This is a genomic window from Desulfosporosinus youngiae DSM 17734 (genome assembly GCF_000244895.1).
Classification (GTDB): Bacteria; Bacillota; Desulfitobacteriia; order Desulfitobacteriales; family Desulfitobacteriaceae; genus Desulfosporosinus; species Desulfosporosinus youngiae.
In genome coordinates this window covers 1038088-1268773 of record NZ_CM001441.1, presented here as the reverse complement: position 1 = coordinate 1268773, position 230686 = coordinate 1038088, and the positions used below count along the sequence as shown (strand labels likewise).

General features: G+C 42.8%; 253 protein-coding genes, 1 tRNA gene, 2 pseudogenes, 1 riboswitch and 1 other annotated feature (2 of these 258 running past the window's edge). Of the genes and pseudogenes, 36 read left to right on the top strand and 220 right to left on the bottom strand.

Translation table 11 applies throughout. From position 1 onward, the window contains the following. The 6 genes and pseudogenes from DESYODRAFT_RS06235 to DESYODRAFT_RS27940 all read right to left on the bottom strand — a co-directional run. A protein-coding gene (locus DESYODRAFT_RS06235) for a hypothetical protein (protein WP_007780839.1) crosses the window boundary here: on the bottom strand, positions 1-390 show its beginning. 432 nt of this gene lie to the left of the window's left edge; 390 of the gene's 822 nt are visible here — the first part of the coding sequence; its start codon is at positions 388-390; the stop codon falls past the left edge of the window. Next, complete coding sequence (locus tag DESYODRAFT_RS06230) at positions 391-1419, bottom strand: hypothetical protein (protein ID WP_007780836.1); 1029 nt, start codon at positions 1417-1419, stop codon at positions 391-393. It lies immediately after the preceding gene. A 90-nt stretch (positions 1420-1509) separates the two neighbouring features. Then, on the bottom strand, positions 1510-1674 hold the full coding sequence (locus tag DESYODRAFT_RS27950; protein ID WP_007780834.1) for a hypothetical protein: 165 nt from the start codon (positions 1672-1674) through the stop codon (positions 1510-1512). 345 nt (positions 1675-2019) lie between these two features. Beyond that, a pseudogene (locus tag DESYODRAFT_RS29840) lies at positions 2020-2397 on the bottom strand (terminase large subunit domain-containing protein); the annotation flags it as partial. Between the two features lie 26 nt (positions 2398-2423). Continuing rightward, positions 2424-2888, bottom strand: a complete 465-nt coding sequence (locus tag DESYODRAFT_RS26515) for a hypothetical protein (RefSeq protein WP_157137116.1) — start codon at positions 2886-2888, stop codon at positions 2424-2426. 479 nt (positions 2889-3367) lie between these two features. Beyond that, the gene (locus DESYODRAFT_RS27940) at positions 3368-3505 is read right to left on the bottom strand and encodes a hypothetical protein (RefSeq protein ID WP_157137115.1); all 138 of its coding nucleotides are present in this window, start codon (positions 3503-3505) and stop codon (positions 3368-3370) included. 433 nt (positions 3506-3938) lie between these two features. Here DESYODRAFT_RS27940 and DESYODRAFT_RS06210 point away from each other — a divergent pair, with 433 nt between their 5' ends. Next, the gene (locus tag DESYODRAFT_RS06210; RefSeq protein ID WP_345788209.1) at positions 3939-4199 is read left to right on the top strand and encodes a type II toxin-antitoxin system HicA family toxin; all 261 of its coding nucleotides are present in this window, start codon (positions 3939-3941) and stop codon (positions 4197-4199) included. 54 nt (positions 4200-4253) lie between these two features. Continuing rightward, the gene (locus DESYODRAFT_RS06205; protein WP_007780824.1) at positions 4254-4652 is read left to right on the top strand and encodes a type II toxin-antitoxin system HicB family antitoxin; all 399 of its coding nucleotides are present in this window, start codon (positions 4254-4256) and stop codon (positions 4650-4652) included. 1323 nt (positions 4653-5975) lie between these two features. Here DESYODRAFT_RS06205 and DESYODRAFT_RS06200 read toward each other — a convergent pair. The 20 genes from DESYODRAFT_RS06200 to DESYODRAFT_RS06090 all read right to left on the bottom strand — a co-directional run bounded on the left by DESYODRAFT_RS06200 (position 5976) and on the right by DESYODRAFT_RS06090 (position 24018). Then, complete coding sequence (locus tag DESYODRAFT_RS06200) at positions 5976-6671, bottom strand: hypothetical protein (RefSeq protein ID WP_007780820.1); 696 nt, start codon at positions 6669-6671, stop codon at positions 5976-5978. 1152 nt (positions 6672-7823) lie between these two features. Continuing rightward, positions 7824-8318, bottom strand: coding sequence for an ArpU family phage packaging/lysis transcriptional regulator (locus DESYODRAFT_RS06185; RefSeq protein ID WP_007780817.1), 495 nt, complete (start codon positions 8316-8318; stop codon positions 7824-7826). A 149-nt stretch (positions 8319-8467) separates the two neighbouring features. Continuing rightward, entirely contained in the window at positions 8468-8914 is a 447-nt protein-coding gene (locus DESYODRAFT_RS06180) for an ASCH domain-containing protein (RefSeq protein WP_007780815.1), read from the bottom strand. Next, positions 8911-9258, bottom strand: a complete 348-nt coding sequence (locus tag DESYODRAFT_RS06175; RefSeq protein WP_007780814.1) for a hypothetical protein — start codon at positions 9256-9258, stop codon at positions 8911-8913. The genes DESYODRAFT_RS06180 and DESYODRAFT_RS06175 overlap by 4 nt, the downstream gene beginning before the upstream one ends. 27 nt (positions 9259-9285) lie before the next feature. Then, complete coding sequence (locus DESYODRAFT_RS26510; protein ID WP_007780812.1) at positions 9286-10119, bottom strand: ATP-binding protein; 834 nt, start codon at positions 10117-10119, stop codon at positions 9286-9288. A gap of 285 nt (positions 10120-10404) precedes the next feature. Beyond that, complete coding sequence (locus tag DESYODRAFT_RS06165) at positions 10405-10728, bottom strand: muconolactone Delta-isomerase (RefSeq protein ID WP_007780810.1); 324 nt, start codon at positions 10726-10728, stop codon at positions 10405-10407. A gap of 999 nt (positions 10729-11727) precedes the next feature. Beyond that, complete coding sequence (locus tag DESYODRAFT_RS06155) at positions 11728-12066, bottom strand: PIN domain-containing protein (protein WP_007780807.1); 339 nt, start codon at positions 12064-12066, stop codon at positions 11728-11730. Next, the gene (locus DESYODRAFT_RS06150) at positions 12063-12281 is read right to left on the bottom strand and encodes a UPF0175 family protein (RefSeq protein WP_242833545.1); all 219 of its coding nucleotides are present in this window, start codon (positions 12279-12281) and stop codon (positions 12063-12065) included. Before DESYODRAFT_RS06150 ends, DESYODRAFT_RS06155 begins: the two co-directional genes overlap by 4 nt. Before the next feature lie 69 nt (positions 12282-12350). Then, the gene (locus tag DESYODRAFT_RS06145; RefSeq protein ID WP_007780803.1) at positions 12351-12938 is read right to left on the bottom strand and encodes an RQC domain-containing protein; all 588 of its coding nucleotides are present in this window, start codon (positions 12936-12938) and stop codon (positions 12351-12353) included. Positions 12939-13201: 263 nt separating this feature from the next. Continuing rightward, on the bottom strand, positions 13202-13987 hold the full coding sequence (locus DESYODRAFT_RS06140; protein ID WP_007780800.1) for an ABC transporter ATP-binding protein: 786 nt from the start codon (positions 13985-13987) through the stop codon (positions 13202-13204). Then, positions 13984-15045, bottom strand: a complete 1062-nt coding sequence (locus DESYODRAFT_RS06135; RefSeq protein WP_007780795.1) for a FecCD family ABC transporter permease — start codon at positions 15043-15045, stop codon at positions 13984-13986. Before DESYODRAFT_RS06135 ends, DESYODRAFT_RS06140 begins: the two co-directional genes overlap by 4 nt. Before the next feature lie 99 nt (positions 15046-15144). Further along, positions 15145-16662, bottom strand: coding sequence for an ABC transporter substrate-binding protein (locus DESYODRAFT_RS06130; RefSeq protein WP_007780794.1), 1518 nt, complete (start codon positions 16660-16662; stop codon positions 15145-15147). A 361-nt stretch (positions 16663-17023) separates the two neighbouring features. Next, a riboswitch (cobalamin riboswitch) is annotated at positions 17024-17213 on the bottom strand. Between the two features lie 110 nt (positions 17214-17323). Further along, entirely contained in the window at positions 17324-17719 is a 396-nt protein-coding gene (gene tsaA, locus DESYODRAFT_RS06125) for a tRNA (N6-threonylcarbamoyladenosine(37)-N6)-methyltransferase TrmO (RefSeq protein ID WP_007780792.1), read from the bottom strand. Between the two features lie 54 nt (positions 17720-17773). After that, positions 17774-18232, bottom strand: a complete 459-nt coding sequence (locus DESYODRAFT_RS06120) for a MarR family winged helix-turn-helix transcriptional regulator (RefSeq protein WP_007780789.1) — start codon at positions 18230-18232, stop codon at positions 17774-17776. Between the two features lie 186 nt (positions 18233-18418). Beyond that, the gene (locus DESYODRAFT_RS06115; protein WP_007780787.1) at positions 18419-19108 is read right to left on the bottom strand and encodes an aspartate/glutamate racemase family protein; all 690 of its coding nucleotides are present in this window, start codon (positions 19106-19108) and stop codon (positions 18419-18421) included. A gap of 53 nt (positions 19109-19161) precedes the next feature. Then, positions 19162-19803, bottom strand: coding sequence for a DUF2238 domain-containing protein (locus DESYODRAFT_RS06110; protein ID WP_042338269.1), 642 nt, complete (start codon positions 19801-19803; stop codon positions 19162-19164). Positions 19804-19851: 48 nt separating this feature from the next. Further along, positions 19852-20478: a class I SAM-dependent methyltransferase gene (locus tag DESYODRAFT_RS06105; protein ID WP_007780783.1), complete on the bottom strand. Its 627-nt coding sequence runs from the start codon at positions 20476-20478 to the stop codon at positions 19852-19854. Between the two features lie 309 nt (positions 20479-20787). Beyond that, on the bottom strand, positions 20788-21522 hold the full coding sequence (locus tag DESYODRAFT_RS06100) for an SGNH/GDSL hydrolase family protein (protein WP_007780781.1): 735 nt from the start codon (positions 21520-21522) through the stop codon (positions 20788-20790). A 110-nt stretch (positions 21523-21632) separates the two neighbouring features. After that, positions 21633-23180 carry a tetratricopeptide repeat protein gene (locus DESYODRAFT_RS06095; protein WP_007780779.1) on the bottom strand — a complete coding sequence of 516 codons (1548 nt, stop codon included), beginning with the start codon at positions 23178-23180 and terminating at the stop codon, positions 21633-21635. Between the two features lie 307 nt (positions 23181-23487). Beyond that, positions 23488-24018: a hypothetical protein gene (locus DESYODRAFT_RS06090; protein WP_007780776.1), complete on the bottom strand. Its 531-nt coding sequence runs from the start codon at positions 24016-24018 to the stop codon at positions 23488-23490. Between the two features lie 363 nt (positions 24019-24381). Here DESYODRAFT_RS06090 and DESYODRAFT_RS06085 point away from each other — a divergent pair, with 363 nt between their 5' ends. After that, entirely contained in the window at positions 24382-24882 is a 501-nt protein-coding gene (locus DESYODRAFT_RS06085; RefSeq protein WP_007780774.1) for a type II toxin-antitoxin system HicB family antitoxin, read from the top strand. 737 nt (positions 24883-25619) lie between these two features. Here the strand turns inward: DESYODRAFT_RS06085 and pckA are convergent. Continuing rightward, positions 25620-27197 carry a phosphoenolpyruvate carboxykinase (ATP) gene (pckA, locus tag DESYODRAFT_RS06080; RefSeq protein WP_007780768.1) on the bottom strand — a complete coding sequence of 526 codons (1578 nt, stop codon included), beginning with the start codon at positions 27195-27197 and terminating at the stop codon, positions 25620-25622. 235 nt (positions 27198-27432) lie between these two features. On the opposite strand from pckA, the gene DESYODRAFT_RS06075 reads away from it, so the two are divergent. Continuing rightward, positions 27433-27642 (top strand): hypothetical protein, encoded by a 210-nt coding sequence (locus DESYODRAFT_RS06075; RefSeq protein ID WP_007780766.1) that lies wholly within the window; start codon positions 27433-27435, stop codon positions 27640-27642. A 95-nt stretch (positions 27643-27737) separates the two neighbouring features. Further along, the gene (locus tag DESYODRAFT_RS06070) at positions 27738-28061 is read left to right on the top strand and encodes a hypothetical protein (RefSeq protein WP_007780764.1); all 324 of its coding nucleotides are present in this window, start codon (positions 27738-27740) and stop codon (positions 28059-28061) included. Between the two features lie 116 nt (positions 28062-28177). Here the strand turns inward: DESYODRAFT_RS06070 and DESYODRAFT_RS06065 are convergent, their stop codons facing one another. After that, positions 28178-28750 carry a flavodoxin family protein gene (locus DESYODRAFT_RS06065; RefSeq protein WP_007780761.1) on the bottom strand — a complete coding sequence of 191 codons (573 nt, stop codon included), beginning with the start codon at positions 28748-28750 and terminating at the stop codon, positions 28178-28180. 187 nt (positions 28751-28937) lie between these two features. Here DESYODRAFT_RS06065 and DESYODRAFT_RS06060 point away from each other — a divergent pair, with 187 nt between their 5' ends. Further along, positions 28938-30254: an MFS transporter gene (locus tag DESYODRAFT_RS06060; protein WP_007780759.1), complete on the top strand. Its 1317-nt coding sequence runs from the start codon at positions 28938-28940 to the stop codon at positions 30252-30254. 191 nt (positions 30255-30445) lie between these two features. Here the strand turns inward: DESYODRAFT_RS06060 and DESYODRAFT_RS06055 are convergent, their stop codons facing one another. Continuing rightward, positions 30446-30664, bottom strand: coding sequence for a hypothetical protein (locus DESYODRAFT_RS06055; RefSeq protein ID WP_007780753.1), 219 nt, complete (start codon positions 30662-30664; stop codon positions 30446-30448). 217 nt (positions 30665-30881) lie between these two features. On the opposite strand from DESYODRAFT_RS06055, the gene DESYODRAFT_RS06050 reads away from it, so the two are divergent. Then, positions 30882-31874 (top strand): polyprenyl synthetase family protein, encoded by a 993-nt coding sequence (locus DESYODRAFT_RS06050; protein WP_007780751.1) that lies wholly within the window; start codon positions 30882-30884, stop codon positions 31872-31874. A gap of 71 nt (positions 31875-31945) precedes the next feature. On the opposite strand, the gene DESYODRAFT_RS06045 is transcribed toward DESYODRAFT_RS06050, so the two are convergent. The 5 genes from DESYODRAFT_RS06045 to DESYODRAFT_RS06025 form a co-directional block, all read right to left on the bottom strand. Then, complete coding sequence (locus DESYODRAFT_RS06045; protein WP_007780749.1) at positions 31946-33016, bottom strand: tetraprenyl-beta-curcumene synthase family protein; 1071 nt, start codon at positions 33014-33016, stop codon at positions 31946-31948. 177 nt (positions 33017-33193) lie between these two features. Next, positions 33194-33400, bottom strand: a complete 207-nt coding sequence (gene tatA / locus DESYODRAFT_RS06040; RefSeq protein ID WP_007780747.1) for a twin-arginine translocase TatA/TatE family subunit — start codon at positions 33398-33400, stop codon at positions 33194-33196. Positions 33401-33597: 197 nt separating this feature from the next. Continuing rightward, positions 33598-34365 carry an SDH family Clp fold serine proteinase gene (locus tag DESYODRAFT_RS06035; RefSeq protein ID WP_007780744.1) on the bottom strand — a complete coding sequence of 256 codons (768 nt, stop codon included), beginning with the start codon at positions 34363-34365 and terminating at the stop codon, positions 33598-33600. Positions 34366-34457: 92 nt separating this feature from the next. After that, positions 34458-34910, bottom strand: a complete 453-nt coding sequence (locus tag DESYODRAFT_RS06030; protein WP_007780742.1) for a hypothetical protein — start codon at positions 34908-34910, stop codon at positions 34458-34460. A gap of 86 nt (positions 34911-34996) precedes the next feature. After that, positions 34997-35356, bottom strand: a complete 360-nt coding sequence (locus DESYODRAFT_RS06025; RefSeq protein WP_042339397.1) for a NifB/NifX family molybdenum-iron cluster-binding protein — start codon at positions 35354-35356, stop codon at positions 34997-34999. A 274-nt stretch (positions 35357-35630) separates the two neighbouring features. Here DESYODRAFT_RS06025 and DESYODRAFT_RS06020 point away from each other — a divergent pair, with 274 nt between their 5' ends. Continuing rightward, a complete protein-coding gene (locus DESYODRAFT_RS06020) occupies positions 35631-36902 on the top strand; it encodes an IS110 family RNA-guided transposase (RefSeq protein WP_007780738.1) in 1272 nt (423 codons plus the stop codon). A gap of 95 nt (positions 36903-36997) precedes the next feature. Here DESYODRAFT_RS06020 and DESYODRAFT_RS06015 read toward each other — a convergent pair whose 3' ends face one another. The 7 genes from DESYODRAFT_RS06015 to DESYODRAFT_RS05985 form a co-directional block, all read right to left on the bottom strand. After that, complete coding sequence (locus tag DESYODRAFT_RS06015; protein ID WP_007780737.1) at positions 36998-37837, bottom strand: Mrp/NBP35 family ATP-binding protein; 840 nt, start codon at positions 37835-37837, stop codon at positions 36998-37000. 14 nt (positions 37838-37851) lie between these two features. After that, a complete protein-coding gene (locus DESYODRAFT_RS06010) occupies positions 37852-38727 on the bottom strand; it encodes an ATP-binding protein (protein ID WP_007780734.1) in 876 nt (291 codons plus the stop codon). Further along, entirely contained in the window at positions 38705-39562 is an 858-nt protein-coding gene (locus tag DESYODRAFT_RS06005) for a nucleotide-binding protein (RefSeq protein ID WP_007780732.1), read from the bottom strand. The genes DESYODRAFT_RS06010 and DESYODRAFT_RS06005 overlap by 23 nt, the downstream gene beginning before the upstream one ends. Before the next feature lies 1 nt (position 39563). Beyond that, a complete protein-coding gene (locus tag DESYODRAFT_RS06000) occupies positions 39564-39932 on the bottom strand; it encodes a NifB/NifX family molybdenum-iron cluster-binding protein (protein WP_007780730.1) in 369 nt (122 codons plus the stop codon). Continuing rightward, the gene (locus tag DESYODRAFT_RS05995) at positions 39932-40327 is read right to left on the bottom strand and encodes an iron-sulfur cluster scaffold-like protein (protein WP_007780727.1); all 396 of its coding nucleotides are present in this window, start codon (positions 40325-40327) and stop codon (positions 39932-39934) included. Before DESYODRAFT_RS05995 ends, DESYODRAFT_RS06000 begins: the two co-directional genes overlap by 1 nt. Further along, a complete protein-coding gene (locus tag DESYODRAFT_RS05990; RefSeq protein ID WP_042339390.1) occupies positions 40324-40704 on the bottom strand; it encodes a DUF134 domain-containing protein in 381 nt (126 codons plus the stop codon). The genes DESYODRAFT_RS05995 and DESYODRAFT_RS05990 overlap by 4 nt, the downstream gene beginning before the upstream one ends. A gap of 62 nt (positions 40705-40766) precedes the next feature. Then, positions 40767-40976, bottom strand: a complete 210-nt coding sequence (locus DESYODRAFT_RS05985; protein ID WP_007780723.1) for a DUF5320 domain-containing protein — start codon at positions 40974-40976, stop codon at positions 40767-40769. A 334-nt stretch (positions 40977-41310) separates the two neighbouring features. On the opposite strand from DESYODRAFT_RS05985, the gene DESYODRAFT_RS05980 reads away from it, so the two are divergent. Next, positions 41311-42924: a (Fe-S)-binding protein gene (locus tag DESYODRAFT_RS05980; protein ID WP_007780721.1), complete on the top strand. Its 1614-nt coding sequence runs from the start codon at positions 41311-41313 to the stop codon at positions 42922-42924. Between the two features lie 296 nt (positions 42925-43220). After that, complete coding sequence (locus tag DESYODRAFT_RS05975) at positions 43221-44396, top strand: TraB/GumN family protein (RefSeq protein WP_007780719.1); 1176 nt, start codon at positions 43221-43223, stop codon at positions 44394-44396. 6 nt (positions 44397-44402) lie between these two features. Here DESYODRAFT_RS05975 and acs read toward each other — a convergent pair whose 3' ends face one another. Both acs and DESYODRAFT_RS05965 read right to left on the bottom strand, forming a co-directional pair. Beyond that, complete coding sequence (acs, locus tag DESYODRAFT_RS05970; RefSeq protein ID WP_007780715.1) at positions 44403-46712, bottom strand: acetate--CoA ligase; 2310 nt, start codon at positions 46710-46712, stop codon at positions 44403-44405. A gap of 155 nt (positions 46713-46867) precedes the next feature. Next, entirely contained in the window at positions 46868-47056 is a 189-nt protein-coding gene (locus tag DESYODRAFT_RS05965) for a hypothetical protein (RefSeq protein WP_007780713.1), read from the bottom strand. 178 nt (positions 47057-47234) lie between these two features. On the opposite strand from DESYODRAFT_RS05965, the gene DESYODRAFT_RS28610 reads away from it, so the two are divergent. Further along, complete coding sequence (locus DESYODRAFT_RS28610) at positions 47235-47396, top strand: hypothetical protein (RefSeq protein ID WP_169315909.1); 162 nt, start codon at positions 47235-47237, stop codon at positions 47394-47396. A gap of 262 nt (positions 47397-47658) precedes the next feature. Here DESYODRAFT_RS28610 and DESYODRAFT_RS05960 read toward each other — a convergent pair whose 3' ends face one another. Beyond that, the gene (locus DESYODRAFT_RS05960) at positions 47659-48657 is read right to left on the bottom strand and encodes a DUF4434 domain-containing protein (protein WP_007780710.1); all 999 of its coding nucleotides are present in this window, start codon (positions 48655-48657) and stop codon (positions 47659-47661) included. 382 nt (positions 48658-49039) lie between these two features. After that, complete coding sequence (locus DESYODRAFT_RS28605; RefSeq protein WP_007780708.1) at positions 49040-49183, bottom strand: hypothetical protein; 144 nt, start codon at positions 49181-49183, stop codon at positions 49040-49042. 260 nt (positions 49184-49443) lie between these two features. Between DESYODRAFT_RS28605 and DESYODRAFT_RS05955 the strand changes: the two genes are divergently transcribed. Then, positions 49444-50439, top strand: coding sequence for an MBL fold metallo-hydrolase (locus DESYODRAFT_RS05955; RefSeq protein ID WP_007780705.1), 996 nt, complete (start codon positions 49444-49446; stop codon positions 50437-50439). A gap of 45 nt (positions 50440-50484) precedes the next feature. Here DESYODRAFT_RS05955 and DESYODRAFT_RS05950 read toward each other — a convergent pair whose 3' ends face one another. From DESYODRAFT_RS05950 to DESYODRAFT_RS05790, 33 genes are all read right to left on the bottom strand, one after another. Next, the gene (locus DESYODRAFT_RS05950; RefSeq protein ID WP_007780703.1) at positions 50485-51297 is read right to left on the bottom strand and encodes an ABC transporter substrate-binding protein; all 813 of its coding nucleotides are present in this window, start codon (positions 51295-51297) and stop codon (positions 50485-50487) included. A gap of 216 nt (positions 51298-51513) precedes the next feature. Next, entirely contained in the window at positions 51514-52623 is a 1110-nt protein-coding gene (locus DESYODRAFT_RS05945) for an ISAs1 family transposase (protein ID WP_242833542.1), read from the bottom strand. 144 nt (positions 52624-52767) lie between these two features. Further along, positions 52768-53064: a hypothetical protein gene (locus DESYODRAFT_RS05940; protein WP_007780698.1), complete on the bottom strand. Its 297-nt coding sequence runs from the start codon at positions 53062-53064 to the stop codon at positions 52768-52770. An 89-nt stretch (positions 53065-53153) separates the two neighbouring features. Next, the gene (gene hemL, locus DESYODRAFT_RS05935; protein WP_007780696.1) at positions 53154-54443 is read right to left on the bottom strand and encodes a glutamate-1-semialdehyde 2,1-aminomutase; all 1290 of its coding nucleotides are present in this window, start codon (positions 54441-54443) and stop codon (positions 53154-53156) included. Between the two features lie 16 nt (positions 54444-54459). Beyond that, positions 54460-55482, bottom strand: coding sequence for a siroheme decarboxylase subunit beta (gene ahbB, locus DESYODRAFT_RS05930; RefSeq protein ID WP_007780695.1), 1023 nt, complete (start codon positions 55480-55482; stop codon positions 54460-54462). After that, positions 55469-56479, bottom strand: coding sequence for a putative heme d1 biosynthesis radical SAM protein NirJ2 (gene nirJ2 / locus DESYODRAFT_RS05925; RefSeq protein WP_007780693.1), 1011 nt, complete (start codon positions 56477-56479; stop codon positions 55469-55471). Before nirJ2 ends, ahbB begins: the two co-directional genes overlap by 14 nt. Before the next feature lie 2 nt (positions 56480-56481). Further along, positions 56482-57459: a porphobilinogen synthase gene (hemB, locus tag DESYODRAFT_RS05920; RefSeq protein WP_007780689.1), complete on the bottom strand. Its 978-nt coding sequence runs from the start codon at positions 57457-57459 to the stop codon at positions 56482-56484. Positions 57460-57507: 48 nt separating this feature from the next. Then, positions 57508-58680: a putative heme d1 biosynthesis radical SAM protein NirJ1 gene (gene nirJ1, locus DESYODRAFT_RS05915; RefSeq protein ID WP_007780686.1), complete on the bottom strand. Its 1173-nt coding sequence runs from the start codon at positions 58678-58680 to the stop codon at positions 57508-57510. Positions 58681-58684: 4 nt separating this feature from the next. Continuing rightward, a complete protein-coding gene (gene cobA, locus DESYODRAFT_RS05910) occupies positions 58685-60190 on the bottom strand; it encodes a uroporphyrinogen-III C-methyltransferase (RefSeq protein WP_042338263.1) in 1506 nt (501 codons plus the stop codon). Positions 60191-60261: 71 nt separating this feature from the next. Further along, positions 60262-61173, bottom strand: a complete 912-nt coding sequence (gene hemC / locus DESYODRAFT_RS05905; protein WP_007780681.1) for a hydroxymethylbilane synthase — start codon at positions 61171-61173, stop codon at positions 60262-60264. Then, a complete protein-coding gene (gene hemA / locus DESYODRAFT_RS05900; RefSeq protein ID WP_007780679.1) occupies positions 61170-62507 on the bottom strand; it encodes a glutamyl-tRNA reductase in 1338 nt (445 codons plus the stop codon). The genes hemC and hemA overlap by 4 nt, the downstream gene beginning before the upstream one ends. Then, on the bottom strand, positions 62483-63121 hold the full coding sequence (locus DESYODRAFT_RS05895; RefSeq protein WP_007780675.1) for a precorrin-2 dehydrogenase/sirohydrochlorin ferrochelatase family protein: 639 nt from the start codon (positions 63119-63121) through the stop codon (positions 62483-62485). Before DESYODRAFT_RS05895 ends, hemA begins: the two co-directional genes overlap by 25 nt. A gap of 103 nt (positions 63122-63224) precedes the next feature. Further along, positions 63225-64100, bottom strand: a complete 876-nt coding sequence (ccsB, locus tag DESYODRAFT_RS05890) for a c-type cytochrome biogenesis protein CcsB (protein WP_007780673.1) — start codon at positions 64098-64100, stop codon at positions 63225-63227. 44 nt (positions 64101-64144) lie between these two features. Next, entirely contained in the window at positions 64145-65434 is a 1290-nt protein-coding gene (locus DESYODRAFT_RS05885; RefSeq protein WP_007780671.1) for a cytochrome c biogenesis ResB family protein, read from the bottom strand. Positions 65435-65532: 98 nt separating this feature from the next. Further along, on the bottom strand, positions 65533-66135 hold the full coding sequence (locus tag DESYODRAFT_RS05880; protein WP_007780669.1) for a TetR/AcrR family transcriptional regulator: 603 nt from the start codon (positions 66133-66135) through the stop codon (positions 65533-65535). Positions 66136-66355: 220 nt separating this feature from the next. Beyond that, positions 66356-67324, bottom strand: coding sequence for a polyprenyl synthetase family protein (locus tag DESYODRAFT_RS05875; protein WP_007780667.1), 969 nt, complete (start codon positions 67322-67324; stop codon positions 66356-66358). Between the two features lie 7 nt (positions 67325-67331). Beyond that, positions 67332-67694, bottom strand: a complete 363-nt coding sequence (locus DESYODRAFT_RS05870; protein WP_007780666.1) for a Sec-independent protein translocase subunit TatA/TatB — start codon at positions 67692-67694, stop codon at positions 67332-67334. Positions 67695-67712: 18 nt separating this feature from the next. Continuing rightward, a complete protein-coding gene (tatC, locus tag DESYODRAFT_RS05865) occupies positions 67713-68480 on the bottom strand; it encodes a twin-arginine translocase subunit TatC (RefSeq protein ID WP_007780664.1) in 768 nt (255 codons plus the stop codon). A 4-nt stretch (positions 68481-68484) separates the two neighbouring features. Beyond that, the gene (mqnC, locus tag DESYODRAFT_RS05860; RefSeq protein WP_007780661.1) at positions 68485-69567 is read right to left on the bottom strand and encodes a cyclic dehypoxanthinyl futalosine synthase; all 1083 of its coding nucleotides are present in this window, start codon (positions 69565-69567) and stop codon (positions 68485-68487) included. Between the two features lie 25 nt (positions 69568-69592). Then, complete coding sequence (locus DESYODRAFT_RS05855) at positions 69593-70291, bottom strand: hypothetical protein (RefSeq protein ID WP_007780659.1); 699 nt, start codon at positions 70289-70291, stop codon at positions 69593-69595. A gap of 19 nt (positions 70292-70310) precedes the next feature. Continuing rightward, a complete protein-coding gene (locus DESYODRAFT_RS05850; RefSeq protein ID WP_007780655.1) occupies positions 70311-71165 on the bottom strand; it encodes a UbiA-like polyprenyltransferase in 855 nt (284 codons plus the stop codon). 15 nt (positions 71166-71180) lie between these two features. Then, on the bottom strand, positions 71181-71948 hold the full coding sequence (locus DESYODRAFT_RS05845; protein ID WP_007780652.1) for a polyprenyl synthetase family protein: 768 nt from the start codon (positions 71946-71948) through the stop codon (positions 71181-71183). A 259-nt stretch (positions 71949-72207) separates the two neighbouring features. Next, positions 72208-72585, bottom strand: coding sequence for an adenosylmethionine decarboxylase (gene speD, locus DESYODRAFT_RS05840; protein ID WP_007780649.1), 378 nt, complete (start codon positions 72583-72585; stop codon positions 72208-72210). Positions 72586-72840: 255 nt separating this feature from the next. Next, on the bottom strand, positions 72841-73446 hold the full coding sequence (cobC, locus tag DESYODRAFT_RS05835) for an alpha-ribazole phosphatase (RefSeq protein ID WP_007780647.1): 606 nt from the start codon (positions 73444-73446) through the stop codon (positions 72841-72843). A 12-nt stretch (positions 73447-73458) separates the two neighbouring features. Then, entirely contained in the window at positions 73459-74571 is a 1113-nt protein-coding gene (locus DESYODRAFT_RS05830) for an XdhC family protein (RefSeq protein WP_007780644.1), read from the bottom strand. Beyond that, positions 74571-75725, bottom strand: a complete 1155-nt coding sequence (locus DESYODRAFT_RS05825) for a DVU_1551 family NTP transferase (protein ID WP_007780640.1) — start codon at positions 75723-75725, stop codon at positions 74571-74573. Before DESYODRAFT_RS05825 ends, DESYODRAFT_RS05830 begins: the two co-directional genes overlap by 1 nt. Further along, positions 75715-77070 carry a DVU_1553 family AMP-dependent CoA ligase gene (locus DESYODRAFT_RS05820; RefSeq protein WP_007780637.1) on the bottom strand — a complete coding sequence of 452 codons (1356 nt, stop codon included), beginning with the start codon at positions 77068-77070 and terminating at the stop codon, positions 75715-75717. Before DESYODRAFT_RS05820 ends, DESYODRAFT_RS05825 begins: the two co-directional genes overlap by 11 nt. A gap of 3 nt (positions 77071-77073) precedes the next feature. After that, complete coding sequence (trsS, locus tag DESYODRAFT_RS05815) at positions 77074-78408, bottom strand: radical SAM (seleno)protein TrsS (protein WP_042339382.1); 1335 nt, start codon at positions 78406-78408, stop codon at positions 77074-77076. Between the two features lie 12 nt (positions 78409-78420). Further along, on the bottom strand, positions 78421-79173 hold the full coding sequence (gene trsM, locus DESYODRAFT_RS05810; protein ID WP_007780634.1) for a DVU_1556 family methyltransferase: 753 nt from the start codon (positions 79171-79173) through the stop codon (positions 78421-78423). A gap of 5 nt (positions 79174-79178) precedes the next feature. Further along, complete coding sequence (locus DESYODRAFT_RS05805) at positions 79179-79625, bottom strand: DVU_1555 family C-GCAxxG-C-C protein (RefSeq protein WP_007780632.1); 447 nt, start codon at positions 79623-79625, stop codon at positions 79179-79181. Positions 79626-79638: 13 nt separating this feature from the next. Then, positions 79639-79851, bottom strand: coding sequence for a DVU_1557 family redox protein (locus DESYODRAFT_RS05800; RefSeq protein ID WP_007780630.1), 213 nt, complete (start codon positions 79849-79851; stop codon positions 79639-79641). Next, positions 79844-82147 carry a pyridine nucleotide-disulfide oxidoreductase/dicluster-binding protein gene (locus DESYODRAFT_RS05795; protein ID WP_042339380.1) on the bottom strand — a complete coding sequence of 768 codons (2304 nt, stop codon included), beginning with the start codon at positions 82145-82147 and terminating at the stop codon, positions 79844-79846. Before DESYODRAFT_RS05795 ends, DESYODRAFT_RS05800 begins: the two co-directional genes overlap by 8 nt. Before the next feature lie 105 nt (positions 82148-82252). After that, positions 82253-84976, bottom strand: a complete 2724-nt coding sequence (locus DESYODRAFT_RS05790) for a molybdopterin-dependent aldehyde oxidoreductase (RefSeq protein ID WP_007780624.1) — start codon at positions 84974-84976, stop codon at positions 82253-82255. Between the two features lie 486 nt (positions 84977-85462). On the opposite strand from DESYODRAFT_RS05790, the gene DESYODRAFT_RS05785 reads away from it, so the two are divergent. Then, positions 85463-86485, top strand: coding sequence for a molybdopterin-binding protein (locus tag DESYODRAFT_RS05785; RefSeq protein ID WP_007780621.1), 1023 nt, complete (start codon positions 85463-85465; stop codon positions 86483-86485). 116 nt (positions 86486-86601) lie between these two features. Here the strand turns inward: DESYODRAFT_RS05785 and DESYODRAFT_RS05780 are convergent, their stop codons facing one another. Then, the gene (locus DESYODRAFT_RS05780) at positions 86602-87765 is read right to left on the bottom strand and encodes an iron-containing alcohol dehydrogenase (RefSeq protein ID WP_007780620.1); all 1164 of its coding nucleotides are present in this window, start codon (positions 87763-87765) and stop codon (positions 86602-86604) included. A gap of 685 nt (positions 87766-88450) precedes the next feature. Here DESYODRAFT_RS05780 and DESYODRAFT_RS05775 point away from each other — a divergent pair. Next, entirely contained in the window at positions 88451-90322 is a 1872-nt protein-coding gene (locus DESYODRAFT_RS05775; RefSeq protein WP_007780617.1) for a sigma-54-dependent Fis family transcriptional regulator, read from the top strand. Positions 90323-90432: 110 nt separating this feature from the next. On the opposite strand, the gene DESYODRAFT_RS05770 is transcribed toward DESYODRAFT_RS05775, so the two are convergent. The 16 genes from DESYODRAFT_RS05770 to DESYODRAFT_RS05695 form a co-directional block, all read right to left on the bottom strand. Next, positions 90433-91146 (bottom strand): NADH-quinone oxidoreductase subunit B family protein, encoded by a 714-nt coding sequence (locus tag DESYODRAFT_RS05770; RefSeq protein ID WP_007780615.1) that lies wholly within the window; start codon positions 91144-91146, stop codon positions 90433-90435. A 75-nt stretch (positions 91147-91221) separates the two neighbouring features. Then, a complete protein-coding gene (locus DESYODRAFT_RS05765; protein WP_007780611.1) occupies positions 91222-92802 on the bottom strand; it encodes a hydrogenase large subunit in 1581 nt (526 codons plus the stop codon). Continuing rightward, positions 92802-94265 (bottom strand): hydrogenase 4 subunit F, encoded by a 1464-nt coding sequence (locus tag DESYODRAFT_RS05760; RefSeq protein ID WP_007780609.1) that lies wholly within the window; start codon positions 94263-94265, stop codon positions 92802-92804. Before DESYODRAFT_RS05760 ends, DESYODRAFT_RS05765 begins: the two co-directional genes overlap by 1 nt. Positions 94266-94269: 4 nt before the next feature. After that, a complete protein-coding gene (locus tag DESYODRAFT_RS05755) occupies positions 94270-94929 on the bottom strand; it encodes a hypothetical protein (RefSeq protein ID WP_007780606.1) in 660 nt (219 codons plus the stop codon). Positions 94930-94934: 5 nt separating this feature from the next. Further along, positions 94935-95885 carry a respiratory chain complex I subunit 1 family protein gene (locus DESYODRAFT_RS05750; RefSeq protein ID WP_007780603.1) on the bottom strand — a complete coding sequence of 317 codons (951 nt, stop codon included), beginning with the start codon at positions 95883-95885 and terminating at the stop codon, positions 94935-94937. 11 nt (positions 95886-95896) lie between these two features. Continuing rightward, entirely contained in the window at positions 95897-97945 is a 2049-nt protein-coding gene (gene hyfB / locus DESYODRAFT_RS05745) for a hydrogenase 4 subunit B (RefSeq protein WP_007780600.1), read from the bottom strand. Positions 97946-98227: 282 nt separating this feature from the next. Continuing rightward, positions 98228-98812 (bottom strand): TerD family protein, encoded by a 585-nt coding sequence (locus DESYODRAFT_RS05740; protein ID WP_007780599.1) that lies wholly within the window; start codon positions 98810-98812, stop codon positions 98228-98230. 43 nt (positions 98813-98855) lie between these two features. Continuing rightward, the gene (locus DESYODRAFT_RS05735) at positions 98856-99434 is read right to left on the bottom strand and encodes a TerD family protein (protein WP_007780598.1); all 579 of its coding nucleotides are present in this window, start codon (positions 99432-99434) and stop codon (positions 98856-98858) included. A 23-nt stretch (positions 99435-99457) separates the two neighbouring features. Continuing rightward, positions 99458-100069, bottom strand: a complete 612-nt coding sequence (locus DESYODRAFT_RS05730) for a TerD family protein (RefSeq protein ID WP_007780594.1) — start codon at positions 100067-100069, stop codon at positions 99458-99460. 290 nt (positions 100070-100359) lie between these two features. Continuing rightward, positions 100360-101199, bottom strand: coding sequence for an HAD family hydrolase (locus DESYODRAFT_RS05725; RefSeq protein ID WP_007780591.1), 840 nt, complete (start codon positions 101197-101199; stop codon positions 100360-100362). Further along, positions 101196-102317, bottom strand: a complete 1122-nt coding sequence (locus DESYODRAFT_RS05720) for a cysteine protease StiP family protein (RefSeq protein ID WP_007780589.1) — start codon at positions 102315-102317, stop codon at positions 101196-101198. Before DESYODRAFT_RS05720 ends, DESYODRAFT_RS05725 begins: the two co-directional genes overlap by 4 nt. Further along, positions 102314-103726, bottom strand: a complete 1413-nt coding sequence (locus DESYODRAFT_RS05715) for a phosphoribosyltransferase family protein (RefSeq protein ID WP_007780587.1) — start codon at positions 103724-103726, stop codon at positions 102314-102316. Before DESYODRAFT_RS05715 ends, DESYODRAFT_RS05720 begins: the two co-directional genes overlap by 4 nt. Next, positions 103677-104840, bottom strand: coding sequence for an HpcH/HpaI aldolase/citrate lyase family protein (locus DESYODRAFT_RS05710; RefSeq protein ID WP_007780584.1), 1164 nt, complete (start codon positions 104838-104840; stop codon positions 103677-103679). Before DESYODRAFT_RS05710 ends, DESYODRAFT_RS05715 begins: the two co-directional genes overlap by 50 nt. A gap of 458 nt (positions 104841-105298) precedes the next feature. Next, positions 105299-106675, bottom strand: coding sequence for a TrpB-like pyridoxal phosphate-dependent enzyme (locus DESYODRAFT_RS05705; RefSeq protein WP_007780582.1), 1377 nt, complete (start codon positions 106673-106675; stop codon positions 105299-105301). Between the two features lie 49 nt (positions 106676-106724). Continuing rightward, positions 106725-106971 (bottom strand) — a binding site (T-box leader). Positions 106972-107256: 285 nt separating this feature from the next. Beyond that, positions 107257-109188, bottom strand: a complete 1932-nt coding sequence (locus DESYODRAFT_RS05700; RefSeq protein WP_007780580.1) for a coiled-coil domain-containing protein — start codon at positions 109186-109188, stop codon at positions 107257-107259. Positions 109189-109356: 168 nt separating this feature from the next. After that, positions 109357-109857, bottom strand: a complete 501-nt coding sequence (locus tag DESYODRAFT_RS05695) for a CBS domain-containing protein (protein ID WP_007780578.1) — start codon at positions 109855-109857, stop codon at positions 109357-109359. 737 nt (positions 109858-110594) lie between these two features. Between DESYODRAFT_RS05695 and DESYODRAFT_RS05690 the strand changes: the two genes are divergently transcribed. After that, positions 110595-111059, top strand: coding sequence for a CBS domain-containing protein (locus tag DESYODRAFT_RS05690; protein ID WP_007780576.1), 465 nt, complete (start codon positions 110595-110597; stop codon positions 111057-111059). A 149-nt stretch (positions 111060-111208) separates the two neighbouring features. Here DESYODRAFT_RS05690 and DESYODRAFT_RS05685 read toward each other — a convergent pair whose 3' ends face one another. Both DESYODRAFT_RS05685 and DESYODRAFT_RS26505 read right to left on the bottom strand, forming a co-directional pair. Beyond that, positions 111209-111403, bottom strand: a complete 195-nt coding sequence (locus DESYODRAFT_RS05685; RefSeq protein ID WP_007780574.1) for a hypothetical protein — start codon at positions 111401-111403, stop codon at positions 111209-111211. 117 nt (positions 111404-111520) lie between these two features. Then, positions 111521-112528 carry a rhodanese-like domain-containing protein gene (locus DESYODRAFT_RS26505; protein WP_007780571.1) on the bottom strand — a complete coding sequence of 336 codons (1008 nt, stop codon included), beginning with the start codon at positions 112526-112528 and terminating at the stop codon, positions 111521-111523. A 285-nt stretch (positions 112529-112813) separates the two neighbouring features. On the opposite strand from DESYODRAFT_RS26505, the gene DESYODRAFT_RS05675 reads away from it, so the two are divergent. Continuing rightward, positions 112814-113593 carry an SDR family NAD(P)-dependent oxidoreductase gene (locus tag DESYODRAFT_RS05675; RefSeq protein WP_007780569.1) on the top strand — a complete coding sequence of 260 codons (780 nt, stop codon included), beginning with the start codon at positions 112814-112816 and terminating at the stop codon, positions 113591-113593. Between the two features lie 15 nt (positions 113594-113608). Here the strand turns inward: DESYODRAFT_RS05675 and DESYODRAFT_RS05670 are convergent, their stop codons facing one another. The 5 genes from DESYODRAFT_RS05670 to DESYODRAFT_RS05650 all read right to left on the bottom strand — a co-directional run bounded on the left by DESYODRAFT_RS05670 (position 113609) and on the right by DESYODRAFT_RS05650 (position 119110). Further along, a complete protein-coding gene (locus DESYODRAFT_RS05670) occupies positions 113609-114358 on the bottom strand; it encodes a phosphate ABC transporter ATP-binding protein (protein WP_007780567.1) in 750 nt (249 codons plus the stop codon). Continuing rightward, positions 114355-115188, bottom strand: a complete 834-nt coding sequence (locus tag DESYODRAFT_RS05665; protein ID WP_007780563.1) for a PstA family ABC transporter permease — start codon at positions 115186-115188, stop codon at positions 114355-114357. The genes DESYODRAFT_RS05670 and DESYODRAFT_RS05665 overlap by 4 nt, the downstream gene beginning before the upstream one ends. Before the next feature lie 139 nt (positions 115189-115327). Beyond that, positions 115328-116203 (bottom strand): phosphate ABC transporter permease subunit PstC, encoded by an 876-nt coding sequence (gene pstC / locus DESYODRAFT_RS05660; protein ID WP_007780561.1) that lies wholly within the window; start codon positions 116201-116203, stop codon positions 115328-115330. A 127-nt stretch (positions 116204-116330) separates the two neighbouring features. After that, positions 116331-117740 (bottom strand): group II intron reverse transcriptase/maturase, encoded by a 1410-nt coding sequence (ltrA, locus tag DESYODRAFT_RS05655; protein ID WP_007780559.1) that lies wholly within the window; start codon positions 117738-117740, stop codon positions 116331-116333. Positions 117741-118195: 455 nt separating this feature from the next. Further along, the gene (locus DESYODRAFT_RS05650; RefSeq protein WP_007780555.1) at positions 118196-119110 is read right to left on the bottom strand and encodes a phosphate ABC transporter substrate-binding protein; all 915 of its coding nucleotides are present in this window, start codon (positions 119108-119110) and stop codon (positions 118196-118198) included. Between the two features lie 292 nt (positions 119111-119402). On the opposite strand from DESYODRAFT_RS05650, the gene DESYODRAFT_RS05645 reads away from it, so the two are divergent. After that, a complete protein-coding gene (locus DESYODRAFT_RS05645; RefSeq protein WP_007780553.1) occupies positions 119403-119864 on the top strand; it encodes a hypothetical protein in 462 nt (153 codons plus the stop codon). A 348-nt stretch (positions 119865-120212) separates the two neighbouring features. After that, positions 120213-121022, top strand: coding sequence for a DUF3102 domain-containing protein (locus DESYODRAFT_RS05640; RefSeq protein WP_007780551.1), 810 nt, complete (start codon positions 120213-120215; stop codon positions 121020-121022). A gap of 169 nt (positions 121023-121191) precedes the next feature. Here the strand turns inward: DESYODRAFT_RS05640 and DESYODRAFT_RS05635 are convergent, their stop codons facing one another. From DESYODRAFT_RS05635 to DESYODRAFT_RS05620, 5 genes are all read right to left on the bottom strand, one after another. Continuing rightward, entirely contained in the window at positions 121192-122574 is a 1383-nt protein-coding gene (locus DESYODRAFT_RS05635) for an MFS transporter (protein ID WP_007780548.1), read from the bottom strand. 452 nt (positions 122575-123026) lie between these two features. Next, on the bottom strand, positions 123027-123248 hold the full coding sequence (locus tag DESYODRAFT_RS05630) for a hypothetical protein (RefSeq protein ID WP_007780545.1): 222 nt from the start codon (positions 123246-123248) through the stop codon (positions 123027-123029). A 138-nt stretch (positions 123249-123386) separates the two neighbouring features. Beyond that, positions 123387-123683, bottom strand: coding sequence for a hypothetical protein (locus DESYODRAFT_RS05625; RefSeq protein ID WP_007780543.1), 297 nt, complete (start codon positions 123681-123683; stop codon positions 123387-123389). A gap of 3 nt (positions 123684-123686) precedes the next feature. Next, on the bottom strand, positions 123687-123845 hold the full coding sequence (locus DESYODRAFT_RS26970) for an aspartyl-phosphate phosphatase Spo0E family protein (RefSeq protein WP_007780541.1): 159 nt from the start codon (positions 123843-123845) through the stop codon (positions 123687-123689). Between the two features lie 121 nt (positions 123846-123966). Further along, entirely contained in the window at positions 123967-124155 is a 189-nt protein-coding gene (locus DESYODRAFT_RS05620) for a helix-turn-helix domain-containing protein (protein ID WP_007780540.1), read from the bottom strand. A gap of 135 nt (positions 124156-124290) precedes the next feature. Between DESYODRAFT_RS05620 and DESYODRAFT_RS05615 the strand changes: the two genes are divergently transcribed. After that, positions 124291-124494, top strand: coding sequence for a helix-turn-helix transcriptional regulator (locus DESYODRAFT_RS05615; protein WP_007780538.1), 204 nt, complete (start codon positions 124291-124293; stop codon positions 124492-124494). Positions 124495-124651: 157 nt separating this feature from the next. Here DESYODRAFT_RS05615 and DESYODRAFT_RS05610 read toward each other — a convergent pair whose 3' ends face one another. Beyond that, positions 124652-124999, bottom strand: coding sequence for a hypothetical protein (locus DESYODRAFT_RS05610; RefSeq protein ID WP_007780536.1), 348 nt, complete (start codon positions 124997-124999; stop codon positions 124652-124654). A gap of 217 nt (positions 125000-125216) precedes the next feature. On the opposite strand from DESYODRAFT_RS05610, the gene DESYODRAFT_RS05605 reads away from it, so the two are divergent. Beyond that, positions 125217-126380 carry a ComEC/Rec2 family competence protein gene (locus tag DESYODRAFT_RS05605; RefSeq protein WP_007780534.1) on the top strand — a complete coding sequence of 388 codons (1164 nt, stop codon included), beginning with the start codon at positions 125217-125219 and terminating at the stop codon, positions 126378-126380. Positions 126381-126690: 310 nt separating this feature from the next. Here the strand turns inward: DESYODRAFT_RS05605 and DESYODRAFT_RS05600 are convergent, their stop codons facing one another. Then, a complete protein-coding gene (locus tag DESYODRAFT_RS05600) occupies positions 126691-126900 on the bottom strand; it encodes a helix-turn-helix domain-containing protein (protein ID WP_242833541.1) in 210 nt (69 codons plus the stop codon). Between the two features lie 158 nt (positions 126901-127058). Between DESYODRAFT_RS05600 and DESYODRAFT_RS05595 the strand changes: the two genes are divergently transcribed. The 5 genes from DESYODRAFT_RS05595 (at position 127059) to DESYODRAFT_RS05575 (ending at position 130417) form a co-directional block, all read left to right on the top strand. Next, positions 127059-127733: a DUF2786 domain-containing protein gene (locus DESYODRAFT_RS05595; RefSeq protein ID WP_007780530.1), complete on the top strand. Its 675-nt coding sequence runs from the start codon at positions 127059-127061 to the stop codon at positions 127731-127733. A gap of 51 nt (positions 127734-127784) precedes the next feature. After that, positions 127785-128015, top strand: coding sequence for a hypothetical protein (locus tag DESYODRAFT_RS05590; protein WP_157137112.1), 231 nt, complete (start codon positions 127785-127787; stop codon positions 128013-128015). Between the two features lie 241 nt (positions 128016-128256). After that, positions 128257-128706: a hypothetical protein gene (locus DESYODRAFT_RS05585; RefSeq protein WP_007780526.1), complete on the top strand. Its 450-nt coding sequence runs from the start codon at positions 128257-128259 to the stop codon at positions 128704-128706. Positions 128707-129044: 338 nt separating this feature from the next. After that, on the top strand, positions 129045-130226 hold the full coding sequence (locus DESYODRAFT_RS05580) for an SDH family Clp fold serine proteinase (RefSeq protein ID WP_007780523.1): 1182 nt from the start codon (positions 129045-129047) through the stop codon (positions 130224-130226). A gap of 14 nt (positions 130227-130240) precedes the next feature. Further along, on the top strand, positions 130241-130417 hold the full coding sequence (locus DESYODRAFT_RS05575) for a hypothetical protein (RefSeq protein WP_007780520.1): 177 nt from the start codon (positions 130241-130243) through the stop codon (positions 130415-130417). Between the two features lie 59 nt (positions 130418-130476). On the opposite strand, the gene DESYODRAFT_RS05570 is transcribed toward DESYODRAFT_RS05575, so the two are convergent. From DESYODRAFT_RS05570 to DESYODRAFT_RS05485, 18 genes are all read right to left on the bottom strand, one after another. After that, complete coding sequence (locus DESYODRAFT_RS05570; RefSeq protein WP_042338253.1) at positions 130477-130899, bottom strand: hypothetical protein; 423 nt, start codon at positions 130897-130899, stop codon at positions 130477-130479. Between the two features lie 295 nt (positions 130900-131194). Next, complete coding sequence (locus tag DESYODRAFT_RS26500; protein ID WP_007780512.1) at positions 131195-132757, bottom strand: N-acetylmuramoyl-L-alanine amidase; 1563 nt, start codon at positions 132755-132757, stop codon at positions 131195-131197. 14 nt (positions 132758-132771) lie between these two features. Beyond that, complete coding sequence (locus tag DESYODRAFT_RS05555) at positions 132772-133023, bottom strand: hemolysin XhlA family protein (RefSeq protein ID WP_007780510.1); 252 nt, start codon at positions 133021-133023, stop codon at positions 132772-132774. Positions 133024-133092: 69 nt separating this feature from the next. After that, complete coding sequence (locus DESYODRAFT_RS28600) at positions 133093-133269, bottom strand: hypothetical protein (RefSeq protein ID WP_169315897.1); 177 nt, start codon at positions 133267-133269, stop codon at positions 133093-133095. Between the two features lie 9 nt (positions 133270-133278). Beyond that, a complete protein-coding gene (locus tag DESYODRAFT_RS05550) occupies positions 133279-133569 on the bottom strand; it encodes a hypothetical protein (protein WP_007780505.1) in 291 nt (96 codons plus the stop codon). Continuing rightward, positions 133566-134924 (bottom strand): tail fiber protein, encoded by a 1359-nt coding sequence (locus DESYODRAFT_RS28895; protein WP_007780502.1) that lies wholly within the window; start codon positions 134922-134924, stop codon positions 133566-133568. Before DESYODRAFT_RS28895 ends, DESYODRAFT_RS05550 begins: the two co-directional genes overlap by 4 nt. Before the next feature lie 11 nt (positions 134925-134935). Next, entirely contained in the window at positions 134936-135547 is a 612-nt protein-coding gene (locus DESYODRAFT_RS05540; protein WP_007780501.1) for a YmfQ family protein, read from the bottom strand. A gap of 4 nt (positions 135548-135551) precedes the next feature. Then, on the bottom strand, positions 135552-136427 hold the full coding sequence (locus DESYODRAFT_RS29015) for a hyaluronate lyase N-terminal domain-containing protein (RefSeq protein WP_007780499.1): 876 nt from the start codon (positions 136425-136427) through the stop codon (positions 135552-135554). Positions 136428-136439: 12 nt separating this feature from the next. Then, positions 136440-137465: a DUF2793 domain-containing protein gene (locus DESYODRAFT_RS05530; RefSeq protein WP_007780497.1), complete on the bottom strand. Its 1026-nt coding sequence runs from the start codon at positions 137463-137465 to the stop codon at positions 136440-136442. Positions 137466-137468: 3 nt separating this feature from the next. Then, entirely contained in the window at positions 137469-137885 is a 417-nt protein-coding gene (locus DESYODRAFT_RS05525; protein WP_007780495.1) for a hypothetical protein, read from the bottom strand. A 4-nt stretch (positions 137886-137889) separates the two neighbouring features. Beyond that, positions 137890-138927 (bottom strand): baseplate J/gp47 family protein, encoded by a 1038-nt coding sequence (locus DESYODRAFT_RS05520; RefSeq protein WP_007780493.1) that lies wholly within the window; start codon positions 138925-138927, stop codon positions 137890-137892. Then, positions 138928-139329, bottom strand: a complete 402-nt coding sequence (locus DESYODRAFT_RS05515) for a DUF2634 domain-containing protein (RefSeq protein WP_007780491.1) — start codon at positions 139327-139329, stop codon at positions 138928-138930. It abuts the gene before it with no gap. After that, positions 139326-139682 carry a DUF2577 domain-containing protein gene (locus DESYODRAFT_RS05510; RefSeq protein WP_007780489.1) on the bottom strand — a complete coding sequence of 119 codons (357 nt, stop codon included), beginning with the start codon at positions 139680-139682 and terminating at the stop codon, positions 139326-139328. The genes DESYODRAFT_RS05515 and DESYODRAFT_RS05510 overlap by 4 nt, the downstream gene beginning before the upstream one ends. Continuing rightward, positions 139682-140668, bottom strand: coding sequence for an XkdQ/YqbQ family protein (locus DESYODRAFT_RS05505; RefSeq protein ID WP_007780487.1), 987 nt, complete (start codon positions 140666-140668; stop codon positions 139682-139684). Before DESYODRAFT_RS05505 ends, DESYODRAFT_RS05510 begins: the two co-directional genes overlap by 1 nt. Positions 140669-140678: 10 nt before the next feature. After that, positions 140679-141341: a LysM peptidoglycan-binding domain-containing protein gene (locus DESYODRAFT_RS05500; protein ID WP_007780484.1), complete on the bottom strand. Its 663-nt coding sequence runs from the start codon at positions 141339-141341 to the stop codon at positions 140679-140681. Positions 141342-141357: 16 nt separating this feature from the next. After that, positions 141358-143514 carry a tape measure protein gene (locus DESYODRAFT_RS05495; protein WP_007780483.1) on the bottom strand — a complete coding sequence of 719 codons (2157 nt, stop codon included), beginning with the start codon at positions 143512-143514 and terminating at the stop codon, positions 141358-141360. A 68-nt stretch (positions 143515-143582) separates the two neighbouring features. Further along, the gene (locus DESYODRAFT_RS05490) at positions 143583-144209 is read right to left on the bottom strand and encodes a hypothetical protein (protein WP_007780480.1); all 627 of its coding nucleotides are present in this window, start codon (positions 144207-144209) and stop codon (positions 143583-143585) included. Positions 144210-144477: 268 nt separating this feature from the next. Further along, a complete protein-coding gene (locus tag DESYODRAFT_RS05485; RefSeq protein WP_007780477.1) occupies positions 144478-144900 on the bottom strand; it encodes a phage tail assembly chaperone in 423 nt (140 codons plus the stop codon). A 94-nt stretch (positions 144901-144994) separates the two neighbouring features. Between DESYODRAFT_RS05485 and DESYODRAFT_RS05480 the strand changes: the two genes are divergently transcribed. Next, entirely contained in the window at positions 144995-145462 is a 468-nt protein-coding gene (locus DESYODRAFT_RS05480) for a hypothetical protein (RefSeq protein ID WP_007780475.1), read from the top strand. Here the strand turns inward: DESYODRAFT_RS05480 and DESYODRAFT_RS05475 are convergent. Genes DESYODRAFT_RS05475 through DESYODRAFT_RS05420 form a run of 13 tightly spaced genes read right to left on the bottom strand, consistent with a single transcriptional unit; the run spans position 145422 to position 152129 of the window. Further along, entirely contained in the window at positions 145422-145748 is a 327-nt protein-coding gene (locus DESYODRAFT_RS05475) for a hypothetical protein (protein ID WP_007780471.1), read from the bottom strand. The two genes, DESYODRAFT_RS05480 and DESYODRAFT_RS05475, sit on opposite strands and share 41 nt — an antisense overlap. A 27-nt stretch (positions 145749-145775) precedes the next feature. Beyond that, positions 145776-146228 (bottom strand): phage tail tube protein, encoded by a 453-nt coding sequence (locus DESYODRAFT_RS05470; protein ID WP_007780470.1) that lies wholly within the window; start codon positions 146226-146228, stop codon positions 145776-145778. Between the two features lies 1 nt (position 146229). After that, positions 146230-146913 (bottom strand): hypothetical protein, encoded by a 684-nt coding sequence (locus tag DESYODRAFT_RS05465; protein WP_007780465.1) that lies wholly within the window; start codon positions 146911-146913, stop codon positions 146230-146232. 6 nt (positions 146914-146919) lie between these two features. Then, positions 146920-148236 (bottom strand): phage tail sheath family protein, encoded by a 1317-nt coding sequence (locus DESYODRAFT_RS05460; RefSeq protein ID WP_007780463.1) that lies wholly within the window; start codon positions 148234-148236, stop codon positions 146920-146922. Position 148237: 1 nt separating this feature from the next. Continuing rightward, positions 148238-148420, bottom strand: a complete 183-nt coding sequence (locus DESYODRAFT_RS05455; protein ID WP_007780461.1) for a hypothetical protein — start codon at positions 148418-148420, stop codon at positions 148238-148240. Next, positions 148413-148859, bottom strand: a complete 447-nt coding sequence (locus DESYODRAFT_RS05450; RefSeq protein WP_007780459.1) for a phage tail terminator family protein — start codon at positions 148857-148859, stop codon at positions 148413-148415. Before DESYODRAFT_RS05450 ends, DESYODRAFT_RS05455 begins: the two co-directional genes overlap by 8 nt. Then, positions 148837-149385 (bottom strand): HK97 gp10 family phage protein, encoded by a 549-nt coding sequence (locus tag DESYODRAFT_RS05445; RefSeq protein ID WP_007780457.1) that lies wholly within the window; start codon positions 149383-149385, stop codon positions 148837-148839. Before DESYODRAFT_RS05445 ends, DESYODRAFT_RS05450 begins: the two co-directional genes overlap by 23 nt. Beyond that, positions 149385-149744, bottom strand: coding sequence for a hypothetical protein (locus DESYODRAFT_RS05440; protein WP_007780455.1), 360 nt, complete (start codon positions 149742-149744; stop codon positions 149385-149387). Before DESYODRAFT_RS05440 ends, DESYODRAFT_RS05445 begins: the two co-directional genes overlap by 1 nt. 2 nt (positions 149745-149746) lie before the next feature. Then, positions 149747-150058: a DNA-packaging protein gene (locus tag DESYODRAFT_RS05435; RefSeq protein WP_242833539.1), complete on the bottom strand. Its 312-nt coding sequence runs from the start codon at positions 150056-150058 to the stop codon at positions 149747-149749. 4 nt (positions 150059-150062) lie between these two features. Continuing rightward, on the bottom strand, positions 150063-150281 hold the full coding sequence (locus DESYODRAFT_RS27920) for a hypothetical protein (protein WP_157137111.1): 219 nt from the start codon (positions 150279-150281) through the stop codon (positions 150063-150065). A 1-nt stretch (position 150282) separates the two neighbouring features. Further along, positions 150283-150492 carry a hypothetical protein gene (locus tag DESYODRAFT_RS05430; protein WP_007780452.1) on the bottom strand — a complete coding sequence of 70 codons (210 nt, stop codon included), beginning with the start codon at positions 150490-150492 and terminating at the stop codon, positions 150283-150285. Between the two features lie 13 nt (positions 150493-150505). Continuing rightward, on the bottom strand, positions 150506-151462 hold the full coding sequence (locus DESYODRAFT_RS05425; protein ID WP_007780449.1) for a major capsid protein: 957 nt from the start codon (positions 151460-151462) through the stop codon (positions 150506-150508). A 25-nt stretch (positions 151463-151487) separates the two neighbouring features. Continuing rightward, positions 151488-152129 (bottom strand): phage scaffolding protein, encoded by a 642-nt coding sequence (locus DESYODRAFT_RS05420; protein WP_007780447.1) that lies wholly within the window; start codon positions 152127-152129, stop codon positions 151488-151490. 181 nt (positions 152130-152310) lie between these two features. On the opposite strand from DESYODRAFT_RS05420, the gene DESYODRAFT_RS05415 reads away from it, so the two are divergent. Beyond that, positions 152311-152544, top strand: a complete 234-nt coding sequence (locus DESYODRAFT_RS05415) for a DUF2188 domain-containing protein (protein ID WP_007780444.1) — start codon at positions 152311-152313, stop codon at positions 152542-152544. Here the strand turns inward: DESYODRAFT_RS05415 and DESYODRAFT_RS28590 are convergent. The 5 genes from DESYODRAFT_RS28590 to DESYODRAFT_RS05395 are packed head-to-tail and all read right to left on the bottom strand — an operon-like array spanning position 152541 to position 156435. Continuing rightward, complete coding sequence (locus tag DESYODRAFT_RS28590; RefSeq protein WP_007780443.1) at positions 152541-152690, bottom strand: hypothetical protein; 150 nt, start codon at positions 152688-152690, stop codon at positions 152541-152543. The genes DESYODRAFT_RS05415 and DESYODRAFT_RS28590 overlap by 4 nt on opposite strands. Before the next feature lie 57 nt (positions 152691-152747). Continuing rightward, a complete protein-coding gene (locus DESYODRAFT_RS05410; RefSeq protein ID WP_007780440.1) occupies positions 152748-152975 on the bottom strand; it encodes a hypothetical protein in 228 nt (75 codons plus the stop codon). Positions 152976-152979: 4 nt separating this feature from the next. Further along, positions 152980-154776, bottom strand: coding sequence for a minor capsid protein (locus tag DESYODRAFT_RS05405; protein WP_007780434.1), 1797 nt, complete (start codon positions 154774-154776; stop codon positions 152980-152982). Further along, positions 154773-154985, bottom strand: a complete 213-nt coding sequence (locus tag DESYODRAFT_RS05400; RefSeq protein WP_007780432.1) for a hypothetical protein — start codon at positions 154983-154985, stop codon at positions 154773-154775. Before DESYODRAFT_RS05400 ends, DESYODRAFT_RS05405 begins: the two co-directional genes overlap by 4 nt. Beyond that, positions 154954-156435, bottom strand: coding sequence for a phage portal protein (locus DESYODRAFT_RS05395; protein ID WP_007780430.1), 1482 nt, complete (start codon positions 156433-156435; stop codon positions 154954-154956). The genes DESYODRAFT_RS05400 and DESYODRAFT_RS05395 overlap by 32 nt, the downstream gene beginning before the upstream one ends. Positions 156436-156513: 78 nt before the next feature. Here DESYODRAFT_RS05395 and DESYODRAFT_RS05390 point away from each other — a divergent pair, with 78 nt between their 5' ends. Then, positions 156514-156963, top strand: a complete 450-nt coding sequence (locus tag DESYODRAFT_RS05390) for a hypothetical protein (RefSeq protein WP_007780428.1) — start codon at positions 156514-156516, stop codon at positions 156961-156963. A gap of 146 nt (positions 156964-157109) precedes the next feature. Here DESYODRAFT_RS05390 and DESYODRAFT_RS05385 read toward each other — a convergent pair whose 3' ends face one another. The 3 genes from DESYODRAFT_RS05385 to DESYODRAFT_RS05375 are packed head-to-tail and all read right to left on the bottom strand — an operon-like array spanning position 157110 to position 159339. After that, positions 157110-158402, bottom strand: a complete 1293-nt coding sequence (locus tag DESYODRAFT_RS05385; RefSeq protein ID WP_007780425.1) for a PBSX family phage terminase large subunit — start codon at positions 158400-158402, stop codon at positions 157110-157112. Beyond that, complete coding sequence (locus tag DESYODRAFT_RS05380) at positions 158368-158775, bottom strand: phBC6A51 family helix-turn-helix protein (RefSeq protein ID WP_007780423.1); 408 nt, start codon at positions 158773-158775, stop codon at positions 158368-158370. The genes DESYODRAFT_RS05385 and DESYODRAFT_RS05380 overlap by 35 nt, the downstream gene beginning before the upstream one ends. A gap of 3 nt (positions 158776-158778) precedes the next feature. Continuing rightward, positions 158779-159339, bottom strand: coding sequence for a putative metallopeptidase (locus DESYODRAFT_RS05375; RefSeq protein ID WP_007780420.1), 561 nt, complete (start codon positions 159337-159339; stop codon positions 158779-158781). 132 nt (positions 159340-159471) lie between these two features. Here DESYODRAFT_RS05375 and DESYODRAFT_RS05370 point away from each other — a divergent pair, with 132 nt between their 5' ends. Next, on the top strand, positions 159472-159666 hold the full coding sequence (locus tag DESYODRAFT_RS05370; protein WP_007780418.1) for a hypothetical protein: 195 nt from the start codon (positions 159472-159474) through the stop codon (positions 159664-159666). A gap of 1343 nt (positions 159667-161009) precedes the next feature. On the opposite strand, the gene DESYODRAFT_RS05355 is transcribed toward DESYODRAFT_RS05370, so the two are convergent. The 32 genes and pseudogenes from DESYODRAFT_RS05355 to DESYODRAFT_RS05195 form a co-directional block, all read right to left on the bottom strand. After that, positions 161010-161393, bottom strand: a complete 384-nt coding sequence (locus DESYODRAFT_RS05355) for a hypothetical protein (protein WP_007780409.1) — start codon at positions 161391-161393, stop codon at positions 161010-161012. After that, positions 161390-161665 carry a hypothetical protein gene (locus DESYODRAFT_RS05350; protein ID WP_007780406.1) on the bottom strand — a complete coding sequence of 92 codons (276 nt, stop codon included), beginning with the start codon at positions 161663-161665 and terminating at the stop codon, positions 161390-161392. The genes DESYODRAFT_RS05355 and DESYODRAFT_RS05350 overlap by 4 nt, the downstream gene beginning before the upstream one ends. A 627-nt stretch (positions 161666-162292) precedes the next feature. Continuing rightward, a complete protein-coding gene (locus DESYODRAFT_RS05340; protein WP_007780403.1) occupies positions 162293-162718 on the bottom strand; it encodes an ASCH domain-containing protein in 426 nt (141 codons plus the stop codon). After that, positions 162715-163083: a RusA family crossover junction endodeoxyribonuclease gene (locus tag DESYODRAFT_RS05335; protein WP_007780400.1), complete on the bottom strand. Its 369-nt coding sequence runs from the start codon at positions 163081-163083 to the stop codon at positions 162715-162717. The genes DESYODRAFT_RS05340 and DESYODRAFT_RS05335 overlap by 4 nt, the downstream gene beginning before the upstream one ends. Further along, positions 163074-163499: a YopX family protein gene (locus tag DESYODRAFT_RS26485; protein ID WP_007780398.1), complete on the bottom strand. Its 426-nt coding sequence runs from the start codon at positions 163497-163499 to the stop codon at positions 163074-163076. The genes DESYODRAFT_RS05335 and DESYODRAFT_RS26485 overlap by 10 nt, the downstream gene beginning before the upstream one ends. After that, entirely contained in the window at positions 163492-164001 is a 510-nt protein-coding gene (locus DESYODRAFT_RS05325) for a hypothetical protein (RefSeq protein ID WP_007780395.1), read from the bottom strand. Before DESYODRAFT_RS05325 ends, DESYODRAFT_RS26485 begins: the two co-directional genes overlap by 8 nt. 2 nt (positions 164002-164003) lie before the next feature. Continuing rightward, the gene (locus DESYODRAFT_RS05320) at positions 164004-164912 is read right to left on the bottom strand and encodes an ATP-binding protein (protein ID WP_007780392.1); all 909 of its coding nucleotides are present in this window, start codon (positions 164910-164912) and stop codon (positions 164004-164006) included. A 25-nt stretch (positions 164913-164937) separates the two neighbouring features. Beyond that, complete coding sequence (locus tag DESYODRAFT_RS29010; protein WP_007780390.1) at positions 164938-165372, bottom strand: hypothetical protein; 435 nt, start codon at positions 165370-165372, stop codon at positions 164938-164940. Between the two features lie 79 nt (positions 165373-165451). Further along, positions 165452-165691: pseudogene (locus DESYODRAFT_RS29835) on the bottom strand (3D domain-containing protein); the annotation flags it as partial. Positions 165692-165750: 59 nt separating this feature from the next. After that, entirely contained in the window at positions 165751-166101 is a 351-nt protein-coding gene (locus DESYODRAFT_RS05310; protein ID WP_007780388.1) for a helix-turn-helix domain-containing protein, read from the bottom strand. 13 nt (positions 166102-166114) lie between these two features. After that, positions 166115-168061, bottom strand: coding sequence for a DNA cytosine methyltransferase (locus DESYODRAFT_RS05305; protein WP_007780385.1), 1947 nt, complete (start codon positions 168059-168061; stop codon positions 166115-166117). Then, entirely contained in the window at positions 168006-168272 is a 267-nt protein-coding gene (locus DESYODRAFT_RS05300; protein WP_007780383.1) for a hypothetical protein, read from the bottom strand. The genes DESYODRAFT_RS05305 and DESYODRAFT_RS05300 overlap by 56 nt, the downstream gene beginning before the upstream one ends. Further along, positions 168229-169119, bottom strand: coding sequence for a hypothetical protein (locus tag DESYODRAFT_RS05295; RefSeq protein WP_007780381.1), 891 nt, complete (start codon positions 169117-169119; stop codon positions 168229-168231). The genes DESYODRAFT_RS05300 and DESYODRAFT_RS05295 overlap by 44 nt, the downstream gene beginning before the upstream one ends. A 12-nt stretch (positions 169120-169131) precedes the next feature. Beyond that, the gene (locus DESYODRAFT_RS26480; protein ID WP_007780378.1) at positions 169132-169878 is read right to left on the bottom strand and encodes a hypothetical protein; all 747 of its coding nucleotides are present in this window, start codon (positions 169876-169878) and stop codon (positions 169132-169134) included. Then, positions 169879-170280 (bottom strand): endonuclease domain-containing protein, encoded by a 402-nt coding sequence (locus DESYODRAFT_RS05285; RefSeq protein ID WP_042338241.1) that lies wholly within the window; start codon positions 170278-170280, stop codon positions 169879-169881. It lies immediately after the preceding gene. A gap of 34 nt (positions 170281-170314) precedes the next feature. After that, entirely contained in the window at positions 170315-171082 is a 768-nt protein-coding gene (locus DESYODRAFT_RS05280) for a hypothetical protein (RefSeq protein ID WP_007780374.1), read from the bottom strand. Positions 171083-171209: 127 nt separating this feature from the next. Beyond that, positions 171210-172457, bottom strand: a complete 1248-nt coding sequence (locus DESYODRAFT_RS05275) for a phosphoadenosine phosphosulfate reductase domain-containing protein (RefSeq protein WP_042338240.1) — start codon at positions 172455-172457, stop codon at positions 171210-171212. A gap of 2 nt (positions 172458-172459) precedes the next feature. Then, positions 172460-172666 (bottom strand): hypothetical protein, encoded by a 207-nt coding sequence (locus DESYODRAFT_RS05270; protein ID WP_007780371.1) that lies wholly within the window; start codon positions 172664-172666, stop codon positions 172460-172462. Between the two features lie 304 nt (positions 172667-172970). Beyond that, on the bottom strand, positions 172971-175277 hold the full coding sequence (locus DESYODRAFT_RS05260; RefSeq protein WP_007780368.1) for an AAA family ATPase: 2307 nt from the start codon (positions 175275-175277) through the stop codon (positions 172971-172973). Beyond that, entirely contained in the window at positions 175274-176428 is a 1155-nt protein-coding gene (locus DESYODRAFT_RS05255; protein WP_007780367.1) for a metallophosphoesterase family protein, read from the bottom strand. The genes DESYODRAFT_RS05260 and DESYODRAFT_RS05255 overlap by 4 nt, the downstream gene beginning before the upstream one ends. Further along, positions 176429-177475, bottom strand: coding sequence for a hypothetical protein (locus DESYODRAFT_RS05250; protein ID WP_007780365.1), 1047 nt, complete (start codon positions 177473-177475; stop codon positions 176429-176431). It abuts the gene before it with no gap. Then, a complete protein-coding gene (locus DESYODRAFT_RS05245) occupies positions 177475-177801 on the bottom strand; it encodes a hypothetical protein (RefSeq protein ID WP_007780364.1) in 327 nt (108 codons plus the stop codon). Before DESYODRAFT_RS05245 ends, DESYODRAFT_RS05250 begins: the two co-directional genes overlap by 1 nt. Further along, positions 177779-178198, bottom strand: a complete 420-nt coding sequence (locus DESYODRAFT_RS05240) for a hypothetical protein (RefSeq protein WP_007780362.1) — start codon at positions 178196-178198, stop codon at positions 177779-177781. The genes DESYODRAFT_RS05245 and DESYODRAFT_RS05240 overlap by 23 nt, the downstream gene beginning before the upstream one ends. 14 nt (positions 178199-178212) lie before the next feature. Continuing rightward, a complete protein-coding gene (locus tag DESYODRAFT_RS29005) occupies positions 178213-178581 on the bottom strand; it encodes a 3D domain-containing protein (RefSeq protein ID WP_242833537.1) in 369 nt (122 codons plus the stop codon). Further along, on the bottom strand, positions 178568-178801 hold the full coding sequence (locus tag DESYODRAFT_RS05230) for a hypothetical protein (RefSeq protein WP_042338239.1): 234 nt from the start codon (positions 178799-178801) through the stop codon (positions 178568-178570). Before DESYODRAFT_RS05230 ends, DESYODRAFT_RS29005 begins: the two co-directional genes overlap by 14 nt. Before the next feature lie 239 nt (positions 178802-179040). After that, a complete protein-coding gene (locus DESYODRAFT_RS05225) occupies positions 179041-179613 on the bottom strand; it encodes a hypothetical protein (RefSeq protein WP_007780355.1) in 573 nt (190 codons plus the stop codon). 20 nt (positions 179614-179633) lie between these two features. After that, entirely contained in the window at positions 179634-179843 is a 210-nt protein-coding gene (locus DESYODRAFT_RS05220; protein WP_007780354.1) for a hypothetical protein, read from the bottom strand. Next, positions 179844-180209 (bottom strand): YopX family protein, encoded by a 366-nt coding sequence (locus tag DESYODRAFT_RS05215; protein WP_007780351.1) that lies wholly within the window; start codon positions 180207-180209, stop codon positions 179844-179846. Positions 180210-180221: 12 nt separating this feature from the next. Further along, positions 180222-180482: a hypothetical protein gene (locus DESYODRAFT_RS05210; RefSeq protein WP_007780348.1), complete on the bottom strand. Its 261-nt coding sequence runs from the start codon at positions 180480-180482 to the stop codon at positions 180222-180224. Positions 180483-180670: 188 nt separating this feature from the next. Further along, positions 180671-180961 (bottom strand): hypothetical protein, encoded by a 291-nt coding sequence (locus tag DESYODRAFT_RS05205; protein WP_007780346.1) that lies wholly within the window; start codon positions 180959-180961, stop codon positions 180671-180673. Positions 180962-181129: 168 nt separating this feature from the next. Next, positions 181130-181534 carry a hypothetical protein gene (locus DESYODRAFT_RS05200; protein WP_007780344.1) on the bottom strand — a complete coding sequence of 135 codons (405 nt, stop codon included), beginning with the start codon at positions 181532-181534 and terminating at the stop codon, positions 181130-181132. Between the two features lie 74 nt (positions 181535-181608). Then, a complete protein-coding gene (locus tag DESYODRAFT_RS05195; protein WP_007780340.1) occupies positions 181609-181914 on the bottom strand; it encodes a hypothetical protein in 306 nt (101 codons plus the stop codon). Positions 181915-182009: 95 nt separating this feature from the next. On the opposite strand from DESYODRAFT_RS05195, the gene DESYODRAFT_RS05190 reads away from it, so the two are divergent. Beyond that, the gene (locus tag DESYODRAFT_RS05190) at positions 182010-182243 is read left to right on the top strand and encodes a hypothetical protein (RefSeq protein WP_007780337.1); all 234 of its coding nucleotides are present in this window, start codon (positions 182010-182012) and stop codon (positions 182241-182243) included. On the opposite strand, the gene DESYODRAFT_RS05185 is transcribed toward DESYODRAFT_RS05190, so the two are convergent. Genes DESYODRAFT_RS05185 through DESYODRAFT_RS05175 form a run of 3 tightly spaced genes read right to left on the bottom strand, consistent with a single transcriptional unit; the run spans position 182224 to position 183398 of the window. Continuing rightward, positions 182224-182427, bottom strand: coding sequence for a hypothetical protein (locus DESYODRAFT_RS05185; RefSeq protein WP_007780335.1), 204 nt, complete (start codon positions 182425-182427; stop codon positions 182224-182226). The two genes, DESYODRAFT_RS05190 and DESYODRAFT_RS05185, sit on opposite strands and share 20 nt — an antisense overlap. 42 nt (positions 182428-182469) lie before the next feature. Further along, positions 182470-183108: a Rha family transcriptional regulator gene (locus DESYODRAFT_RS05180; RefSeq protein WP_007780333.1), complete on the bottom strand. Its 639-nt coding sequence runs from the start codon at positions 183106-183108 to the stop codon at positions 182470-182472. Positions 183109-183146: 38 nt separating this feature from the next. Further along, a complete protein-coding gene (locus tag DESYODRAFT_RS05175) occupies positions 183147-183398 on the bottom strand; it encodes a helix-turn-helix domain-containing protein (protein ID WP_007780330.1) in 252 nt (83 codons plus the stop codon). A gap of 178 nt (positions 183399-183576) precedes the next feature. Here DESYODRAFT_RS05175 and DESYODRAFT_RS05170 point away from each other — a divergent pair, with 178 nt between their 5' ends. Both DESYODRAFT_RS05170 and DESYODRAFT_RS05165 read left to right on the top strand, forming a co-directional pair. Beyond that, complete coding sequence (locus DESYODRAFT_RS05170; protein ID WP_007780327.1) at positions 183577-184209, top strand: helix-turn-helix domain-containing protein; 633 nt, start codon at positions 183577-183579, stop codon at positions 184207-184209. Further along, positions 184210-185325 carry a site-specific integrase gene (locus tag DESYODRAFT_RS05165; RefSeq protein ID WP_007780325.1) on the top strand — a complete coding sequence of 372 codons (1116 nt, stop codon included), beginning with the start codon at positions 184210-184212 and terminating at the stop codon, positions 185323-185325. 115 nt (positions 185326-185440) lie between these two features. On the opposite strand, the gene DESYODRAFT_RS05160 is transcribed toward DESYODRAFT_RS05165, so the two are convergent. The 18 genes from DESYODRAFT_RS05160 to DESYODRAFT_RS05075 all read right to left on the bottom strand — a co-directional run bounded on the left by DESYODRAFT_RS05160 (position 185441) and on the right by DESYODRAFT_RS05075 (position 207590). Next, a tRNA-Pro gene (locus DESYODRAFT_RS05160) sits at positions 185441-185517 on the bottom strand. A 69-nt stretch (positions 185518-185586) separates the two neighbouring features. Further along, positions 185587-186033 carry an ACT domain-containing protein gene (locus DESYODRAFT_RS05155; protein ID WP_007780323.1) on the bottom strand — a complete coding sequence of 149 codons (447 nt, stop codon included), beginning with the start codon at positions 186031-186033 and terminating at the stop codon, positions 185587-185589. Between the two features lie 180 nt (positions 186034-186213). After that, positions 186214-186735 (bottom strand): carboxymuconolactone decarboxylase family protein, encoded by a 522-nt coding sequence (locus tag DESYODRAFT_RS05150; RefSeq protein WP_007780321.1) that lies wholly within the window; start codon positions 186733-186735, stop codon positions 186214-186216. A gap of 37 nt (positions 186736-186772) precedes the next feature. Continuing rightward, on the bottom strand, positions 186773-188890 hold the full coding sequence (locus DESYODRAFT_RS05145; protein WP_007780319.1) for an acetate--CoA ligase family protein: 2118 nt from the start codon (positions 188888-188890) through the stop codon (positions 186773-186775). Positions 188891-189019: 129 nt separating this feature from the next. Continuing rightward, positions 189020-191014 carry a TRAP transporter permease gene (locus DESYODRAFT_RS05140; protein WP_007780316.1) on the bottom strand — a complete coding sequence of 665 codons (1995 nt, stop codon included), beginning with the start codon at positions 191012-191014 and terminating at the stop codon, positions 189020-189022. Between the two features lie 16 nt (positions 191015-191030). After that, positions 191031-192032, bottom strand: a complete 1002-nt coding sequence (locus tag DESYODRAFT_RS05135) for a TAXI family TRAP transporter solute-binding subunit (protein ID WP_007780314.1) — start codon at positions 192030-192032, stop codon at positions 191031-191033. 268 nt (positions 192033-192300) lie between these two features. Continuing rightward, the gene (locus tag DESYODRAFT_RS05130) at positions 192301-194412 is read right to left on the bottom strand and encodes a sigma-54-dependent Fis family transcriptional regulator (protein ID WP_007780312.1); all 2112 of its coding nucleotides are present in this window, start codon (positions 194410-194412) and stop codon (positions 192301-192303) included. A 97-nt stretch (positions 194413-194509) separates the two neighbouring features. Further along, positions 194510-195667 carry an acyl-CoA dehydrogenase family protein gene (locus DESYODRAFT_RS05125; protein WP_007780310.1) on the bottom strand — a complete coding sequence of 386 codons (1158 nt, stop codon included), beginning with the start codon at positions 195665-195667 and terminating at the stop codon, positions 194510-194512. Positions 195668-196361: 694 nt separating this feature from the next. Beyond that, positions 196362-197204 carry an enoyl-CoA hydratase/isomerase family protein gene (locus DESYODRAFT_RS05120; RefSeq protein ID WP_007780308.1) on the bottom strand — a complete coding sequence of 281 codons (843 nt, stop codon included), beginning with the start codon at positions 197202-197204 and terminating at the stop codon, positions 196362-196364. A 121-nt stretch (positions 197205-197325) separates the two neighbouring features. Then, positions 197326-198600: an ArsB/NhaD family transporter gene (locus DESYODRAFT_RS05115; RefSeq protein ID WP_007780305.1), complete on the bottom strand. Its 1275-nt coding sequence runs from the start codon at positions 198598-198600 to the stop codon at positions 197326-197328. Between the two features lie 423 nt (positions 198601-199023). Next, the gene (locus DESYODRAFT_RS05110) at positions 199024-200814 is read right to left on the bottom strand and encodes an acyl-CoA carboxylase subunit beta (protein WP_007780303.1); all 1791 of its coding nucleotides are present in this window, start codon (positions 200812-200814) and stop codon (positions 199024-199026) included. 132 nt (positions 200815-200946) lie between these two features. Then, positions 200947-201159 (bottom strand): acyl-CoA carboxylase biotin carboxyl carrier protein subunit, encoded by a 213-nt coding sequence (locus DESYODRAFT_RS05105; RefSeq protein ID WP_007780301.1) that lies wholly within the window; start codon positions 201157-201159, stop codon positions 200947-200949. 174 nt (positions 201160-201333) lie between these two features. Continuing rightward, a complete protein-coding gene (locus DESYODRAFT_RS05100; RefSeq protein ID WP_007780299.1) occupies positions 201334-202446 on the bottom strand; it encodes a sodium ion-translocating decarboxylase subunit beta in 1113 nt (370 codons plus the stop codon). 20 nt (positions 202447-202466) lie between these two features. Next, on the bottom strand, positions 202467-202607 hold the full coding sequence (locus DESYODRAFT_RS05095; RefSeq protein WP_007780297.1) for a hypothetical protein: 141 nt from the start codon (positions 202605-202607) through the stop codon (positions 202467-202469). A gap of 548 nt (positions 202608-203155) precedes the next feature. Then, positions 203156-203545, bottom strand: a complete 390-nt coding sequence (locus tag DESYODRAFT_RS05090; protein WP_007780295.1) for a hypothetical protein — start codon at positions 203543-203545, stop codon at positions 203156-203158. Between the two features lie 627 nt (positions 203546-204172). Next, entirely contained in the window at positions 204173-205351 is a 1179-nt protein-coding gene (locus tag DESYODRAFT_RS05085; protein ID WP_007780293.1) for an acetyl-CoA C-acetyltransferase, read from the bottom strand. A 70-nt stretch (positions 205352-205421) separates the two neighbouring features. Beyond that, positions 205422-206267, bottom strand: coding sequence for a 3-hydroxybutyryl-CoA dehydrogenase (locus tag DESYODRAFT_RS05080; protein WP_007780291.1), 846 nt, complete (start codon positions 206265-206267; stop codon positions 205422-205424). 165 nt (positions 206268-206432) lie between these two features. Beyond that, positions 206433-207590, bottom strand: a complete 1158-nt coding sequence (locus DESYODRAFT_RS05075; RefSeq protein ID WP_007780289.1) for an acyl-CoA dehydrogenase family protein — start codon at positions 207588-207590, stop codon at positions 206433-206435. Between the two features lie 419 nt (positions 207591-208009). Between DESYODRAFT_RS05075 and DESYODRAFT_RS05070 the strand changes: the two genes are divergently transcribed. Together DESYODRAFT_RS05070 and DESYODRAFT_RS05065 are read left to right on the top strand one after the other, a co-directional pair. Further along, the gene (locus DESYODRAFT_RS05070; RefSeq protein WP_007780288.1) at positions 208010-208813 is read left to right on the top strand and encodes a biotin--[acetyl-CoA-carboxylase] ligase; all 804 of its coding nucleotides are present in this window, start codon (positions 208010-208012) and stop codon (positions 208811-208813) included. Positions 208814-208968: 155 nt separating this feature from the next. Then, a complete protein-coding gene (locus DESYODRAFT_RS05065; RefSeq protein ID WP_007780285.1) occupies positions 208969-211071 on the top strand; it encodes a sigma-54-dependent Fis family transcriptional regulator in 2103 nt (700 codons plus the stop codon). Positions 211072-211118: 47 nt separating this feature from the next. Here DESYODRAFT_RS05065 and DESYODRAFT_RS05060 read toward each other — a convergent pair whose 3' ends face one another. The 17 genes from DESYODRAFT_RS05060 to DESYODRAFT_RS04980 form a co-directional block, all read right to left on the bottom strand. Continuing rightward, a complete protein-coding gene (locus DESYODRAFT_RS05060) occupies positions 211119-211895 on the bottom strand; it encodes an energy-coupling factor transporter transmembrane component T family protein (RefSeq protein WP_007780282.1) in 777 nt (258 codons plus the stop codon). Continuing rightward, positions 211896-212774, bottom strand: a complete 879-nt coding sequence (locus DESYODRAFT_RS05055) for an energy-coupling factor transporter ATPase (protein ID WP_042339347.1) — start codon at positions 212772-212774, stop codon at positions 211896-211898. A 15-nt stretch (positions 212775-212789) separates the two neighbouring features. Next, positions 212790-213326: a biotin transporter BioY gene (locus DESYODRAFT_RS05050; protein WP_042338237.1), complete on the bottom strand. Its 537-nt coding sequence runs from the start codon at positions 213324-213326 to the stop codon at positions 212790-212792. A 205-nt stretch (positions 213327-213531) separates the two neighbouring features. After that, positions 213532-214512 (bottom strand): biotin--[acetyl-CoA-carboxylase] ligase, encoded by a 981-nt coding sequence (locus DESYODRAFT_RS05045; protein WP_007780272.1) that lies wholly within the window; start codon positions 214510-214512, stop codon positions 213532-213534. A gap of 84 nt (positions 214513-214596) precedes the next feature. Next, a complete protein-coding gene (locus DESYODRAFT_RS05040; RefSeq protein ID WP_007780269.1) occupies positions 214597-214995 on the bottom strand; it encodes a PaaI family thioesterase in 399 nt (132 codons plus the stop codon). A 108-nt stretch (positions 214996-215103) separates the two neighbouring features. Then, the gene (locus DESYODRAFT_RS05035) at positions 215104-215922 is read right to left on the bottom strand and encodes an EFR1 family ferrodoxin (protein ID WP_007780267.1); all 819 of its coding nucleotides are present in this window, start codon (positions 215920-215922) and stop codon (positions 215104-215106) included. Between the two features lie 286 nt (positions 215923-216208). Beyond that, complete coding sequence (spoIVA, locus tag DESYODRAFT_RS05030) at positions 216209-217693, bottom strand: stage IV sporulation protein A (RefSeq protein WP_007780264.1); 1485 nt, start codon at positions 217691-217693, stop codon at positions 216209-216211. A 234-nt stretch (positions 217694-217927) separates the two neighbouring features. Then, positions 217928-218941, bottom strand: a complete 1014-nt coding sequence (locus DESYODRAFT_RS05025; RefSeq protein WP_007780261.1) for an NAD(P)H-dependent glycerol-3-phosphate dehydrogenase — start codon at positions 218939-218941, stop codon at positions 217928-217930. A 109-nt stretch (positions 218942-219050) separates the two neighbouring features. Then, positions 219051-219638, bottom strand: a complete 588-nt coding sequence (plsY, locus tag DESYODRAFT_RS05020) for a glycerol-3-phosphate 1-O-acyltransferase PlsY (protein ID WP_007780258.1) — start codon at positions 219636-219638, stop codon at positions 219051-219053. Between the two features lie 3 nt (positions 219639-219641). Further along, positions 219642-220973, bottom strand: a complete 1332-nt coding sequence (gene der / locus DESYODRAFT_RS05015; protein WP_007780255.1) for a ribosome biogenesis GTPase Der — start codon at positions 220971-220973, stop codon at positions 219642-219644. Further along, positions 220966-222297 carry a DUF512 domain-containing protein gene (locus DESYODRAFT_RS05010; protein ID WP_007780254.1) on the bottom strand — a complete coding sequence of 444 codons (1332 nt, stop codon included), beginning with the start codon at positions 222295-222297 and terminating at the stop codon, positions 220966-220968. The genes der and DESYODRAFT_RS05010 overlap by 8 nt, the downstream gene beginning before the upstream one ends. Before the next feature lie 105 nt (positions 222298-222402). Then, the gene (locus tag DESYODRAFT_RS05005) at positions 222403-223032 is read right to left on the bottom strand and encodes a hypothetical protein (RefSeq protein WP_007780252.1); all 630 of its coding nucleotides are present in this window, start codon (positions 223030-223032) and stop codon (positions 222403-222405) included. A gap of 50 nt (positions 223033-223082) precedes the next feature. Further along, positions 223083-224237, bottom strand: coding sequence for a putative lipid II flippase FtsW (gene ftsW / locus DESYODRAFT_RS05000; protein ID WP_007780249.1), 1155 nt, complete (start codon positions 224235-224237; stop codon positions 223083-223085). Between the two features lie 187 nt (positions 224238-224424). Beyond that, a complete protein-coding gene (locus DESYODRAFT_RS04995) occupies positions 224425-226404 on the bottom strand; it encodes a bifunctional 4-hydroxy-3-methylbut-2-enyl diphosphate reductase/30S ribosomal protein S1 (RefSeq protein ID WP_007780246.1) in 1980 nt (659 codons plus the stop codon). 81 nt (positions 226405-226485) lie between these two features. Next, a complete protein-coding gene (locus tag DESYODRAFT_RS04990; protein WP_007780241.1) occupies positions 226486-227082 on the bottom strand; it encodes a lysophospholipid acyltransferase family protein in 597 nt (198 codons plus the stop codon). Next, positions 227079-227765: a (d)CMP kinase gene (cmk, locus tag DESYODRAFT_RS04985; RefSeq protein WP_007780239.1), complete on the bottom strand. Its 687-nt coding sequence runs from the start codon at positions 227763-227765 to the stop codon at positions 227079-227081. Before cmk ends, DESYODRAFT_RS04990 begins: the two co-directional genes overlap by 4 nt. A gap of 11 nt (positions 227766-227776) precedes the next feature. Further along, complete coding sequence (locus tag DESYODRAFT_RS04980; protein ID WP_007780237.1) at positions 227777-228502, bottom strand: CPBP family intramembrane glutamic endopeptidase; 726 nt, start codon at positions 228500-228502, stop codon at positions 227777-227779. A gap of 71 nt (positions 228503-228573) precedes the next feature. Here DESYODRAFT_RS04980 and DESYODRAFT_RS04975 point away from each other — a divergent pair, with 71 nt between their 5' ends. Beyond that, positions 228574-228843, top strand: coding sequence for a hypothetical protein (locus tag DESYODRAFT_RS04975; protein WP_007780235.1), 270 nt, complete (start codon positions 228574-228576; stop codon positions 228841-228843). 46 nt (positions 228844-228889) lie between these two features. Here the strand turns inward: DESYODRAFT_RS04975 and DESYODRAFT_RS04970 are convergent, their stop codons facing one another. Then, positions 228890-229555, bottom strand: coding sequence for an HAD hydrolase-like protein (locus DESYODRAFT_RS04970; protein ID WP_007780232.1), 666 nt, complete (start codon positions 229553-229555; stop codon positions 228890-228892). Positions 229556-229640: 85 nt separating this feature from the next. Between DESYODRAFT_RS04970 and DESYODRAFT_RS04965 the strand changes: the two genes are divergently transcribed. Beyond that, positions 229641-229832 carry a hypothetical protein gene (locus DESYODRAFT_RS04965; protein WP_007780230.1) on the top strand — a complete coding sequence of 64 codons (192 nt, stop codon included), beginning with the start codon at positions 229641-229643 and terminating at the stop codon, positions 229830-229832. Between the two features lie 307 nt (positions 229833-230139). Here the strand turns inward: DESYODRAFT_RS04965 and DESYODRAFT_RS04960 are convergent, their stop codons facing one another. Next, positions 230140-230686 carry the 3' portion of an amidohydrolase family protein gene (locus tag DESYODRAFT_RS04960; protein ID WP_007780229.1) on the bottom strand. Its footprint extends 293 nt past the window's final position, so only the last 547 of its 840 coding nucleotides appear in the window; its start codon lies off the right edge, out of view; it ends in the stop codon at positions 230140-230142.

Sequence of the window (230686 nt, the reverse complement as noted above, 5' to 3'; positions counted from 1 at the left end):
TGTGAAAAAACTTGCTAAAAATCCTAATATCTCTGTTGGCTCTTCTTCTGGTGGTGGTTCGGTCGTTTCAACAGGATTTGCTACGATATCATTTATTTGATTCCAATTTGTTGGCTCTCCCGTTATGACTGTTTCTGTAGCCGCTGGACCTATGATTAAATCCGTTTTGGGATATGATCCAAAATACTGCATTTGTGCTTGTATTGTACTCATGGGAGAAGCATCAATCGTTAGATTTATATTTGTTCCTGATGTCGCTTCAAAGGTAAAAGGCCAAAAATGGTCATATTCAGTCCAAATGCCTGCTAGATCATGAAAGCTTGGCCAAATAGTAAGATCTTTTTTTCCTGGTTCTACTATACTAGGGCTACTCTCTATATTCCATCTCATCTAATTATACAGACCTAAATAATCACTATAAGGATAAACCAAATTACTAGATCCACCAGGGTAACCCCATTGTGCAAAGGCTGAATACATAGATAAATTAAGATCATAATAATCTAATGTTTCACCATCACTTATCGTCATAACACAGTCATTTTCATGCCCCGGTTCGGAAGGAGGAGGAGTCGGTGCAATTAAAGTTGTTAAAGAAGTATCAGCATACACTGGTTCAGTTGATTCGTATATTACACCGTCAAAATTTTTTAAAGCATTACTTGTACTATTTGAATGATCCAAATATACCCAATTATTGTTTGCATCTAAATAATATCTATCATATGCTTCTGAAGAAATTCCAAATAAGGTACTTCCATTTTTATAATATTTATCCGCAGGTGTAACCATAGTTATCAATACTAAAGAATATGGATTTTGATATTGTGCAGGTACACTTGTACTGCCGGCAATAATATAATGGGTTAATCCATTAGGTATAGGAGGAAAATTATAACTGCCAGGTCCTCCCGATCCTGACTCATAATCCATCCATGTTGTAATAGCTCCAAAGTTTAATATGTTAATTTGATACAATCCATCAGCACTGAAATTTTGATCATGGAATAACGTTCTTGGCGAACTAATAGGTGTATATTCTTCAAACGCAGGTAATGTTTGTCCAATATAGGACAACCCCCCATCGACTTTAATCGTTGCAGGGAGTCCAGGATATGTTGCGTTTAGCCAATTTTGTGCATTATCTATGGCTTGTAGATCAATCGTCAAATTGCCCTCGGCATCCCAACTAGGAGCAGTGATACCTGATTCATAATATCTACCTGCTATATCCTCAGCACTGGTAATTGATGAAACATTTAACCCTGCAGCCACTAATGTAATTAATCTTGCCAAAAGTGGTTTCGCTAATTTAATAGCGGCATTAGGCAAAGACGCATCAGCCGTTTTTACTGGTCCAAAAACACTTGATACAAGAATCAAGGCAATTAAAAAACTAGATAATAGTTTTTTCTTCACATCCTTAAGCTCCTTTATACACAAAAGTGCATAAACGCTTGGGCAACGTCTACGCACTTTTATTAAATTTCCTGGGGTTGTGGGTTTGGCTTAGCCAAAGAGGAAGCTTTTGGCTTTGCGGAAGGCGAAGCCGACAAGGGCGATTCCACCGGCAGCACTAAGCAGGGTAGGCAGGTTTTCGGTTAACCAACTGGTAAACATATTAAGATAGGGTACAATATTAATGGCGGGAAGGGTTAAGGTTGTTGGCTCCAAAACTAGTTCCTCCTTTCTATGGTTTTAGTTGAAAGGCCCTCTTCGCGGCAAAACGATGTCAGCAAAGTTATAATGCAAGTTTTGCCAGATTATACTTAATTGCCTGGTCAGTGATCCAACTAGAAATTAAATCCGGACTAATTTCTGCATCATCAACGAATGTTAGCAAGCCCTGCTTTTCCCATTCCCTTAAAAGAGCCTTAATTCTTGGAAGATCTAAAGACTGTGTACATACCCAAGAATGGGTGATCCAGTATCTAATCTCTCCTACCCGAATGAGTATTCCGGCACTCGCAAAGTCTGTTATGCTGGCATAGTCAATCCCGACGACTCCTGTTCTCCCGGTTAGATCAGGAACCTCACCGCAAGATGCCTGATGTTATCCCATGAAGTCACCTGGATTTCCTTATTACCATCAGGAATATTCATGCGCTTCGTCATGAAAGCGCTGAATTGCGCAGGATTGAGTTTCCAGTCCTCATACTCACCCCTGTCGACGAGGTGATCTAATGGTCCACCTCTAACATCGCCATTTGTTGTGGCATAGGTTCTTCGAGGATGAGGCTTTTTCCCTAAGCCGGTTGTAAAGACATTGATGTTTGCATAATCTTCGTATTGGTGAATTTCATTAAAAACAACAACACCGGAACGTAATCCATCTTTTCCTTTTGGATTATTCGTCCGGTATTTTATCTTTGATTTTGTTTTGGTGTTAATGATTTCTTCTTTGTTCCAGTAAAAATGTCTTTTTAGCTTCTTAGTGTTTTCGGTTCTTCCAGCACTCCGTAGATATCATCAAAGGGAGCCTTAGCTTGAAGTTCACTATTGGCACAGATATCAACGTCATAATGTTTGATACCGTTATATTTAGATGATAAAGCAAAGCCTTCAAAGGCAATATATCCATCCTTGCCTGCTCCCCGACCAATAAGCAAAAATAAATCTGGCCAACGCGGCAGCCCATTGGCTTTATAAGTACAGCAGTGTAAAGCGAAAACGAATTCTTCCCAATCAAATAGTTGATCATAAGGAAAATACTTTATTAGGCCTAAATAGTTTTCCAGCTGTTCATCATCGACATATATGTCCTCGTTATGGAAACATGACCTTACGTGGGCAACTAATAAGTGTTGCTCTTCACAGGCTTCAATGGTTCCGCTTTCTACAGCTTCGATGTATTGGAGGGTATGCGGATTGATCTTAGAGGTCATCATCCTCACCGCCAGATTGCGCCGGCTTGATCCCTAACTCTGCTAAGAGTTTCAGCATTTGAGCATTGATTTTAATACGTTGTTCAATACTATCATTCTTCTTTATACCCTTCTGGCCCCCCACCGTTGTCGTATTTTATTGTTACGCCACGGCGCTGGATATCCTCAACTAGGAGGCATTTAGTAACCCACATATCCATGTAGTCACCAACGAGATCTGTTTAGTATTTGCCAAAAGTTCCATTTCGCTCAAGCTGGTTTAATAAATCATTTTTTACTTCAGCATACAACTCCGAGTTTAGGTATTTCTTAGTTTTTGCATTTGCGGCCAAATCACCCCCCCACCACCCCTCACGCGCGTAAGCCTAGGCAGACTGTCTATGACCCTACCGAGTCAACACCCCGAAAATTAATTTACAATTTTTTCAGACGGGGGGTACTCTACAATTTTCCTTGAAGCGCCTGCAGCTCTATCATCTTAATCATGAACCTGCCAAGTATGGATTCACATTCCTTTTCAATATTTTCCCTTCATCCTCTTTAGCTTTTAATTCAATAAGCTTATCAATGATGTCGGCTGCACCGCATAATGTATCTCTAAACTTTTCTAGATTCTTCATGTCGCCTACCATCTCTCCTCCGTCAAAGGTTTCTTCTTTTTCTTTTGCCGATACCCATGCACCTCTTCATGACAATTGTGGCAAAGAGGTATCAGATTCTTGTATTCTTTGCCCTCAAAAATGTAGACCTTGCTCAGAGCTAACCTTGGATACCGCCTAACGTACTGAACATGGTGAACCGTGTCAGCTCGCTTATAAAAACCTCGCGCTTTGCAATGCCGGCATTCATTCTTAAATTCAAGCAAAACTTCTGCCCTTAGTCGCAGCCAATAGCTAGAGACATAAAAAGCATGAATATTGTTACTGTCGATTAGGCTTTGTACCCACCTTCCAACTTCATCTTGGTTACAGGGATTCACTCTACCCTCACACCTTTATTTACATCCACTGACATAAACCAAAAATAAAAATAGTCTACTCTAGCCCTCAGAAAATGTTTAACGAAATTAGAAAACCCCTCTTTACACACGTGTTAATACGTGTTATAATGTACTTAGAAGGAGGGGATAACATGAAAACCGGCGAACTACTTAAACTACTAAGTCAAAACAAAATAACTCTCAAACGCCGGGGAAAGAGACACGATATATACTACAGTCCAATCACCGGAAAGTCCTTCCCAGTACCTAGACACAAGACAGAATTAGCGGACGGAACACTAGACAGTATACTCAAGGATGCGGGGTTGAAATAAACCCCACATCCCGATAAATAGATAGAATATAAAAATGAAAGGAGTAGAACCTCAATGACCAATTATTTATATCCAGCGATATTCACCTTAGAATCCAATGGATCTTATTTTGTGAAATTTCCGGACATCGAAGGTTGCTATACTCAAGGTGATAACTTGCATGATGCTTATGAAATGGCACAAGATGTATTATGCTTGCGTCTCTATGATCTAGAAGAGTCTAAAGAAATCATTCCATCACCTTCTTCACCTGATAGCATTAAGCCTGAACATGGTTCTTTTGTGACTTTGATTAGCGCTGATACCCTTGAATATCGAAAATTTAACGATAACAAGGCAATTAAGAAAACCCTTACAATTCCGCAATGGCTTAATATTATGGCAGAACGCGAGGGTATAAACTTCTCCCAAGTCCTACAAAGTGCTTTAAAAGATCAACTTGGTATTCAGTAACTAAACAAAAGGAATATAATAATTTCAGCAGCCTTAACCGGCTGCTTTTTTGTATCCGCATATCCATGTTGCTCCTTTGCCATATATTACAACTTCTGAAAATCAAATAATGTTAGTATAAATGGTTAAATGATCTTTCAAAACTGAATAAGGAGGTCGCAACGCTATGATTAGGAGAATTGTGTCCTTGATAGCTTGGTTACTATCCATGAAATTAAAGCTACGCATCACCATCATTGTCGTAGTTGTAATTATCAGGTAGCCAAGCCAGATGGCGGGGAAATGTGCCTAAATAGTACATTTTCTCAAAATCTGAAACAGGATACAATTATAAAATAAAAATAAATAACAGGGATCTATAAATTAAAGCAGTTTCGATTCAGTTCGAAGCTGCTTTGTCCTTTTACCAACAAAAAAGTTCTTTATCGGGTAAAAATTATCTCAGGACCAAATAATCAAGGTATTCTCCTGATAAAAAATGCATTCCTAGCCGAAAACACAAAAAATGTGAAGTAAATAGAAAATAATAATTAATAACGAAGGACTTAAATCACCTTATTACTCCCGCATTAGTCGAGTTATTGACTTCTCCACTTAAATGCCAAATAGATCTAAAATGAGATAATCAGACTGATAACGGCAATTATTAATCTTTTAATTGTGATTTATTGTTTATTTAAACCAAAAAAAATATAAAAAAGATTAATGAAAGGAATATAAAAATTTTAAGACAGAAGAAGCTGGTCTCTTTTTTAACGCCACAACTCAACCCTCACACCTTTGTTCTCTCGTATCATCCAATGAACACTTTATGGACATGCTGCATAGTATAAATCAAGAAACCTCTCAATCTTATGGGAATCTAAGATAAAGAGGTGAAGTATATGCTTTGTGTGGCATTGCCAATAATTATTATCTTACTGCTTATAATTATTGGAGGACTATTTTTATTTCTGAGACCAATCTTAACGCCACCGCCACAACCTTGCCGCAGCAGATTATTATTTTAACAAGTTTTAGCCTAGGTGTTATTGCCTGGGCTAGAACATTGTGCCCGATATGCCTTTATTCGTCCGCATCAGTCGGTCAATCGCTTTAAAGCTGGAACTCTCCTCATACAACTCATTGAGCTCATCCTTTACAAGACAAATTATCCCATCATAGTTGCCGCAGTTCCCGCAATTGGCTGCGATCCCTTTACCTATCTAAGTAAATCCGACACATATAAAAGCTGGCTTAGCTAATTGCATCACCGCCTTTGAGGAAATAGAAAAAGAGCCTGAAGGCTCTTTCGATTAAATAATATTTATATAACGACTAGAATTATTCATTTGCACTCGGCAAAGGGATAACGTTAACCTTTAAAATTTTCCATTTACTCGAATTGCTATTTTCATCCTTCGCATAATAAAGCAGTTTATGAGGTCCTATGAAGTTCGGAACTTGAACATGTGCAAGTTCACCATATATTGGTGTTGTTTCCTCTCTATCCCACGCATAGCCTATATGGTGAACTCCATCTTTATCTATAGCTTGTAAAGTAATAACCTCGAAAGGATAATATTGGTCTTTTACTTGAGAAAGTATTAGTCTCGGTGCATTCAAAACTTCATTAAATCTGTAATTCACCGAATTATAGCTTTTATGCTTTCCTTGTTTATCAACTAGATGAAAATTAAGGACATGTTCTCCTATCTCTTCAGGAAATTCCACTTCAACGACATGATTGTATTCCTTTATGGAAATATCTTGATCCCAATTATACTGAACATATTCTACATCATCTGGATGCTTTGCGTTTATTATTATCCTATCTCCCCAAGTTATTTCAGAACCTGATGGCATATTAACTTCAAATTGACTAACTGCAGCTTTAAGCCAATTAACAGGTTTCATAAATTGATCGTAGAACAACAGCGTACATATTGAGCTAAGAAAGAAGCCAACAATTACTTTTGTAGCTGATACAAATATTTTATTCCTAAATAGTTCCTTGATAGTATCAAATATCTTTCTCATCCTAACTTTTGTCCTCCCTCCTTTTTTATCTGAAAATTCATTCGACAAAAAGGAAATATATTCCTGCATAATTGTTAAGCCTTTGATATTAAATATTTCTCATATATAATACAAAAGCCGCCCCGTTCGGACGGCTCTCTTTCTACCATAGTACCACAGATTAAAGCTTAAACACTGACAGGTTTATGCCAAATTACTGCCAAAAAACACTTTAGAAAAACAATTTACTCTGATTTACTTTCAATCTTACTCTTCGCTTCTTTGATTAAGTCATGAACAGTTTTTCCAAGTCTATCGAATGTAATAAAAATTACTACTGAAATATCTAAAAACATGTTATTCATTCTTTGTTCTAATGACTGTTCTTGAATTTGAGAATATGGATCCTTTAAAATTAAATAAGCTAATGCAACTATTACATACATTATTAATCTTCGGATATTAATTTGAAAGGCATTATCCCACAGATATACCCAAAATGCTGCAAACAAAGGAAGGGTATAAAAACAATTCTTAGATTCATTGGCGAAGGTGAATCACCCGCAATTTGTATTACTATATACCAAACCACAATTATAAAGGCCACAGAATGACCTATGATAAAAAACTCATACACAAGACCTTTCAATATAACATAACCTATATTTTTACTTTTAGTTTTCGTCCAATAATATAATTTAATAATCCAAGTGTCTCCTGAAATACAGGCAGAAGTAAAAGTTGATAGCACACATAAGATTACTCCCACTCCAAACAAAAATCTTCCTGGTGAAATTATATAAAAGTCAATTACCATTAATGCAATCCCTAAAACAACGCCTAAAATAAATATTATATTTGATGCCCATATCCTATTTTAAAATATATTAGCTACTTTTTGAGTCACCGACAAAAACTTCTTATCAAACGTCCCAATATTTTCTCTACTTAATGAAGACTCGAAAAAATACCGCCATTTTCGTTCAAAAAATAGATACAAAATGAATATAATAATTAGAATTAAAAATTTTATCATTCTCCAACTCTCATTCTAAAAACTCAACTAAAATTTCATTTTAAAACAACTGTATATGCATTAATAAAATTACTATTTCTACAGAGTTTCAACAAGCAAATACATTTTCCTGTCTGATCAAATTAATTTCTTTAAAATCACCACCCCAACTCCTCAAAACTAATCTGCTCCCTCTTCACATACCCAAACATCTGCGCAGCCAAAATAATAAGCTCATCCTTCAGCCGATAATACGACCTCACGGCCATCCCAATTTCCCCGGCTATCCAGAAATCCTTATTGAACCGCTGCATATACTTAAGATCGATCAGCGCTCTCTCCGTTTTCCCCAGAGAGCCAAGAATCATATCAACCTCATGGATCTTATGCCTCAGCTCCCGAATCTCCGTTTCAAGCTCCACTCTCCTGTTGGCATAGCTACCTGTCTGATCCCCTGTCATTCCAATGGAGCGTCCGGGGCTTAGGCTAATCTGAGCCGTATTACTGGGAAATTCGTGCTCAAGCTGCTCTATAAGTATCTGCAGACGAAGTTTGTCCTGGGTGTATGTCGTAAACCGACGAATCGTTTGTCGGTACCACAATGGCTTTACACGCTTTTTCTTTTCCTCAGTTGCGGCTTCAGTTGTCTCCAAGCCTCTTACCTCCTTTATTCACATTTAACTAACAGGTTGTCCACAGCTTTATCCACACCGACTCCATCCACATGCCGGGTCTAGGCATTGGACACAGCCGCCAGTATGGATAACCGTTGACCCGCACTATGGGCAGGCGTTATCATCGGTCATAATAATTCACCGTCCCACTCCCAAATACTCAATTTGCCTTTAGCCGGTACCGGATTATCCAGGGCCTTGATATCCTCCAGTATCCAAGCATATCGCCCTACCGCATACTCCCCAAAATCATACTCATGGCCATTAGCTGACTTAACGAAATCAATAAACTCAGGAGTCATCTTGACACAATCGACCAGATTACAAGTTGCTATGATACTTCCGTGCGGGAATCGAATAGACACATCGCCATTCTCCTCAGTTACTCGTAGTGATTCTAAAGCCGCAAAGAAAGGTTCTTTCCATGCCATATCCAGATTCTTTGCCTTATAACCTTTGCTTGCATGAATCGCCAATGGCCCCCTGTATTTTGTTGCCCAGCTACGAGTCTCTATTTTCTTAGCACCGGTAGCTATCAACGATGCCCAGGGCTGTAGTAGTGATATTGCTTTCATGACTCAACCTCCTCCAGATCCCAGCAGCTCATCTCTTCTTCCATAGCAGTAATCAGACCTTCGACGGTATCAATCGGCTCCTCACAACAACCGGCAAATGCCTCAAATTCTTCTTTAAGCACTCCTGCGACATTGTATATCTCGATTAGCTCAAGGAGCCTTACCAACCGGCTATTGGTCTTCCTTATAACTTCCCGTTTCTCGTGCTCGATATTTATAAGGCACCGTTTGCAGTTTACTTGTTCGTCAGAAACACCGTGCTGACGCTGCCAATGTGGAGATTCTAACCCGCACCTGGTTTTCTCAACGTTTTTGGGGTTTATGGACTGAATTATTTTGCTCATTGTTTTATCTCCTTCCCTCTAATCCCCTTACCCCTCTATCCTGTGGTCAAAGTCCGTAGCACAAAGGAAATGCTCTCTCGTTAATCCAATTAACCTGGACATTGTTGCATCCCAGACCTCTCCAAGTCTCTGGGCTAATTCCTTTGGATAATAATTCGAGTTAAAACCAGTTAAGAGGTTGTTTCTGTATCTCAGGTCAATCAAGCGATAATACATATTCTGCACCCATTCCGTAGGCTTCTCTTTGCCGATATCGTCAAGGATAAGAGCCTGCACTTTACCTAAAGTTTCAATCTTTTCTTCCATGTTCTCTTTGTCTCTGGAGAGCTGCGCTTGCCTTAACTCCGCCAGAAGATCTGCCGACGATACAAAGACAACTTGCACGCTTTTAGACAACATATCACTCGCTATTATACAAGATAACATCGTTTTGCCAATCCCAGGGTTCCCGATCAGGCAGAATCCCTTTGATTCCGACTCGGAGTTGATCTTTTCGGGCCAGGCCTTGAGATATCGCTTGACTCCTTCGAGCATATCCTGGTTGTTGTCGTTGACTTGGTAATCTTCGAGGCGGTAGGCTAGCTGATTGCCTCTTAGCCCGGATGATTTAAGTTTTCGTGCCGCACTCTTTTTCGCCTTGCATGTACAGTCTGAGTAAATTGATAAACCTAGTGAATCAACTCCTATTTCAACGATCTCTCGGTCTTGGCACTTAGGGCAATCATACGTTTGCTCTTTTTGTGGCAATCGATAGTTTGCTCCGGTATGATAAAGGCCGTATTTATTTGCTTTGTCTTGCTCTGAGCTTTTGGAGGTAGGGATCGTTTTCCCATGGCTTAGAATCGTCTTTAATGATTCCATTTTTATTCATTCCTTTTGCAATGCTTTATCCATATTACGGCAAATTTGAAAGACTCATTTCTTTAGAAACATAAGAGAATCCTAGCATTTTTCTTTAGACTCCCAAATCCCTTCCTGCCAGTAAATATACGATAAATCTTAAATAGATAAATCAAAAAACCAAAGCATTGAAAAATGTCTTACATAGTTAAACTCAAATAGTGGAAGCCCTCATTTTACAGGGGCCTCCACTTTGTTTATATGTCCTCAACTAGATGAAGCTAGGGTGAAAGGCTTTGTCTTACACTACATGATTTTTTGTGTTATCTTTGCGTTCAAAACACGTTTAGTGTTCTCCATGCAATTTTCAATACTGATTAAGGGAATAATCTCCATATCAAGAAATGGAAATATAGGAGATTGTGATATTAATGAATGGAGTTCCTCAAAGGAATCAACATCCCAAATCACGCAACCACCTTTTCTTCCAGCAAATGCTCCTTGAGCTAGAATCTTCCCCTGTTTCTGGTAGTTTATGGCGTTTTCCCATCCTTGTACCATTATTTCCTTAGACTGTTCCGGTGTAAATGGAGGCACTTGATTTAATTCAGCTTTAGCAAGAAATAACATACTTAACCCTTCTTTCTCTTAACTTTTGGCTTTTCATTTTTAGACATGACCGCCTTCACCTGCCTCATCCTAGGCAGACAAACAATTCAGGTTGATGGACTGGAAATTTCCAGTATCAACCCGAAATAAACAAAAAGAGCAACCGACCCCGTATAAAAAGGTCCATTGCTCTTTTCCTCTATTTCGGATGGAATTCCACCCTAATTTTCTTTATAAGTCGTAATAATAAAAGAATCGGCAAAATACCGATTCTAATTATGCTATGATTCTTCTTGAATTTTCTTCCAGCCCCCTATTGAGTTGATAATATCAAGAAGTATAGATTTTGTCAATAGTATTGATAAAAATAATTCAAGAAAATATTCTTTTGATATTAAGGTCATTTTCCCCTAGGGTAGCCCCCCGTCAAGTTGAACCGGTGCTTTACAAAATTATTATTGATGTAAGAAAAGGATGCCGCCTCTTGCTAAGAAATACCCCACATGCCATTCTGCCTATGCCTAGTGCGGCAAAAATACGTTCACCAGTGTTTAGATACGACCTTTGCTGATCCATTCTCGATCTATACGAGGTATCTAAGTCAACACAGTAACATAACGTGTTTAGTGCCACCCCATTGACGAAATAGCTAAATGAAAAAAGTGAGTTTATGGACGAACTGCACGCAATTTGCTGTTAATTGAAGTTGCCTTATTCTTTCGAATCTCTTTCAAATGGCGAATCCACAGATTAAGGTGCTCTTTGTAAAAGTATTCTGGGGCATCGACTTTGATCTTGAGAGCGAATGCTTGGAGGTAACTCAAGTGCTTGTTCATAGTAGACCAGACTCTGCTCGGTAAGATTCTCTGCACGTTTTTCGTTGAGGAATGCTTCAACCGATAAACTCCAACTTAGACCGATTCGCTCTCTTCTATTAGTATGTTTTGCTGACTTTGGGCCTTCCATGATGACCGCTCCTTTGCGTTTTTATTTCGCAAAAGATTACGGCATTACCCTAGTTCAAATATAGCGTGGGGATAACCAATAACTGAATCTAGCGCCTTTTTTCGTTGGAAACAACTCTATTACCGCATGAACACTGGCTTTCCGCACTACTGTCCGAATATCAAATTGCTCTACCATTGACTGGTTTTCCACCCTAAAAACGAAGACTTTCTGTTCCAGAACTGCCTTCTCCAATTCAATCGCACTAGTATACCGAACCAAATTTCCGTAGACAATTTCTTCAAATACTGCTTCCGGAATCATAACATCATCAAATAGAGTCCATAATAAATCCAGCTTTCCGATCGTGGAAAGGCCTATGATCGGGCTGGAATTGCAAACAACCCTAATCATTTCACAGATTCCATTTCATCGAGCAACTTCCTAAGAGACTCATCATCCTGGCATTGTTGCTCTTCCGAATACTCACCCCAATGCAATCCTCGGCTTCTCAAAATCTCCATGAAACCCAACAATGACCGCCCTGAGAGCTGCGCTGCTTTGGCTAATGAGACGGCTTTACTTACAAAAAGCCCGATAGCAAGTGACAGCCTGATCCTGTCATCCAACGAAGTCCCAACCCCTAAGCTATTAACAATTGGCACAAAATCGTCTGGAATGTTCACCTGAACCTTTATTTAAAATATAGTTCCCTCTTTCACCAGATAATCAATAACCCTCTGAATTTCAGCCTTCATCTTTTTGTATTCAATTTCCTTCCAGACTTTCAGAATTGGTACATACCTGGCATTGCCGGTCTGTTTGATTTTCTCAAGAAACAGTATAATCATCCCTCTGTTCCTGTCCTTCAACTCTTGAACAAAGCTGTAGTCTTTACCTTCCAGAAGTCGTTCAAACGTTTGTAATAATTCCTCCGCATAGGTTTCTCTCTCAATTTCCCAGCCTATTTTTGAGAAAACAATCACTGGCAGCCTGCCCGTGTATTCAATTTCAAGGTAGCCTTTCATTATCATCCAATCGATCCGATGGGTTATATCCTGTAGGGTCAGTTCCCGATAGTATCCATACACCGGACATAGATCCAGTCCATGCTCCAGCACTTTCTTGTCTTTAGATCCCTTCAGAATCTTGGCCAGCATACTCCGGCCCCCAGTTGCTATAAGTTCATCAGCCGCACGAAGTATCACCTTTATTTCTTCAATTGTTAAGCTTCTTATATCCCCGCTGTCAAGATCATATCTTACCCTTTGTTTTTTTCTGCTCATAGCTAAACTCGCTCCACTATTCTATACTTTTTTATGTTCATAGATGTTAGAATCGTTGAAATCTCCTTTGTTCTTTCATCTATTTACTTTTATACCTTCCACGTTTCCCACCTATTTCCCTCTGAGATCGTGAAAACATTCTTGGATAAGTAAAAAGGCCAGACTGTTAACAATCGGGAAATATACTAAACCCATTGCTTATTTGCGCTACCCTATAATCAATTCCTTTGACTTTGAGGACACACCCGTACTATGGAAAACCCTCAGACTTTGCGTACTGAACATAGCGGCGAAACCATGGGGATGCCCTGTTCATCATAGGTTACATTGGCTATCACCCCATAAACTTCTTCCAGCATCTGGGGCTTAATGATATCACCTGGCTTACCCGTACTGTAAACTGAACCCTTTTCATCCATAACGACGATATGCTGGGCATACCTGGCTGCAAGGTTGATGTCATGCAAGACAACAATAATATCTACCTTCTGTTTATCTACGATTTTCTGGAGAAGCTGACACAATTCTACTTGTTTTTGCAAGTCGAGAGAATTTACAGGTTCGTCGAGCAGAATTAATTTCGGTTTTCTAACCAGGGTTTGGGCAATAAAGACAAGTTTTTTTTGCCCTCCGCTTAATTCACTGAAGTTACGGGTTGCCAGAGCTGTGATATTCAGAGATTCAAGGGTATCCATGACGATATTCAAATCTTCATCCGTTACTTTATAGCCAAGTTCAGGCAATCTCCCTAAAATAACCATTTCCAACACCGTGAGGGTGGATATCTCCACATCCATTTGAGGCAAATAAGACATAAGCTTTATTTTCTCTTCCGTATTCATGGCGGTTATGCTTTCAGTACCGTATAATATGTTTCCGTGATAATTCAGCAATCCGAAAATCGATTTAAGCAAGGTCGATTTTCCGGCGCCGTTAGGTCCGAGGATTACATTGAGACCTTTGGCAAAAGTAAGACTTAAGCCATCAAATATTTTATGGGACCGTTTGCTTTTTTGATAGGAAAAGCTCAGATTATTGACTCTTATCATTGCATACTCCTCATTTTACCAAATATTATGGAGACAAAAAACGGAATTCCAATGACAGCCGTTACCAATCCTATGGGCAGTATGACTCCTTTTATAATGACTTTGCTTATAACAAACGCAAAGGACATTATAAAAGCACCGGTTAATGCAGAAAGGGGCATAAAAAACCGTTGATCTTCACCCACAAGCTGCCGGGCAATATGAGGGGCGATAAGACCCACAAACCCTATGGTTCCCACAAAACAGACGGCTACGGCGGTAAGCAGGGAAGTTATAAAAATGACTCTTCTTCGTACTTTAGCAGTATCTACACCTAAACTCCTCGCCTTCGTATCATCAAGAGTCATGGCGGTCAGTTTCCAGGCATCTTTATACATAATAAAAAAACATACTGCAAGTACAACCAAGACAATAAAAAACTTATCCCAGGTAGTTTTCAGCAAGCTGCCAAAATTCCAGAAAATCAAACTTTGAAGTTCATCTTCATCGGCAACATACTGCAAAATCATGGTGAGAGCACTAAAAAGAAAATTCAAGGCTATACCAAATAAAATAATAGCAGTCTTGCCGATTGAACTCTGACGGGAGAATAAGTAGATCGCCACGGCCACAAGAAGCGAGAAGACGAAAGCATTCACCGTCACTACCAGGGTATCTGAAACATGAAACAGATTTGCATTCAATATCAGTCCCATGGCTGCCCCAAAGGAGGCTGCAGCAGATATTCCCAGGGTAAAGGGACTCGCTATAGGATTGCGCAGTATGGTTTGAATTTCACAGCCGCCAATAGCCAAGGACGCCCCGATAACAACGGCCATAAGAGCCATGGGCAAGCGTATCTGCCTGATGATCATTGGGTTATGACCGTCCCCTTCACCTGTAAACAACACTCTCAATATTTCCTGAATACTTATGGAGGATGAACCCATGGAAATATTCAGGATCAGTAAGAAAGCCAAGCCAATCAGCAGTACCATGATCAAGATAACCCTTTTCTTTATCAGGCTGTTATACAGCTTTCGGTTTACACTCTCTTCAGGCCTTATTTGATATTCCATTATTTATATTACCTCGCTATATGTTTTTTCAGTAAATAAACGATGGCCAAAGGGCTCTGGAATGCTTGCTGCTTTTCCCACAGCCCTTTGCTGTATTATTTACTTATCTGAAGTACAATCTTTAAGAGTCATAAACCAGGTGGTGATATCACTGTCCAGAACCATAAATCGGTCAAAGAACTCATCGAGAACCGCGTCCGGGTCAACCTCTTTAAATTCTTCCGGATAGAATAGCTTAGCCATTTTCAGGCAGGGATAGAAAGCGTAAATCGATCTGCTTGTTGCATGGGCAAATTCGTACAGATTACCATTTTTAATAGCCGTCAAATCACGCCAGCCAATTCTGTTGAGGATATCAAATTCACATTTTTTTGTTTCTTTAATAGAATCCAGCCATCCGTCATTGGTTCCACTAAGGATAATGTAATCCGGATCAGCCTTTAGAACATACTCAGGATCAAGATTACTGCCGCCCCCGCCTGAAGCTGCAGTATCCAAAAGAAGGGCGTCGGCAATGTTATCACCACCAGCAATCCTGATAGGTAAACCCCAACCCGCAGCACTGGTTGCGGTCGATCCATAAACTTCGGAATATCCCGACTTTTCATAGTAGACTGTGGGCTTGTCCTTACGTTGGGAAAGATTTTTGGAAGCGATCAATCCGTACTGCTTATCGAGGAAAGCCGACACTTCGGCAGCCTTCTTTTCCTCCTGGAATACCTGACCAAGCAGCTTCATGGTTTGCTGAACAGACTTATCCAGATTTTTGCCGGGGACATTGATAAGAACGATGGGGATTCCTGCCTTTGTCAGCTGTGCTTCTATTTCCAGGGCGTAATTATGAGCGGACATTGCAGAATTGACAATGAGCACATCGGGATCCATAGCCAGAATCATTTCCAGGTCAAAAGGAGCATTATGGTCGGATATCTGTCCCACGTGCTCCATGTAATTACCCACACTGGGCCTGTACAGTTTCTCATATTTTTGTATGCCATGGCCACCATCCTCTCCTGAAGCCACCAGCATTTTAAAGGCATCCTTACCTTTAAGGGGTATAATATAGTCCATGACATCCATCGTACTTATGGCATAGGACGAAATCGGCAGGCCAATGGTTACTTTGCGGCCTTTAGCATCTGTTATGGTTATAGAGTCTGTAATTTCCTGCTTTACAGGCATTGCCTCTTTGTTGATTGCAGCAGTTACCTTTTCCGTTTCTTCCTCAGGCACAAGATACCCGTATTTTGAAGGGTTCTTGCCGGCAGTCTCCAATGAATTGGCAACGGCATTGATGATTCCATTGCTTGTGAGTGTAGCACCGGAAACAACATCGACAGCCAAGGACTGTGCTTCAATAATGCGTTGGGGAATTTTCTCTATGGCAATGGTTCCGATATCTTTTGTTTCGCTATTCTCACCCACGGCAATATTGGCAATTTTTCCATCTTTATCGACTTCGGTTGTTACCGTAAGCTCTCCATGATAGCCTGCTGCCCTACCCGTAAAGCTTCCCTCTGCGCTTGATGGGCCACACCCGGCGAACGAAATGAGTAACGCCATCACAAGAAATAAGGCAAGGCTGGTTTTTACTATTTTTTTCATTATCTTTTCCATTATGTTCTCCTCTCTTTTTAACTTACTTCAAAATTCGTCAATAGTGTTTTTTCTTTGTTACATTTATACCCCTCCTTATCATTCAATCAAGTAGTCTTCCTTTTTTGTTCTCTGAAGAAAACTTCGCTGGCACCCACCACACGAAGACACTGTCGACCCACGAATTAGCCCTACTTGCAGACACTGTCTTCGCACAGATTAGCCTTTTAGTTATCCTCCGGTGAGACGAAAGCTTTAGTTAACCTGTGAAAACTTTCAAATAAAAAACTCTTAGCTTCTACAATCTTTTAGAAGCTAAGAGTTGTTCAACTACTCGAGTTGACTAATCCACCTATACCACCCCTATCGCTCGTAGAGTACCTTCGGTATGTGAAAATAGGCAGGTCTTCTGGCTCAAGTATCAACATTTTTACAGCCTTCCCAGTTGCCCAGTGGCATTTTGTAAAAACTCCTCTATATACAGCGGCGGGACCGCGTGGGATTTTCACCCACTTCCCTTTTTAATCGGAAGATAACAGATATCTGCCGAAACCTATTTTTACTATTAAATTTTTCACTAATCATGTTACAGCATAATGCCAGCATTCTTCTTCATATGATCAGATCCCCGTCCATTAGTCAAAGGCTTGAACCTGAAAAGACACGATCTGCCGGTTATTCCCTAATCCTTAGGATTCAGAGCCTGATCATAAGGTTTAATATCCAACACAGGGGTATTGTCCAGCATATCCACACCTTGAAATTCGAGGCTGCTACCTTCGATTTTGGTGAACTTAACAATGGACATACCAATTCCATTTGGCCTGTTAGGAGATCTTGTGGAAAAAACCCCTAAATATTCTTGGGTTTTTCGGGAAACCGTCTTTAAACTATAACCGTCTGATTGATGGAAATAGAATAGGATAATCCCGTAGGACCCTGCCTGAATATCTTCGATGCCTTCCTGATATTCATCCAATAGTTCTATCCTTGCCTTTTGACCTGCTGCTAAAATATTTTGTCTGGGAATCTCCTTTTTTTCCTTAAAAGGGGAGCGAATATACCCTATTGGCCGCATAATAATTTCCGTGGCAACACCACCAATTATCGTTTTTACCCCTCTGTTATCCCTTCATTTACCTTGACCGCTTCTGTATTCGATAATATTATCCAACATTCTAAATAGTAATTTCTTAGTAATCTCTTTTTCTTCTTCCGTAAAGCCTTGGGACAATAGTTTGTTCAGATTTTTAAAAACCTGATGAAATTCTTTTTCAAATCCCAAAGACTTATCTGTTACATAGATCCGTTTCTTTCTGGCGTCTTTAGGATCCTCTTCCCAATAAACATAGCCTTCATCTTCCAGTTTTTTTACGGCTCTGGCCGTATTAGCTTTGTCAATATGCAGCTTCTCGCTCAGCTCTTCCTGGGTCAAGCCGTCCTCATTAAAAAGCAGCTGGGTTAAAAAACTCCACTGTCCTTTCCCGATATTATATTTTTTGATATTCTCTCCAATATATGTTTGGCTGTATCTGTAAATAGCCGAAATCGCTTTTATATAGGATCGTTTATTTTCACGTTTATCTGACATATGTCGATTTCACCTTTTCCCGAATTGTATCACGATATAGTTGCGAAAGCAACTATATCCTCTAAAAATAACCTAGCGTTTCTCTTATTTATTTCCAAATCAATTCCTCCGCTTTGGTTAATTACATTCAAATATTTCAGATCCAATTAACGATGACTATGAATTATTTGATATGCCTTATGGAAATTATTCTAGCGCAAAGTTTACTGCGCCTACTGCATGAAGCAACGTCGTATCAAATAACGGTACTGCCGAATCCTCAGGTTTGACTAATAAACCAATTTCCGTACACCCTAGAATGATTCCCAGTGCACCCCGCCCAATCAAGTCTACAATAACTCTCTTATAGCTGTCTCTTGATTCTTCAATGATCTGTCCCAGACATAACTCATTATATATTATGGTATTTACCATTACTCTATCCGTTTCTTTTGGAATCAAAACGTTTATTCCCCTGGCCTCTAAACGCGCTTTATAAAAATCCTGTTCCATAGTATATCTTGTTCCCAATAAGCCTACAGTTTTAATTCCGTTAGCCAGAACATGCTGCGCTGTAATATCCGCAATGTGAAGTATTGGAATATTAATAGCCGCCTGAATCTCCTCAGCAACCTTGTGCATAGTATTGGTGCAAATGACGAGAAAATCGGACCCAGCCGACTCAAGGCTTTGAGCTGCATCTATCAGAATCAGTGCGGCCTTTTCCCATTCTCCATTTCTTTGACAGATCTCTATTTCCTCGAAGTCTATGCTGTATAGAAGGCATTTGGCCGAATGCAAACCTCCAAGCCTATGCTTAACTTCTTCATTAAGAATACGATAATATTCAGATGACGATTCCCAACTCATTCCTCCGATTAAACCAATCGTCTTCATCTATTTCCCCCCAAATCATTATTCCCTTAGGTCTGCTTAGCAGAAACCTCTTTTCAATGATCTATCAACTCTTTTAAGAACTTGTTATGAAGATTGCTCATTGATACTAATGATAGTATTGCTCCTAAAAGTGCCATAAACATATCCCATTGTGTATCCCAAACATCCCCTTGAGTACCTAAAAATGCGTCGGCCGCACTGCCAGTGGCCTCTGCCACTCCCCATTCTATTAATTCATAGGATGCACTAATGGCAAGACAAATGCTGATTATAACGAATGATAACAATTTCCCTCTTGTTAATCCTGATTTACGCAGCAATATTTCCCTGACAATAATAGCGGGTATAAAACCTTGAGCAAAATGCCCTAGCCTATCGTAATAGTTCCTGTCAAGATGAAATGTATCTCTTAACCAATTGAATAGCGGCATTTCAGCATACGTGTAGTGTCCACCTACTATTAGTATAATGGCGTGTATTAACACTAAAAAATAGATAAGATTTGTAAATCTGAATCTGTTATACGTAGCGGTTAGGACAATCAACCCAATGAGCGCAGGCAATACCTCTAAAAACCACGTAAACAAATCCTTTGGGTTTATAGCTGACCAAATCAAAACGCCGAAAAAGATTAATAATATGCCCACATGTAGCGGATCTAACCTATTGTTCACTCTAATCCTCCTATCATCCATCTCTACTATTGCTATTCGCTAAAGTTCCGAGGGATTGGAGCACGAAGTCTAATACTTTTCAGCAAAGATAAATACATCTGTCGTGACAGACCCATCGCTCTCCTGGTAAGCTTGTTTAGTTATCTCAATGATTGCTAGATGATTATCATTTAGTATTTTTTCGACCCTTTGTGCCGAGTGATAATAATAGTAAATTTCCTCTTCAGAAAAACTGGTTTTCTCGAAACCATCATTCTTTCCTTCCATAAAACTTAAATACAGTTTCCCTTTCTCTCTCAAATAGTTTGAAACCTTTTGCAAAAGGTCCAGCATTTCTGTTTCATTTAAATGAACTATGCAAAAGGACAAAAATATTACATCAAATGATTCGTCTCTATAACTGATTTCTCTGATATCTCTGCAACTAAAATCTCCCGCCGGAACATTTTTTCGAGCCAATTTGACCATTTCTTCAGAAAGATCAATTCCTTGAATAACGTATCTTTTGCCGGACAGCATTAATTGTCTGGATACATTTCCTGGTCCACAACCTAAGTCTAACACGTTCATTCCAGGCTCAAGCAAATTAATGAACTCTGTTATCTTTTGGATGTAAGGTGTAAACTCTGAAAACTTCTCATTAAATTCATTACAATTTTTGTCATATGCAGTTATAGTCTTACTAATTCTTCCCATTCTAAAACTACCTTTCTGCTATTATCCTGCTCACTTGTACTTAAATCAACTTCCTCATTAACCCTAACTTCTTCTATAGTTCATCTTGACATTTACATTATTCTGCGACTGTATCATTATCACCTTCAAAAACTGGTGAAAATGGGCAAAAGAGAAAACCATCTCTCGTAAAAAGGTTACAAAGAGATGGCTTCTTTATCTTCCTAGACGGGGCATGGGAGTGACGAGTTTAGCCGTCCTTCTCCCAATGCCATCCATGCACAGGCCAAATGCACATCGATGTGAAGAATCGCCTCATATCACGATGTTTCAATTGACTCTATTGATCACTTCAACTAATCCTGTATACATGTAGTTTGACATTATCTTATATCCCTTTTTATTGGGATGAAGTCCGTCCGCTAATAGCTCATCCAATGCATCTTGATTTTTAGGGAACGCGCTCCACACATCTAAGAGATTTACCCCTGACTTAACTGATACATTTTTAATTGCTTTTCTGATAGCCAAAAACTTAGATTCATCTTGAGAAACCATAGGAGGCTCAACAATGCAAAAGATATCCGCTTTAGGTGCCTTGCGCTTAATAACACGAATTAACTTTGTGTATTTTTTGCTGAACTCATCCGGGGTATAAACATTTCTATCATTTCTTCCAACGCAAATAAATACCACGTCTGTTTCACTTTCGATCTCGGTTGCTCTTTCCAGACAATAATCAACCAGCGTTCCTGATGCAGCTTTGTTGTCCCACTCTATCTTGTTTGAATACTTCTTAGCTAACGATTTATTGAGATAGGAATCCCATCCTGTTATATATGGTTCAAAGGCCCCTTGACTAACAGCAATAGAGTCCCCGAGTATCACAGCGTTGACTGTACCATTCTTTAGCTTTTTAATTCCTTTAAGGTTCACGGGATGAACTTTGACCACTGATTTAGTGATGACGGTTCCCTGTGCTGCCTCTACTGTTTCCGGAATACCAAAAGTGCCCATAGTGAACACCAGTGCTGCGAATAATAAATAAATGATTCTCTTCTTCATGCCCCTTACTCTCTTTCTAGCTATTGATGCGCCCCAATCATCTCATAACTTTCTTGCGAAGTAAGGGGAAATTTGTCGTAATTAATATAATGATCTACTCTATCCAATTTTTACTTTTTGGCAGATGAATACGCATTGCTTAAAACAAAGGCGGTCCCATTGTATTCGTACTCTTGGATAAATCGCGTTTTGGCGTTCGTCTGTGATTTTACGGCAAAATTGTCTTGACTCATAATAATTTTATTCTTAGAGATCTGCCAATCGCCATGATCACCTGCCGCAGCATCCCAAAGGATGTCATATCCATCTTTGCCATTCCAAGTAGCTAGCGTTAATTCAGGATAACTCCCAATTTCACCACTTGTAGTTATTAGCCCTAAAACCGGGAAGGGTATCCCTTCAAAATTATATAATTTAATGCTTATGGGATACATAGCAAAATCAAGCTTAGAATCACTTCCTCCAATCTGAACTATTGCTTGCTTCTCAAATGTTTTGCCGGTCCAACGTAAGACTGCGAGAGTTCGAGTTTTTTGATAATAAGATATTAGCTCATTTTGCGAGTCGTTATCTAAGTCGAAGAGATAATGATCATTTTCAGGAATGCTGTATCCCGGAGGCAATACCTCATCCGTGATCTCTGTCGGTACTGGAGAATCCGAAGATGTAGTGATTTGAGCTGCGGTGATGCTCTGCCTGTTAGTTTCCAGGGCCAAATATCTTCGATCAATATTATCAGAACTTGCGCCGGATTTGTCTTTTATAAACAAGTAAGTGGTGTCTTTATATTTCCGCCCTGGCAAGATGGTAAGTTCCTCTCCGCCCAGATACTCGCCATTGGTTCTTTTTAGGCTAACTTCTAATATATAATTATCCGGTACTAAATCATTCGAGCTAATAATTCCAGTCTTTTTGTCGTAGTGCACTCTAGCCGCTGTTCCCTCACTACTGGTTAGGGTAACCTTCGGTTCATCAGCTGGTGTTATCGATAAGATCCTGGCATAATCGCTTAAGGCAAGCTTGAACTCGATAGCCCCAAAGGAAGGATTCACAATTTCGTTTAGCTTGGCAATGAGATCTTTACCGCCCGTTGTTATAAAGGCACTTGACTCACTGAGAGCATTAAGCTCGTTAAGAAGGCTTTTAGCGTCAGTGTAATATTTATCTTTTCCAAACCCAGTATTAAAGTACTCTTGGTAAAGAGGTCCGAAAGTATCGATTTCTTGGGCAGCCAATTTAGCTAAGCTGTTGGCATATTCCTCTGAAAGAGGATATTCCTCTTTTAAAATCAGTAAAATCTCTTTGGCCTCATCCTTATCACTAAAATTAAGCTCAAATAGCTTTCCATAAACAAAAGGAACCTTCGCGTGCCGGGGGTAATCCGAGATGAAGGATTGCAGTATTTCCTCTGCTTCGGATTGTTGCCCATCATCAAGCAGCGCAGCAGCCATGGTTAATCTTTGATTAGGTTGATATACCGTCTTAAAATAGTAGCCGCATGCAGCTATACCCAAACAAACAGCTAGAATTGAGAGAATGAGTTTCTTCGTAATCCCTTTGTCTGGTGATGTAGCTAATACATTTTCAATTTGGATAGGTAACCCGCAGTTAGGGCATTTTTCGGAAGCTCCAGTTTCATGTCCACACGTACACTTCACGATTTCTCCTCCTTTGTTTCCTTCTGTTGCTTTTCGAATAATTGCAGTTTTTCATGCTTATTCACATTGTTCCAATTAAAACATTCTTTTTCCCTTTTAAGCGCAATGTTACATTTCTGATGTGAAGATTCTTATATTATTATATAATTCTCTGCTAATTGCTTAAATCCCTTTACAGAAATGAAAAAAGCGTGCTGCTGCACGCACCTACATCAGGCATTCAAGTCAAAATATACCTTTCCTGAACAATTAAGAAAAGAAAAGACGCCTTAGGCGTCAGATTGTATTTAAATTCGCTGCATTCTTCTTATCTTGCTGCGATTCCAGTAATCACCTTAGTTTCCGAAGAGCTTTGAAACCAATCATTTTGGTGTTCTACACCGAAAAGTGAATCATGACCTAATTTTGAGGCCGCTAAAGCCGCAGTAATACCGAACATGGCATTAGAAACTACATAGGCTAAGTTAGTTCCCGCATCTTTAGCCTTTATTTTTTTACTTGTAAGAACAGCAAGCATAGCATTGATAACAGCGCCAAATGAGACGCCGAAAAATAATCCTTTAAGTACTATGTTGTCCTTACCAAATTTAGTCAATATATTAACTAAAGTAAAAGCCCCACCCATACTTAAGGCTAAATTCATAATGGTTCCTAGTAATTGACCCTGCCAGGAACTTGCTTGTCTTCGAGATGAGACCCAAACTCCTGCAGCCAGGGTACGATATGACCGTTTGGATATTCCGATCAATGTAAAAATCAAATCAATTACCATCATCATCGTAGCACCAATTCCACCTGCCAGAACACTTAAAGTAATGCGGTCCTTTATCTTATTCATACCTAACGACTCCTTTCAGCTTTAAGTTTAGTTTGTCTCTAAACCAAATTAATATTTTGGAAAATTTTCGAAATGACGAATGGCATCTATCACAATACCAAGTTCGACATTTATTAATAATAGGTTGTAGTAGTAAGTCCGGGAAATTGAAAAAGTATAAATATACAATTACGAAATGTACAACTACACACTTATCCTCACGATTATCTTCTAATTCAAGCGAAAGAAGTCAGACAAGGATAAATCTACAAAAACCAACGTTCATTTAATCGAAGGATGACGAGATTAATTTTCAATATGGAAGGAATTAGCATTTTTGATCTTGAATTATTTATTTAAAATCTTTAAATGGAGGTTTAAGCAATGAAAAGTTGTACCTTAATTGCCAGCCCACTTAATGAAGAAGGACTCTGGTTTGCAGAAATACTTGAAGTAGAAGGGTGTAAAACTCAAGGAAATGACCTGCTCGAGGTAATTCAAAAAGCGAAAGAATTACGGGAAGCAATTGATACAATTAATGGACTTCAATTCGACGAAGAGGAATCACCAAGTGATGAAGAGGAAAACAATTGTGATGTTGTAGGCTATTTTGTGTCCCATAAAAATAAGGCCAATGGGTCTATTTGTTCGAATATCAGTGAAGTTATTGGAATGATTGAGGACTTCGATATTGTCACTGATAGAGGGAGTAAAGCTTTTAGAAGACACCTAAGGATTATTATGACTCATTTATCTTTGGAAATGCCTACCCTAAGCATTGGACCTTGGACCATACAGTGTAAATCCATGAAAAGACAATTAGCATCCGCTCCTAAATGGGAGGGATGGAAAGATAAATGGAACGCGAATGAGGAGTCGGCCTAAGATATCAGAAAAAATCCTTGACATTCACCCCTAAAAATACCCCTGAAAGCTAACGCTTTCAGGGGTATTTTGCTCGACTTAAATATTAAGCCAAGAATTATCAGAGTATTTTCCGATTCAAACACCGTTATGTTTCAGAAGAAAGACCTCTATATCATACCGTTAATCAACGGGAAATCATTCATGTAGTTTATCAAAACACTTATCATTCTTTAATTAGTCTGAATACTCATTAATGGGTAACGCTCTCAGCAAAGAGGGAATCATCATAACAATTACTAAGATAATAATTAATTTCATACTTAACATCTCCTTTCCTTATTTTTTAGAGATCTACATTATTTAATATAAACTAAAGATGTTTCATTTCGGTGACCTATTTGTGTATAATATGTGAAGCTTTATCATCGTTTTGGGCTTTAAGTCTGGCATTACTTGAAAGAGTAATATAGCATAACCCAAAGCCTAAAAAAGTGAAACAAATGGATGTCAGCAAAAAGTCTAGTCCGTTCATAATTAAACTCCCCCAATGATTTATCTATATATTAATACGTATTTAGAGCTTGTTTTCTGACGGTCATCGTCAATATTTTACCTTGTGCTCGGGCGTGAGAGGGGGACAGGGTTGTCGACACACTCCAAGAATGTGTCAACAACCCCGTCCCCCTCTCACGCTAAAAGGACAGCAAATGCTGTCCTTTTAGTCGTATTTTTAGTCCCGTAAAGTAGTTATCTAATTATGTAATACTAGGTCCGGCGGAACGAATATCCGCTGAAACATCAACAAACTTCTCAAAATTGTGACGAAAGCTCTCCGCCAGAGAGCGTGCAGTTTTGTCATAAGCCTCAGTGTCGTCCCAAGTATTACGCGGAGTTAGGATTTCAGCAGGTACTCCATTTACTTCTTCGGGAATCAAAATGCCAAAGACCGGGTCCGCGTGATAATGAACCTTCTCTAACTCTCCGTTCAAGGCTGCCGTTATCATAGCTCTGGTATACGTTAGATTCATGCGTTTCCCGACTCCATAGGGACCTCCAGACCAACCGGTATTGACTAAATAAACTCTAGCTTTATGCTCATCAATTCGTTTTCCTAACATATTCGCGTAAACCGCCGGACTCAATGGCAGAAACGGCTCCCCGAAACAAGTCGAAAATGTGACTTGCGGTTCCGTAACTCCCCGCTCTGTACCTGCAAGCTTTGACGTGTAGCCGGATAGGAAATGATACATGGCCTGCTCTTTAGTAAGTTTTGAGATCGGCGGCAGCACTCCGAATGCATCTGCCGTCAAAAACACAACTACACGCGGATGACCTGCCAGGCTAGGTATCAAGGCATTATCAATATAGTTTACAGGATAACCCGCACGTGTATTTTCGGTAAGAGAGTTGTCTGTGAAATCCGGCACCCTAGAATCCGAATTTAAAATAACATTCTCAATGACCGTTCCGAATCGGATGGCCTTCCAAATCTGGGGTTCCTTTTCTTGAGATAGATCAATGCACTTGGCATAGCAGCCCCCTTCAAAATTGAAAATGCCATTTCCGGACCAGCCATGCTCATCATCACCAATCAAACTTCTCTCCGGATCAGCTGACAGAGTTGTCTTGCCCGTACCTGAAAGACCAAAGAAGAGTGCAGCATCCCCATCTGCTCCAACATTTGCGGAACAATGCATAGGCAAAACTTCACGTAAAGGCATCAAATAATTTAAAACGCTAAAAATGGATTTTTTCATTTCTCCAGCGTACTCAGTACCACCTAAGATAATGATCTTTTTCTCAAGGGACAGAATAATATATGCTTCTGAGTTAGTACCATCAGACTCCGGATCTGCTTTTAGACCGGGAGTACAAATCATAGTGAATTCTGGTTGATGAACCTCCAATTGCTGAGATGTTGGTCTAATAAACAACTGTTGGACAAAAATGTTATGCCAAGCATACTCATTGATTACTCTAAGTGGCATACTGTATTTTTCATCAGCTCCAGCAAACCCGTCAAACACGAAATAGTCCTTAGTTTCCAAATACTCCAAAGCCCGTTGATAGAGTCTATCAAATATCTCAAGACTGATTGGTTTGTTAACGTTTCCCCAAGCGATTTGACTATGAACAGAAGCCTCATCAACGATATATCGATCATTGGGAGAGCGGCCAGTGTAATTGCCGGTCGTGCAACATAGTGCACCGGTATCAGTCAGCACACCTTCTTGTCGGGCTAATGCAATTTCCACAAGCTTGCTTACCGGCAGATTTCTGCCGGCAGGAGGCTTTATTGCAAACAGTCGATCTACGTGGGAACTGGTATCCATCTCTAAGTAACCCCCTAGATTCTAATTCATAATACCAACATAAATGGAATGACCCATAAAACTATTTTGATTATTGTATACATAAAACAGTTTGACCCTATACGTTATACTAACAGAAAGCGCTGATTTTTTCCAAGGTTTTTTTCCTATTAGATGGGCGGAGTTTTGATTTTTTGCATTTTCTTAGCAGGTTTTTTCATCTTTCCAGCGAATCACTTATATAGAGGTGATATATATGAAGACTCAATATCTTGTAATTCCAGTTTCCGATGAAGATCGTAAACGTCTAAATTATGTATGTACTAAACTTGGTATAACTATCGAGCAGTTCTTTAATACTGCGTTACGAGAAGGAGAATTGGAAATTCTGAGCACTGATGCCTTCAAGCAAGGCGGTGCTTTTTGGAACATCATGGAAAACCCACCTAAGAACGACTCCGAATAACCTAAAATTCACTTTTCCTACATCGTTTTTTATATTATAATGATCTTAGTTGTTCAAAAATGCACAAAATGAAGCTAAATGAGGGTGGTTAATGTATGGATGACAATAAACAGTCCGACCTTGATAATTTGGCAGAGAGCCTGGAGGAAAACTCCAAAAAATCCAAACAAGCACTCAGTATGGTAAGCTTTACTGATCTGTTTACTCCAGCTTTTATGAGTGCTTATACTCAATTTGCTAATTTTGGTGAACTACTAGTTGTCGGTAAATTTCAAGTAAATAGTTTTCAAGAATTTATGGCGCTCCTTGACAAAGATTTTGATAAATTTATTGCGAAAACAACTAAATTTAAAAGCTGGGAAGAAATGCAATCCACAGCCGTCGCCGACTATATTAAAAAGAAAGAAAGCGGCAACTAGTTCGTTTAGGCTTGCTTTGTTAATCTAAAAAGGGTATGCCTTGGAATTGCATAAAAGGTTGATTGATATCAATTATGAAGCCATCACCTGACAAAATTAGTGTGATGGCTTTTATTTCAGTCTACCTTACTTCCTTTACGGCTTAGAACAGATACCATTTCTTTAGCACCTTCGCGAATGGTGTTCAGTTTATAGTTTTTATTTTTCTGAGTGACTCCTATAAAGTCAAACTTATCGGCTCTTACGTGAGTGAAGAGTCTTTCCATTGAGGTAAGACATGAAATGATTCCGTTGCCGCTCCCACCTGCTGCGGCTACGGATATCACTTGTTTGGCTTCAATAAACGAATTTTGTTTTTTCAAGGCTTCGCAGCGTCTTAAGCGGTCGGTGAAAGCTTTCGCCGACTCACTCATATCCCCCCAATAAACTGGGGTTATAACAACAAAAGCATCAAACTTAGCCATAGATGCATGCAAGTTCTGAAAGTCATCCTTTATCTGACACTGGTGCTCGTTTCGGCATGATCCCCAACCATTGTCACAGGCTTGGCAGTTACCGATCCTTTGCTGATTTAGATTAACCATCACAACGTTTGCACCTGCCTCCTCTGCCCCAGTTTTAGCAGCGTTTCCACAGGCGGCTGTCAACCCATCAATATTAGGGCTGCTTGTTAAAATCATCACGTTCATATTTCTCATATCCTTACATTTAAATTAATTCCCCCCCCTATTGTATCAGGAAAAGCGATGTCCCTAAAAGGATTTTTATTAGTTCACTATGATATAATTATGATGTACCTCATCGCAGCCAAGTACATTAGCGCTGCTTGTAGAACCTGAAGCCGACGATGATGGATCATACAAAGGGGTCAACTATATGGATCGTTTCAACTATATAAAAAGCATGGTCAGCTGTAGCTTCCCCGCCCTAAAACACGATAATTTTCGAATTTATTGGCTTGGACAATGTGTTTCCTTGATTGGTACTTGGATGCAAAACATAGGACAAACCTGGCTCGTATACTCCATAACCGGATCTCCTCTGCTGGTAGGTCTATTAGGAGCGATGCAATTCTTACCGATAACCATCTTTTCATTGTTTGCTGGTGTTGTTATTGATCGATACCCGAAAAGAACCATAATTCTGATTACGCAGTTTACTTCAATGGTCCTTGCCCTTACATTATCAGTTCTTGTCTTTACTGAAACGGTAAGATATGAGTACATTCTTGTTTTAGCTTTTCTATTAGGACTTTCCAATACAATTGATATACCGACAAGACAATCATTTACGATTGAACTGGCAGGCAAAGATGATTTAATGAACGCAATTGCTTTAAATTCGGCAACCTTTAATCTGGCTCGAATTGTTGGTCCTGCAATAGGTGCTTTAATTCTGGCTTCTCTAGGAGCTGAATGGTGTTTTTTAATTAATGGCTTAAGCTATCTTGCCGTAATTCTTAGTCTGCTCAAAATCAAGGTTCAGCCATATGTCCGTAAAGAAGTCTCGAACAACCTGCTTCGGGAGATAAATGATGGACTAAAGTATATTAGTCGTGAGCCGGCTCTCTTAAAGACAATTTTGATGGTGCTAATCATTGGGATCTTTGTTTTTAACTTTAATGTCTTAATTCCGGTATTTACAAAAGGCGTGCTTCATCAAGAAGAATATGTCTATGGTTTTTTAATGTCGGCCTTAGGTATAGGCTCTTTCCTGGGGGCATTAATGGTATCTTTGAATAGTAAATCCGGACCTAACGCCAAGGTTTTAATGGGAAGCACTGTCGTGGTTTCCATACTTTTAGTGTTTATCAGCTTTTCAAGGACGTACTACTACACGGGGGTATTATTAGTAATTACAGGGATATTTAACATTTGGTTCAGTACGACTGCTAATTCTACTCTCCAAATCAATGCCAAAGATGAGTACAGGGGAAGGGTAATAAGCCTTTATTCCCTGGTCTTTGTTGGAGCAGCCCCTCTTGGAAATATGTTTGCCGGTTATGTCGCGGATAAATTAGGGGCGGATATAGCCTTTTTGTTGACCGGGCTGTTAACCTTAACCTGTATTACAGCGTTGATGCTGGCCTTCAAGATTACGCCCCGTCTCAGAGACTCCAGTGAATATAACCAAATTACCTTACAGACTAATTACACTATCTTCAAAAAAAACGATCATACAGATAATAAGTAACCGCGATACTAGCCGGAATCATACACGCTATAACATATGCCCAGATTGTTGGTTTGATTAGATCTTGCCATACCCTTGATTTAAACATAGTTTCACCTCAGACCATCGGAATAATTATTTATACTCCGGCTCATGTCCATAGGATCAAGACATGAGCCGGAGTTATTATCCATATTAATGGCGCTTGAACGTCACTGCTTGGACTTAGGAGTATTAAGGCTTTGCATGATACCCTTATTATGAAACACTTCTTTAACCTCTAAAGTAAGCCTGCCTCCCTTAGCATTTTTACCGCCGTCATCACCGTACTTGGGAGTTTGATCATCATTTGCCACACTTACAACTCCTGCCGGTTCCCAGGGCTGGCGATTCAATTGTGATGCGTGTTCTTTATTATTTTCATTAGTCATCGAATTTACCTCCTTAGTTGGTTAGCGTTTATTTTATATTTAGTTCAAACATTTTTAGATTCCCCCATAGAATTAATATTAGTCATGTTAAGGACTTATCATTAAGTCTATTAAGGAACAAGGTTGGAAGTATTTTGTAGATTCAGGTATCCTATCCTTCTCTTTCAGGCATAATATAAACACTTTTACTATTTTAAGAGAAACAGAGGCGGATGCAATGAGTATACAGGAACAATATATCACCAATGACACGTCTATTCCTAAACTTCCATTTACAGAATTGCTCTTTGTTGAAGATCAGTTGCAAACTGTACTCCAAAAGTCTGATGGCCTTATTCGGGAAACCTGCATCAGTTTGCTGGAATCCGGCGGTAAAAGGATTCGGCCGCTCCTCACCCTTTATAGCGGGATGTGCTTTGCCCCCTTAAACCCCTTGATGATTCAAGCCGCTGTAGCGTCAGAACTCATTCATATGGCCTCCCTGATTCATGATGATGTTATTGACGAGTCCGCAACCCGGCGCGGAAAACCAACCATAGTGTCCCAATATGGTAACCATGCAGCAATCCTAACTGGAGACTACCTATTCGCCGAAGCCTTTAATATCCTTTCTAAACAACAACTATTAGCCAGTATGACCTACCTGGTTGATGCAATCCAGGCTATGTGTCACGGGGAAGTACATCAATCGGATGATCAATTCTCTAATTCAGTTGATACGCACAGCTATTTTAGCAGGATTGCCAATAAAACAGGAATTCTGCTGGCGGCGTGCTGCCAATCCGGTGCCATCCTTGCCGGTGCAGCGCCGGAAGAATTAACCCTGATGCGGGAATACGGATTAAACCTTGGCTATGCCTATCAAATTACCGATGACATATTGGATATTAATGGGGATGAGGAATCACTTGGTAAACCGGTCGGCTCTGATCTTGCTAATGGAAATATAACACTCCCAATGCTTTATCTTTTGGACAAGCCAATTTATGGAGGCTGGTTTAGGGAAATTATGAGAACCCGTAATATTACTCATCAAGGCGCTCTTAGCATCAAAGCGGCTCTTATCAGTACCGGGTGCATTGAAGAAGCTTACCTGACTGCCACTCAATGTATCAATAATGCTAAAGCAAGCTTGGACAGAATTCCTTCCAGCCAATATAAAACCACTTTATTAAACATGGCTGATTCAATCCTGCACCGTAAAGCCTAAAGCACCCACAAAGGGATCAATTATGGTCTAAGCATCAGATAGGGCATAATTGATCCCTTTTGTTTACCTGGTCAAATAATGTTACCTTTGCGTAACTTGCGACATAGCCAATAGAGCAAATAAACCCCTAGACTGCTATTCTTTAAAAGCTTTTTGACTATTGCTTGAATATCCTCGTTCATACTCTTTTCATCGGACAAATACATGGCTAGAAGTCCTTTAACCACGACTTGATGAAACTTGGGATATTGTAACAGCTTTGCTTGATCTAGAGACTTTTGGACAAATAGGTTAAGTCGCTCATAGATCACCTTCGTATTGTCATAATAAGCCACGAAATTCAACTGATTCGTCTCATGATCTTCGCGTAGATCGATGAAATAATCCAACAAAATATGAAGACCACATATCCAAGGGAAATAGGTTTGCCCGATCTTTTTTGCTTGTTTTATCGTCAGTTCGGGATCGAAAGCTGCGCTATACAAACAAAAAATCCCCAGAGTCGATCCGGTTGCAGCTGAAAATTCCCAGGCTGTTATCTCAGAATCAACGGATATGTAGGGTTTAAGCCATTCCAACATTTTTGATTCACGTGTCCCGATTGCTAAATGTTTGTAAGTTTGTAAGTGAGAATAAAGTTCGGCAAACTTAACGGCTTCTTCTTGAACAATTGTGTATGAGGGTAGCTTACGAATACTCTCTTGGCAGGTTTTAACCAAGCTCTCGAGGTATCCGCCATCTTCCCGATAAGGATAGTATAGATAGTAATCTGAAGGATCTGCCTCAGGATTTAAGGCCTCTTGCATAGCTAAATGCAATTGCCGGAATGCTTTTTCATCCTCTACTTCAAGGCTATCTACTAAGTTATCAAGGTAGTCGCTCATAGTTTGATAAGCAACTATGAAGCGAATAGTTGATAACCTATTTATTCCTGGATAAAGCGCATAAATACTTCCCCCCTGGCAGTGAAATGCTTTCAGGCGAATACTGTCCAAGGCTTGCTGACTTAATCGTGCATCAGGTGCCTGCCTAGCCTTTTCTTTCCACCTCTCCAATTCTTGTTTTACAAGAGGAAAGACTTGCGTGATAAATTGATAGATCAACATCGCGCTATTTGACGACTTGACATCCGAAGTTTTCATAGGCTTACCTCTCCTTTAAACTGCATATCAGGAACCACTTCTATAAATAAGCATAGTTTCCATTAATAAGTATAGTTTCCATTTCCAAAATAATCCATTCAACTTAAATTAAAAATCATACCTGCTTACATGGTAAAAAGACGGAGCCTGACAAGCTCCGCCTTTTATCTGTCTCAATTATTCCTTTTCAATTTTTACAGTCTTTACTTCCTTGACTTCTTTTACTTCTTTTTCATCGCCGTCAGTGGCAGATTTAAATTCTTTGATCCCTTTTCCAAGCGCCTTTCCTAAATCAGGCAGTTTACCAGGACCAAAAATCACCAAAGCAATAACAAGAACAATCCCTGCAGTCATAGGAGTTATCATTCCAAACGTTGTAAGCATATTCGGCCACCTCCATTAATAAAAGTAGTATCTACTCATTGTCTGATATCAAATAGTAGAACAAACATTATGTTTATCCTACATTATTAATAGACAACGTGCAATATGTTATCAATGGAAACTGAAGAAAACTTAGCTGACATCCGCCGGCCATGGATTGCTGCCTATCTTAAGTAGCCATGGACGGCGAGTCTTTTTCATTCATTTTCCTTATCCTTAAAGAGCTTTTCATAGCCAAGATACAGATTCCAAATAATATCCCAGAGTTCTCCATGAGCTTCAGTTACCTTAATCCCTAGTTCTTTGGCTTCCCGCCTTCCAATAGGATATCCGTGGGAGTAATATCCCTCTGTTAAAGCATGGGTCACGATGGGAACCTTTTCCGGGGCATTTTTCAGCATATAGCGGGATAATAATGTTTCGGCATATTGCCGGGATGCTTTTATAGTTTTTTCGTAATCTCCGATAAGCCAAGGATCAAGCTTACCGATCATTGGAGCAGCAATAATGGTAGCGACTTCAGAATTCGAACTATTAACGATTAATTGTTGAAAAAAATCCAAACAGTGCCAAAAAGCTTGCACTGGTACTAAGACATCTTTATAGACAGGATGCTTGACCAAAGGATCAATCGGGCCAAGTTCAGAGATCGGTCCCATCACAACTTCATCTGCTCCCAGAACAAGCATTGAAGCTGCTGATTTGGCGACGAAAGGAACAATTACGGCGAATTCTTCACAAAATTCTCGGATTAGCATTACAACTTTATAAGGTGTATCAACTGCCCCCCCGTAACTGTGTAAAACTAAATCGATTTTTTTAGTATGCCCAATTTCTTTTAACTGTTCATACAAAGGGACTAAGATAGAGTCATCTAACGGTGTATAAGAAAAATAGACTAAGACTTTAGATTCCCTTAGTTCTTCTAAACGTTGGATAAAACAAACCCGTTCCTCTGCTTTCAAACCAGACCCCTCCCAGCCCTTTCCTCACAATCCATATTATTCCTACAATACTATTGTTGTGAATGCTGGGAGCACAGTTTTTTAGTTTACAGCTATTGTGAACGGGGTTCAGTACTCACTATCCTCTTCGCCGCTTCTGCGAGCGTTAAACCGAAAATGGTACTTGATATTAAATTTGAGGCTACAGTATAGGGCTGAATCATTTCCAACCCCGGAACTTGAAAAAACAATGTAGTAGCGTATAGTAAACTAAATACACTTAATGAAAATACCCACCCCTTGAAAAGGTAATGCCTGCTTCTAACTAACGGAACATAATATGCAAAGGCAATTCCTAAAAAACCCAGAAATCCAAAATGAACCACTTGGGCCAAGATAGAATCAAATGCATTCAAAGGTAATCGGCCATACAAGATGATTGACATCCAATCCAAAAGTCTCATTTGGGCAAAGTCCAAAACGTAGTAAGAGAAGAGGTTGAACAATACCATAGGAATACCCGCGATTAATCCTGCAAAAAAACCATAGTAGAATCGATCCCGCATTATAAAAAGCCTCCTTAATACAATAGTATTATCAAGGAGGCTTAGATTTACTCAACATCTTTTAGGTTTAAATCTCAACGTAAAAATCAATGTCCACCACATTCTCCCTGGTGCTGATGTTCTTGGCAAACAGAGCCCGTGGTTTTAAGTTTGCCCTGTGAATATAGTTCTGCGGCAACCTTCGAAAGTCCGTTTGCTCCTGTTATAACCTCTATTCCTTTTTCATTAAATATTTGGATAGCACCGCCACCCATACCGCCTGAAATAATAACTTTCACTCCTAAGTCGTTTAGGAAGTTAGGTAAAAAGCCGGGCTTATGTCCAGGGTTTGGGATAGTCTCACTCTCAACTATTTGATTGTTTTGAATTTCAAAGATACTAAAACCCTGACAATGTCCAAAATGTTCTGCTACCATTCCATTATCACTTGCTACCGCTATTTTCATTTTAAGTTCCATTCCTTTCGCTGTGCTCAAGGCACAAAAATTTATGAAAGTGTCTCCTAGTGGATATAATCCAATTGGATAAGCAGATACACTACAGAGCACGGGGAGGTGAGTGGTCCAGGGTTTAGCACCCTGCCCGCATTTTAAGATGTGCCGTTTGCTATTTTCAAGTACAAATAAGTGTGCCATAGAGCACGTAAACTAATCCTTGTATAAACAATTCCCGTTTATTATGTAGCAAACAGTCAATGTCTGCTTTATCCACTATAAACTTATGCGGGGATGTGTTTATGCTCAAAATTGTTTTCCTATTTGCTGTGGAATTGATGTCCACAAGAAGTTTGTTGTTGCAACGGTTGGTACTACTAACAAATCGGGGGTTACGGATTACCAAACGAGGCAATTTTCAACCTTTACCCAGAGTTTGCTTCAACTTTTGGATTGGTTGAAAGCTCACTCTTGCGTTCATGTCTGTATGGAGTCTACAGGCAAGTACTGGCACCCTGTTTTTAACATTTTGGAAGATTACTGTGATGTTGTCGTTGCTAATCCAAAGTATGTTAAAGGTATTCGAGGCAAGAAAACCGATAAGAAAGATTCTATTTGGCTTTGCGATTTACATAAGCACGGTTTAGTTCCCAGTAGCTTTATACCACCCTTACCAATTCGTCAAATTCGTGATTTAATGCGGTATCGGTTTAAGCTCATCAATGTTAAGTCAAGCGAGAAAAACCGCATCCAAAACTCTCTAACTGTTTCAAATATTATGATTTCTAGTGTTGTTTCTGATACTTTTGGCGTAAGCTCGATGAGAATCATTAATCACATACTTGATAATCCGGATGATATGGATTTCGAGGTTTCATCAATGTTACACGGAAGAATGCAAGATAAAGCAGAAACAATTACAAAATCAATCAATGGGAATTTAACTAAGCCTCAAGCAGATAAAATGCGTGTTTGTCTGCATCATCTTGAGAACATCGAGAAACATATAACTGATATCGAACGGGTTGTTTTAGGCTTAGCTCAGCCCTATTTGCCACAAATAGAGATAATTTTATCATTGCCAAGTATCAAGGATGTTTTTACTGCCATCGCTATAATCGGTGAGATCGGTAGCGATATGGCAGTTTTTAATTCCTCCAAGCATCTATGCTCATGGGCTGGAGTTACTCCTCAAAACAATGAAAGTGCTGGCAAGAAGAAATCTGTTCGTATTTCACGAGCTGGTGTATATATCAAGCCATTACTAGTTCAATGTGCAAATGCTGCAATTAAGAGTAAAAAGTGTCCGTATTTCAAAAACCGATATGACCAGATTAAGAAACGTCGAGGTCACAAAAAGGCCATTATTGCTATTGCACATACACTGCTAAAATGTATCTACCATATGCTAGATAAGGGTGAGACGTTTAATTTTGAACTATACAAAATCGACTCCAAACCAAAACAAACTTATGCATCGCAGATCACTGAGGAAATGGCTATTCGCTACCTGCAAACTTTAGGCTACCAAATACCCGATATGCCTAATACAACTTAAAACCTTACAAACAAATTTTTTGAAAGCCGCTATTTAGCAGGCTTATTTTGTTATGACCTTTTTTAAATGCGATCATATTTCCGGGTTCTTTCAAACTATTTCCCTCCATCTTTTTCGAGAATTCCTGCCAGATAGTTAAGCCAATCATTATTGAATGATTCAATCAAACCTTGATCGCATGCTGCAGCAATTTGAGGATCAATCGGCAGCTTAGCCAGAACCCCCAAATGGTGCTTCTTAGCTATTTCTTCAATATGGCTGTCACCAAAAATCTTATATTCCTTAGCACAGTCAGGGCACTTAAAAAACGCCATATTTTCAACTAATCCGATGATGGGTATGTTCATCTTTTTCGCCATATTTACTGCCTTAGATACGATCATTGAAACAAGCTCTTGCGGAGAAGTTACAATAATTATTCCATCTACAGCTATAGACTGAAAAACAGTAAGAGGTACGTCACCGGTGCCTGGCGGCATATCGATAAACATAAAGTCAATATCACGCCATATCACGTCTGTCCAAAACTGCTTGACTGTACCGGCAATAATCGGCCCCCTCCAGATTACAGGGTCTGTGTCATTTTCCAGAAGCAGGTTAATCGACATAATATCGATGTTTGTTCTGCTTTTAACGGGAAGCAGTCCTTGTTTACTCGCGGAGGCCTTTTGATTAATTCCGAAAGCTTTAGGAATAGACGGCCCGGTAACATCGGCATCCAAAATGGCTGTATGATGGCCTCTTCGATTCATTGTAACGGCAAGCAGTGAGGTTACCAACGATTTCCCCACACCGCCTTTTCCGCTGACAATACAAATCACCTTTTTAATGCTGCTCATTTCGTGCAGCTTTGCGGAAAAGTCAGTTTGCTTCTCTTTCCTTTCAGAGCAATTTTCACCGCAGCTGTTACAATTCTGATCACACTTGTCGCTCATCTTATTCATACTCCTTACAACGCTAAACTTTCATTAAATAATAGTTTAATCGTCTTATCGAAAACAATTTTGGCAGAACGCCCAGCCGCGCAATCTAGCTCGACGATGCTCTGTCCTTGATTGATTGCCTTAACAGCAGCTGGATCATAAGGTATTCTTCCTGTACATGGCAGATAAAGTTTCTGACAAAACGACTCTATCTTTCGTGTATTTTCGATATTGGTGTCGAATTTATTGATGCAAATGGCAATTCTTGTTTGAAATTTTTTCGCAGTTTTAATGATGCGTTCCATATCACTGATCCCTGAGATAGAAGGTTCTGCAACAATCAGAACCATATCAACCCCACTTAGGGATGCGATCACCGGACATCCTATACCCGGCGATCCATCAATGATTGCCAGTCCCGTATCTATCGGCACAGACTTCAACAGTTTTTTTACCTCGGTGACCAACTTCCCTGAGGTACCGCTCCCCATTTTAAGCTCCGCCGTTGAAAACAGCGAATCCTTCACATAGAGCATTAACTCTCCTGCTTTGGCAGGCTTTAATGATACAGCCCCTGCCGGACAAAGGGCTTCACACACTCCGCAACCCTCGCAGGCAAAGTGATCGACTTTATAACCGATATCCGCCTGAATGGCATCAAACCGGCAGTTTTGTCTGCACACGTCACAATGCACACATGAAGCCTGATCAATCTCTGCCTTGGGCATTCCATAATAATCTGATCGTCGGGCTTCCACTGCCTGGTTCATAATCAGATGCAAATTAGGTGCATCCACATCACAATCTGCATACATTTGAGCATTTGACAACTGAATAAAAGCGCTGGCAATGGTTGTTTTTCCTGTACCACCCTTGCCGCTAAGGATTAGTAACTGTTTCATACCCCACCTCCTTAGTCACAGTTTGAAGCAGAGAAAAAAATAGCTCCCGATACCTTTGGTTTTCGCGTGCTGCTATCAACGCATCGGAATTTAGTTTTCCAAGCTCCTTGTCAAAAGGAATCCTGGCCAATATTTGAATACCCTTTTCCATACAGAATTTTTCGGCAGGATTTTCTCCCTCCAGACACTTGTTAAGCACGACCCCATGTGGTTTGTCAAACAACCTTATCAGTTCATGGACCATATTAAGATTATGAACACCAAACAAGGTGGGTTCCGCTACTAAAATACAATAGTCGGCATCCTTGATGCTTTCTATTACAATACAGGCACTTCCAGGGGGGCAATCAATAAAGATCAAATCCGCCTCCGCCGGAACGTCATTCAAAAGTTTCTTTATAACAGGGATACCCGATGTTTCGCCCGTATTCAAGATCCCTGTGATCACTGCAACATTTTCAGAAACACCCCTTTGAACTTCTCCGATGATCTTTTCTCTCTCGGATAAGGCCTTCTGCGGACAGAGCAGCACACATCCGCCACAGGAATGGCAAACGTCGTCAAAGACAATCGGCTTGTTGATAATAAACGCCAGGGCATTAAATTTACAAAAATCCAGGCATTTGCGGCAGCCATTACAAAGCGTTTCATCGGCGTAAGGGATCCTTACCGACACTTTTTCTGTTTTAATATTCTTAGGCCGAAAAAAAAGATGCCCGTTTGGTTCCTCAACATCACAATCCATATAAATGGCCTCTCTGGCCACTGCTGCCAGATTTACAGATACAAGGGTTTTGCCTGTGCCGCCCTTCCCGCTTAGCACAGCTATCTTCATACTATTTTCCTCCATGACCATGAAATCCAGGATGAATATCTTGTAAAGGAGATAGTTTCCCTTCCTTTAAAGCATCAATATTATCTTGAATTGAGGCATTAAGCGTCTTATACAATTTAATATTGGCTGCTTTCAGAACGTCTGCAGCATTTTCCCCACATCGGGGCGTAAGAAGTGCACTAACCTTGTTATCCACAATTGTCTGAGCAGCCTTAATCCCTGCACCACCTTGACTGGCTATGGCGCTATTATCTAAAAAAACAGGCTCCTTTGATTCTGTATCATAAATTAGATAATAGGGTGTACGCCCAAAAGATTGGCACACAGTTGTTTCCATGGATTTGTCATCGACTGGGATCGCAATTTTCATCAGAATCCTTCCTTTACATAAGATTTTTGCTTTTCATAATAATTAGCAACAGCATTTCGCAAAGCACTGACTCCTAAGTTAGAGCAGTGTACTTTAGTATCGGGCAGGCCATCCAAGGCCTTGATGACATCCTCTTCGGTAATCTTCAGGGCATTGTCTAAGCTTTTGCCTTTAGCCAAGACAGATGTCATACTTGATGTGGCAATTGATGCACAACATCCAAACACCAGATAACTGATCTCCTTAATGAAATCATCCTGTACCTTAATGAAGATCGTGAGAGCATCTCCACATGAGGGATCTCCAAAACTTCCCTCAGCATCTGCATCCGGCATACTATAGGCATTTTGAGGACACATAAAGTGTTCAATTACTTTCTCAGAATAAATAATCAATCACCACCAGTCTTATCTTTCACAGGGTCTCCGCCAAATCTATGTTTGAGGCAGCCGCCACAACCACATGTTTTTTCAAGACCGTCACAAAGCTTGTAATCTCCGCCTTCTATTCTTAACACTTTTCCCTTCACCAAGGATTCTGCAAGTTTTTTTCGGGCATCATTATAGATACGCTGAACGGTCGTACGTGCAATATGCATTTGGTCGGCACACTCTTCTTGCGTAAACCCTTCGAGATCAATGAGTCGTATCGCTTCATACTCATCAACCGTCATAATTACGAAATGTGCCTGATTAAGCAAAGTGTTAAGCGGCCCGAATCGGTTGCTTGCCGGTAAACAACACACTTTTCTCCATTTTCGTGGTCTTGGCATAATATCGTTCACCTCAATTAATAACAAACGTGACAGAAGCAAACCCCTGCCACATTCAGCCCTCATAAATTCTCTAATTGCTTGTAAATTAGTTTAAGCTTGCTTTCCAGCAGCTCTTTTTGCTCTTGCAGCCGTTCTTTCTGGGTTTTGACTACGTTTGGATCTTTTATAAAGTTTTTTCCGGGACCTCTTCTATAACCAGTCCCTAGCCCTAAGCCGCCGCCATTCATTGATGAACGTCCTTCAGGACCCGTACCATCTCTGCGAGGCATAATAACCCCCCCTTTGTTATTGACATATGCCCTTTACGAGTCTAATTATACTCCTTTTTGAACATATGTCAATAATCCTCAGTTTTATTTTCTTCTTTAAAATCTTTTTGTTTGATTTCAGAAATTCAATCAGCCTTCAAGACCAGCTTTTATTTGACAAAGTAAGTTAAAGATAATAATTGACATATGTTTACTATGACCCTATAATAAACGTAAACGGGCATATGTCAATTATTATCCCTTTCATTTGTTTTCTTCATATAAACAAGCGATTCAACCTCAAAGACTAACTACATAATTTTGTAGTCAACTTTGTGGAAAGGGGAGACTGAGTATGATCAATCAAAGAGATTTACGCCCTAAAGATATGGGAGGATCGGACGAGCAACTAATCAAACTGGAATCTGAACAGTTGATGCCTTTATTTCCGCCCTATGATAAACCGGGAATGGAACCTCCCTTAACGGATCCTAAGCCTGCTTGGAAAGAAAAATTCTGTGCTTCATTAGATGGCTACGTTGGTATTGATACTTTAAATCGGCCAAAATCTAAAGAGGAAGAAGACGAATTTGTCCGCAAGTTCCTTAGCGGCTTAGAAAAAAGCTTTTCTGATGCCAACAACGGAATGCTTCAGCCATATTTATTATCGTTTGAATACTGCGCCAAATGTGATACTTGTTCAGCCGCCTGCCATATCTACGAGGCGTCCGGCAAAAATGAGCTGTACCGGCCCATTTTCCGTTCCGAAGTTCTTCGAAAAATTGTCAAGAAATACTTTACCAAAAGCGGAAAGCTCCTGGGCAGTTTTGTCGGAGCAGATATCGATGTGAACTGGGAAACAATAGCTCGGCTTGGAGAACTGGCTTATCGCTGTAATCTTTGCCGGCGTTGTGCTCAAACCTGCCCCCTGGGCTTAGATAACGCTATTTTTACGAAAGAGATCCGTAAGATTTTCAGCCAGGAATTAGGTATTGCTCCTCAACCTTTGCATAAAAAAGGTACAGTCCTCCAACTTAAGACCGGTTCGTCTACGGGAATTACCAAACCTGCGTTTTTAGATACGATAGAATTTTTAGAAGAGGATATCGAGGAAAAGTATGGGTTGAAAATTAAATTTCCAATGGACAAAAAAGGTGCCGATATCCTTTTATTGCATAATGCAGGAGAGTATATGGCCTGGCCGGAAAACCCGATCGCTTTTGCCATTCTCTTTGAAGAAGCCGGCCTCAGCTGGACCCTCAGTAGTGAAATAGCAGGATATGACAATGTAAACTACGGCATCTGGTATGATGATTTTCAGGCAAGAGCCTTAGCTACACTGCAGATGAAAGTCGCTAAAGAACTGGGGGTCAATAGAATCGTTATCGCTGAGTGTGGGCATGCCCATAAAGCTTCGGCCATCGTAGGGGATCGTATGATGTATGGTGATGCTAAAGTTCCTGTAGAAAGTTGTCTCCCTCTTCTTTGGGATATGGTCAAAAGAAGACGGTTAAGGTTAGATCCCAGCAGGAATAACTTTCCTGTGACACTTCATGACCCTTGTAACTATGTCCGGGGAATGGGAATCGTTGAGCCGCAGCGGAAAGTTATAAAAGCAATTTGCCCGCAGTTTAGGGAAATGACTCCCCATGGAGTCGACAATTACTGCTGTGGCGGCGGCGGCGGATTTGCTATTACGAATTCCATGAATTTTTCTGAGTGGAGAAATAAAGTTAGTTCTCGCATGAAGTTTAACCAAATCCTTGGAGCCTTTCAGGATAGTATGGAGAATGCTGACCTGCCTAAATATGTCTGTGCTCCTTGTTCTAACTGCAAGGGAGCAATTCGGGATATTCTAGAGTTCTACGAGGTGACAGAAAAGTTTAATGTACAATACGGTGGTTTAGTAGAACTTATGGTAAACGCCTTAGTTAGTATGAAAAAACCATTTTTAGAGTTCTTGGAATAATCTTTGTGCACTTCTTAATCAGGTTCCGAGAGTTCTCATAGCATACTTTACAGCCCTCTAGTCTTCTTCCCTTTTGCGGAAGGAATGTAGATAGTTAATGCAAGAAGCACGTTGGCCTGGACAACCAACGTGCTTCTTGCATTTCCTTTTCTGATTTTATTTAAAAACTAATTTGTCGGACAGAGATAAGTAGAGTACAATAAACCTTGTGGGAAATGAGTATATAAAACATGGAAATCGCTTACAAATAGGGTCTGCTACATGGATAAAGAAGAGCACGATAAAGGAAGGTCGTTATGTTTGAAGAGAACGAAAACATTACCCGCCTAAATTTAGATGGCAAAGAATTCATCCTTATTGGAACTGCACATGTGTCGAAGCAAAGCGCCGACCTAGTGAAAGAAGTTATTGAAGCCGAAAAACCTGACTCTGTTTGTATTGAATTAGATGAACCGCGCTATAAAACAATCATCGAAGGCAATAAGTGGAAAGAGACTGATATTTTTAAGATTATAAAAGAAAAAAAAGCTACCTTACTTTTAATAAATCTTGTCATATCTTCCTTTCAAAAACGGATTGCCAAACAATTCGGGATTAATGCCGGACAAGAAATGATTCAGGGGGCTGAATCGGCAAAAGAGATCGGTGCAAACCTCGTACTGGCTGATAGAAATATTCAAATAACCTTTGCTCGGATTTGGGAAGGTGTCGGGTTTTGGGGAAAAGTAAAGCTTCTAACCGGAATCTTCGTCAGTATTTTTGATGACGAAGATATTTCAGAAGAGGATTTAGAAAAAATGAAGTCCCAAGATATGCTTAATTCTATACTAAAAGAGTTCACTGTTAACTTTCCTAAATTAAAAGTACCGCTCATTGATGAGCGGGATCAATACTTATCCCAAAAAATTAAAGAGGCGCCAGGGACTAAAGTCGTTGCAGTCTTAGGTGCGGCTCACGTCCCCGGTATTAAAGAAGAACTAAAAAACGACCACGATTTAGCACGTTTATCCCAGGTACCCGCTAAATCCAAGGCTCTGAAAGTGATTGGCTGGACAATACCGCTCCTTATTATTGGGATTATTGCCTATACGTTTATTGCAAATCCTGCTGCAGGGGTTCAACAAACCTTAAGCTGGATACTATGGACCGGATCGTTTGCAGCGCTTGGCACTGCGCTTGCTTTTGGACATCCGCTCACCATTTTGACAGCCTTTGTTGTCGCTCCAATAACTACTTTACATCCTCTCATTGCAGCCGGATGGTTCGCTGGAATTGTACAAGCTTATCTTCGTCGCCCCAGTGTAAGAGACTTTGAAAATCTTTCTGAGGACGTGTTTAGCCTCAAAGGTTTTTGGAATAACAAGGTAACTCGGATTCTATTAATAGTTACTTTAGCAAACTTAGGCGGTTCAATAGGAACTATCATTGGCGGAGCCGATGTTGTTCGTTTGCTTATCGAAAATTGGAAATAACATCTCTTAGCCTTCGGAACCGCAAAAACAGATTTGTCCTTCCTCTCCCAAATCATCTGTAATTTTTCCTTCATTGATCACTGCATAGCTAAAATCCGGTGTTCCGTCAGCAAACATTGTTTCGAATGCATCCTTATTGTTTAACATGATATTGGTGATTGCCATAACAACTTCGGAAACTAAGTTTAGTCTTTCTATCCACTGGAAGCAATAAAAATGAGTCATTGGATGGCGTGAACCATCCTTAGGAGGGGTTGCAAACCAAACTGTATAACTGTATCCTTCATAAGATTCATCCTTACAATGATTAAACGTAGCCGTGTCAGGTATTGAAATCTTATTCCGACCCAATATTGCAGTCTTCGATACTGTTTGATCTTTCTGGTCTTTAAGATTCCTTTTCAGAAAATTAACAACCGCTGCATCCGCTAGTGTACTGGTATCCCCCAATGCCCGGCCCTCGGCAATATCTTTGAGGAGACGTCTCATTATCTTTCCGCTACGAGTCTTAGGCAGTTCATCCGTTAAAAAAATATCATCGGGTCGTGCCAGCGAACCGATTTTAAGGGCAACATGCGCCTTAAGGTCTGCAATAAGCTGGTCGTGAATGACAACTCCTTCTTTTAAGCTGACAAAAGCAAAGACTGCCTGACCCTTTATTTCGTGGACTCTGCCTACGCAGGCCGCTTCCGCAACTGCCGGATGATCTACTAAAGCGCCTTCCACTTCCGCTGTTCCAATCCGATGCCCCGAGACATTGATGACATCATCCACACGTCCGATTACCCAGAAATAACCATCATCATCCCATTTTGCTTCGTCCCCAGTAAAATATACACCCGGGAATTGCCCCCAATATGTGTCTTCGTAGCGTTTGTTATCACCATAGACTGTTTTGAACATCGCCGGCCAGGGCTCACGAACAACTAAATACCCGCCCTCTCCTTTCTGAACGGGTTCACCCCCGTGATTTACTACTTCCAGATGAACGCCGGGAAAAGGAGTTGTACACGATCCCGGCTTCATAGGAGTAATCCCTGGTACAGGAGTCATCATAATCATACCTGTTTCTGTTTGCCACCAGGTATCTACAATGGGACAGCGCTCTCCCCCAATATGTTTATAGTACCACATCCACGCTTCAGGATTAATCGGTTCGCCAACTGAACCCAAAAGCCGCAGACTGGAAAGATCCCTGCCTAAAGGATGGCTTTCCCCCCATTTCATAAACGAACGAATCGCCGTTGGAGCCGTATATAAAATACTTACTCCATACTTCTCGATGATCTCCCAATACCGATCCTTTTCCGGAAAATCTGGTGCTCCCTCGTACATTAATACCGTTGCCCCATTCGACAATGGCCCATACACCAAATAACTATGTCCTGTAATCCAGCCCACATCTGCGGTACACCAATAGACATCTTCTTCTTTAAGGTCAAATACCCACTCATGAGTTGTTGAAACCCCAACCATATAACCGCCGACCGTATGGACAATTCCTTTTGGTTTTCCGGTTGTTCCACTCGTATAAAGAATAAAAAGCATATCATCCGCATCCATAGGCTCAGCCGGGCAAACCATTGAGGCATTCTTAATAACCTCGTGATACCAAGCATCCCGGCCAACCTGCATTTCCACAGGCTGACCTGTGCGTTGCACAACAATCACCTTTTCAACCCAAGTAACAGAGCGGAGTGCTTGATCTACGTTTTCCTTTAAGGGAATAATATTCCCGCGACGATAACTCCCATCCGAGGTAACAACAACCTTCGCTTGAGAATCGAGGATTCTATCCCTCAGAGCTTCATAACTGAATCCACCAAATACTACATTGTGCGGAGCGCCTAATCTGGCACAAGCGAGCATCGCGATCACAGCCTCCGGAATCATAGGCATGTAAATTGCCACGCGATCTCCTTTTTCGACACCATAAGATTTAAGGACATTCGCAAACTGAGCTACCTCGCGGTAAAGATCCTGATAGGTTAATACTCTTCGCTCTCCCAGCTCTCCTTCAAAGATTAGCGCCGCTTTATTCCGACGCGCTCCTTTTAAATGCCTGTCTAAGCAATTATAGGCTGCATTTAATTTTCCGCCGGCATACCACTTGGCAAAGGGAGGGTTCCATTCCAGAACTGTATCCCATGGCTTAAACCAGTCTAACCGTTTTCCCTGTTCGCTCCAAAACATTTCCCGGTCCTGCCCTAGTTCATAAATTTCAGGGTTTTGAATTATAGCTTTTGAACTAAATTCATTAGGAGGGAAAAACAAGCGATTTTCCTCCATTAATCCTTCTCGTTGTTTCTCTTCCATAATACCATCCTCCAATGTGATAACTTTGCCTGCTTTGCACTGGATTGTAACTCTCTCCATCAAGACAAGCACCTTTTGACAGGCCGATCCTTGAAACCACTGCTTTTCCTAAAAAACGGAATTAGTTCGATAAAGTAATTAATAACTTGCATAAGTTATTGTTTCATATAATGAAATCCAGTTTCACAGTCATAGCATAAATTCTCTGCTTCAAGTGCCTTCTTAATCTTAATTCTCAGATCATCCGTGCAATCCGGTTTTAGGCCCTTGGCCTGCTCCTTTTTTAGCAAATCCTTTGAGTTAATCGCTTGTTCTTTTTGCTTTTCCAATCCAGAAACTGTCATTTTACTCCACACTCCTACTTAATAATATGATATTTAATTAAATTTACATTTTGCGATCTGCTTTGGCGAAAAGACAACCCTTTACAATAAAAGTATACCTTAGAAAAATACCTCAAATACTGGTAGAAGAATTCCTAGACCCGCAAGCAGGGCAGCTTCGTCCACAGAAGCGAACCCATTGCATGGAGAGGCGGTAAAAGCCCACAAGACGGTGTGGGGATACGGAGCCACGGGTTCACATCAGGTATTACCCGGAGGTTTGGCGGAGTCCCGCACCGGCGAGTGGGCCAGCCTCGGAATGCTGCGGTACGAAGACACTGTCTTCGCACGAATTAACTAATCTTGCACGGATGTGGCGAAGCTGCCCGACCCAGGAGCACTCTCATTTTCATCTTCTGCTGGTGCCACCTTAACGACATGGGTGGCTACTCCATGATTTTTTGTTTCATTATTCAAAACCACGTTTCACAACTATTTTTGGATTAGAGATATAATATCACATTCTAATTAATCCATCAACAAATTTATTATTTTCTGATAACGGCAAATAATAGCAAAATGACCCTTTAATACCTTAAGGGTTGAGCTCACAAGACATTTTCTTACGTTTGATGCTCTAAATAGTAGCGATAGTATTCCTCATAACCTGCAACTTGAGTTGATTCGTTGCCATTTTGATAGTGATCTATGCTAAAAGCTACGAATCCACTTACGTAAGCTGACTCTTTGGATAGTTGCGCACTAATCCGACTATGCTTTGCCGGCAGATAGTCTGTTCCATTCATTTCAAAGGTTTCAGTGACTGCATATAGGACCAGGCCGATTTCATCAGTAGCCTTCTTAGTGTAAGCATAAATCTCATCTAAATGCTCCAGCTCATTAAAACCTGCCCCGACACTATCTTGCAAAGCAAGAATGTCAATTCCTGTATCTTTAAGGATATGATGCACAAGATATGACCAAGTGGCCAAGGTTATATGAGATTTCAACTGTGCCTTATAAAATGGAGCAACCATAATTGTCTTCTTACTATTCAGCTTGATTGCACTTGATATTCTTTGAAAGAATCGGTTTATATCCGCTTGCTGGACGAGACCCAGCGCCGTCAGCGGGTGAAATTCATAGGGAATATACCAGCCGTTGAGTGATTTATGTTCACCATACATCGTGACAATTTCTTTGAGAATCGCTGTATTGACCTCAGCCTCTTCATCTAACCAGGTCTGATCATAAATATTTTGTGACCACCAGTCCTCGCTATATCCCAAGCCAATACGGACATTCATGCCAAGGGCATCGGCAGCACGCAAGGCTGTCTTAACCATATCAATACTGTTGCATGTATATCCATCCATTTTCGTCGGATACACAGCATAACGTGCTTTGGTATCAGCGATGTTTTGGAGGATTATTTCATTGATGCCTATCTTTTGTAACATTTGATACTCTTCAATCCAGCGATCATGGTCCCAGTTTTGACAATACCAATACTGAATAAATGAACTGCTGAAGGTCGGCCGAACCTGTGTTTTCTTAGGGAACCGTCGGAAGATGTAACAGATCCACTTCCACCAATTATGAAGAACCTGTCTCATTTTCATCTCTCTCGCTCCTTTTCCCCATTTCCTATTTTAATTCAGCTAAATTCAACTGTTTTCTTATAGATCAGCTTCCCATTTCTTCTCATATCCCATGAATAACTTAGACTATTCAATCTTAGCCTCCTTTGACACTCATTTCATAATTTATAACCAGACTTGTTTTATTCTTTTCCTTTATTTATTAGATGTAAACCTAAAGTCTTGGGCAGAAAACCCCAAAGAAAACCCCCTTATCTCTCACGAAAGACAAGGGGAAGTCTAAAGTCTGAATTAAGGTCATACCGAAATATTACCTCAACGTAGGGAAATGATAACCTTTTATCTAGCAATAGCGAATAAGATTAAACCGATAGCAAAAGCCAAGGAATTTGGAGGACCTTTTTTAGCTTTGTAATTTAGCAATTACAAAGACAATGGCAATAATTGCCGCACTGATCCCTCCCAGTTTGTTAAAAATTCGTTCTCTTTGTTCTCTCTCCTTCAATGCCATCAATTGCTCTTTACTGTATTCACTGCTTACCGACATTTCATCCCCTCCTTGTTAATCCAAACTGCTAATAATATCAGAATAATTTATATATTCTTTATAAATCAAAAAAATCCTTTGTATTAAATACCCAATGCATAATATTATGAAAATAAACCTTGTCCCACTCCTTTCCTATTAAAGAATTAAAGAAAGCAGCATAAAAAATACGTTTCATACTGCTTAGACAAACTCAACTTCTCTTGTTACAATTATAATGATTAAATTACAACTTCAGATCAGTACAGGAGTGAAACTCTTTGAAGAATCAGATCAATCTAATTAGTTCCGAGTCACTTAACCCGACCCCAAAACGATTATCCCGGCGTAAGTTTATTGGCTTGGGTCTGTTAGGTACTCTAGGCTTGACTGGAGGTTATAGTGTTATAGATAATGTCTTTGGTAAACAAAGTGAGAATAAGACTGGACAAAAATTAGTTAAACCTAACTTTATTCCTACTCCTAACAAATGGTCGAATGACGACGTAACGGTCTCCTGGCTTGGCCACGCCAGTTTTTTGATCAATTTCTTTGGTACACGAATTCTAATTGATCCCGCCCTAAACTCACATATTGGTATTACCCCTATAGGTAACCTGACAATAGGTCCCAGTCGTTATATAGCTTCCGCACTTAGCAGCGACGAAGTTGGTCCTATTGATTTAGTACTTGTATCGCATGCTCACACAGATCACTTTGATTATCCAACATTACGCAAGTTGCAATCACCCAATACTTCTGTCGTTACTGCGAAAAATACTCTTCCTTTGTGGGACGGTATGAAATTTAAATCCATCAATGAAATCCACTGGCAAGATAGTAAGTCTTTAGCCGGAGTTAATGTCACAGCCATCGAGGGACAGCATTGGGGAGCGCGGATTCCCTGGAAGAAAGGCATGGAAGCTAATAGTCTCCTTTTGTCCAAAAACGGTATTCATATATTTTTCGGAGCAGACACAGGTTACACTGAACTGATTAAGCAACAATTAAGCGGGATACCTATTGACTTAGCCATTATGGGGATCGGGGCCTATTCTCCAAAGTCCTTCGAAGCAAAACATGCTACTCCTGAACAGGCTTGGAAAATGGCAGAGGAGATCTCCGCCAAATGGGTCATTCCCATGCATTGGGGAGCGTTTAATCTATCCAGAGAACCTATGAAAGAGCCCATTATTCGTTTTCGTCAAGCAGCTTCAGGCCAAATGGAAAAGGTAGCAATCCAGGAAACCGGAGGTACTTGGATACTACCACGGTAAATAGACTTAGATGAGAAACTGTAAACGATATTATGGGGGCAGGTATTATTTTCGATAAAATAGATTATGCAGCTTCTCTACGCCATCAATTAACCTTGGTCCAGGTCTGCAGATTGTATCACAAGAAACAGGATAAATTCTGTTTTCTCGAAACGCCGTAATATGCTCCCATTCCAAATCTAAAATATCCTCTACAGTTCTATGGCATATGGGGTTCTTAGCAATACATCCTTTACATTTCAAAGGTAAGGACTGTCCTTGTTCTACGCCACAAAACAATATCACTTCCGGGTCAAATCTTCTGACTTGATCCCAGCTCACTTTGACGTAAGGGTCATTAGCCCGGAAATCCATCAACTGAGCTCCGGCTAGCAGCAGAGCATCATATTGGAAGGATTGGAGCCCAGGAGTAACCAAAGGATCTGTACTCATTAAACGAAAGACCCGTGGTCTTCTAACGACAGACTTCCGGATAAGTCTATCGACCCTCTCTCTTAATCTATTTATTAGCGGCTGCACTGTAAGTTCAGTGTGGCTTAAAGAACCTAATTTACTCATGAGAATGAAAATATCGTTCACATTTATAGGAGTAGCCTCAATAACTATAATTTTATTCCTCTGCAAATCTTCTATAAGTTTTTTGTGTAATGCCCCATCAGCTAAAACAATGTCCGGTTCCAGGCCGAGAATTGCCGATAGCCGCGGATGTCCAAATGTACCAACTTTGCACTTGAATTTAGTTTCTTCCGGATAATTGCAGTTTTCTGTTATCCCGACGACCTTTGCCTCCAGACCTAAGTAGTATAAGATTTCGGTAACTGAAGGAATCAGAGAGATTATTTTCTGAGTAAACTTCATGTATTCACCTCCCAATGGTCTAATTAATCTTCAGCAGTTTAATTAGACAAATTGCCAAGGTATTCCTGCTTATTAGTTAAGCTTTCAAACTTAAGCGCCAAATTAGCCGGGAACGAAAGAGTGAACTGCCCCCTGTCAAGTAGACAGGGGGCAGTTCACACGTCAAACGCATGAAAACACTTAATCTGATAAAGCTTGTAACGAGAATTTTAAAAACTACATTTGCATGAATTGTTCGATATATTTGACTGGATCAGAACAAAAAGCAAACCGTTTACCCTTTAACGAAGCTCTCATTCCTATGTCTAATCGTTTCAAAAGAGGCAGGCACATTTTGCGTAAGATGTTTAGGTTTAATGCCGCGTTTTTATCCAACGTCGTGTTACTGTCTTCTCGAAAGGTCACATCCAACTGCCAATGCATACTTTCAATCGCCCAATGTCCTCTCACGGCTTTCGCCATCGACTCCACATCCAGCGGCAAACTACTGATATAATATCTCTTCTCTTTCTTGATTTGACCTTTCTTTTCAATGGTTTTGACGACCATTCCTATACTTTTTAGACCTTTCCATTTCTGTCGATCCGGCAGCCACGATAGATCATCACTCTGATAATATTGGCGTTTCTCTAGTTGACTTCGTGCTTTTTCTATCGTTTGGGTATAGGCTGCTTTTGTTTGGAATTCTTCATCTTCAAAATACAAGACTACGTCTTTGTATAGATTCCCTTGATTCTCTTTGAGGGCTAACACATAATCTCCCTTTTGCTTAATGATTTGTTCGGCAATTTTAGTTTGTGTACCCATCGCGTCTAGAGTGATAATGGATCCCTTGATCGTTAAGGTCTTAAGGAGTTCTGGAATGGCTACGATTTCATTCTCTTTCTCATGGACGACGGTTTGACCAAAACAGACTCCATCTTCTTTGCACCAAGCTGAGACGACATGCAGAGGACGCTTTTCATTCACCGCACTGCCACGCATCGTTTTTCCGTCGATATTGATGAGCTTCTTAAGGGCTTCTCCTTCTTCTTGGCTTAGCATTTGGTTGAAAGCCGTTTGTATCTGCCTCATAACTTCCGGATGAATAAGCGCCATGACACGCTGGAGGGTATCATGCGAAGGAATACCATGGGGAAGGTCCAGATACTTCCTCAAAAGGGTCTGTCTAGAAACAGCAAAGATTTGGATTTCCTCCCAGGTATCCGCATTGGCTAACATTCCGATCAACACAATGACTACGATATCAATCAGTTTGTGCTTAGTTTTATAGGCTTGCCTTGGGTCATTGATTCGTTCGATTTCTGCAAAGAGCTCTTTCATCATAAACCCCCCTCTTCTCTTGGGGAAAGTTTACCATATCTTTCGCTCTTTTAGCTATTTCTCATGCGTTTGACGTGGGGCAGTTCACTCTTTCGTTCTCCGGCTTTTTTTAACTTAACTAGTCTGGCCTGATTATGATAACAGACGCTACTGTGAAGGCTTTTGGGGTATCGTCACCTCCGTACCCGATTGGTCATGACAACTCTGACAATATGCTTCGCCGCCCAAACCCTGCTTTTCATGACATTCATAACACTGTTTCCACGGTTGTTGATTATTCATGACGGCATATCCATGTCCCTTCGGGCCATGAATCCATGTTTCTCTGGGCACTGAGGAATGCGGGTTTGATGGATCGCTATTTTGAGAAAGATAGAGAACCGCAATCAAGGTAGCCGCTAGGCTGAACGAAATGAGGGTTCTTATAACGCGTTTACGTTCCATCCAGGAAAGCACCCCCGTATTTAAGGTTTCACATTATTAAGGCAACGCTAAGTATTTCATTGAACTATAAGTTGGGTTATAAGAAAAACTTACAGGGTTTTAAGAACGATTCGGGCTTGCTCCAAGGTATGGTCGATGTCAGCGTCTGTATGTGCCGTTGATAAAAAGACGGCTTCAAATTGACTGGGAGCTAAGTAAATACCACGTTCTAACATTCCACGGAAGAACTTAGCAAACTGTTCCACGTCGGATGTGCAGGCGCTGGCATAGTCTTTGACGGGAGTGTTTGTGAAAAAGGCGGAGAACATCGCTCCAACAGCATTCACCCAAATCGGAAGTCCCGCTTCTTGAGCGATCTGCTTTAACCCTTCCGCAAGTTTCGTCGTCCTGGCTTGCAACTCTTGATAGGTCCCCGGCCGTTGTAACAGTTTTAAGGTTGCTAACCCAGCATTCATCGCTAATGGATTCCCGGAAAGGGTACCCGCTTGATAAATCGGACCGCTCGGAGAAATCTGTTCCATGAATCGGCGTTTTCCGCCATAAGCGCCCACCGGCAGTCCCCCGCCGATCACTTTACCCAGGCAGGTCAAATCCGGATCGATTCCAAAATGGGCCTGTGCCCCTCCATAACTGACTCTAAATCCAGTCATTACTTCATCAAAGATCAGTAATGCTCCATACTGTTCTGTTAAACGACGAATTCCTTTTAAGAACTCTTCTTCCGGTAAAACCACACCCATGTTGCCGGCGACGGGCTCCAGAATTACACAGGCAATCTCTTCTCCTTCACGCTTAAAGATCTCTGCTAACCCTTCAAGATCATTAAATTGAGCCGAGATTGTTGTGGCTGCCGTTTGGGTTGGAACCCCCGGCGAAGTTGGAACCCCAAAGGTAAGAGCTCCGCTTCCGGCCTTAATGAGAAGTTGGTCAGCATGACCATGATAACAGCCCTCAAACTTTACGATCTTGGATCTGCCGGTGACCCCTCGTGCCAAACGCAAGGCACTCATGGTCGCTTCTGTCCCTGAATTAACCATACGAATCATTTCCATAGAAGGATAGGCTTTTAAGACTTCTTCAGCCAATACAGTTTCGACCTCAGTCGGCGCACCGTAGCTTGTTCCCCGCTCTGCTACTCGCTTGATTGCTTCGACCACATCAGGATGAGCATGTCCCACAATTAACGGACCCCAGGAACCCACATAGTCAAGGTATTGGTTGCCATCAATATCCCAGATATGTGCTCCTTGACCCCGGTCAATAAAGACCGGGTCCCGCCCTACAGATTTAAACGCTCTGACCGGCGAATTCACCCCTCCGGGGATTACCATTTGAGCTCTTACAAAAGCTTGCCGGCTTTTTTCATCTACAAAATTCAAACATTATGTCCCCTTTCTAGTTAACCTCATCTTCTAAGAAATATTGCATACTGCTCTTTTTTAATTCGGCAACACTAAAGAGCATGGAATAAGTCTTTACACCGGTTGCCAAAGAAATACTCTTCATGATATCTTCACAATCCTTTGCTGAGCGTCCATGAATCATCGTAAAGAGGTTATAAGGCCAATCAGGGAGAGTGGGGCGCTGGTAACAATGACTGACTTCTTTAAAGCGGGCCATAATTTGACCGACCTTATCCGTCACCTCCGGATCAACCTGCCAAACTCCCATGGCATTGGCCACGAAACCTGCTTTTTGATGCCGAAGAACCGCACCGAACCGTCGGATGATTTTCACTTCCAATAACCGATTGGCAACTGAGATTACTTTGTCAACAGGCCATTGGAGCGTTTCAGCCAGGACAGTAAATGGGGTTGCGGAATCCGGCAGATCGCCTTGAATAACTCGAATCAGAGTGATCTCATCATTGGTTAATTCATAAGGAGGTAGTTCTTCCTTATGAGCGCCGAGCAAAACATTGTCTCCGGAATCATTCTGACTTTCTTCTTGTTCTATATCCTCCAGCGTACTGTCGAAATCAAAATTAACATTAATCTTAAATACCCGAGAAGCCGGTAAAGTATAGATATCGGCCAATTTCGTTTCTTCTCGTATGTTCTGGAGGATGCGTTCAGCGACAGCATGAGAGCGGGCTATAAGTGTAAACCAGACATTATAGGCATGATCACGCAGGTAGTTGTGCGTTACTCCAGGAAGTCCTTCCAAACGTTTGGCTAAGACGGAGATTTTCTCTTCCGGAACCTTGCCGGCACACAAGGTACTGTAATACCCTAAACGACGGGAATCAAAGACCCCCCCTATACGACGAATAATCCCCGCCTGTCGTAGGTGCCGAATCCGCTCAAAGGCGTCTTCTTCCGTTGTTCCCACGGCTTCCCCTAAGCTCTGATAAGGATAAACTGCAATAGGAAATTTATTCTGAATGGCATTCAGTAAGGCGCGGTCAATTGCATCCATACTGAACCCCCTTCCTTCCGTGATATAAGCACCACGGCTCCTCTGCCATATAATCCCCGTCATTATAGTAAGCAGCACGTGCACGGCAGCCGCCGCAAGCACGCTTATACTGACATGATCCGCAGCCGCCTTTGTAATCCAGGGTCCGCAGGGTCTGCAGAACTTCATTATTACACCAGATTTCATCAAAGGGGGTCTCCCGAACATCCCCCAAGGAAATATTCAGGTAAGCACAAGGTTGGACCTGTCCTTTCGGTCCGATAATACAATAAGCGGTCCCTGCTAAGCAACCGCGGCTAAAGCGCATATCGATCCCCATTTGTTTCGCGATCCGCATAAACTGAGGAGCACAAGTCGGCTTTAACTCAATATTTACGGTTTGTTGTTTCTGCATAATCCGAGTCAGTATATCTTCATAGGCCTCAGCCCTTAGAGACTCTTCCTCGATGGACACTGCCCTTCCCGTTGGTACAAGAAAGAAGAAATGATGAGCAACGGCCCCAATCTCTACAGCAAAATCCGTGATGGCTTCCACTTCATGGGCATTCCAATCCATCACTGTCGTGTGAATTTGGAAGGGCAGCCCAACTTCCCGGCAATTTTCCATTCCTTGTACTGCTCCGTCCCAAGCGCCCGGAAATTTTCGGAATTCGTCATGTTTAGCCTTGTCGAGTGAGTCTAAGGATATTCCCATTCCCATCGCACCAGCCTCTTTAAGCTGCTTAGCCAACTCCGGAGTGATGAGGGTTCCGTTGGTTCCGAATACCGGACGCAACCCTAACGAGGTGGCATGGGCCACAAGTTCGACGATATCCGGTCTCAACAGAGGCTCTCCTCCGCTGAAAATCATAATCTTGAAGCCAGCTTTAGCAATTTGCTCCAACAAGGTCTTTGCCTGGGTTGTGCTGAGTTCATCTTCGGCTTTGCACCCAGCATCACGATAGCAATGATCACAAAACATATTGCAATCATTGGTCGTATTCCAAGAAACGATCATGTTTAACGCTCCTCTCTAAGCCAACGCGCCACATCCAAGGCGTGATACGTAATCAGCAAATCCGCTCCTGCCCGCTTCATACTCAATAGGGCCTCCATAACAATGCGTTTTTCATCAATCCAGCCGTTGGCGGCAGCGGCTTTGACCATGGCATATTCTCCGCTGACATTGTAAGCCGCTAATGGCACGCCATATTTCTGTTTAGTGCGATAAATGATATCTCCGTAGGACAAAGCGGGCTTTACAATAATCATGTCAGCCCCCTCTTCAATGTCTAAATCTGTCTCCAGCATAGCTTCGTTTCCATTGGCCGAATCCATTTGATAGGTTCTGCGATCTCCAAACTGCGGCGTGGACCCGGCTGCCTCCCGGAAAGGTCCATAAAAACCCGAGGCGAACTTGGCCGAATAAGCCATAATCGGAATCTGTGAAAATCCTTCTTTATCTAACATTTTTCTAATGGCGGCAACTCTGCCGTCCATCATGTCTGAAGGAGCCACCATATCGGCACCTGCTTGGGCCTGAGAAAGAGCCGTCTTGGCAAGCAAGTCAAGGGTTGGGTCGTTCATAACTTGTCCGTTTTCTATCAGTCCGCAATGTCCGTGATCCGTATATTCGCACAAACAAACATCCGTGATGACATATAGATCCGGGTAATGCTGTTTGGCTAAACGAACTGCCTGTTGTACGATCCCATGCTCATGGTAAGCCCCCGAACCTACACTATCCTTGCTCTCCGGGATCCCGAATAACAAGACCGCCGGAACTCCCAGTTCCACGACCTCCCCGAGCGCCAGGATAAATTCATCGAGTGAAAAATTATAGATTCCGGGCATAGAGGAAATCTCCACCTTTTTCTTCTCTCCCGGCATCACGAACATAGGATAAATCAAATTCTCAATTCTAATATGGTTTTCCCGAACCATACTACGAATAGTTTCATTAACTCTTAAACGGCGTGGGCGCCTTTTTATTTCCATCTCAGGGACCTCCTCTGATAATCATGCAGGTTTGCAGACAATTCTTTGCTATAGCCCGATCTCCTGATCTGTCAAATAACAAGCGGGATCAGACTCCCAATAATCTCCGGTCACAGCTTCCGCACGGGTCCGGAAATTACCGTTGCACATGCTTAGGTATTGACATGATGCACAACGTCCTTTAAGCAGACCTTTACGATCTTTCAGACCAGCCAAGGTAGGATGGGTCAGATCCTTCCAAATCTCTCCAAATTTTCTCTCCCGGACATTGCCAAAGGTGATGTGCTGGGTAAATTGGTCAGGGTGTACGTTCCCCAAGGGATCCACTTCGCCAAAGGCTATGCCGGAACGATTTCCGCCGTTTAGTCCAATCAGATTCTTAATCCGTTCGGCCCTTGCAGGATCTTCATTCAGAGCCAGCAGATACATGTAAACCCCATCACAATGATTATCCACCGTCAGGATTTCCTTCTTTAGTCCACGTTCTTCGAAATCCCGAGTCCGCCGGATGATGGTATCCATTGCCCGACGGGATTCTTCAGGGGTCACATCCTCCGCAATCATCTGGCTGCCTCGGCCGGAATAAACCAAATGGTAGAAACAAACCCGATCAATATTTTCTGCTTCGATAAAATCAAAAATGTTATCCAATTCTTGCAGATTATGATGATTAATGGTAAAGCGCAGCCCTACCCGTTGATTAACAGCAACACAATTTTGGATTCCTTCCATTGCTGCCTTAAAAGCGCCCTCTTTCCCCCGGAATTTGTCATTAACATCCTGGAGTCCGTCCAGTGAAATACCCACATAGCCGACTCCGATTTCTTTAATCCTCCTGGCCACATCAGGCGTAATCAACGTACCATTGGTCGAAAGGGTTGCTCGTAAACCTTTGGCTGTTGCATATTCAGCTAATTCAAAGAAGTCAGGACGAATCAAAGGTTCGCCGCCGGAGAAAAGAAGCACCGGAACTCGAAACTCAGCCAGATCATCAATAAAGCGCTTGGCTTCGACCGTTGTCAGTTCATCCTGATATTTTTGGGCATCCGATTCCATATAACAATGGGCACATTTTAAGTTGCAGGTACGAGTCGAATTCCATACAACCACCGGTCCGGAACCTACGGTTGTCCCATTCTGAGACCCCAGCGAATGTTTGCTGTAACGGAGAGAGTCTCCGAAGTATTCCGTATCAAATAAGAGCTTTGTGACACTTATCATACTCTCATCCCTCCAATAAGGCTTTGACTAATCCCTGGATCGTATATTCATTTGCCTCTTTATAGATCGTCAGACCCAGTTTTCGAGCAGTGGCACTGGTAATAGGCCCGATGGAATAGAGCGAAACACCTTCCAGTAAAGAGATTTCTCCATCTAATAGCTCTACAAAATTACGCACTGTCGAAGAACTTGTAAATGTGACCCTATGAATTTCCTTCTCACGAAGCATACGCTGCAATTCTCCACGATTGGCATCTCCCAGAACCGTCCTGTAAAACGGGACATCCCAAACATCAAGCCCCATGGCCTTGAGAGATTCGGGCAAAACATCTCTGGCTTCTTCTGCCCTGGCCAGTAATACCTTTTGACCGGAAGATACCCGGCCCGCAAGGCCTTCCACTATACTCTCTGCTTTATATTCATCCGGAACATAGGCAGCCCGAAGTCCTCTTTTCTCAATTGCGGCTTGAGTAGCCGGCCCGATGGCAACGATCTCCAGACCAACTAAAGAGCGAACATCCCGCTCTTGAATGCTAAGCTCTTCGAAAAACGCCTCAACCCCGTTAACACTGGTAAAAATCAGCCAATTAAAATATTGTAAATTATTCAAAGCTTTAAGCAAATAGGCATTATCCGAGGGCGGAGCAATTTCAATCGTCGGAAACTCCCATGCCTCTCCGCCCAAAGCTTCAATCTCCTGTGTCAGCACGCTCGCCTGGTGACGAGCACGAGTGACCACTATCCTTTGCCCGAATAAGGGCTTCTTTTCGAACCATTTAAGCTTTTCTCTCAGTGAGACAACCTCCCCGACGATAATAATCGAAGGGTTGGTGAATTTCTGTTTTTTGACCTCTTCAGCAATAGTGTCCAGTTGCCCAACCAGAGCTCGCTGTTCAGGTCTGGTGCCCCATTGAATGATACCCACTGGGGTGGTTGGCTTTTTCCCATTTTCCATCAGTTTTTGCGCAATCAGAGGGAGGTTTTCCATACCCATGAGGAAGACAAGGGTTCCATGAGACCCGGCAAGGTGGTCCCAATGTATGCTGGTTTCATTCTTAGTAGGGTCTTCGTGGCCTGTTATAACTGCGAACGAAGAGGTCAGATCCCGATGGGTTACGGGAATACCGGCATAGGCTGGAACAGCAATAGCCGAAGTAATACCTGGCACCACTTCAAACTGAATCCCAGCTTTAAGCAAAGCTTCCGCTTCCTCTCCCCCCCGGCCAAAAACAAAGGGATCCCCCCCCTTGAGACGGGTGACTATTTTTCCTTCAAGCCCCTTATCCACGAGGACTTGGTTAATTTCATCTTGTTTTAGGGTGTGGCGATCCGGAGATTTACCCACATAAATGAGTTCACAATCGGGCCGGGCTAAGGTCAGGAGACGCCGCGAAGCTAACCGATCATAGACTAAAACATCTGCTTTAGCAATACATTCCGACCCTTTAACCGTTATCAACTTAGGGTCTCCAGGACCAGCACCCACTAAATATACATATCCCTTACTCAACATGAACACTCCTATCATCTTACCATTCAAATCCCAGACTTCGCGTTTACAAACGTGAATTTCTAAATTTCTTATCGTATTTCCGCTAATATCGAGGCGGCACCCAGGTCAATCAGACGATCAGCAACCTCAATGCCCACTGTTTCGGGATCAGTCCCTTTAGCCTCAGCCTTAATAAGGCGAAGCCCATCCAAGCTCGCCACCATTCCCCGAAGAACGATCTGCCCGTCTGCCACTTGTCCTAAAGCACCAATGGGGACTTGGCAGCCTCCTTCAAGTTTGCGCATTAATGTACGCTCTGCATGCACCGCTTGTTCTGTCGGAGTATGGTTTAGACGAGACAACAACTCTGCAATATCTGAACGTTTCTCATCAATTTCCACCGCTATTGACCCTTGCCCGACCGCTGACAGCATGATATCTTCCGGCAGAATCTGAGTGATCCGTTCTTCCCACCCTAACCGTTTAACACCGGCGGCTGCAAGGACAATGCCGGCCATATCAGACTCTTGCAGCTTTCTCCAGCGGGTTTGAAGATTTCCCCTCAAATCCATAAAGCTGAGATCAGGACGATAATGTTTAAGTTGTGATTTCCTGCGCAAGCTGCTTGTGCCGATGATCGCTCCTGAAGGTAAATCCTCGATCCGGACCCCGTTTTTGCTGAGAAAAACGTCCCGGGGCTCCTCCCTCTCACAAAAAGCACTTATGATTAATCCGGGAGGCAATAATGTCGGCATGTCTTTAAGACTATGAACCGCCATATCAAGCTCATCATTCAGCAGACCCTGTTCCAGCTCCTTAGTAAACAATCCTTTATCTCCGATTTTAGATAAGGGAACATCGAGAATCTTATCGCCCTTGGTTTTCATTGAGACAAGCTCAAAGTTGAGATCGGGATAAAGCTTAGTTAGTTGACTTTGTACCCACTCGGCTTGCCACATTGCTAATTGGCTGTCCCGAGTTCCTATGCGGATGTTCTTCATTCAGCCCTCCTATGAAACCCTTGCTCCTGGGATTTTTTTACGATCAGACTCGGGCGTGTGCCCGCTTCATTCACATCTAAATCAAATAGATTTTGCAATATTTCTGTATAGAGATGCCCTTGGCTGGTATTGGCATACTCTTTAAGATTAACAATTGGCAAATGCAAGAGATGATTAACAATAGAATTGGCCATAGATCGTATTGCTTTTTCCTGCTTAGGTGTTAACCCTGATAAATGCTCCAGGGCACGCTTTACCTGGAGATCTCGAATTTGCTCTCCTTTTTCTTGTAAAGCTAAGATCGTTGGGATAACAAATAATGAATTATGCCATTTAAGAAATAAGTCCATTTCTTCATCGATAATTTTCTCGGCTTGGACGGCTGCCAGCTCACGTTCTTGATGATGGCGGTCGACAACACCTCGCAAATCATCAATGTCAAATAAGGTGATCTGTGGTATCCGCCCTACATCAGGATGAATATCCCGGGGTACAGCTATGTCAATCAAGAGCATCGGGCGATTCTTCCGCTTCTCCATAATTCTCTGCATGCGTTCCGGCATCAACACAAAACGTTTGGCGGCGGTTGCAGAAATGACAATATCCACTTCCTCTAAATATTGATCAACATCATCAAGCCGTACCGCGCGGCCACAACATTCCTGTGCTAATAGAACGGCTTTTTCATACGAACGATTGGATACCAAAACCGTAGTAGCCCCAGCCGAAACCAAGTATTTTGCTGTCAGAGTACTCATTTCCCCTGCGCCCATAATTAAAATTCCTTTACCTTGGAGTTCTCCGAATTGTTGTTTCGCAAGCTCTACGGCTGTATAACTGATGGAGACAGGATGCTGGTCGATCAAAGTCTGTGTTCGTACCCGTTTACCCACTGCTAAGGCATTTTGAAAAAGCACATTGATTACCTTGTTGGTAACCCCGGCATCGTTAGCTTGTTGATAAGCAGTGCTAACCTGGCCAAGGATTTGAGTTTCTCCCCGGACCATGGAATCCAGCCCGGATACTACACGGTATAAATGGCGGACGGCATCATATAAGGTATGTGCATATAAGTAGTTCTCAAGTATGGTTTCCTCCAGCCCGTGATGACTGGCAAAAAACCCTTTAATTGAGCGGATCCCTGTTTCTACATCCGTTGTGGCGGCATAGATCTCCGTACGATTACAGGTACTGAGAATCACAGCCCCCAGAATTCCAGGGCAATCTCTTAGTTCTTTAAGAGCCTTCTGCATTTGAGAAGGGTGAAAACTCATTTTTTCCCGTATTTCTACAGGTGCGCTCCGATGATTTAATCCAATAGCGACAGGAAACACGTTTCTACCACTCCTTTCGCTTCGGTTAAGCGCTGGGCTTTGATAAGTTCTCTGACTTCGCCATCTGTCGCCCGGTTCCAAAAGACACTGCGTTTTTCAGGCGGCAATTCGGATTTAGCTTTAGTTCTCCATTCTTTGAGTAAGGTTAGATAGTCGGCCATTTCAGAGCCGTATAAGTTTTCTAACTCCGCTCGCACTTGACGCGCTACAATGGGGCTGCTTCCTCCTGTCGAGACGGCGATTTTAAGATCTCCTTGTTCCATAATGGAGGGTACTATAAAACTACATTTTTCCGGATCATCAACGACATTCACCAATCGATAATGAGCTTTGGCATCCCGTGACACTTGGGCATTAACTGTCTCGATCTCTGTACATGAAAAGACCAGCATAGCATCCTGAATATCGTCTGAGGAATATTCTTTTTCGATCCAGAGACATGTTTTTCCATCAATCAGTGTCTGAAGTTCCGGATCGAGACGAGGGGAGACAATGCGCACCAGGGCTCCATGATCCAAGAGCGTCTGAACTTTGCGCAAAGCTACATTTCCTCCACCGACGACCAAAACCGGCAGAGTGTTCAAGCCTATAAATATCGGATAATACTGCGACATAAACTCTAGTCACCTTCTCTAGCTTTTCTCTAGCCTTAAATTCGGCTTATTTAGACATTTTACCTGCAAAATCTTCAATCTTTAATTATCTACGTGAGAATAGTTAGACGAACCTGATTAATTGACTGCTGGCATAAGAATGCAAGCCTGGTAAAAAGTAATTCACTCCAAAGAACGTGAACAAAACTGCTGCGAAACCAAAGACGGTCATCCACGCCGCCCTCTTCCCCTTCCATCCATACATTAACCTGGCATGTAAATAAGCCGCGTAAATAATCCAGGTAATCAGTGACCAGGTCTCTTTAGGGTCCCATGACCAATATGTACCCCATGCGTAATTTGCCCAAATTGCACCTGTAATGATGCAAAGGGTTAGGAGTGGAAAAGCGAAACCAATGACTTTATACGACAGCTCATCAATTATTTCTAAAGCAGGGAAACGAGAGATAATTCCTTGTGAATTGGATTTCTCGTTTCCTTTGCCCAATTTTAGCAGATACATAATTCCTAATCCGAAGGATATGGCAAAAGCTCCGTAGGCTAATGTCGCGGTCAAGACGTGAAAGGTCAGCCATTTACTTTTAAGTGCCGGCGGAATCGCTTGAGCAATTCGTTCCTCCGGACCCATGCTCATTATAATAAACATCAAAATCATAAAGGCAATAGGCATGACAAATCCGCCAAGAGATCTTAACTTATAGCGATACTCTATAAACAGATAAACTAAGGTAATCCCCCAGACAAACGTCAATAAAAACTCATAGGAATTGGAAAGCGGCGGACGCCCTGCTATAATCATCCGCAGGATGATGGCCGCAGTGTTGGCAATTAAGCCAACAATGACAAGATACGTAGCAAATTGACCTATTAGTTCTTTTTTGGTACCCATCCAAATCCAATAAAATATCATACACAAAGTGTAAGCCATTAACATGACATAGAATGATGAAGTTTCAAGATTTTGTAATCCTTGATCCAACGTACTGATCCTCCCTTATATTCTCATCAGGATTTAAGTCTGAGCTATTTAGCCTGAATATCCTGAATCAAATCATCAAACTCTTGCTTGGCTCCACCTGCTGTTTTTCCGGCCATAGCCCCCATTGTCAGCTGACCGGATTCGAAAACACCTGACACAACCATCGTACGCCAATAAAATGATAGGAGCAGTCCTAACAACAATAAAGCACACCCTGTCCAAACGACAATAACTCCCGGGTCTTGTTTGACTTGTAATCCGGTAAATCCGGCATTACCGTCCAGGGTTAACTTATACTCACCCTGAATGTCAATGGTTTCCCCAGCACTGATTTGCCCTGTTTGTACAGGTTGGACCCCTTTTCCTTTATAGACTCTATAAAGCATCATGGGCTTCTGCGGGTCGCTCCTAATTGCTTCGGCAATCAGATAGAGATCTGTACCTGGCGCTTGAAAGTAATTTCCGCCGTGATCTTGTAGAACCACAGGGATCTTTTGATCTTTGATGTCAACAGTTAGACGAGCACCATTGGCAAAACTTGACTGATAAAATGTCACGCCTTTGTATTTGAGGGGATGATTAACTGAGATTGTTTGACGGGTTATTTCCTGTCCATTTTCAATAATACTCATATCCGTATACCAATTGTCCCGTTCTCCATTGGCTAAAATCCGGTCCTCAGCAGAATAGATATGTACGCTGAAATCTTGTTTAACCGTTCCTTTTGATACATTGATCGAGCTTATAGGTATGGTTGTCCCAGCACCGACCATAAAGAAACCCTTAAAGCCCATAGTTGTTCCCATGATCGCTCCGATTACTAAAACAACAAACGAAATATGAGAAATAAGTGACCCCCAATTTCCCCACCGTCTTTTGATCGCTATGAAACTCCAGCCTTTGTCTCCGACTGTTGTTGTAACCTTGAATCCCTTTCTTTTCAGCACATTTTGCACAGACGTCTTTAGAGACTCACTCTCGCCAGGGATTGTTGTTCTAATTTTATTAGGCACTGATGAAACGGTCTCAGGAGATTTAAGAGCAAAGGTTCTATTGTAGATTCCCTGAAAACGCTGTAAACTGCAAACGATTAAATTAATGCAAAGCAGACCTAATAACAAGCGAAACCAGATTGTACTATAGACTTGGGTAAAGCCAAGCATTTGCCAGAACTGTCCTACAGCTTTGGCTTTCTCAGGTTCTATGTTCGCTTGAGGAAACACAGTTCCCAAACCTGAGGCAAGAGCTACTAGTCCCAATAACACAAGACCTAACTTCATTGAGCTGAAAACGCGCCATATATCTTCCACAATGCCCTCGCGCTGTTCCTCCACTAAATCCCCTCTTTTCTGACAATGTCCATGATTATTATGGAAAACCAAGCAAATGTTTCAATCGGTTTATTATACCCCAAAAAGAGTTGTATATGAAGTTAGGCGAGGGCAGAGGGGTTAGTAACACCTTCTATCAGCAAAGAATGTTTGAAATTGATATTGTCCATAAAGGAAATTTTCAGATCGCTGCTCATTGTGGACTTAAGAATAGCAGAAAACATCTCATTGATAATTTCAGGAGGAATATCTCGTCTGAACTCGTTTTTGTTTTGCCCTTCTACAATAATACTCGCTAAAATCTCCATAAATCGATCTCCATGGGGCGGTTCTTTATCCACTTTATCCGAATTATGGTAAAACTTCATATATAACCCTATCAGCTGCCGGTTCTCGCCATGGGTCTTGCCAATAACTTGCAGGATTTTGGATAGCTTTTGGGTTGAATTTAAGGTTGATGCCTGTATATCTTCACATGTTTGACTTGCCCTGTCTATTCTTTCAGCAAGGCAGTATTTTAAAATAGCTTCTTTGGAGTCGAAGTAATTATAAAAAGTACCTGTTCCAAGAGCCGCATTTTCCATTATTTCCGCAATAGTGGTTTCATTGAAACCTTTGCTGAAAAATAATTTGAGAGCTATTTCTGCTATCGTCTTTCTTGTCTGCAGTTTCTTTTTCTCGCGCCTGCTTATTTCCTGCGGCATAATGCCCCCCCTTCAGAGATTACAATGGTCAAACCAGCAAAAGTGAATCGCTTCACAATTATTATATTAACAGATACATAAGCTGTCAATAAAAAATGAATGCATTCATTTTTTATTCATAAGTTGTGCCGCAAAGCGGCATGTGGATCTGATAGTACCAAAAAGCCCTGCAGACGTGCCGCAGGGCCTAATTAATCCTTATGGACTTTCATGCTTTCTTCTAAAACTTGCGAGTCCGAATAAACTCAGCAAGTTCTTCCAAGGCTTTACGTGTCGGAATTCGGGGTAATTCTTGAAGATGTCTTTTAGCCTTGGCAATATATGAATCCACAAGCCGCATAGACTCATCAATCGCCCCGCTGGATTTTATTAATCCTATCGTCTCCCAGACTTCATCATCCGTTTTATCCATCTTCTTAAGCAACACCTTTAACCGAGAGGGCTCTGACGTTGATTTAAGCGCCAGGATCATAGGTAAAGTCATGATTCCCTGGTGCAAATCCCCTCCAATCGGCTTACCGAATTCGGAAGGCTTGGCTGTAATATCTAAAACATCATCGACAATTTGAAAGGCCATTCCCAATGAATGACCATACGCACCTAATGCCCAGACCTGACGCTTAGGAGCACCTGAAACCAATGCCCCTAATTTGCAGCAGGCAGAAATCAACAAGGCTGTTTTACGTTTGATTCGATAATAGTACTGTTTTAGTGTCTGCTCCACATCAAAGGAGCATTTTATTTGCTGAATCTCTCCTTGGCACATTTCAACACTGATCTCGGCTAAAATCCGTGCGACCTCCGGATGATCAATCTTAGAGATGAGAATCAGGGATTTAGCTAACAAATAATCCCCTGTTTCTACAGAAACGATATTACCCCATTTCGCTTTAACCGTGGCTCGTCCTCTTCTGGTCATCGAGGCATCCACCACATCATCATGAACTAGGGAAGACATATGAATAAGTTCTAAGGCCATCGCTACCGGCATTAAACGCTCTAAAGGATAGCCAAAAAATTTCCCGGCTAAAAGCGTAAAAGCCGGGCGCAATCGCTTACCACCTGCAGCCAATAAATGGACAGCAGAATCTTGGAGAATCGGATAGTCCGTCTCCACGAATTTAGTCAGTTCTTTTTCAACCCGTTGTAGATCTGAATTTATCTGATTAAAGAGCCAGAGTTGTTTCAAAACCGATTCACCTGCTCGCACCCTTTTCTTCATAAGATACCATATCTAATGGCAATTCCGCCAGTGGGTCTTTCGGAGCTTCATCTTCGTATGTCAGTAAATCCTCGTCCGATTTATGATCTTCCGCCTCATTTTCTGAGACATCTGTATCCTTCTCAGTACCACGTGACGAAGTAGTCTGTTCAAATGCTTTGTTCATAATATTAGTCGGAGCATCTATGGTACTTTTAAACTCTTTTGTCAGTTCGTTGGTCGCTTTGCGAATTTCAAAAACAAGTTTACCAATTGAACGAGCAATGACCGGCAAATCCTCTGGCCCAAACAAAATCAGTACAACAACCAGTATTAAGAGGATTTCACTCATACCCATGTTTTACTCCCCCTTTATTCACTTTAAAGCCAGCTCTTTTTCTCGACTGCGGGCGACAAGGTAGCCCAGCCAAATACTAATCTCATAGAGAAGATACATTGGCCCAGCCATGAGGAGCTGAGTCAGTAAATCCGGCGTTGGCGAAACTACGACCGCCAATATGACGATTGTAAGTATAGCCCAACGTCTCTTTGTAGCTAACGCCTGAGGGCTCAAAATGCCAATCCGAATTAAAACCAACAAAACAATGGGGAGTTGGAAGACCAAACCAAACGTCAGGAACATGGTCGCAAGAAAGCCAACGTAAGATGTTTTAGTCAATAATGGAGTATAGGAAGTTACAGCATCACCGCCAACAAAAAGCAAGAACTTAAGCCCAATCGGCAGTACAACGAAAAAACACAACCCGACTCCTGCCAGAAATAAAACGACTGAGCTGGGAAATATAAGATATAAGTATTTCCGTTCAGTTTGCTTTAAAGCGGGTAATACGAAACTCCAAATCTGCCAGACAACCACCGGAAGTGCCAGAACAATGCCAATAAGTAAAGAGACTTTAACCTTAACTAGCATCGGTTCCAAGGGGGTTGTCGTGATGAATCTGATTTCTTGTAGCTGGGTTACCGGAGCCGCGAGATAGGCAAAGACAAGATCACTAAAAAACCAACCGATAACGGTGCCTATTAATATTGCATAGGCCGATATAATCAGTACCTTACGTAAAGCTTTCAAGTGCTCCACTAAAGGTAAATTAGCTTCATCGAGCTGTCGCTTACGCCTGCGCATCCGCCTACACTTCCTTCCTGTACACCTTTAAATACTCGTAATGGGTATTGCGTTGCACAGCCTGGTAACCGGCATCCTCGATACAACGAATAATCTCCTGTAACGGGACACGAGTTTGAACACCGGCAGCTCGAACCACATTTTCTTCTAACATGGTACTCCCAAAATCATTTGCTCCAAAACTTAAGGCAACCTGAGCCATCTTGGCTCCTTGGGTGACCCATGATGCTTGGATATTGGACACATTGTCCAGCATCAAACGCGCAACGGCCAGTGTCCTCAGATACTCAACCCCTGTACTCCCTTCTCCGCCGAGCAATGTGTTCGTGGGAGCAAAGCTCCAGGGTATAAAGGCTGTAAACCCACCCGTCTGATCCTGAGCCTCCCGAACACGTACCATGTGTAAAATTCGTTCTTCAAAGGTTTCTACGTGCCCAAACATCATAGTGGCAGTCGTTTTCATCCCTTGCTTGTGTGCAGCTGTCATCACATCCATCCACTGCTGCCAACCAATTTTGTTCGGGCTGATCAGATGACGAACCCGATCATCTAAAATTTCTGCCCCTCCCCCTGGGATTGAATCTAAACCAGCGTTGCGAAGCCGAGTGATGACTTCTTCGATCGTTAATTCAGATTTGTTTGCCAGGTCCCAGATTTCAGGCGGACTGAAAGAGTGAATGTGAATTGGATAATGAGATTTAATCTCGCGCAGCAGGTTTTCAAAATACTCCAGATTCAAATCGGGATGCAGCCCTCCTTGGATCAAGAGTTGTGTTCCTCCGACCGCAATAGTTTCTTTAATTTTAGCATGTAATTCGTCCTGTGACAAAATATATCCTTCCGGATCATCCGGTTTACAGTAAAAAGCACAGAATTTACATTGACAGGAACAAACATTTGTGTAGTTAATATTTCGATCAATAACAAAGGTTACCACTTTTTCAGGATGCATCTGCCCTCTGACGAGATTTGCCCCTTGTCCTAAAGAAAGAAGATCAGCATTTTGCAGCAGTTTTATCCCATCAGAAACGGACAACCGCTCGCCTGCTAAACGTTTTTCAATGATCTTCAAAGTTTCCGTTTGCATGCACTTCTCCTCCTTCAAAATCTATTCACTGTTGCGGATACGATGGAGAATGGAGAATATCCCTCTCAACCGCATCTCGCCCTGCCTTTTGAATCAGGTGGATCAAGGCACGCTTACTCAACATTCGATTTGACTCAGTTCCCGGCATAGAACTGCTTGGTCCCTCCAAAACTGTGCCATCTAAGTCATCGACTCCAAAGGATAAGGAAACTTGAGCCAATTTAGGACCCAGCAGAAACCAAAATGCTTTAATATGGGCAAAATTATCAAGTAGAATTCGTGAAATTGCCAACATTTTCAGATCGTCATAACCCGTTGTATTTACAACCCCCATAGTTCCTTCCAATTTCTCATCCTTAGATAAAAAAGGAATTGGGCTGAAGGTAAGATATTCATTGTTCTGCTCTTGAGTCGTTCGTAATTCTACCAAACGGGTAATCCGTTCCTCTAAGGAGTCCTGATTCCCGTAGACTATGGTGGCCATAGAGTGCTTTTCAGTTTCTTCAAAGGAAGCACTAATATCCGCATAATTAATGGGCCGATTGACTATAAAATAAGTTTGATTGCCATTTTTACGTTCGCGTACGAGATTAGCCATATAGCCGAGTGTCAGAATCTCTTGACTCTTGATCAGGCGCAGACCTTCATCGACGTCTAATCGTTGGCCTTTTTCGACTTTGTCGATCAGATCCCATAGTTCGCTTTGCGCAAACAGTGAGGGCATATCTACCCCTCCTTTAATATCAGTTCAATAAAATCAAATCCAAAACCGAAAAGACAAAAAGCAAGATGCTTAAATAACCATTGAGGTCAAAGAAAGCAACTCCAAGCTTTGATAAGTCATTTGCTGAAACAAGGCGATGCTGGCGAAAAAGTAACACAATAGCTACCGCAACACCCACATAATAGAGCCAACTCATAGACATGACCACACCGACAGCAATAAAGAAAAGGGGAGCGATAATATGCAGAAACGCCGAAATCTCTAAGCCCCTTTGAACTCCAAAAACAGCCGGTATGGAGTGCAATCCTTCTTGACGGTCAAACTCTACATCTTGACAGGCATAAACAACATCAAAACCGGCAACCCAAGTCATGACCCCCAACCCTAAAAGAACAGGCGCTAAAGCCCAATGACCCGTTACCCCAATCCAGGCACCTGCCGGCGCCAAGCCCAATGAAATCCCTAACACTAAATGACAGGCCCACGTAAACCGTTTCGTATAAGAATATAAGACCAGGAAAAAAACCGCGATCGGCATCAGCCATAAAGCCAAGAGGTTAAGTTGATAAGCTGAGAAACCCAATAATAGAAAGGATAGTACAGTATATACGTATACTTCTTTTACTCTTAACTGGCCCGCCGGCAAAGCTCTCTGCGCCGTTCGGGGATTACGCGCATCAATATGCCGGTCAATCAGACGATTTAAAGACATTGCAGCCGTTCTGGCTCCTACCATAGCCAGAGTTATCCAAAGAAGTTTCATAGCAGGCGGAACACCGTTGGCAGCTAAGAAACCTCCTAAATAAGCAAAGGGCAAGGCGAAAATTGTATGTTCTAATTTAATCATTTCGAAGAACACTTTTAGTTTATACATAATCCACCCCGTTCATTACGATCCCATAGTTTGCAGATTGTAATCCGTACTCAGTTCCTTAGCCAGATATTGATAAACTTCACGGAGAGGATGTATTTCAATTTGTGATTCACCGGAAATATCATCTAAGATATCATCTGCCCGCTGAAGAATTGACGTCACAATGCTATTCTCCATACGTTCCTTCCAGGCACCCCAAGCTAATCCCATTTCCCAGCCAAAAGACTCCAGCTTCTTCTGCAAAGGAAGTGAGACACCTGCCAGTTCCGCACTAAGTCGAGCCGCTGCCCCAGTTAAAGATGCACTCTCAAGTTCAATAATTTGAAGCAATTGATCTCTGCTTAATTCCTTATCACGAGAAAGCCAACGCGAAATCCCCCCTTGACTCATCGTTCCCATAACTTGAGCCAGCGGGGCTAAAAAAAGCAGTAGTTTCTGACGACAAAGCTCCAGAAAAAACTTTCCATACAGTAAGTCTCCGACGAGCACTGGAAACTGTCTTAGTTCTTCAGCAAGATCAGCTTCATCTTTCATGAGCCGATGAACTTTATTAGCCATAAACATAAACTGAATAATGCCGGCCAAGGCTTCTGATTTGCAGTCATGATGCGAACATGACCCACTTACGGCTAAGACAATAGCTGGATTAAGGGTTTTATCAAGATCGTTCATCTCCAGACGGACTAATTCATCAAAACTAGCGGGCTTTAAGTTAATTTCTTCGCGCAAATGCGCCTGTACAGCATTCAGTTTCCCATGAAAGCTGAAATCTACCGGAACCATCTTATCGCTCCTTGCCTTCCATTCAGGACATTAACCTATTATGTATTCGATATATTTGTCCAAACTCCTTCCCTTTTTATGCAATATACTCTGATAATATGACATTATTATTCATAGAATATGTACATTACCCCGAAAAAATAAATAGACCCTGCAACTTAATTCAAAAGTTACAAGGTCTATTCATTACCCGTAATAAAGAATAACCTGTCTTCTTCATCCGTACTTGACTTAGTCCGGAGTAAAATAAATATCCCTCCTATAAATTTACCGCTTCCTTTGATTCGTCAACAATACCACGCTTCATTTCCGTCGCTGTCATATGCCCTGCTTCAAAATGGTCGGTTAAATAATTGCAGGCATCCCAGGGATTGACACTGTCCCCGCACGTGAAGACGTCTACTGCCGCGTATCCGAGTTCTGGCCACGTATGGATGGCTAGGTGTGATTCAGAAATCACTACAACCCCGCTCACCCCTTGAGGACTAAACTTATGGAATACTACCTCACGAACCTCGGCACCAGCTTCCAGAGCTGCGTTGACCATCAGTGCTTCGACCTTCTCACGATCATTTAAAATGTCGAAACTGCACCCATAGATTTCAGCCAACACATGACGTCCAAGAGAATTTGCCAATTGTGATCTTTGCCCCCTTTTCAACTAAAAAAACATATGGAATCTGGGCCGGATGATTATTTCCCCCGGTGACTCCCAAATTTCCATCACGTTAAATTTTAGCATAAAGTACCGTCTTGTCAATATGATTTTATCTTATATCGTATTATTCTACTCCGCGTTACTCCGAGATGTGTAGCCTTTTTTTTACGCTCCCAATAACAAGACATGAGAAGGCATGTTGACTTTAAAGATGAAAATTCCCTGGATCTAGCTTCACACGTTATAATTATAATTTAGATAGTTCACACGATACTCGGAACCTTTCAGACTGATTAGATTTACACAACCATAACTTTGTTCAATACGAAAGACGTACTCTAAAGGTATCCCCAGAACATGGCATAGAATAACTCTGTTTATGCCGGCATGTCCTATAATTAATAAGGTAGATTGACCAGATTGTATAAGACTATCAAAGAAAGGGATTACTCTTCGGGAACAGTCAGAAAAGCTTTCTCCCTGCGGAGAGTGAAACTTTGCAATAGTTCTGCCGCGTTCTTGGTATTGTTCAGGAAACTTAAGTTTAATTTCGGAAAACAATCTTCCCTCCCAATCACCCATATATAATTCTCGCAATTCCGCATGAACAGCAGGAATGATCTGATGATTCAACGCGATGATTTCAGCCGTTTGCTTAGCTCTCTCTAAATCACTGCAATAGATGTTGTCTAAGGGTACGCGGCCAAACATCTCCTTCAACAGGATAGCCTGTTTCTTCCCTAGGTCGCTTAAAGGCAGGTCCGATTGACCGATATAGCGTTTTTCTCTTCCTAAACCTATATCGCCGTGCCTAACTAAATAGATAAGTTTTTCATCCATTGTTCTGTGCACTCATCGTAATCTGCCACTTTGATCCAACTCCCTTTGCACGCTAATCAGTTCGCCGAGGATGCTCACGGCTAATTCTTCAGGAGTTTCCGCCCCAATTTTCAGGCCGATCGGAGAATGCAGATCTTGCAATAATTCGCTGGGTACTCCCTCTTCCACCAATTCGGCGATCAAGGCCTTAACCCGTTTGCGGCTGCCAATCATGCCAATATACGAGGCGGGTTGATTAATCACTTTACGCAGACATACTTTGTCATATCGATGCCCCCTGGTAATAATAACCACAAAGGTTTGGGAATTGATCTTGATCCCATCTATAGCCCGTTCAAAATCATCGCATATAACGGCATCAGCAGTGGGAAACCGGCTGGAATTGGCAAAGGATGGACGATCATCGACTACCGAGACCTCATACCCCACGATTTTGGCCATTGTCGCCAGGGGGAGAGCAATATGTCCCGCACCTAAAATAAGTAATTTTACAACAGTCGTTGGCGGCTCCACCAAAAAACGGAATGCCGGTTTGGTTTTTGCAGTATCACACGGTTCAAACCGGGAATCCAAACTGACTAATAAGGGCCGGTATCCTTTGCCTCCCACTTTAGCACTCTCCAAGGCAACTTTACTCAGCTCTTCAGCACCAAGATCTCCTACAACCTCTCCATTATTCTTAACGAACATTTTTTTACCTATTAGGCTTTCCTCAAAGGCTTCAATTACTGTTACCAGAACAGGGGCTGCGGTATCTTCCTGAGCGGACAGATAATCCTTGATGAGACAAGTCTCATTCTCAGGACTATGAGCATCCAAATAATCTATGAATAATTCCATAATCCCCCCGCAAACCATGCCCTCATCTTGGGCAATGTCTGCGGTCATATTCAAATGATGGATCTTAGAACTTCGAGATGCTAATACATTCAAGGCCTCTCGTCTAGCCTCAGCCTCACCACATCCGCCACCGATAGTGCCAACCGTCGTCCCATCCGGGAATACCAGCATTTTTGCTCCCGGCTTACGGGGAGTCGAGCCTCGTACACCGGTTATTGTAATCAGGGCCACAGCCTGTTTTAGGTCAAATGCCTTTATTAGTCCCAGGTATACTTCTTTTTCCATTAGATTTGTCCCCCTAGATCCGCCTTCCAAAGGTCGTGTAAAGGCATCTTTATTAATTGTTCTATTCTTGCCAGAACGCTCTCTGCATTACTCAACCGCTGTCTGATCCTCCTAAAGGCCTCCTGATCATGCTTATACTGTTCCAGAGGACCCATGAATCTATTCTGAAGCGAAATGATTTGGTCTTCTATAATAAGCTTATCTGCCAAATAGACAACTTCTTTTTCTGTGATAGATTGGTCAGAGTTCAAACGAATATCCATATGGTCAGCTACAATTTCTGCCACTTCAGGATAATTTGCGAGCATTCCGGCTCCAACTAACGCATGGTTGGATTTACCTTTGGCCAGGTCGTGTAACAGCGCGGCCGCCTTGATTAAGTCAATGTTCATTGGATAACCCGATCTGATAAGACAACGCCCTATGGCGCAGCTCAGTTGAGCAACCTGCTTGCTGTGATTTACCACCTTTACTGGAGTGTCCGCACGTTTGATTATAGCATAGCATTCTTCTTCCGAGGGCACCTGGGTATCTCCACAATAGTTTAACATCTTATGGTAGTCCCTCAGTGTATCCATGTCAAGCAAAATACCCGGGTCAAAAACTTCGACATCGAGTGCATCATGCTCATATTCCTCTAGAAATGCCCTCATTCCACCTGGTTTCTTCCAAACTAGGGCCTCTTCCACATAACGTCTGGAAATCAAGGGGGGGTGTCCTCTCTCTCCCTGGTGGGACGGATAGATTATACCAAATTTCGTTGAAAAGAAAGAGCTCTGAAGGGTTTCTATGGTTCGCTTGCTAACCAGCGGATTATCCACAGGTAAGAGAAAAAAGCCAGATACCTCGGGAGCTAAGCTTTTAGCCCCCGCGCAAACTGAGGAAAACATTCCATCGGGAAAATTAGCGTTATAAATGGCTTTAACTCCTAGTCTTTCCAGGACAGGATACAACTCATTTGCCCGATGCCCAACCACGACCCGTATATCCTTTATTCCTCTGTCTAGAAAACTGTGTACAGCTTGTTCCAAAACAGTACTCCCGCCCAACTCTAAAAGCGGCTTGAACTGTTTCATTCGAAAAGAGTATCCTGCGGCAAGAATAATTGCCGCTAATGAATCTTTCCCCTGTTGATCCTCTGCATTAGCCAACACCCGAGACGCTCCCCCTCTCGTCTTGAATCTGACGTTTAGCTGTACTTTTTCTGAATGTTACACCAGTGCTTGATTGAAGATAAAAGCATACTCTCAATCTGCCGCTCTGTCTGGCATCTCGTACTACTTGGATATTATCAAGAGCCCGATGAATTTTCTTTTGCACTTCCCAGTTAATTATGCCTTTTAGCCGGACATCAAGCTGCAGCTGATTTTCTCCCCTTTGCAGACCATCTGTTAGGGTTATCTCGAAATCCAGAACCTCATCAAGGGCAAACAGAACCTCATCGAAGTCCGACATGGTGAGGTAATCCGTCTGGTTCAGGTAAACCCGGTCTCTCGACTTTATCAGCGCAAGTCGCTTTAGTACCGTTTTGCAGGCACAGGGTCCTGGAATAAATTTTGACATGTCGCCTGTGCGATAACGAATCAAAGGCATCGCTGATCTGGTCAACGTTGTAAATACTATCTCCCCTGGCTGCCCATCCACAACGGGCCGTCCGGAATAAGGATCAATAATTTCGACATAGAGGTCCGCTTCTCTGAGATGATAACCACAGAAACCCTCACATTCCAGTCCGCCGCCCAGCCCCATCTCAGTCATACCATAGTGATTAAACACTTTACATCCCCAAGTTCTTTCCAGTTCCTGGACAATAGCCTGGGGTACATAATCCGTACTTAGCAGAACACTTTTCAAGTTTAGAGCCGGAGAACAGCCTTGGGAATCTTTAACCCTCGCTAAACTCAATACTTGAGTAGGTATACCAATCAAAACATCTATATTATCCCGTTTAATTTGTTTTATGGTTTCCTCAGGGTTTGTGACCAGCCCGTGGACAATTCCTGTTACTCCCGCTCTTGCTAAACCCAAGCGCAGTAAATCTCCGACACTTCCTGTTATTTCTCCAGGCAACATGATTAAGACGTTGTCTCCGGGCTTTACCAAGGTTAACATTCCATGCTGAAAGAAATCAATTGTCAATTCTTGATCCTCTTCAGTAAAGAACAGGCGTTTGGGTTTACCCGTTGTGCCTGAGCTCTGTAATGTGACGATTCTGTTGACATCATTTTGGGATACACACAAGAAGTCGAGAGGGTTATCCCTCAAATCTTTGGATGTGGTGAAGGGCAGTTTCGCCAGATCTTGTAAACTTGATATCTTGCAATCTGACCCTGAATATAAATGTCTGTAAAACCGGCTTTTACCGGTTGCCCAGCTGAGAGTTTCCTGCAGTCTTGCCAATTGATACTCCTCGATTTGTTTCCGGGTTAACAAACCTGAACTATCTCCCGTAATTTTTTGCTTTATCCAAGGCTCCAGCGAGGTGGTGTTGATGTCCACACTCTATCTCCCCTTCCGATAAATCGAATGGCCAAACTTGTCGGTTAGATTATAAATGCAAAAGGGAATCAACTTACCTTCAGGGCTTACTACATGAATACAACAATTTCTTAAGCGGTGGATATCCAAATTCCACACATCTTGAAAGGCCATACCACTGATGGAAAATGCATAAGTTTTCAGCTGTTGAATCAGACTGTCCCACGAGTTGGCACCGGAAGGCTGACCGGGAGACTGAATTGCTAATTTTTCTACGCCTGACCATTGCCGGGCTACAAAGGTCCGTGTCTTTCTTGCCAACTCATCCGCCCGCTCCGGCCCGGTACAGCATGAACTGCTGGCAATAGGCTTCAAAGCTCCATCGGCTTGTCTGGTAAAATTACCGCTGAAAGAGCACCTTCCATTGTGGGGTTTGAGATTCTCCGCCTTGATCAAGCCCTCTGTCTGTTCCTCGATCGCCCGGATGACTTCCGGGAGTGTGATCCGGTCTTGATCCAAGGGCTCTTTGGGAATTCTTCCGAAATAACTTACAGGTTGAAAGTGTACACCTCTGACAGCAGGATTCTTTAGGCCAAACTTAATGATTCCTCCGATATTGTGCGTGTTTATCCCTGGTATTATAGTTGGCACTAACACAACACCGATCTCATGTTGAGCACAAGACTCTATCGCTTTAACTTTAATATCTAAAAGACTGCGTCCCCGGATCGACTGATAAATCTTGTCCTCAGTACCGTCAAATTGTAAAAATATCGAGCTAAGTCCAGCCTCTTTCAATCTGTTCAGAAAAATAGGGTCTTCGGCCAACCGTAAGCCGTTCGTGTTTAACTGGATAAATTCAAAACCCAGCGCTCTGCCCATTTCTACAATTTCCGGCAAGTCGTTTCTGAGGGTCGGTTCCCCTCCGGATAGCTGGATATTGACCGGACCGCTGGCGGCAAGGACGTTTTTGTACCATCCCTCGATGACTTCCAGGGAAGGCTCGTCAAGCTCGGTTCCGGCATTGGCAAAGCAAAACCGGCAATTTAGATTACAACGCTGGGTAACCTCTATCAATGCCGTACAAGTCGTCTTATAATGGTTTTCACATAACCCGCAATCAAAGGGACAGCCTTTCTCAACTTGGGTAAAACACTCTTTTGGCGGGGTTGGGATCGTCGGCCTGACCCATAGGTCCCATTGAGGACTGCCGCGCCAAAGCAAGGTTCGATAGTCCCCGTGCTCGGGGCAGCGTTTCATAAGATATACCCGTTCTCCCTGAACCACTCTCTGAGCGGGAATCCTTCTCAGACATTCCGGGCACAAACTCTCTGTTGCGGAAACCAAAGATTCGTCCATAACTTTCACGCGCTATCCCTCTCTAACTGTGACAGTATCCTTTTTGGCAATCATTTGAAAATAACCCATCTTCGCTTTTTTAATCGCTGCCTGGGCAAGGTTAGGATCAACTGAGCCTGAGCATGAAGTGGACTTAAGCCAAAACTCAGTCATTGAGCCATGAGTCATGATTAGGTTAACCGTTAGTTGGGTCAATAGGTTGGTATGATCACACCAATGAACGATCTTAAACCCCCGTTCGGTAAGCTTATCCATTAACGATTCCTTGGGTAATGCTCTTCTGATACAGGATTCCAGTTTGAGTTCCTGAAGGGATTCCAGACCGTCAGGATTGCGGGCGTACACATCATTAACAACAAACCATCCACCCGGTTTGAGTACCCTGAAAATCTCCTTTAGAGCCTGATCTAAGCCCTCCATAAGGGATAAGGCACATTCTGCGAATATCCCGTCCATCCGGTCAGCCGGAAAGGGCAGATCCTCACCAACCCCCCGGATCAGGTTCAGATCCGGATTTTTCGTTCTTCCTCTCTCTAACAGCACCTCTGAAGGATCTAAGCCTATAGCCTGGAGCTGATAACGTGAAACCAAGCGTTCAACCGTTGCTCCACTGCCGCAGCCTACATCTAAGACCCTGGCATCGGGGGGGAAATTACAGAAGTTCACGCCTAAGTCAGTTAAGTAAACTCCCCCTGGTCTTAAGGTATCACCCGTCGTCTGGCGTAAAAGATCACTTTCATACAACTTAAAAATATCATTATTCACAAGTATTAGTCCTCATCATCTAACTCGGAATCCGCTGAATAAGCCGCCAAAATCTCCTGCACTTTATCAAATGTCGTGGAAACAATATTGCCGCATTGCATAGGATAGGCACTTCCCTCAGCCAAGGGCTGTTTCAGGATCCCTTCACATTCGATGCTGCCCTGAGTGTTTGCAAACCATTCCATTAAATCATTAATCATAAGATTGATTTCGGGGTGCCCGGATTCGTCGGGGGTTCCTTTTCCGGCCCTTAATCCTATCAAACATGCCCCCCCGGTAAGTGCACCGCAGGTTTTTCCCGACCTTCCTATTCCGCCGCACAAGCCATGCATGGCTTTAATTAAGTCAGGGTTTTCCTTTCCTTGTTCATCCAAACCCAGAATCAATATGATTTGGCTGCAGCAAAATCCTTGAGTAACTAATTGAAACATCTGAAAAGCATCAACTGCCAACTTGCTCCCTCCTCTACTTATCCTCCAAGCTTTGTTCAACTTCGAACATCTTACCTAAAGCCAGATCTTCCGTAATTAAGACCATGCCGCATTTAAGGCATTTCAGTTCCTCGACCACAAAATCATTGCCTAAATAGGATGCTTTTACTGAGCCACGCTGGAGTTCCCCACCACATTTCCCACACTTCCAAAGGGTTTTCCGGGTTTGTTTTGGCGTGTTATTCATGACCTTCCTCCATAATTTCCATGCGGTGACTATACACGTTGATCACCTCAAAACCTTCTTCCTGGGGCTGATATTCAACCCAATACGTCACTCTATGCGGGCGGTAATTAGCTAAACTGTTGCCATTTTCCGGATCTATGAACTTTCTTCCTGTTCGTTCCGCCTGCTCTATTACCTGCTGAATATCTTCAATTAGAATTCGCCGGCGTTCCATAATTTCCAGAACTCTTTCATTTAACAAAAGCTTAATAGTTCGATACGCCCCTTCCTGTTCCTGGGGAGTTTCATTCCACAGGGTATTTAATAACTTCCTTTTCAATCTCGCCCTATTCTCATGTCGATAGGAAAACCCTACATTAGGTCTGGTTGCAGCCTGGTCAAGGTCCGCTCCAAAAACCAGATCCAACAAATGCATCGTGCGTTTACCTTTAGCTGCAAAATTATCCCTGCACATAGCACAGTAAGCTACATAGTCAGCCGAACTTTCACTGATTCGATCTTCAACAATCTGCTCTGCCAATTCAGAATTAGCACAGGATGTCAGCCCTCCGAAGCCACAACACTTGGTTCGTTCTTTGCTGTAAGGCAGCTCTTCAACTTCATAACCCAACTTTGTCAGGATGTGTCGGACAGCTTCATGAAGGCTGGGTTCATTTCTGGTCGTACAGGCATCCTGCACAGCTAATTTGCCCCCATTTATACTGGCACCTTGCCAAGGCAGCTCCAAATCAGCCATCAACTCCCACAAAGAGATGACTCCAGGAAACCTTTCCCGGAACATACTGTGACAGGTGGAACAGGCCACAATGAGCCGAGGTTTGTCCAGACTTTCCCACTCTCCTGCCAGGACCTTCATACTACTTTGAAATAAGTCTTGGTCACCTGCCCAATCGGCCGGAGCTCCGCAGCAGCGTAACATTAAAGCTACTCCCCCGGAAAGCCTTTCCGTCAAATAGGTGTAAACCTGTTCAACCTGTTCCGGCGATGAACCACTTAATTGGCAGCCAGGAAAGAAGACATACTTGCTGGAATTAAAGCCGTGCTGGTGTCTGGTCAAGGCAAATTCTTCACTATTGTTAAAGGCCATATCTCTAAGCGCAAAATCGTGAGCTGAAGGCGGCATTTTGCCTTTGCTCACCATGCTCACCCGGGTCGCTTTACAAATCTCCCCAAGGTCGAGTCCTTGTGGACAAATTACGGCACACTGCCCACATAGACTACAAGAATTAATCATTTTATTGCCACGACGCATGCCCATGACGATGGTATCATTATTATAAATTTGCCTTACGTACTGTTTGGGATAACTCCCGTAGTTTTGCATGTATTTACAAGCCTTCACACATTCCAGGCACTGACAATTCAGGCACCTGGCCGCCTCTTGAACTGCTTCTTCAGAGGTATACCCGCTTAGCACGTCACTCATGGGCACTCCTGGCAATGGAGAAATCCCATTAAGATTGACGAACAGCTTCGTCTCCTGAGGTCCCTCCCCTGTACGAGAGGCAGTTAACGAAACCCCTTGCAAATATCTGTCCATCGAAACTGCGGCCTTGCGGCCATCAGCAACCGAATTAATAGGAGAATCATTTCCCCCAAAAGCCCCGCTGAATATTCCTGGGATCTGTGCGGCACATGTGACTGAGTCAACCTTTGATTGTTCGCCCAGGAGCTCTCTGACTTCCTTAGACTGCTCTGCCAAGCCCAGATACACCACGTCGAATCCTGCTTGCAGCCTGGATAAATCCTGGCGGGTTATTGTACTGTTTAATTCTATTTTAACGTTAAGTTTGTTTAAGACGGACAATTCCTCGACGATAACCTTTGCAGGCAATTGGTTTTCCGGAAAACCCCACAGGTTTCCGCCAAGGCGTTCTGCTTTCTCAAACAGACTGACGTTATATCCCTTTTTAGCCAAGTCATAGGCTGCAGTTAAGCCCCTTAGTCCAGAACCGACGACCGCAACTGTCTGGCTTTTTGCAGGAATTATTCCTGCCTTAGTTCTTTTTTCGGATTGATTTTGCACGCAAAACCTTTCCAGTGCTGAAATAGCGATAGCTGTTCCAACATCTTTACGTTTACAGACGTCCTCACAGGGATGATCACAGATCCGGCTAATAATTCCCGGAAAGGGTTGTTTCTTCTGCAGTGTTGCCAAGGCACTTTTCATGTCCCTTTTTTGAATGTCTTGCATCAATTTCCGAACATCTACATGGATAGGACACCTCGCGGTACAGACTGGGGGATACTCTTGGGTACACTTATCTTCCTGCTTTTTTAGTTCGTCTTGATCCATCAGCAACACCCGCTTCCCTAAGTTAATACCGGTTATTGTCAGTCAAGGCAGGGAACCTGAAATCGTGAATACCTATTTCAAGCTCCCTGCCTAAAATTCGGTTTCTTAATTCTTAGCCTGAAGTGCAGCCAGTACTTTTTCCGGACGGGCAGGTAAATGCTTGATTCGTGCTCCACAGGCGTTATAAATAGCATTTATAATTGAGCCATGGGGGCATGTCAGCGGCAATTCTCCGCAGCCTGCGGCACCGAAAGGACCATAAGGTCTATAGGTTTCAACATAGATGAGTTCAATATTATCCGGAGCATCTTTGATATAGGGCAGGCCGGCACCGACCAGATCTACGTGTTTCTTCAAGTCTTCGAAATCTTCGCTTAAGGCGAGACCAATACCTTGAACCACTCCACCGTACATTTGTCCATCGACCACCAATTTATTGGCTATTTTACCCGGATCAGCTACCACCGTCATTTTGACAACCTCTGTTTTACCTGTGGTGATGTCGACCTCAACTTGTGACAAGAAGATTCCGTACATATAAACAGCAAACGGATTTCCTTGTCCGGTCTCAAGATTACACTCTGAAGCTGGGGCAGTCCACTTACCTTGGAAGAATACCGGCAATTCTTCGGCAACCATTTCCTGATAGGTACGGAACGTTCCATCAGCTTTGGTAACTTCTTTTATCAGCATTTCGCAAGCAACCCTGGTGGCATTACCGACTAATACTTGAGAACGGCTTCCTCCTGCCGGTCCGCTGTTAGGGGTCGTTTGCATATCGTTCATAACAAGTTTGATATTTTCCGGTTTGATGCCCAGAGGACGCAAAGCCTCGTGTGCGGTCGCTAAGCTTCCCATATCCGCCCCTTGACCATGGTCTTCCCAAGAAGTATACACTGTTACTCCCTTAGCAGTCAGCTCTACATTAACTTCAGCACTGTCTGCACCATCCAGGCCTGAACCATACACCCCGATGGACATTCCAACTCCGCGTTTCTTGTTTTCAGCTGACGCCGGCTGTTTTGCCCATTCCTGTGCTTTTATATAGGCAGGTTTCAGCTTATCCATCATTTCGACCAGACTGTATACATCCGGTTCGCAGCCGGTTGGCGTGGTGTCACCCGGTCTGTAGACGTTTTTATAGCGAAGTTCAAAGGGATCCATACCTAGTTTTTCTGCAAGCTCATCCATTAATACTTCGGAGGCAAATTCACTTTGCGGAGATCCATAGCCCCGGAAGGCAGAGCCCCAAGCATGGTTTGTACACACAGTCCGGCCTTCACCGCGAATATTGGGGATATGGTAACCGGCACCCATGAACTGGCTCCCACGCAAGGTTACCAAGTCGCCGAATTCGGAATAAGGACCATGGTCGCAGCTCCAATCGCTTTCCATGGCGATTAACTTGCCCTCTTTAGTAGCCCCGAATTTAAGATTCATAAAGAAAGGCGAACGTTTGCCGGTATAGGTCATTTGCTGGTAGTAGTCAAACTCAAGGTATACCGGTTTGCCTGTTGCCACGGCAGCAACCCCCAGCAGGGCTTCGATCGTGGGACTGAACTTATAGCCAAAGGTTCCGCCGGCAGGGTTTTGTACTAACATTAGTTTATCCGGATCATATCCTATTCCCGGCGCAATCATAGCATGATGGAGATGAATTCCAATACTCTTGGAATGAATGATTAGTTTATCGTCGTTAAAGTAAGCAAAACCAACGTCTGGTTCGATGGGCATGTGGGGCTGACGTCCTACATAAAAATCGTCTTCCACAACGACATCTGCCGCTTCAAGCAGCGGCGCAGTATCTTCCCCTTTGACAACCTTGGTTTCAAAATAAATGTTAGGTGTTCCGGGATGAATTTCAATAGCGTCATCAGCCATAGCGGCGGGAGCGCTCATATATTCGGGGAGTAATTCCAGCTCCACCTTTACTTTTTCGACGGCTGCCTGGGCATGTTCAGCAGTATCTGCTGCAACAATAGCGATGGCATCCCCAAATTGGAACACTTTTTTATCACATAAAATCGGGCGTTCCCATCCATCCCCTTTGTTGGTCGGGAAAGTGATCAGGCCGGTGATTCGGTTCTTACCAATAACATCCTTGTGGGTAATAACTTTATAGACGCCCGGCATTTTTTCAGCCTCAGATGTGTCGATCGAAATAATATTAGCATGAGAAACTTTGGCTTGAACCAGTTTAAGCTGCAGAGTTCCACAAGGCATTTTAAGCCCCAAATCTGCGCCAAAGTCGCAAGTCCCGGTAACTTTGGCCAAGGCAGAGGGACGAATATATTCGCTGCCCCAAATTCGGCCATCCTCAGGCAATTTACACCATAACTCTTCAACAGTAACCTCGCCGCGCATCAATCGAGCAGCTTCCATGACTGCGTCAATTAAAGGGATATACCCTGTGCAGCGGCATGCATTTCTGTGTTTTTGGAACCAATCCCGAACGTCTTCTCTCGTTGGATTTACATTTTCCTCTAAGAGTTGTTTAGCTGAAACAATAAATCCAGGACTACAGAAGCCGCATTGGGCAGCTCCATGAATCATCCAGGCAAGTTGTAATGGATGTAAGTTGTCCTTGGTTCCTACTCCTTCGATGGTCGTGATAACTGCCTCATCAGCAACCCGTTTCATTTTCATGACACAGGAACGGATGACTTTTCCATTTACAATAACGGAGCAAGCACCACATTGAGCTTTTCCACATCCGACTTTGGTTCCGGTCATGTGTAATTGTCCCCGTAAAACATTTGCTAAGGTGACTTCCTCATCGACAACCAAAGTCTGAGGAACACCGTTAATAATTAGATTTCTCTTAATCAACTTTTTCCATCTCCTTTTCTTCAACAGAACTCTGCAACTTCGATTTATTCCTCCCAAATACTAGTCATCAAGTAAAGCAAATTTTCCCACCCATCCATCTAATGAACAACTGACAAATCATTCCTCCATTCTTTTTTGTTTGACTAGACGAATTGTTTTTGTTTGTTTTAAATTTGATTGGCTTTGCTTTACTTTGTTCTTCTTATAACTGATGCAAGTTTTATGCCAAGAATTCGAATAATTTGGACACTTGCCCTTCCGCTCATTCTGACAAAGAACACAGATTTCCTTATGGACCATTATGACCGCCGGCCATCCCTGGCCGGCGGATTGTAAATCGGCCTTGACCTCGTGTTAAGAATGCGATACCATGCAAGAGACAGATTGCCTTTCCCTCAGTCTGCCTCTGAACATCTGACAGTTTCAATTCCACAATAGGTGTGTTCAAACCTAACACACTCTCATCACGAATTGGAGGCTATCTCTATGGAAAAAATTAAAGTGCAAGATTCTGTTGGTGCCATTCTCATTCATGACATGACACAAATTATCCCTGGCGTAATTAAAGGTCCCCGTTTTCGCAAGGGGCATATCATTAGGGAAGAAGATATCCCGGTTCTCCTAAGTATGGGGAAAGAGCATATCTACGTCTGGGATCAAAAACCCGGTCTTATTCATGAGAATGAGGCAGCAGAGCGACTTGCCAATGCAGTATCCGGTTCCGGCTTAATCCTTGACGAGCCTAAAGAAGGAAAAATCACCCTGACAGCTGCTCACGATGGGCTTCTTTACTCATCAGAAGACGGTATTTTAGCTTTGAATACCTTAGAAGGGGTCATTCTCTCCACACTTCACAATCATTACCCTGTTAAAAAAGGAGACAAAGTCGCTGGAACCCGGGTTGTTCCTCTCATGATCGATGAAAAAATAATTATCGAAGCGGAGGAAACCGCCAAGACCTTTAAAACTCCTATCTTAGAAGTAAGACCGCTAAAGCCCTTTAGGGTCGGTATTACCATAACCGGAAGTGAAGTCTTTCATGGACGAATTCAGGATAAATTCGGTCCGGTGCTGCGCTCGAAAGTTGAAAATTGGGGATCAATGGTCATAGAACAAACCTATGCCAGTGATGATGTATCCCTAATCCAAGCCAGCATTCGTGATCAACTGGCCAAAGGGGCCGAAATGCTCTTAGTCAGCGGCGGTATGTCTGTCGATCCTGATGACGTGACACCCACGGCTATTAAAGAGCTGGGAGCCGAACTAATCACTTACGGCGCTCCTGTTTTACCTGGGGCTATGTTTTTGCTTGCCTATATGGGGGAGATTCCCATTATGGGATTACCAGGATGCGTTATGTATGCTAAGACAACTGCCTTCGATTTAATCGCTCCAAGATTACTCGCCGGAGAAAGGCTGACCCGCCATGACATAGTCAAGCTTGGAAGCGGCGGACTTTGTCTTGACTGCCCGGTCTGCACCTATCCGCATTGTTCGTTCGGAAAATAAGCGTATTTCTATGCAAAAACACATTTGCTTAAAAAACGCTAAAAAAGACAGAGGACTTATCTCAGTCCCCTGTCTTTTTTTACTTAGCCTAAAAAATTTTGATAAAAGAAAGCCATTTACATTGCATTCTTATAAATTTGAATCACTTGTTCGAGTGTTGCTGTACGAGGATTCGTTAATTGACAAGCATCTAATTTCGCATTGGTGGCCATCACAGTTAAGTCTTCTTCTTTGACATTTAATTCATTTAACCCGGAAGGAATTCCGACATCAGCGGACAATGTGGCGATGGCGGTTAAGCATTTTTCTGCAGCTTCTCTGACCGAAAGTCCATCAATATTTTCTCCCATTGCCTCGGCAATCTCAGCAAAACGATCGAGATTACCGATCATATTGAAGCGGCAAACGTGAGGAAGAAGGATTGCGTTACAGACACCATGAGGCAAATTATAGAATCCGCCTAATTGATGTGCCATCGCATGAACATAACCTAAGCTCGCATTATTAAACGCCATACCAGCCAATAATTGTGCATAAGCCATCTTGTCACGAGCCTCAAAATCATCGCCATTTGCTACAGCACGGCGCAGATATCTGGGGATAAGCTTAAACGCCATTAAGGCAGCCGAATCAGTCACCGGTGTGGCCGCTGTAGAAACATAAGCCTCGACAGCATGAGTAAGAGCATCCATCCCGGTAGCGGCAGTTAAGCCGGGCGGTTGTTTCATCATTAACAAAGGATCATTAATCGAAACATTCGGGGTTACATGCCAGTCAACGATGGCCATTTTTATATGCCGCTCAGCATCCGTGATAATACAGAATCTTGTCATTTCGGCGGCTGTACCGGCCGTCGTGTTAATGGCAATCATTGGAGCCATCGGCAATGGAGATTTATCGACCCCTTCATAATCATTAATTCTTCCGCCATTACCTGCCACCAGGCCAATCCCTTTGGCGCAATCATGAGAAGATCCTCCGCCTACGGAAACGATCAGGTTACATCCTTCTTTCGTATAAATGTCATATCCATCATGCACGTTTTTATCCGTCGGATTTGGTTCAGCACCACCAAAAATTACAACTTTGACGCCTTCTTTTTCGATGATATCAGCAATTTCTTGGGCCATTCCTATTTTTTCGAGAAAGGCGTCGGTCACCAGCAGAACTTTTTCTCCACCCAGTAATTTTGCTTGTTTGCCGGTTTCTTGTGCTGCTCCAGCACCCATTAGGTTAACTGTAGGCATGTAATACCCATACACTTGATGAATGATTGACATATTCGATTCCTCCCATTCTTTATGGCTTTCGCTTGTCTACCTGCGGCAATTGTACTACTATTCCCCTATTTGGATATCTTTACATATTGCAAGACTCATGCCAAAAATCCGAAAATTTTAATTTACTAGATTATTATGACTGGTTCTTCTAAGATTATTGAGACTTGTTAATTTATTCACAATTTTATTAAAAATTTATTCTATTTTAAGTGCTCTAGTCTGATACACTTGTAAAAATTGGAGTACCAATTTTGAACACTTTCTACTATCGGATACTTTTTTCAGATTAAACCAAAAACGACAAATGTGTATAAATCATTTGTCGCAAGAACATTTAGAGTGTTTTATAATAAAAATGGTATCTGCGTAAAAAAATCCGGCCACTGACCATCATACCTGTCAAGCGCTAAAACATCGCATCCCATGCTCTCAACCAAATGAAATAAATTAAAATAAACACTATTTCAAGAGTAAAAAATACTTTTTCAAAAAAAGAAATAAGAAAAATCCAACAATTAGATCAGAAAAATGTATCATTTTTGATCATTCATCTTATCTTTGTGCTCTAAAACGGAACACTTCAAAGACCGCTTATTTTTCAACCAGTTGTTTGATTAAAATAGGTATGATATCCTGTCAAGTGTAAGGAAAAAACCAATGCTTAGAGAGGAGAAAAGAGAGTGGTATGGATAATCATTGGAAGCGTTTTATCAAAGGAGAGAGCGTTGAATCCGAAGTAACTCCTTCCATCTATCGTTCTTGGCAACGAAGTTTAGAGTATCACGTCGATCACTCGCTGGTTTCTCACCAAGACATTCTCACAAGCGCGCGTCTCAGTGAACGCCGTGACTCTCAAGAATCCTTGATCCGAGCAAGTGAACCTGTTTTGCCTTACATTTTCAGCTTGCTTGGCAGCACAAATTATACTGTTTTGTTGGGCGATAACGAGGGGTACATCATCGAGGCAGTCGGGGATGCCCCCTTTATGAGCAAAGCTCAGAAAGTAAATCTAAGTCCCGGCGCCAGCTGGCGTGAAGAAGTACGAGGGACGAACGCCATAGGAACTGCCCTCCGTGAAAATGCACCCATGTCTGTCTTCGGTTGGGAACACTTTGTGCACGATAATCACTTTTTGGCCTGTTGGGCCGCCCCAATCCAAAACAGCCAGGGCTTACCACTTGGGGTCTTAGATATTAGTGGTGAAGCTAATCCAGATCGCCAAAAGATTTTAAACATCGCCATGATGGGTGCAAGTATGATTGAAAAAAATTTACGCCTTTTCGAGCTGGAAAATCAACTAAAATTTTACCAGGAGGGTTCCAGACTAGCTTCCTCACTGTTACAGCAAGGATTTCTAACCATTGATCATAATGGAATTATTACTAGTATCAACTCCTATGGGGCTAGGCTGCTTGGCCGTAAACAGGAGGACATCATCGGGAAACTCGCTGGAGAAGTTTTTAGTACGCCAAAAGGATGGATTTTGAACGGCCATTCTCTTAATCTCCATTTAAAAGATAGCACAGGCAAAGAAATCACCTCTCATTTAAATCAGGTCTTCAATGAAGCGGGGCAATCAATAGGTGCGGTAGGAACCTTGCAAATAAAAAAGGAAACTCCTCTGAGCAATTCATTATGGATTGGTAATAGTCAGCTTTCACAGCGAACGTTGGCACGGGCTTCGAAAATCTCCTCAACTCACTCTTCTGTACTCATTCACGGGGAAAGCGGAACCGGCAAGGAAATAATTTCCCGTACAATCCATAAACTCAGCTCACGTAGTCAAGGACCTTTTGTCGCCTTAAACTGTGCCTCGCTTCCTGCTTCACTCATTGAAAGTGAGTTGTTCGGTTATGTAGATGGGGCTTTCACAGGTGCACGCCGGGGCGGAAAACCCGGTAAATTTGAATTGGCTAATAAAGGAACTATTTTCCTCGATGAAATTGGAGATATGCCCTTAAATGTACAAGTTGCCCTTCTTCGAGTACTCCAAGAAAAAGAAGTTTCTCGGATTGGAGATACAAAAGCCCTTAAGATTGATGTACGAGTCATTGCGGCAACTCATAAAGACCTCAGTGCCTTAGTCTCAGCAGCTCAATTTCGTTTGGATTTATACTATCGTCTGAAAGTCGTTACTTTAGAGTTACCTCCACTGCGTGAACGCTCCGAAGATATTCGAGACTTAGTTCCTTATTTTATTGATAAAACCTGTAAGTCCCTTGGACTCCCTCCGCTAGGAATTCAAGAGGACGTTTATACTTACCTGTTGGCCCATTCATGGCCGGGTAATGTCCGGGAATTAGAGAACTGCATTGAGAGCATGGTGGCCTTAGCAGATGGCCCCATTCTAACCACAGCCGATCTTCCGGATGAAATTCTGCAGAGCGTGGAGAATACCCAAGCCTCAACTGAGCCTTTACTTGATCAACAAACCAAACAAGCGATCATCTATGCCCTCAACCAAACTAAAGGAAAAATCGCACCCGCCGCAAAACTTCTTGGAATTGGACGAAATACACTCTACCGTAAGATAAAAGACCTAGAGATTACGTTTTAAAACTCACGCGACAGGTGGAACCCCCCCAATGCCATGGCCATTTTGGTTGGACCATCGCTTCAAAGGTCGAGCCATATCCAAGAAATGAGCTGAGCCCGCTCCACTGTACGTTAAGCTCTGCCGACTGCCTTGAGTAAGCCTTGGATCAAAGCTTGTGGTCGCGGCGGACAACCCGGTATAAAGACATCCACCGGAATGATATTACCCACTCCTCCGGAGCTTGCATAGCTTTTGCCGCATATCCCGCCGCTACAGGCACAAGTGCCGACAGCTAACACAAGTTTCGGGGCAGGGGTCGCCGCAAAGGTCTTATGTACTGCTATTTCTAAGTTTCTTGTTACCGGCCCGGTCACCATTAAAATATCCGCATGACGAGGAGAAGCCACAAAATCAAAGCCCAGACGTTGTATATCATAAACAGGGCCGGTGAGGGCCGTCATTTCCCAGTCACAGGCATTACACGACCCCGAATCGAGATGACGTATATGAACCGAATGTTTAAAAGCCTGAACATGAGGAGCCTGGTCTGCCCTTTCCGCTAATTCATATTGCCCCTTTTGGACGATTGCGCCTTTACAAGTTTCGACACAGTACCCACAAAAGATACACTTCTTAGAGTCTACTGTCCAAAATGCCTCCTTGTATCCCTTCTGTAATGTAATGGCCTTGGTAGGACATACGTCCGCACACCGACCACATTGAACACAGCTTTGCTCTTGCCATTCCGGTAACCCTTGAAAACTGGGCCCCGGAACACTGCTAGTTTCCGGATAATCCATTGTGACCGTTCCTGTCTTTAAGCTCTTATGAAAAAGTCTGAGCATAGTATTAAGCCTCCTTATTAGAAAATCCGGCTAGTGCCGCTTCTTTAGCAGCAGACAGCAGCATAGTTGAAATCCTCATCGATCCAGACAAGAATAACACAGTTCAAAACTCTTATTAATCACGGGGAAATCCGGAATGATATTTCCGGGCACGGTCGAAGGAACTACCGGCCAATTTACATAGGATGCTGAACGTATCATATAGCGATTAATTGTTTGATCCTTGCCTATCTCGATCAAATGCACATTCTCTCCCCGAGCGGACTCTGTCAAACCTACCGTATAATCGAAGGGAATCATATCCCCCAGGGGTTGTATTAATTCTCCCAAAGGCATTGATTCTAAAATCTGTCGGATAATCTTGATTGATTCAAAGGTTTCATCAATCCGTACTTTAACCCTGCATAAAACATCTCCCTGCTCATAAACAGGCACGTTAAATGAAACACGGTCATAAGCAGCGTACGGGTGGTCACGCCGCGCATCCCGATCAATACCGGATGCCCTTGCCGCCGGTCCAACCGCATGCAAGTCACTAGCCGTGCGATTCAATAATATACCGGTTGTCTGGACTCTATCCATATAGGACTTGGTATCTAACAAAATCTCCGTCAAATCACGAAACTCAAGCTCCATCTTATCTAATGCAGCTAAGATCAAATCACTGTCTAAAACTGAAATATCTCTTCTAACTCCACCCGGAGTATTAATTCCCCTTAAAAACCTGCTTCCAAAAACCCGTTCGTTAAGTTGCATGAGATCTTCTTTCAGGCGTGCTCCATGCATTGTTCCGAAAGCGAAACCGACCCCTGCACAAATATTCCCTACATCTCCGACATGATTATATAGACGTTCAAGTTCCAGAACCACCGTTCTTATATATTTAGCTCTGATAGAAACTTCAGCTCTAGAGAGCTTTTCCAGGGCCTGACAATAAGATGTGGTATGAGAAAACGAACAAGCCCCGCAGATTCGTTCGACAATCGGCAATGCTTCCAGGGGAGTTTTTCCTTCAGCAAGTTTCTCGATCCCCCTATGAGTATAGAATAATCTAGCCTCCAAATTTATGACAGTATCTCCTACCGCACTAAATCTAAAATGCCCCGGTTCAATAATTCCCGCATGAATGGGTCCGACGGGAACCTGCATTACCCCTTCACCCTCAACTTCATCGTAGGGAAACTGTTCCTCCGTCCTAGGCACCTGAGAATTCAGATCAAAATCCTTCCGCAAAGGATATAACCCCTTTGGCCAATCTTCATGGACCGCCAAACTCCTTTTATCGGGGTGCCCTAAAGGATCTAAGCCAAAAAGGTCCCGAATCTCGCGTTCATACCAATGAGCCGCCGGGACTTCATTCGTTATAGAAGGAAAGGAGGGCTCAGCTTCAGCTACGGATACGCTTACAATAATCACGAATTTTTCCCCATCATTAGCAAAGGTATAAAACAAACGAAACTGTCCTTTGATATTCCGCTCATCTGTAGCCGTAAGCTGGATTAAGGGAAATCCCCAATCTCTTAAGGTGACAGCTAAGATGGGAATTTCACTTTTTGCAATTTCCAGATGAAGCTCATTTACATGGGCCTTGGCGGTGAATACCCTATCCCCAAAGGACGCCGAAATAAGGGCAATAACCCTATCTTGCCTTATCATCACTTATTTCCCCCTATAAATACGGTCGTTACTTGCTGCAGAATGTCTTCAATAAATCCTGGGATATATACCCCGAAAAGAACGACAGGCACAAGTGAAATCATAACCAGAGCAATGGTGAATTTACCTTGCTCGCCTATCTTAACCCTGTTTGGAGGGGTCCCCAGGGTCAGCTTGCCTAGCGCGTAGATAAATCCCGTAAAGATTAAGGTGATTAAGATCAAAATCAAACTCGAAACCATATACCTGCCCTGAGCAAATCCTGAACTGAGAATTATAAATTCGCTCATAAAGATACTAAAGGGAGGAGATCCGGCGATTGCCAAGCCCCCAATCATTAAAGCAGGTCCCGTTATGGGCATAGTTCTAAATAAACCTTTAATTCTCATAATTCGTTTAGTCCTGTAATGCTGGGTAACATTACCGACGATGAAAAAAAGTGAGGATTTAGTCAGAGCGTGATTGATCATGTGCAAGAAGGCACCATACAAAGCTAATTTACTGCCCAGGCCCACTGCAGCAGCGATAATCCCCATATGCTCGATACTGGAATAGGCGAGCAGCCTTTTTATGTCGCGCTGAACCAGAATAAAGGGTAAGGCAACGGCAATTGACAAGACTCCGAATAATAAAATCAAATTGGACGAAAAGTTTGGCCCAAGAGATTCTGAGACTACCAAGTGAAATCGAATTATACTATAAAACGCACAGTTTAAAAGAACCCCTGAAAGCATAGCACTAATCGGGGAAGGCGCTTGGCTATGAGCATCAGGCAACCAGGTATGCATGGGGGCTAAACCCACCTTTGTTCCATAGCCAACCAAAGCAAAGATAAAAGCAAGTTTAAGCAACATAGGATCAAGTTGTTTAGCAACCCTTCTCAAGGTCTGCCAATCCAGAGAACTGCTCTCGCCGGTCACTGAAACCGCAGCATAATGCAAAAGGATGGTTCCGAACAAAGCAAAGATAATTCCTACAGTGCAAATGATGATATATTTCCAGGCAGCCTCTAAAGAATTCCTCTTATTGTAGAAACCCACCAGCAAGGCAGTGGCAAGAGTCGTCCCCTCTACAGCCACCCACATAATCCCCAAGTTCGCGGAAACCAGCACGAAAAACATGGTAAAAACAAAAATATGCAGCCAAAAATAATACCATCTTAAACGTTTTTCGGAAAACTCCCCTTCTCGAATATCATGAGCAAGATAGGTTAAAGAATATAAAGCCACCATAAAACCAATGATGGCAACAAGACAAAGAATTAAAGCACTTAAAGGATCAATGAAGATGAACTGACCCCACACCACACTGGAACCCGCAAACACTTGTTGGGCTAAACCTAATGCCGTTATGAAGATCGTCGCTGATCCCACTATACTTATGGCCCCTAATACTCTTCGATCCTTAACCATCATGCTTAACAATGCCATAACTAAAGGTAGAGCAAGTAAAATCAATGGCATAAAATCAACCTCGTAGATTTCTTAGATTTTTTGTATCGATTGTGTCAAAGCTATGATTAATTCGAAAGACTAACACTCCCATAATTAAAACCCCTACCAGAATATCCATAAATATTCCTAATTCAATAACCAAAGGCATACCAATTGTAGTACCGATTCCCGCTAAAAAGATCCCATTTTCCATTACAACTAATCCCACAATTTGCATGATCGGGAATTTTAGATTAATCATGAAGAACAAGCCAATGAGCATCAAGGAGACAGCCACCGGCAACGCCTCATGAATCAGACCTGACCCTTCCCCAATCACTTGCCCGGTAGCTAAATATGCTATGAAGACCAAACAGACCGCCGACAGCAACGTCATTTTCATGCTAAGAAAGGATTCAATCTCCCTATCGTTCGCTACTTTGCTGACAGCGTTTATGAGTACAACAGGAATTATCCCGGCTTTTACCCCAAAGGTTAATAATGCGGCAACATGCATTTCAAAGATCCCGGTCGCCCAACCCAATAAATTACATAAGCCTCCCAGTAAAACCCCTTGAATAATGACCGCTATAACCACAGATTTTAAACGTCGGGCAATCATAATTAAAAATGTGGAGGCCAGGATTAGGGTTATTAAGAAATTCACAACTCCTTGATAATTTTGCAATTCCATTAGAATTACCCCCTGAATACAAACTTAGAAACAAGTCCTATCAAGCCGATTAAAAAGGACCCCATGAGTAAATCCGGCACTTTAAAGAGCCTTGTCTTAGCGAAAGAAGTTTCAACAACAGCCATGACTATTCCTAAAATTATCACTTTAAAAATAAAAACGAGGGTACCTGAAATCAACCCGCCTATACTCGCCGAGACGGGGGCTATTCCCCAAGGAAAGAAGATATTAACCAACAACGTAAAGATCAGCAGTTGTTTAATCGAAACAGCCACTGACAGCAATGCCAGATGCTTTCCTGAGTATTCCAACATCATACCTTCATGAATCATGGTTAACTCTAAATGTGTATCCGGGTTATCCACCGGAATTCGTCCGGTTTCCGCAACAGCCACCACAAATAAGGCCACAAAGGACATAAGATGGGCGAGTGTCAAGACCCCCTCTCCTCCATTAACGACGCCTTGCACAATTCCTGTAAGGTTAGTCGTTCCCGCAGCAACCGCCATAGTAAAGAGAGGCAACATAAATGCCGGCTCTGCAATCGCAGCTACAGCCATTTCCCTGCTGCTGCCCATCCCGCCAAAGGCGCTTCCGGCATCTAAGCCGGCTAAAGCCAAGAAAAACCGGGCAAGAGCAAAAAGGTAAACAATAAGAATGAGATCCCCTGCAAAGCCTAATAAACTATGAGTTGCAACTACCGGTACTATGGCGGCTGCCACTAACATGGAAGAAATATAAATAAGAGGAGTTACCCTAAAAATCCAGGAGGTATGTTCCGATACCACAGACTCTTTTTGCAGGTACTTATAAAGATCAAAATACGGCTGAAAAATATTAGGCCCCTTACGTGTTTGAAAAAAAGCCTTTGTCTTCTTGATTATTCCTGTGAGTAAAGGTGCTAATAATACTATTAAAAGCATTTGATAAGCACCGATAGCTGCTTCTCGAAGCACGTATTTCCCCCCTATCTTGCAAAAATCAGCAGAACCACCAAAGTAACAAAGATATACCCTAGATAAAGCTGAATACTTCCGGATTGTAGAATTGTAACTTTATCCGCTAATTTCAGGAAAAATCTGAGTTGCGGTCTATAAAGGGTATCTTCAAAGATTGCTTTTATAGACCCTTTATATTGAATCCGGCTTGGAAAATATGGTGTGGAAACATAGTCTTTCTCGATTTTTCGGGTTGGCTGAAAGATCCCGCGAAACATAATTCTGATTGGTTTAGAAAAGGAGGTGGCCGTATACTCCATTTTGGGGGTTTGAGCTACTCCACAGTTCCAGGTTTCATCGATTCGAGCCTTTTTAAACTTACCATACTTGTGAATAATTAAGAAAACAACCAACGCACTCAATACCAAAACAGCAAAGATAATAAGAGGCGCTATGGAAATGCTTCCCACATCATTACCTTGCCTCATAAGCAGAGTAACATTCAGCCAGCGATACCCACTGATATGGAAGGTTGTCACTCCCAGGAGGCTTGCCGTAACAGGGCCTAATAAGTCAATAGCTATAAAGGGCATAACCCCAAGTATTAAACATAACGAAGCTAAAAGGCCCATGCCAACCAGCATAGTTCTAGGTACTTCTTTAGCTTTTTCCGCATGAATACTGCGGGGCAAGGCAAGAAACATAATCCCAAAGGCTTTAACAAAGCACGCGGCGGCCAGAGCCCCGGTTAGAGCCAAGGCTGCTCCCAGAACCGGTCCCAAAATATTCATACCCACTCCAAGTTTCGCCGTGCCTAAGGCCAATAGCGCTTGATAGGTCATCCACTCGCTGGCAAAGCCATTGAAAGGAGGGATCGCCGAAATTGAAATTGAACCAATAAGAAAAAAGAATCCCGTCCATGGCATTCTTTTTAAAAGTCCACCCATTTTTTCGATGTCCCTGGTATGAGTTGCATAATGAACTGCCCCAGCTCCCAAAAAGAGTAATCCTTTGAAAACCGCGTGGTTAAAGGTATGAAATAATCCCGCGGTCAAACCAATCATAGCAAGATCTTCCCGGCCGTAACTAATAAAAATTAGTGCTGTGCCAATACCCATTAAAATGATGCCGATATTCTCGACACTATGATAAGCCAGCAAACGCTTAATATCATGCTCCATCAAAGCATACATAACTCCTAATAAAGCCGAAACCGTCCCAATAATAAGGATTGATACTCCCCACCAAACTGGTCCGGTACCTAGCACACCTATAACTATTTTAATAAATCCATAAATCGCGGTCTTCAACATTATTCCGGACATAAGTGCGGAAACATTGCTTGGCGCGGCAGGATGAGCTTTAGGTAACCAAATATGTAAGGGGACAATTCCTGCCTTAGTCCCAAATCCAAGAGTGATAAGAACAAAGATAACCGTTTTTATCGTCGGGGAAAGATGTTGAGATAAATAAGTGTAATCAACAAACCTAAAACTGCCAGTTTCTTGATATAACATTAAAAAAGCGATAATTATGAACACGGTGCCGATATGTGTCATGACAATATAAATAAAACCGGCCTTGCGAACTTGGGAATCCTGATGTTCAAATACCACTAGAAAATAAGACACTAAAGACATTATCTCCCAAAAGAATAGAAACATAAAAGTGTTACTGCTAGACACAAGTGCCAACATCGAGAAGATAAAGAGGTTATAGAACAGCCCCAGAACTCCAACATTGTGCTTGCCAATATAAGCGCGCGAGTAACTATAGGAAAAGATAGAAACTGAAAGACTGAGCACTGAAATAACTGTAATAAAAAATGCGCCTAAAGGATCAAGACTGAATTGTAGCTCTATCCCCAAAACTGACCAAGGCAAATATACGTCTAGTGAACGCCCATAAAACAAAAGTGTCGGACCTAAAATCAATCCACACAGACTAGCCAGGTTGGCAAATGTTAATCCCGCCAAAATACTCAGGCTTGGTTTCTTTTGTAGGATAAAAGATAAAAAGGCTCCAAATAACAGGAATGTTAACATAAACACAAATAGTAATTCATCAAGTAATGGCATTTCTGCCCCCCTTCCCAAATTATATAACTCTTGTATTTAATCTGAATAAATAATCAAGTATAATGCAAATTTAATCATAAGTAATATATTCCAAAATATCAATCATTAAATACAGCCCTTTTGCTTTAAAATTATTGTATCCCGCTGGAATTAGACGTATATCGCTCCATATCCCTCATTATTAACATTTATGACCGGATTTCGCAGAACGAAAAACATGACAAGGGGAATAAAAAAGAAGCACTCAAATCGATGAGTGCTTCTTTCATTAGCCTGGATTCTTTAGCCTACTTGTAGACCATAGTTTGTGCAAAGGGCTGCTAACCCCCCTGAGAAACCGCTGCCTATAGCATTGAACTTCCATTCCCCTTGATGGCGATAGAGTTCGCAAACGACAAGTGCTGTTTCTACCGAGAAATCTTCTCCCAGATCATAGCGCATGACTTCTTGTCCGTTAGCCTCGTTGACAACTCGTACAAATGCATTGGTTACTTGACCAAAGTTTTGTGATCTTTGAGCGGCTTCATGAATGGTAACCGTGAAAGCAATTCTTTCAACATGAGCGGGTACAGCGGCCAGATCAACCTTAACTTGTTCGTCATCTCCATCGCCTTCACCGGTGAGGTTATCACCAGTATGTGTCACTGAGCCATTACCGCCGACAAGATTATTATAATAGATGAAATCTTCCAGACCCCCGGCTCGGCTATTTTTATCCAGTAAGAAGACCGAAGCATCGAGGTCAAAATCAGACCCACCAGAATATTTATTAGTATCCCAACCTAATCCGACAACGATTTTTGATAAACCAGGGTTTCCCTTAGTTAAATCAACCTTTTGTCCTTTTTGAAGACTAATGACTGCCATAAAAACACCTCATTCACTTTGTTTTAAGATACTGACCTTCGGATTATACGTCTAAGCCAAAATCCTTGCACAAGCCGGCCAATCCGTTTTGGTAGCCACTACCGATTGCATTGAACTTCCATTCTGTATTATGACGATAAAGCTCGCCAACCACTATGGCAGTCTCAACAGAGAAATCTTCGCCAAGGTCATAGCGGATTAATTCTTCTCCTGAAGCTTCATTCAGAACACGTGCGTAAGCGTTGGAAACTTGTCCAAAATTTTGATTGCGTTCTTGAGCTTCATGAATTGTAATTGTAAAAGTAACCTTAGAAACATCGCCAGCGACCATTGCTAAGTCGACTTTGATTTGCTCATCATCCCCGTCACCAGCACCGGAACGATTGTCGCCAGTATGATTCACTGAACCATCAGGGCTATTCGGGTTGTTAAAAAAGACGAAATTCTTTTCATTCGTAACTTTTCCTTCAGCATTTAACAAAAATACCGAGGAATCTAAGTCAAAATCTTTGCCGCCATCATACTTGTTGACGTCCCAACCCAGACCAACAATAATTTTTGTGAGGCCTGGATTTGATTTAGTGAGATCTACCTTTTGACCCTTTTGTAAACTAATTGCCATTGTAATATCCCCCTTTTATAAAATTACTGATATCGACGGATGAGTTCACTTAAGGATGTATCATTTGTACCTTGGCCGATGGCCGCAAACTTCCACTCATTATTATGACGATAAACTTCCGCAACCACTAAGCTCGTTTTACCGGCATAGCTCTCAGTTAAATTATACCTGCAGAATTCTTGCCCATTCACTGGATTAACAACCCTAATAAAGGCGTTAGCAATCAGACCGAAATCTTGTTTGCGTTTTACACAATCATAAATATTAACAACGAAAACGATTTTTTGAATAGCACTAGGAACACTACTTAGATCCACTTGGATTTGTTCATCATCTCCGTCACCAGCGCCGGTAAGGTTATCACCACTATGTTTTACACTTTTGTCCCCACTTTGCAGATTGCCGAAGTAAACTAAGCGATCTTTTGAAGTAAGCTTATCTTGGGCGTCAAGAAGGATTGCTGAAGCATCACAGTCAATGGCGGCACCCCCGCCTCCTCCCAAAAGTCCTCCCAAGAACCCCCCGGCTTTAGGCTTAGACACTTCATCCCATCCTAAACCAACCATAATTTTAGTTAAACCGGGATTTCCCTTAGTCAGGTCAATTTTTTGCCCTTTTTGCAAATTAATTCCCACTATGAATCCTCCTTTTTAATTGCAGGTATTATATCATCTTTTTCTCTGCTTCATCTTTATTTCCTTTATTTCCAGTGGAAAAACGTGAAAATAATGGAATACTTATATTTTATCATAGGAAACCTTGGGGGAAATCCTCAAATTGTATTGTTCACATAACTTTCACATCTTAGCAAACTTAAGCAATCACTGATTAATTTAGTTTAAAGCTAATAATTCTTATCCATGCCAAGACTTCCGCTTCCCTTTAACCAATGTTTACCATATATATTGTACAATAAATAACCGTTTTATACTACAACATCCCGAGACCGAGACAGTGTTCCTGCCACATAGCTGAGAATCTCTTCTCCAGCCTTGATGCCGTTTTTCTCAGTGAATCTAATTCCCTCCAAGCCAGCCGTCCTCTGCAGATAAAGCGAATATAGTTCCCCATGCGCAGGTGCAACCGCAAAATCTGCTGTTTTAAGCATATCAAAATCCAGCAAAGAATCCCCTGCAGCTACCAGCTGATCAATTCCTTCCTTTGCCCGAATATATTGAACAGCTGCCTTCTTGTTGACATTGATCGGAACCAGGTATAGTTTTCTCCCTTGAATCGATAACTCCCAATTGTTATCCCTCGCCCATAGCTTAAAGGCAGCCAGCTCTGTGACTGGAATCTTTTCGCGTTCAATCAAACAGTAAAAGAATAGATCATCCGCTAATTTTCCGGAATTCTGATGTACCCACGAAGAATGTCTTATTTCATTAAAACGATTGATGAGATCTTCAACAGCCAGACAATTTTTCCTGCCATCAGAAACCTGCCGCATCCAGTCTTGGTCTTCAATACCGTTGAGGAAAATTCGCCCGCCATTGCTCGTTACTGCATATTGACAGAAGATGCCATAGTCGGAAAAATTTATTCTCTGATACTGCAGTTTCGTTCGGGTCGTGACAGGCACGAATAATAATTCTTGGGCAAGGTGCTGTAACTTACCTAAGGCCATTTCCGTCATATAGGAGATATATCGGTCCTCCAACCATTCAACTGGTTTAATTTGAATCTCAACATTTTCGTTGCTGCATGATCGGTAGGAATAAATCAGGGTTTGATCCAGATCGCTTGCAAACATCATCTTATTCATCTTGACACCTGTTTCACTATGCCGCAACATGAGTAGGTGAGGTGAGGATACTCCTCGACCTGAACTCCTTTATCCTCACACAATAGAATGATATGTTTCAGATTTGGATTTTCAATACTATCGACTAGCACCCTCTCGGGTAAGCGCCTGAGAAGAACCCTTGTTGTCTCGCCGATTCCTGGTTTAATAAAGTTGATATCTCTAATTCCATAGGTTTCTTTGATATTCGTTAAAGATTTTAGCCCTTGCCAAGAGACCTCTGCTTGATCATAGCTATTCTCAAACATCGAGTTCTGAAGATCAAGCTTTTTAAACTCCTTGGCAATCGAATCTATGAAAAGATTGGAAACTTCTACTCCGCGAAGTTCTTCATAAAATCTTGCTCCATGAAAATCTGTTTCTCCAATTAAATCCGTTCGAAGTACGGTTCGACTCACTAACCCAGAGACGGTTGAATTCAAACAAGCACTGGGAATTAAAAAGTCCTCTCTCGTGCCGAAGGTTTTCACACAGTGCCCCGGATCAGCAAGGACTGCTAAATCATCGTCTATTTCAACCTCATATTTAGCATTAAACTCTGCACACGCCTTACTCAAAACTCTGGTTATAGCCCCTTTACCTGTCCAACCATCAATAAATTGAAGTTTTGCACCCCTGTGATTCTGAAGAATGTATAATAAAGCATTTTCATCAATACCTCGACCCCTAATAATGGAAATGCTGTAGTGAGGCAGATCCAAACCCTTCTTTTCTAAAAGATAACGCTTTATTAAGATTCCAATGGGAGTTCCTGCCCGGGCGAGAGAAACAAGCACCATCTTTGTTCCATTTTTCCTTAAAATCTGCTCTGCTACCAGGCCTACCGCTTGGGCAACTTTAGAAGCGCTCTCCTGAAGAGTCCTGTGAAAAAGATCAAGGTACTCCTTGGTTGGTTCATATTCAATCGGCAGCATTTCAGAATAATGACCGCCGGACTGGATTATCTGCTCGCGCGTTTGAAGATCTGTCTCCGTCATTAACCCATTAAGATTTTTGAGTAAGAAGATGACATCCTCAGGGCTGTAACAACCCATAGGTATAGGGTCAGGAATACGATGTTTAAAAAGTTTATCATTCAATAACGGTCACCACTTTTCCGATATATAGAACTTCCTAGTACAAAAACCAAACGAGGAATCCCTAACTTACAAAAGATATCTATCAAGGGCATTAAGCGCTCGCGGTTAACCTCCCTTTCAAGAAATAAGTAAACCTCATCATAATAGTTTAAAGGGATGTTGTAAATATAATTAGTAATACCCGGGTCGTCAGGACTGGGATATGAAAATGCCTGTTTAATTGCGTAATCTGGTTTGGGAAAGGGAAAGATCGGACTTCTCGTTGTGGAATGATAACTTATTCCGTTTCCCATATAAGCGGATATGAGCATAGGAAAATACATAAATTCACCGGTTCCTAAGCAAAGGGTTTTTATTCCTGATCTGTCACACTTTAGCATTTGGCCTATGGTTCTTGCCGAAAGAAGAATCTCCTGATTTTCTTTACTAGACAGTCCAAATCGTCCTGTTTGTTTTAAATACGGAGAGAGGCTTTGATACCCTGTTGAATCAACTGAAAAGACAGGGATCACGTCTTGTAAGCCAAGAACTCTTTGTTCTTCAAAAACTAAAGATTCAGCCGCAACATCGGACTCTAATCCAAGGTTTGATTGATCCATTATCTCGCAAACGGGAACACCGCTTACCTCTATTTCCCCTTCTATCAAGGAAATCGTATCAATACGAATATCAAGCTGTTCTTCAAGTTGTCTGAAATCAGCACGGTTTTCTGTTGTTCTCCAGTCCAAAAGAGACAGTACAACATAATTTGTTTTGGGAAACTTTAGATTTATGGCCCGAATAATATTTAAAGCCGTATTACCCGTTGTGATCTCATCATCAACTAGCACAATTGTTTTTGGATTTTTAAGTGATTCAGCATCTAACGGATAACAACGATGATTTACTGCGTGAGAATGATCCTCCTTAAAACTAAGTTCGGAGGATAAAAGCGGTATTTGCTCACGGGTTGTATGAAGGTAGTGAGCATTATCAAACATGCTGAACACAGCATGTCCCAGCGCTGTTGCTGTTTCTGCAAATCCTATAAATAATGTTTCCCGGGGCAAAACAAAGCGCGGTTTTGTAATGACCTCTTCATAAGCTTTTTGCGTATCCTCATTCTTCTTCAGAGCCTGTATAATTGCCTGAGTATCGATATGGCTGACGCTATGTATCTTGTTCATGTACTGAACAGCAAGAGCAATCCCCGCAAGCAGAGGTACAAAAGGATCAACAGGAACGTGTTTCCCCAGAACGTTGCTTACGAATAAAAAACCTCGTTTCTTATTCTTTCTGGCTGCTAAGGAAAACAAAACTTGGGGGGCGAAAGCAAAGGGATTGCTTTTTAAGGTCACAGATACCCTTTGCCCTTCCAGGTTATATGTAAATATCTTCGGTGAAGAGACTGATGAAATTGTGCTGCTCATGAAACACTCCATAATTCCTCGCTCTAAGCAAGATTTTTTGAGCCCAATTATAATGAGGTTTAATCTCGTTCATTTTATTAGTATAGTGGCTTTTCATGACACCCTGCAAGCCATTGCTGTTTTCTATAATACTTAATGCATCCAAGTATTCTTCGTGACCGACAATGTATAAGGATTGAACAGGAATGATATGACTGGGATGAATGATGGTTTTGCCGATAATTCCATTTTCCTTGTCTAAAATCACCTCACGAATTAGACCATCAACGTATTTATTTAAAAGCTGGCTTCTGATCTTCGTTCGATTGTTTCCATGGACATCATGAAAATGCTCAAAGGGAGTCTTGCGAAGCTGAGGTTTAAGCACTCTTCCTCCATTGGTGAAGTACTCCCATACAGGACCTGATACCACATAATCACTCTCAACACGTCCAAAAACATTGATAATATCTGCGATACAATCCCGTATCACCGTGATATCGTAGATAGTCACGTCCGGTCCTCGACGGATTCCATAATAACCGGAAAAATCCGTCGCTCCAATGCGAACATTTAAGACCAAATCATGATAGGAGTCTAAGAGCCGCTTCGTTTCCATTAATTCGCGGAGACGTGATTCGCGGTAAATAGCTTGGGTACTTTCTATAATCGGCATTCCGTAAAACGGCCCGGTAAATTGAGTATTGAGGGTCTTAACAGCTTCAAAATATTCATGACTTTCCGATGTGAATTTAGGAAAGATAAAACCAGTAACGAGCTTTGCGCTGTCACCCATTTTTTCCGCCAGCTTTAGGATTTGTTCCGGATTGCGAACCCGAATGAAGATAAGAGGCAGATCAATATCCTCAATCTCCTCACTGTTGAAAGCCTTATTAATCTCCTTAACTTGCTTCGTAAGATTCTCTTCTGCATAGGGAACTTCAGCATCCCCGATCGAGTCTTCTAAACAAAACACGGTTGACGCAAGGCCCCTGTTTTTTCTGGAGATGATATCCTTTGCTATGGTTTCCCTAGTCCCAGGCATATAGAGTGAAGCTCCAAGGGCATAAGAAAGAACCGCTCGGGGAGTCTCTTTATTAAAAGGCTCCGGAGCCTTAAAGAAGGTTGTTTCCATACCCTCTTTTGTCAAATAATTAAAATGTCTCACTTATTCGTACAGCTGGAAGCCGTACTTCTCTCCTCTCCCTGACCGAGATTAATATTTATTTCTCAACCTTAAGTGTACTACTAATTCTTTCCTATTTGGTGAATATTTGATGAATTTTATGTTAAATCTTGATTAAAATCATTTAATTAATGATTAAGACAACCTAAAGAAACCCGATTGACCTAAACGTTAAAGCGAGTTTGCATTGTAGTTCGTCGGGCATATGCCCAATATCTATCTATAAATCATTCTCCATAAATTGTCATTTTCCTTGTAAACTTAAACTTAAAATTAAATTACTAACAAGAAACACAGGGGCAGATATGGACTTCACCTTTTTAGGCGACTTCCTATTGCCCCTGTATTTCTCATCGTTTGAATTTAAGGACGGAAAGAAACGCCCTTGGCACAGAACTTCGATGAGCTTAAAACCTAACTTGGACCTCCGGCAAGCTGGCAAACCCTTTTTCCAGGTCCGTATCGGATGGAATATAATCCGTCATGGTACCGTCATTGTAGCTCATATAAGCCGCCAGATCAAAGTAACCCGTACCGGTCAGTCCAAAGAGAATGGTTTTCTTTTCCCCGCTTTCTTTACAGCGAAGGGCTTCATCGATGGCCACCTTCAAAGCGTGCGAAGATTCCGGTGCCGGGAGGATTCCTTCGGAGCGGGAGAACATGGTTGCTGCATCAAAGATTTTGGATTGCTCCTCCGCACGTGCTTCGAAATAACCGTCGTGATAGAGTTTAGATACAATCGGACTCATGCCGTGATAACGGAGTCCGCCGGAATGGTTGGGGGAGGGAATAAAACCGGAACCCAAGGTATACATCCGTATAAGAGGAGTCATCTTGCCCGTATCGCCAAAGTCAAAGGCATATTTTCCACGGGTTAGTGTCGGGCAGGATGCAGGCTCGACGGCGATGATCCGCATATTGTTTTTACCGGCAATTTTGTCTCCCACAAAGGGGGCGATCAATCCGCCGAAATTAGACCCTCCACCGACACAGCCAATGAGAATATCTGGGTTAATATCGTATTTCTCACAGGCAATCCGCGTCTCTTCTCCAATGATTGATTGATGCAGCAAAACATGGTCAAGCACACTGCCCAGGACATAACGGCAGTTTTCTGTTTTCAAAGCGACTTCCATCGCCTCAGATATTGCACAACCTAAGGAACCGCCTGTTCCCGGATTTTCCGCCAGGATCTTACGGCCGATTTCCGTCGTATCCGATGGGGAGGGAATTACTTTGCCGCCATAGGTTTCGATGACCGCTTTCCGATACGGCTTTTGCTGAGATGAAATCTTCACCATATAGACTTTGAGCGGAATATTAAAGTAAGCACAAGCCATTGACAAAGCGGTACCCCATTGTCCGGCACCTGTTTCCGTTGTCAAACTGGTCAGCCCTTGCTTTTTGGCATAATAGACCTGTGCCGCTGCTGAGTTTAGCTTATGGGAGCCTGAGGTGTTTGTTCCTTCGAACTTATAGTAAATCTCAGCCGGTGTATCAAGCATCTTCTCTAGACTATAGGCTCTGACCAAGGGAGAAGGACGATAGGTTTTATAATACTCGGTGATCTCTTCCGGGATATCGATATATTGATCTGTGGTGTTAAATTCTTGATCGACCAGTTCTTTGCAAAACACAGGATGAAGATCTTCGGCTGTACACGGCTTTAAGGTCGCCGGATGGATGAAGGGGGTCGGCAGTTCTTTCATTACTGCTTTCAGATTGTACCATCTTTTAGGCATCTCATCTTCACTTAAATAGATTTTGTACGGTATCCTTGCCATCATAATCAACCCTTTCTGTTGTTTAGAAAAAATAAAAAAGCCTCCGTCCAATAAGGACAAAGACTTTAATCTCTGCGGTACCACCTAAATTGCGTACAAAACGCCTCTCATCCCGTGTACTAACATACACGCTTCCTTGATAACGGGCGAAGATCCCGGTTAGCATACTCTTGAACTAAATTTCTGCATCACCCTCTTGAGGCCATTCACATAAACATCGCCACCGCTATTCCACCCCCAGCGGTTCTCTGAAGACAACGTGCAACTATGCTACTATTCTCAATCAATGGTTTAGGTATGAAATTGTTATTAGTAATATTATTCTAGAAGTAAATAATTGTCAATATATTATACTGATTTTTCTAACTAATTTCATAATTTATTAGTTTAATTTCGCATTAACAATAATTATTGCTTAATAGGTGTGTAGTGTAGGAAAGCTGACATGAGCAAAATTTCAAAGAGCAGGAGTCTCCTTTTCTGATTGTTTGCTTCCAAAATTCAAATATTCTCCCGTGATTGAATCTAAATCTGCAAGACAAGTCCTTTTAGTTATTGAATTGTATTTGCAACTACTATGTTCATACCGTAGTGGAACTATTTTTTGAACGTTGAATTTGCCTGATTTCTCTTTCCAATCTGCGCGGAAACGATAGATCTTCCTTACTGAAAACCAAGACCTTCCATCCATCCTTATTAAATTTTCTTAGATTACAGGGATGCTCTGGATTATGGAGGTAAATCAAAATATCTTCCACTTGGGCAAGGAATGTCTGGCCCATCACCTGTTTGTTCCAATAAACAGTGCTATTAGGGAACATAGTATTTATTACCTTTTTAAGAAAATCCGCCTGTTGAGGAACAATAGATGTGCTGAATACTTGAGCAATTTTGGAGTTTATAGATGTTAATAAGGCTGGGACTTTATTGCGTACAACAGATTCAGGCACGCCTCCATCCTTAGACATATCTTTTGCTATCGCTGCGTGTGCATTGGCAATTTCGCTCGTGCTGAACTTTAGATTAACTAGTTCATGGCTTTCTATCTTAATAAGGGACTCTAACTTCGTATCAACTTGGGCAAGTGCATCCGCAATGGCCGCCGCGTCTGCTTTCGCTTGAATTTCAGCTTGAGCTAGAGCCTCCGCGAGTGCCCGGGCGTCTGTTTTTGCTTGCTCTTCCATTTGGGCTAATGCCTCCGTTAGTTTCCTCTCTTCCTCTCTCTGCCTTTCTATCTGCGCTTGGGCCTCCCCAAGCGCCCGGGCGTCCGCTTTCGCTTGTTCTTCCATTTGAGCTAATGCCTCCGTTAGCTTCCACTCTTCTTCTCTCTGCTTTTCTATCTGCGCTTGGGCCTCCGCCAGCGCCCGAACGTCCGCTTTCGCTTGTTCTTCCACTTGAGCTAATGCTTCGGTCAGCTTCCGCTCTTCTTCTCTCTGCCTTTCTATCTGCACTTGAGCCTCCGCCAATGCCCGGGCATCCTCTTTCACTTGTTCTTCCATTTGGCTTAATACCTCGGTCAGCTTCCGCTCTTCTTCTCTCTGCCTTTCTATCTGCGCTTGGGCCTCCGCCAGCGCCCGAGCGTCCGCTTTCGCTTGTTCTTCCATTTGGGTTAATGCCTCGGTCAGCTTCCTCTCTTCCTCTCTCTGGCTTTCTATCTGCACTTGGGCCTCCGCCAGCGCTCGGGCGTCCGCTTTCGCTTGTTCTTCCATTTGGGTTAATGCCTCGGTCAGTCTCCTCTCTTCCTCTCTCTGCCTTTCTATCTGCGCTTGGGCCTCCGCCAGCGCCCGGGCGTCCGCTTTCGCTTGTTCTTCCACTTGAGCTAATGCCTCGGTTAGTTTCTTCTCTTCCTCTCTCTCCCTTTTTATCTGCGCTTGAGCCTCCTCTAGTACCCGGGCGTCCGCTTTCGCTTGTTCTTCCATTTGGGCTAATGCCTCAGTTAGTTTCCTCTCTTCTTCTCTCTGCCTTTCTATCTGCGCTTGGGCCTCCGCCAGTGCCCGGGCGTCCGCTTTCGCTTGTTCTTCCATTTGGGTTAATGCCTCGGTCAGCTTCCTCTCTTCCTCTCTCTGGCTTTCTATCTGCACTTGGGCCTCCGCCAGCGCCCGGGCGTCCGTAGGCTCCAAATCTATGCAAGCTACTTGAAGTTCCGCACCATCAGGAAGTATAGAATCAGCAACACCGTCTAAGTTAACTTCATTCTTTTGGGAATCGTTTGCTTTCATTATTCCTTCTCGTATCATTCTATCCATGACATCTCCGAATGTCGGAAAGTTTTTGATGACACGAGCATCAGGTAGTTGTTGTTCCAGGAGTCTCTTAACTTCATTTTCTAAAAATTCCGGTGAAAGAGTTGAAATATTCTCTAATGAAGATATGAGCCTCATGACAATTTGACAACCCTTTTGAAATTCTTGATCCGAATCTACCCCTGTTAAAATGCAGACCGTAAAAATGTTTTCAATGATCTGATTAATCCATTCTCTAATTCGAGGTTCATCATGAAAATAGGTCTCCAAGATAATCCACCTCCGGTTAATATCTTGTAACTAACCTATGCTTGCCACTTGGGAATGAGTCCACGAATATTTTGGAATAGATTAATTCCATTGTCAAAAACCGTTACCTATAATTTAATAAGTAACGGCAAACGGTGAGCGCATTCATCCCTTTTAGGTTCCTTAAATTTACAGACACTCCTCAATATAATATAGGATGTCAATAGCCCGGATAATTCCTATCGGCTTACCCCCTTCAAATACGGGTAGTATATTAATCTTTTTCGTCATCATTATACGGATCGCATCAGAGACGTTTTGCTCTGAGTGAACAAACTCTGTTACTAGCGGGCGTATTGCATCTGCAACCTTAGTACTAACGCTATAACCTAAAGAACTTTTATGATAAAACCCAGACCACGATACTGGAAAATTCTCGTTGTTATCACTATTTATAGTTTTTCCTTTTATTGCATTAAGTATATCCCGAACAGTTAATATACCTGCAAGTTTTACTTCCGTTCCTTCTTGTTTTAGGACGATAATGGACCGATGTTCTTTACACTCACCCGTACGATTCTTTAGAACCTTTATGGCATCTCTTAAGGTGTCAGTATTATAGACTACTGGGTACTCAGATGAAGGTGAAACTGGAACCATTAACTCTTTAACCCTTTTTTTATCTGGCATAATAAGTCCCTCCTTTTCTGATTCTTTGGATTCATACTATAGAAGCTTACAGAATAGGGGTTATAAATGCATATTTATGACATTATTAACAACCCCCAAACAACCTATTGACATATGTCATTTATATTCGGCTGCAGGCGTTTTGTGACGTATGGCAATAATAATTGGATTATATGCATCCATTTAAAACATAAATGAAGGTCCGGTCTAAAAATAAACCGCCGCTTAAATCTATAAAGCGGCGGCAGGCATAACCTTCTAATTTATTCTCTATGAAATTTAAGAACTCTTCAAACGCTTATACCTCAATACGACAGGATTCTTGCTTAGATCATAATTATGATGAGCATTCGATTAAGAAATGGTCCCAGTCTTTTACCATATAGATATTATCAGCAAACTACCTGCTTGTCTTCGGACGATCATGCTCATAATAATATTTATAATAACACTTGAATCAAGGCATGTTCTTCAATATTACGTACAATTTTATTTACTTCACCCGCTTTATTCATATAATAATTTAATTGTGATCATGCTATTTAGCTATGGATTTATGCTCATAAAAATGCTATCATTAGCTTGTGAACATCATTACAAGCATTTATACACTAGCGGATTCTCTGCTAGAGTGTTCATCAAGCTCTCTAGCTGATTAAGGAAATATCCATACTTTTCCACACTTTTATGTACCTTTAACAAAATTGAAGAAATTCGCCGATTGGAGGTTTAAACAAATGAACATCGCATTTTTCCTCTTACCCAAAAAAGATGTCATTTACTTAAACATCAATTCAACCATGAGGCAGGCAATGGAACGGATGAAATTCCATCGCTATACTTCTGTCCCTATTATCGATAATGAAGGTAAATATGTGGGAGTTTTGACTGAAGGTGATCTCCTTTGGAAAATGAAAAACACACCTGGTTTAACATTTATGAATACCAAAAAAATACCCCTCTCTGAAATAGAAAGGCATACCTCCCATAATCCGGTTCAGGTAGATGCCCAAATGGAGGATCTCTTCTCCTATGCTGCCGAACAGAACTTCGTTTCTGTCGTAGATGACAAAGGAATATTTATTGGTATTGTCCGTCGCAGCGAAATTATTAGGTATTGTTTAGCCATCTTAAATCCCCCCCGCTACTATACGACAGCCACTATTAAGGATCGTATCCCGGATGAGATCTTTTCCTATTAGTTTTAGTTCGCTTCTTTTGTGTGTTTAGAAAGTGATCACTTAAGATGATTAATAGCAACTGAGCCTATGCGAGGTCCAATAAAAAGATCACAGAATGACTTAGAGGCCGCCTAATTTTAGGCGGCCTTGTTTTTTTCTATAGACGATCCTTACTTGCTTTCTAAACCCCTTTGTTTTAGCAATTCCTGCATTTCAGACTCACCAAGTTCGTGCTCGATTAAAAACATATCACGCTCTTCACAAATCATAGGGATATGAGCCATTGCATTAACTATAATCACCTGAGCCTCCAGGGCTTCCTCGCGAGTGTCGCATGCAACATAATTACTATATACTTTAATCATTTTCTAGCTTGTTTCCTCCTTCAAGCCTCGATCCCCTTGGTGATCCGCAAGCAATCCCATAATATATATGAGTATACCATATACGAATAACTAATGAATGTTGGTGCGGAGTCATGCCTATTTTTTTACAAACATTTGCGCAACAACTTTTCCTTTTGGACTGTCTGAAATCCCAATTCCTATATAGATGTAGCTCGGGTTTAGTATATTTATTCGATGCCCTTCTGACTTCATTAATGCAGCATGCGCGGCTTCAATAGAAGAGTTTAATGCAATGTTTTCAGCGGCTCCCTGAAACGTGACACCGAATTTCTTCAGCATATCAAAAGGAGATCCATAACTTGGAGAATCGTGAGAAAAGTAATTATTTTTGACCATATCACCTGATTTAACTTGAGCAACTTCCATGACCTTTATATCTGCACTTAATGGTGCCGCTCCTATTTTAGCCCGTTCAGCGTTGATCAAATCCAACATTTTTTGCTTTTCGGCATTTATCTGGGGGTTCGGTTCGGGCGTTGGCAAGGGAGCGGGGGCCGGAGTTTGTTTAGGAGTTGGTTCTGGAGCGGATACAGGACTTGGGGACTCAGTCGCTTTTTTAGGAGATGGCTGCATCTCATCCCTATTTGTTTGTTCTACAGACTTTACTTCTTCTTCAGGTTCAGCTTTTTGTGGTTCACTCGTTAGTGTTACTTCCGCCGAATGAGTTGAAAGGGGTGTTGCTTCCGTTGCATAAGGCCAGCTATTGATCCCCCCTAAATTGTAGACATCGGTATAGTTCATGTTTGCAAGTGCTTGAGCGGCAATCACACTTCGATTTCCGCTTCGACAATAAACGAATATGGTGGCATCTTTGTCCTTAAGCTTCTCGGCAGCCTGTGTCTCGATAGCCTCAACTGGAATTAATAAACTTCCAGGGATATGTTTTTCAGCATATTCCGCCTCAGACCTTACATCCAGCAAAATGATTCCTTTTTCACTATCTAAACGTTTCTTCGCATTTTCACTGGAGATAGTCTGATAGATGGGCTTCTCGTCAGATTCAGATTGAAGTGGTGAACAGCCTGATAGGCTTAGTAAGCATACCAATATTACAACGGTAAATAAATACAGGATTCTTTTCAAATTAACTTTCTCCTTAACTTTATTATAGTAGCATTTTACTTAAGCACCTTTTTCCCATTATCACATATATCAGAAATTCTGTCACCCCAATAGAAGCAGACAGGATTTCGAAAAACTCAAGAAGAATTCTAAGTGACCTACAAGTTTTCCAAAAAAAAACTATTCTAGAAGTTCTTATAAAAAAGCATGGGGGTATTTTTGAAGCTTCAAGCGGGAATTATAGAACGTTAACATTGAAATTACTCAATGTTCTTTCACACTTAATACGATTTTCAGGAGGTTAAGATGTCTGAAACAACTACTTCAAATTCCAATACTGATTTATCGGGAATCCATATAGTTGTGACTGGTGCCTCAAGCGGCATTGGGCTTGCGATGGCTGAAGGTCTTCTTCGTGTGGGGGCTACGGTGGCTTTGGCTTCAAGACCGGGAGTGAAATTGGATAATCAAGTTACCCGACTTAAATCCTCTGGTTTGGATGCATACGGATTGCCTATAGATGTTCGCTCGGAAACATCGATTGCAGAGGCCGTTAAATGGGTACAAAGAATATGGGGGAAGCTTGATGTTTTGGTCAATAACGCCGGAATTGGTATGCAAACTGTAAATAAGCGATTCCTGGTAGAACCACAACCATTTTTCCGGATTACCCCTGACGAATTCCGAAATATGATTGACACAAATCTCACGGGCTATTTTCTGGTGGCCCGTGGATTTACCCCACTTATGATTGAGCAGGGGCATGGAAAAATTATTAACATTACAACGGATCATGAAGACATGAGGTGCAAAGGCTTTGTACCCTATGGACCTTCTCGTGCCGGAGCTGAGTCTTTGTCATACATAATGGCAGAGGACCTCCGCCCATATGGAATCACGGTCAATATGCTGCTTCCCGGGGGATTGACAGACACCGGTATGATTCCGGTCGAGCTTAAACGCCAGCTTAAATCCCCTCTGCTGCGCCCAAAGGTTATGGTAGAACCCATTATTTTCTTAGCTTCCAGCAAGTCTGATGGTCTAACGGCTGAAAGAATAACCGCCGTTGAATTTTCCAAAATCTGAGGTTACGCAAGGCATCTATCCAAATAATCCTTGCAGGTATTGATTCGTTTCTTCTTCCTGAGGGTTTGTGAAAAACGCCTTTGTGGTGTTCATCTCTATCAGCTTTCCTCCTAGAAAAAAGGCAGTGGAGTCGGCGATTCTTCTAGCTTGCTGTAAATTATGAGTAACAATGACGATTGTATACTGCCGGGAAAGTTTCACGATCAGGTCCTCAATTATTTTAGTATTATGGATATCAAGGGATGAACATGGTTCATCCATCAATAAGACCTCAGGTTCAACACATAGGGAGCGAGCGATACTGAGTCTTTGTTGCTGTCCACCGGAAAGCTTTAAAGCAGACATCGTTAAATGATCCTTTACTTCCTCATAAAGTCCACATAGTCTTAACTTAGCTTCGATAATTCTATCTAAGTTGCTCTTGCCTCTTACGCCATGGTATTTCAGAGCATAGGCCAGATTATTATAAATCGACATTGGAAAAGGCGTGGGGTGTTGAAAAACCAGGCCAATTTCCGTCCTTAATTTTGCTAAAGGTATCTGATCAATACACTTCCCCTTAAAGAGGACCTCACCAGATACTCTCGCCTGCTTTTCTTCCACAATAAGTCTATTTAGAGTTCTAAGCAAGGTTGTCTTCCCACAACCGGATGGCCCGATGATCGCTAAGATTTTATTTTGAGGAATGGCCAGATTAACCTTCTTCAGTATCCCCGTATCCCCGATTGCGACACTCAAATCCTTAAGCATTAGATGAGGTTTCATCGCTTTCCTCTCATTCCTATTATAGTGGGTACTGCTGCTAATAAATTAAGGATTAGAACTAAAGCCATCAAAACGAAAGCAGTACCATAAGCGTTTTCTAAGGAGATTCCTTGCCCCATTAAAACATAAAGGTGATATGGCAAGGACATGAACGGCGAGGCTAGGGACTCTGGCACAGGTGCATTCATCATGCATCCTGTGAGCATAACCGGAGCAGCGGCTCCCATCGCAAAACCTGAAGCCAGGGTGATGATCGAAAGAATCTGTTTTCTATACATAGGCAATAACAAATTAATGATAGTATACGATGGGTTGATTCCTAAAGAGGCCGACGCTTCCAGCAGCTGTTTGTCGGTTTCTAGAAATAGTTTTTGCAGCCTGATTTGAATAAAAGGGAAAATCATAATAGCTAGAGTTAGACCAGAGGCAAGGATCGATAATCCAAGCTTTAGCTTAATGACTAAAAAGGCATAACCGAAGAGCCCCAATACTATGGAAGGAATACCGGCAATACATTGAATAATCAGGTTAACGACCAGCTTAATCCTATCATTCTTACAATAAAAAACGACATAGACTGCCGCAAAAAAGGCCAGGATCGTGGCAAAGAGACTGGCAATCAACGTAACCAGCAGACTGCCTGCTATGGCCGGCCAGATACCTCCTGCAGAACCCACCGGAAAACCCGCAGGTTTTTCCAGAATAAAATTGAGGTTTATGGCTCCTTGGGCTTTTATAAAAACGAAACTCATTAAAAAAATTAATAGGCTTATAGAGATAATGGCGCTTAAGACAGTCCAACACCTCATGAAGAAATCGGTTTTATTCATATTAAGCTCTATTCCTTTCGCTGTGCTCAAGATACAAAAATTTGAAAGCGCCGGTAAAAAGAAATCCGTCCGCGTTTCACGAGCCGGCGTATATATCAACCCGCTTTTAGTTCAATGTGCAAGCCGGCAATTAACGACCTCATTCGAGATTCTCAATCATGTTCTTCTTAATTAGATAGAACAGAGCATTTAGGAACATGAGGAACATCATCAGTACAAAACCTGCCGTAAAAAGAGCGTGATAATGTAAACTGCCGAGACCAGCCGTCCCTATTTCCAAAGCGATGAGCGCTGGAATAGTCTCACCTTTCCCCAGCAGTTTCGGAAGAATCGGTGAATTTCCGATAACCATCATCACCGCCATCGTTTCACCCATCGCCCTGGAAAAGGCTAAGATCATCGAGGTTAAAATTGCACCTTTGGCATTTGGCAAAATTAAAGTTCTTAACATATAACTTTTTGAAACACCCAAGCTTAAAGACATTTCCTTATATTTCTTATACGATTTTTCCATGGTTTCTGTGGCAGATGAAACTATATACGGTAAAACCATTACTGCCAGGACAATTCCACCGCTAAGGATGGATTCACCAGCGGCAAGCATGAACCTTTTCTCAAGAAATTTCACCACAACCAAGAGGCCGACGAAGCCAAAAATAACTGAAGGTATTCCCGCTAACACCCCTAAAATTGAAGTTAGAACGCTTTTTAGCCTTTCGTTTTCAAGGACAGCTAATTCTAGGGCACAGCCAATTCCAATCGGCAGAGAGATTAACACTGCAACCATTGAGACATACAAGGTCGCTAAAATCATAGGAAGAATTCCAACAGCCACTGGTTCACCGGCTAAGGGGTTCCAGGTTAGCCCACTTATAAATTCAAAGAAATTAATGTCTCGAAAAATTAGCATGCTTTCCTTGGTAATAAAAATAATCGCTAGGAAAAGCAAGCCAACGGAGATCACCGTAAAGATTATGCTGAAAATAATAAATAACTTTTCAAATGCTTGATTCATAAAACACCTCATGAAAAACACCGATAGGATTTCTGGATCGGGTAGGAGGCTGATCATTATTTGATCAGCCGACCTCCCACAGCACCGTACGTACCGTTCGGTATACGGCGCTTCCAAAGTTTACACGTTATTTCGCAGAGTAATATTCACTAAAACTAAGATATCCGACTTGCTTAAACCGCTCGTTGGATAGTGCTCTCGTCAGAATAGGGCTATGGGCAGTTCGCCAATAGCCTTTTCTTGTATTTGCCCACATCCAAGCTTGTTCCTTGCTAATACCTGCTTTCTTCAGGTTTTTAAACCGAGTTCGGATTTTCTTCCATCGCTTCCAAGTTACCATTCGTATACGACTTCTCATCCATTCATCCAGTTCCTTGAGTAGCTTCTTAGCATCTGCCGGTTTGAAGTAATTTGTCCAGCCTCGTACCACTTGATTGAGCTTAGTTCTGCGCTCTTCGATTCCCATCCCATTGCTACGCCCAGTAACTTCCCGGATTTTGTCCTTAAGCTTCTGGATGCTCTTAGGATGGATTCTCAGGCGCCCTTCTCCCCTGTAAATATAGAAGCTATATCCTAAAAACTTGACATAGTTTACATGAGCAACCTTCGTTTTCTCCCTATTTACCTTTAGAAACAGTTTTCCTTCGATATAGGGGAGAATGTGATCAATGGTTCGTTTTGCCGCCTTCTTACTTTTGCAGAAAATCATCATATCATCTGCATACCGTACAAAGTGGTGTCCTCGCTTTATCAACTCGTGGTCGCACTCGTTAAGCATTATGTTGCCAAGTAACGGACTTAGGGGGCCTCCCTGTGGCACACCCTCTGGACTTTCTTCAAACATCCCGTTGGTCATAACTCCTGCTTTCAGGAATTTGTGAATCAGGGATATGACCCGGCCATCTTTTATCGTCTCCGACAAAATCTGAATCAGCTTGCTTTGGTTTACCGTATCGAAATACTTCTCCAAGTCCATATCGGCTACATATCTGTAACCTGCTGTAATATAGGTTTGGCATCTTCTTAGTGCACCGTGTGCACTGCGGTTCGGTCGGAATCCAAAGCTATTGTCTGAGAACTGTTTCTCGAATATGGGACTTAGAGCCTGAGTTATCGCTTGTTGGATTAGCCTGTCCAAAACGGTGGGTATTCCTAGTTTTCTAGTCTTTCCGTTCTCTTTAGGTACTTCTACCCTTCGTACGGGTTTTGGACGGTATTGACCGTCCCGGAGGGATTGCAAGAGTTCCTCCTTGTGTTCTTTTAGGAAGGGTAGAAGTTCATCTACCTGCATACCATCAATCCCACCTGCGCCTTTGTTTCTTTTAACCTGCCTATAGGCCTGGTTTAGATTCTCGGTGCTAAGGATTTGCTCAAGCAAACCTTCTGTCTGCTCATTTGTGTTGGTGTTGTCGGTTTCAGTCATCTTTGGGGGCGCACACACTTCTGCATACTCTTTCTGTTCCGCAGATACCCTTTGCAAATAGTCTCCTTTTCGAAGTTGTCTGTGTTTTAGGTTGCCACTTTCAGTAACTTTCATTGACCCACACCTCCTTTGGTTCAGCCCTTCCGTCGGTGTCTAGAACACCTCTGTACTATGGCTTCGGCTGACTCCTCACGATAAATCTTGTTTCAACCGGGTTTCTTACTCTGTTTCCACCCGTCCGTGAGGCCTCCCACGGTAAGACGATTCACTTTCATTCCATGTACCCGCAATATCTACGCTAACGTGTCCGTGTAGCTTTTGGGCTTTGACTTGTGTAGCAGTCTTACCCCACGTTTTGCGCCTTATACTGTTCGTATTCCTCGGGGCAGAACTTTGCCGTAGGCTTCCTTCAGATTCCACCTTGCGATGGACACCCTTGCCTTAAGCTAATGGTTGGTCGCTACATACCCCCATAACGGACTTTCACCGTCAAGTTAATCGTCATGCGTGGCGCACTACAAAAAATCCAGAGGCTGAGTAACCTCTGAATTTATAGATATTATCTAGGTCTATTTATTTGGAACAAATCCTAATTTCTCGATTACATCCATTCCTTCGTCTGAGACAACATAGTCCATAAACGCTTTTTCTTGAGGCAACATATCTCCTTTTCTAAGTACAATCAGAGGCCGGGATACTTTGTAGGTTCCATTTAAAATATTCTCTGACGTTGACTCTATCCCATCAACTTTAAAGGGAACAAGTTTCCCTTTATTTTGATTGACCATACCATAGGAAGCATAGCCTATTGCATTTTCATTCTCGATAATTTTTGTGACCAATGCTCCCATAGATGGGGCTTGAATCACATCCGCACGAACCTTGGTGTCTCCCATAATCGCTTTTTGAAAAACCTCATGAGCACCACCCCCGATATCACGAGTTACAACAACAATTTCTGTTTTTGGTAAAGAAGGATCAACATCATTCCAAGTCTTAAATTCTCCAGCGAAAATTTTCTTTATCTCTTCCGTCGTTAGTGAGTCTTTTAGTTTTGTAAGCTGATTCTTAGGGTTCACGGAAATAGTTAAGGCATCCATACCTAGCTTGAATTCCTGATACCCTTCAATTTTGGCTTTTTCTTCATCTGTTACCTTTCTGGAAACCATACCAAAATCACTAACACCATCAATGATTGATTTAACACCTGCACTGGAGCCAGCTCCGGATACATAGATTGCGATATCCTTTTTATCAAATTTGCTATCAACTTTATCCCAAGTCACATAGTGCTCATTAAAGCTTGTCGACAATTGCGATATGACAGGAGCTAACGTTGTGGAACCATAAAACTTCATTTCTGATTTGAATTGAGTCTTTGCATCCTCAACAGGTTTTGAACCTCCCGTTTGGCTGGAACATCCAACTAAACTAACAACCAGGGCTGCGGCCAAAAGTAGTGCTGTCAAAATTCTCTTATTCATTTCTCTCCCCCTAATTCTAACTACATATCCATATAATTCATCGTAAGGAAATTATATGATTAGTTTGTGAATATGTACAATATAACTTTTTAATGATGTAATAATATGTATTTTTATTATGTTTATAACTTTATTCTTTCTTGATCTCACTATATCACTGGTCTTTTGTCCTTTTTCGTATAATCTGAAATTAGCCAGCGCATTATAAGCTTAATAAGTAGAAGCTCATTTGAATTCAATTTATAATCGTGGAAACCTCTACCTTAAATGAATAAAAGAAGGAAGGAATTACATGTTTGATCTGTCCTTTTATTTTATTTTTGCAGCTTTAATCGGGCTAGCTACCATAATATTAATTCCAAGAAACTTGTATAAAAAATATTTTCTTTATGGCTTAATTTTTGGTGGAATAGGAGATACACTGCTTATCACTTTATTTCATTTAATGGGTTATCTTAACTATAAAAACATGGGTGTAACAAGTATTTTCGGGCTTTTTTCATTTTGGACCCCTATTTCTTGGACCTTTTACTTTATGATTTTCTTTTATTTTCTACCGGTAAAAAAGTCTTTTTTGGTTCCATATCTACTTGCCTTTGTTGCTTTGAATTATTCAGTGGGTACGGTAATGTCACAATCAGGACTATATGAAGTAATCGGAATCTATAAATATGTCCAACCATTTATTTATCTTGCTTGGTGTTCAATCTCGGCTTGGGCATTTCACAAAAACGAATATAAAAGTATGATCTAAGTCATATTCACAGTGGGATATATTTTCATCGCCTTCATGAATTGAATAGGTATGCACTTTCGCCGAAATTGCCACGCAACTTGGCTGTATGAAAATGATCTACCAGATCATTTTTTTTTAATTTTTTCTAGTGAAAACCTACCATCTTCGAGAATCTTCCAACACACTTTGCCTGATTTGGGAACCGCCGGCAGCTGCCAGCCCGTTTTCATATTTCAACACTAAGGTTGAAAAACATCTTTGTCCAAACCGCATTTTTGGCGGCTATAGCCCTCACGCTTGTCTGAGGCTCGGCATATCCTATAGCGGTATCTGAAAAGACATTCCGCAAAAGGATGGGAAGCCGATATGAAAATGGAAATTTCCAACAGGACGCCTGAGCAAATCGCGTCCGAGATTAACTTTATCAAGGAAGAAAGCGGCAAGATGCTGCTTAGCAACGCCGTTGAGATCGGACGGCGTCTGACGGAAGCCAAAGAGCTGGTACCCCATGGAGAGTGGCTCAAATGGCTGACTGAATCAGTGAGTTACTCCCGAAGCACTGCCAGCAGACTGATGAAAACCTTCCGGGAGTACGGGCCTATACTCTCTTCCCCCGTTGGGGAAGAGAGGCCAAATGGTGCATCGATGCAACATTTGAACTACACCCAAGGACTCATCCTCTTTGGCATCCCACTGGAGGACCGGGATCGATTTATAGCGGACAATGATGTTGGGAATATGAGCCAGCGGGAGCTGCGGCAGACAATTAATGAAAATAGCCGGACGCCTCAGGAAGAAAACCTCCATGAGCCGAAAAATCAGGTAACGCTAAAGCAAGAAGAGGCGGAAGAGGCAGCGGATAAGCCAATGAATAAACCTATGGATAAACTTATGGAACCAATCCGGGTGGAAAGGAAAATCATCAAGCCGAAAACTGTGCAAACTGCGCTGCCAACAGAGAATGCCAATACCGACAGCATGAAATACCACGCCCAATACGCCATGCATCGCGACAACATGCTCAGCGCCTACGGGGAGCTGCTGAAAACGCTCGTCGCCTTAAACAGAGTAGACCCGGTGAAGAAAGAGGCAAATAGAGAAGAGGCGTTAAAGATAACCACTAACATGAGTGAGACGCTGAAGAAATATCCTCCTGCGATCAAGATAATTTTTTGAATATTAAAAAAGGCAGAGCCTAGCGCAGCAAAGAGATGCCGGGTACGGCATCTCTTTGTTATCCCCAAGGCACGCAGAAACGGTAGTAAGGTTTAGATACTGGCATCAGTCCTTTGACACCCTCTGCATTTTATATAGCCGTATCCTGGAAAGCAATATCTTTGATAGGCTACAACGTAGATTTCTGCATTGTTTGCTGAGTGGGTCCGAACTGTTTAGAATATAGAAATGCTACAACAACGATTAAGAAGGCAAGAACGAAGAAAATGTTGCTGTAAATAAAGACTGCTTTATTGGATATGATCGGATTAAAATGGAACACGGTCTTATTATGATCCAAAATCTTTCCAATCAGGCTGGTTGCGGTTGCTCCGGAAATAAAATTTAACATCGAGAAAAGTCCCATCCCAACTCCGATTTGCGCCCTGGTTAACGTCCGGGAAATGGTATTGGACATGGCAATTGACATAAAGGTTTGTCCCAGATTGCCGAAAATTAAAAAAATCATAATGAGTAACGGTGAGGCACCTACAAAGGAGGACAATAAGCTATAGCAGGCGAAAAGCAGGAATGTAGCCGTATAAACCAGAAGCAGATTCCCCTTTTTATCGGCCAACTTGCCGCCTTTACGGCCCATTAGCGCTGATGACAGTGCTGCGGGAAACATAATCAGGCCAATCACGGCAGGGGAAAGATGATTCACCTTAGCCAGAAACTGTGGTGTCATAAATGGCAGCGCAAAGGTAAGAGATGACGTCAGAAAGGCAAGAACAAGTCCAAAAGTATAACTCCTGTTTTTAAAGAGGCTGGGCTGAATAAAAGGTTCTGCTGCCATGTGAATCCGGAATAAGAACAAGATCAGCAGTACTAACCCTGCAACGAATAATAACCATTTTCCTTGTGTGATGCTCAAAAGAAACAAAGTAACCGTGACCGCCAGCAAGGCACCACCGATTAAATCAATTTTGCCAGTATGACCTCTCTCGTCATCTAAATATTTTCTGAACAGGGGCAGGGCAATCAAGGGCAGTAAAGATAAGAAAAAAAGAAAGCGCCAACTGAATAGGCTGGTCACAATCCCTGCTACGATTGGCCCGAGCGCGCTTCCTAGTGCCAAACCGACCGCTGAAGTTCCTAAAGCTTTCCCTCTTTTTTCCGGAGCGAAGTAGCGAACCGGAATAATCATCGCAGTAGCTGGAATGACTGAGGCACCGGAAGCTTGTAAAACACGTCCAAGAATGATCATCCAGTATTGGGTCGCCAGGAAACCGACAATAGAGCCTATGGCAAAAAACACCAAGCCGAAAGTCAGCAGATCCTTCAGCCGGTATTTATCCGCCAGCTTGCCATAAGTGACCGAGCCAATTGCGTACACGATCATATAGCTTGTGAGCATCCAGCTCACCTGAGAAGGAGATAAATTGTACTCTAAACTTATCACAGGCAGAACAACATTAAACATAGTGGCATTCATCACGGAAAAGACAAGTGTTAAAGCCAAGATTCGCATCAATATTTCCCCGTTATTTTTCTGATTGGCTATGTTTTCCACAAAAATCCTTCTTTCTACGAGTTGTTGTAACACCTACGCACACGTCATGTCAGAGGTAAAAGTCGCGGCCACCGTAACTATGAATGGGTTACTAAAAAAGATCCCCCCCAAAATGGGAGGAATCCAATTAAAAAAGCTGATTAAAAATCGATTGCCTTATTTCCAAAAGACTAAAAGCCTTGATTTTACTGGTCGGAGCGACATGATTTGAACATGCGACCTCTACCACCCCAAGGTAATACGATGAGTTTAACGCACAACTCAAACAATATAGTGTTTTCAACGAACATGATATACAGATTATATCACGTAAATATTTACTTTAAATCATCGTTAAGGCAGATACTAACGCTATAATTATATATCTAAATATTTTGTTGGGCATTTTGTTAGGCATGAAGCTACCATAAAATACCCAACAAATTTAAAGTGCATAATTATATAATGCTTCCTTACCTATTGTCCATCCCGAGAAGATATGTTTTTTCTAAATAAATCCCTTCTGCTAAATTTACATATCTCTCATATTCTAAAAAGATTGAACTATTGTTGCCAAGCAGGCTCATAATTGACCGACCAAGCCTTATTGCCTCTTCAGTATATTTTAAATACTGCTTATCACTTAAGACGCTCTTGTATGCGTTTTCAAAAACATCTTGCTCAATATCTGTCACAGTGTTGCCTCCTCAAATTGCCACTTGCCGAGGAAGGATAAAACTGGATATAATACAAGCATAAGAATCCTTCTTAGGAAGTGCCATTCTTATTTAGGAAGACCGCTGACCCTGGCAAGAGAACGCGGTCTTCCTTCTTTATTTTCTTTTCACAGGCTTTTTTATAATTGCTGATTTCTCTCGCTCAGGCTTTTTAATTTGCTCAACAACTAAACCATCCTCGCCCTCTGCAACCATAAATCTTTCGCCATTTAATTGAAATATTTCCCCGGCAATTAGACCGGACTCCTCCAAGCCTGATACCATGCTAATTTTGCGTCTTTCCCAGGTGTCGCCCCCATCACAGCTAACTTTGACCTCAACTTGCGCCTTTGCTGGATCAAGGAATTCATTTTCAAACTGATCTTTACTTGCCTTCGACTTTTTCTTTGACATCCCTTACCCCTCCCTACTCAGCGCATGATACTGATTAAGTAATTGATCAAGCTCTTTGCTCACTCTAACAATCTTATTATCACTCAGTGTAGGAGCGAGGGCGAATTCGTTTAGCCTCCTCCGCTTTCGTTCGATTTTGATTAATAAGTTCCACTTTGACATAGTCATTGCCCCTCCCCGAACTAATAATCCGTTAACCAGAACACATGTTCCCATAGCCGTGTTTTTTATGATATCGCTTTGGGTCAATTTAGACAAGGGGTAATTTGTCGAAAGTTATATGCTATGTCATATCATTTAAAGAAATATTTAATACCGCCGCAATTTTTGCCTTAACCCTTATACTGGGGACTCGTAAGCCTATCTCGATTTTCTTATAATAATCTTCAGTAATCCCCAACAAGGCTGCAATTTCCTTTCGGGTTAACCCTATCTCCTCTCTTCGTTTTTGTATGTATTTACCTAATTCCACTTTACACCTACTGTAATAAAAATAAAAAACTAAATTGTCGAGCTAACCGGGGTACGTTTTCGACAATTTAGCTGTTTACAAATCGTTAAAATCTTTTATACTTAGCATTAAAAAGAAACAGAGTAGAGATTTTAGATGCCTAAAGTAAAGAATTGCTTGCGTAAAATTCGCCATGAACTGGAAATTGACACGCAACAAGAAATGGCTAATTTCCTGGGGGTCAAGCAACAACAGTACTCGCGGTACGAAAATAACGTAGTCCAACCATCTCTAGCTGTTGCCCTAGGAATGGCCAAAAAACTAAATAGGCCGGTTGAAAGAATTTTTCGACTTTTTTAAAAACCTTATTTACTAATGAGGTTTTTGTTAGTTTTATTTACAACTCTTATGTGTATTTTACAACTAAATAGCGTATACATTAACAGGTAATTCATGGCATAAAATAAGCCCCGGGAACTAACTCCCCTGGGCTTATTTTATGCCTCATCTAACTTGTTTAATGGACTAATCCCTTATTGCAGTCCCACCAAAAATGCCTAACATTAGGATTTGCGTAGGGAGGCGTCTCGTATACCTCACCCTCTACGCCAAAAAGATTAAGAATAGCAATCGCTTCCAGATCCTTTGCTTTTCTTATACAATTTGAGATGGACAAATGATATCTCTTATCCTCGCCTATGCAGTTCTTCGTGAAGCAAATCCTAAATCCCCCGGGAAAATCCCTCCAATGCCGTTCGTCAGGTATGTCGTTAGATAGTTTAGGGTAATCATCAGCCGCTTTAATAAGCTCTCGGATCTCATGCCTCGTTTCCTCTAATGAGTATTTCTTTTTAGCTTTTGCCATACCAACTCTCCCCTTCTTGCTCAAACTTCGCCCCGGATATATGTTCGTTCGTAGAACTTGTGTTCTATTATAGCTTATCGGCGGCAAAATTAGAAGTGGGGATAAAAAGCAGCGATTGCGATCTTTTTATGTTTTTTATTATGATCCTACAAGGATTATCAGGCTTTCAAATTGAATTAAATAGCTTATCTAAAAAATTTCCTATAAGGAGGGGTAAATGTTTAAGAATATACCAAGACAACTTGTTGTACTATTTATTTCTCTATCACTAATATTTTTCTCATTTGGCTGTTCAAACTCCACCAAAAGTACAATAACACCAAATTCTATCGATGCGCAGCAAACCATTGTAAAAAACTCCGCCACAGCGCCAATCTCAGGTACTCTTAAAGTTCATTCCCTAGACGTAGGCCAGGCTGATTGTATCCTCATCCAATCCGACGAGTCTAGCGTCCTTGTCGACGCAGGGAATAATGAAGATGGCGGCTTTGTTGTAAACTATCTCAAAGCCCAAGGTGTTACCAAGCTAGCTGCAGCAGTGGCTACCCACCCACACGAGGACCATATTGGTGGGATGGATGTTGTTCTTAAGGCTTTTCCGGTGGAAAAATTTTATATGCCAAACGCGACGACGACAACTAAAACATTCGAGGACATGCTAAATGCCGTCAAGGCAAGTGGAGCCAAACGAATCCAGGTTAATGCTGGTGTCGCCTTGGATGTACCCGGCATATCGGGGACGTTCTTGGCCCCTGTGGGGAGTAAGTATGATGACCTCAATAATTACAGCGCAGTCTTAAAAATCGTGCACGGCAACACATCATTCCTCTTGACTGGTGATGCCGAAAGCATATCAGAGAATGAGATGCTCAAAAACGGAAACCTCCAGGCAACACTACTCAAAGTAGGCCACCACGGGAGCGATAGCTCCACAACAGCAGCATTTTTAAAAGCTGTGAGCCCTAAATACGCTGTAATCTCCGTCGGCAAGGGTAACACCTATGGGCACCCGACAGACATAGTCCTGAACCGTCTAGCCTCTGCCGATGTGCAAGTTTACAGAACCGATCAGTCAGGAACGATAGTTGCCACGAGCGATGGTACCAACATTACCTTAGATAAAAATGCTACTACAATAAAGGCTAACGCACCACCGGAGGCGACACCGACCCCGGCAACGGCTACCCCTAAGTCGCCTCCTCCACCCGCTCCACCCCAAACCTCGAAATCTACTAATCACTATATTATCAATACAAGCACAAAGAAGTTTCATTATCCATCATGTGGTAAGCTACCAACTAAGAACAAGGGCGAAATGGACGGTACGCGGGATGATCTAATAAACGCCGGATACTCACCTTGTGGGATCTGTAAGCCATAGGAGGCGATTACGATATCAGGAGTAACAGGATTTTTCCTTGTCTATTTAATTATCATGGGAATTGCAGCCCTTGTCTTATACACAATTATTAGATTAGCCGTGCGGAACGGCGTCAGGGAAGCTAATGAGAAACAGGAGTTGCAGCTGCAGATCATTACCGATCTGCTGACGGCTCTGGTCAAAGAAAAATATAAATGAGATAGAAAAAGCAGAAGCCCAGTGCTCCTGTAACACCGGGTTTCTGCTCCAGCGATATATTCTTAACACTACACTATATGCCCCTGTCCCAGGATGTGTGACAAAGCGCCGGCTAATTGCCGGCGTCTTTTTTGTGCTCAAATATCTCCCCTATTCCCACGCCAAGAAAGCTACAAAGTTTGTCCAGGGTATCAAGGTCAACCCTTTTAGCCCGGCCATGATAAAGCTCAACAACCGTATTTCTCGCAAGCTCAGTGCCTTTAACCACATCAGATATTTTAAGCCGCTTACGGCCCATGATTTCGCTCAATCTATTTTCCACCAATATAATCAACCCCCTAACCTAAGAATAACAAAATTAATAAATTTAGTCAAGAAGTTAATTATTTTAGTTGACATCTTAGTTATAAAAGTGTATATTATGTATAAGAAGTTAATTAAATTAACCAATAAATTAATTACTGGGGAGGAAATAAAATAGTGAATGAAAAGATTGTTCATAAAGTCCACTTACTCTTAAATAAGGCAACAAACAACTCCAGTAAGGAAGAGGCTCAAGCCTGCCTCCTTATGGCCCAAAAACTTATGGTTGAACACGATATTTCTCAATCTGAAGTTGATATTCACAGTGAAGAAAAAGAGTGCCTTAAAAAGGCCGTTAGAATCAAAACAAACTACGAACGGTTGCCATGGTGGAAAAAAGGCATCGCACGAGTCATTTCGGAAAACTTCCGATGCTACCATTACACTAATCGTATACACAGAAAATCCAGTGTCGTTTTTCTCGGATTAGATCAGGACGCTGAATTAGCCAAGCTAACCTTTGAATTTGCTTGCGATGCCATTAAATACGGCCTAAAGATTTTTGCAAAAGAGAGAAAAGTTCAAAACATGAGCACCTCAACCGGGATGAAAAATGACTACATGTCGGGATGGATTCAAGGCTTAAAAGATAAATTCAAGGAACAGGTAGATAAGTGTAATTGGGGGCTAATTCTGGTCAAAGATGCATTAGTAACCCAGGAGTATGAAACTATGAATCTCAAAAAAGGCCGCGCCTCCAGTATTGTGATATCAGGGAGCTCTTCCGCCCGGTCAGCTGGGTACCGGGACGGAAAGAATTTTAGCTCTCCTAGCGGAAGACTTAACGCTTAAGATATAAAGCCGAAGCCGGGCGGCTAAGCCCGGCGGAAAGGAATGATATGTATGTATAGAATCACCGTTGGAAATGGGCATTTTCCTCTTACTTATGAGTGTGCCACCGCTCGTGACGCCTATGGTTGCATGGAAACCCTTGCAACAGGACTTCTCCATAATGTGCCAATTGACATGGACGAAATTATGGAAACCATCATTAACATAAAGAAAGAGTTTTCGCTTGGGATTGTAACCCATTATTACAGCATCGAAAAAGTAGAGAATATCGACCCCGCCTGACGATGGCCACCTGGGAAGCTGCCGAAACCTCACCCGGACAAGCTCCGGGGAGGTCGCGGGATCCCGCTTCGAGTCGGCTTTGCATGGCTGGCCTTTACATATACTTGATCTTTGAAAATAGAATATAACCTACTAATTTCATCCATTTATGTAAATAAGTATTGTAAATTGGTATTATTTTTGTTATATTCTATATATTGGTTGCGCATCCAAAATATTTTTTTTGGAAGGTGAACATATTATGAGAAGGTCAATCGTAAAAAAATCTATATTATCCATAGTTATGGTAATAATGTGTGTTTTCATGACGTCCACTCCGGCATTAGCAGTAACCGATTATGTTTATTTACAAATCCCATCTTACCAAACGACTCCTAGTAATCCGGGAGTAGCTTGGGTCGACGGTGATACCCATCTGGTTGGCTTTAGATTTGCGGGAGCTTGCCCCGCGATGTATCATATTGCCGTATCTGAGGTTGATTCAGCCGGCAACCATATTCCTGGATATTTCTACTGGACTGGGCATATAACGATTACTCCAGATAGCCCCGAGTATTTAGGCGGAGGAACAATAATGTATCTTCCAACTGCTGGCCTAATTAAAAACCATATATATCGAGTACAACTACAATCAGTGTATTACGAGCCTACTTTTTCTACTTTTGATTCCTTTGGTTATTTCAAATTCTAAGTCGTTGGAATATTGCATAATAGAAGATGGATGCTATTGTGAATAAATCACAATAGCATCCATCTTCTATCTTATTTTGACCTTTCAGAAAAAGCAGGCTAGTTTATTTGCCTATGCTTGTAACCTTATGGGACGATCTGGCATAGTGTATTTTAGGCAATACTAGTCATCCATTTAAAGGGGGAGAGCTTGGCGGGACTCTCCCCTATTAAATCTTTAACGTCCTAATTTATTTGGGATAATATATTTTAAAAATTCTAATAAATATTGAAGGATTATCAATTAATTAATAGAATTATCTATTAAATTAATTGATTTATAGGAGGATGCTACATATTATGAGCTTGCTAAACGAATACATAAACCGAAGATTAAGTTCCATAGATTTAGAGCAGGAGCTAATACGCCTCATTAAAGAATACAATAAGATTAGAGGAACATATCTCTTTATTTATGTAGCCGCAAACGGAAAACCCATCCCCGGGGTTGAGCTAATTCAATCTGACTACTATGTAATTACTGATTTGCTCTCTAATAAGGACGGTATTACTAATGTTGATTTTTATATTGAAACCCCAGGTGGAAGCGGAGAAACTGCTGAGGAAATTGTTCGTTTTCTTAGGAACAATTTTGAGGGTGTCTCATTTGTTGTTAGCGGAGAGGCTAAAAGCGCTGGAACAATCATTGTTCTTTCTGGCGATGAAATATTAATGACTGAAACTGGTAGCCTTGGTCCAATTGATGCTCAAATGAGAATAGGCCGTTCGGTCATATCGGCCTACGATTACATCGAATGGGTCGAAGAAAAGAGAAAAGAGGCTGACGAACAGAAGGCGTTGAACCCATTTGATGCCACAATGATTGCACAAATAACACCTGGAGAGTTAGGCAGTGTTTTTAACGCCTTGAAATTTGCTGAAGATTTGGTGTGTGAATGGTTAGTAAAATATAAATTTAAAAATTGGATAACAACCGAGACAAGGCAATTACCGGTAACAGAGGATATGAAAAGCAAAGTAGCTCAGGATATCGCTACCAAATTAACCAATCATTCACTATGGCGGTCTCACGGAAGATCTATAAAAATTGAAAATCTTAAAGAAATCGGTTTAACTGTTAAAAGAGTAGACGATGACCTAAGATTAAGCGATATCGTATATAGAATTCAAACAGTGTGCAGACTACTCTTTGATACTACTACTACTTTTAAAATATTTGCAACAGCCGAAAATAAGATATTCCGTCAGGGGGTACCCGGGAGTGCCCCAATACCAGTCCCACAAAATCGTTTACCTGATGTTGTTGAAATCAATCAACAGTGTCCGAATTGTGGTAAAACGCATAAATTATATGGAAAATTCGCTGAAGATCCTCAAATTGACAAGGATTTAGTTGCTAAGGGATTCCTTCCGTTTCCCAAAGATGATAAAATTATTTGTGAATGTGGTTTTACTATTGATCTTAGTGGAATCAAAAACGAGATCGAGACCCAAATAAAAAGGAAGTTAGTAAATAATTGAGAGGGGTTAATTTTATGAAAAAGATGGAGGATAATAAAACTTTTAGTAACGAAAAAATGAATTCCTTAATGACCTTTTTAGAACGAACTAAGGATGGAGAATATTCTAAGGTTTCATCCCCAAGAGATCGTATTAATATTGGGATATATCAAACGTGTAGCGAAGAACAATACTTTTATGGAGTTAGATAAAGACTTTATAGTATGCATAAAGCCCTCCCCCGCCTAAGCGAGAGAGGGCTCCGTCATGTCTATGATTGTACCACCTGTGCTACCGGATCACTATCGGCCTGCACGCTAGACTGTGGCGTAATAATCGGCGGGCTAACATCTGGTACCTGGGGCTTATAAATAACTGGCTCATAATCATCGATTGTGCCCACAGTAAATTGAGTGCTAGGCTGACTAATGTTATGGGTGCCGGCCGCCGTGATCGCCACAAGGAACGAGTTAAGCACAGCGAGACCAACAGCCTCCACGGTAAAATTACCGCTGACAAACAAGGTAAAGAGCTGGATCGCCAGAGCAAAGCCCACGGCCATGATCCGGATCCACCAATCGTTAAGGTATTTTTTCACGGGCTCCTTGAAAAACTGGACCAGGAGATACGTCACGGCAACCAGGCCAGCATAGCTCCCCAGGTAAGACGTAGTAAATAAATCTGTTGGCATCATTAATCATCCTCTCTCAAATTGGCAAGCGCTTGCGAATATTAACTAAAACGATATGCATATCCGTTAGAGCAGGTATCGGCGTCGCAATGACTTAGTGTACATACATCACGCTTACTACACGATTCAGGAAACGGACATGCTCCCTTGCTAACTGCCAGGACTTTTGTTTTATCCCTTTTATATTTCTCTAACACTTGCAGGGTTGTCTCGATTTCGTCAACTTCCCTCGTTAATTCCTCAATCTGTTTGCGCTTAAGATCACGAATTTTTGATAGTGCATTAATATCCATTAATCTCACCCCAAATACTTCGCCACCGCAGCCGCAGTATCGTACTTGTCATTGCCGGATAGCAGCACCTCATTGGCGTGGCCTGTTGTCGGGCCGCCGATCACGATCAACTGCTTCGCGTGCCACGCATCAGGCGGAACCGTATTGCCGGCCGGGCGCACAAACACAGCGCAGTTATGCCGGGCGGCAACGTCTACACCAGCCCAATAGTCCTCTTTGGTAAATAGTAAAACAGCTACATCTAACACGTCATCTTCCTCCTCGATTAATACTGCCTGTTCAAATTCATCATAGGACCATAACCCCTTTGTCAATGCGGGCACCTTACTGTAGGTGCAGCCTGGACAATCAGTATACGTCACCTGACCATGTGGGTAGACGTTGTCGAGCGTTAATCCATGTTCAGCCATTAAACGCTTCACGAGGGTAACCAGCGCCCTAAACTGTGCTGCCGGCATAGGGTACAACGTAAAATCCCCAGCTAGGCCAACCCCAATAGCATTACGATTCCACCATTGATAGCCTCTCTGGTTGTATGGCGTTTTGTTGCTTATGGCGTGAGATCCCTGGATACTGAGAGGCCTTCCTGTCCGGATTGTCCCGTCTGCCTCAATTCCGTAATCGTATTCCGGATAATCGTAACTGTAAGGATTCCAGCGCTGTAGGATTGATCTCTCTGGCGGTAGACCGTCCCCCATATGGTGGATCACAAGGGCTTGGATATTACGGTTGTATGGTGTTGACATAGGTACCTCCTTTGGTGGGATTTCAACCTTCGGTATCTCTTTGGGTAAACAAAAAAGACCGTGACCGCTGTCGTAGTCAAAGCCTTCTGTCCTAATATCTATGCAGTTTTCACGGATGAACGTTTTAGCCTCAGATTGGCCTAAGGTAGGTAACCCATTTTTCAGTCGCCAGTGAAGATAAGCGCCCAATGTCCCACATCCCCACGGTGAAGATGTGCTCGTTCCAGTGTATTTAAGCAAATTTCCTTCTTGAGTCTTAACCCATATATTCGTACAGGATACCGCGTCTAAAGCCTCTCCACCATTTGAATAATCTACTACGTCATTAGCATAGAGTCCCTTATCAGCCCAATTATAAGCTCCGACGGCAATCGTCCATTCGAGGTCAGCGGGGAAGCTTACGCCATATTTTGTGCGCTTGGAGTTATTACCGGATGAACAGCAAACCGGAATGTTGTGACGCTTAAACACATCGTACTCGCTAGACACTGGACTGGATAAACTGACGTTAGCCAAGTGGATTAATCCAGGATTTGCATCTAGCCACTCGCCTATTTCCTTGGCTGAGAAAGTCCATGGGGCTACATAAATAGTTGCCTTTGGTAAAGCTTCATGCAACACCTGGGCTGTATAAGTGTTGTGCTTGGGTTCATTGACCATTTTTTTCTCGGGATCAACTGAGACACAATACTCTTTCATATGAGGGAGTATCGTGCCATTTAGATCACAGAGCAAAATGTTTATACCTTCCCCGTCATAACCTGCCTTGTGCCATATATCGAGGTTAACCTCTTTTCGGGCTTCGTCATTTTCCTTTAACATCTAATTCTCCTCCCTTACTTAAAAATAACCATAGCCCCTACCCCCGCACTAATAATGGCCCCAGCGACGGTGCGCCAGAGCCATGTATTGTTTGCTTCAAGTTTGTCAATTCGATGAGTGTTTGATTTTGATCGCTGCTCTGTTTCTGTGGCCTTTTCTTCAACGGCGCACACCCTCTCCCTGAGGTCGTTTTGAGCATCCAATTTTGTTTCGACCCTTACTACGCGCTCCCGGATATCAATGACTACTTCCTGTAGGTCTCCCACCCGCCTCAACTCCTTTTAGACATAAAAATAACGCCCTTAGGCGTCTCTTCGCTGCGCATAATGGGTCTACTATGCAGCAATCGATTTGGCGGCCAACAGTGCTGATAATTCCTGATACTGTACATCATTTATACGATCATTAAGCAAAAACACATCTAATTTAACCAGTATCTCATCCTTTTGCGTTTGACTAGTATACGTCGTGTTCTCAATTACCTTTTTGCAGTAAGTGTAAGTTAACATCATTACTCCTCCTTATAACCCCAATTCAACCATTGATAACCTAAAATCTAAGTCCAATAGATAATCCTCATATGTTGGCTCTGGCGGTAAGGGATCGGGAGCCTTGCTAGCCACCACAGTAACCTTTTCGTCGATCAATTCTAAATCGAAATACTTTACATCAGTTTCAATAAAATCATAGTTTTCGAAAGAGCCTCCATAATTAGGAATAACATTAAGTTCAATTTCTTGTTCAATAGTCATCCCTTCAGTTACAGTGCCTACACAAGTCAAATCAGATTTACGATAAATTATCTCTCTCATGCTTGTACCTCCCATGTACAACTTTGGATACCTAGAGTCTCATTCGAAGCACCATAATTATAAATTACCAATTTAAGGTTAGTTCCCTCAATATAGCATCCTGTAAGCCTTAAATTACTATTGGATGATGACATATAGTTCCACGGACTAGTGCCACTGCCCAAATCACGCCAGTTAATTGCTTGATTGCTTGATGACCTATCAAAGCCCTTAGTAGATGCGGGATTTGTGTTGAACATATAATAAGCCATACCGCCTGCAAAAATTATTATACTACCAGTTTTGGCTTCAATTTCTAATGGTATTGTTTTGGTATATGTCATTCCCGCACCAATCACAGTGGTTGTATCTGAAAATATTCCAGACGCAGATAAAACAGGCAGTTGTGAAAAAGAGATTTTACCATCTGCTCCTAGCGTTGCGACACCGTTTGCAACACCTTTTTGCGAAGATGGGATTGCAGCATTAGCCTTGTCCATGGCGACTTTTACTGCACTTGGAGTAGCTGCAAGAGTCGTGCTTGTGCTTGTTGTGCTACTCGATAATTGCACATGCCCTTTAGTGGTTAATGTCGCATCTTCCGCCAAATGCGCAGTAACAACAGTCTGATCGGCCTTTGCGTTGAGCGCACTCTGCAACCCGTCTACATTAGCAATAATGTGATTATGGCTGTCATCAGCCACCGTGGCGGTAATGGAGGCATTTGCCGATCCATCAAAGCTGGCCGAGCCTGTCACATCGCCGGTTAAGCTGATGGTCCTGGCTGTCGTAAGCTTCGCCGCTGAGGCGACATTCTTAGCTGAATCCGCCGTATTGTCTACATTACCCAGCCCTACATCACTCTTAGTCAAAGCCCCCCATGCAGCACTGCCGGCCGTTGCCCCAGACCTAAGCACTTGCCCGTTATGGGTTGTCCCAGTTGCCGGCACATGCTGGTTACCATCACCACTGGGGTGGACATAGGCGTTGGCCCCAGTGGCGATGCCATCAAGCTTGCTTTTATCCGCGCTGGACATTAGTCCATTAGCGCCGGTCGTAGCCACGGCGGTTCCGGCCTTGCCATTCCATGTGCTTTTTTCGCTGTCGGTTACAAAACGGTTACTACTATCCTGAACAATGATTGATGGCGGGTGTGTGGATGGATGGACATAATTATTGGCACCTGTTGCAATACCGGCTAACTTACTTTTTTCGGCAGTTGAATAGTCTTCTGTCGACAACTGCTTTCCGGTGACTTTGTCCACTTTACCAGCTAACGTTGTGTCAGTCACATCGGCATTATCATTAAAATCTTGGATGTTGACAACGTCGGTACCGTCCGGTTTCTTCAGTCCATAATTTGCTGTTGTTTGCATGACTGTCCTCCTTACTCATAAACTCTGAGCTCATTCCAGGTCATAGCATTCACGCTATTCCAAGTGAGATGTTTCAAAGAATCCCACCACGTATAGGTATATTTAAAGCTGTAGCCCAAGTGAGCCGGTTTAATCTGCTCGATCATTGCCATAAACCCGGGCATATTAGCCGGAATACCCTTGGTCCCAATAAAGCGAACCTCGAAGCGGTACTCTGCCGGGTACTCAATCACATCCACCTCGCCACCGGAGAAAGCACTGGCCGTGTCCTTAATCATTTGCTTCGTGGTTATCCCCGAGCCGCGAATCTTAGCTTTAATTTGCTCCCGCCGACGGGCATAAGGCTTTGTTTGGTCTGTCTCTAGGCCCAGCTCACTTTCCCAGAAATCCAGGCCCCATGTGGCGGTGTCTATAAAACACTGGTCCAGCAAGTCATTCATGGAAAATAAAAAAAGACCCATCTCATTGGACGCAGTCTCCTGTAACTTTTTCATTTCTCGTACGCTCTGATAATACTCAGGCAAGTATCTCATGAGGTTAGGTGCCAAATATTCCGGCTGATCCCCGTCGTTGCCGTCAGTCCCAAAAAGGGTGGTGCCATAGATTTGGTTTCCGTACCCCATTGGCTTACACCCCCTTTAGCTGGTTCCAGGTTATAGGTCCTTTGGATAAAGCTTGGGCCGCTATGGCTTGGGCAACGCGTTGAGGGGACCATACCCTTTGCTGTGTTACCGTTCCCGCTTCTGCTTCAGCTTGTGAGACAGCGGGGGTATTCCCTGCATCTCGCATCATATATCTAGTACCGCCCCTGGTCACATAGACCCCATCCGATAGCGTAAGGATATCCCCGTTTACGAGGGATGATGGCCCTACCCCTTGGGGTATATTTAGGCTTGCACTATCCGCTGTGCTTGCTGGTAGGGTGAGTTTGCCGGTCATGGTGTCGCCTGACTTGGAAACCTGTGCCGCAATATCGGATTGATTGGCAATTTTTTGCCATGACCCCCAACCTATACTCGTGCGTTGCCTCTCGTAAACTATAGCACTCTGGGAATTGACAATCCATTTTTGCCGCGTACTATTGCTTGCTGAGCCAATATGCTCCACAATCAACTTCCCACCAGAACTCACTGAAGGACAATTTGATAATGTAGCTGATTTCGCGGCATTTGAGCTGTACCAGCATCCTGGGGTTATAAAGTCATCAAGATTATCACCATTATTAAATGGTACTGCCAGTGTTAAAACATATAAATCACTTGCGTGTTTTCCGTCTACGGTATCGGCATCTTCACTTAAGTCAACCTTACCGTCATTATTCGTGTCATAAATGCTTTTCAGCATATCCCCAACGGTTTGGGCGGCCACCAGCAATTCATTGCCGCTATCCGTTCCAATATAGAGTTTTTTGGTATCCGTACAAAACCCTAACTCCCCTACTGCCAAACTTCCAATGCTACCCTCAAGCCCACGTCTAATCTGGATCAATACTTTTCTTGGCATTAGCCCCCCTCCTTAGAATGTTCCTCCATCGACAACGGCTACCATTAACCGGTTACCATTGGCCGAGTCATAGACAAGACTGCTGGCATCGATATTGGCCTCAATACCTGTGCCGTTGACAAGGATTCCCTTTCCGGCTTTTGCACTCACTGATGTCGAGGCAACATTGATCCCGTTCCCCGCCCCTACCGTCAAAGTCACCGTATCGGCCTGCCCGCCTCCGGTTAAACCATTGCCGGCTGTAATCGTCTGCAGAGCTCCACCGGTCCTTACCCAAGCTGTACCGTTCCAAGAGTAAATCTTTTGTTCCTCATCAACATAGCAAGTCCAACCGGTCTGGGGGGGATAATAGGTCCAGGCTCCTGATGCATATTCGGCAATCTGATCTTGTTTTCCAGACCACACCCCCGTTGCGCTGTTGGGGATGATATAGCGATCTCCGGTCACTGGGCTACCGGGCGGTGCCGTCGTGGTACGATTCTTCACACTAGCTTGGGGCTCAATATTATGTTTGGCCAATTCAATCTCATTGCCGATCTTTTGAGCACTCCATAAGTCGGTTATGGCTGTCCCCGAGTCATTGATAAGGCGGTGTTTGGTCGCATCATCAATGTGAGCCTTGATTTCAGCCGCAGTTTTCGTGTTGGTGCCATCCGAGACCTTATTAACATGTCCAGACGTTGTATCTGCTTTTAAGACCTTAGCATAATTGGTTCCGTCCGTAATGTTATCTAGCGTCCCGGTCAGATCCGTCAGTTTCTGGGCATTGACCCGCTCCCAGGCTGATCCTGTATCGAAATACAGATAGCCTGCATTGGTGCCGCCGGTAACATAGTAAAGCCGCCCTAAGGTCCCGGCATTGGGCCGGGCCGCTTCTGTCCCGGATAATGCCCTGCCGACAAAAACATTGGCAGTGCCGTCCCCGATGTAAACTTCCTTGGTGTCTGTACATAATCCCATTTCGCCTGCAGCTAATGCTCCCAAGGCCACCAGATCAGACTTGGTGCCCCTGCGAATTTTAATTGTTTGTGCCGCCAATGGTTATGCCTCCTCTCTGATAAATCCACCACCATCAATGATTCCCTCAGCTTTATACCTCTCTATTTCCGTCTGAGTTCGGATCAGGCAATCTTGTAAACCATTAACATCCTCCGCCTCCACCATATCCCCAGGGGTCTCATAGGTGACATAGACCGTCTCTGTGTCTGCAAAAACCTTTATGATTCGTTTCCAGGGTGTTTCCGATGGAATGGATACGATGAAATTCGTCACAGGGCTACCTGTGAACTGTGGCCCTGTGTAAACCCTGATTGTGCTGTTTGTAATGTTGTCGTGACCTAAAAAGCCATTATACACCCCATCGTTAATGAATAATTCTTCTTCGACAGTATAACTGCTGCCATCAGGCTTTTTATTCAGCTTTTTTAAAAACTGATCAAGTTCCTCAGGATAGGGCATTTCTTCATACCCCCAATCCTATGGTTCCCAGCACCGGTATTTCTTCATCCGCCAAAGCTACATTTACATTGCCACCATTGACTGTCAAATTTGTATAATCAAGGACACCCGGTGTGCTTAGCAATATGGTTCCCACTTTAGCATAACTGATATAGGTGCTGGTAAAAGCTGTATCCTGCAGATAACTTCCCAGGGCTGCCCTAAAAGCATCTATCACTCCTTGGATAGCATAACCTGCCGCCAAAGTGACCACCGCTGAGACACCAATCTCTTTAGCTGCTGCCGAAACAACGGTCACGTCAGCACCGATAGGGCGCACGGTCTCAATATAGTCTGATACAGCGTCCACCAAAGTGGAGGTAGCCGGCTGTTTTCCAGCATCCACGATAACAAGCTTCACACTTCCTGACCCTGCCCACAAGGGGAAAACTTTCGCATCTCCCACGCCAGATACTTCAAGGGCCCATTGTCGATATTGAGCTGCATTCCCAGACGTTGCCGGCTGCCGAACTCGCTGCAGGTAGCGCTGCCTGAGGCTGTCGTCGGTTTCAATGTCTGTCCCAGGGATAAGTATGTCAGCTAATTCAGCTCTTACAAGTCCATTAATGTAATCAATAGGAAGTAACGTGCCAAAGTGCTGATTGCCTACACTACCCGCCACTTCACACTCCAGAATATACTGACCCGGCGCGATTTTTTCTTTGGTAGCGTACTTTACTTGCTCAATGGAAAAGCGGCTGCCGATGGCCACATCCAACAGGGTATCATTTTGCCCGTAAAACATTGCCTTCCGCTGGGCCTTCGTGGTGACTCTACGAGTTACCCCATAATCCGCCGTCCTTAATTCCAGATAGTCTCCACTTGATGTTTGAGCTGAGAATAGCTTTAGGTTGACTTCTAATTCTGCATAAGCCTGGGCCAGTTCTGCTGCAGCCGGAGAGAGGGCGTCATAAATAATGCTGCCCTCTCGTTTGTCCAGATCCGCAGGTATTCGGTCCAGCATTCTGGCCAAGATGGACTCATACGTTTGGTCCTCATACACTTACGCCCTCACCTCCTGCGTTATCTCAAAACTCCCATATTTGCTGATAACTGTGCACTCAATGAGCAAACCATCCCCCGTGACCGTAGTTTGGATATTCTCAACGCCGGTGATTCGATCATCCTGGGTTAACGCTTCTCTGATCATGCGGGCAGCTTCTGATTTTACAAAGACCGGGTTCATTCCGATCAAGGTTTCCAGCTCAGAACCATAGTTTGTCGTATAGATTAAGTGATGATAACGAGGTGTTCCCAGAATTTTAAAGACAGCCTGTTTGACTGCCTCAAGGCCGTCCAGTCTGCCGGCAATTCGTTCTTTAGCTGCATCCAACTTCCAGGTGAGGGATGGCTGCTCCGTTTCTTCAATCACACCATTGTTGATACTTCCACCGGTCGGTATCATGTTGTCACCACCTTGTCTAAGATTACAAATTTCTGCCCGCCTTGGACCCTGAGCAGCAGGACTTTGTCCCCTACCTTTAGACCGGGGCGGATAATGAGCTTGGTTGTCAGGGCTGTAGCTGTAGTTTTTGATGATCCATCGTCTGTGTATTGATGTGCATGGGTCAGGTCGGCTTCGTATTTAATCAGGCTTTCAGGTACAACTAAAAAATCCGCCGGCAGCGTAAAGCGTTGGTCTACTTTTACACTCAGCGGACTTATGGTTAGTATCTCTCCAAACATGATATTCACGGGGTTTGAAGCTCCCACAGCATCTATCCCGGCAGCTTTTATTACATCCAATAAACTTGCCATTATACCACCTTCATAATTGCTTTAAGTTCCAGGCTCATGGTATGATCTGCACCTTCGAAATAATGCTTACATTCATCCACCAGGAAAGGCTGATTGATTCCATATTCTTGGATCTGTATCCTTAGATAACTTCCGGCCCTCACTCGAAGATCACCAATAGCTTCAATTTTCAGAGTCCTTGACTCTCGGTTTTTCAATGTGGCCAGATTATCGAGCAGTTCATTAATCTGAGCAGCGTTCATATTTTCATCCACGCTTTGGTAGAGCTGCAGCACCCCCCACTTAGCCATATTGGCACTATCATAGGCCTGATAGATTTCGCGCTGGCCGGTTTCCTTGTTGTCTTTATAAAGCTTAATCTTGTTGTAGGTGTCTTGGTCGATTGATACTTTATGGGTATAGTCTGTCATGAGGCTACCATCGCCAATGATGAAATCCAGCAGTAGGTCCTCAATATTCCGCACTGATAAAGCCCCAAAGTCATCGAAGAACACATAGTTCAGCCCGGTATTCATCAGGGTTAAATCTAAGGCCTTGCAGATCGTATCAAAAAGCTTTTGGTCATTTTGGGACATCGTCGGAATTATATACCCCGTATCATCGATCCGTCCAAGTTTTAGTTGAAAATCAGCAGCGATTCTTCGAACAACATCAGAGGCTGTGACGTTTGCTAAGACATAGGTTTCATTCGCCATGAGGTACCGTAGTTGATCATAGCAAGTAATCTTAACTGCCTCGTCCCTTCCCCCTTCGACGGAAAAGATATAGCCGTAGAAAACATTAATATTATCCTCTACTTCCTGGACCCGGACAATATCTCCATTGCTGTACTTGAAGGCTGCGTCTTGCCCTAAAGCGTTTTTGATCAGAGTAAATTCCAAGCTGCCAGCTTTACCGATTCTGCTGGTTTTCCAGGTTACGTCGGCAACGATCTTAGATATATCCCACACGTTTCCATCTTTGTTATCGATCAGTATTTTTAGCACAGTACACCTCCTATGCCAACTTTATTACTTGGCCGATTTGTAGCCGCTTAATATCGGCATCTGAAATACCATTTAAGGATTGTAACTCTGGCCAGCGGCTCCCATTGCCTAATTGCTTCTGCGCTACGGCCCATAGAGTATCACCGGCTACAAGGGTATAGGTTTTGGGAGTCTGCTGCTCGTTTGGCCTTTCAGGGGCTTGAATTGTTTGTGTTGAGGCTGTGGCAGTTTGCAACGTTGAAATGCTGACAGCTCGTCGTGCTGAATAAGGCACATATTTCTTCAACTTTAAGGAATAGTCAATATCACCTGATCTGCCGGCCTCTTCTTTCCAGTCAAAACCTTCAATACTGGCCAGGGTATTGATATCAAAGGTATCGGAGATAAAAACAAAGCGAATGGGTTCTCTAGATTTCATCCACTTTAAAATGAGTTTTACATATTCGTAAGGGAGCAGCAGGGGCTGAACCGTAACAAATGGGTACCGCTGGGCCGGGAAGAAGCTGCTGAAGGCATACTCTGAGAGCTTGGGATTTTTTATGACGTTGATTTCCCCCAGGGCCACAATATCATAGGTCTTGTTATTTCCGCCCTCTCCAATTTCCAGGGCTCCCGGCATAACAGGGAGCTCAATGGTCTCTGAATATAGACTCAGCTTGATGCCGTAGGGCATTGCTCATCACCCCTTCTTACGCATAAACGTTTGATGCAGACGAAGCAATCTCAGTCTCCAGCATAGTTTTAATCTTCCCTACTATAGTGTCCACGCTCTGACCATTGTTAATATCCCCGGTTGTGACTGCTACTGTTGGTGTAAGTGTTACAAAGTTCTGGATGTTTTTCATTTCGGCTAACTCGCGCATGATCTTAAGGTCTTCGTTGGAGATATCGACCTTATCTTTGATTTTGCCAACTTCACCGACACGATCAATATTAGGTATGTTGCCCAAGTCGAAATCCGTCAGGGTATTTCCTGGAATATTTGATAAGCTAAATTTATCGGAAATATTGTTGCCCCAGTTGTAACCCTTGTTAAAAGCGTTAGTGTAATCGAATCGACCAGGAAGGTAATCGTGGGGATCTAAGCGCGGAACCTTTATTTCTACTTCACCCACTAAGTCATCAGCCATCCCCTGAAGATCGCCCCTCCATCCATTGATTGCATCCGACAGATGCTTTCCAGTCAACGTGTCAATTGCCGAAGCTATAGTCTCCAATATTCCTAAAACTGTATCCCCCAAGCCAACGAACAATCGGACAATGGAACCTACCGGGTCATTAAATACATTTCTAATAGATTCGGCGACCGTTGCGATTACATTCCAGATTGTCGCGACGACATTAATAACAATTTTAAGGACCGCTAAGACTACATTCATAATAACTGCTCCGGCGACCATAAAGGCCCCCGCAATAAATCCTGTGGCAGAATAGCTTGTGCCAGCAAAATGGTTGATGGCAGCTATTGCAATATAGAAGATGGATATTAGCGTAATGACGGCAAGAATATACCACGTTATTGGGGAGGCTAATAAGGCAGAATTTAGCCTCCACTGAGCAGCTGTTTCGGTTGCCGTCGCTGACGTTGCCGCCAGAGTTGCACGCGCTTTAGCTGCTTTCATGCTGGCCGATGCTAAATCTGCTGCGGCAGTAACCCCCGTCCAAAAAGCATTTATTCTTAAAATAGTATTGTAGAGGAGGAACGCTGAGGCAACCCCCATTACAATTGGCACAATCATCCCCCAATTAGACGAAATAAATCCATAGATCCCCGAAACTAACGTCAACAATTTATCAGCAACAAATGCGGCCCTTTCGATAGATGCGCTTATGTTATTTATGAACGTTGTCCCGCCTGGACTATTTAGCATTGAATTAATGCGTTCTATCATAGGGCCAAAAGCTTGAAGCGCGTTATTTTTCATCCTATTGAGTGCATCCGCAAAGGTCATGGGCATAGTTGCAAATTTATCGTTAATGTCATCCGCTGCATTGAATAAAGCCCCTTTAATTATGTCTGAAGTAATTGTTCCCTCCGCCGACATCTTTTTAAGCTCACCTTTGGATTTTCCTGTAAACTTAGCAATGGCACTTGCAAGCATAGGAGCATTTTCCATGATGCTGCGAAACTCATCCCCTTGTAGCTTCCCAGCGGCCATTGCTTGGGTGAGCTGATACATACCGGACTGTTGCTCCATTGTAGACGAGCCCCCAACTTTAAAGGACTTTTGCATCAACTCTGTGAATCTGATAATTTCATTATTATTGGAAAAGGCATCCCCAGCTAAGAGTCCGAGTTTTCCTACGCTGCTTGCCATGACACCATAATTACCATAAGTCCTATCTGCTGTAGCGAATATTTTATCTTGGAGTTGCGCATCTGTTTGGGACCCATCATTAATCAGTTTAAGTCGGGCCTGCGCTGAAACGTAACTATCGCTAATGTTCATTCCTGTTTTTAATCCCATCAGACTAACATAGGTTGCCGCTATCCCTCTAAGATTAGTAAGGATTGTATTTGAATGCCGCGCCCCACTTTGAGCTGACGCATTAAACCTATCCTGCGCACTTGACGCTTGGTTGATAAGGTTTGCACCACTCTGACTTGATTGATTAAATCGTTGTTGTGCCCGAGTGGACTGATCAATAGCTTGCCTTATGCCCACTTCGGCGGCCGCGATTCTCTCTTGAGCAGCCACAAGCGTCCTGCCAATATTGGTATTTTGCTCAGTTGCACTTTGCATTCGCCTCATACTTGATAGCATAAGATTCATGCCCTGGGTTATGTTCTGTAATGGTCCTGACATTCCGTCAAACATTCTTAGTGTCGAGCTTATAGTTGGCACAATTGTCGGACCTCCTTTCGCGCATAAGAAAAAGCACCCCCGAAAGAAGATGCTTTTTCTTATATTAATTAGAGATTTATGGTCTGCCCAATCGGACGGAATTTTGAAGAAATAGTTTTAACTAAATTTTGTGCCCTTGAAACATTCAATGACACATCAAACCCTATATAACTGACTTCTCCATCCTTAAGATACGTAATAATGAGGTAATGTATTGTTGTGGTGGATTTCTTTTCTTTTGCTCTGCCACCAATCATTGCCCCTAATGGTCCAAATAGGACGGCTCCCCCAATGGCCCCTCCCACACTAGATACATAAGATTTTTGTATTTCCGTATCAGTTTTTATTACCATATCCGTAATCTTACTGAAAGCCAACTTAAATGTATTTCCCCCGCCTGTAATTGTCAGATTGTCTTCGCTTAAGTTACCTTCGAGTTCACATCCCAATCCCTCGGATAACGGAAGTCCGGCTTGGTGTTTCCCGTACACAAGGGCTTTTTGACGCTCTATTGCTTTTGCTCTTTCTTCTTTTTGCGCTTGTGTTTTTGGTTTTTTAATTATTAAGAACAAGCCTATCAGTAAAAATAGTATCCCAGGCGGAATCCCTTCAAAATTATTATTTACTATTCCATCTATTAGGCTTAACCCACCGAGTACCATAGATACTATTCCAATAACTTTTCGTTTCCCCATCCTATCCCCTCCCGCTCACACATCTTTGCTTATATACTACTAGCAAATTATTCCGGTGTAAACGGAAAAATGAGAAGTTTAAGGCTATTTAGGCGCTATTTCTTTTTCAACTTTGCCGCCTGCCTTTTCTCCGCCTCAACCCGGACATCAACGAGGGCTATAATCGCCGCCTTCTGCTCCAGGTTGTAACCGGCGTATTCCCAAGGTTTAATGTACAACTCATGGAGGGCGTAGTAAGCGTAATTCCACTCGCTATCGCCCTCCTTAATTAGTTTTTTATTTCCTCCACGACCTCGTTAATGTCGCGGTTATACCCGTTGAACTCTTCGACCTTCTGGATCAGCGCCGCATACTCGCCAGAGAGTAACATCTTTTTGAGTAAGTCTTCGGCCCCTAGGACTCCGTAGGATTTCTGCAGTTCAGCATCCTTTAGGCTCGGGTAGACTACACTTGCAGCAGCAAGCTTGGCCGTATACTCCTCTGGATTGGTTTCGGGAACCCTCATTCCGTTTTTCCCCTTAACCCTTTTTGTGGCCGACTTACGGATTTCTTCGTTCTCGGCCTCGGTTACGGTCCGCAATTTCCACGGAATAGGTTTCCCATCAGCACCCTTAAATCGCTCACTAACAACAAACTCATCGGTAATATCAGACTCCACATTCTGGGCAAAAAAGGCTTGTAAATCACTCATCGTTTATTCCTCCTATAATTTACTTATTTGACAATGTTCAAGGGAAAGGGGCACCTCCCGTCGAAAGAGTAAGCTATCGAAGGGAGGTGATCACATGAAATGGCAACCATCTATTCCTGTTAAATCAACTTTGTCCCCAAGAGTGGACGCGGCAATCTACAAAAAAGACTTTAAGTTTGATTTTGTTAAAGGCGGTTTTATTCCGGGTTCATGGGTTGAAGGGCTTGATGCTTTCATTCAGAGATTTGTAAAAGTCCTACTCACAAATGAAACGCCAATAATAAAGTACGGACTGTATGAGCTCTTGCCTAAATCCCAAAGTCAGGCTGATTTCGAGCAAGAGTGCATCACATTATCCTCTGCGATTGTTACCCATAAATTCTCGGATTCAACACCTAATGATCCAAATGGGCTAGGGTATACCGTTGAAGAAATTTACGGTATTTCTAAGGAGACTCTTGACGACGTCAACTACCTTATTGTCAGTGCCATGATTACGGGCGTAGAGAACAAAGTCGAACTTAAAGTTCCTCTAACGCTTCTTGAAAAGAATAAGCAATAGTTTGCAAAATATCCCCAATTGTTGACCCCTCGCTTACATCTAAATTACAACAATGCTGGAGCATATTCTCCTTTATGGTCTTCACAAACTTTTCCTTGTCAAATTTCAACGTTTTGAGCCGCTTGGGAATGCATTCTTCCAAAGCGGCTACTCTTTTTTCTAAATCGGAAGAAGCGGGATTGAGGCCTATAATTTCAATGGGCCTCAATTTCTGTATTTCTTCACGCACAATCTTACGGACAGCTCCTTGAAGTTCTTCTTCTTCTGTTTTTGACGCATCATCCATAATAAAACCCCCCATCCCATTGCCGGCTTATTTAAACTTATCCAGGATATCCGCATCCTCAAAGGTAAATGGCAGCTCCTCTTCGATAGCATCATCGCTGCTTGCATCGAACGATGCAATGATGACACTGTCCAGGTTGCAGTTTTTAAGAACAGTCGTCTGTTTCCCGATGCTTGAGGTCGTATCCTCATTGGTAATCTGCAGGTCGAAATAAAAATCCTTGCCCGTCTTGATATACTTCAGCATTAAGGACCTGAACAAGCTTGTAACGTAATAAACCGTCAACGTCCCACTGCCTGACCAACCCGTAGATTTCTTGGCAACATTCATTCTCCCCAGAATGGGGACATCGGTTTTGGTCTTTTCAATCGTAGCTTCAATGGACTTAGCGTAGAACAACTCTTCTACTTGACCATTGATCGTCGCAAAGGCCCGGGCTTGCTTCCCTGTGATGACATCTTCCGATTTCATAAAGGCCATGTTAACTTACCCCCTGTTCATAATAAAGAGGCGGATTACGCAACCCACCTCTTTCAAGTATCTCATTAATGTTAAGCCCCCTATGATATTGAGCTCGTACTTTTTGAGGAGAAAGTCCAAATTCATCGGTAAGCTCAATCAATAAACGTTCCTCGTTCCTAAATTCAACCTTAATATTATTCCTTTTGTTCCTTGATTGTTGAAATCGAGTAGCAAAAAGGCAATTGTCAGGAAAGTATCCTTTGTTATTGTCTGCCCTTTCAATAGTAAGCCCATCATGATACCCATTTTGAAGAGCCCACATCTTGAAAGATTGATAACTGTCTCTCCACTCTTTACAAATAGTAATTCCTCGCCCCCCGTAATATGGGTAATCAGGGCGATTTTTATTATAGCACCTAGATCTCATATTCCCCCACGTATTGTACAGCTTTGACCCTACATCTCCATGCTTTGTGCTCCTGTCAAGCAATATGTCCATCTTATAGCATCCACAGGACTTGGTGTGCCCACTCAATAAATGCCAATGTTCAACTTCAACTATTGCTCCGCATTCACACTGACATTTCCAAAAATGAGAATACCTTTCTCCTTTGTTTTGTTTTTGCCTCTTTCCATAACCAATAACATAGAGTCTTTCGAAGAGCATATCGGTCAAATCTCGTTTCGGTTTTAAGCTTGGCACGAGTCATCACCTCACTTTTACCAAGAGGTATATACGCTCTACGCTATCCACTGGCATTGTGTAGGCTTCAATAAGAACAGCGTCAGCTTCGTTACCCGCAATGACAGTCAGGTCAGTCTGTGAGTCAAAGTTCTGGATGGCATTAATCCCCTGCAGAGTTTCCATGTAGTTCACACATTCATTCTTGAGCAGGTTCCTGCCGTCATCATTGTTATTGACCTTCCCGATATAAAACTCTGAAAAGATGCTCACTAAATCATTGTTGATGCCATCTAAGACCCGGATGACCCGGTTTTTATGGAAAGCCTTGCCCTTGTCCACCGTGAAGCTTGTCAGGGTATTAATATCCTGCTCGACTAGCGCCCGGTTGTCGCTGGCCGTGAACAAAAACTCCCCGGCTTTTAACGCTGCAATGATCTGGGTATTCGTGTACCTGGGAGCCACATCTACGGCATCGTCATAGGCTTGGTAGGTTAACGACTCGTTGACCTCAGCTCCCGCTGTGGCACCGGCTACCCAGGCCGTTGCCTGTGCTGCCATAAGGGTTGCCCCAGTTGAAAGCACTACGCCATTCTTGACGCTGATCACGCCTTCATAATCAGCTATCGAATAGTTTTCCAGGACAACCTGGATCTTTTTGCCCTCATCATCCCGGAGCCGTTTGCAGAAAGCTGCGAAGGTTGCTTTAAGGGTGTTGTCTGTCGAAGGCAAGGCCAGAGTATTAAAGTCGTAAATCTCCACTGCGGCCAGATAATCGATATAAGCCTGATTGGTGACTGTGCCGTCTGCCCCGCCGGTAAGAGGTGCGCCAGCCGTTTCTGCTAAAGCTCCGGTGCCCGAAAAGACAACCCAGTCATTTACGGTGAGCCCGGCAATATTGGCTACCGTTTGCAGGTCCTGTTCAACCCCATCCACTAGGGTGGATATATCAAACTTTGTATCATCATCAATATTTTCCTGAATGACCAGGGAAATGTCATTCCCGCGGACCCCGCCCCATTTAGCGGTAACCGTAAGATTGCCAGCTGTAGCCGTTGCCTTCGTCCCGGCGTTAAGCCTATACAGGAGGAGTTTTTGGGCTCGTTTCAGGGCTTCGTTAATCAAGAGTAATTTAGGATCAACGATACTGTAACCCAACTTAGTGGACGTGTCTTCCCCTGCCTCAATAGTGATTACCTTATTGGGTTCGCCCCAGCTCAACGCTAGTGGAATCGAAACTATGCCACGTTCCCCAAGGCTTCCCAGCGCTTGAGGTTCTGACTTAAAGTTTACATAAACCCCTGGCCGCACTTTATTTTGTGCAACCCACGTGCCTGCTGCCATGTTACTTGACCTCCTTCTTCAGAAAATTGTCTAATAACTCAAGGACTTCTTCCTGGGTGTATCGTTGTCCATCCTCCAAGAGTGCATTTAAAACATCCTTTTGAGGATATTTTTTAGACTGCAGTATCTGCTGTTTCGTGTAGGTCTTCGTGACCTGTACATCTTTTTTCTCGGTGTTAACCACGTACATACCCCTCCTGTTCCATGGTTTGCATAAGCGGATCCGGCTCAACGCTGCGCTGTACATGGAAGTTATAGTTGACAAAAAAGTGAAGCACTCCGTCAACAACCTCATGGCGCATTCCCGTGCCTCGGATAGGGCCGCCATCTGCGCTAATCAATTCCATTTTGTCGTACAGCTGCTCTGCCATGTCATGCAGATCCTCATTGCTCCCATCAAAGTAGTGGATATCGAACGAATGACTACGTTGGTACCGCCGGCCAAGGAGCTGATCCTGTGACGCTGGAAAGAGCTTTACAAAAAAACAAGGCTTTTTGAAGCCCTGCCTAATTTCCTCGCCATGTACTTTTATCTCCGGGAAATGCTGATCCAGTGCCGACATGACGCTATCCCGAACCAAGTTTACCGTAATCACGTCATCATCTCCTTGGCGGTCGGCCATTCATTATTTGCTCTAGGATCTGGATTTGCTTGCGTTCGAGGTACTTGGGCAGCTCCCGTTCAATCTCCTGCATGGAGATGGTCATCATGAATTTGCCACTGACCCAACCGATTTTCCTTTTACCCACATACATGCCTAAAGAGCCATATCTTTCCTTATAAGCTGCCTTTGCCTCTTTGGTCAGGTGTATCACTGATCGGTCATAGATAAATTTGTTGCCTTCCCAGTGCCCCGGTACCCAATGCGCCCGAAAGCCGTATTCCACGAATGAAGCATACTCTAGATTATTAAAAATCTCTATGACATAAGCGTCACCTGTTCGAGAAACATTCCCAACCTGCCATTTTCGGCGGAGGTCACCGTGGTCTGCCAGCATCCGCATCTTAATCTTTCGTAGAGAGCGCATAGCCATCTCCGACAGGAACTCCCTGATGAACCGTTCCATCACGCGCTCATCTAGGGCTTTTTGGAATGATTTTGCTAATCTCTCGAATTCCTCGAAGCGAAAACTTCCCCAGCGAGCCATTAGGCTTTGTCCTCCCTTTGTAGGCTGATTTCTTGATGGGAGCCATAAAGAAAGGGCTCTCCCGCCGTAAATTTCAGCGTCCTGCCGCAATGGGTGACTGCCACTGTGTCCCCCTGTTTAATCTCCAACTCAGGGGCTATGAAAAACTTGGTCTCATAGAGAATATTGTTCGTGGATTCCGTTTGCTGATTGCTGGCCAACGACTTCTGAGAGAGCTTACATTTTTGATCAGCATAGACCGTCTGCTCCTCCTGCCGGGTCTCTCCTGAGGGCTTCTTTACGTCGATCATGCGGCTAACTGTGCAGGTGTCCTCATACAGTTTTTTAATGGCCCGGCGATGACGCTTATAGTTGATCATCGCTACCACCTCAGCTTCCGGTATCGGTTCAGATCGATGCGGTAATTCAGGACTACTTTGTCTATGACATCCTTCGAAGTATTAGACACCCCGTCTCCTCTTCCGGGGCTTACCTGTGTATCTCCAATTTTCACGGCTTCAGAGCCGCCGACCGTATCGGAGATTTCATCCACATGGGGAAGGTCAATCCGGACAGCGTCAATAGTCATCGATACCCAGGTGAATTTTAAAGAGTTCGGGATATCTAAAAGGTTGCAATAATGCAAAATTCGCCATCCGAGTTCTTCAATGTAATCTTTTATTAAGCTATCCATATCCTCAGTTTTCAACTCCAGGCGATTTTTTACCTTTGTTAGGATAGTTTCTTGGTTGCTTGGATCGCTTGGATGCATTATCTTTCCTCATCTCCCCTTCTTGCCCGCTTGCTTTTTTATTTCCTGGGGAGCCCGGCTCGTTCTGATCTTTATGCCCTTCCAGATCGGCTTCTTTTTTCTTTTCCGCCAACCTGCGGGCACGGATAAATGCAGTGGCACTCATTTTACTCCTCCAGCGTGGCGATCCTGGCTGCAAATTCAGCCAGGATCGATTGAACGTCTGTTCCTGTAACTCCGGGAATTTCAGATACAGTAACAGCAGAGGCGGAAATAGATCCGCCCTCGCCGCTTTCCAACTTTTCCAGGTATTTAATCACTCCATGGATTTTTCCCACTGGCGTTGTTCTGGATTTAACACTGCTTAAATCTGGCATTTTGCAGCCCCCCTTACGCTATCTTATGGACAAACTGAACTATACGGATATTCTTATTCTCATATACTCTCTCCCAATTATCCGGGGTTTCCAACTCTGCGTTAGTGGGGGATACCCCTGTCACTGAATCCTCCGTCCATTTTACGCCCCGTGGGTGCAGGATAAAATGCTGCCGGTTGACAAGAATATCGTCGCCCTGCAGGCTGTCGCGATCCGTTTCCGTGGGTACTGGTGCAGCCCCATTGCCAAAACCGATCGCCCCTGGTCCAAACAGGTAAGTAGTGTAGACACCGGCTGCATTGGGGTGTCCATCGTCCACGAGAACCCGCTTGCCCAGGTAAGCGGCAAAAGCAGCGCCGGTCACAGGGTCTTTCTGCCATTCAATCAACTGGTCCTTCAGCAGTTTACTGTAAACGGCGCTGTGCATAGAGAAGGCTGTAAGCTTGTCGGCGGCGTCTCCAAGCTTCTGTTGGGCGTCAACGGTCGTGGTTGCGCTAATGACGGCAGCAGAGCCGGCAGCTCCGGAAATGTCATGCTTGTTGCCGGCCATACTAGGCGTTGCAAATACACCTTTCAATGTACTGAACAGCATTTTCTGGCGATCCCTGTTCCACCATGCCGCCACAAGATCAGCAATAGCCCGAAGGGGATCGTCCCCAGACAGAGCTTTGGCAAGGTCGTTGGCCCCCCACGCTTTGCCCCTGGTATGCAATCGAGACATATCTTTGGCAGCGACAATGTGATTTACCGATAAAGGGGTTGTATCGCTAAGGATTTCAGAGTCACCTGTTAGGTCGTTCCAGAACGGCATATTAAGGATGGTTCCTCCGGTTGCCGCAAGTTCGTCCAATTGCGAATCCGGAACAACAATCCCAGATTGCACCAAGGCCGAAAGTTCTGCTGTGCGTTGAATTAAATAAGGGTTAAATACTTCGGGGACGATCACGTCCGCTATACGTGTTGCTGGCATGTTAACATCACCTCATAAGTTATTTTTATTGTTTAGCTATAGCCTGGAGTTGCTTTGCTAGATCGGGATTATCCCGCAGGAGTCGGCCTTGCTCCGTCAAATTAAAGGTTTCCTTCTTCCATGGATTGACCTGACCATCTCCGCTTTTATGCCTCTTACTTTCATGAGGTTGAGCCCCTTTGAATTGGGGGTCTGCCGGATCCTTCTTCTCGACAAACAAAAAAGCCTTGCTTTCCCGCAGGGCTTTGAGTTGATCGTCTAATCCTGACTTAATAGCCCCATCCTCATTAACCTCAATTTTAGTTTTATCAAGGAGTGTGGAAATTAAATCCGGGTCGTGAGCATCACCGGCCACAGAAAGCTTGATTGCCGTCGAGATGGACATGTCCCGCAGCTTCGCCTGGTACTCTTCCTCCTTTTTCTTATTGTCTTTTTGAAGCTGCTCAATTTGACCTTTAAGGGTTTCGTTGTCTCCGGCAGACTTCTTTAGATCGGCCAGCTGCCCATCCCGTTCCTTCAACGCTTCTTCGGATTTCTTTTTTGCCTCGTTGACCTCGTCAAAACGAACCTTGGGAATATATCCTTTGAGCTCTTCCTGAGATGCCTGAGCGGCTTTCTCTGCTTGCTCTTCGCTCAACCCTAAAGCGACAAATTGTTCTTTAGTCATTTTATATCCGTCCTCTCATCTTCACTTTTAACCCGGTCGTGTCCGGTGATGACTTTGTAGTTAACGCCCAAAATTCCAAAATGGCGGCATAATAAAAGACACCTCGTCACAGGTGCCAAATCTGGTATAATTTTCTTATCAGCACTTACTCGCTGAATATCTAGGAAAGGAGAACTTTCATATGGGCAAAAATCAATGGGTGTCGCCCAGAGGTAATGGAAAATGGGGCGTTCATGGCGAAGGTAACGAGCGCGATACTAAACAATTTGAAAACAAAAAAGATGCCATTGACTATGGCAAAGCCATTGCCAAGAATCAGGGCTCAGAATTAATTATTCAAGGCGGAAACGGTAGAATTCAGTCAAAAGACAGCTACGGCAAGGACCCCAATCCTCCCAAAGATACCGAGCACTAATCGTATGTTGGCGTCATTCTTACCCTAAAGCCATCGCTTACATCTACATCCTCATTTGTGATTGCGGCAATGGTTTTAGGGTTTTCTTCATCGGTTTCAATTACAATTTTTGTGAACTGATTTGATAGAACTCTAAAATCCTCCATATTTGCTCCCTCCTCTCCTGAAATAAAAATACCACCTATCGAAACCGATAGATGGCTTTAACCGTTTTCAATTAATCGCATGGCCTTAGCTCCAGAAATTTCATCCGCTCTAAATACCATGTCCGAGCTTCCAATGCCGTCTCCGTCATATCCCATGACCCTATCCATCAACAGATTATCATTGTCCACGATCCAGCCTTTTTCTTTGTCATGTAGATACGGCACAAAGTCCTCTATCTTGCCAACCTGATTCAGGTCAGTCAAATAATAATAAGTTGTGTCCATTATCTCACCTCAGCGTTTCTATTCCATCCGGGACTTTAAGATTCTTGGATAGCTCATTCATCTGCCTTGAGAGCTTCACGGCTTCGGGATCAGCCTTGTTCTTCATGAGCCTCCATTTTTCATACAGGCTGTGCATCTCTCCATTTTTGAGCTTAAAGCTTTCCGGTGTATGATACTGAACCTCAAACTTTTGCCCATTTGGAGATTGGTAAGTGCAGTTAATGCCCTTGTAGGGATTCGCCTTAACCGGCCAGGTGTTCTTGAGTTTTACGAGAGAATAACCTTTCTTAGCCAGCGCCTCATTCACCACGGCATATTGACCTACCAACTTACTATGGGGAGCCTGATAAGTATAGCGGATCACATCGTTAGTCCCTGAGATAGTATTGTCAATAACCTGAGGGCTCAAGCTCTCCTTACTATCCATGTTGACCTTGCGCAAGTAGGATTCTTTGCTTTTGATCCGATAATCAAGCCCAACCATTTCAGTTTTAGTAGCTTCAGAGACTTCTTTCAAGTCCTTGGTTATGCCCGGTTCCTTGGCAATAATCTTATCGTAAGCATTCAGCTTTCGGTAATCCGCCTTAAGGGTGCCCCACTTCTCAGCTTCAGTATACTTCAAATCCCTGAAGTCATCAAAGGTTTTCGGCGCATCTTTGCCGAGAATCTTTTTATAACGAGCGTACTGCTCTTGATCCGAGTAGACATTAGCAGCCTTTTTCTGCATAATCTCAGTTTGGCCTTGACCATACTTATCTACAACATGCTTCTTGTACCATTCAGGATAAGTCATATTTTCAGAAACGGTATAGGTTTCTCGTGTCTTCGGGTCCCGGGCTATTCTCTCGCCGATACCTTCATCATCGTCGAAATAGGGGACTGTTGTACAACGACAATGGCAATGAATTGGCGGATTATTTATACCAATTTCCTGCTCAGATATCTTAAAGACTTTCCCGTCAAGTCCTTGACAGATTTCACATGTGCCTCCCTTTTTGGTTCCAAGTTCTAGCGTTGCTAGAAATTCATACCGATCAACAACACCGCTTTCACTATAGCTGTTCATTGTGGCCTGCTCAACAAAAAATGCTGTCTCTGTCTGCACCAGTCGGTAAGCCTTTGAGTAGGACACATTCATTCTCTTGGCCAGATCCTGAGTCGTTCGGTCAATGCTATCACCACGAATAAATGATTGAGATAGCTTGGTGTACAACTCTTGCTTCAGCTTGTCTCGATCGTTCCATATCCGTTGTGACCAGTTCGCTCCATCAAGCTTGGCTTTAAGGACCGTTTCCAGACCTTTATGGTCTACACGAGCAAAAGAGACTCCTATGCCTGTGCCTGACTGAATCTCAAAAAGGGTTCGGTAATACGTGTCAGTATAGGCGCTACCCAAGAGATCCCCGGTACCCTGCTGCTTACTCCCGGCCAGCATCTCGACTTGTTGATTGATCTGCATTTGTAGGGCTTCAAAACGGCTGACCCGGGTACGGTAGTATGCATTGTCTAGCTGTTGCGTCCAGCGACCGTCCGCATTATCTTTGGCCTTTTCCATGAATTCTTCAAGTGTCCATCGAAACTCCTTTAGCTCCTTAGCGTTGAGTTGCCGCTTTGCTTCGGCCAGATCGACAATGCCATTGTTATCGGCATAGCGCTGGTAGAAAACTTCTATGTCACGCTGGATAGATCGAATAGCCCGATCGTATTCTTTGCGAAGGGCTTTTGTATACTCATCCGCCTTGTCAAATTGACTTTGGGCCAGCTGCTCAAAACGCTTCTGCCAATACTCTGCCGGCTTCATTCGGTCTCACTCGTTTCTGGATCAACGCAGAAGCCCACTATATTGGTATCATTTTCAGGGCTGCTCTCATTATTGATGGCTTCAATCAAGCCGGAAACTGCGTCAAATGATTCCTTGTCAATGAGCCCCTGTTCAACTTGGTTTATCAGGCCATCACAAGCCTTTTGGATCAGGCTATTAATCTTCGCTTCCGTCATCTTTTCCAACATTATTCTCACCCCCTAATCCCGGATAATCGCTAAGGCTTTCTTCTCTCTCTTCTTTAACCCGTTTTAATTCATCCTTGGCATCCGTTACCCAGGGATGATTTGATATGACCGTCTCATCAGAGATAATCCCCACGCTATTCTTAGCATTCGTGATCGTATCCGTTTCGTTCATCAAGATGTCGCGATTTAGGATAAAATCAACGGTTTCCTCCGAGAAATCCTGCCTTGCTGTATTAGCGATATGCTGATCAATAAACCATCTCAATTGCTCCAATCCGGCCTGGAATTCCGCCTCAAAATCGTTAGCATCCATGTCCAAGTCCGAATAAAGGAACTTTAAAGCAATACCGGAAGGGCTATTCCCAAATTTGTCAGACTGGGTGTCCACACCGCGTCCGAATTCGTAAATATCCTTCCGGTCCATCTCCATGTGATTTTTGTAGGCCTCAGTATTGATTTCCAGGCTCCGGGTCTCTAGCCCGCCATCCCCCGTGACCTTAACAGCCCGATATACGGACAAGTTATGCCGGAATTCGCCCAGATCTGTACCATCATAATCTTTGATCACATAAATACTATTGGGCAAATCGTCAAGATCGTTGGAATTGCTTGATTTTCGCTTGTCATAATCATCAACGAGAGACTTAACATCTTTAATCAAAGGAACCTCATCATCGTTGTACTTAAAACAAATAAAGGGAATGCGCTCCCAGTTGTAAAGCTTTTCCCTGGGCTTTCCATCTTCAGCTTTATTAACTAGGAGTTTGAAATGGCTATCCCATTCCCCCTGTTCAAAATCGGGTGTAAGCTGATCATCGGACAGAATATATCTCTTCACGCCACTGGTATCCCAAAACTCTACTTTAGTTACAATCGTTTTGGTAATCCCGAGGTACGTTTCTACTTCATAGATCCGTATCAGGGCATCAAGCATCGTATGTTCAGCATCACGCCAAAGGGGGATGATCTCCTCTGCAGGGATTCGCTTAAGCGAAAGAAGTCCCTGGTCATTGTAATAGATGTGGAGCCACGCTTTTCCCTTGATAATGGCCTCTTTACCCAAGTTCTTGAGTGCTTGTAGAAAGGCCTTGTTAAAATACTTCTGCAAAAGCTCTTGGTATGCCGTGTTATCTGTCTGAATAGATAGAGGCTTGGATAAAAGGTACCCGACTTTCTGCTTTACCAGCTTCTTTAGGAAGTTATGAACAAGCTTATTGTTTGCTAAATTCTTATCCTCAACCAATTGACCGCCTTCGCCGATCACCAAGCGCTTTCGTCGTAGGATATCCGGATTATTGGCATAATACCTCTGCCCGACGTACATCCAACCTAATTCTTCTGATGCCTTCCATTCGCTAATCTCTAGCTTAATGATTTGCTCAAGGCTCATCGCCGTCCGGGATCCAGCTTTAATTATTGTGGCTATGCGCTCATTCTCTGAGATTGGCATTAGTTCACCTCGCTTTCGCAGGAAAGTTTAAGGTTTTTGTAGAAGTTTAATTGAAAAATGTGTTTAGGTGGGATTTAATTGGCGCTAACCTTAATAGATTACAAAATATTGCAATATGTTAATCAATCCACAAAAGTAGAACAGTCAGCGATTGTTAATCGCTTTTCATCCGAAATAGACTCTATTGAATATCGGCTAGAATTATTAGCCGAGCAAGAATACCGCACTGTGAGCAATAGTTTCCGTATCCCCATCGAAAATACAAGCTATATCCAGAAAGAATATGTCTTAGTTAAAGATGATAACGGGCTTTCATACGACAAACCTACAGGGTTTTTTTATATAACCGATAAAGGGAAAACCGCTTTACAAGAGTACGAACTGGATAAGCAATCTGAATTACGTCGTAAGTATGAGGAACGGTTTTGGCGTGCGTTCCCTGTCGTAATTTCCCTTATAGCTTTGATGAAGTCTTTTCAAAATGAGTTTATTTCATTATGGCAATTAGTAGCGCAGCTATTGAAATAGCTGCTGGCAACCATTCCGGTATGTCTGGAAGAAAATCCATTATTTTATAAAACAGATTTGATTTTTCGCCCCTTATTTCTATCGCGTCCGCAGCAGTTTTTTCTTTTCTTTCGAACATTGACTCACCTCTTTTCCTTCTCGTCGTATTAGAATGACACCCCAGGTTTCTTCATGTCGCCTTCACAAGCATAGCGGGCCTGATCAATGCTGTGGTTATTCGTCTCTTCAAGCTTCGCCTTGGGATTTCCGTCGGGATCGACCATGTAATCAATATCCTCGAACTCTTTTGCCGTCTTAGGCGTCCTTACGGGGTCGATCACAATCTCCTCCAGATCATCAAGCCACTTCTCACCGTATTCCACTGACCCTGGACCTTTCTTGGCCCCTTTAATCCGGATCCCGTAGCCCTTCATTTCGTCGATACTCTTGGGCTCTGCGCTATCCGCAATGATCATGTCATTCTCATAACCTTTTTTCTTGATCCAATCTGCTGCTTCCCGGTTGCTAATCTTCACCCCGTGCAACTCATCCATGGCGTAAAGGATCCGGCGGGTTTTATCCAAGTGCCACCGGCCAAAGGAAAACGCATCCACGCCATAACCCCAGTCAATCCCTTGCCGGATATTGTCAAAGGTCTTCATCTCGGCATCTGTTATGGTCCTGAACACCAGGTTATCGAAGGGAACAACGCCAGAGCCAATGGCTTTCCCGAGATATTCCCACTTGTACTTCAACGAGATGCCGTCACTGTCCAGCTTACCTTTATATTTAACCCCTTCGGCTTCTTCCTTGAAGGCCTTGGATATATAAGGATTCTCCAGATAACTGGAATGATGGATATAAGTATTGGCCGGGATAAACTGGGACTCATACTTTTTGTTCACCCAGCTTTGCTTTCGCTTTGGTGGGTTGTAGGAATAATAAAAGGCATAAAAAAGACCATCCGGCAACTCTGCGCGAAGGACAGAATTTTCGATGGTGGAGACCTCGTCTTCAGTTTTAAATTCTGCTAACTCCTCAATCCACATAAAAGCTATCGGGAATTTGGCCACCTTGATCGATTTAATTTTTAACGGATCATCGGCCCCTCGGAAAATGATCTTATTTCCTCGGGAGAGGTAGGTCAGTTGCAGCGGGTTCTTTGTTTCCTTCCAGTAAGCCGATACGCCTAAAAGTTCTATAGCTTCCTTAAGCTGCTCAAATACAGACTCATTGAGGGTTCGACCTACTTTCCTGATGCACAAAGTTGTGACCGGGTACTTCATCATATCCTTGATCAGCTTTAAAGCAATGTGGGTGGACTTCGCGGACCCGCGACCACCTTTGAGCACATGGCGAAGGTATTTATGAGAATTGGAGGCTTTCCAGAAGGATTGAAACTTCGACGTGACAATTTCGGAAAGCTTAACCTGTGTCGGTGCTGCTGTCATCGCCATCATCGTCACCGCCGCCGATATCGTCTATGATCTGGACGCCAATATTTGCGCTAATGTTAACGTTATCTGTATAAACCCCAGCCATCTCCAAAATGACCTTACCGTGCTGAAAGCTTCCCCGTAATGCCTCACGAACAAACGTGTTGAGTACCGGGCCAAGAGCCTGCTTAACTACTTCTCTTGATCTTTGCTCGTATAACCTTACAAATCCGGGTTTCGAAAAAGCTTCGTAGTAGACTGGGCGTGAGCATTTTGCTAGTTTACAAACATCAGTGATTGACTTCATTCTGTATTCTGGATTTACCAATACCTCAAGCAGATTACGTTCCTTTTCAGTGGGCTCGTAATCTGTTAAGTTTTGTAAGTGCTCATTCATCCGTCAATCACCTCCTAAAATGTCCGGTAACTCCTTCCCGAAGTCATTCCAATCAAGTCCGTACTCGTCTAAAATTGCCTTAAAATCTTCTATGTCATGAGGCCTTAATTTAAGCCCTCGTTCTCCCATTGTAATGTGCCGCAGTTCATGTAACATCAAAATCTTCAGTTGGTTCTCGTTTAAGAAACTCGTATTTCGCTCATAAAATGTGATGATAAAATCAAATGGCAGGTAAGCTTTAAAAACTTCCTGCACTTTCCTGCAATCGGCGAATGTTATCTTCTCGCCACTCTTACGCTCCTGACTAATCACATAGCCTATTTTGATGTTCCACTCACGGATAAAATTAAATTCAGGATACCGATTTATGATTTTAGTAGCAAGTAACCTCAATTTCCTGCTGGGCTCAGCATCACGGATTCCCATTCGCCTTTTTAGGTTCCGGATAAGAATTGTTTTATCTTTCTCGTTCTGCTCATCCCAAAGACGATATAGAGCCTTGAAGGCGGCACAAGTGGTTTCACATTCTTTATTTTTGAAACACTCACTGCATATTTCATTCATTTTGCCACCTCTTTTTTAAATTCCCTCGGCTTGAAGAATTAATATCCCGCTTGTGTTTGTTGGCAGGCGGAAGGATTTTCTTACTTTTTTGTCCAATACTCTTTTTGATGTTAACTTGAAAGGGGTATTGTAATGGAGTCAAAAAAGTTTGATTTTGGATCTTATGGAACAATCACTTGTGCAATAGAATATAAAAACGGTCTTTACCATGCATCAACGACATCACAAATAGATTTTCGCGAAATTGATTCTTGGGGAAAATCCGAAGAAGATGCTGCTCTACACCTATTGACAAAAGTCCAGAGGGAGGATGGTAAGGCATTATAATTACTACCTCTACCCCATTCACGCCCGCCTTTACCTGCCTACCTTTGATTTTATTAATGAAAATGGAATATCTTCCATGATTATGCTATATACTCAATGTGAGGGGATTTCGATTACTAAAGGCAACTCAGTAGACTCCACTTCGGAAGGAGTTGCCCAACATGAAACGATTAAGATCTTTATTGGATCACCCAAAGACTCGACTTGTCCTATTGGTATTAACCCGGGAAATCACAAACAATTATCAGCTCCTAATTTACATTATAGACTTCCTGTTTAGATACTTTTTCTAAGTAAATTGTGTTAACTAGCCTTTAGTAAGTGCCCCTCCTTGGATAGAAAACTATTCTCGGAGGGGCAATTACTAGAAGTTAAAAATAATAAATTGCAAAGCAATGCAGGGGAGAATCGACTCGAACCGCATTGCTTTTGTGTCGTTTCAGATCATAAATTAATTTATTTTCCCGATGATTATTTTTTTGAAATGCTTAAGGTGCTGCTCAAACCATGATTCTGCCTGGTTTTTGCCTAAAACCCTATATCTATAAAGTGTAAAATAAAAAATCATAAAAAAATCCAATTTAACTGTTTATCGAATGCCGCGGTATGCGATTAGTGCCCAAAAAACCACCGCCGCGAGATCTACGCCCGCCTCGTCTGCCTAATACCCCCTCGTCGACGTTCATATCCGTCATGTCGCATAAGTTGCTCAGCTTCATGATCATTTATATTAACTTTTTTAGACTTTGGGTGTTTCTTAACATCTTTTATATTAGCCAATCTTCGTAACACCTCCGGCTGTTTATATCGAACTATTTCACCGACCGTACACATACCGGAATCACCCCACCTTAAAAAATTGAACGCCCCAATTATGAGGCGTTCATCGAGAGGAGGAAATATAGTTCGAGCCTAGACTCGTCAGTTTGACATATTGAAAAGGCACCCCCATTTAGGAAGTGCCTTTTGCGTGGAGAAGCGCGCGCAGTTACCTCTCCTATGACTATTGTATATAAACATTACTTAGTCTTCAGATTGATAGCAAGGGTAAGGATTTGCACCTTACATATGATTATCTGCGTGTTAGTCGGCACCTTGAAGGGATATAGGGTTTTTATGATTTTCACACAGTTTATTGGCAGTCCTACCTTTCCAGCTATTTACCCGACTTGTCTTACAGCGTAAGCTTATGCACCTGCCATCACTCAACCCGTATTTATAGCGTCTACCTATTCCGCCACCTTGCATATAAAGAAACGCCCTAGACTTAATCCAGGGCGTGCCTCTTACGAGGTAGTATATCACGACTAGTCAATTTCAGTCAATAATGTTATGCTAAAAGATTACATCCCAAGAAATTTCATATACTCAGGTGTTTTTTTTTCAGGCTTCTTATGGTTTCTGCTTTTACTTCCACCGCCTGGTACTATCCCACCATCTAACGGCAAGGGTTCCTTATGATGCAAATTCGGCGGATGCTTGGAATAAAACTGCTCAAGGGCCTCATCAGGCGGCAGGGCTAAAAACCGCTCAGCCCACGTTCCCCTGACGTGCGGGATATCTACACCAAGATCTGTTGCAAGCTCATCTTCTTCAAGCTCACATACTGGTTCCGGCTCAGGCTCTTCTTCTGGAACATATGTGCAGACTTTGTTTTTCCAATGAGCACATAATTCACAGTCTGTCCATCCGTTTGGGCATTGCCTTATTCCATTTGGGCAATTCATAACTTAAACCTCCCGTAGTCTGCCTTGCCCCTATAGACACACCTTCGATATTGCCTACACTCCTCACATTTTTTCTGAGCAAATATAATTGGGTTGTAGCAGGCCATAGGGTTGTCTAATGACTCTCCTTGGCTATAAAATTTTGCTTCTAAAGCGTTTATTTCAGCTTCAATAACTATTGCTTTATCAAGATACTTTTCAAGTTCTTGCCTTTGATAGGCAATTTGCTGTAAAATATCTTCTCGCGAATTCTTTACACCTTGATCCGACATTCATTCCACCTCCGCCATTTCTCTTCAAGCTCATCTAGTCTTAGTATTACTTCTGGATCTGTGAAGCGTCTGAGCCTCAATCTCTCCATTTCATTTTGTTCAACTTTCGGCATGTAGTATGGGTACATTTTCATCTGCCATTGCTTCCAGTGCTCTCGCCAGTTTGCAGATTCGTGAGGTCCTTCTCTACCTTGGTGATGTGCATAGCAAAGGGTGACTATGTTTTCCACGCATGCGATTCTGTCTCTGGCTTCAGAACGCAATTCAATGTGATGGTGATTCGTATTGTATGAACTTCCGCACCCGGGATGGAGGCAAACGCCACCATCCCTTTCATCTACCTTTTTATAGGCATTTTGAAGCAAACTGCTAGGGCTTGGCACTTACCCGCAGGCACTCCAGCCACAGCTTGTATTAATGCATTGTGCGCAACCACCGCCGTTAACGGTCCGATTTCCGCAGTCTGGGCATTTATCGCTCATGCCTTCTTGCCTCCGATCCTTTCCCACCTGCACTCGTCGATTAGTGGATATTTGCACTCGCCACTAAGTTCACAATCTTTGCATTGGCAAGCTTGTCCTTTGCATTTCCGGCATTTGCAGACCATTATCGATTTCTTAAGATCCACTATGATTTGCCCTCCCATTTCCAAATACTCAATTTACCTTTAGCCGGCACCGGATTATCCAGGGCCTTGATATCCTCCAGTATCCAAGCATACCGACCTACCGCATACTCCCCAAAATCATACTCATGGCCTTTAGCTGACTTAACCCGGTCAATAAATTCAGGAGTCATTTCGATACAATCAACAAGTTTACAAGTTGCAACTACTCTTCCAAGTGGTAGGTTATCTAAGCTTAACCCAGCTTTATTAAGCACCGTTTTAAAGGGTTCTTCGCAACATAATTGTCTGAGGTATTTTTTAAACCCCTTACTTGAATGAATTGCTAATTGCCCACGATACTCGGTTGACCAACTTCTAGTTTCAATTTTCTTGGTACCTATTGCCACAAGTGATGCCCATGGCTGCATTAGTGATATAGCCTTCATTCCCCAACCTCCAAAACCTCAATTTCCATCCGTTCATCTTTCGCATGTCGACAAGGTATCTTTTCAACCGTAGCTTTGTTAACCTGCCGATCATCAAGCCAGACTATCTTGTTACAGCCGTCCAAGGCTGACTTTAGATAATTGTCGACATCTCCATCATTACCCATAAGTGAAGATTTTCCATGTAAGAATACTTTGACATTTACGGATACAGGATTGATAATTGGTTCTTTGGTTTGGCTTAATGCCAACCATCCTATCTGCTCTTTATAAGCAAGGTACCTAGCCGCCTCCGGCTTAACATATTTCCCTCTGCCTGTCATTCTGACTGCCGGAATAGGACGGCCAGAGATTGTTATAAGCATGTTGGCTTCTCCAAAACAACTTCTTTATCGTGGATATTTCCGATTACCACAACACGAAAGTCGATAATCGTGTCACAAGTTAGGTCAAATGAAATATTGGGCTGACTACCACACCACACCATGAACCTTGCTAGATCTTCGTTCCAGATTATTTCAAACTCTCTGGTCCAACCGTTTTTGTTAGTAGCTTTAACTCTATCGCCTTCAAATATTTCCTTTCTGTCATGCCCGATGTTATTATCCTTAAGCCCTGTGTACCGCATGAGTTCAATTTCATCAAACTCATATTCTGCCGTATCTCCATTTCCATCAGTTAAGTCAACCTCAACCGTCTCACAATCGAAGCATATTCTTTCTACGGGTACTAGCCACTTTAGAGACTTGATATACGCTTTAAACTTAATCTCCCTACTCATGTTCATCCTCCAATAGTTCATCTTTCCAAAGGCTAATGTTTATTATCTTCCTACCGCACTCTGGACAAAAACTCATACGATTTTCGCTAGGACCATCCTCGGCAAATATAACTACAGCAGTGCATTTTGAACAACTCCAATTCCCTTCATCATCCTCCGACCATTCGCAGGTTCTTTCCTTTAGGTCTTCAGGAGACAATCCAGAAGATTCGTATTGGCCTAACCTATTTCTGAGTTCGGCATGTCCTACTGCCATATGATAGATAAGTGTTATAGGGCAACCGCAGTCCATGTGCTCTCCGAATTCTTCAACAGAGGCATCAATATCGGTATTACACCTTTCCATGCATTCCCTTTTGCAGTAATCGACTAGGCTTAGATCTCCTTCTCCTTCAAAATCGCGAAGGAAGACTTCCTTGTCTTTGATAACCGTCATATTGTGAAGGTATTGGTAATTACCCTGAGGGTTTTCGGTAACTAGACGGATAAATTTTCTATTCACTTTTATCCCTCCGTCATTAATCTAAACTCAGTATTATTTCGTATCGATTTCGCTATTGCCCTTATAACGTCATTCATCACAAGAGCTTGACTGTTCAGTGATTTTCCGCAATAGTCTATGATGTTAATGTCACTGTACTTTACACCTACGTCATCCAAGAACTTGCTTACCATCAGGAACATTTCTTGCTCGGAAAATTTTGCGACTTCATGAATCATCGTGAACCGTCTCAATAGTGCCGGATCAATCATATCTAGGCGATTAGTGGCACCTATAAGCACAGTATCATTCCTGACGCAGTCCAATGCTTGCATGAGTCCTATAGTTACCCGTGCCATTTCCCCTACATCTTCCTTGCCTCTTTTCATCCCAATGGCATCGACCTCATCAATCATAAAAACACATTTATGGTTTCCGATGAATTCAAAGGCTTTGTTGATGTTTTTGGCTGTGCTGCCTAAGTAACTACTGATGGCGTTTGAAAAATTCATATAAGCAAACGGTAAACCGATCATATAGGCTAGATATCTTCCGAAGAGTGTTTTTCCTGTTCCACTTTCTCCGTGAAGCATCAACGAATTAAGATACCGAATGCCCATTTCTGATAGCTTTTGACTTGTCTCGTACATTCCCAGGACTTCTTCTGTGACCGCATCTTCACGTTCCGAGAGGAAATATCTGTTTTCATTGAATGTCATTGAAACATCTTCCATGAGCAGAATACCTTTTATGTCATGGGGTAATTCCATTAAGTTGAGCGATGATACTTGGAGTTGATTTAGAATATATTTGCAAAACGGTCTATTGGACTTAGTACTGTCGCTTTCAGTGATAACTTTTACCCATTGCTTTGCTTCCCGTATATCATTCATGGCAACTGCCCTAATAAGGTTCCTTACCTTGTCGTTCATACATAACCTCCTATACGAAAATCACCTATCTCGTCAGGTCCTTCTCCAGCTTCGCTGCCCCCAGAGCTATCACTAGCGAGTTGTGCTTCCCTCTCAAAATGTCGACTACTGCCTCCATGTAGAAATATCTTTCCTCGGCAATATTTAGAGCGCTTTCGATAGTTAAGTCTGAGTCTCCAACCTTCCGCTTTCTTGCAAATTGGATGGACATAGCCTCGCGTTCTTTTTGGGTACCTGTAGCAAGCAGGTAGGATTCCGTCTTTGTATCCTTCCAGAGACGATTTGTTCGCTCGAAAGCTGTTTTTGCTCTTGCTAGGTCGAACCGAGCCTTGGAATATAGGGTATCGATCAAGCTCTCTAATCGTGTTATATCCGTTTTGTCCGGTTCTGCCGGTACTTGAATATTGGCTATCTCCCGTTCGTAGCTCCTCATCTTTTCCGCCCAACTGCTGTCTGCCATCAGTTACCCTCCTCTCATCATTAAGCTCGGTTCCCCGAGCCATTGGTGGAGGACGGTTGTTCGCTTGTATTACTGAGACCTTAACGGGCTGTCTTCCGAACGCGATACACTCTTCCTTGGTCTCCATCCAGATATCAATTCGATACCCTTTGATGTCTTTGCCGGTATCAAGGGCAATTACTTCACCTATGCCCTCGATAATTAATTTGGTACCTAATGGGATTACTTTGGGGTCTACAGCCACTATGCCTATACCTGCAGGTTCTCCGTGCTTTGTAGGACCTTCAAGGCAATACGCTGTGGCCGTAAATGTCTGCATCGCTAGATGCGTTAAAAGAATTGCTACTAAGAGCAATTACCCTTGTTCATGTGAGTTTTTCATCCCCACACCACTTTCTTTTTAATATTCATTTTCCGCATCCAATCATAGAAACGTGGTTTACTAATTCCCAATCTTTCTGCAGTTGCAACGACACTTGCCCCATCATTTAGCATTTTGAGTATTACTTCTTTTGCCGCAGCCCCGTATTCTTTTTCGGCATATGCGAGTTTAGGAGGCTTTGCGAAATAGCATTCCAATGTGCAATATCCGCGGTTTCTTCTTCCATCTTTACGTTGCAGCAAACTTAATATTTTACCGCAATTTAGACAACGAGTTGTTTCCGCCATCATTTGTTGTACTTCTGGAGGATATTTACCGTCCGCTGCGTATGTTGTGCTCCTTTTCATAATCTTCCTCCCGCTAAGCATCAAAATTTGTTCTAATTTCTTCCCAAGTTTTTGGTCTTACCCATATATCGTTCGCGCTCATCTCCCAAGCATTTTCAGATGCAACTAAAAGAGCGTGTAACACTACTTCTCCCATGGCTCTGCCCGCAGGTGGTGGTACCATATTTCCGATGGCCTCCCGCCATCTTTGGTCTGAGTTACCAGCTAGCGTTAAGGGTTTTCCGTTTATTATCACAGGAAGACCCTGCAGTGCCGCCAGTTCCAGTGTTGTTAATGGCCTGTGCCAAGTACCATCAAGTGAAATAATAATGGGAGGTGGATCTAATGTTTCTTTGTCACCCGGAATTCTCGGATCTGCTACAGCGGCAACAGCATTTGAACTCGTAACACTCGCCGAACCAGTAACGGTTGATATAGGTTCATTCCATTCAGCGACTCCATAGAGATTTGGACGTGATTTGAAATTTATTCTTGGATCCGCGATGGCAGATGCCCCAGAATGTATATCACCAGCTCCAATAACCGTTTTCCCAGGCTCATCCCATTTCTGTACTCCCATCATCCCGGAACGTGGTTTGCATCCAAGACGTGGATCTGCGACCGATTGAGCTCCGGATTGAATATCTGCCGTTCCAGTCACTGTCGAAGCAGGCTGTTCCCACTCGAGAACTTTGCGCTTATTTGAATACCCTCCGCCCACTCTAGGATCAGCAATACAGATAGCTCCATTATTCGGTCTGTGCGCCCCCGTTACGGTACTTGCTTCCTTCTCCCACTTGTTTACTTGGTAAATGGCCGTGTGGGTGCTGCCCTTGAATCCTGTCCGAGGATCTGATATTGCAATAGCTCCGCTCCCAAACCTTGTCCCCGTTACACATGGTCCGGGTTCGTCAAACTTTACTACCCGATAAACTCCCGGGTGCCTACCTTCTCGTTCTGTCAACCGTGGATCGGCAATGTTTGATGCCGTGGATCCGTTAGCCTTCGCTCTTCCAGTGACCGTATGTCCAGGTTCATCCCACTGTTGAACTCCGAAGGATCCGCCACCTCGAGGAATGTGTTCAAGCCGATATTCTTCTGGTGCAATCTTCTCAAGATCTCTCCAATCCCCACCAGCTGGGATTAGCGCCAATCTAACCCAAGTTTTCCACTGAAGTTTTGGGAGTCGGTGTAATGGCCCCATGCTTTCAGCGCCTGGTAGCGGTAATGGTCCAATAACCTCTCCAATCGCCCTTACACGCTGTTTAGTCGGCTGGTAGATAAACGAATCCATCTTAGCCTTATTTCTAGCAATGAGAAGGTATCTTTTTCGATGCTGTGCTAGCCCGCCGATCTCTCCGCAATCATGGTCTCTATCGTCAGTTACGTAGCCGTAAGACTGGAGTAAACCTTTTATGGTATTAAGCAGCTTTTCTCCCCTGGTCCTTATTCGCGGGACGTTTTCCAGAAGAATCACGGCCGGAAGGTCCTCTCTAAAAGCTTCTAACGCCAAGAATATTCCCCTCGTGACTAACCGATTAAGTGCCTGATATTTAGCGGTGTCCGCCGAAGCCTTCGGTAGTAATCCGCTGAAGCCTTTGCAGGGAGGAGAGAGAAATATTACATCTGGACATTCTCCCCCGGCGGCAACCATGATGTCCTCCGGAGTAACCTCTCTCCACTCGGGTGATGGCTCATGGCCATGGAAGTCGATATAGTCCCTGCGCTCAAACAGGTCCATGCAAACTGCTTTGCTTCCAGTTATATACTCATAGTCCTCACAAGCTTTGGGATCCACGTCGATGCCTGCTAATGTCCGGAACTTGCCCTGCAGACCTTTCCATTCACCTACAGCTTGTTGGAACCCTAAACTTCCTCCTCCTATTCCGGCAAATAAGTTTAATACTTTGAACTCCTTAATATCCTCATCCCCCAACTGCTCTTTTTCTCTTCTTGTAATCTGCTTGTTTCCTTCGGGCACGTTGTCTCTTTTCTTCTACGGTAGTTGGAATGCCACGCCACTCTTTGATAAAACCATCCACATTAGGCTTAACTCCTACCTCGGTTGCCTCGTCCCATGCCCAGATCATTAGCCTTAGGAATCGGCCCATTTCCTTTGCTTGATTAGGATTGAGGACTTCACGATAGTTAGTGCTCATGATTTGTTCGACTCCCGCGTCTTTTAAGCTCATTGATTAACTCCCTGGTGCTTGCCTCTTGGAGCTTTTCTTTACGGTCCAGATATGCTTTAGGTTTCCGGTCCTTTTTGAGACGCCTAGCTTTATAATCTTCTGGCGTTGGATCGAATAACTCGAAGCATGCCCAATTCGAATAATCAAATTTGTTAAATACGATCCACCACATATTGTTAATATTGTGGTAAACTCTTCCGCGCCGTAGTCTGCCATCGAAATACCGGATATATTTGATCTGTCCGTTCTGGATAACCTTGCCGTCTCGGTCAGTAATGTTGTATGAATATTTGGAGCTTGAGCAGACATAATCTCCTAGATTAAATTCGGACGGATCCTTAAACTTAACGCCAATGGTGCACGTGACAATGTGTTCTTTGATACGATCTTCAGACAGCTTATATACGGGCTTGCTTTGGTTTTCGTAACCCAGGTTGACAAGTAATTCTGCAATATGTCGGCATTCATTCAAAAACAGAAGCTTAATGAGGTATGGCATCTTTTCATATTTATCAAAGTCGTGCTCCCCACCATGTGGATTCTCAAAGACGATGTTCTGAAAGAACTCAATCTTCCATCCCACAGGATATCGCTCAGCTTTAAATTCCAAATCGCCCTTGTGGCCGTACCAGTGATCCTTAGTTAATATTTTGTAATGCTTTTCAATTCGCGGATCTCTACCGACTTGAAAACCTCTATCCTTCATGAAATTTAGAACCCTATTCAGAATCGGATAATGAGGCTGCTTTTTACTCCATCTGTCTGCAACTTTAATTCCGTTATAGAAATTGATCGATGCTGAATCTTGGAATATCTTGAATGTGTGTTGACCAGATTTTTCACTCACGGCTTGTCCTCCTCACAGATAAAAGTTCTCGTACTTACCCGAAGTTTTACCAGGCGTCTTATCACCTGGAGTCTTATTCCCTATCTTCGGTTGTTCTTCTTTAAACCTTTTAAGAACCCATCCAGTACCAACCATCGTATGATAATCTGACTTATTTGGTTTTTTACCCTTTGTTAGGTACCAGTTATCCAGAATGGAAATCATATAATTTACTTCTTGCTCTCCATGTTGAGTAACAAGTTTTTGGTATTCATCATCAGAGAGAAGAACTTTTTCACCAAATATTTTTTTGACAGGTTTTGCTTCGCTCTCCTTACCTTCTCCTTCACTTCTCCTTACCTTCTCCTTACCTTCACGCAGATTTTGTCCGACAAGTCCTGACTTGTCATGACTTGTCATGTCAACATCAACAGGGTCCGGGTAATCACTCTTGTACTGCCTATCTTTACGCAAATTTTGGTATATTGAGAAATTTGGGAATTGAATATACATGTTATCATCAACCAAATACCACAAAATGAGCTTTTCGAAGGCTAATTCTTCCAGTGATTCCCGTATCTGTTTAACCGAAACCTTCTCTTCATACGGAAAAATCATGCCTTTGATTACTTCGGGGTCACCTTCCATGCGCCCTAGGTCATCCGTGTTAGGTATCAGCCAAGTAAAAAGGAGTTTAGAGAAGGTGGAACACCTGGCAAGTTGCTTGCAATATGAAATTTTCCAGTAGATCATTCGTCCTTTTGCATTTCGGCTTGCCATTTAATCACTCCGATCCACCATTGGAGACCACCAAACAGTGTTAATGCCGTGTTCCTTGCAGGCTAACCAATAGGTATGGTCCCTAATATTAATCGACTCGCCTAACTCCAACATTTCCAAGACACATTTCTTTGCGTCTAAAAACACTTCAGTACCCGTAAAGCGAATTGGAGTATAGCCGTGTCTCAGTAAATATCTTTCTCTCTTGTAATCAACTTCGCGCTGCTCTTTGGTTTTGTGATACTCATGGCCGTCTATTTCTATAGCGCAGCATCCATAAACAAAATCAACCTTATATATACCGACAACAACTTGTGATTCAAGATTGTAAGATATATCTGTTTCCCCGGTTTTCTCAATTATGTTGTAGGCATTAAAAAACACTTCCTCAATTTTGTTCATAAAAATAACCACTTACCATTTTCTAAACTCAAAATCATAACTCTACCCGCATCGGCAAAATTAGGGCTTCGATATCATCACTATTTGAAAACTTTACTGCATCTAATGGACCTTTAAAATGCACTGTTATTTCCTCTAAATCCGTGAACATAGCAAGAAGTTCTTCAACCCAAACTTTGTTTATAGCGATATTTTTGTTAAACAAAACATATATCGGAGTCTCTTCATCTTCTTGCTTTTTACCATCTTCAATTGGCAGGCAGGCCTTGTAGTTCTTGATAACTTCGCCACGTTCAGCCTGGTCTAAAAATTCCTGAACTTGACCATTATCAAATACTGGCGCACAATCGATTGCTTGGTTTCCAATCTTGCGACGAATAAAAAACTTTCCTTCGTCTTTATCAAAGATGACATCCTTACCGATCAATTCGTTAGGAACTGAAGTCCAGATTTTAATTAGCCGGTGAGTATCGGTTGCCATAATAAAACTGTCAAAGCAACTCACAAAGAAAAACTGAAACCTTTCAAGACTATAGTCGGGAACAAATGTCCAAGCTTTTTCGAATGCCTCCTTGAACTCTGTTTTTAATTCAAATACAACTTCATCTTTTGGTATGAGATCTAAAAACTGCTTTCTAAGCATCGCCTCACGCTTTGCCTCACGCTTTGCCATAAGCTCGGGAGATGCCGGTTCATAGTTATTGATTAGATAATCGCTATGGATACAACCGGCACAATAAACACCCGAAATATCTTCGTAATTCTTGCATTCTTCGCAGCAAACATCTGATACATAGACCATTTAATTTACCTCCACTCTTCTATGATTTTGAAACTATCTCAACGGCCCAAATTACCGCGTCTCTTTGATGGGGCTTGAGAGCTGGGTGGATTTCCTCTGGAGAGACTTCTTGTCCAAGCTTTATGCTTTAAAACAACAATGTCCCATACTGCAGGTCTTCGAGAAGGTTTTTCTTCGGCGTCAGCCTATCGAATGCGCAGGGCCGCATATCAAGCAACCAGTCATGCTCTAGAGCGTTCAGCTTTATGTCATCACTGATCGCACAGGCGAATGTCTTAATTTCCTTTGCCATGCCATACCTCATAAGTGCCTGCCATTTGTTGGGGTAGTGCTTACGTAGGATTTCTAGATTATTTCCTTCATACGCCAGGCCAGTCCCGCAGGTATAGCAGCCGTTGCGCTCGAAGAGTTTATTACCGTCAGCATCCGTCAGGTCATACAGAGGTGCATATGGGCAATTTCTGGACCGAATGTACTCCCAGATATCCTCATCAGTGAGAATTGACAGAGGGTTAGAATATAGATAGCCGTCAGCTGTCCTGTAAAGAAATCCATAGTCGAGAAAGGTGAATGTCCGGCGGCGCGATTCGCTTGCTAAAAGCCCCCTGAAAAGCGTATCGCAGCCGAGTTTCTTTTGAAGTTTTTGCGAAGGCCGTTCTTTGATAAAAACACAGCATGAATGAGAGATGCGCAAGTCGGGGAATTTTCTGAGAATCCCGTAATACTTTTCGTTCCCCTTCGACTGTTCCGAACTGTACTTTAGAAATACGTTAATGTTGATCCGGGGCGCATCAAGTTTAGTAGCATCTTTACCGAGAATCGGGAACCCATACTGCTCCGCGATGAACCAAAAGCTGACCAGCGTCCCGGCTTCCCAAACGAGTTTCCTGCGACGAAAATCTTCCCACATCTCAGGCGTTACAGCTTCATTCAGCTTATCAGTCGAAAGCAAACGGCCTTTCTTATTCAGGTATTTGCTGACTTCGCCGCTTTCCTCGATCAGCGACCAGACTTCTTTTTGGGCTTCATATTTCAGCCGTGGGATCTTCAGCCGATCAAGCTTTGTTTCGTGAAAGTTCTCGCCGCCCCACTCCTTACCGAGCTTCCGAGCAAATGATAGGCTCTCTGGATACTCAACACCGGTATTGCCGAAAATTACAACCATGTCTTTGGCTTGCTCCGGACAAGTTTCGCGGATTAAATGCCATAAAGCGGTTGAGTCTTTTCCTCCGCTGAAAGCAAGAGCTATTTTTTTGCCCTGCTTGAATGTGTCACGAATTATTTTTCTTGCGACATTGAGTTTAAATTCAAGAGGTAGCTCCCACATTTTTTGGAGTTGGGAGTATTTATATTTGCTTTGTCTTTTCTTGCCCATATTTAACCATCATGGGCCATCTGATCGTTAATGTGGCAGTTTGTCCCCTTGCAGTACCATTTTTTCTGCTTGGTAACATAAGACTCGTTCTTACGTTTCCGCTTATTCCACTTGCGTTCGCGGGTGAAAATTGTTGCCTCCATCATTTCCCCGGGTTGTTTCTCTTTACCGCAGTAAGCACATTTTATGGGGTCATTTATCTCAGCCATTTTTAAATAAACCTCCTCAAACTTGTCATTAAACCTAAATAACTCGCATAAAGTGTAAAGATTGCCTATATTTAAGGCTAAAAAGGGTAAAAACTATATGGTCAACTTTGTGACACTTTTAGCTTATGGGGTTTGTGAGGACCGTTTTGTGCTCGGTCCTCTCTCGTTTGTAGCACAGTTATCTCATCTGCTCTGAAAGCAAATCTACAGCCGCCGTGCTGGACTAGATATACTCCTCCATAACGTTTCTTTACGAATCCTTTCCCTAAAGGGGTTTTTACGAAGTCACCCGGCTTTAGCTGTTTCATGCTATCACCCTTGCCTTCGATCCTTCATCCGTCCGGTAAACCTCTATTCTTTGATCAAAAGCATCCTGGACATCCTCTTGATGACTGATAACTAAAATTAAATCAAAGTCCTCTCTGAGGGTATTCACGATCTGAAGGAACTGACTCCGGTTCTGTGCATCCAATGCCGAACTCGTTTCATCAAGAACCAGTGTCCGTATAGTTGCACCTGCCCTACGGGTTAAAAGCTTGCTTAAAGAGATCCTGATAGCCAGATCAATCATCATTTTTTCTGCCCCAGAATATGTTTCGTATGGCCTAACTCCTAATCCTGAGTCAGAGATTTTGATATCAAGTGTTTCCGTGACCTTAGCTGTTTTACTTGGCTTTTGAGTTAAGAGTTCTAGGGAGAACCTTCCTGATGACATCCTGGCCAGAAGATTATTTGCCTCTCGCTCAATTTCCGGAATGGAGTTTTCAATAATCACAGCCTGTATTCCGTTCTTGCCACATGCTCTTGCAATATCATTCCAATCCGTAAGATCAGCCGCTAACGAGTCTAATTTTGTTCTTGAATCAATAAGTTTGACATCGAGTTCAGTGAGCTCATCGATTGACTTTCTGATAGCACCTCGAGCAGCTTGCTGGTTGCCCAATTTCTCCCTGAGAATACGTATTTGGGATTCAAGAGTTGTTATGTTAAGGGATACTTCCACGGATTCTTTCGCATCATCTTCAAGTGACATTTTGTCTAATTCAAAACCGGTTATGGCATCTTGCTTTGCTTTAATTAAAATATTGATCTGATTTATTTGCTCAGTAATATCATCTTGTTTTTCCTTAATTGTTGTGTGGATTTGATCAATTTGATCTTGTGCTAACCGTTTGGATTCCTCTGCATTTTCCAAGGCAGGAGCTAGGCGCTCATAACGTTCGAGGTCGACTAATTTAATCTTGAGATCTTGATGTGATTTTTGGTCATATTCGAGAATCTCAATCTGAATATCAATTTCCATAAGTTTTGATTTCAAAGCTTCTTTTTGTTGCTTCAGTTCATCGGCATAATTACCGGTATCGAGTTTTATGGTCTCCTCTTCGAGCTGTTTATTTAACCCAGGAATCTTATCTCTGGCTTCCACTGCTCCTTTAATAAGTTGACAAGTAGGGTTTTGACATTCAAGGCCTTCAAGCGGCTTTGCTTGTTGTTTCGCGTTCTTGATCTGAATCTTGAAGTTCTGGATATTTGCTTCGAGTTTGGACTTTCCCTGATAAATTAATCCATCGATCTTTGTAACTTCAGTCTGGATTTTACTTCTCTCAAGCTCTAATTCTGAATTTGCAGCAGCTGTTTCATCCTGTTCTGATATTTGACCTCTGACTACCTTAGCTTCATTGGCAGATGATATAATTTTGTCTTTATTAGCTGTGAGTTTTTCGGTATCAGAGATTCTCTTTTCAAGCGATGGAATCTGGTCCTTTAGCTTATTTGCGTCTGATGTTTTTCTCTCAAGTAACGGAATCTGATTATTTAAGTCGTTAATCTCCTTTTGAATTCCAGCTATTTGAGTGTTGATATCCATGATTCTGATCTCTGCAGCCTGAAGGTTAGCTCTCTTCTCTATGAGTTGGTTTAGAGCAGTCTCCTTTTCTTTTAACTGGTCTTCAATGCTTACTATTTCAGCTTCTACAGTGACAAGTTGTGCCTCTAAAGTTGGTTTATTTGCAGTTCTGGTCTCTAATTCCTGAACTTGATTTCTAACGACTTTCAGGTCTACTTCGGTCCCCTTCGCTTTTTCTTTCGCCTGGGACTCATATTCTGAATAAGCATCCAATCCAAGAATGTTTGCTAATGTTGCCTTCCGCTCAGCCGGTTTCTGCTTGGAAAACTTATCTGCTTCACCTTGAACGACAAAGGCTGAAGCTATAAATCCCTCATAATCCATCCGAAGCAACTTCCGGATGCGCTCTTCCGTCTCGGGAGCTGTCGCTCCAGATTTACTTTCCCATTCGCCATTAATAAGCTGTTGAAGCTCCAGACTGGATTTACCACGTCCATTCGTGGTCCTGTTTCGGATAACACGGTACGTATTTCCTCCGAGTTCAAAACTCAATGCTGCTGACATATCGGTCTTTCCAAGAGTTACATAATCGTCTATCTTGTCTGCCGATCCGCGACCGAATAATGGAAATGTTATCGCATCAATCAACGTTGATTTTCCGTTTCCGTTCCGCCCGTTAATTAGGGCAACTTTTAAAGCTGTAAGCTCAATTGATTCACTTAAGTAGGACCTGAAGTTACTTAGATCCATTGATAATGGTCTCATGCTACTACCTCCAGTTCTCCAACCTTCGTCATCAGTCGTTCTTTTCGAGACTTAAGGTCCGGTTGTTGCTCAAAATACCTCCCTATAGCCTCTGGGATAGACACGTGCTCAGTCATTTCGGCATCTCTTGCTCGGGTCTCTCGCTCGACTTCGATTTGCACTCCGGCCACGAAACTGGCACCCGCAGCATAAAGCTGTTTTGTGATTTGAGCTGCGCTTATTGATTTAGCAGTATCGACATCAGTTTTGATTGTGACCTTGACTACAGCTCCAGTCACGTCTGGAATATCATCCGGGGTCAAGTTGATTTGAACAAATGGACGTGTGTTCAGGTCGACAAATTCCAGGCTGTATAATTCTAGATCTGCTATAATTACGCCCTTTGGTTCCATTTCACCAAAGTCTACCCGCTCAATTGACCCCGAATATGCGACTGGAGGTTGATCTGGTGGGGTGTAGATAACCTGGTGTCTATGCACGTGCGCCAGGGCCACGTAATCAAACTGTGGAAGGGCTACATCATGGAGTGCAAAGATAGGTTCCTGAGCCATCATCATAGAACGCTCACTGCCATTTATGGATCCTGATACCGTACCGTGGAGAGTTAAAATCGAGTGAAGTTTTGGATCGAGTTGATCAGCCAGATAGCGAATGATCTGTCCTGCTTTATCGGCCATGATGGAGTTAAGTTCATCAATTGGAGTATCTTTAAATTCGTCTTGTTGAAGGAAAGTAGATTTTGAGAACGTTGGCATCGTGACTACCTGGAGTATCCCCGACTTGGTTGGGACCTTTAGAATCTCAGGTTTATTACTTGTATAGGCAATTCCAAGGGACCCTATTAGGTCAACTGGTCCTATGCTTCCATCACCATTTAGATCATGATTCCCAACAATCATAACCACTGGAATTGGATTAAAGCTTTTTAGCCAACTAATGAAATAGCTTAATAATTGTGGGGTTGGCTTACGGTCCTTGAAAGCATCACCAGCGAATACTACAGCATCAACATCTTGTTCGACTGCTATATTTTTAATCTTAACCATAGTCTCAAGCCAATCTCTCAGTCGGGAATTCATCCCGCTTTCATCGTCTTTACCATACTGGAGGCCTGAACCAAGGTGTATGTCACCGCAGTGTAAGAGTTTCATTTACTTGGCCCCCTTCTTTGTTGCTTTTTTCTGACACTCTAGACAAAGGACTTTGTTATATTTCCGTTTTGAAAAACTTGCAATTGCTTCATCTGTGAACTTCTCAGTAGATTCGATTACCCTTCCGCAATCATCGCCCTCGCAACTAATTTTTGATTCTTGTTCTGTATCCTCAACTTGATCTTCAACGTGTAACATTTCATCAAGATCAGGGTCCACATGGATATCTGTATTAACTTCATGAAGAATATCTTCTTGAACGTCCTGGTCCATGACTGGTGTTATGTCTTTTGCCCCTTGCTTTCCGCCAAACAATTGTTTTATAGCTGCTTCGACTTGGGAATTTGTCGCTGGTGAACGATATCCGACTACAGGAATATGGACCTCTTCCTTGAGAACAGCCTTAGTTCCATAGTCATCCTTAGTGACTATATGCATTTCCCATGGTAGTTCAACTTTAAATACACCTGTTGCCCGCTTAATAATCCGATTCTTAGCAACTGTTATCGCTTTTTTTACTCCCATTTCCCTCAGGTGGAGAATCTTTTGGTAGATATTCATTTCAATCTCAGGGTCAAGCTTGAGAGTAAATACAGGCTTTCCATCTTGATAGATAATCTCAGTTGAACACTCCTGATAATTAACCCATTTCTTTTGCTTGTTTTCCCAGACATAATGGCCTTTAAGATCTTTAGCCTTCAATCTCATTGCCTCGTGAAGCAACGGAAAGTTCAGCGTTACGACATCCGTCTCCTGTACCCTCTCTCCGCTGGCATTGTAATAAATTCCTCCAACAATGACGCTCACGATATCACGTGTATTTTCTAATACCTGGACCCCAACGAAAGATACATTCACAACTTGATTCATTTTGGCGTAACCAGGTGCCATAATACCGTACTCAGCAGGTTTATCTGCCTTTGGAAGTGATATCTGATACAGATCCTTGGTCACGTTTATCATGGCTTCAACCCGTTCTAATTGACCGAAGGTATCACCGTTGCGCTTGATATCTGGCAATTGAAATACCGCTAATTGGTTTGACATTACGCTACCCCCTTAACCAGTTCCACGAGGGCCAAGGTAATTCTCAACTCCGTCTGAAGGTTATTGAGAGTCATCTTTGCTGATTCCAGGGAATCCTCTGCGTCTGCTACGTTCTGACGGTCAACAACTGTGTTTGCATACATTTGTGCTGATCTAATTTCAGCATTCTTACCGTCAATAAGACCGTCGACTATAAGAGAATTCTCCGTAAGTCGAAGCTCATCCTTAGCATTCACGAGCTCACGAGCAGCCAGATATACCTCAGAATTAGCAGCTACTATGGATTGTTTCAAAGCCGTTAATTCAACTATTAATTGTTCGCGCATTTGCTATAACCTCGCTTTCAGTTATATAATTGGATTGACTAATTTCCATGTGGGTCTCTGTTGGCGCAGAGTCCTTTTCTTTTTGTACTTCCCCGTATTCGGCCCAGATACTAACCCTTGCACTTTCTATAACTCCATCTGCTATATCACCAAAGGAATAAAAATCACTATGATCTACGTGATACTTCCGAATATCCGTTATGGTCAAATCTGGCAATGCCTCTGCAATCGTGTTCAACACATTTTGTCCACCGTGGATATTCACATCAACATAAAATGCGGGAGCCCCATTTCTATCCTTATGAAAAATTTTTTTGTCAGCGATAGAAACGGATCCAGTAAAATCAGGATGATGTACAAGTGCCTGAATCCTCTCCCTGGTTAATTGTTGTAGCAATTCGCTTTACCTCCTTACTGATATTTAATTAGGACCTCGAACTCCTGCGCTCCAAACTGCAAAGCATCCTCCCGACTCTCCATATACAGGTCCAGCTTATCCTCGGTTATAGCTCCCCCACGATCTGTGACCGTGTAATTCCCAAGCCCGGGGATATGGATCTGGGTACCAAACGGGATACTCTCAGGAGCCGCAATGGTCCGGCCCTCCTGGACTGGTTCGCCGGATGCTGTCACACCGCGGCCGTTCATGCCTCTGTCATTTTTTGTGTACGCTGTCACGGTTACCACCCAGCGCTCGACCTGAGGTTTACTTCGGCTAACCTTGGGTTTAACCCGCGCACTGGGTTTAGGTACTAACTCAACCAGGTCAATCTGTTTCACAAGGACCGGTACCCGGGGCTGTGGTTCGTAGCTTTGCAGGCTTGGTAATGCTAAGATAATCAAGATCAGTAAAATCCTCTGAATTTTTGACAACTCCTTTACGGGCCAAACGCTCCACCTGAGAGCAAGCTAGGGCATATCGGCAGCGACTAACATTTCTTAATCCGGTGCAACCTCCGCAGGTCTGCAGGTGGACTAAAAATCGTTCGTATATGCTCATTGCCACCTCCTCCTTTTTGGCCTGGGATGCGTATTTCTCCAACGCATGTATCGTTCATAGTGATTTGGTTTAGTGAAAATAGGGGTATACAAATTCCTAGTCGTTCCGCGTGCTAAGTAGCCGTCTTTGAGCTTTTCCTGCACGACTCCGCAGCCAGGGGTTTTACAAAAGGTTACCGTTTGACCAGGCTCAAAGCGGATAACTTGTCCGCATAAACAAATTGGGACCAGCATAAGGCCTCACTCCTCTGCAGTTTCGGTGACCTCATCCAATTCGATTTGCGACTTTGCCAGCGCAATTGCCAGCATATATGCTTTCTCGTGCTTGGTTCCTGCGTGAGTTTTATGCACAGCCTCTTCGAATTTGTCGATATCACCATAGAAGCAACCACAAACCACGTGGATTTGACCGGCCTTAACTCTGAAAAATGTTGTAAATCCATCACGTGAGCCAAGGGCTCCAAGCTGGAATAGGTGGGTTGACTTTTCGACCTGAGCATTGCCGGACACCCGAGCATCGCCGTACACCCAAGCATCGCCGGACACCCGAGCATTGCCGTACACCTGAGCATTGCCGGACACCTGAGCATCGCCGTACACCCAAGCATCGCCGGACACCCAAGCATTGCCGTACACCTGAGCATTGCCGGACACCCAAGCATTGCCGGACTGATCGACGTTTTCTTCCTTCTCGATATAACCGCCTAGTTCACCAGCATCAACGTCACCGAACTTTATAAGCGCCTTGATTTTAAAAAGTTTAATCCCGAAAATATTTACAACAAACTCACTTGTTAATTCAAACTTTTTCAATCTAATTTCTCCTCTCTTATTTACGCAATAATCCCAGTAGCGATAAATATCCTCCGAGCTTTAATGTAGAGCCGAAACGACCGGACCGAGCCTGCGAAACTGTCTATTCCGATGGGATCGAGTTTAACTGGTATATCCCCGGCAGATTGTGCTATACTATGATTAAGTGTAATTTTTAACGTGTCTGTCGGGCATTGCCGTGCCTGGCAGGCCTTTTTATTTGCTTGCATTTAGGTTGTCACCTCCAGCAATTCCGGGTTTTCGTAGATGTTCCCAATGACTTCTAAGCGTGGTATGAATGTACAAAGCGACATTCCATTAAGCTTGAACATTCCGCCTTCGAATCTAACAACCCCTTTACCCCATCGCGTGTAAGTGTCGCACATATCCCCCTCATAGATTTCCTTGCCGTTCTTATCACGAAGGCCGGTAAATTGCAAATAAGTTATTTTTGATCCGTAAGGAGCCAGCGGCTTAACTCCACCTCTTGAAAAAATATCGTTAATATATCCGTTGAACTCGGGCTCACTACTCATGTATGGAGGAATTTTCTCGATATTTGGCTCAATCCACGCCCTGAACTTAATCTCTCTCACGGTTTCACCTCGCTAATCAGATTCGCCAATAATGCAAGGGAATTTTCGACCAGGTTCCTCAATGATTGATTTCCATGAAGTCATTTGACCTGTTGTCTCATCGTGGACATCATTTTCGTCTATTTCTTCATCTGGAACCGGTTTTATTTCGAATCCCTCTTCGAGAAATGCATTGTCGTAGGTGTCGAGCATTAGCATAGATGCCCCCACAATGGATTCCGCTGCTGCCCACATTTTTGCATCACCGGTATCTAGGCGATAAACCTTAATCATTTGCTTACCTCACTCCCTATTCCGCTTCCGTGACTCCCGTGCCATCCTGCGCCGGGCCTTGAGGCTTGCCCACTGCTTACCGGTTAGGCTGCGGGGCTTGGTGCTTACAGGCTCGCTATTGAGTCTTGCCCTTGTGCCGTATGGCTCGACTAGGCTAGACATGAGCATGAGTTCTGCTAGGCTTGGTTTCATGGTTTTACCTCGCTTTCATCTGGCATCAATGCCTTTATTACCCTCAAAACATTTTCGGTGTCTCTTCGATACAAATAAGCGCTCCCGGTTGCATTCGCCACGTCAACCATATCTCCAAGGATTTCAGCAGTTTCTTTGCATGCTGTTTTGAGATTTTCAAGCTGCAGCTTTAGGCGGTCTTTCTCGGCTTCGAGCTTTCGGATGATTTCACAGGCCTTTTCTCTGGCTTCGTTCACGGCGTCTTCCAGTGGGCATTCCTTAGGGCAATCTCTAAATCGTTCGTCCATGGGTTTCACCTACTTTCTCAACTCTATCCCCTTGCCATTCGTCGCAATCATTTTCGAACGCGCATCCCGGACAAAGTCGCACCCCGCACCCGGGGCAGAAACAAGATTCGGATGTAAGCGTGTAGCCGCATATATCGCAGGGAAAATCGTTAGGATCTGGCATTGACTTCACTCCCTCTCCCACACTATCTCCCGCCCGGACCGGCGGCGGTGATCGGTCAAGGCCTGTCCACAGAATGGACATTTTGATTCGCCATAAGTTGGCTCTTTACACGTCGGACAAGTCGGCACTCGGTACGGCTTATCATCTATGCCGACGAGCTCATTGCCAAGTATCCATTCCGTAGGTGTTTCAAGTCTTTGAGCAAACAGACTATATAGGGATTCTGGCATTTCGCTACTAATGACAGGAGACTCGATTTCGTAAAATGGTTTACAGTCTTTCGGTTTATGCCCTGGGAATATATCGTTTATGTCGCTGATGAGGCCAACGCTGAATTTGCAGCCATCAATTTTTGCGTAGACTTTGCTGTGCTTTGTGGCTTGGATTTCGATTCGGCTCACTTTATCCATCTGGTATCTCCTTTACGGCAGTGCTTGTCCAAAACATCTCTAAAAAGTCGGGGCTTTTAACCACTCCCCCTGCTCTACGCAGGGATTTTTTGTGTGTCAAACGTCTGCGTGGAGTAAATCGTTAAACTCAGGTCGTCGCTATCGTGTCTAAGCCACTGTACAGTCTCGCCGTTTTGGCCGTCTCGGATCGGCGATAACTGCACCTCTACGCCGACAATGCGTTTGACCGCTTTAACGATCGGCATCATATCGGCATCGGTTGTGCCGTGAACATGGATACCACAGTAATCTTGTCGTTGACTGATATTAATGCTCCCTACCTTCGGCATGGCTTTGAGTTGGAATAAGTCCAGGATCTGTTGATCTGTGAGTTGGGGCATGGTTTGCTCTCTCCTTTCGGTTACAGGATTCTCCTCTTTTCTGTCGAAGTTGGTAGGTATTCAGACTAACCAAATTCAGACGTAAGGAGGTGATAATGATGAATTTGACGTTTAAATGTGATTGCGGATCAACCATGACTCTGGATTTCAAAGCTCTTCAATTAAGGGCGGCGCAACAGCGAAATTTTGAAATCCGTTGCCAAGCATGTAGCTCAAGACTCGACAATACTGTTGCCTATCAATTATTTGAGCTCATTAAGGACTATCAACAGTACGAGCAAAAGTGGGAATTTGAGTTCAAGCTCACTCCTAAAGAGCCACAAACCTAGACCGGTACATTAGGGCTTCGTTGGTGTCTTCGAGTGCCTTATAACACTCGTCATAGGTCATGCCCTTGCCGGCGAATAGCTGAATAACCTCTTTTGCAATCTCCTTACGGGCTTCATGTGCTGGACTGTCGCTGTTCCAGATATGAGACTCTTGAGGAGATTTTAATTCTGCTCCCTCTTTCACTCATTCACCCCCCCTTTCCTACGCAATCTGCTCCTTTCGGTTTTAGGCTGACTTGAGGTACTTCTTGGTGAGAATATCCTTGATCGCGTAATAATCATTACCCAGCTCAAGCAAAACGCTGATCTTGTTCGTAAGCCTGGCAATACGCTCCATTTCGTCAGAGGTCATGTACTCAATTGCCTTTGCCTTCTTGGGCGCACCGCGCTCTTTGCGTATCTGCGCGGCAGTTTTGCTGGTTACGATCTTGTAGGCCAAGTCAGTGTATAGCTTAAAATCCCATTTGCTGTGATCAGGATTTTCTTGGATTACGTCCGTCATCTCGCGGCGTATGGGTTTTATGCCTTCGCGCCATAGGTGTCGCATCTGAAGTTCGGTTCGCATCTGGTAGAATTGGCGGACGAGCTCCGTCTTGAATTCCACGACAACAGGCGTGTTTTTTAAAAATGTAACCAGTAATGTTGCCTGCTGCTCATTAAGTTGTGTAATTTCCTCCGGGCGGCCACCGGTACTTTCTGTCTCATATGCGACCAAAAGTCCAAAGGTTTCTAGTTGTTGCCTGTGTAATGAGATTTGCTTTTTAATGTGTCTGTGACCAACACCAGTGAATTCAGATATTACTTTTGAGGTCGTATAAGGTACTGCCTTAAGGCAATTCGGTTCGAGAAAGACCAGCTTGCTCATGCGCCCCTCCCCTCTTGAATAACCAACCTTTTCACAAATCAAGCACTATTTGTTGCGTTTCTCAACATTGAGGGAAAAAAGTATTTATCCATTTGACCTGGCGGGATATCTAAAACAATAGCAATAGCTTCCGCTTCAGGAATACTCAACGCGTAAAAGCCATTCAATTTATCTGAAAGTGTATTAACCGCCATGCCTATTTCCCCCGAAAGCTTACGATAAGAAGTGTTTCTCTCTCTGATCCGTCCTTTTAATGAATTAAGTTCAGGATATTTTCGGTATTTCGCCATTTCGTCTCCCCCCTTTTTCTGGCGTTGCGTTTCTCAGCAATTAAATTATAACATCTTGTCTAAGAGTGTCAATGAGTTTCGCAATATTTTTAAAGAAAAATTGCACATTAATATTGCTTTTCTAAGCGTTTAGAAATATAATAACTGACAGGGAAACAGTGTGAAGGGACGGTTGTTAATGAGTGGGTATTTTAACAAAGATTTATTTGGGCAAAGGCTCTTAGAGATTATGAAGGATAACAACGATACTACATATAGCTTGGCTGAGTACTTACACCTTAGTCCATCGGCTATCTCTCGGTACACTACTGGTGATATGGCCCCAAAGATTCCAACAGTTCAAGCAATTGCAGAAAAATACGGAGTACGTCCTTCTTGGCTAATGGGCATTGCCGGGGAATCAAAATATCCAGAGGCAAAAGAAGTGGTTAAAAAGATCCCTATTTTAGGAACGATAGCTGCAGGTGTCCCAATAACCGCACAGGAAGATATTGAAGGTTATGAATTTGTGTCAGAAAACCTTGATGTAGATTTTTGTCTTCGAGTAAAGGGAGATAGTATGACTGGCGCTTATATTTTCGATGGTTCGATAGTTTTCATCCGCCAACAACCTGATGTCGAAACAGGAGAAATAGCTGCTGTGCTTGTTGATGGAGAAAATGCCACACTTAAACGTGTTTATAAAATGAACGGGGCAGTTATTTTAAGGGCAGAAAACCCAAGCTACCCCGATCAGATATATACAAAAAAGGAAATGAAGGAGGTCAGGATTCTAGGAAAAGCTATACGATATATTTCGGAGGTGCGATAATTGGCAAGCATAAAAAAACGCCCCAATGGGACGTATCAGGCAACGATCTATATAGGTCGTGACGAGGATGGTAAGCAACTTTTCAAGTACGTAACAAAGCCGACCATGAAAGAATGTAAGGCTGCGGCAAGGGAGATTGAGCAACAAATAGCAGACGGAGAATTGACCTACGTCGATAACATTAGAATTTCTGAATATATTAAGAATTGGATTGACATGCATAACAATCAATATAGTCCTACTGTTACTGTTTTATACAAAGGATATCTCAAAAATCACTTCAGGCCATTTTTTAAGCAAATGAAATTCAAGGATTTAAAGGAAATACACATTAAAAAACTGCAGAATGAACTTCTTGGTAAGATATCGCAAACAAGTACTCGTAGAATAATGTCTTGCCTCAGGCCTATCCTTTACGACGCTCTAAAAAACAAGAGTCCCATGAGGGAAATTAAGCTTCCAAAGGAAGATAAGGTTGACTATTCAGACGTTCCAACCCCTGAAAAGTTTAGAGCAATTCATGACTCGGTACGCGGCACCAGGGATGAACCCATCATCCTTCTTGCCGGCTGGTGTGGTTTAAGAAGAGAAGAGATTTTCGCACTGAAACCAAATGACTTAGACTTTAAGAGTAATATTATCAGGATTGATGAGGCTTATGTAATAAACGATCAGGGAGAATATCAAATTAAAACCACTAAATCAGAGAACGGATTACGAGCAGTAGCTGCTCCTCCATATCTTATGGACCTTATAAAAGTAGTCATACGAGATGGCTTTGCATTAAGAAAGAAAGAGCGAAAAATTGTTGAAATAACAGATAAGAAAGATAAGGAAGATAAGCTAATATTCCCAATGCGTCCTGACAGCTACACCAGCTACCTTGCAAAGCTCGTAAGGGACAAAAAAATACCGAAGACTCGTTTGCACTTTCTTCGGCATTATCACGCCACTTGGCTGTACGAAAATGATGTGCTAGATCATTTAGCAGCTGAGCGACTAGGACACGATATTAGAGTTTTGAAAGCCATATACCAGCATCTAGGAGTTAAAAAGAAAGAACAAATTAATACTAAAATCATCGAACTCCAAGAGCAGGAAATAAAATCATCTTAGTTGTAAGATAAGCTTACTAAAAATAGACCTTTCAAAGGTCTATTTTTGTTAGGCATTTGTTGGGCATTCATACTTTTTCTTGCCTAACAAAAATACTCCTGATCCGCATGAATACTGGTCGGAGCGACATGATTTGAACATGCGACCTCTACCACCCCAAGGTAGCGCTCTACCAAGCTGAGCCACGCCCCGACTTATCTAACTCATCACCCTCTTTCGAAGGCTATTATAGGATACCATATTCGCTCTGAATTCGCAACCCTATGTTTGACCAATGACTTCAATTTTTCTTACTCCAATGATTTCCCCAAGTCCGGCCAAGAGATTCTCTGGTGTGTCAGCCATACCAACAGTTTCAATGGAAATTGAGACGTTGGCAACTCCCTGCAGAGGAATCCCTTGATTAATTGTCAAAACATTCCCTTTGACCGAGGCAATGAAGTTAAGTACGTGAGAAAGCACTCCCGCTTTGTTCTCAAGAATTAAAGAAATTGTAATAATCCTCTCATGGCTAGCCTCGTAAAACGGGAACACACCATCTTTATATTTATAATAGGCGCTTCGGCTTAGCCCTACACGTTCTACAGCGTCATTGATGGTATCGGCATCTCCTTTTGCCAGGAGTTCTTTTACCATTGCAGTTTTTAAAATAGCCTCGGGCAAAATACTTTTACTGACAATTAAAAAATCATTGGTCTTGCCAGACACCAAATCGCTCCAATCTATTTCTCAAGTCCTTACTCCTAATGTACCAATGATATTATATGCTAATTTGTGTGAGCTTTGCAATAATCTCGACTATTTCAACTATAGAAGTATGTAAGGGCATCGGACTATCTGGAGAAGTATTGAGTCTAATACTTGCTATAGTAGATCATATAATAGTTATTAACTTTCTATTTCCACCTCTGTATTTTCGAGGAATCGGGCAACCAAGTTGTAAAATCCGATAGTAAGGGTTAATTCTGCTAACTCCCGGTGGCTTAGGAATTTGGCCAGTTCCTCAAAAGCCTCTGGGCTGGATTTCACATTCGTTGTGACTTCCTCAGTGTATCTGAGAACAGCTAGTTCCTGATGATTAAATACTGATCGATCCCCATCTAACCTTAAAGAATCAATCTGCTCTTCTGGTACGCCAACCCGCCGGGCCAATATTTCGTGCTGGTGCCACTCATACTTCGAGTCACACAACCTGGCTATTCGAAGAATCGACAGTTCCCGCAGGCGAGCATCAAATTCTGCTTGGGTTAGCAGTGAATTTCCCAAACGCATAAAGTGACGGGCACTATTTTCCGCATGAGCCATCATTTTGTTAATATTCAGCACACTTAATTCAGACTTTCCGCCTGAAATCATCTTCCGAGTCTTTTCAGGCATTTCCTCTAAAGGTAACACTGGCAATCTTGGCATTGACTGTTTCCCCCTCTACAAACAGCCCTTTTGCTGTCTATTTCTTCACTCGTGAACTCACCAGCACTCCATCTAAAATCTTTGCACCTTGACCTTGAGGAAGAACTGTTACTGGGTTAATATCGAGGCTGAGCAGATCTTCACCAGCCTCTACCGCTAACTGACTGACACCAAGCAAGATTTCAACTAAAGCCTTTTTATCGACCGCCTGTCTGCCCCTGACCCCGTTTAAGAGAGCAGCACCTTTGATCTCATTTAACACTTCAATAGCATCTTCACGGCTTAAAGGTGTTGGTTTTAATACCACGTCTTTAAGCACTTCCACAAAGATTCCGCCGAGACCAAACATGATCTGCGTGCCTAGAACCGGATCTCTCTGAAGGCCAATAATTGCCTCCACCCCTGAAGGTACTTGTTCTTGTATTAAAATTCCATTGACCTTAGCTTGAGGATTATAAGCCCTGGCCTTTTCCATAATTTCATTAAATTTAACTTCTACATGTTTTGCCGAACTGATATTTACGGCAACTCCCCCAGCTTCAGTTTTATGCAAAATATCAGGAGAATCAATCTTCATGACAACTGGGTAACCCATTTTTTCTGCTATTTCTATGGCTTCCTCCACACTCTTGGTGACATATTCTTTCGTCACTGGGAGCCCATAGAGTTCTAATAATTCTTTTGTAGCGTGTTCACTCAAAGCTTTGCCGCTTTCTCTTAGGGCACACTGAATTTTAGCCTGTCTGTCTAGGTTAATTTCTTCTGCTATAATTGTTTTCCACTCACGTTTAAAATTAGCATATTGGTATAAAGCTCCCATAACTTTAGCTGCCCGGGCTGGAGAGTGGTAGAGGGGGATTCCCGCATCTATTAAAACATCAAATCCCGGTTTAGCTACTTGTCCTACACTCCAACTGACGACTAGAGGCTTATCTGTATCCAAAGCCGCTTCGGCTATATCCTGGCCAATCTTTTCGGCCAATTTTCCAGTAGCCATAGTAATGGCTACAATCAGCATATCCAGTTCATCTGACGCTAAAAGGATTTTTAAACACTTTTTGAACTCTTCTCCCTGGTTTAAGGATTGGGCAGTTACATCAACAGGATTTTGAGCACAACCAAAGGCTGGGATGACCTTACTTACTTCTTCCTGTAAAGCTTGACTTAATTGTGGTACTTGCAAGCCCCATTCTTCGCAACGATCAGCCAGCAAAATACCGACTCCACCTGACATTGTTACTATCCCTATCCTGGCCCCTTCCGGTAATTTTCCCGGCACGAAGGCCTGGGCTAAATCGATGACATCATCACTATCTTTGGCCTGAATAATGCCCATTTTATCAAAGAAACTTTTATAAGCTGCCCCGGATCCAGTTAAAGCTGCTGTATGCGTAGCAGCTGCTTTTTGACCGCTGGCAGAATTCCCGACTTTCAGAGCAATAATAGGCTTTCCGAGCTCTGCAGCTTTCTCAGCAGTCCTTTTAAAAGACTCTCCGTCTCTTAACCCTTCCAAATAAGTAAGAATAACTTTCGTGTTTGGGTTTTCCACGACATAGTCCAAACCTTCACTGGCAGTCACATCCGCTTCGTTACCCGTGGTGACAACAAAGTTAACCCCAACCCCAGCCTCTTGCAATAAATTAAAAAGCATAAAACCAACTGCCCCACTCTGAGATACTAAAGCCACCGGGCCTGTCTTAATGCTATCCAGTTCCATCGATGCACTAAAAGAAGCAATCAACCCGGTAGACGTATTCAGGATACCCAGGCAGTTAGGACCAATCAGCCTCATCCGGAATTCTTGGGCGACCTTGATAATGTCTTCCTGAATCTTCTTTCCTTCCCCACCAATTTCAGCAAAACCTGACGAAAAGATGACAGCCCTTTTGATTCCTTTCGTACCGCAATCTTTCAAAATCCCGGGCACCCGAGCTGCAGCTACGGCAATTAGCGCTAAATCGACTTGTTCCGGAATTGCTTCCACCGAAGCATAACAAGCCAACCCGGCAATTTCTTGGTACTTTGGATTGACTGGATAAATCTGTCCCTGATAGTTATGCTTTAATAAATACTTAAGAATTTTACCGTTTATCGTCTTAAAATCCTGGCTGGCTCCTATAATAGCTAAACCTGTGGGGTCCATGAAATATCGCATTCCTGTACTCCTTTCCAACGTTAAATCTCTAGTTGACTTAATAGCCCACCAGTGTTCCGACAGGCCATTAAGTCCGGACTGTTAGATAACCTTAATAAATTCCGTCTTCAAGCTTGAGTTTAATAAACACTAAACGTTAACACTCTCAGTCTTTACTGAATTACGTTGGAATCGTTGCCAGAGGAACACAATGATTAATATTGAAATACCAACTGTATCTGTAATTAATCCTGGCTTAATCAAGCCAAAAGCAGCCACGAACAATAGGCCTCTCTGGATAATATTTGTCGTTTTCAGCATATACCCCTGAACTGCACAGGCTAATGCAATAACTCCTACTGTGGCAGTTAAGAGCGCCCCTAGAATTTGCCCCATACTCCCCTGTGCGATTAAAGCCGGTGAATAGATCCAAATATAGGGGATCAGAAACCCAGCTGCCGCTAAACGGGCCGCGGCCCACCCTACTTTACTTGGACTTGCACCAGCAATCCCAGCTCCTGTGAAGGCTGCTAAGGCCACCGGCGGGGTCACATTAGAGATATTGCCGAAGTAGAATACGAACAGATGAGCGGCCAAAGGAGCAACCCCCAGTTTAAGAAGAGCAGGCGCTGCAATGGTTGCGCCCACGATATAGACCGCTGTGGTAGGCATCCCCATGCCTAGAATTATGGCTGTAATCATCGTCAGTACCAAGGTTGCAAATAGGTTGCCGTGAGCAAAGGCCAGCATATTGTCTCCAAGCGTTATGCCAAGGCTAGTCAGAGAGGAAACTCCTACGATAAAGCCTACTACCGCCGTAGCAATAGCTACACTAATACTGCCTTTAGCCCCCATTTCCAAAGCCATTAAAAAGCCGCGCCAACTCATCCGAGTTGATTTGCGCAAGAAACTAGCCCCTATCGCGACCAGAATCCCATAGAAAGCTGCAAACGTTGGAGTAACACCTTGAACAAGCAGATAAACAATGGCTATAAGCGGCAATATAAGATGTCCCCGCTCCTTGATGACCAGTTTCATAATAGGTAACTTATCACGGGACACGCCAACCAAGCCAGTCTTAATCGCTTCTAAATGAACCATCGAAAACACAGCTAAGTAGTAAAGAAAAGCCGGTATCAGAGCAGCAATCATAATATCTTTGTAGGGAATATTCAAAAACTCCGCCATGATAAATGCGGCTGCACCCATGATCGGGGGCATGAACTGCCCCCCAGTGGAAGCAACCGCTTCCACTGCCGCGGCAAAATGGGGTCTATAGCCTATGCTTTTCATCAAAGGAATGGTAAATGCACCTGTTGTCGCTACGTTAGCAACCGCACTGCCACTGATGGTTCCCATAATCCCACTGGCAACTACAGCGACCTTCGCCGGTCCACCCGGTGAGGTTCCGGCTAACGCCATTGACGAATCATTAATCAATTTAGCCATCCCCGTTTCTCCCAGGAAAGCACCAAAAAGTATAAATAGGAAAATAAACGTGGCCGAAACACCGAGTGCTACACCAAAGATTCCTTCAGAACCTACGTACATGTGGGCAATAATACGTTTCAGGCTGAAGCCGCTGTGTCCAAAGGAGCCTGGAATGTATTGTCCGAAATAGGCATAAAGGAGAAATATTATGCCAAGGATCGGCAACTCTTTTCCAAGACAGCGACGTCCCGCTTCGAAAACGACAAAGATACCTAACGCGCCCATGATATAATCCCGAGTAATTGGCAGACCTCCACGCATTGCTAATTGCTCGTTGGCAAATACCATATAGAGACCAGCTACTAGACTAAGAGCAATCATAGCCCAGTCTAAAACTCCCGGTTTGCCTTTCATCCCTTTCTTGCGGATTGGATAAAGCAGGAAAATCAGCACCATGACAAAGGTCAAATGAATGGATCGTAACTTAATGGCCTCAATCGCCCCAAAACCTGCTACCCACAGATGAAAAAGAGAAAATGAAATAGCTATAGCAGAGACTAGCAATGCGAGTTTTGATTTTGGCTTAAACTTTCGAATCTGTGATTCTTTATCGTATTTCTCCAAAAGTTCCTGTACAACTTCTTCTGAAGCAATTTCATCTGCTGACAATGGAGCGATCTGTTGCTCGCCACTCTTTCCCTGTAAGTTACTCATGCAGCTTGACCCCCTTTTACTTCATCACGCCAATTTCCTTGAAGTACTTAATCGAGCCTGGGTGCAACGGCAAAGGACCCATTCCTTTACTAGAATCTTCTTTCTTGATGTTGCTGGTGATCGCGTGGGCTGTTAACAGATCAGGTAAATTTTCATAAATACCTTTTGTAAGTTTATAGATGAGATCTTCGCTGAGATCAGCCCGTGTAACTAATAGATTGGCTAATGCTACAGTGTGCACATCTTCCTCCTGCCCCTTGTAGGTGCCTTTAGGAATGACATATTCGTAATAGAAAGGATATTTGTCAATGATCGCCTTAATCATTTCCGGTTCAAGAGAAATCAGCTTGATATCAATAGAGTTGGAGACATCCATGATCGCAGCTAAAGGCATTGCGCCTGAAAAATTCGCGGCATCCGCCTGCTTATTTTTCAATAGTTCACTTGCCTCAGTAAATCCAACATAGTCAGCTTTAACATTACTGTTATCCTTATCCCAGAAATTTAGGCCGTAGCTATCCAGGACTTCCTTGGAATTTGTAACTGTTCCGCTCCCAGTGGCACCTGGGGCAAATCTCTTTCCTTGAAGATCTTTAATCGAGTTGATTCCGGAATCCTTACGCACTACAATCTGCGTCACATTAGGGTATAGAAACGTCATACCACGCAGGTCTTTGTTAGGCCGTCCTGTAAACGTATCCTGACCCTCATAAGCGTATACTGCAACATTGGCCATTGTGAACGCTACATCAACTTCCTTTTGCTGCAAAAAGTTCATGTTCGCTGCACTTGCCTCGGTTGACTGGGCCGAAGCTTTAATCCCGGGAACCTTGTCCGTCCATATTTTAGCCATGGCATTTCCAATAGGATAATAAGCTCCAGAAGTTGTACCCGTGGCAATATTCACTTTTTCAACTTTTCCAGTATCCTGACCCGGAGCCTGGGCACCTTGACTTCCACACCCAGACATTGCAAGAGTTATAGCAATAACCATTATTAAACATAGAATTTTACGCATTGAATTTTCCCTCCTCTAAAATTTTAACTGGGATTAAAACAAACTTTATTGTCCATTTTGCGTCCTTACGCACCCCCTTCTTGTTTATAATCTTTATAAACATGGAGTATTGAAGCTGATTTTATGTTAAATAGGCGTTTAAATATTGAACAACAAAGAATAAATCATCTGATATTATAATGTTTTGAATTTTCATATAATTTAGCTCAAAAAATTTTCCCTTTTCTCAATCATTATCACATCTTTTCCGATAGCGCCTACTTTGATTTTAGATATCTGACAGTGCGTCATCCTCCCGCATAGTTTTTAACTTCTTTAACTTCCGCACTACTGTGGACTGATTAACCTCTAGAGCCTCTGCAGCTCTGACAGTTGTTCCATACTGTTTCATTGCTAACCTAATTAGCTTTTCTTCCAGTTCATCGATCGCTTTCCTAAGGGGAATTACTCCGGCTACTGTGACCGAACTAAGCGGGCTTTGTTCCTTTTGATAAAGGACGAGGTCAACTTCTCTTGCAGAAATAATCTTTTGGTTAGAAGTAACTACCAGACGTTCTATGAGGTTTGCCATCTCTCGGATATTGCCTGGCCAAGGATAGTTTAAAAATAGTTGAAATGCTTTCGGAGAAAAAACCTTTTCCAATCCATGGCGCTTATTGTTCTTCTCCAGATAGAAATGAACAAGGGGAATAAGATCTTCTTTGCGCTCCCGCAGGACTGGAACTTTGATAGGAACTACATTAAGACTAAAATAGAGGTCTGCTCGGAAAAGACACTTTTCCACTAAATCCTTCAAAGGTCTAATTGTACTGGCAATTATTCTTACATCTACGGAAACAATTTCCCTTTCACCCGGAATTCGTATTGTCTTATCCTGAAGTATCCTAAGCAGACGGCTTTGTAGATTTAGAGGCATTTTATCAACCTCTTCAAGATAAACACATCCTTTTTCTGCCAGCTGGAAGACCCCGGCTTTTCCCGTATTTCCATTATCCGCAGAGATTCCTTGGCCAAATAACTCAATCTCTAATAAATGATTCGGAAGGGATCCGCAATTCAGTTTGAAAAAGGGACCTTTGGAACGTTTGCTGTTAAAATGAATTAGTTTAGCAATGTCTTCCTTGCCCACTCCTTGCTCCCCTATTAATACGACGGGTGAATCTACTTGACTTACCCTAGTGGCTAGGTCCATGACATTGTTCATGATAACGGAACAGGACCTCAACTCGTTACCGTTTTCGTGATTATTCCTCATCTGAGCGATTAGCGACTGGTATTTTTCAGAGAGTTGTCTGCTTTCCTCAAGGGCTTCCCGCAAAAATAACAGCTCACTCATATCTCTTATGTTAATGACAATCTTTACAATTTCCCCTTCATCACCATAGACTGGATTTCCTGTAATAACCAGAGTATGCTTTGCAAATGGTCTTTCCAAAAGACTTACAAGCCCCGCCTGTTTTTTAACGAGATGGATAATATTATTTTGAAAGACACCTCTATCCACGAGGTCTTTAAACGGTCTCCCCACCAGATCAGCCCAAGAGACTTCTAATATTCTTCCCACCGCAGGGTTGCAGCGCAGAATTTCACCCTGTCGATCACATATGATTAACCCATCATAGGAAGAAGCAATAATCGTCTGGAGTTCTTCGTTAAGCTGCTTAACGCTTCTCAGTTCCTGCAGTACTTTTTCTATCTCGGAAACATCTTGGAAAACTCCGACCGCTCCTACCACTTCCCCGTCTTTAACAATCGGGGTACGATTAGAAATATACAATCTGCGACCCACTTGGAATTTAGCCCCAAATTCAGGTATTCCACTTCGAACAACATCTAGGAGACCTGTTGGGATAATAATATCGTTTAAAAACCGCCCAACCGCTTCCTTTTTGTTCGAACGGGTTGGCCTTTCGGCCGCTGGGTTAATGGATGTTATAATTCCTTGTTTATTAATAGCCAAAATTCCATTGTGCGCTGAGTCAAACACCGCCTCAAGTTCTTGACTGCGTAATTGAACCTGTTGAAGATAAGCCTGAACCAACGAGTATTTATTCACCACTCCGGTAATTTCCTCTTGGTTATTCAACACCGGGTAAATATCAAACGGCAAATCCTTAACATCTTCCAACAAGGCATCTTCCTTTAGAGGAAGGAAGCTTGTTGTTAAATAATCAACTGCCTTATTCTCCGCTTTGAACTTTTCAAGACCCTTTTCAAAAATCTGCTCTTTGGTGACCATACCCAACAAACGACCCTTATCGTTGAGCAGCGGTAATCCAGTCACCTTTTTATCCCGTATTAAGGTTAATGCATCCCCAATAGTATGATAACTATAAAGACATGCAGAAAGCCGTGACATTACTTGGCCGACACGCAGCAAATTATTTTCCTCCCGATAAAAACTTGATATCACTAATCCCTTTTACTAAATGATTCCGAGACACTCAACATATCTAATATGCAGTTCGTCATAACGACTACCTGTTTGGCTGGTAGCCAAGTTCGATTTTAGAAATTATCTGCATGTGAATATTGGATGTTCCTTCAAGGGTTTCAAACTGCTTCGCGTCACGAAGCCATCTCCCGCAAGGATATTCAGTAGAATAACCATAGGAACCATAGATTTTCATGGCCATGTTTGCTGCATGAACTGCTACATTACATCCGAATAGTTTTGCGATCGATGTTGCTTGTTGGCTTGGCAATTTGTTTTCTTTGAGCCAAGCGGCCCAATACACAAGACATTTAGCCGCTTCATCCCCTAATTTCATTTCCGCAATCTGCTGCTGAATCATTTGATATCTTCCAATTTGTTTACCAAATTGGGTGCGCTCATTGGCATATTGAACCACTCCCTCCAAACAGGCCGCAGAAAGTGCCGCCGAACCTGCAGCGCAGCCCATACGAGTATTATTCAACATCCACATACAAATCTGAAAACCTTTATTAAGTGGACCTAAGAGATTTTCTTTTGGAATCACTGCGTTTTCAAACACTAGTTCGGAAGTCGGAGCAGGCCACATGCCCACTTTCTTGAGAATTGGAATTCTTGTAATACCCGAAGTATTATTGTAATCAATGATAAAACAAGAGATTCCTTTAGTTCCTCCGCCTTTTTCCGTTGCCGCATAAACAAGTCCTATATCGCTGGTGTGACCTCCTGATATCCATATTTTAGAACCGTTCATTAACCAGTAATCGCCCTTGTCTTCGGCAAAGGTTTTCATACTAGCTACGTCAGAGCCGGTATTGGCTTCAGTCATTGCAAAACTGCCTACAGCGTCGCCGCTTACTAACCGTGGTATATAGGTTTGTTTTTGTTCCTTAGTCCCCCATTCATTAATCGTCATCGCCGGTCCCCAAACATTGCCGCTGATACTTAGCCTCCAGGAAGTATGAACCTTTGCTATTTCGTATAAAGCTACAACGGCTTCCATCCAACCCATGCCATTTCCACCATACTCTTCTGGGATACTCCACCCTAATAGTCCCAACTCGCCCATCTTTGATAAGATCTCTCTGCGATAGTAATGATTTTCCTCATCTTCTTCAACAAAGGGAGCAATTTCCTTTTCAGCGAAATCACGAGCCATCTCTTGAACCATTCTTTGTTCTTCGGTTAATCCAAAATCCATTTGTGTCCCCCTCCCAATCGTCCATGTAGTTTGCTCAACCTTCATGGCCTCCTTGTGAGCATAATAGGAAAATTAGCTGGTCTACATATATCACCTCATCTCAATTAACTGACTATATCCAACACCTTAAAAACTTTATAAGCAATTATGCTTATTTGCATAATTAACTCACGAAGGTCTTCTCAATCTCTTGCGACTGCGCATAATTAATTACTAATTATTATGAATCACATTATCCCACTAGTCTGAATATTTCAATAATATATGCACCTGCGCAATAGGAAATTTTAATTTCCAAAGGTGTACGATTGACAATTAAATATGTAGTTTTGAGAATATACAACGAACTATCTGAATAACCTTTGTGACGTATTCGTTCCTTGCTAAAACATCTGGTAAGGAACAAACGTTAAGCTTTAGCATAGACAATACGTGAGACACCCATTTTCAAAAAATGGGTGTCTCAAACATGGATTATTATGACATTCTATTGTTGTCTTAATGTTCCTGATTTCACGCCAACGTGCTTTACTTTAACTGCTATTTCAAGGGTCCTTAACGTTTTCTCATGATTAATAAATCAAATACAGGATAATTCTTCCTATTGCATTTCTTTCCGATAATCCAGAAACTAATAGTTAACCCTCATCTGGTTTGAGAAAAAGGAGTATGGAATTCATAATGAAATTATTATTTAATTACCCGTAAAAATCGGTTTGCGCTTCTCTTTGAGCGCAGCTAATCCTTCTTTATGGTCGGACATTTCGGAAACAATCGCCATTTGTGAAGAAATTAGATCTAATGCCGTCCGCAAGTCGTTCGTTCGTTGAGCAGAATACACTGCTCGCTTAATCATTTGAACGCATACTGGAGGGGAGTCGGCAATTTTCCCAGCCAACTCTAAGGTAGCTTGTTCTAATTCCAGAGCAGGAACGACTTTGTTAACCATACCCATTTCTTTGGCCTCATGGGCTGAGATAAAATCTCCCGTCCATAGGAATTCTAAAGCCTTAGCAACTCCTACCAAACGCGGCAAATAGAAGGCACCTCCATCACCCGGCACTATACCTGCTTTCACATAACCTGCGGACAGCCGGGCATCTTCTGCGGCGACTCTAATATCGCACATTAAAGCCATATCAAGGCCCGCTCCTACTGCCATTCCATTAATACCACAAATCACAGGTTTATCCATCATTTCTAATGTTAACGCAATTTTATGAATATAGTTCGTCAAAGCCCGTTTGCGATCAATGGCTTTATCACCCCATGTCACACCTTCCTCATCACAGCCGATGAATCCCGTTCCTTTTGACATGGCTTCGACATCACCACCCGTTGAAAAAGCCTTACCGTTGGCAGTCACCACAATCACCCTTATGGTTTGATCTTCTTGTGCATCCTGTAGTGCTTCAGCCCATTTCTGGATCATTGGCAAGGAAAAGGCATTATACTTTTCCGGTCTATTGAGTATGATTCTTGCTAAAAAACCATCTCTCTGATAAAGCAAATGGCTATTTTCAGTATTTCGGTTCATTTTTTCATCTCCTCTGTTTATATTCAGATTCTGCCGGAAATAAATAGATGCACTAATCCCTATGATCATCTATCTAATGCCCTGATAGATTTGATCCTACACTCCAGAAAAGGAACCGATGTTAAAAATAAAACATGAGCAAATAAATCATCGAAATAAAAACTGAAAGCAGCATTAAGGGAAACGCAAATTTCATAAACCCAATAAAACGGATGTGGACTCCATTTTTCTCGGCCATACCTGCGACAATAACATTAGCTGAAGCTCCAATGAGTGTTCCGTTGCCCCCTAAACAGGCTCCCAACGATAATGACCACCAGAGAGGTTCTAAGTCAGTTGGCGAAAGTCCTCCTAATGAGCCCATTTGGTGAATCAGGGGAATCATCGTAGCCACAAACGGAATATTATCGACAAAGGCAGAAGCTATAGCAGAAAACCATAAAATCAGCATCCCTGTAAAAGTAAAGTTTCCGGCAGTAGCCGTAACGGCCCACTGAGCCATGCTATTAATAATCCCGGTCTCAATCAGACCACCTACTACAATAAAGAGACCAATAAAGAAGAAAATCGAAGGCCATTCAATGGTCAATAATACTTCTTCCGGATCTTCCCTAGTAATAAACATCAAGAGAGAGGCACCTGATAAAGCAATCGTCGCAGATTCTAAATCTAAGGATTGATGTGTGAAAAAACCGATTAGAATGAGACTGAGTACAACCAGACACTTTCTTAAAAGAGCTGAATCTTTGATTGCCGTTAGAGGTTCGATCTTCATGAGATCTGCTTTAAGCTCATTCGAAATGTTCATTTTATTACGGTATATTATATAAAAAACTGCCATTGTTGCAATATGGATGACGACGACCACGGGTGCTAAGTTCATCATGAAATCCATAAATCCTAAATGTGTTTGGCTTCCAATCATAATATTGGGAGGATCCCCTATCAAAGTAGCTGTCCCACCAACATTACTGGAAAATATCATTGCTATTAAAAAAGGAATAATGTTGAGTTTGAGTTTTTCGTTAATGCTAAAAACGATCGGAACAATAAGTAAAACTGTTGTAACATTATCAAGGAACGCCGAGAGTAAGGCCGTGACGCTGGCCAAATAAATCAGGATCCGACTCGGTTCCCCTTTGGCCAACCGAACTGCCTTTAAACCTAAGTACTCAAAAACTCCTGTGCGGCGCGTAATCCCCACCACAATCATCATACCAGCCAATAGCCCTAGAGTATTCCAATCGATATGTTCAATTGCTTTTTCTTGTGTTAACACTCCTAAAAGAATAAGTAACATACCTCCAAGTAAAGCGGCAATCGTTCGATGAACTTTTTCTGAGAGAATTAAAGCATAAACAATGATAAAGACAATAATCGCTGTATAAGCCTGCATTTTTATCCTCCTTTATAAGCTAAAATCATCACACTTATAACTTTAATATAAGACTTTTTAACTTGAAGCCTTGGATTTGCCATAATACCTCCCTCCAAAATCCACTTTTTCATTTTTCATAATATTACATGTCGCAATAATCATGCCAAAATTCGCTTCATACAGTAAATAGAAATCAGAAAATTTTTTTCACTAAACATCTAGAAATTTGAGCGTTCTATGCAACTGAAATGTTCAAACTATTATGAACAAACAATCCTCAAAGATCATTTTTACTTAAATTGTCCAGTTCTTCGTACATATTGTCCAGTTTTCCATACTTTATTTAAGGCATACCTAAAAACCAGTCAATTAGAAGTTTAGCCCATTCTATAAATAAAAGCGAGCCGCTAAACAGCTCGCTTTTATTTATAGAATGGGCTACTATTCACTATCTCTTGCCGTGCTCTTATTCACATAGACATCCATGTGATCTTTAATAACCCTTGGAATAATCATTTGATGGATTGGGCAAATCGCTTTTGGATTCTGATAGACTCCTCCTACGAATGCCTTAATATAGTTGCGCAGTTCCGGCATCTTTACAATTTCATCCACAAAACCTTTCTTAGCACAGAAGGCCGGTTTCGATTTTTCCCTGTAAGCTTTAATCAGGTCATTCATTTTAGCAATAGTACCATCCAAGGGTTTGCCACTATCTTGATCTTTCACCAATCGACGTGAATACATAGCTGCTGCAGCCGTTTCTCCATGCATGACGTTGATCTCTGTAGCTGCGGTCCCAATACTAAAGGCATTGGTTTTGCCGCCTTGTGGTCCGCCTAGTACATAGTGAGCAGCAGCAGTACCTTTTCTAAGTGTGATTTCCATCTGTGGAATATCTGTATTTTGAATAGAATAAATCAACGACTGCCCTAACCCTAGGAGTTCGGCCGATTCCGCAATATCCCCAACATCAATACCCGTCGTATCCTGAATCCAGACAATCGGCAGTTTGTCACGATTACACAGAGTCACAAATTCACTCATCTTGATCAGGCCCTGACGATACAGTTTACCACCAATGCCGATATACTCTTTGGTATATTCCGGGTAGTTTTTTAAGACCCCTTGTTTGTTCGCAATAAAGCCGCACAGTAATCCATCGATTTTGGCGATTCCAGTGTACATCTCCAAGCCAAAGTCCGGCTTGTATTCCTTATGCTCGCTGTTATCAAAGAGGCGGGCTAAGACTTCGTAAATATCGTATCCTCTCCTTTGATTGGTGGGAACGATCGTACGCAGATCTTCACCTGAGAATTTAGGTTTGGCTGGATCAGCTACTCTAAAGAATTCCGGGTTATAGGCGGGCAGCGCCCCTACATACTTTTTAATCTTGTCCAGAACCCCTTCTTCACTTTCTGCTACTTCCCGGAAGAAACCCGTCACTCTGTGGTGAATCACGGCTCTTCCCGGGGGAGTTGATTTAAAGCCGCGAGTAGCATCGATTAAGGCCTGGGCGGCTTCTTCATCCACATAACCTTTCGGGCTCATACCCCCAACAATTCCGGCACCACCAACAGCCATGTTCGCTTTTTCATGAGCAATCAAAATGGTAGGGCTGATGCTATGATATCCGCCGCCGGCTGGATTCGTTCCGTAGATACCTACGATGACCGGCAGACCCATTTGCTCCAGTTCGGTATGGCGATAGAAAGGCGTCCCTCCGCCGATTCGATTCGGATATACTTCTTCTTGATGGCTCAGTTTAACACCACTGCAGTTCAAGATCCAAACCAACGGAAGATTCATCCTCTTGGCTATGTCAGTGACTCTTGTGATATTGTCAGCCTGTCCCGGAATCCAGGCACCTGCCAAATATTTATTATCCGAGGCGATCACCACCACCCATCGGCCGTTAACTTTGCCAATTCCATCGATCACCGCGGTCGTGCCTTCTTCATTGGCGGCAGGATCATAGATCGTATGCAGCGGACACCAAGTACCTGGTTCGACTAAGTACTCAATTCGCTGCCATGCTGTCCACTCTCCGCTGGCATTGACCTTTTCAGTCGGCTTTCCGCCGTTTTTAATCCGTTCTGCCTCAGCATCGATTTCAGCTTCAACGGCTAACAGTTCATCGACATTCTTGGCATTAACCTTTTTTAAAGGCTTACCCAAATCATCCATTTTCTCGAAATATCTAGGCATCGAATAGCCAAATTCACTCACCATCAACCACTCCTTTTAATTGCAATAGTAATACATAACCCGTAGAACTATCGCATTTAAACTCTTTAGGTGTAAAACATCTTGGAAGTTGAATTCTCACTCAACTTCCAAGTTAGCTCATATTTTCTCAAAAAACTATTCCAAAACTACGAGGACATCCCCTTCGCCAACTTGCTGGCCTTCTTTAACCTGGACTTCTTTTACGACGCCGCCTTCGGGGGCATAAACAGGATTCTCCATTTTTAACGCTTCGAGAATGATTACTTCATCATCTTCAGCAATAGTGTCTCCTACATTAACGAGAATTTGAAATACTTTACCTGCCATTGGGCTTTCGATGTTTGCCATTTTATTTTTCCTCCTTATACCTTTATTAATTAATAATTATATCTAACATTAAAGGATTATCCTCTGCACCGGTTAATTGTCATTATACCTTTAACCGGATAAACTTTTCTTTTTGACTTAGTTAATGATTCTGCAGACTTTCGGATAATCACCTTAACTTAGAACAACTTTGGCTTACTTTAAAACGCTAATGAACATACCTGCCGCCACTGCAGTGCCAATAACACCGGCTACATTTGGCCCCATGGCATGCATTAAAAGATAGTTCTTCTTATCTGCTTCTGAACCCAATTTATGAGCTACCCGAGCTGCCATAGGAACCGCTGAAACACCTGCCGCACCAATTAATGGATTGATCTTTTCTTTTAAGAACAAGTTCATAAGGTGTGCCAACCCTATACCGCATGCCGTAGCGGCAGCAAATGCCACCGAGCCTAATGCAAATACACCGATAACCTTAGGACTTAAAAACACCTCGGCCGGCATTGTTGCACCAACGGATATTCCTAAAAAAATAGTAACGATATTCATCAACTCATTTTGAGCCGTAAGACTCAGACGATCGACTACCCCAGATTCTCTCAGTAGATTACCAAAGCAGAACATACCCATCAGTGCTGCTGCATCCGGTACAACCAAAGTAATAATTACGACTGTAATAATTGGGAAAAATATTTTTTCCAGTTTGGATACCTTACGTAAGGATTTCATGCGGATCTTTCTCTGAGCTTCAGTGGTACATAATTTCATGACCGGAGGTTGGATGACCGGTACCAGAGCCATGTAGGAGTAGGCAGCTACCGCGCAGATACCCATCATTTCCGGTGCCAGTTTTGAGGCCAGAAAAATCGTTGTCGGGCCGTCAGCACCGCCGATAATTCCGATAACAGCTGCTTGGTCAACATTGAAGCCCAGGGCCAGTGCTCCAAAGAAAGTAACATATACTCCACCTTGAGCTCCTGCACCAAGGAGCAGCGTCTTAGGATTGGCAATAACCGGACCAAAATCGGTCATTGCTCCTATCCCTAGGAAGATTAGGGGAGGAATAATAGCCCACTCTTCGCCATAATGGTAGAAACGCCAAAGTAGTCCTTGATTAGGCGTCATAATATCTGAGGGAAGATTAACTAAAAGAATACCAAATGCTATCGGTAATAAAAGCAGGGGTTCAAAGCCCTTCTTAATAGCCAGATAGATAAATACGAACGCTATAGCCCACATAACAATATTACCCCAGTAGAGGTTATCGAATGCCATCGAAGTCCACATGTTTTGGAAAAGCTCCATTTGTGACACCTACTTATTTATTAATTTTGTTTAGCAGATTCATTTTTCTTTTCGATTGCAATAGCAAGTTTAGAGCTCAAGCTAACCATTATCTGCAAGAAAACCATGACTATAAAGACCCCTGATACTCCTGAAATAAACGTAACGAGCGGCAATGACATATTCCCCCCCCTTCCTGGCTCTCAATTCCTTTACTTAACCTTGATCATTCAGACTGTCTGTTGGTTAAACAAACTATAAGTACTAAATCAATAGCCCTATAGGTTTATCTGATTAAGCTCATCCCTGCCATAAGCAAACTAATATTATTTTTTCACCTCCTGCAACCAATCAGTTCCAACGCCTTTTAAAGAACCACTCTATTTCTTGCAAATATATTAATGCAATATGCATGCCAGTTTCCAAGATCAAATTTGCTTGACCCGTTTAAACTACTATAAACTCTGCCATACTTAAGGAATACGTTAAAATATTAATTAAAGGAATTTCATGTAATTTCAGAAATATCTTTCTTTATTACTTGTTCAAGCTTTTTGAAGGGGTGAGATCACATTTACTGTTGTGTTTTCAGTACAGATTCGCCTGTTTATAATGGACAAATGGACAAAGACATCAATAAAGAAACATAAGATTAATAAAGGACGTATGGTAAGCTCAAAGCGCTGCCCATACGTCCTTATTTATCTCTGCTTGCCCTGCAAGGATGCTCTTACAACTGGGCTGAGATGCTAGCTGGGATCTTCTTGAACTTTCTGCTCATTTTTCCTTCTTCGCCAACAAAGGTGTTAAAGGGGCCGAGTAGTTCATCCTTTTGATAGGGAAACCATCCTTGATTACAGGACAGACAGATACATTCAGTTCTGTTATAGCCTACAAAACCAAAGATGGGACCGAGGGGGCCGCAAATACAAGTAGCTAAGAGAGCACGCATAAAGGCATAGCCATATTTATGATAGACATAGTTCTCCGATTTACATTTAGGACATCTGCTCTGAATTCCTGGAGCGCCAACACTACAATGCGGACAATGATAAGCATTTTCTAAAACTGACTTGCCACAGACTCTGCAGTTAACTTCTTTGCTTTGAACTTGATACATCCCAGACAACTCCTTTTCAGAACTCCCGTCTAAATTAAGCGAAATTATAATATATCAATAAATCGCTATAAGATACTAAAACAAGACAAGTACAAACTGATAAATTGAATCATAATTCATATCTTTATGCTGCCTTCGCCGAATTAGTATATTTTATGATTTATAATGTGCGTAATTAAATTTGATTACCATTCTTATCTAAGTATACTGGGTTGATTTGTTGGTTATTTGGCACCTAGGAATATTCAACAAATAATGCAATACGTATGCCAGTTTCATCAAGAACCTATTTGAAGATTAATAATCAGCACTTCAATAAAAATCTGAATTTTTGTTTTATAAGAAAACCATCCTTTAAACTCAATTATTTCTATCATACTAACCTAAAAATTGGACTATTTTTTATTTCCGACTCAATTCAACTACCATATTAATCCTACTTATCTTTTAAATGTAAATAGTTTCTTGTACTGTTGTGTTTCCAGGACACATGATAACAAAAGGAATACAGGACACAATATTATGAACAATGTCCTGACAAGCAAATAGAAAAGAAGGGGCTCTGCACGCAGATCTCCCCTTCCTTTCTTATTTATCTTACGCTGGTTTATAGGCTCGCTTAATATCCTAACGTTCTACAATCAGGGCGATCCCTTGTCCTCCGCCGATACATAGTGTAGCCAAGCCCCGATGAGCATTTGTACGTTTCATTTCATGCAATAAAGTGACGAGAATGCGGGTTCCGGAAGCACCCACAGGATGACCAATAGCAATCGCTCCGCCGTTTACATTCGTTTTCGCCCTATCCAGTTCTAACTCCTTAACCACACTTAACGCCTGGGAAGCAAAAGCCTCGTTTGCCTCCACAAGATCAATATCTTCGATTTTAAGACCGGCTTTTTCTAAGGCTTTACGGCTTGCCGGAATAGGGCCTGTCCCCATAATCAAGGGATCGACACCGGCTGAACCCCACGAAGTGATAGTAGCTAAAGGTGTTAAACCAAGCTCCACAGCTTTAGATTTAGACATTACGACGACAGCAGCGGCTCCGTCATTAATCCCCGATGCGTTCCCTGCAGTAACTGTTCCATCTTTTTTGAAAGCGCCTTTCAGCTTAGCCAGACCTTCATAGGTAGCACCAAAACGTGGAAATTCATCCTGAGAGACAACAATGGGATCTCCTTTACGTTGTGGAATAGACACAGGTACAATTTCCTCTGCAAACTTTCCTGCTTTAATCGCTGCTTCTGCACGATTTTGACTGGATAATGCAAATTGATCTTGTTCTTCGCGTGAAAAACCAAACTGGTCAGCGATGTTTTCAGCCGTTAAACCCATATGAATATTGTTCATTGCATCAGTTAAGCCATCAATAATCATAGTATCAATAATACTGTTATTACCCATACGATACCCGGTACGTGCTTTGGGGAGCGCATAGGGTGCCAGAGACATGCTCTCCATCCCACCTGCTACCACAATCTCAGCATCTTCGGCAATAATGGCCTGTGCAGCACAAACGACAGACTTAATTCCAGATCCACAGACCTTGTTAAGGGTCCATGAAGGAACCTCCTGAGGTATTCCCGCTTTAAGTGACGCTTGGCGAGCAGTATTTTGTCCCAGTCCAGCTTGTATCACGTTACCCATAATAACTTCATCAACCTGATCAGGGGTAATACCAGCTCTTTTAATGGCTTCTTTGATGACAATACCCCCTAAATCAGCCGCCGCCAGTTGACCTAATGCCCCTAAAAAAGAACCTACGGGCGTACGAACAGCACTTACGATAACAACTTCTCTCATGATAGTCATCCCCCTCATAGATATTCAATACCTTCTCAACCTCGAATGGTAAATGGTTGTTAAGCAGATCTTAGACCTGATAGTTATAGAAACCACGACCTGATTTCCGTCCCAGCCAGCCTGCTTTGACGTATTTACGGAGTAATGGGCATGGGCGATACTTATCACCCAGACCTTCATGCAAAACTTCCATTATGGATAAGACGGTGTCCAGCCCGATTAGATCTGCCAAAGCTAAGGGGCCCATTGGATGATTCATGCCTAACTTCATGACATTATCAATAGATTCTACGGTAGCGATACCCTCATTGAGGGTGAAGATGGCTTCATTGAGCATAGGAATGAGGACCCGGTTGGCCACAAATCCAGGAGCATCATTGACTTCTACCGGGGTTTTGCCCATATCTATGCTTAAGGTTTCAATTGTTTTATAGACTTCGTCGCTGGTTGCCAAGCCGCGAATAACTTCAACAAGCTTCATAACCGGAACGGGATTCATAAAATGCATACCAATGACTCGGTCGGGTCGTTTAGTGAATGCTGCAATTTCAGTGATAGGCAGCGAAGATGTATTGGTGGAAAGTATTGTGTGTTCCGGACAAATGACGTCAAGTTGAGAAAACACTTGGGATTTTATTGCCATATTTTCCACGGCTGCTTCGATGACCAGGTCTGCAGCTGCTGCATCTTGCAACGAGGTTGATTTAGTGATGCGGCCTAAAATAGTCTCTTTATCTTCCGCGGTCAGTTTCCCTTTTTCAACACTGCGGCTGAGATTTTTATCGATGATGCTCAGACCTCTCAGGACAAATTCATCCTTAATATCATTAAGAATGACAGAATAGCCTGCTTGAGCAGCTACCTGGGCAATTCCGCCTCCCATCTGTCCGGCCCCTATGACCATGATTGTTTTCACAATTACCCCTCCATTTTAAATTTTCTAAGGTTGAAATATTCAAACATTTTATAACGACTAACCTTCCCTTAGCTAAAACTTTATTTTATTTATAATTAATTTGCAAGCCCTTGCACTGCAAGGGCTTGCATTTTTTTGCCAAAGCTCGGAAATAATAATTAGTCATTAGCGGTTAGGCTGGTAACCAAGTTCAATACCAGAGATAATCTGCATATGAATGTTGGAAGTTCCTTCGAGAGTTTCAAACTGCTTGGCATCACGAAGCCATCTTCCACACGGATATTCCGTTGAATAACCATAGGATCCGTAAATCTTCATAGCCATATTGGCACCGTGAACAGCTGCCATACAGCCATATAGCTTAGCAATTGATGTTGCTTGCTGACTGGGCAGATTATTATCTTTCAGCCATGCAGCGCGATAAACAAGATATTTGGCGGCTTCATCTTCTAGTTTCATTTCAGCCAGTTGCGCCTGAATCATTTGATACTTACCAATGGGTTTGCCAAACTGTGTACGTTCATTGGCATATTGTACTGCACCCTCTAAGCAAGCTGCAGCCAAGGCCGCTGAACCGGTAGCGCAACCCATGCGAGTATTGTTTAACATCCACATGCAAATTTGGAAACCTTTGTTAAGTGGTCCTAAGAGGTTTTCTTTCGGAACTACTGCGTTTTCAAACACTAATTCCGAAGTTGGTGCAGGCCACATTCCGACTTTCGTGTGAATAGGAATTCTAGTAACGCCAGGAGTGTTATTGTAGTCAATAATAAAACAGGACAGTCCTTTAGAGCCTGCTCCCTTTTCAGTAACGGCATAGAGAAGTCCGACATCAGAAGTGTGTCCTCCGGAAATCCACATTTTGGAACCATTAATCAACCAGTGGTCCCCTTTATCCTCGGCAAAGGTTTTCATACTAGCTACATCCGAACCGCTATTAGCTTCGGTTATAGCAAAGCTTCCGACTGACGTACCAGCCACCAAACCGGGAATATACGTTTGCTTTTGCTCTTCAGTGCCATAGTGATTGATCGTCATAGCAGGACCCCAGCAGTTACCGCTGACGCTCAGTCTCCAGGAAGTATGAACCTTAGAGATTTCATACAGGGCCAGAACAGCTTCCATCCAGCCCATACCATTTCCGCCGTACTCCTCAGGTATACTCCAGCCTAACAAACCTAATTCTCCCAATTTGGTCAGGATTTCTCTACGATAAAAATGGTTCTCTTCATCCTGTTCAACAAAAGGAGCAATTTCTTTCAGAGCAAAGTTACGAGCCATTTCCTGTATCATTTGTTGATCTTCAGTTAATCCAAAATGCATTGTTCTCCACTCCCTTATATTAATATGTCACGTTATTGCTTTCGGCGTAACCACGGGAATATCAGTACATTAAGAAAAAGTTTACACTTTCCGATAGTACAGAAATAATACCGGCTCTGCGATTTCACCTCCATCAATTGATGTAAAACAATGCAATATATGTGCCAACTTGTGATTAACTTCATAAGATAACCGACAATGCCTGTACTCATCAAAAATATTAAATTCCCCAGGTGATTTAACGTTTAAGTAAATTCTGATAGGTCAATATAATTGTCTGGTTAACCGTACATTCTTTCCGGTTTTATGAACACATTTGCCTAAGGTCAGCCCAAGTTTATCTTTACTAATTGACGGAAGATATAAGAGATGGTATTTTTATTTCAATTACCCATTAAATCCTAAGGAGGATCAAGGTTTTGCCGAAAAATGTACATAGCCATGACGAGACTTGGCTACCTCATAAGCACGTTAACCTTTTAGGCAAGGAACTTCATATATATCGAGAGGTAAGCTCCACTAACAGTATTGCCAAGCAAATGGCTAAATCTGGAGCAAGAGAAGGCACCATAGTTATCAGCGGAACTCAGTCCGCCGGTCGCGGCAGGATGCAGCGCAAATGGTTCTGCCCGCCTGGCAAAGGACTTTTGCTGTCCATGCTGTTGAGGCCTAAAATAAGCGTGCAATTTATACCTCAGCTCACTCTATTGACGGCAGTCGTTGTCGCAGAAACCATTAAAAAGGTCACCGGTTGTACAGCTGGAATTAAATGGCCTAATGATATTTATATCAACAACAAAAAGGTATGTGGTATACTCGCGGAAACTAGTTTTTCGAGAACTAATGTTGAGCACGTAATCATAGGTTTAGGCTTAAATGTGAATCTAAATACAGACCAACTTCCTCCCGATTGTAAGGACACCGGCACTTCTCTCAGCATAGAACTGGGCCAAAGAGTTTCACGAATAAGCCTGCTTAAACAGTTTATTACCAGTTGGGACGAACATCTGCAAAGCTTTATGAAAGAAGGGCATCCCTATCTCCGCAGTAAATGGCTCGAGAACAATGTAACTATAGGAAAAAAGGTTTCCATTAATAAAAGGGATGGTTCCCTTGATGGATTGGCCGTCGATGTAAGTGAAAAAGGCGGACTTATCGTGCGCTTATCCGACGGATCGTTGCAGGAGTTCCTTGCAGAGGATGTCAGTCTTCGAAACAATTGATAATGCCCACGATATTTCCTGTTGATATCATTGATGATTTCCTTAAACAAACAGCCATTTACAGAATATTCATTTTATACGGCATGAATCTATAGTATAATCAAAAAGACCCAGCATATGTAAGTACTCTTTTGCTACGGGAGGAGAATAGCATTATGATGGTTCCTGAAAACTTAAATTACACATCATGGCTCACCGTTAAACAAATGATGAGTAAAAACTTTATTGTTCTTCATCCGGACGATTCCCTAAGGACTGTAGTCCAACATTATCAAGATTCCAGGCTGGATACTCTGCCGGTTGTTGATAATGATGGCAAGCTGACTGGGGTTTTTCCTAAAAAAAGATTATATAGGGCACTGCTGGATGGCTCAAGTTTAGATGATCCTTGCACGCCTTATATTATTTATCAGCCAGTCTCCATATCATCCGACCTATGCTATGATGACATGTCAATGGCTGTACGCACCAGCAAGAGCCTCGTTGATTATGTGGTAGCGGTTGATCATGAAAACAAGCCGGTTGGTATGATAGGCACGGCAGAATATCTTCGGGGAAGTCAAAAAGTAATTATCACATCTCACGTTTTACTTGAGTCTATATTCAATGCTGATTATGAAGGAATTATCGTCATCGATAATACCGGCAAAATTCTACGGATTAATCCTGTTGCAGAAACGATGTTTGGGTTTAACTCCTCTGAAGTCAAAGGGTTACTCCTAGAACATGTGCTTCCTGATCTTAAGCTGTTTAATGGGCGTAACCGTGGGGTAAAGCAAATAATCCAATCCCTTCCGGTCATTGTCAGCCAAGTACCGATCCTTGCAAATGATATCCAGATTGGTACAAAAATAGCGTTTGTAGATATATCCGATATGGAGGAAATGGCCCGGGAACTGGAAATAGTTAAGGATTTACAGACCAATCTGGACGGTGTTCTAAATGCTACCTCTGATGGTGTTTTTGTTTCGGACATTTCCGGATCTGTTAAATATGTTAATGCGAGCGGCTGCCGGCTAATCGGAAATACAACGGAAGAAATGGCAGGAATGCCGATTAAAAAACTTTTATCAAGCGCAGTTCCCGCTGAGGTAAGTAAAACTGGAGTCGCTGAAGTCGAAGTGTGCAGTATTAAGGATAGAAATTGCATAGTTTCACATATACCGATTAACAAAGTTATCGATGATGAGACCCGGACTGTGGGGGTCGTCAGTACAATCTATCTTGATGATAACAGACTCACTGAAGAAATAGCCCGCAAATGGCTTTCTTTAAGGCAACAAATCCAGTATTATCGCGATGAACTTGAAAAGCATGGGAACAGTTTTGATAACTTGGTTTCCAAAAATCCGGCCTTTACAAAAATGAAAAAGGACGCCCAGCGTATTGCACGCAGCAGTTCAACGGTTCTGCTGACAGGTGAAAGCGGTGTCGGTAAAGATATGTTTGCCCATGCGATCCATGCCGCCAGCCCCCGCGCAAATCATCCCTTCGTAAAAGTTAATTGCGCAGCTATCCCAGAATCTCTGTTAGAATCCGAACTCTTTGGGTATACTCCAGGTTCATTTACCGGAGCCTCCAAGAAGGGGAAAATCGGATATTTCACCCAAGCCCACGAGGGAACAATTTTTCTTGATGAGATTGGCGACATGCCTTTGTCGATCCAGGCCAAGATTTTGCAGGTATTGCAGGATAAAGAATTTATGCAGGTCGGCGGAGTCAGTCCTGAAAAAGTGGATGTTCGTATTATAGCCGCCACTAATAAAGATCTACGGGAAGCTATAAAAGAGGGAACCTTTCGACTAGATCTCTATTATCGTCTTAATGTAATCCAGTTCAGCCTCCCTTCACTCCGGGAACGTTCCGAAGACATAATACCTTTAGCCGAAGTTTTTATTACTAAATATAACGAAATCTTAGGAGCAAACGTCGTGGGGATCAATAAGGCTGCTCGGGATGCTTTACTTATTTATTCCTGGCCAGGTAATATAAGAGAACTTGAAAATGCCATCGAGCGGGCTGCTAATTATGTCTGGGAAGGTGAAATAGGCATCGAACACTTATCTGCTCAGATCTTTCAATTTAATCAAAAAGCCTATGAACCATCTTCCTATCGGGCAGTCTTAAACGATGTTGATAAAGAAATGCTTTTAGTAGCTCTCAAAAAAGCGAATGGCAACAAAAGTGCCGCTGCCCGCCTCCTTAAAATGAGCCGTTCGGCATTTTATGAAAAGCTTGGCAAGTACGGCCTGTGTTAATGGAAAACGCCAAAAACCTCCCGACCGGGACGTTTTTGGCGTTTTTTTCATACCACGACCACTATCAATGCAGCGATAATCCCCAGTATTAAACCGTATTCGCCGGGGGTTAAGATTAGCTCGCGCAAATAGGTACGGTGGCCCTGCTGATATCCTCGAGCCTCCATAGCATCCACCAGCTCATCACACCGTCGAAAGACATTCACAGCCAAAGGCACTGCCAGGTAACCGATCGCCCTAATTTTCCCGCTCAAACGACTGGGATTGAAATTAGCGCCCCGAGCCAATTGTGCCTGGCTGATACTGTTCATCTCATCGAGCAGCGTTGGCATAAACCTTAGAGCAAGAGATATCAACATGGCTATATCATGAGAGGATATTCCAATAACCCTTATGGGCCGCAATAGTCGTTCCAAGCCCATAGTAATCTCCGATTGCATGGTGGTCATAGTCAAAATCGATGCAGCCAACACTAGCAGCAGAAACTTCCAGACCTGTACAATTCCCAGATTTAAGCCCTCGTAACTGATCTGCACCGGGCCAATAGGAAACGGTGGCAATGGCCTCCCTTGGGTGAAAAAGATATACAGTAAGAATAGAATGAAAAAAAGGGGCAGTACCGGCTGAACCGTTTTTAAAACCGCCCCCGTGGAAAGATGGGCAAGCAGCGATAACGCAAGTACCATGCCGCTGACAACTAAGAGTCCAACAACATTTACTTGAAAAATAATAATACTAAGTGCTATCACAGCTATGATTTTAACCCGGGGATCCAGTCTATGCACCGGTGATTCAAGATAAATGTATTGCCCAAGTCTATACATTTACATCACCTTCCCGGGTAGTTTAGCTCGACTGGAAGAATTCTTGTGATGCTTCAGTAGGGAAGCAATTTCCTCGACCGCAGAGTCAATTGTAAAAATACTGGTATTCACGTCTATTCCTGCCTGATGCAGCCGCCACATCAATTCAGTAATATAGGTCGGGGCCAGACCGAGTGATTTAAGCCAGTCCACCCTGCTCAATATATCCCTTGGATTTCCATCAGCAACCAATTCACCCTGATCCAGTACCAGCACCCGGTCAGCTAAAGTTGCCTCATCCATACTATGGGTCACATGGACAATGCCTATCCCCTGGGAATTTAATGTTTTTAATAATTGTGATACTTTCTTTTTACTTTCAGGGTCCAGAGAAGCAGTAGGCTCATCAAGCACGATAAATTCAGGTTCCATAGCCAGCAAGCCAGCCAAAGCTAAACGTTGTTTCTGACCTCCGGAAAGGGTATGCGGAGGCCGGGTCCGCAGCTCGGTTAAACCTGCCGTAGCGAGAGCCTGGTCTACCCGCCGCCGTACTTCTGCAGACGGCAACCCTAAATTACCAGGACCGAAGGCTACGTCTTCCTCCACGCTCATACCGACGATCTGATTATCGGCATTCTGAAAGGCCATACCGACCTTACGCCGGATTTCCCGAAGGTGCTTCGTTTCCCTGGTATTGAACTCACCGACCTGTACTTCACCGGCTGAAGGAAGCAGTAAGGCATTAAAATGCCGAATGAGAGTGGTCTTGCCACAACCGTTGGGACCGATAATTGCAATATACTCTCCCTCACCTATCTGAAGATTAATATCTTTAAGGACAGGGGGGCGTCCTTTTTCATAGGTATAAGTCAGGTTATGGACTCTAATCATAGTTTTCATGATCATGACCGCTCCCTATCGTTTAATAATATTACGTAATTTAAGGGAGATCAAAACAGTAGCCACTAGCTTGAGAAGATCACCAATTATAAAAGGTACTACACCTACCATCAAGGCCTTTGCTACGGATAAGTGTGCAACAAACGAAAGCTGTGCAACTCCTAAGGCATAAATCACTAGATTTCCTACAACCAAGGAAAATCCTAACCATACTAAACCCGGTTCCTTCCTTGCTTCAACGAGTTTACCGATTACGTAAGCTCCTATAATAAAGCCAATCAGGTAACCGCCGGTAGGACCCATCAGCGTCCCAAGACCAGCTTTACCACCGGCAAAGACGGGTAAACCGATTACACCCAAAAGTACGTAAACGATCTGGCTCAACGCACCTGTAGCCCCACCCAACAGAACCCCTGCCAAACCTGTAAAAAGCGTCTGCAGGGTAATGGGCAATGGCTGCAAGGGGATGACTATTAAGGAACCGATTGCCGTCAAGGCCCCGAACATAGCGGCGTAGACCATGCGCCGTAAAGAATTATTAGTTTCATCCATCTTCTTAATCTCCTCTCCATAAGACGACAGGGGACTTGCGACAGAAAACTTTCCCCTGTCGCAAGTCCCCTGTGACTCTTGAATTTCATAGTTTTGAGTAACGGTATATCTTGCCATAATTATAATGTTATCCATTTTCATTGTCAACCATAAATCCAATATTAGGTTGACATATCACCAGTGCCCGATTTATTGAGAATTGGGATTAAGATAGGATTGTTATCTCACCAGACATTATAGTGTGGATAATGCCCGATTGATCCCGAAGCAGGAGAAATCCATGATCATCAATATCGACGGCCTGACCCTGAAGAACACCATTAATTGTATCTAATTTTAGCTCTTGTCCGATTACTACCGACAGACTTTTCCCTTTTTCAAGGGTGCCTGCAAACCTGCCTGCCAGTAAGTCTAAATAATGGCTTTCTAACCTTGCCAGCAGACCTTGGAGTACCTTGACCCGGGAAACGAGACACCGGTCTTCAGCCATCGCAGAGGTAGCGGGCGTACGAAAATCGCTGGGAAAGTCCTGCGGTTGATTGTTTATATTTAAACCGATTCCGACGACGATGTATTCTATACCGTCCATGTCAGTTACCACTTCGGACAGGATACCCGCAATTTTTTTGTTGTCTATTAATATATCGTTAGGCCACTTAATGCAGGCCGGCAAATTTAGTTCCTCTGCCAGTGTTTCGGCTACAGCCACAGCGACTAAGAGAGATATACGGGAAATTTCCTTCAATGGTAAGACCGGCCGCAGAATTATGGACATATATATACCCTGGCTTCCCGGAGAGTACCAACTCCGCCCGCGGCGCCCCCGCCCAGCCGTCTGCATATCCGCAACTACCAGGGTTCCCTCAGGGTACCCTTTGGAGGCTAATGCTTTGGCTTGGCTATTAGTAGAATCAATTTCCTGGTAATATAAATACTCCTTCCGGCCAAATACCTCCGCTGTCAATCCGGGACAAACTTCCGCAGGTGACAGTATATCCGGAGGAGAACTAAGGCGATAGCCCTTTCTAGGGGATGATTCCACTTCATATCCCTCTGCGAGCAACGCTTTAATCTGATTCCAGACGGTCGTGCGAGATACTTTTAAGCTTTCACTTAACATTTCTCCCGAAAGCCATTCTCCATTTTTTTCTTTTAAGGCCTGCAATACTGCTTCGCGCATAGCCATTTATCTTCACCCCCTTGATATTATAAAAGTGACAAGGGAACAGCTTTTCATGTCCCCTTGTCACGCTTTTCACGTAGTCGTGAACTATCGAGTCATTTGCTTGACCATGAATGTCGCAGTGCCTATGGCCAGTATTTCACCTGTATCGTTCTTTATTTCACCTTGGGCAACCACAAGGTTTCTGCCTTTTTTGATCACCTTTCCTTCGCCCCAAAGAGTTCCTTCACTTATTGCACGCAAATAATTGATCTTAAGTTCCACGGTGGTCGCACCTTCTTCCGGATCTAATTGTTGATTAACCGCTATTGCGATGGCTGAATCAAGGATAGAAGCTATAACCCCTCCATGCAGATTTCCATAAAACTGCAATAATTCATCACTAACTGTTAATTGTACTCGAGTTATTCCATCGGCACCAACGATAGTTGACATGCCAAGATGTCTCCAATAATTACCTTTCTCCAGATCTGCGACTCTAACCACTATGTATCATCTCCAAATAATAACTATTCTAAAATTATATCATAATAACTTAGTGTTACCATACAAAAACTAAAGCGAAATGTCTGACACCTAGGAGTGTTCTGATAGTTACAGGAATAACTCCGGTTCTCTTCGGGAAGCAAATTCAATTTCCAACTCATATTTATGTCTTAGATAATCTTCACTATCATAATACTTTGCATGAGCGGGACATTTTTTAATACAAGCACCACATTTGATACATATTCCATTTAGTTTAAAGACATCTTCATAATCGATAGAACCCATCGGACAAACACTTACACAAATCTTACAATCCGTACAATCACTATTGGTTTTAGGAGTAACCTTTCTAATATCAACAGGCTGGCCTTCTTTATTTTTAGGCTTGTAATAGCTTCGGTACGGCGAATTCCCTTTGACATTAACCGTTCGAATATCATCTTGAGTTTTAAGTTTTGTTGATATTTGCCCGGCAAAATTAGTTGCAATTGCCATATCTTTTTCATCTGGTCTATCTTTGGCAAGTATTTTCGAAAATGAGTGTTCACCAATAAATGCCCCGCCGGCTACAACTTTGAAACCGTTTAGTACAAGAATATCGTTTAGTTCAATTAAAGCATCGTCATAATTTCTGTTTCCATAAAGAACGACTGCGATCGCCAATGAATCATTGCCCTTTATTGAGCTCAAATAGTTCAATAATATATTGGGAACCCTACCTGCGTAAACCGGAATCCCTAAAACCAGGATATCATCCTTTGTGAACGACACCGGTTCTTTTCTAACATCCGGCAGTGTAAAATCAATTGTTTTGATAGTTGTTCCACTCTGCATACTCTCTGAAATGTTCTCTGCAATTCTCAATACCACTTTTTTAGTAGTTTCTGTGGGGCTAAAATACATAGCATTGATTGCTTTAGCCATAAACATCCTCCTACTGTGATTTATTACCTTAATCCAAACGCAGGGATACTCTTCAAAAGGATATAAGCCCATTATAACTCTTCTACTCAAATAATTATATAATTCACAAACCTTTTTATTTAATTTCTTTTTAAGTAAAAATGACTTACATCTAATCTATAAGGGGCATCATTAAACTTTTTACAATTTGTTAAATTTGAGCAAAGAAAAAGAACGCTGGATACGCTCAGATGCGATCCATGCGTCCTATATTTTTAAGTTTGGTCCAATTCATTTAATGTTTTGGCTAAATAATTATACAGATGAGACCTCCGCTGCCATCATTAACAATCCTCTGGAGGGTGTCCTGCAGCTTATTTTGGGCATTTTCAGGCATCCTATAAAGCTTATTTTGGATTCCTTCACGAACCAAATCATGGAGAGACTTACCAAAAATGTTCGATTGCCAAACCTTCTTAGGATCACTTTCAAACTCATCCAGCATAAACTTCACAAGTTCTTCAGCTTGCTTTTCCGTGCCGATTAAGGGTGTGATTTCCGTTGTGACATCGGCTCTAATAATATGCAGTGATGGGGCGCTCGCTTTGAGTTTAATTCCATAATGTCCGCCTTGCTTGACGAGCTCTGGCTCATCAAGGAACATTTCCTCAAGTTGAGGCGTAACCACACCATAGCCGTTGACACGGACTTCTTCGATGGCCTCCGCGAGTTTATCCCATTCCCTCTTGCCCTTACTATAGTCTAAAACTAAACGCAGTAAGGAATGATCTCCTTCAATTTCAATTCCTGTGAGATCTTGCAGAACTGTTTTGAAGAGTCCTTCCACTGCCGTGATCTCGACATTAGCTACACCGGTGCCTAAGTTCATCTCTTTAAGAAGAACATCTTGGGCATATTGGCATTCTGATAAGGCATCTAAGGCCTGATCAATATCACGTAGGCGGCGCACCCCATCAATCGCTTTGCGAACCGTTTCCTCAAAGGCAGCCCTGACTGCATGAGAAGGATCGAGTTCCTCAACCCATTTCGGCAGATCAATATTTACTTCAGCTACAGGGAATTCGTAAAGAACTTCTTCTAGAATCTGTGTGATATCCTCCTGTACCATCTCGAGACAATTGACTGGAATAACGGGAATTGCATAGCGCTCCTCAAGTGACCGGCTCAATTCGAGGGTACTTTCTGAATAGGGACGGGTGGTGTTTAGCACAACCACGAAGGGTTTGCCAAGCTGCCGAAGCTCGGAAATGACCCGTTCTTCAGCCTCCAGGTAAGCTTCTCTGGGTATATCCGTAATTGATCCATCGGTTGTCACTACAATACCGATCGTAGCGTGATCCGATATAACTTTGCGAGTGCCCATTTCAGCTGCATCTTGGAAAGACATAGGCTCGTCACTCCAGGATGTTTTCATCATGCGCGGCTCTTCGCCATCTTCTGCTTCGTACCCTAAGGCTCCCTCCACACTGTATCCGACACAGTCAACTAAACGAACATTCATATGAATGGAATCTTTGACCACGATTTCCACAGATTCAGATGGAATAAACTTAGGTTCCGTCGTGGTGATCATTCTACCGGTCCCACTTTGAGGAAGCTCATCTTTGGCTCGTTCCCGTTCAAATGCATCTTGGATGTTGGGCAAGACTAGGAGGTCCATGAATCGTTTGATAAAGGTGGACTTTCCCGTACGGACCGGCCCAACGACACCGAGGTAGATATCGCCCCCAGTTCTCTCTGCGATATCCCTAAAAATGTCTAACTTTTCCATTAGTAATTTCCCTCCCTTTTGAGTGCTGTCCCAAAATTTGGGGAAGGGCCTCCACCTTATCTCCCCTTCCACCTCCCTGTAACACACGTGGCTTCCCAATAACTGGACTAGCACATTAAGCAGTATAAGTATATTGGCTATTTGGGGCAAATATGACAACATAACAAAAAACGCAGAAAAGGCTTTTAAACAACCTCTTCTACGTCTATGTAACTTAATCCAAAAATATGTATATTATTTTAACCAACTCATCTCGACAACTTCTTCTAATTCGTGGCGTTTCCCTCGCAACATTAAATCTGCGACGGCAATTTTAGGATCTGCACCTTCAAATAAAACTTTATACGCTTGCTCGGTAATCGGCATAGGGATATTATTTTTAATTCCAAGGTGATAGGCAATACGAGTTGCTCTCACTCCTTCTACGACCATCCCAACTTCTTCAAGCACGGTTTCTAAAGGCTTACCCTGACCGAGAGCGACACCAGCCCGGCGGTTGCGGCTATGAAGACTGGTACAGGTGACGATCAGATCACCCACCCCGGATAATCCGGCAAATGTCAGTGGATTTCCTCCCAAGGCCACGCCTAAACGTGCAATCTCCGCTAATCCTCTGGTCATTAAAGCAGCTTTTGTATTGTCTCCAAACCCTAATCCCTCAGCAATACCTGTACATAAAGCAATGACATTTTTCAAGGCTCCACCAAGCTCAACACCGATGACATCAGGATTTGTATAGACCCTAAATTTCGGTGTCATCATCATATCTTGAACGGTTTGAGCAGTCCCAACCTCCGAGGCAACAACTACTGTCGTCGGCATATCCCTGCCGACTTCTTCTGCATGACTAGGACCGGATAAAACGGCAACCGGATTTTGGGGCAGCTCCTCAGTCAATACTTCGGAGAGGCGCAGATACGTTCCCTCTTCCATCCCTTTTGCTGTATTGACAACGATACAGCCTTCCCTTAGGTAAGGCCTTACCAAACGAGCAGCTTCTCGTACACTATGGGAGGGTACACAGAAAACAACCAGCTCTGTATTCAAGAGGTTGAGATCTGTTGTGGGCAGAAGACCTGGAGGCAAAACAACGCCCGGCAGATAATGGGCATTTTCACGATGTTTTTTCATTTGTTCCATTTCAGCTTCGTGACGGCCGATAAGAGCAACCTGATGACCAGCTTTCGCCAAAAGGACTGCCAGAGCACTACCCCAACTCCCAGCCCCATAAACTGCAACTTTAGACATCCAATTCCCCCTATATTCGAGGTACGATGCTCGATGCACAAGACACGAACCTCTGAATTAAACTTAGAATTCAGATCTCGAACCTAGCGCCTCGAACTTTGAGCCTCGCTCACTTCTTGTCCCCAAATCGATGTTCTGTTCCTTGTAATACTCGCTTAAAGTTAGCCCGATGAAGAACCAGAACTGCAAAAACAGCGACCACTGCAAAAACCCGGTAGGCAAATGGCTGCGAAAAGACAAAAACCATGATCAGCACCGTGAGTGCACCAGTAACCGAACCCATCGAAACATAACGTGTAAGCCATACAACAAGTACAAAGACTATGATAGCAATTAATGTGATTTTCGGCATTAAGACTGTAATAATCCCGAACCCCGCTGCGACCCCTTTCCCACTGGGCCGGAAGCCAAAAAGCGGATTCCAGCTATGACCTGCCATGGCCAGTAACCCGCCAAGAATGCCTCCCCAAGGCCCAAAAGCCCATAAACCCAGATAGGCGGACACTGCTCCTTTTAAGAAATCTCCGAGGAGCACCATAATGCCCAGCTTCACTCCTAAAAGGCGAAAGGCGTTTGTTGTGCCAATATTTCCGCTACCATGCCGACGTACGTCAATTCCTTTATACGAACCTGCTAAATATGCAAAAGGAATGGCACCCAAGCAATACGCCAAGATAAATATTAGGTAACGTGTCATGACCTACTCCTTCTCTTCGTCTTTTTGTCGAATCACAATTCGGATTGGAGTACCCTCAAATCCAAAATGTTTCCGCATCTGATTCTCCAAATATCGTTTATAGGAAAAGTGCATAAGTTCCGGGTCATTAACGAAGAAAACAAACGTTGGCGGCTTAACCCCTACTTGAGTCAGGTAGCGAACCTTTAAGCGCCGTCCCTTATCTGTCGGAGGCGGATTAAGATGCATCCACTCTTTAAGTAAGGTATTTAACGTCGCCGTTGTGACACGAGTTGAGTTCTGCTCGACCACGAAATCGACAAGGTCCAGAATCTTATTCACCCGTTGTCCGGTTTTTGCGGAAATAAACATAGTTGGCGCATATTGCATAAATCCTAGTTCTTCACGAATTGACTTTTCAAATTTGTTGATCGTCTTTTCATCTTTTTCGATCAGGTCCCATTTATTGACGATCAAAATAATCGCTTTACCTGCTTCGTCAGCATATCCGGCAATCTTTTTATCTTGTTCTGTGACTCCATCTACAGCATCAATAAGCATGAGGATCGCATCTGAGCGATCGACGGCGCGCAGAGAACGAACAACACTATATTGCTCGGTAAGTTCTTCTATGCGTGCTTTACGGCGCATTCCAGCTGTGTCAATCAAGATATAATGCCTGCCTTCGTGTTCGAAGGGAGTATCGATAGCATCCCGGGTGGTTCCCGGAACATTGCTGACAATGACTCGTTCTTTCCCAAGCAAGGTGTTGACCAAGGATGATTTGCCGACATTCGGACGTCCGATCACCGAAATGCGGATGACATCCGGATCGTACTCTTCCTCATCATCCTCCGGCAAGTTTGAAATAACCAAATCAAGCAGGTCGCCCGTATTCATTCCATGAACTGCAGAAATAGGAATTGCTTCTCCCAGCCCTAAACTTAAGAAATCATAAAGCTGACCTTCGATTTTGGCAAAGTCCTCCACTTTATTGGCAGCCAGCAAGACAGGTTTGCCAGACCGGCGTAAGGTACGGGCAATAATATCATCATCGGGCGTCGGGGAAATTTGGGCATCCACTACGAAGATAATAACATCCGCTTCCTCCATAGCAATTTCTGCCTGCCTTCTCATTTGCGAAGAAATCGGAGTTCCTTCATCTTTAAATTCGATTCCCCCGGTATCAATCAAGGAAAACTTCCGCCCCAGCCATTCCGCGTCCCGATAAAGCCGATCCCTTGTTACCCCCGGCATATTTTCCACAATAGCTACCAGTCCGCCCGTAATGCGGTTGAATAATGTCGACTTGCCAACATTCGGCCGACCGACTATAGCTACAATAGGTTTACTCAAAGCGTTCCACCTCCAACGAATACCCAACCACATGCTCTAAAAATGCAAGACCATCGTTCTCAACAATGCTCGCTTTGCCATTAACCTCATGCTCTAACCATTCCACGCTCAAATCGTCAAGAAAGATGTCTTCATCCGCCTTGAGCATCGTACGCGGAATCAGAAATTCTTCCCCCTGCAAATCTCCCAATTGTTGAGCGATATCCCGAGCTGTCAGAAGTCCGGCAGCAGTGACAGATAATCCAAAAAAATCATTGCGTATGCTATGTACAGCAAGTCTTAAGCCCTTAATTCGATTCATTAAACGATTTCCCCATCGCTCAAAAAATCCCTGGGCCGCTGCTCCGGTTATGAGATGCAGACATCGTTCAGAAATTTCATGAGGTAATCCTTCCCAACCCGCTTCCATCTCACTGATAAACTTTCTCGCCATGCCTACGCCGTTTTCTAATTGCGGAAAATCGTCGTATATCTCAAGCTCCGGAAACTCTCTTCCCGCTAATACATAAAATTCATCTGAAAAATATACGAGATGGCGTCCCGTTTGAGTAAAGAAGTCTTTCTGCCAGGTTTCTGCCTGATCAAGAATCCGGCTCGCTTCGTCCGCCGTGAATCCACGCAAGGGGGTAAGTTTCTCTCGATAACGAGTTAATCCTACCGGTACGACGGCAATGGATTGGACGGAAGGATAGAGCTCACCTAACCGTTCGATTGTTTCTCTCAAGACATCCCCGTCGTTGTGCTCAGGAATCAGAACAATTTGAGCATGTACCACAATTCCCGCCTCTGCAAAACGCTGAAATTGCTCCGGCAATTTCCCGGCCTGAGGATTTCTCATAAGTTGAGTGCGGACTTCTGGGTTCCAAGCATGAACTGAAACATACATCGGAGTAAGATGTAAGGAGGTAATCCTGGTTATTTCTTCTTCACTTAAATTTGATAAGGTTATGAAACTCCCTTGGGTGAGAGATAAGCGGTAATCATCATCTTTATCATATAGCGAAGATCGCATTCCTTTTGGCATTTGCGCGACAAAACAAAAGCTACAATTATTACAGCATTTTTTTAAGCCTTTTGCACTTACGGTCTCGACCTCTAAGCCCAGGAACTCCCCTGGTCCCTTTTCAATTTCAAGCTCCCATAGTTCCCCATCCGATTTTTCAATAAGCAACAGGAAGTCCTCTTCAGATATTCCAAACTGAAAGTCAATGAGATCATTAAGTTCTTCGTCATTTACTGCCAGAACACGATCTCCGACTTCAATCTCCATTTCTTCAGCGATACTCCCGGAATGGACTGCTGCGACCACAAGCCCTTTAGACAAAATCCCATCCTCCTGACATTCCAGATCAAGGGCCTATTATCTCAGCCTCAATCGTTACAAGTATACTATAAGTCAACCCGTTCAGCTATACTCAAGACCTTTTATTTAAGGAAGCTTTCTTTCTTCTAACTGCTCATAGTTCCCTCCGCTATTTGAAGGCCCAAACTCAGCATCCGCTGCCTGCAGTTTTCTTTCGGTAAAAAATTGCCGGCCAAGACCTAGTCCCGACCAAACTGTAAACAGTCCTACGCCAAGATTCCAAACAAACTCACTGGGTAAGTCGACATATCTTATAATCCCATCATACGTAAAACGGACGAAAGCAAGATTCAAAAGCGCGCTTCCAGTTAAAGCGGCGGCGGTTCCCCAATAAGATTTCGTAGTCAGCCAGGCCACTGAGATTAATACAACCGCAAATAGCCACGATACATAGGGGAAAACTCCTGGTTCATTGACCACAAACAGAGTTTCTGCGCCAACAATTATGGTGGTAAAGAACAGCGGTATAAAACGCCTTTTAGTTCGTTGCAGCGCCCAAACCCAAAAAACCATCATAACTGCTAAGCGTGCCAAGTTCCAGTGCCAAGGCACAGTAACGGCCAAACCTATTTCTGCTCCTTTCCCTAGGAGCCAGGCGATCGTCAATATGAGGAAAAAACGCCGTGAGTCTCGCTTTTCGGTCCAGGTTAAAAGAGTCAAGAATAACAGAACCCACTCTCCATAAGGAAAAATCATATTACCCCTCCTAAAAGGATCCTTTCCTATTATCCCCATTTAGGAGGGGTTTACACAGAAAAGTTGGAGAGGTTTTTAATAACCTGCTTTTTAGGAGCGCTTTTTCGGTATCGAGATAGGTTTAATATTAATCCGAGTTTGGCTAAGGTTATGACAAGGGATGCTCCGCCATAGGAAATTAAAGGCAGGGTGATCCCGGTTACGGGTAATACTCCAGTGACAACTGCTAAGTTGATGGTCGTCTGGATAGCTAAAGAAGAAGTCAGTCCATAACCTAACAACCTGCCGAAGCGATCCGGACATTCTCTGATAACGTGATAAGCACGCGCATACAAGGCGACGAAGAGAAATAACAAAAAAAGCGTCCCCATCAAACCAAATTCTTCGCCAACAATTGCAAAAATTGTGTCTGTATGGTTTTCAGGCAAGAAACCATACTTTTGCAAACTTCGTCCCAGACCAACTCCAAAGAAACCTCCTGAGCCAAAGGCTATCTCAGCATTTGTAATCTGGTATCCATCATCCATTGCATATTTCCAGGGATCTAACCATACTAAAACCCTTTTCCATTGATACGTAGTTGAATGAATAAAATATAGAAGAGGCAGTCCGAGCGTCGGAACAGCAGACACGAACCAGATCGTAGGAAGTTCCGTCTGTAACAGCATTACAGCACAGGTTAGGGCAATAACCATGGTTGTACCTAAGTCCGGCTGTTTATAAACGAGTCCTAAGACCAGCACAGTAGTAGGCAGAAGTATCCCTAAGGGGATACGCCAGTCGCTTCCTCGCTTAATCGGATATCGATCCAGAATATGGGCGTAGAAAAGCACCATAGCCAATTTAGCAATTTCCGAAGGCTGGACTGTGATTCCCGCAATTTCAATCCATCGGGCTGATCCCCCTGCCGTTATGCCTGCGTCCGTAAACACAACCGCCATAAGTAATGCCAAACTAACAAAGACCCCAATTCCCGCGAAACGGCGGATTAACTTAAACGGGAATTTAATGGCTATGATAGCAAAAACAAACCCTACAAGCGCCCACTTCAATTGCTTGGAAAAATACAAATAAGAATTTTGCTCTGCATTATAGCCACGCACTGCCCCCGCACTCAATACCATGATTAAGCCAAAGGCTAAAATTGCTAGAGAGATATACAAGATTGGAAAATCGATTGGCCGCGTCGGTTGTCGTTTAGCCATCTGGATCTCCTTCCTTTTAACCTAATCCCAAGTTGGCATAACATTCATGCGAACAAAGACACGTTCCTCAGATATGCCAGTAAAATGACTTCCTGTTTTGAGCAGGAAGTCATTTGAACTTAATTTTGAGTCATAAGTAAAAATTAAGGGTTAACCGACTTAGCAATTCTAAGAACTGAGCAATTCCTTACTCTGTCGGAAGATTATCGCCTAAGGCATCGCCTATGGTAACAGGTTTGATCTCAGATTGCGAAGCTAAAGCCTGATTATCAATCTCCTTATTCGAGTCTGCAATTGCCTCTCGAATACTTAAACTCATTCGTTTCTCCTCCGGCTTACAATCCATGACCTTAACAGACACCATATCCCCAACTTTGACCACATCTTCAACTTTATTGACACGGTGATCAGCCAATTGGGAAATATGGACCAAACCATCGACTCCTTCTCCAAGTCCCACGAACGCACCAAAGGAAGTAATACGTACCACTTTACCATTAACGATAGATCCTACAGGAAAGTTAACAGAAGCCTGCTCCCAGGGACTTTCCTTCAGTTGTTTCAGTCCTAAGGACACCTTTCCGCTTTGAGGCTCGAGCTTAAGGACTTGTACTTCCACTTCGTCCCCAATTGTAAGAATCTCCGAAGGATGCTTAATTCTGGTATAGGCCATATCTGAAATGTGCAGCAGTCCGTCAATGCCGCCGATGTCAATGAAGGCACCAAAGTCAGCCATCCGCCGGACAGTTCCCGATACCACGTCGCCCTCTTTAAGGGTTTCCAGTAATTGTGTGCGTTTTATCGCCCGCTCCTCTTCCAAGATTACTTTTTGTGAAAGTACCACTTTACGCTTGGCAGGATCATAATCTATCATGCGTAAGCGAAGAGTCTGACCTAAAAACTGATTGAGATCCTCCACATACCCCGGTTGAATTTGGGATGCAGGGACAAAACCACGCAGACCCACATCTACCACTAGTCCACCTTTTACGACTTCAACGACTTCAGCCTGAATTTCTTCCTTACTTTCCGCAATTTTCTCTAACCGTTCCTTAGCTCCTTCTTCATCCGCTTTTCGTTTTGAAAGAACTGTATGGCCTTCTTCATTTTCCACACGAAGAACAACGGCGGTGATTTGATCACCAATGGCAACCGTATCTTCAGGACTGGTTTTTTTCGTCGCGGATAGTTCGTTTATCGGTATGACTCCCTCACATTTCCAACCAATATCAACAAAGATTTCCTCTCTTGTAATTTTCACCACAGTGCCGGTAACCCTTGTACCCTGATGAAGTTCCGGACAGCTATCTACCCAAGCCGACATATCCATTTCCTGCTCATTCATTTCTGTCATTTTTTTATAAACCTCCTCGATTATCCAATCTGGGGTAGAAGCCCCTGCGGTCAGGCCTGCAATCTTTGCTTCTTTAAACCAGACGTCTTCCAATTCTTCTGCGGTTTCAATCAGATATGTTTTTGTACGTTCCGCACAGATACTCGCTAATTTTCGGGTATTTGCACTATTTCTCCCCCCGACTACCACCATAATATCCACTGTTTCTGCTAACTCACGGGCAGCCTTTTGACGTTCTGCAGTTGCATTACAGATTGTATTATGAACAATTAAATCCTCCGTATGAGATTTTAGTTCTTCGACAATTCCTGCAAAATTCTCGGCCAGTTGGGTTGTCTGAGCCAAAACTGCCAGATGAGGGTAAAATGGCAGTTCTTTGGCTTCTTCAACTGTTTGGATAGGTATTGCTTCTTCCCCTGCCCAACCCAGAATCCCCTGCACCTCAGGATGAAGTTTATCTCCCATAACAATGACTTGCTGCCCCATCTTAGAAGACTCAGCCGCCAATCGCTGGGCCTTCTGAACAAATGGACACGTTGCGTCTACCACTTGGATGCCTTTTATTTCAGCCTTTTGATAAACAAGGGGTGCTACCCCATGGGATCGGATAATCAAGGCTTGTCGGCTTGTAAGCTCGTCCAAATCTTCAACAACCTGAATACCACGTTCTGCTAAGCGCTTTACCACCTGTTGATTATGAATGAGCGGCCCAAGTGATACAGCATGTGACGTTTCCGCTGTTCGTTCAGCCATATCAAGGGCACGCTTCACACCAAAGCAGAACCCGGCCTTTGCTGCACGTTTGACTTTCAAAAGCAAGGACCTCCCTAAAAATTGTAAAGAACTAATTCTCTATTCTGCTCCAAAATTCCTGCTATGATAGGAGTTTTTACATTACTTTGCTTCAGGTAATTCGGTCATCGCCTGCATAATGCGGGCAGCAATCCATTCGCGGCGGTTCTCCACGCCTTCCGGAGCCTTTAGCATCTGAGCCGTGAGAGGTTTACCAATAACAACTGAAATTTTTCCCCATCCTTTTATGAACATACTCGGTGTTCCGCCAACCTTTACGGGGACAACCGACGCTTGGCTTTTTTCCATCAGAAGAACCATTCCCGGCATACCTTTCTGAATCTTTCCGGTCTTAGTTCGCGTTCCTTCCGGAAAAAGTCCTAAAACCCCTCCTCCTTTTAAGATTGCCAAAGATTGTCGAATTGCATTCATATCACCCTGCCCACGTTTCACAGGAAATGCACCAAGTCTGGAAAAAATCTTACCTAAAACAGGTATAGTAAACAATTCTTCTTTAGCCATAAAGGAGACCCGACGAGTGACACTACAAGCAGCCACTACGGGATCCCACATACTGAGGTGGTTAATTACCAAAATAACAGGGCCGTCATTCGGCATATTTTCCGAGCCTTGTACCTTCCATCTCATCAGTTTGAACTGGAGACGAAATAGTCTCTTGGCCAAACCATATAACGTCATGGTACTACCTCCTGCGCCAACATCAAAATTTTGGCTACAAGTTCATCGACACTTAACCCCGTTGTATCAAGTATAATTGCATCCCCAGCTGGTTTAAGCGGAGAAATCTCCCGTTCAGTATCCTCACGGTCACGCTGCACCATATCTTGAGCGACCTCTTCGAAGCTGACATCTTTGCCAGCCATCTTCAGCTCTTTCCATCGTCGCTTGGCCCGTTCTTCAGGTGTGGCTGTTAAAAAGATTTTCAAATCCGCTTTCGGCAGAACGTGTGTGCCAATATCCCGCCCATCCATTACGACTCCGCCGCGTTCAGCCTCCCTGCGCTGAAGTTCAACCAAACGTTCTCTAACTTCAGGATAAGCTGCTACAACAGAAACAGCTCGCGATACTTCAGGACTGCGTATTTGCTGAGTAACATCTTCTCCATCACACCAAACCGTCCGTTCCTCTGAATGGTCAAGAACCACTTCAGTATGTTTCGCAATTTGACTTACCCGAGCTTCCTCCTCCATCGACACTCCGCTTTTAAGGACTTTATAAGCGATTGCACGATACATGGCACCGGTATCGAGATAGAAAAGCTGCAATTGTTTTGCTACTATCTTGGCAACTGTACTTTTCCCCGCACCTGCAGGGCCATCGATCGCAATCTGCAATGCTTGATGCTGCCTTTTCTTCATCATATACCGCTCCTTTACTCAACTAATAAGCCAGCCGCAATCACTGTAGCCGCTATATTATTCAAGGCATGTAACGCAACCGAAGGATAGAGAGATTTATATTTATCATAAAGATATACCAGAACTATCCCTAATACAAAGCGCGGGAAAAATCCATACGCTTGGAAATGCAGAGAGGAAAAAATTGCGGCACTAACTGCGGCTGCTGTCCATTTCCCCAAGTACGCCTGCAAGCTGCCAAAGATCACTCCCCGAAATAAAGTTTCTTCCACAATGGGTGCCAAAACTCCCGCCAAAAGCAAATTAAGGATTAATGTCAGCCAAGTAACATTTCCTAATAACTCAGAGTAGACATCCGTTTCCGGCGGAGTAAATCCATAGTAAAAAAGGGCAAGAGCATAACATATATTAATGACCCAAGTCATTGCATATAATCCTAAAACCTTCGACAGAATCGTTCTTAACGGCACGCCCCGCCAACCCATATCCGACCATTGCCAATGACGGACTTTTTTTAATATCCAGATCAATAATGCAAATGATAACTGAGTCATAAACGCATTTAAATACATCAGAATGCGCTCATGAGGCCATAGCTTCATTAGCCAAAGAGTTCCGAAAGCCAAGACGACATATATGACCCCAACTCCACCTAAAACCAGAGCTAAATCTACCCAATTCAATCTTCGATTCAGACGTGGGCCTTCCCCATCGGCTGACTCTGTCACTGTTTTCTCCATACTCACCCTCCTTAGTTGGTACATATTTTTTGATCTTTATTCCTAGACTAAACCTTAAAGGAGGAGTTTTTATGCAATCACCGGATACAACCCTACAAATTTACCATCATCATCTTAAAATTCCCATTGAAACCTATTTCAATACAGTTGCTGATTTTTTAGACCCCTGGGATGAGCGTGCCTATCAATTTGTTGTTCATCAATATCTGAAAAAAACTAAGGATTCAGGGATCGTAGGCATGGTCCGACAAGAAAGAGACGAAAATTATGTCTATTTAGATGCCGCTGTCCGTTACCCGACAACACAGATGCCCATTGACAAACCCATAACGCCGCGATAATCAATCCTATGGTTCAGTCAGAGAACGCTGATAGGGAATGTAGTAATCACAGGATGTCTTGTTGAAAAAGCAGTCTTCCTAACTCCTGGACACTCGGTACGATAAAATCTGGGTGCACAGCCTGTAATTCTTCAATCGTACCGTATCCATATCCGACAGAGATAACATCTATATGATTAGCTCTGGCCCCATGAACATCATACTTGCGGTCTCCTATCATCACAGTTCTGGACCTTGAACTTATCGGAGCTTTTTTTAGAACTTCCTCGATTAAAGCTTCCTTTTCAACAAATTGACCATTCAACTCACTTCCCATGATAACATCAAAATACTTATCTAATGAGAAATGCTGCAGGATTTTCTTGGCAAAGACCCTGGGTTTTGATGTTGCCAACAAATGCTTACAACCCTCTTCTTTTAACTGTAACAGTAATTCGGAAATTCCCGGGTACACAATATTTTCATAGAGCCCCTTCTCTTGAAAACGCTCTCTATAAAACCCGACAGCTTGATTCAATAGCGCTTCATCCGTGGTTTGTAGCAAGGTCTTAAAGCTTTCTTTCAAGGGCGGGCCGATTACCCAAACGAGGTTATCCGCTTCTGGGCTGGGATAATCTAATTGATTTAGAGCGTATTGAACTGAGCGGGTAATTCCTTCCTTAGGATCTGTCAATGTTCCATCCAGATCCCATAACAATACTTCATAACGCATAACAAACCTCCAAGTTTTTTCCTTAAATTTCCCGGATGAATCTAACTTATTGAGGCTATGATAAAACTAAAGGAGGGATTATTAAATGTTTTTTCATCAAAAACACTATCATAGCCATGGGATGTTTTTTCTGCTTAGTCTTATTGTAGCATTTTTGCTGGGACGAAAATCAGAAAGATATGGTCTTTCTATTGTATCACGCGGGTGCGGATGCTATGAAGATGATGAGATGGATATGATGGACAATTCCCCATCAGCTAGTACCTATCCTCAGTGAACACTATATTCACGGCAACTTAAACTCCGAGGAATTCCTCGGAGTTTTCTTATTTACCCCAATTCGCTAATTCAGGGTCACACATAATAAACTAATGATCCCGAGTAATCGTCCTTCAAACTATTCTCCTTCAAGGCAGTAATCTCCTGCAAATAGCTCTTAGGGTTGAAAGATTACAAAATAACTATAAGAAAAAAAATAACTCACCATGGTGATTTCAGATCAATGCCTTGCATTGCTGAAATTATACATCGTGGTAAGCTTTACTTGTAAATTGAGTTAAGTTTCTCTATTATGTCAGCCCAAATTATAGTCCCAATAACTTAGCAGCATTACCGCCAAGCATATCTTCTATACCCTCGGAAGGTAGAGGCAGCTTACAAATAGTATCCATATTCTGCTTAATTCTTGGCATGCCCGGCCAATCGCTTCCAAAAATGACTTTATCCGTATTGCGGGCCAGCTCGGGAAAGTACGTCAGAAGTTTAGCCGGAGGCAGACCAGAAATCTCCATATAGACATTAGCATGCAGTCTGGAGAGAAAGAAAGCCTTGTCGTACCAGAACCCCCGACCGGAGTGGGCCATAACCAGCTTCAGCTTGGGGAAATCGACTGCTACATCATCCAAGTGCAGAGGGTCGCCATACTTCATGCGTGAGCCTTTAAACACTGATGACCCTGTATGAATTAAGACGGGGATATCTAAATCTTGGGCCGCCTGGTAGAGGGGATACATTCTCTGCTCGTTAAGGTAGTAGTGTTGATAAGAGGGATACAATTTCACGCCCCGGAAACCCTCGTTTTCAACTTTGTTGCGCAGTTCATCTCCCAAGTTCGTATAAATGTAGGGATTA

Coding starts and splice junctions, on each gene's coding strand:
- DESYODRAFT_RS05945 (WP_242833542.1), bottom strand. CDS start 52,623: ATGATGAAAGAGCTCTTTGCAGAAATCGAACGAATCAATGACCCAAGG.
- hemB (WP_007780689.1), bottom strand. CDS start 57,459: ATGGAAATAAAAAGGCGCCCACGCCGTTTAAGAGTTAATGAAACTATT.
- DESYODRAFT_RS06030 (WP_007780742.1), bottom strand. CDS start 34,910: ATGCGGGATCGATTCTACTATGGTTTTTTTGCAGGATTAATCGCGGGT.
- DESYODRAFT_RS04970 (WP_007780232.1), bottom strand. CDS start 229,555: ATGCGTTATGAAGTATTGTTATGGGATCTGGATGGAACATTGACAGAT.
- DESYODRAFT_RS05245 (WP_007780364.1), bottom strand. CDS start 177,801: ATGCGCGAACAATTAATAGTTGAATTAACGGCTTTGAAACAATCCATA.
- DESYODRAFT_RS26480 (WP_007780378.1), bottom strand. CDS start 169,878: ATGGCAAGCCGAAATGCAAAAGGACGAATGATCTACTGGAAAATTTCA.
- nirJ2 (WP_007780693.1), bottom strand. CDS start 56,479: ATGATCGTTTCTTGGAATACGACCAATGATTGCAATATGTTTTGTGAT.
- DESYODRAFT_RS05190 (WP_007780337.1), top strand. CDS start 182,010: ATGATGAATTTGACGTTTAAATGTGATTGCGGATCAACCATGACTCTG.
- DESYODRAFT_RS05350 (WP_007780406.1), bottom strand. CDS start 161,665: ATGTCGGATCAAGGTGTAAAGAATTCGCGAGAAGATATTTTACAGCAA.
- DESYODRAFT_RS05285 (WP_042338241.1), bottom strand. CDS start 170,280: ATGAACAAAATTGAGGAAGTGTTTTTTAATGCCTACAACATAATTGAG.
- DESYODRAFT_RS27920 (WP_157137111.1), bottom strand. CDS start 150,281: ATGAGTGCCACTGCATTTATCCGTGCCCGCAGGTTGGCGGAAAAGAAA.
- DESYODRAFT_RS06100 (WP_007780781.1), bottom strand. CDS start 21,522: ATGAAGAAGAGAATCATTTATTTATTATTCGCAGCACTGGTGTTCACT.
- DESYODRAFT_RS05735 (WP_007780598.1), bottom strand. CDS start 99,434: ATGGCAATTAGTTTACAAAAGGGTCAAAAGGTAGATCTCACTAAATCA.
- DESYODRAFT_RS05965 (WP_007780713.1), bottom strand. CDS start 47,056: ATGACAGTTTCTGGATTGGAAAAGCAAAAAGAACAAGCGATTAACTCA.
- DESYODRAFT_RS05250 (WP_007780365.1), bottom strand. CDS start 177,475: ATGTCAAACCAATTAGCGGTATTTCAATTGCCAGATATCAAGCGCAAC.
- DESYODRAFT_RS05795 (WP_042339380.1), bottom strand. CDS start 82,147: ATGGATCAAGACGAACTAAAAAAGCAGGAAGATAAGTGTACCCAAGAG.
- DESYODRAFT_RS05135 (WP_007780314.1), bottom strand. CDS start 192,032: ATGCGTAAAATTCTATGTTTAATAATGGTTATTGCTATAACTCTTGCA.
- acs (WP_007780715.1), bottom strand. CDS start 46,712: ATGGAAGAGAAACAACGAGAAGGATTAATGGAGGAAAATCGCTTGTTT.
- DESYODRAFT_RS05355 (WP_007780409.1), bottom strand. CDS start 161,393: ATGAATTGCCCAAATGGAATAAGGCAATGCCCAAACGGATGGACAGAC.
- DESYODRAFT_RS05300 (WP_007780383.1), bottom strand. CDS start 168,272: ATGAGCTTAAAAGACGCGGGAGTCGAACAAATCATGAGCACTAACTAT.
- DESYODRAFT_RS05675 (WP_007780569.1), top strand. CDS start 112,814: ATGTCTGAAACAACTACTTCAAATTCCAATACTGATTTATCGGGAATC.
- DESYODRAFT_RS05435 (WP_242833539.1), bottom strand. CDS start 150,058: ATGGATAGCTTAATAAAAGATTACATTGAAGAACTCGGATGGCGAATT.
- DESYODRAFT_RS05385 (WP_007780425.1), bottom strand. CDS start 158,402: ATGATGGCGATGACAGCAGCACCGACACAGGTTAAGCTTTCCGAAATT.
- DESYODRAFT_RS05260 (WP_007780368.1), bottom strand. CDS start 175,277: ATGAGACCATTATCAATGGATCTAAGTAACTTCAGGTCCTACTTAAGT.
- DESYODRAFT_RS05705 (WP_007780582.1), bottom strand. CDS start 106,675: ATGGCAAGGATACCGTACAAAATCTATTTAAGTGAAGATGAGATGCCT.
- DESYODRAFT_RS04975 (WP_007780235.1), top strand. CDS start 228,574: ATGCAATCACCGGATACAACCCTACAAATTTACCATCATCATCTTAAA.
- DESYODRAFT_RS05725 (WP_007780591.1), bottom strand. CDS start 101,199: ATGAATAAGATGATGTTTGCAAGCGATCTGGATCAAACCCTGATTTAT.
- DESYODRAFT_RS05055 (WP_042339347.1), bottom strand. CDS start 212,774: ATGAAAACTATGATTAGAGTCCATAACCTGACTTATACCTATGAAAAA.
- DESYODRAFT_RS05950 (WP_007780703.1), bottom strand. CDS start 51,297: ATGAAGTTTACTCAGAAAATAATCTCTCTGATTCCTTCAGTTACCGAA.
- DESYODRAFT_RS05690 (WP_007780576.1), top strand. CDS start 110,595: ATGAACATCGCATTTTTCCTCTTACCCAAAAAAGATGTCATTTACTTA.
- trsS (WP_042339382.1), bottom strand. CDS start 78,408: ATGGACGAATCTTTGGTTTCCGCAACAGAGAGTTTGTGCCCGGAATGT.
- DESYODRAFT_RS05410 (WP_007780440.1), bottom strand. CDS start 152,975: ATGGACACAACTTATTATTATTTGACTGACCTGAATCAGGTTGGCAAG.
- DESYODRAFT_RS05380 (WP_007780423.1), bottom strand. CDS start 158,775: ATGAATGAGCACTTACAAAACTTAACAGATTACGAGCCCACTGAAAAG.
- DESYODRAFT_RS06090 (WP_007780776.1), bottom strand. CDS start 24,018: ATGAATAAGATAAAGGACCGCATTACTTTAAGTGTTCTGGCAGGTGGA.
- DESYODRAFT_RS06145 (WP_007780803.1), bottom strand. CDS start 12,938: ATGAGCAGAAAAAAACAAAGGGTAAGATATGATCTTGACAGCGGGGAT.
- DESYODRAFT_RS05665 (WP_007780563.1), bottom strand. CDS start 115,188: ATGAATAAAACCGATTTCTTCATGAGGTGTTGGACTGTCTTAAGCGCC.
- DESYODRAFT_RS05580 (WP_007780523.1), top strand. CDS start 129,045: ATGAGCTTGCTAAACGAATACATAAACCGAAGATTAAGTTCCATAGAT.
- DESYODRAFT_RS05780 (WP_007780620.1), bottom strand. CDS start 87,765: ATGTCAATCATTCATCAAGTGTATGGGTATTACATGCCTACAGTTAAC.
- DESYODRAFT_RS05335 (WP_007780400.1), bottom strand. CDS start 163,083: ATGCTTATAACAATCTCTGGCCGTCCTATTCCGGCAGTCAGAATGACA.
- DESYODRAFT_RS05940 (WP_007780698.1), bottom strand. CDS start 53,064: ATGGAACGTAAACGCGTTATAAGAACCCTCATTTCGTTCAGCCTAGCG.
- DESYODRAFT_RS06210 (WP_345788209.1), top strand. CDS start 3,939: ATGTTTAACGAAATTAGAAAACCCCTCTTTACACACGTGTTAATACGT.
- DESYODRAFT_RS05715 (WP_007780587.1), bottom strand. CDS start 103,726: ATGAGCAGCACAATTTCATCAGTCTCTTCACCGAAGATATTTACATAT.
- DESYODRAFT_RS06025 (WP_042339397.1), bottom strand. CDS start 35,356: ATGAAAATAGCGGTAGCAAGTGATAATGGAATGGTAGCAGAACATTTT.
- DESYODRAFT_RS05045 (WP_007780272.1), bottom strand. CDS start 214,512: ATGGCTATGCGCGAAGCAGTATTGCAGGCCTTAAAAGAAAAAAATGGA.
- DESYODRAFT_RS06000 (WP_007780730.1), bottom strand. CDS start 39,932: ATGAAAATTGCGATCCCAGTCGATGACAAATCCATGGAAACAACTGTG.
- DESYODRAFT_RS28590 (WP_007780443.1), bottom strand. CDS start 152,690: ATGGAGGATTTTAGAGTTCTATCAAATCAGTTCACAAAAATTGTAATT.
- DESYODRAFT_RS05085 (WP_007780293.1), bottom strand. CDS start 205,351: ATGAGAGAAGTTGTTATCGTAAGTGCTGTTCGTACGCCCGTAGGTTCT.
- DESYODRAFT_RS05845 (WP_007780652.1), bottom strand. CDS start 71,948: ATGGTTCCGGTAGATTTCAGCTTTCATGGGAAACTGAATGCTGTACAG.
- DESYODRAFT_RS05610 (WP_007780536.1), bottom strand. CDS start 124,999: ATGGCAAAAGCTAAAAAGAAATACTCATTAGAGGAAACGAGGCATGAG.
- DESYODRAFT_RS05400 (WP_007780432.1), bottom strand. CDS start 154,985: ATGTTGGAAAAGATGACGGAAGCGAAGATTAATAGCCTGATCCAAAAG.
- DESYODRAFT_RS05395 (WP_007780430.1), bottom strand. CDS start 156,435: ATGCCAATCTCAGAGAATGAGCGCATAGCCACAATAATTAAAGCTGGA.
- DESYODRAFT_RS04980 (WP_007780237.1), bottom strand. CDS start 228,502: ATGGAGAAAACAGTGACAGAGTCAGCCGATGGGGAAGGCCCACGTCTG.
- cobC (WP_007780647.1), bottom strand. CDS start 73,446: ATGGATGAAAAACTTATCTATTTAGTTAGGCACGGCGATATAGGTTTA.
- DESYODRAFT_RS05490 (WP_007780480.1), bottom strand. CDS start 144,209: ATGGGGAAACGAAAAGTTATTGGAATAGTATCTATGGTACTCGGTGGG.
- DESYODRAFT_RS05340 (WP_007780403.1), bottom strand. CDS start 162,718: ATGAAGGCTATATCACTAATGCAGCCATGGGCATCACTTGTGGCAATA.
- DESYODRAFT_RS05140 (WP_007780316.1), bottom strand. CDS start 191,014: ATGAGTAACTTACAGGGAAAGAGTGGCGAGCAACAGATCGCTCCATTG.
- DESYODRAFT_RS05280 (WP_007780374.1), bottom strand. CDS start 171,082: ATGGTCTATGTATCAGATGTTTGCTGCGAAGAATGCAAGAATTACGAA.
- DESYODRAFT_RS05450 (WP_007780459.1), bottom strand. CDS start 148,859: ATGGCCGACCGCCAAGGAGATGATGACGTGATTACGGTAAACTTGGTT.
- DESYODRAFT_RS05510 (WP_007780489.1), bottom strand. CDS start 139,682: ATGGCAAGTTTATTGGATGTAATAAAAGCTGCCGGGATAGATGCTGTG.
- spoIVA (WP_007780264.1), bottom strand. CDS start 217,693: ATGGAAAAGTTAGACATTTTTAGGGATATCGCAGAGAGAACTGGGGGC.
- DESYODRAFT_RS05615 (WP_007780538.1), top strand. CDS start 124,291: ATGCCTAAAGTAAAGAATTGCTTGCGTAAAATTCGCCATGAACTGGAA.
- DESYODRAFT_RS05605 (WP_007780534.1), top strand. CDS start 125,217: ATGTTTAAGAATATACCAAGACAACTTGTTGTACTATTTATTTCTCTA.
- ltrA (WP_007780559.1), bottom strand. CDS start 117,740: ATGAAAGTTACTGAAAGTGGCAACCTAAAACACAGACAACTTCGAAAA.
- DESYODRAFT_RS05695 (WP_007780578.1), bottom strand. CDS start 109,857: ATGCCAGATAAAAAAAGGGTTAAAGAGTTAATGGTTCCAGTTTCACCT.
- DESYODRAFT_RS29015 (WP_007780499.1), bottom strand. CDS start 136,427: ATGCCAAGAAAAGTATTGATCCAGATTAGACGTGGGCTTGAGGGTAGC.
- ftsW (WP_007780249.1), bottom strand. CDS start 224,237: ATGGCTAAACGACAACCGACGCGGCCAATCGATTTTCCAATCTTGTAT.
- DESYODRAFT_RS06120 (WP_007780789.1), bottom strand. CDS start 18,232: ATGTCAGATAAACGTGAAAATAAACGATCCTATATAAAAGCGATTTCG.
- DESYODRAFT_RS05710 (WP_007780584.1), bottom strand. CDS start 104,840: ATGGAAACAACCTTCTTTAAGGCTCCGGAGCCTTTTAATAAAGAGACT.
- DESYODRAFT_RS05220 (WP_007780354.1), bottom strand. CDS start 179,843: ATGCAAGCAAATAAAAAGGCCTGCCAGGCACGGCAATGCCCGACAGAC.
- DESYODRAFT_RS04965 (WP_007780230.1), top strand. CDS start 229,641: ATGTTTTTTCATCAAAAACACTATCATAGCCATGGGATGTTTTTTCTG.
- DESYODRAFT_RS06070 (WP_007780764.1), top strand. CDS start 27,738: ATGGATGACAATAAACAGTCCGACCTTGATAATTTGGCAGAGAGCCTG.
- DESYODRAFT_RS05975 (WP_007780719.1), top strand. CDS start 43,221: ATGTTTGAAGAGAACGAAAACATTACCCGCCTAAATTTAGATGGCAAA.
- DESYODRAFT_RS05175 (WP_007780330.1), bottom strand. CDS start 183,398: ATGGCGAAATACCGAAAATATCCTGAACTTAATTCATTAAAAGGACGG.
- DESYODRAFT_RS05770 (WP_007780615.1), bottom strand. CDS start 91,146: ATGCTCAGACTTTTTCATAAGAGCTTAAAGACAGGAACGGTCACAATG.
- DESYODRAFT_RS05075 (WP_007780289.1), bottom strand. CDS start 207,590: ATGCATTTTGGATTAACTGAAGATCAACAAATGATACAGGAAATGGCT.
- DESYODRAFT_RS05460 (WP_007780463.1), bottom strand. CDS start 148,236: ATGGCAGCAGGCACGTGGGTTGCACAAAATAAAGTGCGGCCAGGGGTT.
- DESYODRAFT_RS05540 (WP_007780501.1), bottom strand. CDS start 135,547: ATGGGGTACGGAAACCAAATCTATGGCACCACCCTTTTTGGGACTGAC.
- DESYODRAFT_RS05775 (WP_007780617.1), top strand. CDS start 88,451: ATGGATAATCATTGGAAGCGTTTTATCAAAGGAGAGAGCGTTGAATCC.
- DESYODRAFT_RS05105 (WP_007780301.1), bottom strand. CDS start 201,159: ATGGCAAACATCGAAAGCCCAATGGCAGGTAAAGTATTTCAAATTCTC.
- DESYODRAFT_RS06065 (WP_007780761.1), bottom strand. CDS start 28,750: ATGAACGTGATGATTTTAACAAGCAGCCCTAATATTGATGGGTTGACA.
- DESYODRAFT_RS06175 (WP_007780814.1), bottom strand. CDS start 9,258: ATGAGCAAAATAATTCAGTCCATAAACCCCAAAAACGTTGAGAAAACC.
- nirJ1 (WP_007780686.1), bottom strand. CDS start 58,680: ATGATAAGTGTCACAAAGCTCTTATTTGATACGGAATACTTCGGAGAC.
- hemC (WP_007780681.1), bottom strand. CDS start 61,173: ATGAAGAACATCCGCATAGGAACTCGGGACAGCCAATTAGCAATGTGG.
- DESYODRAFT_RS06045 (WP_007780749.1), bottom strand. CDS start 33,016: ATGAAAACTTCGGATGTCAAGTCGTCAAATAGCGCGATGTTGATCTAT.
- DESYODRAFT_RS05475 (WP_007780471.1), bottom strand. CDS start 145,748: ATGGATGATGCGTCAAAAACAGAAGAAGAAGAACTTCAAGGAGCTGTC.
- DESYODRAFT_RS05370 (WP_007780418.1), top strand. CDS start 159,472: ATGGAGTCAAAAAAGTTTGATTTTGGATCTTATGGAACAATCACTTGT.
- DESYODRAFT_RS06165 (WP_007780810.1), bottom strand. CDS start 10,728: ATGTTATTTCTTGCTAAAGCTGAATTAAATCAAGTGCCTCCATTTACA.
- DESYODRAFT_RS05855 (WP_007780659.1), bottom strand. CDS start 70,291: ATGCCCTCACTGTTTGCGCAAAGCGAACTATGGGATCTGATCGACAAA.
- pckA (WP_007780768.1), bottom strand. CDS start 27,197: ATGGATACCAGTTCCCACGTAGATCGACTGTTTGCAATAAAGCCTCCT.
- DESYODRAFT_RS05670 (WP_007780567.1), bottom strand. CDS start 114,358: ATGAAACCTCATCTAATGCTTAAGGATTTGAGTGTCGCAATCGGGGAT.
- tsaA (WP_007780792.1), bottom strand. CDS start 17,719: ATGCGGCCAATAGGGTATATTCGCTCCCCTTTTAAGGAAAAAAAGGAG.
- DESYODRAFT_RS05150 (WP_007780321.1), bottom strand. CDS start 186,735: ATGCCAAGATTGCCAGTGTTACCTTTAGAGGAAATGCCTGAAAAGACT.
- DESYODRAFT_RS05740 (WP_007780599.1), bottom strand. CDS start 98,812: ATGGCAGTCATTAGTCTTCAAAAAGGACAAAAGGTTGATTTAACTAAG.
- DESYODRAFT_RS05990 (WP_042339390.1), bottom strand. CDS start 40,704: ATGCCAAGACCACGAAAATGGAGAAAAGTGTGTTGTTTACCGGCAAGC.
- DESYODRAFT_RS05760 (WP_007780609.1), bottom strand. CDS start 94,265: ATGCCATTGATTTTACTTGCTCTACCTTTAGTTATGGCATTGTTAAGC.
- DESYODRAFT_RS05210 (WP_007780348.1), bottom strand. CDS start 180,482: ATGATTAAGGTTTATCGCCTAGATACCGGTGATGCAAAAATGTGGGCA.
- tatC (WP_007780664.1), bottom strand. CDS start 68,480: ATGCGCAGGCGTAAGCGACAGCTCGATGAAGCTAATTTACCTTTAGTG.
- DESYODRAFT_RS06155 (WP_007780807.1), bottom strand. CDS start 12,066: ATGATTAGGGTTGTTTGCAATTCCAGCCCGATCATAGGCCTTTCCACG.
- DESYODRAFT_RS05880 (WP_007780669.1), bottom strand. CDS start 66,135: ATGCCGCAGGAAATAAGCAGGCGCGAGAAAAAGAAACTGCAGACAAGA.
- DESYODRAFT_RS06200 (WP_007780820.1), bottom strand. CDS start 6,671: ATGAGAAAGATATTTGATACTATCAAGGAACTATTTAGGAATAAAATA.
- mqnC (WP_007780661.1), bottom strand. CDS start 69,567: ATGCAAACGGAAACTTTGAAGATCATTGAAAAACGTTTAGCAGGCGAG.
- DESYODRAFT_RS05090 (WP_007780295.1), bottom strand. CDS start 203,545: ATGTATCAAGTTCAAAGCAAAGAAGTTAACTGCAGAGTCTGTGGCAAG.
- DESYODRAFT_RS05145 (WP_007780319.1), bottom strand. CDS start 188,890: ATGCGATATTTCATGGACCCCACAGGTTTAGCTATTATAGGAGCCAGC.
- DESYODRAFT_RS06010 (WP_007780734.1), bottom strand. CDS start 38,727: ATGAAACAGTTACTAATCCTTAGCGGCAAGGGTGGTACAGGAAAAACA.
- ahbB (WP_007780695.1), bottom strand. CDS start 55,482: ATGGATGCAATTGACCGCGCCTTACTGAATGCCATTCAGAATAAATTT.
- DESYODRAFT_RS26970 (WP_007780541.1), bottom strand. CDS start 123,845: ATGTCAAAGTGGAACTTATTAATCAAAATCGAACGAAAGCGGAGGAGG.
- DESYODRAFT_RS05870 (WP_007780666.1), bottom strand. CDS start 67,694: ATGGGTATGAGTGAAATCCTCTTAATACTGGTTGTTGTACTGATTTTG.
- DESYODRAFT_RS05550 (WP_007780505.1), bottom strand. CDS start 133,569: ATGAGAGAGATAATTTATCGTAAATCTGATTTGACTTGTGTAGGCACT.
- DESYODRAFT_RS05230 (WP_042338239.1), bottom strand. CDS start 178,801: ATGAGCATATACGAACGATTTTTAGTCCACCTGCAGACCTGCGGAGGT.
- DESYODRAFT_RS05110 (WP_007780303.1), bottom strand. CDS start 200,814: ATGGTGAGTGAATTTGGCTATTCGATGCCTAGATATTTCGAGAAAATG.
- DESYODRAFT_RS06020 (WP_007780738.1), top strand. CDS start 35,631: ATGCGGGGATGTGTTTATGCTCAAAATTGTTTTCCTATTTGCTGTGGA.
- DESYODRAFT_RS05425 (WP_007780449.1), bottom strand. CDS start 151,462: ATGCCAGCAACACGTATAGCGGACGTGATCGTCCCCGAAGTATTTAAC.
- DESYODRAFT_RS06110 (WP_042338269.1), bottom strand. CDS start 19,803: ATGGATGATAGGAGGATTAGAGTGAACAATAGGTTAGATCCGCTACAT.
- DESYODRAFT_RS06015 (WP_007780737.1), bottom strand. CDS start 37,837: ATGAGCGACAAGTGTGATCAGAATTGTAACAGCTGCGGTGAAAATTGC.
- DESYODRAFT_RS06105 (WP_007780783.1), bottom strand. CDS start 20,478: ATGGGAAGAATTAGTAAGACTATAACTGCATATGACAAAAATTGTAAT.
- DESYODRAFT_RS29010 (WP_007780390.1), bottom strand. CDS start 165,372: ATGGCAGACAGCAGTTGGGCGGAAAAGATGAGGAGCTACGAACGGGAG.
- DESYODRAFT_RS05420 (WP_007780447.1), bottom strand. CDS start 152,129: ATGACTAAAGAACAATTTGTCGCTTTAGGGTTGAGCGAAGAGCAAGCA.
- DESYODRAFT_RS05470 (WP_007780470.1), bottom strand. CDS start 146,228: ATGGCCTTTATGAAATCGGAAGATGTCATCACAGGGAAGCAAGCCCGG.
- DESYODRAFT_RS05485 (WP_007780477.1), bottom strand. CDS start 144,900: ATGAGTGATTTACAAGCCTTTTTTGCCCAGAATGTGGAGTCTGATATT.
- pstC (WP_007780561.1), bottom strand. CDS start 116,203: ATGAATCAAGCATTTGAAAAGTTATTTATTATTTTCAGCATAATCTTT.
- DESYODRAFT_RS06205 (WP_007780824.1), top strand. CDS start 4,254: ATGACCAATTATTTATATCCAGCGATATTCACCTTAGAATCCAATGGA.
- DESYODRAFT_RS05405 (WP_007780434.1), bottom strand. CDS start 154,776: ATGAAGCCGGCAGAGTATTGGCAGAAGCGTTTTGAGCAGCTGGCCCAA.
- DESYODRAFT_RS05980 (WP_007780721.1), top strand. CDS start 41,311: ATGATCAATCAAAGAGATTTACGCCCTAAAGATATGGGAGGATCGGAC.
- DESYODRAFT_RS05755 (WP_007780606.1), bottom strand. CDS start 94,929: ATGGAATTGCAAAATTATCAAGGAGTTGTGAATTTCTTAATAACCCTA.
- DESYODRAFT_RS05830 (WP_007780644.1), bottom strand. CDS start 74,571: ATGGAAAAAGAAGTATACCTGGGACTAATAAAGGCATTTGACCTAAAA.
- DESYODRAFT_RS05765 (WP_007780611.1), bottom strand. CDS start 92,802: ATGATAAGGCAAGATAGGGTTATTGCCCTTATTTCGGCGTCCTTTGGG.
- DESYODRAFT_RS05125 (WP_007780310.1), bottom strand. CDS start 195,667: ATGGATTTTGGATTAACCGAAGAACAAAGAATGGTTCAAGAGATGGCT.
- cmk (WP_007780239.1), bottom strand. CDS start 227,765: ATGATGAAGAAAAGGCAGCATCAAGCATTGCAGATTGCGATCGATGGC.
- DESYODRAFT_RS05050 (WP_042338237.1), bottom strand. CDS start 213,326: ATGGATGAAACTAATAATTCTTTACGGCGCATGGTCTACGCCGCTATG.
- DESYODRAFT_RS26510 (WP_007780812.1), bottom strand. CDS start 10,119: ATGGAATCATTAAAGACGATTCTAAGCCATGGGAAAACGATCCCTACC.
- DESYODRAFT_RS05480 (WP_007780475.1), top strand. CDS start 144,995: ATGAAATGGCAACCATCTATTCCTGTTAAATCAACTTTGTCCCCAAGA.
- DESYODRAFT_RS05585 (WP_007780526.1), top strand. CDS start 128,257: ATGAGAAGGTCAATCGTAAAAAAATCTATATTATCCATAGTTATGGTA.
- DESYODRAFT_RS05205 (WP_007780346.1), bottom strand. CDS start 180,961: ATGGACGAACGATTTAGAGATTGCCCTAAGGAATGCCCACTGGAAGAC.
- DESYODRAFT_RS05590 (WP_157137112.1), top strand. CDS start 127,785: ATGTATAGAATCACCGTTGGAAATGGGCATTTTCCTCTTACTTATGAG.
- DESYODRAFT_RS06050 (WP_007780751.1), top strand. CDS start 30,882: ATGAGTATACAGGAACAATATATCACCAATGACACGTCTATTCCTAAA.
- DESYODRAFT_RS05570 (WP_042338253.1), bottom strand. CDS start 130,899: ATGATGCCAACAGATTTATTTACTACGTCTTACCTGGGGAGCTATGCT.
- DESYODRAFT_RS05960 (WP_007780710.1), bottom strand. CDS start 48,657: ATGAAAATGAGACAGGTTCTTCATAATTGGTGGAAGTGGATCTGTTAC.
- DESYODRAFT_RS05200 (WP_007780344.1), bottom strand. CDS start 181,534: ATGGATAAAGTGAGCCGAATCGAAATCCAAGCCACAAAGCACAGCAAA.
- DESYODRAFT_RS05685 (WP_007780574.1), bottom strand. CDS start 111,403: ATGATTAAAGTATATAGTAATTATGTTGCATGCGACACTCGCGAGGAA.
- DESYODRAFT_RS05195 (WP_007780340.1), bottom strand. CDS start 181,914: ATGCCCCAACTCACAGATCAACAGATCCTGGACTTATTCCAACTCAAA.
- plsY (WP_007780258.1), bottom strand. CDS start 219,638: ATGACACGTTACCTAATATTTATCTTGGCGTATTGCTTGGGTGCCATT.
- DESYODRAFT_RS06115 (WP_007780787.1), bottom strand. CDS start 19,108: ATGAAGACGATTGGTTTAATCGGAGGAATGAGTTGGGAATCGTCATCT.
- DESYODRAFT_RS28600 (WP_169315897.1), bottom strand. CDS start 133,269: ATGATGTTAACTTACACTTACTGCAAAAAGGTAATTGAGAACACGACG.
- tatA (WP_007780747.1), bottom strand. CDS start 33,400: ATGCTTACAACGTTTGGAATGATAACTCCTATGACTGCAGGGATTGTT.
- DESYODRAFT_RS05625 (WP_007780543.1), bottom strand. CDS start 123,683: ATGTCAAAGAAAAAGTCGAAGGCAAGTAAAGATCAGTTTGAAAATGAA.
- DESYODRAFT_RS05575 (WP_007780520.1), top strand. CDS start 130,241: ATGAAAAAGATGGAGGATAATAAAACTTTTAGTAACGAAAAAATGAAT.
- DESYODRAFT_RS05645 (WP_007780553.1), top strand. CDS start 119,403: ATGTTTGATCTGTCCTTTTATTTTATTTTTGCAGCTTTAATCGGGCTA.
- DESYODRAFT_RS05095 (WP_007780297.1), bottom strand. CDS start 202,607: ATGTCATTGCCGCTCGTTACGTTTATTTCAGGAGTATCAGGGGTCTTT.
- DESYODRAFT_RS05895 (WP_007780675.1), bottom strand. CDS start 63,121: ATGTCGCAGTATTATCCGATATTTATAGGCTTGAACACTCTGCCGGTT.
- DESYODRAFT_RS05100 (WP_007780299.1), bottom strand. CDS start 202,446: ATGGAGCTTTTCCAAAACATGTGGACTTCGATGGCATTCGATAACCTC.
- DESYODRAFT_RS05375 (WP_007780420.1), bottom strand. CDS start 159,339: ATGAATGAAATATGCAGTGAGTGTTTCAAAAATAAAGAATGTGAAACC.
- DESYODRAFT_RS06140 (WP_007780800.1), bottom strand. CDS start 13,987: ATGATAAGAGTCAATAATCTGAGCTTTTCCTATCAAAAAAGCAAACGG.
- DESYODRAFT_RS06135 (WP_007780795.1), bottom strand. CDS start 15,045: ATGGAATATCAAATAAGGCCTGAAGAGAGTGTAAACCGAAAGCTGTAT.
- DESYODRAFT_RS05270 (WP_007780371.1), bottom strand. CDS start 172,666: ATGGCTGAGATAAATGACCCCATAAAATGTGCTTACTGCGGTAAAGAG.
- DESYODRAFT_RS06005 (WP_007780732.1), bottom strand. CDS start 39,562: ATGAAGATAGCTGTGCTAAGCGGGAAGGGCGGCACAGGCAAAACCCTT.
- DESYODRAFT_RS05005 (WP_007780252.1), bottom strand. CDS start 223,032: ATGATTTTTCCTTATGGAGAGTGGGTTCTGTTATTCTTGACTCTTTTA.
- DESYODRAFT_RS05025 (WP_007780261.1), bottom strand. CDS start 218,941: ATGTCTAAAGTTGCAGTTTATGGGGCTGGGAGTTGGGGTAGTGCTCTG.
- DESYODRAFT_RS05985 (WP_007780723.1), bottom strand. CDS start 40,976: ATGCCTCGCAGAGATGGTACGGGTCCTGAAGGACGTTCATCAATGAAT.
- DESYODRAFT_RS05120 (WP_007780308.1), bottom strand. CDS start 197,204: ATGAACCGAAATACTGAAAATAGCCATTTGCTTTATCAGAGAGATGGT.
- DESYODRAFT_RS05255 (WP_007780367.1), bottom strand. CDS start 176,428: ATGAAACTCTTACACTGCGGTGACATACACCTTGGTTCAGGCCTCCAG.
- DESYODRAFT_RS05275 (WP_042338240.1), bottom strand. CDS start 172,457: ATGGGCAAGAAAAGACAAAGCAAATATAAATACTCCCAACTCCAAAAA.
- DESYODRAFT_RS05515 (WP_007780491.1), bottom strand. CDS start 139,329: ATGATACCGACCGGTGGAAGTATCAACAATGGTGTGATTGAAGAAACG.
- DESYODRAFT_RS05525 (WP_007780495.1), bottom strand. CDS start 137,885: ATGCCCTATCCTGAGGAACTTGATCAGTTTTTAAAAAAGCTGAATAAA.
- DESYODRAFT_RS05785 (WP_007780621.1), top strand. CDS start 85,463: ATGGAAAAAATTAAAGTGCAAGATTCTGTTGGTGCCATTCTCATTCAT.
- DESYODRAFT_RS04990 (WP_007780241.1), bottom strand. CDS start 227,082: ATGACGTTATATGGTTTGGCCAAGAGACTATTTCGTCTCCAGTTCAAA.
- DESYODRAFT_RS06180 (WP_007780815.1), bottom strand. CDS start 8,914: ATGAAAGCAATATCACTACTACAGCCCTGGGCATCGTTGATAGCTACC.
- DESYODRAFT_RS05065 (WP_007780285.1), top strand. CDS start 208,969: ATGATGGTTCCTGAAAACTTAAATTACACATCATGGCTCACCGTTAAA.
- DESYODRAFT_RS06075 (WP_007780766.1), top strand. CDS start 27,433: ATGAAGACTCAATATCTTGTAATTCCAGTTTCCGATGAAGATCGTAAA.
- DESYODRAFT_RS05310 (WP_007780388.1), bottom strand. CDS start 166,101: ATGAAAAGGAGCACAACATACGCAGCGGACGGTAAATATCCTCCAGAA.
- DESYODRAFT_RS26485 (WP_007780398.1), bottom strand. CDS start 163,499: ATGAGTAGGGAGATTAAGTTTAAAGCGTATATCAAGTCTCTAAAGTGG.
- DESYODRAFT_RS05180 (WP_007780333.1), bottom strand. CDS start 183,108: ATGAGCAAGCTGGTCTTTCTCGAACCGAATTGCCTTAAGGCAGTACCT.
- DESYODRAFT_RS05800 (WP_007780630.1), bottom strand. CDS start 79,851: ATGAATAACACGCCAAAACAAACCCGGAAAACCCTTTGGAAGTGTGGG.
- DESYODRAFT_RS05440 (WP_007780455.1), bottom strand. CDS start 149,744: ATGATCAACTATAAGCGTCATCGCCGGGCCATTAAAAAACTGTATGAG.
- DESYODRAFT_RS05115 (WP_007780305.1), bottom strand. CDS start 198,600: ATGCAGGCTTATACAGCGATTATTGTCTTTATCATTGTTTATGCTTTA.
- DESYODRAFT_RS05445 (WP_007780457.1), bottom strand. CDS start 149,385: ATGGCTCGCTGGGGAAGTTTTCGCTTCGAGGAATTCGAGAGATTAGCA.
- DESYODRAFT_RS26500 (WP_007780512.1), bottom strand. CDS start 132,757: ATGTTAAAGGAAAATGACGAAGCCCGAAAAGAGGTTAACCTCGATATA.
- DESYODRAFT_RS26515 (WP_157137116.1), bottom strand. CDS start 2,888: ATGATGACCTCTAAGATCAATCCGCATACCCTCCAATACATCGAAGCT.
- DESYODRAFT_RS05850 (WP_007780655.1), bottom strand. CDS start 71,165: ATGTATAAACTAAAAGTGTTCTTCGAAATGATTAAATTAGAACATACA.
- DESYODRAFT_RS06085 (WP_007780774.1), top strand. CDS start 24,382: ATGAAAAGTTGTACCTTAATTGCCAGCCCACTTAATGAAGAAGGACTC.
- DESYODRAFT_RS28605 (WP_007780708.1), bottom strand. CDS start 49,183: ATGTCGGTAAGCAGTGAATACAGTAAAGAGCAATTGATGGCATTGAAG.
- DESYODRAFT_RS27940 (WP_157137115.1), bottom strand. CDS start 3,505: ATGAAGAATCTAGAAAAGTTTAGAGATACATTATGCGGTGCAGCCGAC.
- DESYODRAFT_RS05640 (WP_007780551.1), top strand. CDS start 120,213: ATGAAAATGGAAATTTCCAACAGGACGCCTGAGCAAATCGCGTCCGAG.
- DESYODRAFT_RS05320 (WP_007780392.1), bottom strand. CDS start 164,912: ATGAACGACAAGGTAAGGAACCTTATTAGGGCAGTTGCCATGAATGAT.
- DESYODRAFT_RS05500 (WP_007780484.1), bottom strand. CDS start 141,341: ATGCCCTACGGCATCAAGCTGAGTCTATATTCAGAGACCATTGAGCTC.
- DESYODRAFT_RS05650 (WP_007780555.1), bottom strand. CDS start 119,110: ATGAATAAGAGAATTTTGACAGCACTACTTTTGGCCGCAGCCCTGGTT.
- DESYODRAFT_RS05415 (WP_007780444.1), top strand. CDS start 152,311: ATGGGCAAAAATCAATGGGTGTCGCCCAGAGGTAATGGAAAATGGGGC.
- DESYODRAFT_RS05430 (WP_007780452.1), bottom strand. CDS start 150,492: ATGCCAGATTTAAGCAGTGTTAAATCCAGAACAACGCCAGTGGGAAAA.
- DESYODRAFT_RS05170 (WP_007780327.1), top strand. CDS start 183,577: ATGAGTGGGTATTTTAACAAAGATTTATTTGGGCAAAGGCTCTTAGAG.
- DESYODRAFT_RS06130 (WP_007780794.1), bottom strand. CDS start 16,662: ATGGAAAAGATAATGAAAAAAATAGTAAAAACCAGCCTTGCCTTATTT.
- DESYODRAFT_RS06060 (WP_007780759.1), top strand. CDS start 28,938: ATGGATCGTTTCAACTATATAAAAAGCATGGTCAGCTGTAGCTTCCCC.
- DESYODRAFT_RS06055 (WP_007780753.1), bottom strand. CDS start 30,664: ATGACTAATGAAAATAATAAAGAACACGCATCACAATTGAATCGCCAG.
- DESYODRAFT_RS05035 (WP_007780267.1), bottom strand. CDS start 215,922: ATGGCTAAAGCAATCAATGCTATGTATTTTAGCCCCACAGAAACTACT.
- DESYODRAFT_RS28895 (WP_007780502.1), bottom strand. CDS start 134,924: ATGCAAACAACAGCAAATTATGGACTGAAGAAACCGGACGGTACCGAC.
- DESYODRAFT_RS05060 (WP_007780282.1), bottom strand. CDS start 211,895: ATGTATAGACTTGGGCAATACATTTATCTTGAATCACCGGTGCATAGA.
- hyfB (WP_007780600.1), bottom strand. CDS start 97,945: ATGCCATTACTTGATGAATTACTATTTGTGTTTATGTTAACATTCCTG.